The 230,686-nt window shown below is 65.0% G+C and carries 192 protein-coding genes, 4 tRNA genes, 2 pseudogenes and 1 riboswitch (2 of these 199 running past the window's edge); of the genes and pseudogenes, 120 read left to right on the top strand and 78 right to left on the bottom strand.

All coding sequences use genetic code 11. From position 1 onward, the window contains the following. The 6 genes from CA260_RS16710 to pgmB form a co-directional block, all read right to left on the bottom strand. A protein-coding gene (locus tag CA260_RS16710; protein ID WP_111984142.1) for a trehalase family glycosidase crosses the window boundary here: on the bottom strand, positions 1 to 1,072 show its 5' portion. 662 nt of this gene lie to the left of the window's left edge; the window shows 1,072 of its 1,734 coding nt (coding positions 1-1,072); it begins with the start codon at positions 1,070 to 1,072; the stop codon falls past the left edge of the window. Further along, a complete protein-coding gene (locus CA260_RS16705; RefSeq protein WP_238149796.1) occupies positions 1,069 to 3,375 on the bottom strand; it encodes a glycosyl hydrolase family 65 protein in 2,307 nt (768 codons plus the stop codon). The genes CA260_RS16710 and CA260_RS16705 overlap by 4 nt, the downstream gene beginning before the upstream one ends. A gap of 34 nt (positions 3,376 to 3,409) precedes the next feature. Next, positions 3,410 to 4,861: a sulfatase family protein gene (locus CA260_RS16700; RefSeq protein ID WP_238149795.1), complete on the bottom strand. Its 1,452-nt coding sequence runs from the start codon at positions 4,859 to 4,861 to the stop codon at positions 3,410 to 3,412. Then, positions 4,858 to 6,120, bottom strand: a complete 1,263-nt coding sequence (locus CA260_RS16695) for an MFS transporter (protein WP_238149794.1) — start codon at positions 6,118 to 6,120, stop codon at positions 4,858 to 4,860. The genes CA260_RS16700 and CA260_RS16695 overlap by 4 nt, the downstream gene beginning before the upstream one ends. Positions 6,121 to 6,207: 87 nt before the next feature. Next, a complete protein-coding gene (locus CA260_RS16690) occupies positions 6,208 to 8,736 on the bottom strand; it encodes a TonB-dependent receptor (protein WP_111984140.1) in 2,529 nt (842 codons plus the stop codon). Between the two features lie 31 nt (positions 8,737 to 8,767). Continuing rightward, complete coding sequence (pgmB, locus tag CA260_RS16685) at positions 8,768 to 11,827, bottom strand: beta-phosphoglucomutase (protein WP_238149793.1); 3,060 nt, start codon at positions 11,825 to 11,827, stop codon at positions 8,768 to 8,770. A 393-nt stretch (positions 11,828 to 12,220) separates the two neighbouring features. Between pgmB and CA260_RS16680 the strand changes: the two genes are divergently transcribed. Next, a complete protein-coding gene (locus tag CA260_RS16680; RefSeq protein ID WP_111984138.1) occupies positions 12,221 to 13,180 on the top strand; it encodes a LacI family DNA-binding transcriptional regulator in 960 nt (319 codons plus the stop codon). 185 nt (positions 13,181 to 13,365) lie between these two features. Here the strand turns inward: CA260_RS16680 and CA260_RS16675 are convergent, their stop codons facing one another. Then, positions 13,366 to 15,012 (bottom strand): sensor histidine kinase, encoded by a 1,647-nt coding sequence (locus CA260_RS16675; protein ID WP_111984440.1) that lies wholly within the window; start codon positions 15,010 to 15,012, stop codon positions 13,366 to 13,368. Between the two features lie 302 nt (positions 15,013 to 15,314). Between CA260_RS16675 and sucC the strand changes: the two genes are divergently transcribed. Further along, positions 15,315 to 16,478 (top strand): ADP-forming succinate--CoA ligase subunit beta, encoded by a 1,164-nt coding sequence (gene sucC, locus CA260_RS16670; protein ID WP_111984137.1) that lies wholly within the window; start codon positions 15,315 to 15,317, stop codon positions 16,476 to 16,478. A 14-nt stretch (positions 16,479 to 16,492) separates the two neighbouring features. Continuing rightward, the gene (gene sucD / locus CA260_RS16665; protein WP_111984136.1) at positions 16,493 to 17,368 is read left to right on the top strand and encodes a succinate--CoA ligase subunit alpha; all 876 of its coding nucleotides are present in this window, start codon (positions 16,493 to 16,495) and stop codon (positions 17,366 to 17,368) included. Positions 17,369 to 17,648: 280 nt separating this feature from the next. Here sucD and CA260_RS16660 read toward each other — a convergent pair whose 3' ends face one another. After that, positions 17,649 to 18,539, bottom strand: coding sequence for a LysR family transcriptional regulator ArgP (locus CA260_RS16660; protein ID WP_111984439.1), 891 nt, complete (start codon positions 18,537 to 18,539; stop codon positions 17,649 to 17,651). Positions 18,540 to 18,735: 196 nt separating this feature from the next. Between CA260_RS16660 and CA260_RS16655 the strand changes: the two genes are divergently transcribed. Beyond that, on the top strand, positions 18,736 to 19,353 hold the full coding sequence (locus CA260_RS16655; protein ID WP_111984135.1) for a LysE/ArgO family amino acid transporter: 618 nt from the start codon (positions 18,736 to 18,738) through the stop codon (positions 19,351 to 19,353). Positions 19,354 to 19,457: 104 nt separating this feature from the next. Further along, positions 19,458 to 21,089 (top strand): NAD+ synthase, encoded by a 1,632-nt coding sequence (locus tag CA260_RS16650; RefSeq protein WP_111984134.1) that lies wholly within the window; start codon positions 19,458 to 19,460, stop codon positions 21,087 to 21,089. A 218-nt stretch (positions 21,090 to 21,307) separates the two neighbouring features. Here the strand turns inward: CA260_RS16650 and CA260_RS16645 are convergent, their stop codons facing one another. Continuing rightward, entirely contained in the window at positions 21,308 to 22,147 is an 840-nt protein-coding gene (locus CA260_RS16645) for an outer membrane protein assembly factor BamD (RefSeq protein ID WP_111984133.1), read from the bottom strand. Between the two features lie 70 nt (positions 22,148 to 22,217). Between CA260_RS16645 and rluD the strand changes: the two genes are divergently transcribed. The 3 genes from rluD (at position 22,218) to CA260_RS16630 (ending at position 24,646) form a co-directional block, all read left to right on the top strand. After that, positions 22,218 to 23,195, top strand: coding sequence for a 23S rRNA pseudouridine(1911/1915/1917) synthase RluD (rluD, locus tag CA260_RS16640; RefSeq protein ID WP_111984132.1), 978 nt, complete (start codon positions 22,218 to 22,220; stop codon positions 23,193 to 23,195). Between the two features lie 4 nt (positions 23,196 to 23,199). Further along, a complete protein-coding gene (pgeF, locus tag CA260_RS16635) occupies positions 23,200 to 23,952 on the top strand; it encodes a peptidoglycan editing factor PgeF (RefSeq protein WP_111984131.1) in 753 nt (250 codons plus the stop codon). A 133-nt stretch (positions 23,953 to 24,085) separates the two neighbouring features. Then, positions 24,086 to 24,646: a hypothetical protein gene (locus CA260_RS16630; RefSeq protein ID WP_111984130.1), complete on the top strand. Its 561-nt coding sequence runs from the start codon at positions 24,086 to 24,088 to the stop codon at positions 24,644 to 24,646. A 62-nt stretch (positions 24,647 to 24,708) separates the two neighbouring features. Here the strand turns inward: CA260_RS16630 and otsA are convergent, their stop codons facing one another. Genes otsA through otsB form a run of 3 tightly spaced genes read right to left on the bottom strand, consistent with a single transcriptional unit; the run spans position 24,709 to position 28,635 of the window. Then, positions 24,709 to 26,100 (bottom strand): alpha,alpha-trehalose-phosphate synthase (UDP-forming), encoded by a 1,392-nt coding sequence (otsA, locus tag CA260_RS16625; RefSeq protein WP_111984129.1) that lies wholly within the window; start codon positions 26,098 to 26,100, stop codon positions 24,709 to 24,711. Next, entirely contained in the window at positions 26,100 to 27,920 is a 1,821-nt protein-coding gene (locus CA260_RS16620; protein WP_111984128.1) for a glycoside hydrolase family 15 protein, read from the bottom strand. The genes otsA and CA260_RS16620 overlap by 1 nt, the downstream gene beginning before the upstream one ends. Then, positions 27,892 to 28,635, bottom strand: a complete 744-nt coding sequence (gene otsB / locus CA260_RS16615; RefSeq protein ID WP_238149792.1) for a trehalose-phosphatase — start codon at positions 28,633 to 28,635, stop codon at positions 27,892 to 27,894. The genes CA260_RS16620 and otsB overlap by 29 nt, the downstream gene beginning before the upstream one ends. A gap of 257 nt (positions 28,636 to 28,892) precedes the next feature. On the opposite strand from otsB, the gene clpB reads away from it, so the two are divergent. The 31 genes and pseudogenes from clpB to CA260_RS16460 all read left to right on the top strand — a co-directional run bounded on the left by clpB (position 28,893) and on the right by CA260_RS16460 (position 60,199). Continuing rightward, positions 28,893 to 31,475 (top strand): ATP-dependent chaperone ClpB, encoded by a 2,583-nt coding sequence (gene clpB, locus CA260_RS16610; RefSeq protein WP_111984126.1) that lies wholly within the window; start codon positions 28,893 to 28,895, stop codon positions 31,473 to 31,475. A gap of 977 nt (positions 31,476 to 32,452) precedes the next feature. Further along, positions 32,453 to 32,690: riboswitch (cobalamin riboswitch) on the top strand. 113 nt (positions 32,691 to 32,803) lie between these two features. Then, on the top strand, positions 32,804 to 34,672 hold the full coding sequence (gene btuB, locus CA260_RS16605; RefSeq protein WP_111984438.1) for a TonB-dependent vitamin B12 receptor: 1,869 nt from the start codon (positions 32,804 to 32,806) through the stop codon (positions 34,670 to 34,672). A 57-nt stretch (positions 34,673 to 34,729) separates the two neighbouring features. Next, a complete protein-coding gene (locus tag CA260_RS16600; RefSeq protein ID WP_111984125.1) occupies positions 34,730 to 35,311 on the top strand; it encodes a hypothetical protein in 582 nt (193 codons plus the stop codon). A 32-nt stretch (positions 35,312 to 35,343) separates the two neighbouring features. After that, positions 35,344 to 35,943 (top strand): cob(I)yrinic acid a,c-diamide adenosyltransferase, encoded by a 600-nt coding sequence (gene cobO, locus CA260_RS16595; RefSeq protein WP_111984437.1) that lies wholly within the window; start codon positions 35,344 to 35,346, stop codon positions 35,941 to 35,943. Positions 35,944 to 35,947: 4 nt separating this feature from the next. Next, positions 35,948 to 37,246: a cobyrinate a,c-diamide synthase gene (locus tag CA260_RS16590; protein ID WP_111984124.1), complete on the top strand. Its 1,299-nt coding sequence runs from the start codon at positions 35,948 to 35,950 to the stop codon at positions 37,244 to 37,246. After that, positions 37,243 to 38,160, top strand: a complete 918-nt coding sequence (gene cbiB, locus CA260_RS16585) for an adenosylcobinamide-phosphate synthase CbiB (protein WP_111984123.1) — start codon at positions 37,243 to 37,245, stop codon at positions 38,158 to 38,160. Before CA260_RS16590 ends, cbiB begins: the two co-directional genes overlap by 4 nt. Then, the gene (cobD, locus tag CA260_RS16580; RefSeq protein WP_111984122.1) at positions 38,153 to 39,151 is read left to right on the top strand and encodes a threonine-phosphate decarboxylase CobD; all 999 of its coding nucleotides are present in this window, start codon (positions 38,153 to 38,155) and stop codon (positions 39,149 to 39,151) included. The genes cbiB and cobD overlap by 8 nt, the downstream gene beginning before the upstream one ends. Continuing rightward, positions 39,148 to 40,628, top strand: a pseudogene (locus CA260_RS16575) (cobyric acid synthase). The gene cobD and the pseudogene CA260_RS16575 overlap by 4 nt, the downstream one beginning before the upstream one ends. After that, positions 40,616 to 41,137, top strand: coding sequence for a bifunctional adenosylcobinamide kinase/adenosylcobinamide-phosphate guanylyltransferase (cobU, locus tag CA260_RS16570; RefSeq protein ID WP_111984121.1), 522 nt, complete (start codon positions 40,616 to 40,618; stop codon positions 41,135 to 41,137). The pseudogene CA260_RS16575 and the gene cobU overlap by 13 nt, the downstream one beginning before the upstream one ends. Continuing rightward, a complete protein-coding gene (gene cobT / locus CA260_RS16565; RefSeq protein WP_111984120.1) occupies positions 41,134 to 42,180 on the top strand; it encodes a nicotinate-nucleotide--dimethylbenzimidazole phosphoribosyltransferase in 1,047 nt (348 codons plus the stop codon). The genes cobU and cobT overlap by 4 nt, the downstream gene beginning before the upstream one ends. Beyond that, complete coding sequence (locus CA260_RS16560) at positions 42,177 to 42,743, top strand: histidine phosphatase family protein (protein WP_111984119.1); 567 nt, start codon at positions 42,177 to 42,179, stop codon at positions 42,741 to 42,743. Before cobT ends, CA260_RS16560 begins: the two co-directional genes overlap by 4 nt. Positions 42,744 to 42,752: 9 nt before the next feature. After that, positions 42,753 to 43,475, top strand: coding sequence for an adenosylcobinamide-GDP ribazoletransferase (locus CA260_RS16555; protein WP_111984118.1), 723 nt, complete (start codon positions 42,753 to 42,755; stop codon positions 43,473 to 43,475). Positions 43,476 to 43,577: 102 nt separating this feature from the next. Continuing rightward, complete coding sequence (locus CA260_RS16550) at positions 43,578 to 43,859, top strand: FmdB family zinc ribbon protein (RefSeq protein WP_111984117.1); 282 nt, start codon at positions 43,578 to 43,580, stop codon at positions 43,857 to 43,859. Positions 43,860 to 43,982: 123 nt separating this feature from the next. Then, positions 43,983 to 44,564, top strand: coding sequence for a DUF3011 domain-containing protein (locus tag CA260_RS16545; RefSeq protein WP_238149791.1), 582 nt, complete (start codon positions 43,983 to 43,985; stop codon positions 44,562 to 44,564). A 129-nt stretch (positions 44,565 to 44,693) separates the two neighbouring features. After that, the gene (gene aspS, locus CA260_RS16540; protein WP_111984115.1) at positions 44,694 to 46,463 is read left to right on the top strand and encodes an aspartate--tRNA ligase; all 1,770 of its coding nucleotides are present in this window, start codon (positions 44,694 to 44,696) and stop codon (positions 46,461 to 46,463) included. A 288-nt stretch (positions 46,464 to 46,751) separates the two neighbouring features. Further along, on the top strand, positions 46,752 to 47,408 hold the full coding sequence (locus tag CA260_RS16535) for an alpha/beta hydrolase (RefSeq protein WP_111984114.1): 657 nt from the start codon (positions 46,752 to 46,754) through the stop codon (positions 47,406 to 47,408). 78 nt (positions 47,409 to 47,486) lie between these two features. Beyond that, a complete protein-coding gene (locus CA260_RS16530) occupies positions 47,487 to 48,221 on the top strand; it encodes a YebC/PmpR family DNA-binding transcriptional regulator (RefSeq protein ID WP_111984113.1) in 735 nt (244 codons plus the stop codon). 39 nt (positions 48,222 to 48,260) lie between these two features. Continuing rightward, positions 48,261 to 48,779 carry a crossover junction endodeoxyribonuclease RuvC gene (ruvC, locus tag CA260_RS16525; RefSeq protein ID WP_111984436.1) on the top strand — a complete coding sequence of 173 codons (519 nt, stop codon included), beginning with the start codon at positions 48,261 to 48,263 and terminating at the stop codon, positions 48,777 to 48,779. Further along, positions 48,776 to 49,375, top strand: coding sequence for a Holliday junction branch migration protein RuvA (gene ruvA, locus CA260_RS16520; RefSeq protein WP_111984112.1), 600 nt, complete (start codon positions 48,776 to 48,778; stop codon positions 49,373 to 49,375). The genes ruvC and ruvA overlap by 4 nt, the downstream gene beginning before the upstream one ends. A gap of 27 nt (positions 49,376 to 49,402) precedes the next feature. Beyond that, entirely contained in the window at positions 49,403 to 51,280 is a 1,878-nt protein-coding gene (locus tag CA260_RS16515) for a potassium transporter Kup (RefSeq protein WP_111984111.1), read from the top strand. A gap of 98 nt (positions 51,281 to 51,378) precedes the next feature. Further along, entirely contained in the window at positions 51,379 to 52,428 is a 1,050-nt protein-coding gene (ruvB, locus tag CA260_RS16510) for a Holliday junction branch migration DNA helicase RuvB (protein ID WP_111984110.1), read from the top strand. Beyond that, positions 52,421 to 52,852 (top strand): tol-pal system-associated acyl-CoA thioesterase, encoded by a 432-nt coding sequence (gene ybgC, locus CA260_RS16505; protein ID WP_111984109.1) that lies wholly within the window; start codon positions 52,421 to 52,423, stop codon positions 52,850 to 52,852. The genes ruvB and ybgC overlap by 8 nt, the downstream gene beginning before the upstream one ends. Positions 52,853 to 52,879: 27 nt before the next feature. Further along, a complete protein-coding gene (gene tolQ, locus CA260_RS16500; RefSeq protein ID WP_038620980.1) occupies positions 52,880 to 53,569 on the top strand; it encodes a protein TolQ in 690 nt (229 codons plus the stop codon). Positions 53,570 to 53,847: 278 nt separating this feature from the next. Continuing rightward, a complete protein-coding gene (gene tolR / locus CA260_RS16495) occupies positions 53,848 to 54,285 on the top strand; it encodes a protein TolR (protein WP_111984108.1) in 438 nt (145 codons plus the stop codon). A gap of 268 nt (positions 54,286 to 54,553) precedes the next feature. Further along, positions 54,554 to 55,495 carry a cell envelope integrity protein TolA gene (tolA, locus tag CA260_RS16490; protein ID WP_111984107.1) on the top strand — a complete coding sequence of 314 codons (942 nt, stop codon included), beginning with the start codon at positions 54,554 to 54,556 and terminating at the stop codon, positions 55,493 to 55,495. Between the two features lie 8 nt (positions 55,496 to 55,503). After that, a complete protein-coding gene (tolB, locus tag CA260_RS16485; protein WP_111984435.1) occupies positions 55,504 to 56,820 on the top strand; it encodes a Tol-Pal system beta propeller repeat protein TolB in 1,317 nt (438 codons plus the stop codon). A gap of 253 nt (positions 56,821 to 57,073) precedes the next feature. Beyond that, the gene (gene pal / locus CA260_RS16480; protein ID WP_038620971.1) at positions 57,074 to 57,580 is read left to right on the top strand and encodes a peptidoglycan-associated lipoprotein Pal; all 507 of its coding nucleotides are present in this window, start codon (positions 57,074 to 57,076) and stop codon (positions 57,578 to 57,580) included. Next, on the top strand, positions 57,580 to 58,494 hold the full coding sequence (ybgF, locus tag CA260_RS16475; protein WP_172461874.1) for a tol-pal system protein YbgF: 915 nt from the start codon (positions 57,580 to 57,582) through the stop codon (positions 58,492 to 58,494). The genes pal and ybgF overlap by 1 nt, the downstream gene beginning before the upstream one ends. Positions 58,495 to 58,525: 31 nt before the next feature. Further along, positions 58,526 to 59,191, top strand: coding sequence for a 7-carboxy-7-deazaguanine synthase QueE (gene queE / locus CA260_RS16470; RefSeq protein WP_111984106.1), 666 nt, complete (start codon positions 58,526 to 58,528; stop codon positions 59,189 to 59,191). 185 nt (positions 59,192 to 59,376) lie between these two features. Further along, positions 59,377 to 60,063: a 7-cyano-7-deazaguanine synthase QueC gene (queC, locus tag CA260_RS16465; RefSeq protein WP_111984105.1), complete on the top strand. Its 687-nt coding sequence runs from the start codon at positions 59,377 to 59,379 to the stop codon at positions 60,061 to 60,063. A 60-nt stretch (positions 60,064 to 60,123) separates the two neighbouring features. Further along, a tRNA-Lys gene (locus CA260_RS16460) sits at positions 60,124 to 60,199 on the top strand. Positions 60,200 to 60,403: 204 nt separating this feature from the next. Here the strand turns inward: CA260_RS16460 and CA260_RS16455 are convergent. Continuing rightward, entirely contained in the window at positions 60,404 to 61,840 is a 1,437-nt protein-coding gene (locus tag CA260_RS16455; protein ID WP_111984104.1) for a sensor histidine kinase, read from the bottom strand. 376 nt (positions 61,841 to 62,216) lie between these two features. On the opposite strand from CA260_RS16455, the gene CA260_RS16450 reads away from it, so the two are divergent. Then, on the top strand, positions 62,217 to 62,738 hold the full coding sequence (locus tag CA260_RS16450; protein ID WP_172461873.1) for a DUF3617 domain-containing protein: 522 nt from the start codon (positions 62,217 to 62,219) through the stop codon (positions 62,736 to 62,738). A gap of 60 nt (positions 62,739 to 62,798) precedes the next feature. Here CA260_RS16450 and phnD read toward each other — a convergent pair whose 3' ends face one another. Both phnD and CA260_RS16440 read right to left on the bottom strand, forming a co-directional pair. Further along, positions 62,799 to 63,854, bottom strand: a complete 1,056-nt coding sequence (gene phnD, locus CA260_RS16445) for a phosphate/phosphite/phosphonate ABC transporter substrate-binding protein (RefSeq protein ID WP_238149790.1) — start codon at positions 63,852 to 63,854, stop codon at positions 62,799 to 62,801. 85 nt (positions 63,855 to 63,939) lie between these two features. Next, positions 63,940 to 64,629, bottom strand: a complete 690-nt coding sequence (locus CA260_RS16440; protein ID WP_111984101.1) for a LuxR C-terminal-related transcriptional regulator — start codon at positions 64,627 to 64,629, stop codon at positions 63,940 to 63,942. A gap of 266 nt (positions 64,630 to 64,895) precedes the next feature. Between CA260_RS16440 and CA260_RS16435 the strand changes: the two genes are divergently transcribed. Further along, a complete protein-coding gene (locus CA260_RS16435; protein ID WP_172461872.1) occupies positions 64,896 to 66,668 on the top strand; it encodes a type VI secretion protein IcmF/TssM N-terminal domain-containing protein in 1,773 nt (590 codons plus the stop codon). Positions 66,669 to 66,686: 18 nt separating this feature from the next. Here CA260_RS16435 and CA260_RS16430 read toward each other — a convergent pair whose 3' ends face one another. The 4 genes from CA260_RS16430 to CA260_RS16415 all read right to left on the bottom strand — a co-directional run bounded on the left by CA260_RS16430 (position 66,687) and on the right by CA260_RS16415 (position 71,948). Continuing rightward, complete coding sequence (locus CA260_RS16430) at positions 66,687 to 68,537, bottom strand: ATP-binding response regulator (protein WP_111984099.1); 1,851 nt, start codon at positions 68,535 to 68,537, stop codon at positions 66,687 to 66,689. A gap of 153 nt (positions 68,538 to 68,690) precedes the next feature. Then, positions 68,691 to 69,428, bottom strand: a complete 738-nt coding sequence (locus CA260_RS16425; RefSeq protein WP_111984098.1) for a TVP38/TMEM64 family protein — start codon at positions 69,426 to 69,428, stop codon at positions 68,691 to 68,693. Then, on the bottom strand, positions 69,425 to 69,982 hold the full coding sequence (locus CA260_RS16420; protein WP_111984097.1) for a nucleoside deaminase: 558 nt from the start codon (positions 69,980 to 69,982) through the stop codon (positions 69,425 to 69,427). The genes CA260_RS16425 and CA260_RS16420 overlap by 4 nt, the downstream gene beginning before the upstream one ends. Positions 69,983 to 70,178: 196 nt before the next feature. Continuing rightward, a complete protein-coding gene (locus CA260_RS16415; RefSeq protein WP_111984096.1) occupies positions 70,179 to 71,948 on the bottom strand; it encodes a glutamine--tRNA ligase/YqeY domain fusion protein in 1,770 nt (589 codons plus the stop codon). A gap of 345 nt (positions 71,949 to 72,293) precedes the next feature. Between CA260_RS16415 and CA260_RS16410 the strand changes: the two genes are divergently transcribed. Next, positions 72,294 to 73,568: a threonine/serine ThrE exporter family protein gene (locus tag CA260_RS16410; protein ID WP_111984095.1), complete on the top strand. Its 1,275-nt coding sequence runs from the start codon at positions 72,294 to 72,296 to the stop codon at positions 73,566 to 73,568. Positions 73,569 to 73,639: 71 nt separating this feature from the next. Here the strand turns inward: CA260_RS16410 and CA260_RS16405 are convergent, their stop codons facing one another. From CA260_RS16405 to CA260_RS16395, 3 genes are all read right to left on the bottom strand, one after another. Continuing rightward, positions 73,640 to 73,966, bottom strand: coding sequence for an H-NS family nucleoid-associated regulatory protein (locus CA260_RS16405; RefSeq protein ID WP_111984094.1), 327 nt, complete (start codon positions 73,964 to 73,966; stop codon positions 73,640 to 73,642). A 262-nt stretch (positions 73,967 to 74,228) separates the two neighbouring features. Continuing rightward, entirely contained in the window at positions 74,229 to 75,926 is a 1,698-nt protein-coding gene (locus tag CA260_RS16400) for a proline--tRNA ligase (RefSeq protein WP_111984093.1), read from the bottom strand. Between the two features lie 89 nt (positions 75,927 to 76,015). Continuing rightward, complete coding sequence (locus CA260_RS16395; protein ID WP_111984092.1) at positions 76,016 to 76,447, bottom strand: DUF4124 domain-containing protein; 432 nt, start codon at positions 76,445 to 76,447, stop codon at positions 76,016 to 76,018. Positions 76,448 to 76,556: 109 nt separating this feature from the next. Here CA260_RS16395 and pssA point away from each other — a divergent pair, with 109 nt between their 5' ends. Genes pssA through rimI form a run of 3 tightly spaced genes read left to right on the top strand, consistent with a single transcriptional unit; the run spans position 76,557 to position 78,300 of the window. After that, the gene (pssA, locus tag CA260_RS16390) at positions 76,557 to 77,333 is read left to right on the top strand and encodes a CDP-diacylglycerol--serine O-phosphatidyltransferase (RefSeq protein WP_111984091.1); all 777 of its coding nucleotides are present in this window, start codon (positions 76,557 to 76,559) and stop codon (positions 77,331 to 77,333) included. Position 77,334: 1 nt separating this feature from the next. Continuing rightward, positions 77,335 to 77,820 (top strand): hypothetical protein, encoded by a 486-nt coding sequence (locus tag CA260_RS16385; protein WP_111984090.1) that lies wholly within the window; start codon positions 77,335 to 77,337, stop codon positions 77,818 to 77,820. 6 nt (positions 77,821 to 77,826) lie between these two features. Next, positions 77,827 to 78,300 carry a ribosomal protein S18-alanine N-acetyltransferase gene (gene rimI / locus CA260_RS16380; protein ID WP_111984089.1) on the top strand — a complete coding sequence of 158 codons (474 nt, stop codon included), beginning with the start codon at positions 77,827 to 77,829 and terminating at the stop codon, positions 78,298 to 78,300. Between the two features lie 181 nt (positions 78,301 to 78,481). On the opposite strand, the gene CA260_RS16375 is transcribed toward rimI, so the two are convergent. The 5 genes from CA260_RS16375 to CA260_RS16355 all read right to left on the bottom strand — a co-directional run bounded on the left by CA260_RS16375 (position 78,482) and on the right by CA260_RS16355 (position 84,973). Then, positions 78,482 to 81,382: a valine--tRNA ligase gene (locus CA260_RS16375; RefSeq protein WP_111984088.1), complete on the bottom strand. Its 2,901-nt coding sequence runs from the start codon at positions 81,380 to 81,382 to the stop codon at positions 78,482 to 78,484. Positions 81,383 to 81,644: 262 nt separating this feature from the next. Continuing rightward, a complete protein-coding gene (gene hemE, locus CA260_RS16370) occupies positions 81,645 to 82,712 on the bottom strand; it encodes a uroporphyrinogen decarboxylase (protein WP_111984087.1) in 1,068 nt (355 codons plus the stop codon). A gap of 1 nt (position 82,713) precedes the next feature. After that, entirely contained in the window at positions 82,714 to 82,974 is a 261-nt protein-coding gene (locus CA260_RS16365; RefSeq protein ID WP_111984086.1) for a WGR domain-containing protein, read from the bottom strand. Positions 82,975 to 83,336: 362 nt separating this feature from the next. Continuing rightward, positions 83,337 to 84,437, bottom strand: coding sequence for a 3-dehydroquinate synthase (aroB, locus tag CA260_RS16360; protein WP_111984085.1), 1,101 nt, complete (start codon positions 84,435 to 84,437; stop codon positions 83,337 to 83,339). Beyond that, positions 84,434 to 84,973, bottom strand: a complete 540-nt coding sequence (locus CA260_RS16355; RefSeq protein ID WP_111984084.1) for a shikimate kinase — start codon at positions 84,971 to 84,973, stop codon at positions 84,434 to 84,436. The genes aroB and CA260_RS16355 overlap by 4 nt, the downstream gene beginning before the upstream one ends. A gap of 58 nt (positions 84,974 to 85,031) precedes the next feature. Here CA260_RS16355 and CA260_RS16350 point away from each other — a divergent pair, with 58 nt between their 5' ends. Continuing rightward, positions 85,032 to 85,865, top strand: coding sequence for an NAD-dependent epimerase/dehydratase family protein (locus tag CA260_RS16350; protein WP_111984433.1), 834 nt, complete (start codon positions 85,032 to 85,034; stop codon positions 85,863 to 85,865). Positions 85,866 to 85,937: 72 nt separating this feature from the next. Further along, positions 85,938 to 86,282, top strand: coding sequence for a YbjQ family protein (locus CA260_RS16345; protein ID WP_111984083.1), 345 nt, complete (start codon positions 85,938 to 85,940; stop codon positions 86,280 to 86,282). Here CA260_RS16345 and CA260_RS16340 read toward each other — a convergent pair whose 3' ends face one another. Then, positions 86,283 to 87,113, bottom strand: coding sequence for a kinase (locus CA260_RS16340; RefSeq protein WP_111984432.1), 831 nt, complete (start codon positions 87,111 to 87,113; stop codon positions 86,283 to 86,285). It abuts the gene before it with no gap. 40 nt (positions 87,114 to 87,153) lie between these two features. Between CA260_RS16340 and pdxH the strand changes: the two genes are divergently transcribed. The 3 genes from pdxH to CA260_RS16325 are packed head-to-tail and all read left to right on the top strand — an operon-like array spanning position 87,154 to position 89,035. Beyond that, positions 87,154 to 87,741 (top strand): pyridoxamine 5'-phosphate oxidase, encoded by a 588-nt coding sequence (pdxH, locus tag CA260_RS16335; protein WP_111984082.1) that lies wholly within the window; start codon positions 87,154 to 87,156, stop codon positions 87,739 to 87,741. A gap of 27 nt (positions 87,742 to 87,768) precedes the next feature. Beyond that, entirely contained in the window at positions 87,769 to 88,206 is a 438-nt protein-coding gene (locus tag CA260_RS16330; RefSeq protein ID WP_111984081.1) for a secondary thiamine-phosphate synthase enzyme YjbQ, read from the top strand. 25 nt (positions 88,207 to 88,231) lie between these two features. Next, positions 88,232 to 89,035 carry a cobalamin-binding protein gene (locus CA260_RS16325; RefSeq protein ID WP_425479752.1) on the top strand — a complete coding sequence of 268 codons (804 nt, stop codon included), beginning with the start codon at positions 88,232 to 88,234 and terminating at the stop codon, positions 89,033 to 89,035. A gap of 687 nt (positions 89,036 to 89,722) precedes the next feature. Here CA260_RS16325 and CA260_RS16320 read toward each other — a convergent pair. From CA260_RS16320 to proC, 3 genes are all read right to left on the bottom strand, one after another. Then, the gene (locus tag CA260_RS16320; RefSeq protein WP_111984080.1) at positions 89,723 to 91,786 is read right to left on the bottom strand and encodes a M13 family metallopeptidase; all 2,064 of its coding nucleotides are present in this window, start codon (positions 91,784 to 91,786) and stop codon (positions 89,723 to 89,725) included. Between the two features lie 62 nt (positions 91,787 to 91,848). Next, complete coding sequence (locus CA260_RS16315) at positions 91,849 to 92,424, bottom strand: YggT family protein (RefSeq protein WP_111984079.1); 576 nt, start codon at positions 92,422 to 92,424, stop codon at positions 91,849 to 91,851. After that, positions 92,421 to 93,245: a pyrroline-5-carboxylate reductase gene (gene proC, locus CA260_RS16310; RefSeq protein WP_111984078.1), complete on the bottom strand. Its 825-nt coding sequence runs from the start codon at positions 93,243 to 93,245 to the stop codon at positions 92,421 to 92,423. Before proC ends, CA260_RS16315 begins: the two co-directional genes overlap by 4 nt. Positions 93,246 to 93,558: 313 nt before the next feature. On the opposite strand from proC, the gene CA260_RS16305 reads away from it, so the two are divergent. Beyond that, positions 93,559 to 94,596 (top strand): type IV pilus twitching motility protein PilT, encoded by a 1,038-nt coding sequence (locus tag CA260_RS16305; RefSeq protein WP_111984077.1) that lies wholly within the window; start codon positions 93,559 to 93,561, stop codon positions 94,594 to 94,596. 46 nt (positions 94,597 to 94,642) lie between these two features. Continuing rightward, the gene (locus tag CA260_RS16300) at positions 94,643 to 95,809 is read left to right on the top strand and encodes a PilT/PilU family type 4a pilus ATPase (RefSeq protein WP_111984076.1); all 1,167 of its coding nucleotides are present in this window, start codon (positions 94,643 to 94,645) and stop codon (positions 95,807 to 95,809) included. 83 nt (positions 95,810 to 95,892) lie between these two features. Here CA260_RS16300 and CA260_RS16295 read toward each other — a convergent pair whose 3' ends face one another. After that, positions 95,893 to 96,333, bottom strand: a complete 441-nt coding sequence (locus CA260_RS16295) for a BON domain-containing protein (protein ID WP_111984075.1) — start codon at positions 96,331 to 96,333, stop codon at positions 95,893 to 95,895. Positions 96,334 to 96,422: 89 nt separating this feature from the next. Between CA260_RS16295 and CA260_RS16290 the strand changes: the two genes are divergently transcribed. Next, positions 96,423 to 97,502 carry a 4-vinyl reductase gene (locus CA260_RS16290; RefSeq protein ID WP_146745364.1) on the top strand — a complete coding sequence of 360 codons (1,080 nt, stop codon included), beginning with the start codon at positions 96,423 to 96,425 and terminating at the stop codon, positions 97,500 to 97,502. A gap of 60 nt (positions 97,503 to 97,562) precedes the next feature. Beyond that, a complete protein-coding gene (locus CA260_RS16285; RefSeq protein WP_111984073.1) occupies positions 97,563 to 98,306 on the top strand; it encodes an MHYT domain-containing protein in 744 nt (247 codons plus the stop codon). Positions 98,307 to 98,383: 77 nt separating this feature from the next. Here the strand turns inward: CA260_RS16285 and CA260_RS16280 are convergent, their stop codons facing one another. The 6 genes from CA260_RS16280 to gshB all read right to left on the bottom strand — a co-directional run bounded on the left by CA260_RS16280 (position 98,384) and on the right by gshB (position 104,564). Further along, positions 98,384 to 100,147 carry a hypothetical protein gene (locus tag CA260_RS16280; RefSeq protein WP_111984072.1) on the bottom strand — a complete coding sequence of 588 codons (1,764 nt, stop codon included), beginning with the start codon at positions 100,145 to 100,147 and terminating at the stop codon, positions 98,384 to 98,386. Between the two features lie 243 nt (positions 100,148 to 100,390). Further along, positions 100,391 to 101,317 (bottom strand): aspartate carbamoyltransferase catalytic subunit, encoded by a 927-nt coding sequence (locus CA260_RS16275; RefSeq protein WP_111984071.1) that lies wholly within the window; start codon positions 101,315 to 101,317, stop codon positions 100,391 to 100,393. 24 nt (positions 101,318 to 101,341) lie between these two features. After that, on the bottom strand, positions 101,342 to 101,788 hold the full coding sequence (gene ruvX / locus CA260_RS16270) for a Holliday junction resolvase RuvX (RefSeq protein WP_111984070.1): 447 nt from the start codon (positions 101,786 to 101,788) through the stop codon (positions 101,342 to 101,344). Positions 101,789 to 102,041: 253 nt separating this feature from the next. Next, positions 102,042 to 102,617, bottom strand: coding sequence for a YqgE/AlgH family protein (locus tag CA260_RS16265; protein WP_111984069.1), 576 nt, complete (start codon positions 102,615 to 102,617; stop codon positions 102,042 to 102,044). Positions 102,618 to 102,726: 109 nt separating this feature from the next. Then, on the bottom strand, positions 102,727 to 103,590 hold the full coding sequence (locus CA260_RS16260) for an energy transducer TonB (RefSeq protein ID WP_238149789.1): 864 nt from the start codon (positions 103,588 to 103,590) through the stop codon (positions 102,727 to 102,729). After that, positions 103,587 to 104,564 carry a glutathione synthase gene (gene gshB / locus CA260_RS16255; protein ID WP_111984067.1) on the bottom strand — a complete coding sequence of 326 codons (978 nt, stop codon included), beginning with the start codon at positions 104,562 to 104,564 and terminating at the stop codon, positions 103,587 to 103,589. The genes CA260_RS16260 and gshB overlap by 4 nt, the downstream gene beginning before the upstream one ends. Positions 104,565 to 104,976: 412 nt before the next feature. Between gshB and pilG the strand changes: the two genes are divergently transcribed. The 7 genes from pilG to CA260_RS16220 all read left to right on the top strand — a co-directional run bounded on the left by pilG (position 104,977) and on the right by CA260_RS16220 (position 116,750). Continuing rightward, positions 104,977 to 105,333 carry a twitching motility response regulator PilG gene (pilG, locus tag CA260_RS16250; protein WP_051595671.1) on the top strand — a complete coding sequence of 119 codons (357 nt, stop codon included), beginning with the start codon at positions 104,977 to 104,979 and terminating at the stop codon, positions 105,331 to 105,333. Between the two features lie 30 nt (positions 105,334 to 105,363). Then, complete coding sequence (locus CA260_RS16245; RefSeq protein WP_111984066.1) at positions 105,364 to 105,735, top strand: response regulator; 372 nt, start codon at positions 105,364 to 105,366, stop codon at positions 105,733 to 105,735. A 7-nt stretch (positions 105,736 to 105,742) separates the two neighbouring features. Then, on the top strand, positions 105,743 to 106,282 hold the full coding sequence (locus tag CA260_RS16240; protein WP_111984065.1) for a chemotaxis protein CheW: 540 nt from the start codon (positions 105,743 to 105,745) through the stop codon (positions 106,280 to 106,282). Positions 106,283 to 106,398: 116 nt separating this feature from the next. Then, the gene (locus CA260_RS16235; RefSeq protein WP_111984064.1) at positions 106,399 to 108,429 is read left to right on the top strand and encodes a methyl-accepting chemotaxis protein; all 2,031 of its coding nucleotides are present in this window, start codon (positions 106,399 to 106,401) and stop codon (positions 108,427 to 108,429) included. Between the two features lie 74 nt (positions 108,430 to 108,503). After that, on the top strand, positions 108,504 to 114,620 hold the full coding sequence (locus tag CA260_RS16230; protein ID WP_111984063.1) for an Hpt domain-containing protein: 6,117 nt from the start codon (positions 108,504 to 108,506) through the stop codon (positions 114,618 to 114,620). Next, positions 114,613 to 116,277, top strand: coding sequence for a chemotaxis protein CheB (locus CA260_RS16225; RefSeq protein ID WP_111984062.1), 1,665 nt, complete (start codon positions 114,613 to 114,615; stop codon positions 116,275 to 116,277). Before CA260_RS16230 ends, CA260_RS16225 begins: the two co-directional genes overlap by 8 nt. Further along, a complete protein-coding gene (locus CA260_RS16220; RefSeq protein WP_111984061.1) occupies positions 116,274 to 116,750 on the top strand; it encodes a chemotaxis protein CheW in 477 nt (158 codons plus the stop codon). Before CA260_RS16225 ends, CA260_RS16220 begins: the two co-directional genes overlap by 4 nt. Positions 116,751 to 116,787: 37 nt before the next feature. Here CA260_RS16220 and CA260_RS16215 read toward each other — a convergent pair whose 3' ends face one another. Then, the gene (locus CA260_RS16215; RefSeq protein ID WP_111984429.1) at positions 116,788 to 117,522 is read right to left on the bottom strand and encodes a 16S rRNA (uracil(1498)-N(3))-methyltransferase; all 735 of its coding nucleotides are present in this window, start codon (positions 117,520 to 117,522) and stop codon (positions 116,788 to 116,790) included. A 169-nt stretch (positions 117,523 to 117,691) separates the two neighbouring features. On the opposite strand from CA260_RS16215, the gene CA260_RS16210 reads away from it, so the two are divergent. Beyond that, the gene (locus CA260_RS16210; RefSeq protein ID WP_111984060.1) at positions 117,692 to 118,042 is read left to right on the top strand and encodes a hypothetical protein; all 351 of its coding nucleotides are present in this window, start codon (positions 117,692 to 117,694) and stop codon (positions 118,040 to 118,042) included. 7 nt (positions 118,043 to 118,049) lie between these two features. Here the strand turns inward: CA260_RS16210 and CA260_RS16205 are convergent, their stop codons facing one another. Next, positions 118,050 to 119,411, bottom strand: coding sequence for an adenosylmethionine--8-amino-7-oxononanoate transaminase (locus CA260_RS16205; protein ID WP_111984059.1), 1,362 nt, complete (start codon positions 119,409 to 119,411; stop codon positions 118,050 to 118,052). A 61-nt stretch (positions 119,412 to 119,472) separates the two neighbouring features. Between CA260_RS16205 and gspN the strand changes: the two genes are divergently transcribed. From gspN to mazG, 6 genes are read left to right on the top strand one after another with little or no spacing between them, the layout of a single operon-like run. Then, positions 119,473 to 120,264 carry a type II secretion system protein N gene (gspN, locus tag CA260_RS16200; RefSeq protein WP_111984058.1) on the top strand — a complete coding sequence of 264 codons (792 nt, stop codon included), beginning with the start codon at positions 119,473 to 119,475 and terminating at the stop codon, positions 120,262 to 120,264. Further along, positions 120,257 to 121,039: an inositol monophosphatase family protein gene (locus CA260_RS16195; protein WP_111984057.1), complete on the top strand. Its 783-nt coding sequence runs from the start codon at positions 120,257 to 120,259 to the stop codon at positions 121,037 to 121,039. Before gspN ends, CA260_RS16195 begins: the two co-directional genes overlap by 8 nt. A gap of 25 nt (positions 121,040 to 121,064) precedes the next feature. Then, positions 121,065 to 121,409, top strand: a complete 345-nt coding sequence (locus tag CA260_RS16190; RefSeq protein ID WP_146745363.1) for a hypothetical protein — start codon at positions 121,065 to 121,067, stop codon at positions 121,407 to 121,409. A 14-nt stretch (positions 121,410 to 121,423) separates the two neighbouring features. Next, entirely contained in the window at positions 121,424 to 121,981 is a 558-nt protein-coding gene (nudE, locus tag CA260_RS16185; protein ID WP_111984055.1) for an ADP compounds hydrolase NudE, read from the top strand. After that, positions 121,978 to 122,802: a 3'(2'),5'-bisphosphate nucleotidase CysQ gene (gene cysQ, locus CA260_RS16180; RefSeq protein ID WP_111984054.1), complete on the top strand. Its 825-nt coding sequence runs from the start codon at positions 121,978 to 121,980 to the stop codon at positions 122,800 to 122,802. The genes nudE and cysQ overlap by 4 nt, the downstream gene beginning before the upstream one ends. Beyond that, entirely contained in the window at positions 122,802 to 123,617 is an 816-nt protein-coding gene (gene mazG / locus CA260_RS16175; protein WP_111984053.1) for a nucleoside triphosphate pyrophosphohydrolase, read from the top strand. The genes cysQ and mazG overlap by 1 nt, the downstream gene beginning before the upstream one ends. An 81-nt stretch (positions 123,618 to 123,698) precedes the next feature. Here the strand turns inward: mazG and CA260_RS16170 are convergent, their stop codons facing one another. Beyond that, positions 123,699 to 124,244, bottom strand: a complete 546-nt coding sequence (locus CA260_RS16170) for a hypothetical protein (RefSeq protein WP_111984052.1) — start codon at positions 124,242 to 124,244, stop codon at positions 123,699 to 123,701. A 124-nt stretch (positions 124,245 to 124,368) separates the two neighbouring features. Here CA260_RS16170 and CA260_RS16165 point away from each other — a divergent pair, with 124 nt between their 5' ends. Further along, positions 124,369 to 125,145, top strand: coding sequence for a DUF4097 family beta strand repeat-containing protein (locus tag CA260_RS16165; protein WP_111984051.1), 777 nt, complete (start codon positions 124,369 to 124,371; stop codon positions 125,143 to 125,145). 12 nt (positions 125,146 to 125,157) lie between these two features. Here the strand turns inward: CA260_RS16165 and CA260_RS16160 are convergent, their stop codons facing one another. The 3 genes from CA260_RS16160 to CA260_RS16150 are packed head-to-tail and all read right to left on the bottom strand — an operon-like array spanning position 125,158 to position 129,550. Next, positions 125,158 to 126,261, bottom strand: coding sequence for an SLC13 family permease (locus CA260_RS16160; RefSeq protein ID WP_111984428.1), 1,104 nt, complete (start codon positions 126,259 to 126,261; stop codon positions 125,158 to 125,160). A gap of 51 nt (positions 126,262 to 126,312) precedes the next feature. Beyond that, positions 126,313 to 128,796: an ABC transporter permease gene (locus tag CA260_RS16155; protein ID WP_111984050.1), complete on the bottom strand. Its 2,484-nt coding sequence runs from the start codon at positions 128,794 to 128,796 to the stop codon at positions 126,313 to 126,315. Between the two features lie 31 nt (positions 128,797 to 128,827). Further along, positions 128,828 to 129,550 carry an ABC transporter ATP-binding protein gene (locus CA260_RS16150; RefSeq protein WP_111984049.1) on the bottom strand — a complete coding sequence of 241 codons (723 nt, stop codon included), beginning with the start codon at positions 129,548 to 129,550 and terminating at the stop codon, positions 128,828 to 128,830. Here CA260_RS16150 and CA260_RS16145 point away from each other — a divergent pair. The 3 genes from CA260_RS16145 to CA260_RS16135 all read left to right on the top strand — a co-directional run bounded on the left by CA260_RS16145 (position 129,549) and on the right by CA260_RS16135 (position 132,014). Next, positions 129,549 to 130,166 (top strand): arylesterase, encoded by a 618-nt coding sequence (locus CA260_RS16145; RefSeq protein WP_111984048.1) that lies wholly within the window; start codon positions 129,549 to 129,551, stop codon positions 130,164 to 130,166. The two genes, CA260_RS16150 and CA260_RS16145, sit on opposite strands and share 2 nt — an antisense overlap. A 112-nt stretch (positions 130,167 to 130,278) precedes the next feature. Next, the gene (locus tag CA260_RS16140; RefSeq protein ID WP_038615615.1) at positions 130,279 to 131,010 is read left to right on the top strand and encodes a response regulator transcription factor; all 732 of its coding nucleotides are present in this window, start codon (positions 130,279 to 130,281) and stop codon (positions 131,008 to 131,010) included. Between the two features lie 20 nt (positions 131,011 to 131,030). Further along, a complete protein-coding gene (locus CA260_RS16135; protein ID WP_111984047.1) occupies positions 131,031 to 132,014 on the top strand; it encodes a sensor histidine kinase in 984 nt (327 codons plus the stop codon). Between the two features lie 86 nt (positions 132,015 to 132,100). On the opposite strand, the gene CA260_RS21450 is transcribed toward CA260_RS16135, so the two are convergent. Continuing rightward, on the bottom strand, positions 132,101 to 133,456 hold the full coding sequence (locus CA260_RS21450; RefSeq protein WP_111984046.1) for a 3-oxoacid CoA-transferase: 1,356 nt from the start codon (positions 133,454 to 133,456) through the stop codon (positions 132,101 to 132,103). Positions 133,457 to 133,686: 230 nt separating this feature from the next. Here CA260_RS21450 and CA260_RS16125 point away from each other — a divergent pair, with 230 nt between their 5' ends. Beyond that, entirely contained in the window at positions 133,687 to 134,679 is a 993-nt protein-coding gene (locus tag CA260_RS16125; RefSeq protein ID WP_111984427.1) for an isoaspartyl peptidase/L-asparaginase family protein, read from the top strand. A gap of 69 nt (positions 134,680 to 134,748) precedes the next feature. On the opposite strand, the gene CA260_RS16120 is transcribed toward CA260_RS16125, so the two are convergent. From CA260_RS16120 to CA260_RS16110, 3 genes are all read right to left on the bottom strand, one after another. After that, entirely contained in the window at positions 134,749 to 135,312 is a 564-nt protein-coding gene (locus tag CA260_RS16120) for a response regulator transcription factor (RefSeq protein WP_111984045.1), read from the bottom strand. Positions 135,313 to 135,702: 390 nt separating this feature from the next. Then, positions 135,703 to 136,980, bottom strand: coding sequence for an ATP-binding protein (locus tag CA260_RS16115; protein WP_111984044.1), 1,278 nt, complete (start codon positions 136,978 to 136,980; stop codon positions 135,703 to 135,705). A gap of 116 nt (positions 136,981 to 137,096) precedes the next feature. Beyond that, positions 137,097 to 138,629, bottom strand: coding sequence for a peptide MFS transporter (locus CA260_RS16110; protein WP_111984043.1), 1,533 nt, complete (start codon positions 138,627 to 138,629; stop codon positions 137,097 to 137,099). Positions 138,630 to 138,859: 230 nt separating this feature from the next. Here CA260_RS16110 and CA260_RS16105 point away from each other — a divergent pair, with 230 nt between their 5' ends. From CA260_RS16105 to CA260_RS16090, 4 genes are all read left to right on the top strand, one after another. Beyond that, positions 138,860 to 139,231 (top strand): diacylglycerol kinase, encoded by a 372-nt coding sequence (locus tag CA260_RS16105; RefSeq protein ID WP_111984042.1) that lies wholly within the window; start codon positions 138,860 to 138,862, stop codon positions 139,229 to 139,231. 166 nt (positions 139,232 to 139,397) lie between these two features. Beyond that, a complete protein-coding gene (locus CA260_RS16100; RefSeq protein ID WP_111984041.1) occupies positions 139,398 to 140,015 on the top strand; it encodes a LemA family protein in 618 nt (205 codons plus the stop codon). After that, positions 140,015 to 140,908: a TPM domain-containing protein gene (locus CA260_RS16095; RefSeq protein WP_238149819.1), complete on the top strand. Its 894-nt coding sequence runs from the start codon at positions 140,015 to 140,017 to the stop codon at positions 140,906 to 140,908. Before CA260_RS16100 ends, CA260_RS16095 begins: the two co-directional genes overlap by 1 nt. Before the next feature lies 1 nt (position 140,909). Further along, on the top strand, positions 140,910 to 141,413 hold the full coding sequence (locus CA260_RS16090) for a TPM domain-containing protein (protein WP_111984039.1): 504 nt from the start codon (positions 140,910 to 140,912) through the stop codon (positions 141,411 to 141,413). Between the two features lie 185 nt (positions 141,414 to 141,598). On the opposite strand, the gene CA260_RS16085 is transcribed toward CA260_RS16090, so the two are convergent. Beyond that, positions 141,599 to 144,460 (bottom strand): TonB-dependent receptor plug domain-containing protein, encoded by a 2,862-nt coding sequence (locus CA260_RS16085; RefSeq protein ID WP_111984038.1) that lies wholly within the window; start codon positions 144,458 to 144,460, stop codon positions 141,599 to 141,601. Positions 144,461 to 145,299: 839 nt separating this feature from the next. Here CA260_RS16085 and lgt point away from each other — a divergent pair. From lgt to CA260_RS16065, 4 genes are all read left to right on the top strand, one after another. After that, the gene (gene lgt, locus CA260_RS16080) at positions 145,300 to 146,199 is read left to right on the top strand and encodes a prolipoprotein diacylglyceryl transferase (protein WP_111984037.1); all 900 of its coding nucleotides are present in this window, start codon (positions 145,300 to 145,302) and stop codon (positions 146,197 to 146,199) included. A gap of 3 nt (positions 146,200 to 146,202) precedes the next feature. Then, positions 146,203 to 146,997, top strand: a complete 795-nt coding sequence (locus tag CA260_RS16075) for a thymidylate synthase (RefSeq protein ID WP_111984036.1) — start codon at positions 146,203 to 146,205, stop codon at positions 146,995 to 146,997. A gap of 327 nt (positions 146,998 to 147,324) precedes the next feature. Continuing rightward, positions 147,325 to 147,813 (top strand): dihydrofolate reductase, encoded by a 489-nt coding sequence (locus tag CA260_RS16070; RefSeq protein ID WP_111984035.1) that lies wholly within the window; start codon positions 147,325 to 147,327, stop codon positions 147,811 to 147,813. A 38-nt stretch (positions 147,814 to 147,851) separates the two neighbouring features. Then, entirely contained in the window at positions 147,852 to 148,787 is a 936-nt protein-coding gene (locus tag CA260_RS16065; RefSeq protein WP_111984426.1) for a Nudix family hydrolase, read from the top strand. A 6-nt stretch (positions 148,788 to 148,793) separates the two neighbouring features. Here the strand turns inward: CA260_RS16065 and coaE are convergent, their stop codons facing one another. The 4 genes from coaE to pilB all read right to left on the bottom strand — a co-directional run bounded on the left by coaE (position 148,794) and on the right by pilB (position 153,486). Next, complete coding sequence (gene coaE, locus CA260_RS16060) at positions 148,794 to 149,417, bottom strand: dephospho-CoA kinase (RefSeq protein ID WP_111984034.1); 624 nt, start codon at positions 149,415 to 149,417, stop codon at positions 148,794 to 148,796. After that, positions 149,414 to 150,271, bottom strand: a complete 858-nt coding sequence (locus CA260_RS16055; RefSeq protein WP_111984033.1) for a prepilin peptidase — start codon at positions 150,269 to 150,271, stop codon at positions 149,414 to 149,416. Before CA260_RS16055 ends, coaE begins: the two co-directional genes overlap by 4 nt. Positions 150,272 to 150,337: 66 nt before the next feature. Then, positions 150,338 to 151,606 (bottom strand): type II secretion system F family protein, encoded by a 1,269-nt coding sequence (locus tag CA260_RS16050; RefSeq protein WP_111984032.1) that lies wholly within the window; start codon positions 151,604 to 151,606, stop codon positions 150,338 to 150,340. Positions 151,607 to 151,764: 158 nt separating this feature from the next. Further along, positions 151,765 to 153,486, bottom strand: a complete 1,722-nt coding sequence (gene pilB, locus CA260_RS16045; RefSeq protein ID WP_111984031.1) for a type IV-A pilus assembly ATPase PilB — start codon at positions 153,484 to 153,486, stop codon at positions 151,765 to 151,767. A 214-nt stretch (positions 153,487 to 153,700) separates the two neighbouring features. Between pilB and CA260_RS16040 the strand changes: the two genes are divergently transcribed. The 7 genes from CA260_RS16040 (at position 153,701) to CA260_RS16010 (ending at position 161,962) form a co-directional block, all read left to right on the top strand. Next, on the top strand, positions 153,701 to 154,876 hold the full coding sequence (locus CA260_RS16040; protein WP_111984030.1) for a DegT/DnrJ/EryC1/StrS family aminotransferase: 1,176 nt from the start codon (positions 153,701 to 153,703) through the stop codon (positions 154,874 to 154,876). 97 nt (positions 154,877 to 154,973) lie between these two features. Continuing rightward, positions 154,974 to 155,828 carry a glycosyltransferase family 2 protein gene (locus CA260_RS16035; protein WP_111984029.1) on the top strand — a complete coding sequence of 285 codons (855 nt, stop codon included), beginning with the start codon at positions 154,974 to 154,976 and terminating at the stop codon, positions 155,826 to 155,828. A gap of 21 nt (positions 155,829 to 155,849) precedes the next feature. Then, a complete protein-coding gene (locus CA260_RS16030; protein ID WP_111984028.1) occupies positions 155,850 to 157,073 on the top strand; it encodes a glycosyltransferase in 1,224 nt (407 codons plus the stop codon). 47 nt (positions 157,074 to 157,120) lie between these two features. Then, positions 157,121 to 158,902, top strand: coding sequence for an asparagine synthase (glutamine-hydrolyzing) (gene asnB, locus CA260_RS16025; protein ID WP_238149788.1), 1,782 nt, complete (start codon positions 157,121 to 157,123; stop codon positions 158,900 to 158,902). Between the two features lie 4 nt (positions 158,903 to 158,906). Then, positions 158,907 to 160,022 (top strand): glycosyltransferase, encoded by a 1,116-nt coding sequence (locus CA260_RS16020; protein WP_172461871.1) that lies wholly within the window; start codon positions 158,907 to 158,909, stop codon positions 160,020 to 160,022. Positions 160,023 to 160,080: 58 nt separating this feature from the next. Further along, entirely contained in the window at positions 160,081 to 160,689 is a 609-nt protein-coding gene (locus CA260_RS16015; RefSeq protein ID WP_111984025.1) for a methyltransferase domain-containing protein, read from the top strand. 190 nt (positions 160,690 to 160,879) lie between these two features. Beyond that, the gene (locus CA260_RS16010; RefSeq protein WP_111984024.1) at positions 160,880 to 161,962 is read left to right on the top strand and encodes a glycosyltransferase family 4 protein; all 1,083 of its coding nucleotides are present in this window, start codon (positions 160,880 to 160,882) and stop codon (positions 161,960 to 161,962) included. Positions 161,963 to 162,023: 61 nt separating this feature from the next. Here the strand turns inward: CA260_RS16010 and CA260_RS16005 are convergent, their stop codons facing one another. The 3 genes from CA260_RS16005 to CA260_RS15995 form a co-directional block, all read right to left on the bottom strand. After that, a complete protein-coding gene (locus CA260_RS16005; RefSeq protein ID WP_111984023.1) occupies positions 162,024 to 163,268 on the bottom strand; it encodes a lipopolysaccharide biosynthesis protein in 1,245 nt (414 codons plus the stop codon). Further along, positions 163,265 to 165,244 (bottom strand): tetratricopeptide repeat protein, encoded by a 1,980-nt coding sequence (locus CA260_RS16000; protein ID WP_111984022.1) that lies wholly within the window; start codon positions 165,242 to 165,244, stop codon positions 163,265 to 163,267. The genes CA260_RS16005 and CA260_RS16000 overlap by 4 nt, the downstream gene beginning before the upstream one ends. Positions 165,245 to 165,499: 255 nt before the next feature. Next, positions 165,500 to 165,958, bottom strand: a complete 459-nt coding sequence (locus CA260_RS15995; protein ID WP_111984021.1) for a pilin — start codon at positions 165,956 to 165,958, stop codon at positions 165,500 to 165,502. Between the two features lie 490 nt (positions 165,959 to 166,448). Here CA260_RS15995 and CA260_RS15990 point away from each other — a divergent pair, with 490 nt between their 5' ends. After that, the gene (locus tag CA260_RS15990; RefSeq protein WP_111984020.1) at positions 166,449 to 168,527 is read left to right on the top strand and encodes an alpha/beta hydrolase family protein; all 2,079 of its coding nucleotides are present in this window, start codon (positions 166,449 to 166,451) and stop codon (positions 168,525 to 168,527) included. A gap of 66 nt (positions 168,528 to 168,593) precedes the next feature. On the opposite strand, the gene CA260_RS15985 is transcribed toward CA260_RS15990, so the two are convergent. The 7 genes from CA260_RS15985 to miaB all read right to left on the bottom strand — a co-directional run bounded on the left by CA260_RS15985 (position 168,594) and on the right by miaB (position 177,410). Continuing rightward, positions 168,594 to 170,288 (bottom strand): tetratricopeptide repeat protein, encoded by a 1,695-nt coding sequence (locus tag CA260_RS15985; RefSeq protein WP_172461870.1) that lies wholly within the window; start codon positions 170,286 to 170,288, stop codon positions 168,594 to 168,596. Between the two features lie 667 nt (positions 170,289 to 170,955). Beyond that, complete coding sequence (gene corA, locus CA260_RS15980) at positions 170,956 to 171,972, bottom strand: magnesium/cobalt transporter CorA (protein WP_111984018.1); 1,017 nt, start codon at positions 171,970 to 171,972, stop codon at positions 170,956 to 170,958. Positions 171,973 to 172,018: 46 nt separating this feature from the next. Then, entirely contained in the window at positions 172,019 to 173,272 is a 1,254-nt protein-coding gene (locus tag CA260_RS15975; RefSeq protein ID WP_111984017.1) for a DUF4105 domain-containing protein, read from the bottom strand. A gap of 26 nt (positions 173,273 to 173,298) precedes the next feature. Next, the gene (locus CA260_RS15970) at positions 173,299 to 174,147 is read right to left on the bottom strand and encodes an HlyC/CorC family transporter (RefSeq protein ID WP_111984016.1); all 849 of its coding nucleotides are present in this window, start codon (positions 174,145 to 174,147) and stop codon (positions 173,299 to 173,301) included. A gap of 261 nt (positions 174,148 to 174,408) precedes the next feature. Then, entirely contained in the window at positions 174,409 to 174,876 is a 468-nt protein-coding gene (gene ybeY, locus CA260_RS15965; protein ID WP_111984015.1) for an rRNA maturation RNase YbeY, read from the bottom strand. Then, complete coding sequence (locus tag CA260_RS15960) at positions 174,873 to 175,859, bottom strand: PhoH family protein (protein WP_111984014.1); 987 nt, start codon at positions 175,857 to 175,859, stop codon at positions 174,873 to 174,875. Before CA260_RS15960 ends, ybeY begins: the two co-directional genes overlap by 4 nt. 207 nt (positions 175,860 to 176,066) lie before the next feature. Next, on the bottom strand, positions 176,067 to 177,410 hold the full coding sequence (miaB, locus tag CA260_RS15955; RefSeq protein ID WP_111984013.1) for a tRNA (N6-isopentenyl adenosine(37)-C2)-methylthiotransferase MiaB: 1,344 nt from the start codon (positions 177,408 to 177,410) through the stop codon (positions 176,067 to 176,069). A gap of 650 nt (positions 177,411 to 178,060) precedes the next feature. On the opposite strand from miaB, the gene CA260_RS15950 reads away from it, so the two are divergent. Further along, complete coding sequence (locus tag CA260_RS15950; protein WP_111984012.1) at positions 178,061 to 179,098, top strand: lytic transglycosylase domain-containing protein; 1,038 nt, start codon at positions 178,061 to 178,063, stop codon at positions 179,096 to 179,098. On the opposite strand, the gene CA260_RS15945 is transcribed toward CA260_RS15950, so the two are convergent. Next, the gene (locus CA260_RS15945) at positions 179,084 to 180,271 is read right to left on the bottom strand and encodes a S1C family serine protease (RefSeq protein ID WP_111984011.1); all 1,188 of its coding nucleotides are present in this window, start codon (positions 180,269 to 180,271) and stop codon (positions 179,084 to 179,086) included. The genes CA260_RS15950 and CA260_RS15945 overlap by 15 nt on opposite strands. Before the next feature lie 374 nt (positions 180,272 to 180,645). Between CA260_RS15945 and petA the strand changes: the two genes are divergently transcribed. From petA to CA260_RS15920, 5 genes and pseudogenes are all read left to right on the top strand, one after another. Continuing rightward, positions 180,646 to 181,251 (top strand): ubiquinol-cytochrome c reductase iron-sulfur subunit, encoded by a 606-nt coding sequence (petA, locus tag CA260_RS15940; RefSeq protein WP_111984010.1) that lies wholly within the window; start codon positions 180,646 to 180,648, stop codon positions 181,249 to 181,251. Continuing rightward, positions 181,251 to 182,553 (top strand): annotated as a pseudogene (locus CA260_RS15935) (cytochrome b). The gene petA and the pseudogene CA260_RS15935 overlap by 1 nt, the downstream one beginning before the upstream one ends. Before the next feature lie 13 nt (positions 182,554 to 182,566). After that, a complete protein-coding gene (locus tag CA260_RS15930) occupies positions 182,567 to 183,301 on the top strand; it encodes a cytochrome c1 (protein WP_111984009.1) in 735 nt (244 codons plus the stop codon). Between the two features lie 75 nt (positions 183,302 to 183,376). Further along, a complete protein-coding gene (locus tag CA260_RS15925; protein WP_111984008.1) occupies positions 183,377 to 184,000 on the top strand; it encodes a glutathione S-transferase N-terminal domain-containing protein in 624 nt (207 codons plus the stop codon). 165 nt (positions 184,001 to 184,165) lie between these two features. Further along, positions 184,166 to 184,615, top strand: a complete 450-nt coding sequence (locus tag CA260_RS15920; RefSeq protein ID WP_238149787.1) for a ClpXP protease specificity-enhancing factor — start codon at positions 184,166 to 184,168, stop codon at positions 184,613 to 184,615. A gap of 14 nt (positions 184,616 to 184,629) precedes the next feature. Here the strand turns inward: CA260_RS15920 and CA260_RS15915 are convergent, their stop codons facing one another. From CA260_RS15915 to CA260_RS15900, 4 genes are all read right to left on the bottom strand, one after another. Then, the gene (locus CA260_RS15915; RefSeq protein WP_111984007.1) at positions 184,630 to 185,040 is read right to left on the bottom strand and encodes a DUF3301 domain-containing protein; all 411 of its coding nucleotides are present in this window, start codon (positions 185,038 to 185,040) and stop codon (positions 184,630 to 184,632) included. Between the two features lie 136 nt (positions 185,041 to 185,176). Further along, positions 185,177 to 186,031, bottom strand: a complete 855-nt coding sequence (gene nadC, locus CA260_RS15910) for a carboxylating nicotinate-nucleotide diphosphorylase (protein ID WP_111984006.1) — start codon at positions 186,029 to 186,031, stop codon at positions 185,177 to 185,179. Then, a complete protein-coding gene (locus CA260_RS15905; RefSeq protein WP_111984005.1) occupies positions 186,028 to 188,292 on the bottom strand; it encodes a DUF1631 domain-containing protein in 2,265 nt (754 codons plus the stop codon). Before CA260_RS15905 ends, nadC begins: the two co-directional genes overlap by 4 nt. A gap of 161 nt (positions 188,293 to 188,453) precedes the next feature. Beyond that, positions 188,454 to 188,726 (bottom strand): Trm112 family protein, encoded by a 273-nt coding sequence (locus CA260_RS15900; RefSeq protein WP_111984004.1) that lies wholly within the window; start codon positions 188,724 to 188,726, stop codon positions 188,454 to 188,456. Positions 188,727 to 188,792: 66 nt separating this feature from the next. On the opposite strand from CA260_RS15900, the gene purE reads away from it, so the two are divergent. Together purE and CA260_RS15890 are read left to right on the top strand one after the other, a co-directional pair. Continuing rightward, positions 188,793 to 189,296 carry a 5-(carboxyamino)imidazole ribonucleotide mutase gene (gene purE, locus CA260_RS15895; protein ID WP_111984003.1) on the top strand — a complete coding sequence of 168 codons (504 nt, stop codon included), beginning with the start codon at positions 188,793 to 188,795 and terminating at the stop codon, positions 189,294 to 189,296. Then, a complete protein-coding gene (locus tag CA260_RS15890) occupies positions 189,293 to 190,456 on the top strand; it encodes a 5-(carboxyamino)imidazole ribonucleotide synthase (RefSeq protein WP_111984002.1) in 1,164 nt (387 codons plus the stop codon). Before purE ends, CA260_RS15890 begins: the two co-directional genes overlap by 4 nt. A gap of 194 nt (positions 190,457 to 190,650) precedes the next feature. On the opposite strand, the gene sodB is transcribed toward CA260_RS15890, so the two are convergent. Continuing rightward, positions 190,651 to 191,229 (bottom strand): superoxide dismutase [Fe], encoded by a 579-nt coding sequence (sodB, locus tag CA260_RS15885; protein WP_111984001.1) that lies wholly within the window; start codon positions 191,227 to 191,229, stop codon positions 190,651 to 190,653. Positions 191,230 to 191,352: 123 nt separating this feature from the next. Here sodB and grxD point away from each other — a divergent pair, with 123 nt between their 5' ends. The 8 genes from grxD to CA260_RS15845 all read left to right on the top strand — a co-directional run bounded on the left by grxD (position 191,353) and on the right by CA260_RS15845 (position 203,091). After that, complete coding sequence (gene grxD, locus CA260_RS15880; RefSeq protein WP_111984000.1) at positions 191,353 to 191,676, top strand: Grx4 family monothiol glutaredoxin; 324 nt, start codon at positions 191,353 to 191,355, stop codon at positions 191,674 to 191,676. After that, the gene (locus CA260_RS15875; RefSeq protein WP_111983999.1) at positions 191,676 to 192,446 is read left to right on the top strand and encodes an SDR family NAD(P)-dependent oxidoreductase; all 771 of its coding nucleotides are present in this window, start codon (positions 191,676 to 191,678) and stop codon (positions 192,444 to 192,446) included. The genes grxD and CA260_RS15875 overlap by 1 nt, the downstream gene beginning before the upstream one ends. 33 nt (positions 192,447 to 192,479) lie before the next feature. Beyond that, on the top strand, positions 192,480 to 193,079 hold the full coding sequence (locus CA260_RS15870; RefSeq protein WP_111983998.1) for a YhgN family NAAT transporter: 600 nt from the start codon (positions 192,480 to 192,482) through the stop codon (positions 193,077 to 193,079). Between the two features lie 118 nt (positions 193,080 to 193,197). Beyond that, the gene (locus CA260_RS15865; protein WP_111983997.1) at positions 193,198 to 194,910 is read left to right on the top strand and encodes a GNAT family N-acyltransferase; all 1,713 of its coding nucleotides are present in this window, start codon (positions 193,198 to 193,200) and stop codon (positions 194,908 to 194,910) included. 401 nt (positions 194,911 to 195,311) lie between these two features. Continuing rightward, a complete protein-coding gene (locus CA260_RS15860; protein WP_111984424.1) occupies positions 195,312 to 197,759 on the top strand; it encodes a TonB-dependent receptor in 2,448 nt (815 codons plus the stop codon). Between the two features lie 329 nt (positions 197,760 to 198,088). Then, the gene (locus CA260_RS15855) at positions 198,089 to 201,355 is read left to right on the top strand and encodes a TonB-dependent receptor (protein ID WP_111983996.1); all 3,267 of its coding nucleotides are present in this window, start codon (positions 198,089 to 198,091) and stop codon (positions 201,353 to 201,355) included. A 180-nt stretch (positions 201,356 to 201,535) separates the two neighbouring features. Continuing rightward, on the top strand, positions 201,536 to 202,948 hold the full coding sequence (gene ppnN, locus CA260_RS15850; RefSeq protein ID WP_111983995.1) for a nucleotide 5'-monophosphate nucleosidase PpnN: 1,413 nt from the start codon (positions 201,536 to 201,538) through the stop codon (positions 202,946 to 202,948). Positions 202,949 to 203,014: 66 nt separating this feature from the next. Continuing rightward, positions 203,015 to 203,091: transfer RNA gene (locus CA260_RS15845), tRNA-Asn, on the top strand. Positions 203,092 to 203,152: 61 nt separating this feature from the next. On the opposite strand, the gene CA260_RS15840 is transcribed toward CA260_RS15845, so the two are convergent. Beyond that, positions 203,153 to 203,662, bottom strand: a complete 510-nt coding sequence (locus CA260_RS15840; RefSeq protein WP_172461869.1) for a GspH/FimT family pseudopilin — start codon at positions 203,660 to 203,662, stop codon at positions 203,153 to 203,155. A 192-nt stretch (positions 203,663 to 203,854) separates the two neighbouring features. On the opposite strand from CA260_RS15840, the gene uvrB reads away from it, so the two are divergent. The 3 genes from uvrB to CA260_RS15825 all read left to right on the top strand — a co-directional run bounded on the left by uvrB (position 203,855) and on the right by CA260_RS15825 (position 206,712). After that, the gene (gene uvrB, locus CA260_RS15835) at positions 203,855 to 205,879 is read left to right on the top strand and encodes an excinuclease ABC subunit UvrB (protein WP_111984423.1); all 2,025 of its coding nucleotides are present in this window, start codon (positions 203,855 to 203,857) and stop codon (positions 205,877 to 205,879) included. 80 nt (positions 205,880 to 205,959) lie between these two features. Next, positions 205,960 to 206,034 (top strand) — tRNA-Val (locus CA260_RS15830). A 231-nt stretch (positions 206,035 to 206,265) separates the two neighbouring features. Further along, positions 206,266 to 206,712, top strand: a complete 447-nt coding sequence (locus CA260_RS15825) for a CopD family protein (RefSeq protein ID WP_111983993.1) — start codon at positions 206,266 to 206,268, stop codon at positions 206,710 to 206,712. Between the two features lie 110 nt (positions 206,713 to 206,822). On the opposite strand, the gene CA260_RS15820 is transcribed toward CA260_RS15825, so the two are convergent. After that, complete coding sequence (locus CA260_RS15820; RefSeq protein ID WP_111983992.1) at positions 206,823 to 207,836, bottom strand: NAD-dependent epimerase; 1,014 nt, start codon at positions 207,834 to 207,836, stop codon at positions 206,823 to 206,825. A gap of 396 nt (positions 207,837 to 208,232) precedes the next feature. On the opposite strand from CA260_RS15820, the gene thrS reads away from it, so the two are divergent. The 9 genes from thrS (at position 208,233) to CA260_RS15775 (ending at position 216,096) form a co-directional block, all read left to right on the top strand. Further along, a complete protein-coding gene (gene thrS / locus CA260_RS15815; RefSeq protein ID WP_111983991.1) occupies positions 208,233 to 210,134 on the top strand; it encodes a threonine--tRNA ligase in 1,902 nt (633 codons plus the stop codon). A gap of 45 nt (positions 210,135 to 210,179) precedes the next feature. Continuing rightward, entirely contained in the window at positions 210,180 to 210,704 is a 525-nt protein-coding gene (infC, locus tag CA260_RS15810; RefSeq protein WP_338065745.1) for a translation initiation factor IF-3, read from the top strand. A 372-nt stretch (positions 210,705 to 211,076) separates the two neighbouring features. Then, the gene (gene rpmI / locus CA260_RS15805; RefSeq protein WP_038615747.1) at positions 211,077 to 211,274 is read left to right on the top strand and encodes a 50S ribosomal protein L35; all 198 of its coding nucleotides are present in this window, start codon (positions 211,077 to 211,079) and stop codon (positions 211,272 to 211,274) included. 16 nt (positions 211,275 to 211,290) lie between these two features. Further along, positions 211,291 to 211,650 carry a 50S ribosomal protein L20 gene (rplT, locus tag CA260_RS15800; RefSeq protein WP_038615749.1) on the top strand — a complete coding sequence of 120 codons (360 nt, stop codon included), beginning with the start codon at positions 211,291 to 211,293 and terminating at the stop codon, positions 211,648 to 211,650. A 253-nt stretch (positions 211,651 to 211,903) separates the two neighbouring features. Continuing rightward, a complete protein-coding gene (pheS, locus tag CA260_RS15795) occupies positions 211,904 to 212,899 on the top strand; it encodes a phenylalanine--tRNA ligase subunit alpha (RefSeq protein WP_111983989.1) in 996 nt (331 codons plus the stop codon). 21 nt (positions 212,900 to 212,920) lie between these two features. Then, the gene (gene pheT, locus CA260_RS15790; RefSeq protein WP_111983988.1) at positions 212,921 to 215,320 is read left to right on the top strand and encodes a phenylalanine--tRNA ligase subunit beta; all 2,400 of its coding nucleotides are present in this window, start codon (positions 212,921 to 212,923) and stop codon (positions 215,318 to 215,320) included. A gap of 1 nt (position 215,321) precedes the next feature. Beyond that, on the top strand, positions 215,322 to 215,621 hold the full coding sequence (gene ihfA / locus CA260_RS15785; protein WP_019467382.1) for an integration host factor subunit alpha: 300 nt from the start codon (positions 215,322 to 215,324) through the stop codon (positions 215,619 to 215,621). Continuing rightward, entirely contained in the window at positions 215,602 to 215,958 is a 357-nt protein-coding gene (locus CA260_RS15780) for a MerR family transcriptional regulator (protein WP_019467383.1), read from the top strand. Before ihfA ends, CA260_RS15780 begins: the two co-directional genes overlap by 20 nt. Positions 215,959 to 216,019: 61 nt before the next feature. After that, positions 216,020 to 216,096 (top strand) — tRNA-Pro (locus CA260_RS15775). Between the two features lie 66 nt (positions 216,097 to 216,162). Here CA260_RS15775 and serA read toward each other — a convergent pair. After that, complete coding sequence (gene serA / locus CA260_RS15770) at positions 216,163 to 217,395, bottom strand: phosphoglycerate dehydrogenase (RefSeq protein WP_111983987.1); 1,233 nt, start codon at positions 217,393 to 217,395, stop codon at positions 216,163 to 216,165. Between the two features lie 121 nt (positions 217,396 to 217,516). Between serA and CA260_RS15765 the strand changes: the two genes are divergently transcribed. The 3 genes from CA260_RS15765 (at position 217,517) to pip (ending at position 221,027) form a co-directional block, all read left to right on the top strand. Further along, complete coding sequence (locus CA260_RS15765; protein ID WP_111983986.1) at positions 217,517 to 218,899, top strand: FAD-binding oxidoreductase; 1,383 nt, start codon at positions 217,517 to 217,519, stop codon at positions 218,897 to 218,899. 74 nt (positions 218,900 to 218,973) lie between these two features. After that, positions 218,974 to 219,999, top strand: a complete 1,026-nt coding sequence (locus CA260_RS15760; protein ID WP_111983985.1) for a YncE family protein — start codon at positions 218,974 to 218,976, stop codon at positions 219,997 to 219,999. A 71-nt stretch (positions 220,000 to 220,070) separates the two neighbouring features. Beyond that, on the top strand, positions 220,071 to 221,027 hold the full coding sequence (pip, locus tag CA260_RS15755; RefSeq protein WP_111983984.1) for a prolyl aminopeptidase: 957 nt from the start codon (positions 220,071 to 220,073) through the stop codon (positions 221,025 to 221,027). Positions 221,028 to 221,093: 66 nt separating this feature from the next. On the opposite strand, the gene CA260_RS15750 is transcribed toward pip, so the two are convergent. The 6 genes from CA260_RS15750 to CA260_RS15725 form a co-directional block, all read right to left on the bottom strand. Then, positions 221,094 to 222,884 (bottom strand): EAL domain-containing protein, encoded by a 1,791-nt coding sequence (locus tag CA260_RS15750; protein WP_111983983.1) that lies wholly within the window; start codon positions 222,882 to 222,884, stop codon positions 221,094 to 221,096. Positions 222,885 to 222,897: 13 nt separating this feature from the next. Beyond that, positions 222,898 to 224,544 (bottom strand): methyl-accepting chemotaxis protein, encoded by a 1,647-nt coding sequence (locus CA260_RS15745; protein WP_111983982.1) that lies wholly within the window; start codon positions 224,542 to 224,544, stop codon positions 222,898 to 222,900. A gap of 242 nt (positions 224,545 to 224,786) precedes the next feature. After that, entirely contained in the window at positions 224,787 to 225,428 is a 642-nt protein-coding gene (gene upp, locus CA260_RS15740; RefSeq protein WP_111983981.1) for a uracil phosphoribosyltransferase, read from the bottom strand. A gap of 31 nt (positions 225,429 to 225,459) precedes the next feature. Beyond that, the gene (locus CA260_RS15735) at positions 225,460 to 227,058 is read right to left on the bottom strand and encodes an ATP-binding cassette domain-containing protein (RefSeq protein WP_111983980.1); all 1,599 of its coding nucleotides are present in this window, start codon (positions 227,056 to 227,058) and stop codon (positions 225,460 to 225,462) included. Positions 227,059 to 227,312: 254 nt separating this feature from the next. Further along, the gene (locus tag CA260_RS15730; protein WP_111983979.1) at positions 227,313 to 227,663 is read right to left on the bottom strand and encodes a PsiF family protein; all 351 of its coding nucleotides are present in this window, start codon (positions 227,661 to 227,663) and stop codon (positions 227,313 to 227,315) included. 210 nt (positions 227,664 to 227,873) lie between these two features. Further along, positions 227,874 to 230,686: the 3' portion of a lamin tail domain-containing protein gene (locus CA260_RS15725; protein WP_111983978.1), read on the bottom strand. The gene runs 4 nt beyond the window's last position; 2,813 of the gene's 2,817 nt are visible here — the last part of the coding sequence; its start codon lies off the right edge, out of view — the gene reads right to left on this strand; the stop codon is at positions 227,874 to 227,876.

The following is a 230,686-nucleotide window of genomic DNA, read 5'->3' as shown; positions in this document are numbered from 1 at the left end:
CGTCGGCGTAGTGATGGGTCGAGCCGCCGAACGGTCCGAAGTGCGCGTTGGTGTCGAAGCCCGATTCGCGCATGGCGCGATCGCCATGGTAGTAGTCGGCCGTGAGGCGATAGCCGTCCACCCACGCGCCTTCGCACACCTTCGAGGCGCGCACGTCGCAGCTGCTGTCCTTGAGTTTGGCCGCTTCGGCATCGTCAGGATGTTCGGACGCCTTGAGCAGATAGCCCGGGTCCTGCGACGGATGCGCACGCAGCCAGCGGATCACGCCCTTGTAGTACTCGCTGTCCTTCGCTTCCAGCACCGGGCCGTTGCCCAGGTCGTAATAGCGCGCGAGGCCCGTATCGCCGGCGCGGTGTTCGGGGCGCGTCCATATCTCGTAGTTGCGCACCGCCAGCGGATAGGCGCGCGTCAGCCACTGCAGGCGCGCATCGGCATCCGGAAAGCCCTTGGGGTCGTCGAGTACCGCGACCATCATCCGGGTGAGGAACGGCGGCTGCGAGCGGCTGAGGTAGTAGGTGCGGTTGGCGTTGAGCACGCCGCCGTAGTGCTCCACTTCGAACAAGGCGTTGTCGACCATGTTCTTCGCCATCTCGATGCGATGGTCGGCGACCAGGCCCAGCAGGATGAAGTAGCTGTCCCAGCCGTACATCTCGTTGAAGAAGCCACCCGGTACCACGTACGGGTGCGGCAGGTAGAGCAGGCCTTGCTGGGGCAGCGCGTTGGTGTCGATGTCACCCAGTTGTTGCACCTTGTGCGGCAGCGGGCGCACGTCCACGCCGCAGCGCTTGCCCACGTCGGCCACCTGCGGGGGCACCGGCAGGTCGGCCGGCATGTAAAGCACCGGATGGCTGGTCACCTTGGTGTCGACGAGCGCGGCGCAGTCTTCCTGCGAGCGCGTGAGCGTGGTCCAGGCATGGTCGATGTAGGCACGCGTCTTGGCCGGATCGGGCGTGGCCGCCATCGACGTCGCGGCGAACGCGCAGGTCAAGGCGAGCACGCTGAGGCGACGCCCGATGGAGCGCTGCAGCGACGACGTGCCTGGGCGAGGGGACGAGCGGTGTGGGCTGGTCATGTCTGCTCCCTGGTCGTGGCGTGAGGATGGGAAGTCGGTGTGTCGGCCGCGTGTCGGATCAGTCGCGGCTGGCCCTGCGCGTCGCGCTCCACCGTGATGTCGAGCTGTTGCCCGCGAAACCTGATGTTCTTGAGCGTCATGGCGCGCCAATGATCGGGCAGCATCGGTGCATACGCCGTCACCAGGCCGTCGTCACGGATGCGCAGACCGGTGAAGCCGTACAGGATGTTCTGCAGCAGGCCGCCACTGGCGGTCATGAAATAGCCGGTGTTGTTGGTGGCCGTTTCGGTGCGCACGTTGAACGGCGGCTTCAGCACGTTGGCGGTGATGTTGCGCGTGTACCAGTCGCTGGCGGCCGCGGCGTCGCCGGCCGTGGCGGCGGCGATCGACAGCGGCATCAGGCCCATGCTGTTGGGATCGCGGCTGGCGTGGGTGATCGGTGCGATCGAGTAGTCGTAGTTGCGCCGGCGCACCTGCACGTCCATGGCGAGATCCAGCGAGGGATTGCTCAGCATCGGCAGGGAGCTGCCGCCCCACGAATCGATGTCGTGCGGCACCGAGGCATCGAAGTCGAGGTGATGGCCGGCCTTCGCGTCGAACGGCAGCACGAGTCCGTCAGCCACCTTGGCCCATTGGGGATCCGGTGTTTCGCCCATCAGCGCCGCCGCCTGCGTGGCGATGCGCAGCGCCTTCTGCGCGGACGCGTTGGTGAACGTGTCGTTCGGCACGTCGGCGTAATCCTCGTCCACCGACGTGACGTGATGGATCTCGTAATGCCGCGTCGCCGCCACGTAGGTGGCGCGGCTCGCCCAGAAATCGGCGACGGCGCGGATCACCGGCCAGCCATGCTGCCTGAGCCAGTCGCGGTCCTGCGTGGCGAGGTAGTACTGCCATTGCGCGATGGCGACGTCGGCGTTGACATGGATCTCGCGCTCGTCGAGCACCCAGGCGAAATGCGGCGTCTGCGAGCTGCCGTTGTCGGGGTCGGCTTCCCACGGATACATCGCACCGCGCAGCCCGCGTTCCCGCGCGCGCTGCTCCGCTGCGGGCAGCGTTTCGCTGCGGAACATCACCAGCGATTTCGCCCGGTCGGGATGCAGCAGCAGCAGCGCGGGGAAGACCCAGGTGTCGCTGTCCCAGAACACGTGCGCGGTATAGCCCGGCGTCATGCCACAGGCGCCCACCGGCCACGCCGTATCAGGTGCGGCATTGGAGAGCAGGTAGTAGAGGTCGGAGTGGACGATCTGCTGCGACTTGGGATCGCCATCGATCACGATGTCCGATTGCCACAGTGCGTGCCACGCGTCGCGGTGTTGCTTGAGCAAGGCGTCGAAGCCGGCCTTGCGCGCGTTGACGGCCAGCGCGAGATCCTGCTTCGCATCGCCGCCCCACCGTTCGCGCGAGGCCGCGACGAATTTGGTGAACGCGTAGGTCTTGCCCTTCTGCACCGCCACGCGCAGTTCCAGCGAGAGCTTGTAATCGCTGTGGTGCAGCTTCACCTCGCGTGGCTGCATGCCCGGCGGCAACGCGATGGCCACGGCTTCCGCCATGGCATGGCCCTGTTCGGCCTTGCCGTCCAGCCACAGCGTCAGCGCCTTGGTGTCGCCATCGGCGGCAAGCACGTGCGTATCGCCGTGGTACCAGAGTGGCGCGCGATCGGGCACGTCCGGCGGCACCGCTTTCAGTTTCAGGTTGTGAGCGGCCACCGCCTCCTGCATCTGCGGCCCGTCGATCTCGCCAAGGGCAAAGCGGGGCTGGTGCGGCGCCCACAGGTCGAGCGCGAAGGAGAGCTGCACCTCGCCATCGAAATCCGGCGTGATGGTGAGCTGGCTGGCGGCCAGGTGCGGCGACGCCTGGCTGACCAGCGACACCACCTGCACGTCCGTGGCCTTGTGCGCGTCGAGATAGCGGTAGCGCGTGGTGAGCGTGCCCTCGTGCATGTCCAGCACCTGGCGGTAGTCGCGAAAATGCGCACCGTCCATGTCCACCTGGTTGAGCCAGAACTGGCCGGCATGCGACGGACCGGTGCTGTAGTCGATGCCGGTCCAGCCCGGAATCGCGGCAGGACGCGACACATCGCCCTTCGCGTAATCCATGAAGCTGATCATGTAGGACAGGCTGCCCTCGGTACCGCGCGGCGAGGTGAGCGTGGAAAAGAAACCGTTGCCGAGCTGCCCGGGGAAGTAGTTGGCAAGATCCTTCTCCGTCGCGGTGAGCAGGAAGCTCGCGTCGGTGGCGCGGCATCCGCCGGCCATCAACAGGGCGCCGAAGAAGGCGATCGCGAGGACGGGCGGCTTGCGCATGGCGGATTCCATGAAGAGGTTGTCCGGAGGGCCCTCAGCGAGTCGGGCCGAAGGGATTGGTGACGCCGGCCATCCACGGATCCCGCGTGGTCGTGCGCCAGTGCGCGAGTTGCCGGCGCAGGTCGTCCAGCACTTTCGCGTGCGCGGCATCGCCGGCCACGTTCACGACCTCGTCGGGATCGGCGTCGAGGTCGTAGAGTTCCTCGGCAGGACGATGTTCGAACGCATCGAGCGTGCGCTTGCCCAATCGCGCGCCGGGCGTCGTGGTGATCGCCTTCCATGATGGCGATAGCGCCACGTCGCTGGCGATCGGTACGCGCAGGCTGGGCTGCAGGTTCATGAAATAGCTGTAGCGTCGCGTGCGCAGGGAACGCGTGGGGTAGTACTGGTCGATCTCGTGGAACGAGTGGGTGGCGAACACTTCATCCCAGCCGCTTGGCTTCTGCTGTTCCAGGATCGGCAGCAGCGAGCGTCCGGGCAAAGGCAGGTAGCGGTATTCCGAAGGCGGCGCCACGCCGGCCCAGTCGAGAATCGTCGGCGTGATGTCGATCCAGCTGACCATCGCGTGATTGCGAAGGCCGCGATGCCTGGCGCCGGGCGCACGCACGATCAGCGGCAGATGGATGCCTTCGCGGTAGAGGTTGTCCTTCGCGCCGGGAAAGGGACGGCCGTTGTCGGACAGATAGATCACCAGCGTATCGTCGGCATGTCCGCTGGCGGCGAGTTCGCGCAGCAGGATGTCCACGCCGCTGTCCATGCGACTTACCGCTTCGTAGTACTGCGCAAGGTCTTCACGCACACCGGGAAGGTCGGGCAGGTGCGATGGAATCGTCACCTCGTCGGGGTGATAGCGCACGCGCGGTACTTCCGGCCAGTCGCGCGTGTTGCCGAACTGCGAGGCGTCGCCGGCGCGATGCGGGTCGCTGTAGGCCATGGTGAGGAAGAACGGTTTGTCGCCCTGCGCGCGGATCCACTGGCCCGCGGCGTGGCCCATGGCCGCCACGTCGCGGTTGCCGGCCCGTTCGGGCAACAGCCACGCGTCGTAGGCCAGCTGCGCCTCGGGTTTCACGTGCAGCTTGCCTACCAGTGCCGTGCCGTAGCCGTGCTGCTTGAGCATCCACGGCAAGGTCTTCACGTCTTCCAGCAGCGAGAAGTTGTGCACGTCGTGCGCGAGACCGTACATGCCGTTGGTGTGCGAATAGAGGCCGGTGTACAGCGTGGCGCGGCTGGAGCTGCAGGAAGACACCGAGGCATAGGCGTCGGTGAACAGCGTGCCTTCGCTGGCGAGGCGATCCAGCGCGGGCGTGCGCACGGCGGTGCCGATGCAGGAGAGATCGTAGCCATGATCGTCGGCGACGATCAGCAGCACGTTGCGGCGCTTGCCGCTCTGGCCGTCACGCCATGGCGAAGCGAAGGCATCACCGGCCAGCATGGCGCCCGCCGCCGCCACGCCCGAAGCGAGGAACTGGCGGCGCGTGAAGTTCACGCAGCGCCCTCGGGCGCCAAGGGCGCCGGTACGGCGGCGCGGTCGGTTTCGCGCTTGAAGAAGAACAGCGTCACCAGGATCAGCGTCATCGGCAGCAGCGAGAAGTAGAACGCGTGGATGCCGCCGAAACTCGAGAACACCAGCGCCGTGATGCGCGACCCCAGCGTGCCGCCGAGCGCGGAGAAGATCACGATGAGCCCGGTCATCGCCGCATGCGCCGGCTTGGGCAGCGAGCTGAGCGCCACCGAATTGATCACCGGATAGATCGGCGCCATCAGCAGGCCGATCAGCGGGATAAGGTAGGCGGCAAGCGGCGCGTTGAACCAGCCGGTATCGGCGGTGACCGTGGCCTCCCGCGCGAGCGGCAGCACGAGCACGATCAGCGTGCCCATGCCGACCACGCAGAGGTTGAGCAGCATGTGCCACGGCATGCGGCGTAGCAGCTGGCCGGCGACGATGCGACCGAGCGCGGTGGCCCCGGCCAAGATGCTCGCCATCTGGATGCTCATCGCATTTGGCAGCTTGAGGATCTCGTTGTTGAAGGTCGGCAGCCAGGTGCTGAAGCTCTGCTCGATCAGCACGTAGAGGAAGGCCGACAGCAGGAACACATAGACCAGCGTGCGCATCAGCAGGCGATACATCTGACGCAATGCCTGGCCCATCGACGAAGCCATGCCGCCGTGTGCAGCCGATTCGTCGAGCGCTGCGCCCCACAGCAGCACGACGGTGCCGAAGCACATAGCCGACAGCACCCAGTACACGTTGAACCACGACGGGTTCTCGGGACGCGCATGGTCGATGAAGGCGCTGAACAACCAGCCACTGGCCAGTACGCCCAGCATGAACAGGCCTTCGATGGTATTGGTGAGCCGGCCGTGCTCCGCCTTGTCGCGGGTCAGCAGGCCGATCGACGAATACACGGATACCTTCGCCAGCGCGAACGACACGCCGACGCAGGTGAACAGCAATTCGGTGGTGTGGAAACTGGGGTACAGCGGCATCAGCGCACATGCGCAGCCCACGATCACCAGCGCAAGCATCATGGCGCGGCGATAACCCAGCTTGGGCAGAAAGGACGCCACAAGGAACGAGGTGACGGCGATCGGTAGATCCTTGAACAGTTCGAGCAGACTCGCCTGCGGCTTGTCGATGCCGAAGGTATGGATGGATTGCAGGATGACGGTGCCCACGCTGTTCAGCAGGATCGCGAACACCATGTAAATCGTCGCCAGCGCGGCGATCATGCGGTACCGGTTCATCCCCACCCCTTGCAACGACGCTTTTGAAAAAAAGGTTCCGGGCCGCCGCGGTGCCGGCGGCCCGGAACAGTCGAGGGAAGTGCTCTCTTAGAACTTGTACTTCACTGACATATTCACTTCGCGACCTTCCAGCGGTCGGGCCAGGATCACGCCATTGGAACCTGCTGCCGAACCGAAGATGCGGGAATTGCTCTCGGTGAGGCCCAGCTCGTTGGTGATGTTTGTACCCTGCAGGCGCAGCTCCCAGTTCTTCTCGACGTTGGCCACGATACCGAAGTCGAGCGTGTGGTAGGTGCCCAACTGCTGCAGGCCAGACTGGTCCTGCGTGTGCGGTCCCACGTAGGTGTAGGTCACGAAGGCCAGCACGTCACCCCACGAGAACGGAATGTCGTAGCTCGGGGTGAACATGTAGCGGTGCTTCGGCTGGCGCTGCAGCTGCACGCCATCGATGAAGGCACAGCCGTTGCCGGATACCTGGTTCACGTACGGGATACAGGCCGAGTAGTGCGAGTAGTGGCCGTCGAGGTAGTTGGCCACCAGCTCCAGCTTCAGGTGGTCGATCGGCGTGACGGCGCCGACCAGGTTCACGCCCTTCGAATCCGAGCCGTACAGCAGCGGTCCGCCGACGGGCACGCCCTCGCCATTGGTTGGCTGGTAGGGCAGGCCGTTGAACTGGCGATGATAGGCGCTGATGTCCGCGTAGACGTACTTGTTCTGGAACTTGAAGCCGCCTTCGAAGTTCTGGATCTTCTGCAGCGGGGGCGTGTTGCCCGTGGTGTTGCCGCGCAGCGCGTTGTCGAAGTCACCGAAGTGAGCACCCTTGTTGGCGCGGAAATACACCGACATCTGGCTGGTGATCTCGTAGTTCACGCCGAACGTCCACGAGGTGTGGGTCTTGTCGTATTTGGTGGTGGCGAAGGTGCCGTTGCAGACCGGTACCGCGTTGTCGTAATCGGTCAGCGGGTTGCCGTCCAGGTTCTGATTGGTGAGGTTGCACACGTGCAGGGTGGAGTCCTGGTTCTCCACGCGCGCGCCCACATCGAACAGCCACTTGTCGATGCGCCACGAGTCGGTGAGGTAGAACGCCTTGTTGGTCGACTGGCCGTGCTCGGTGATGTTGTAGGCGCCGTAGTCGAGCAGGCCCTGGTAATCGGTGAGCTGATGGGTCAGGCCGTCCTTGCCGACATAGCTGACCTGGATCGGCCGCGCGTTCGGCGTGTTGGTCATCAGCATCTGGTTGCCCAGGTTCCACTCGTCGTTGTCGGTGTAGTGGGCCAGGTACAGGCCGGCGGTGACCGTATTGCCTTCGAAGATTTCCTTGCTGATATGGAAATCGTTGTTGACGTTCTTCAGGTGCTTGTGGATGAACCACCAGCCCTGGTGGATCACGCTCTGGTTCGGGTCGACCGTGCCGCCACCGTTGACGTAGGTGGCCTTCGCCGAGCCGGGCGGCAATGCGAAGCCGCCGAAATCGGTGCCGAGGTTGTACAGCTCGTCATTGAGGCTGGCTGGATTGGTGCCGGAGAACAACGCATTGGTGTCGGCGTTGCCGCCGTCGATCAGGAACTTGTCCGAGAGGTTCCAGCCATCGCCCAGGTCGTAATCGAAGTTCATGCCGAAGAAGCTGAACTTCGCGCCGCGGCCGTTGGCCAGGTTGGCGCTGGTGCCGCCGCCGGGGTAACCCGGCAGGTTCACGTGCTGGATGTACTTGCTGTTGTACGTGTCGGTGAGCGGATCGAAGCCCGGATAGGCGCTGAAGTTGTCCGTGCCGCTCTGGATCAGCGGGATCGGCGTGATGAACTGGTTGCGGTCGTTGAGCTGGCGCGCATAGAACACCAGCGAGCCGTTATCCATGTCGTGCGAGATCGTGGCGGTGAACTGGCCGCCCTTGTCCGCCGGATAGCCCGGGCTGCGCACGCCGTCCGAGTCGCGGTAGAAGCCGCCGACGCTGCCGTACCACTTGTTGCCCAGCGGGAAACCCAGGAAGGCATCGGTGCGCCACAGGCCTTCGTTGCCGTAGGTGACGCCGACGCTACCGCTCGGCACGTCGGTGCCCTGCTTGAGGATGAAGTTGGCGGTGGCGCCCATCTGGCCGTCGCCGTACATCACGGACGGACCACCCTGCAGGATTTCCGCGCGCTCCACGGTGTCGTCGAGGCGGAAGATCGAGGTGGTTTCAAAGAACGACAGGGTGGGCATGCCATACAGCGGCGAACCCATCATCTGCGTGGTGAAGAACGGCGCATCACCGCCGCCCGGGAAGCCGGCGATCTCGATGTTCGCACCGGTCTGGCCACCGGTGGATTCCGGCCACATGCCCGGCGACACCTTCAGCAGGTCGGCGGTGCTCTTGGGGTTGGCCTTCTTGATTTCCTCGGCGCTGACGCTGACCACCGAATAGCTGGCGTCGATCTTCTTCAGGCCGCCGGCTGCGGACGTACCGGTGACCACCACCTGGTCGAGCGTCTTGGCGCCCTTCTGATCGGCGGGCGCGGCCGGTGCCGGTCCCTGGTTCTGCGACGGCTGTGCTGCGTCCTGAGCGTGCGTTGCGCCTACCGCGAGTGCGGTAACGATCGCGGCTGCGAGTAACTGTCGGGTGATGCCTTGCGTGTACATGGTCGTGCCTCCCCGCCCAAATCGGGCCACTTTACGTGTTGATATGCGACGCTTCGGCACACTCCGCCGTTGCGCGGTCTTGGTCTTCGACGAACTCTCCGATGCGGAACGCGGTCAGGCCCGGCAGCACGACATCTGCCTCCCCCAGGGCCTCGCGGTGGCCTACACCTACGGCGACCATGCCCGCAGCACGGATGCTGGCAATGCCTGCGGCGGCGTCTTCCACGCCCAGGCAAGCGGCCGGCGCCACACCAAGCCCGGCGGCGGCGGCCAAAAAGATTTCAGGGTCCGGCTTGGAACGCTCGATCGTCGAGGCATCCACGATGTAGTCGAACAGGTCGGCGATGCCGAGCCGTTCGAGCAGCAGCGGCGCGTTGCGACTCGCCGAGGCGAGCCCCACACGCAGTCCGGCGTTGCGCGTCGCCTCGACGGCGTGGCGCGCTCCCGGCAGCAGGTTGCCGGGGCCGAAGCTGCCGATCTGCTCGCGGTAATAGCGGTTCTTGCGTTCGCCGAGTTCGTCCTTCTCGGCTTCGGTGTAGGCGCGCGGCGCACGTTCGAGCAGGATCTCCAACGAACCGCGGCGATCCACGCCCTTCATGCGTTCGGCCAGCACTTCATCGAACGGTGCGTCGATTTCCTGCGCAAGCTTTTCCCACGCTGAGCGATGCACGACGGCGGTGTCGGCAATCACACCATCGAGGTCGAAGATCACCGCACGCAAGGGTGGGTGCTCCTCGGCGAAACGATACGGCAACGACAGCGATTCCCCTCGGCGAAGCTGCAGCAGCTCACCTTCGTGATGGAAGCTGACTTCATCGCCGCGGGTCAGCGAATAACGCACGCCGGTCTGGCCGACCTCCACGCGCAGGTGCGAGCCGCGCCACTGCAAGCCAAAGCGGTAGCCATGCCATGCGTCCGGCAGTCGCGGGGCGAGTGAAAGCTGGCCGTGGTGGATGCGCACGCCGCCATAGCCCCAGCACAGCGCCAGCCAGCTGCCGGCCATCGCGGCCATGTGCACGCCGTGCGCGGCGTTGCCGTGAAGGTCGTCCAGGTCCACGCGCAAGGTGTCCTGGAAATAGCGCCAGGCCTTGTCCGCTTCGCCCACTTCCGCGGCGATCACGCTGAAGGTCGACGCCGAGAGCGTCGAGTCGTGCGCGGTGACGCCTTCGTAGTAATCGAAGTTGCGGCGCTTCGCCCCGCGCGACACGCCGTCGCCGGCCAGCATCAGCGACAGCAGCGTGTCCGCCTGCTTGCACACCTGGTGGCGGTAGATGGTCAGCGGATGCAGCTCCAGCAGCAGCGGGCGCTTGGCGTCGCCATGCGCGCGCATGGGCATGCGCGGCTTGTCGAGGAAGGTGTCGTCCTGCGGGAAGATGCCGAGCTCGGCGTCCTCGGCCAGGTACATCGCATCCGCCGCGCGCAGCCATTGCATCACCTCGAATGATTCGAGACCGATGTGGCGCGAGAGTTCGGCGAAGAAGCGCGGGTCGTATTCCGCCAGCCAGTGCGCGACCTGCGCGGCATCGCGCAGATGACGCTGCGCCATGCGGTTGGTGTAGTGGTTGTTGTCCACCAGCGCGGTGTATTCGTCCGGGCCGGTCACGCCATGGATACAGAAGGCGCCATTGCGCCGCGTACTGAAGTGACCGATGTCCAGCCAGATGCGCGCCGTCTCGAACAGGATCTCCGCGCCGTGATCGCGCAGGAAACCCAGATCGCCGCTCACGTCCACGTACTGGCGGATCGCCCAGGCGACAGCAGCATTGATGTGGTACTGCGCCGAGCCACTGGGGAAGTAGGCCGAGCACTCGTCGCCGCTGATGGTGCGCCACGCATAGAGCGCGCCGCGCGCGTGGTTGAGTTCGCGCGCATGGAGGCGTGCGCGTTCGAGCGTGCGGTAGCGATAGGTAAGCATGCCGCGCGCGAGTTCCGGCGCGAGGGTGACCATCGCCGGCAGCATGAACGCCTCGGCATCCCAGAAATAATGGCCTTCGTAGCCTTCGCCGGTGAGGCCCTTGGCGGCGGTGCTGCTGTGGCCGTCGCGACTGCTGGACTGGAAGACATGGAAGAGGTTGAAGCGCAGCGCCTGCTCGGTGCGCGGGTCGCCGTCGACGGCCAGGTCGGCGTTGCGCCACAAGGCATCGAACATCGCGGACTGGCGCGCCAGCAGCGTGTCGTAGCCGCTCTCCCGCGCCTGCGAAAGGCTGGCGTCGGCGCGATCGAGCAGCGTGGTATCGCCGTCGTCACCGTGCGGCGCGCTCCAGGCGTAGGACACGTACTTTTCGAGTACGACCGACCCACCGGGCACCAGCTCGCCCTCATAGACCTGCATCACGCCATGCGGCGCGAGGTTGGCGAGGCGGAATCCGAGCTGGTTGCTGTCATAGGCATGGCGCTGCATGCAGGCGACGCGAATGCCGCTGTGCGCGGTCTGCTGCAGCACATAGGCATGGTCTTCCTCGGCGCGCGCATCGCAGGTGGAAAAGCCGCCGTCGAGCCGGGTGCCGATGCGCGGGTCGTCACCCTGTTCCACGGCGTCGCGGGCCGTGCTGAGGGAGGATTCGAGCGTGACCGGGCCGTGGTAGTCGACCGAGCGCACGCGATAGCGGATGGCGAGCAGGGCGGGGGCGTCCAGGCTGACGATGCGCTCGGCATCGATCTCCAGCGTGGCGCCTTCCGGTGACCGCCAACGCAGGTGGCGTCGGTAGCAGCCGGAGCGAAGGTCGAGGGCACGCTCGAAATCGAGCCATTCGCCTTCGCCCAGTCGCACCGGCGTATCGCCCAGGCGCAGGTGGATGCGCGTGCCGTCCGTCACCGGCACCCGGGTATCGGTATGTGCGGCAAAACCGGGGAAGCGCTCGTGGTATTCGATCGGCGCACGTTCCCAGGCCCCGGCGAGGAAACAGCCCTGGCTCGGGCTGTCATCCTCTTCGAGGCCACCACGCACGCCCAGGCTGCCGTTCGAGAGGGCAAACAGGCTTTCGTCTTGGGCGAACGCGGCGGGGTTCGATTGGCGGCGGATCAATAGCCAGGGGTCGCAGGGCAGGCTGCACGCAGCCGGCATGACCGACGCCGTTTCATGGTGATCCACACACTCTCCCCGGGCACGTTGTCGGCTTTTACGGGTCAGGCCGTCTGTGTACGGATGACCCTGCTCTTGAAGTGGGCGGCAGCTTACAGCAATTGTTATCGATATCAAGGTATCGATAACAATTGCTGTATCGCAGCATGATTTCACCTGATATCGATATCATTCCCAATGCATGAGCCGGTGCCAAGGGCGCGGCAAGACAGGCGCAGCGTTCCGTGAAAGCCGCCTCAGGGGAAAGGTTGGACGCATCGGCCACAAACCGGGACACTTGCCGCTGCCACGGTCGGCGACGACGCGGATGCTGCGTTGTCATTCACAAGACATTGGGGCCAGGTCTTGAGTCGTAACCATAAGAAACACGAGGGTGTCGCCACGCTTCCTGCCAGCTTGACCATGGCCGACCTGGCCAGGGTGGCCGGTGTATCGAAGATCACCGTTTCCCGGGCCTTGAGCGACAGCCCGCTGGTCAATCGCGAAACCCGTGAACGCCTGCAGGCCCTTGCCCAGAAGCTGGGTTACAAGCTGAATGTGAGTGCGCGCAATCTGCGTTTGCGGCGTAGCCACACGGTGGCCGTGATCGTGGAAATGAAGCCCTCGCACGACCGCACCATGCTCGACCCGTACCCGCTGATCCTGCTCGGCGGCATTTCCCAGGAACTGACCGCGCATGGCTACAGCGTGCTGCTGACCACCCGCCAGGGTGCGACGGCTGCCGCGGTGCAAGCGGCGGATGGCCTGATCCTGCTGGGCCAGGGCTCTCGCCAGGACGCGGTGCGTCGCTTCGACAAGCTGGGCCTGCCGATGGTGGTGTGGGGCGCGCCGGGCGAAGGCGACGAGCACGTGGTGGTGGGCAGCAATAACCGCCAGGGCGGCAGCGTGGTGGCGGATCACTTCATCGCGCTGGGCCGGCGCAATCCGGTGTTCGTGGGCAACCCCAACCATCCGGAGATCTTCGATCGCCTCAACGGTTTCGTCGACGCGCTCGCCGCGCATGGCGTGAAGCCGCTGCTGATCCGGCGCGACGAATTCACCCTCACCTCGGGCATGGACGCGATGTACTCGCTGGCCGAGCGGCAGGTGCCGTTCGATGCGGTGTTCGCCTGCAGCGACCTGCTGGCGATGGGCGCGATCCGCGCGCTCAACGAGCTGGGTCGCAGCGTGCCTCGCGACGTGTCGGTGGTGGGTTACGACGACATGCCGCTGGCAGCCAGCTTCCTGCCGCCGCTCAGCTCCGTGCGACAGGACTGGCAGGAAGGCGGCACCCTGCTCGCGCGCAAGGTGCTTTCCATGATCGGCGACAAGGCCGTGCCCTCCGAGGTGCTGCCGGTGGAGCTGATCGTCCGCGAGACCTGAGCCGGCACGTTCCATTGCGTGGTTTGCTGCTCCTGTCGGAGCGCACCCGGTGCGCGATCGTGGCGTGCATCGGTACTGGGCCACAAAGTATGGAACGGTGCACTCATGCCGAGACGCACGCATGCCGCTAGGCTCATCGCGCGCTGGGTGCGCTCCTGCATGTAGGTGGATGAAACGGTGGTGGATCAACCCGCCGCCGCCGCGTCCCCCGTCGTGCGCCCCATCCGTGCCGGCGTAAGCACCAGTCGGAAGCAGCTGCCGCCACCGGCCACACGCACGTACTCCAGCGACGCCTGGTTCGCCTCGCTCATCTGGCGCGCGAGATACAGGCCCAGGCCCGTGCCGTATTCGTGGGTGGTGTAGAACGGCTCGAAGATCTGTGCCGCCACCTTGGGCGCGATGCCCGGGCCGCGGTCGATCACTTCCAGTATCGGCACGCCATGTTCGCCATGCCGCGCCACCACCATCACGCGCGCCGGCTCGCCGGGCAGGCGTCCATAGCGCAGTGCGTTCTGCACCAGGTTCCACACCACCTGCTGCAACTGCTGCGGATCGGCCACGGCGGCGACCGGCGTGCTGGCCTGGATCACGCGCAGCGAATCCTCGCCGAGGTCGTTGCCCTGGCGGTATTCCTCGACGAACTGGTTGGCCCACATGCCGAGGTCCAGCGTTTCCGGGCGCGAGCGCTCGCGCCGCGACAGCTGCAGGATGTTCTCGATGATCTCGTTGAGGCGCACGCAATGGTTGTTGATGATCTCCACCATGCGCTGGTCGGTCGGCGGCAGGTCGTGCGACTCGGCCAGCAGCTGCGCGGAATAGCGGATCGCCGCCAGCGGATTGCGGATCTCGTGCGCGATCGAGGCCGACAGGCGGCCCAATGAACTGAGCGTCAGCTCTTCCGCGCGTCGCGACACCAGCGAGGTGTCGTCGAGGAAGATCAGCACGTGCGAATCGTCGTTCGGCGCCAATCGGCTGAAGCGCGGCACCACCTCGGGCACGCCGTCGGCGAGCTGGGTGGCCGACTCGTCCAGCTTGCCCGAGGTCATCCAGTGGTAGAGGCGCCTCGACAGCTCCGGCGCCACGCGGCCGAGGTCGCGCTGGTCGGCGGTGGGGTTGCCCAGCAGCATCCAGGCCGACTCGTTGATCTGGTGGATGCGATTGGCGTCGTCCACCAGCAGTACGCCGGTCTTCATGCGGCGGATGATCAGTTCGTTGACCTGCGCCAGGTTGGCCAGGTCGACGCCGCGCTGCTCGGCCAACGCCTCGCTGGCACGGATCTGCCGGCTCAATACGTAGCAGAGCACCGTGATGGCGAAGTAGGCCAGGCCGAACAGGCTGGATTCCAGCAGTTCCCGGTCCATGCCGGTGTCGCCATGCTGGATCTCAAACACCGAATGCCCCAGCACGCCCAGCGTGGCCACGGCAGCGAAGAAGCAGGACAGGCGCAGCGGCAGGATCAGTGCGCCGGCGGCCAGGTTCACCGCCAGCATCATGGCGATGCCGATGCGGGCATCGTGCATGGTGGCGATGGCCAGCACCGCCGCGATGATGTCGATGATCAAGGCGCCCGATACCGTCCACCGTATCCACGGGGTCGAGCGGCGGGTGAGCGAGAGCATGCCCAGGGCAAACAGCAGGAACAGCACCGCCATGCCGCGCGCCAGCCCCACGTCGGTGAGCTTGGGCCAGCCCAGGGCGTTGGGGCTCAGCGCCAGGCCGATATAGACCAGCGCCTGCGCCAGGCGGAAACAATTGAGGAACAGCAGCTCGTGGCGGGCCGCCTCGGGAGCGGGGCGGTTGCTGGTGTACGCGGGCTGGACGGTGTTGGACACCTGGCTGGGCACCCCTAGGCCGAAAGACGGTTCCGGCCAGTATTAGACATGGTCTTCACGGGCGCCAGAGGGAGCCTTCCATACGGCCCGCCGTGGCGCCTCCAGGGGGGCGCCCCTTTCCATCGGGGGCCGCTTCCGCGAAAATAGGCGGCCGTATTGCGCGGTTTTCGTCATGTCGACAGGCAGGCGGCGGCGCACTGCATCCGGCAGCGCAGCTTCCAGTAGTCGCCGTCGTTCCCCTGACCGCCCGGGTCCCACAACCCGTGCGGCCGTCATGTTTCCCCGTTCGCTCGAGGTATCGAATGAATTTCCACGAGTACCAGGCCAAAGAACTGTTCGCGAAGTACGGCATTGCCGTGCCCCCGGGCAAGGTCGCCAACTCTCCCGATGCCGCTGTCGACGCCGCCAAGCACCTTGGTGGTTCGCAGTGGATGGTCAAGGCACAGATCCATGCAGGCGGCCGCGGCAAAGCCGGCGGCGTGAAGTTCTGCAAGAGCCTCGATGACGTGCGCGCAGCTGCCAAGGGCATGCTGGGCACCAACATGGAAACCTACCAGTCCGCCGGCCGCGCGCTGCCGGTAAATCTGGTGCTGGTCACCGACGCGACCAACATCGCCAAGGAACTGTACCTGTCGATCCTGACGGACCGTGATTCCAAGTCGATCTCGTTCATCGCGTCCAAGCACGGCGGCGTGGACATCGAGCAGGTCGCCAAGGACACCCCGGAAGACATCCACACCATCGTGGTGGACTTCGTGGAAGGCCTGCAGCCGTACCAGTGCCGCCAGCTCGGCTTCGCCATGGACCTCAATGCGAAGCAGGTCGGCCAGCTGACCAAGATCATGCTGGGCCTGTACAAGCTGTTCAACGAGAAGGACCTGTCCCTGGTCGAGCTGAACCCGCTCGCCATCCTCGAGGACGGCAACCTCGCCGCGCTCGACGGCAAGGTCAACTCCGACGACAACGCCGAGTTCCGTCATCCGGACCTGGCCGCCATGCGCGACCTGTCCCAGGAAGACCAGGCTGAAGCGGCCGCCGTGCAGCACAACCTCAACTACGTGACGATGGACGGCTCCATCGGCTGCATGGTCAACGGCGCAGGCCTGGCCATGGCCACCATGGACGTCATCCAGCTGGCAGGCGGCGAGCCGGCCAACTTCCTCGACGTCGGCGGCGGCGCCACCAAGGAGCGCGTCACCGAGGCGTTCAAGCTCATCCTGTCCTCCGACAAGGTGAAGGCCATCCTGGTCAACATCTTCGGCGGCATCGTGCGTTGCGACCTGATCGCCGAAGGCATCATCGCGGCCGTGAAGGAAGTGGGTCTGAAGATCCCCGTCGTGGTGCGCCTGCAGGGCACCAATGTGGAGCTGGGCCGCGAACTGCTGGCCAACTCCGGCCTGGCGATCACGCCGGCCGACGATCTCAACGATGCGGCGCAGAAAGCCGTGGCTGCGGCCAAGGCCTGAGGAGCAACTGAACCATGAGCGTTCTCGTCAACAAGAACACCAAGGTCCTCGTGCAGGGCTTCACTGGCCAGCAGGGCACCTTCCACGCGCAGCAGGCGCTGGACTACGGCACCAAGGTCGTCGGTGGCGTGACCCCGGGCAAGGGCGGCAGCGAGCACATCGGCCTGCCGGTCTTCAACTCGGTCGTCGAAGCCGTCGATGAAACCGGCGCCGACGCGTCCGTCATCTTCGTGCCGCCGCCGTTCGCGGCCGACTCGATCCTCGAAGCCATCGATGCCGGCATCAAGGTCATCGTGGCGATCACCGAGGGCATCCCGGTGCTCGACATGCTGCGCGTGAAGAACGTGCTGGCCCAGCATCCGGAAACCGTGCTGATCGGGCCGAACTGCCCCGGCATCATCACCCCGGGCGAGTGCAAGATCGGCATCATGCCGGGCCACATCCACATGCCGGGCAAGGTCGGCATCGTGTCGCGTTCGGGCACGCTGACGTACGAATCGGTGTTCCAGACCACCAACGAAGGCCTGGGCCAGTCCACCGTGATCGGCATCGGCGGCGACCCGATCAACGGCCTGAGCTTCATCGACTGCCTGAAGATGTTCCAGGACGATCCGCAGACCGAAGGCATCATCATGGTCGGCGAAATCGGCGGCTCGGCTGAAGAAGACGCCGCCGAATTCATCGGCGAGTACGTCAAGAAGCCGGTGGTGTCGTTCATCGCAGGCGCCTCGGCCCCTCCGGGCAAGCGCATGGGCCATGCCGGCGCCATCATCTCGGGTGGCAAGGGCACGGCGGCGGCGAAGTTCGCCGCGCTGGAGAAGGCGGGCGTCACCACGGTGAAGTCCCCGGCCGACCTCGGCAAGACCCTCGCCGGTCTGATGAAGAAGTAAGTCTTTCGGGTCTCTTCGACCGATACGAAAAGGGCCGCAGCGATGCGGCCCTTTTTGTTGCCGTGGCGCCGTCTGCTTTTTTGTAGGAGCGCACCCAGTGCGCGATCAACCTTGCAGCAAACGGGATAACTGAGAGTTCGCAGTGCTCCAGGTTTGCACACTAGCGATATCTCTCTTTGCACCTTGCCGGCTTGAGATGCCCGACTCGTCCTTTGGCGATTCCACGCTCTGCGGTCGCGCACTGGGTGCGCTCCTACAGGGAGATGACGAAGCGTATCCGTCAACGTAGGCCTTGCCTGGCAGCCTGCAACAATGCGGCGGTCACCCATGACAGTGTCTCGGAACGAATCGCCCAGTGCTGCCAATACAACGGCACGTCGAGCCAGCGCTTGGGTGCGATGGATTGGAGGGTTCCCTCCGCGAACGGCTTTTCCAGCATCGACTCGGGCGCCATGGCCCAGCCAAGACCCAACGCCGCGCCTTCGACGAACGCGGTGGAGGAGGGCAGGTAGTGCATGGGCGGCGCGAGGCGTGCGCGTGTCACGCTGTGGATGAAGCGCCACTGCAGTTCGTCCTTGCGGTTGAACACGAGCATGGGTGCTTTCGCCAGCGAAGCGGCATCGACGCCGCGCGGAAAATGGCGCTTCACGAACGCAGGCGACGCGATCGGCAGATAACGCATCACGCCCAGTTTCTTCACCACGCAGCCCTGCACGGGTTGTGCGATGGCGGTGATGGCGCCGAGCACCGAGCCGTCGCGCAGGAGATCGGTGGAGTGGTCCTGGTCTTCGACCCGTACGTCGAACAGAAGCTGGTGTTGCTCGTGCAGATCGGCGAGCGCCGCGAGAAACCACGTGGCCAGCGAATCCGCGTTGACGGCCAGGGAGGCCAGGGCAGCGCCGGCATCGTCGGCATCCACGTGGAATGCCTGCAGCGTTTCCGCTTCCAGCAGGCGCAGCTGCTGCACGCTGCGCAGCAGGCGCTTGCCCGCCGGCGTGGCTTCGCAGGGGCTGCGGCGCAGGATAAGCACCTGGCCAAGGCGATCTTCAAGCGCCTTGATCCGTTGGGAAACGGCCGACGGCGTCAAGGACAGGCGCTGGGCTGCGGCGTCGAAGCTGCCTTCGTCGAGCACGGCCGCGAAAGCGGCAAGTTGGGGGTTGAGCAGGCTCATGGCATGGCCTCGCACCGGCTTTTTACTGTAGGAGCGCACCCACTGCGCGACCGCGGCCTTGGTCATGGCCTCTACGCCGCGAACTCGCGCGCTCCCACCGGGATTCATTAGAATTTCTTAATCATCATCAACAAGTTTAGTTTTACTGAATCCATCGCTTGCGCGAAAGTGACCGCCTTTCCTCAGGGTCTTTCCCATGTCCTTCACGGCTTACCTGGCCGGCCTCGCCGCGGGCGCGGGCCTGATCATCGCGATTGGCGCGCAGAACGCTTTCGTCCTGCGACAGGGCTTGCAGCGCACGGATATCGGTTCGGTCGTGCTCGTATGCGTCCTGGCCGATATCAGCCTGATCCTGCTTGGCGTGGCCGGGATGGGGCTGGCCGTGCAGCAGCATCCCGGACTGCTGCAATGGCTGCGCTACGCAGGAGCGACGTTCCTCGCGGCCTATGGCCTGTTTGCGTTGCGCCGCGCATGGCAGGGTGAAAGTGGCCTGCAGCCGGCGGGACATGGCGCGGGGAGCCGCGGCCGCGTTGTACTGGCCTGCCTGGGTTTTACGCTGCTGAACCCGCATGTCTACCTCGACACCGTCGTGCTGCTCGGAAGCCTTTCCACCCATTACTTCGGCCAGGGCCGCTGGCTGTTCGCCGCGGGGGCGTCGACGGCCAGCGCGGTATGGTTCCTGTCGCTGGGCTATGGGGCGCGCGTGCTGTTGCCCATCTTCCGCAGCCCGTTCGCGTGGCGCGTCTTCGATGTGCTGGTGGCGGCCTTCATGCTGACCCTGGCCGCGGTGCTGCTGTTCCAGCCCATGGCCTGAACAGCGGACGGCGCTTGGTTGGAGTGGGCAGGGGCATGATTTGGCCGATGCCTCACCGGGGCTCGGGTATCATTTCAGGCCCCATCGCCAGGATCCCCCACGGCATGTCGTCCCTACGTTTCGCGCTAGCGCAGTTCGATTTTCCGGTTGGTGCCGTCGCGGCCAACGCCGCCAAGGTCGGCGACCTCATGGCGCAGGCGCGGGAGGGCGGTGCATCGCTGGTCGCGTTTCCCGAGCTCACGCTGAGCGGCTATCCGCCGGAAGATCTGCTGCTGCGCCCGAGTTTCCTGGCGGCCTGCCAATGCGAGCTCAACGCGCTGGCCGGCGCCACCAATGGCGTGGCCGCGCTGGTGGGTCATCCGCATAGCGAGGGCGAGGTCTACAACGCCGCCAGCCTGCTGCGCGGCGGACGCATTGAGCTCACCACGCACAAGCAGGCATTGCCCAACTACGGCGTGTTCGACGACAAGCGCTATTTCCGCCCCGGCAGCGACAGTGCCGTGGCGTCGATCGATGGCGTGCCGGTCGGCCTGCTGATCTGCGAAGACATCTGGGAGGCCGAGCCCGCCGCCAAGGCCGCGGCAGCCGGAGCCGAGCTGATCGTGGTGATCAATGCCTCACCCTGGGACGATGCCAAGCAATCCGAACGCGAGCGTGTGCTGAAGGAGCGTGCGCTGGAAACCGGCTGCGCGATCGCCTACCTCAACATGATCGGCGGCCAGGATGAAGTGGTGTACGACGGCGGTTCGCTGCTGGTGAACGGCGACGGCACCGTGGCAGCGCGCGCGCCGAACTTCGTCGACGCGATGCTGTGGGTGGATTTCGACCGCGCGACACGCACGCTTTACGCGGACGGCTGGCCTGCTGTCGAAGACAACTCGTCGGAAGCCACGCTGTATGCAGCGCTGGTGCGCGGCGTCCGCGACTACATCGACAAGAACGGTTTTTCAGGCGTGCTGCTCGGACTGTCCGGCGGCATCGATTCCGCGCTGACGCTGGCGCTGGCGGTCGATGCGCTGGGTGCCGGGCGCGTGACCGCGGTGATGATGCCCACGCGCTACACCTCGCAGCTCTCGCTGGATGGCGCGCGCGCGCAAGCGGTGCAGCTGGGCGTGGATTACCACATCATCAATATCGAGCCGATGGTGGACGCCTTCCTCGGCGCGCTCGCACCGGCTTTCGCCGGCAAGGCGGCGGACACCACCGAGGAAAACCTGCAGTCGCGCACGCGCGGCGTGACACTGATGGCACTGTCCAACAAGCATGGCCGCCTGCTGCTCGCCACCGGCAACAAGAGCGAGATGGCGGTGGGCTATGCCACGCTTTACGGCGACATGTGCGGTGCGTACGCGCCGCTCAAGGACGTCTACAAGACGGCCGTCTATCGTCTGTCGCGCTGGCGCAATGCGCATGCGGCGCGCATGGGCGAACCGGAGGCGATTCCTTCCGCGGTGATCGATCGCCCGCCCTCGGCCGAACTGCGCGACAACCAGACCGACCAGGATTCGCTGCCGCCTTACGACGAGCTGGATGCCATCCTCGCGCGCTTCATCGAGGGCGAGGAATCGCAGGCGGAAATCGCCGCGCATGGTTTCCATGCCGATACCGTGCGCCGCGTGGTGCGTCTGGTGCTGCTCAACGAGTTCAAGCGGCGCCAGGCGGCACCGGGCCCGCGCGTGACGACGCGGGCGTTCGGGCGTGAGCGTCGGTATCCGATCACGTCGGGTTGGAAATAAGCGGCACGCTTCCGTTGTAGGAGCGCACCCAGTGCGCGATGAGCGCGCGTCGAGGCGAGTTCGCTTCGGCGTCACCCAGGTGGATGCGTTGTGGCATCAGCGCTTCGTTGGCTTTTCGCGCACTGGGTGCGCTCCTACAAAAGCCACGGCGAGGCAAAGAAAAAGCCGGTGGTTTCCCACCGGCTTTTTTCATGCATTCCGTCGACCCGAGCGTTCGATCAATGGTGGCCCGAGAACGGAATCATCTTGCGGATCAGCGACGGCGAATGCGGCCACTTCGGATCGGTCAGGTACGGATGGTTCGGGTAGTTCGCGGCCAGCACCTGGCGGGTCTGGTCGGCCAGGCCCTTCTGGTCCATCGACAGGTAGCTTCGGGTCAGGATGGCCAGCGCATCGCCGGTCTGCGGTGCCTGCTGGTAGTGCTCGATCACGTACTGCGCGCGGTTCGCGGAGGCCACATAGGCCTTGTTGCGCAGGTAGAACTCGGCCACGTTGATCTCAAACTGGGCCAGCAGGTTGCGCAGGTAGATCATGCGCTGGCGGGCATCGGCCGTGTAGGCGCTGTCCGGGAAGCGGCGCGACAGCTCCGAGAAGTCGTCGAACGACTTCAGGTTGAAGCCCTGGTCGCGACGGGTCTGCGGCTCGCCCGATTGCAGCATGCGCTCCATGGCGCCGCCGGTGCGATCAAAATTGATCAGGCCGCGCAGGTAATAGGCATAATCCACATGCTTGTGGGTCGGATACGTCTTGATGAAGCGGTTGACCGTGGAATAGGCGTCGTCCGGCTGGTTGTCCTTGTACTGGGAGTAGGCCAGGTCGAGCTGGGCCTGCTCGTTGTACTCACCGGACGGAAAGCGCGCGATCAGTCGCTGGTACGCTTTGCTGGCTGCCGAATAGTCGGCGTGCTCGAGCGAGTCGTGAGCCTTGGCGTAAAGCTTGTCCACCGGAAGGGTATCGTTGGTGTCCTTCTTGTGGCCGAACATCGAGCAGGCGCTCATCGACAGGGCAATGGCGAGCACGACAAAGACTTTGAAAGCCGGCAGCTTGGTTACGCGCATGGATAAGGGTTCAGATGTTTGATCGAAAAGGGATGATAGCCGAAACCACCGGTTGCCCGGGCGGCAGGCCATGACGACGATCCGTCACGAGGCCGTGGTGCCGCTGTCGGCCGCAGGTCGGAGGTTCGACCAGGCTTTGGCTGAGATGTTCCCGGACTATTCACGGTCCCGCCTCACGGCGTGGATCAAGGCCGGTGCCGTCACGTTGGACGGTGCCAAGGCGCCGCCACGCCAGTTGTTGCGCGGCGGGGAGAAGGTCCAGCTCGAGGCCGAGCTGGAAACCGAGGTGGAGCTGGCTCCCGAAGCCATCGCCTTGGACATCGTCCATGAGGACGACTACCTGCTGGTGCTGAACAAGCCCGCCGGCCTGGTGGTTCATCCGGGCGCGGGCAATAGCGCCGGCACGGTGCTGAACGCCTTGCTGCACCACGATCCCGTGCTGGCCGAGCTGCCGCGCGGCGGCATCGTGCACCGGCTGGACAAGGACACCTCGGGCCTGATGGTGGTGGCCAAGACGCTGGCTGCCCACACGGGCCTGGTGGATATGTTGTCCCGCCACGACGTGGAGCGGCAGTACGAAGCCATCGTGCTGGGCACCCTGGTGGCCGGCGGCACGGTGGATGCGCCGATCGGCCGTCACATGGGCGACCGCCTGCGCCAGGCCGTGCGCGACGAGGAGGACGGCAAGCGCGCCGTCACCCATTACCGCCTGCGCGAACGGTTCCGGGCCCACAGCCTGATCCAGTGCAGCCTGGAGACCGGCCGCACGCACCAGATCCGCGTGCACATGGCGCATATCAATCATCCGCTGGTCGGCGATCCGCTCTATGGCGGCGGCCTGAGGCTGCCCAAGGGCGCCACGCCGGAGCTGGTCGCGACCCTGCGTGGCTTCCGGCGCCAGGCGCTGCATGCCGAGCGGCTAGCCTTCGAGCATCCGGTCACCGGCGAACCGATGTCCTTCAGCGCCGAGCGACCGGCCGACCAGCAGGCCCTGATTGACGCCCTGCGCGCCGATACGGCCCAGGCCGGCCTCGACGAGTGGCAGTAAGCGGATGACGGCGGCCGATGCCTGGATCATTCCCGATTGGCCGGCGCCGCCCCGCGTGCGCGCCGCGGTCAGCACCCGGCAGGGGCCGGGCGTATCCACCGGCCCCTACGGCCGGCTGAACCTGGGCGCCCGCGCGGGAGATGCGCCCGAGACTGTCCAGGCCAACCGCCTGGCCGTGCAGCAGGCACTGGGATTGTCGCGGGCGCCCCACTGGCTGCAGCAGGTGCATGGCGCCGACGTGGCGGATGTCGACGCCAAGCCTGTCGGCGACGAACCCAGGGCAGACGCCTCGGTCACTCGCCAAGCTGGCGAACCCCTGGCCATCCTGACCGCCGATTGCCTGCCGGTGCTGTTCTGCTCGGTTGATGGCAGCGGCGTGGCTGCCGCTCATGCGGGATGGCGTGGCCTGGCCGGCGGCGTGCTGGAAGCCGCCCTCCTGTCGCTACCCTCGGCACCGCAGCAGGCCATGGCCTGGCTCGGGCCCTGCATAGGCACGGGCAGTTACGAGGTGGGCGAGGAAGTACACGATGCCTTCGTGGCGACGGACCCCGGCGCCGCCCGCTTCTTCACGGCCACCCGCCCAGGGCATTGGCTGTGCGACCTGGCCGGGCTGGCCCGCCACCGCCTGCTCGCCGCAGGCATCGGCAGCGTCCATGGCGGCGGGTTCGACACCCGCATCGACGATCGCTTCTATTCCTATCGCCGGGACGGTGCCCAGAGCGGCCGTTTCGCCAGCCTGATCTGGCTGCAGCCCTGATCGGCGGAATGCGGCCTGCGCGAAGAAAGTTGACGCGAGGCTGACGAAGGGAGCAGATTGCGAGGCGGCATCGCGAGGGCGGGTCGGAGGACGGTGCCGGAAGCCACAGTCCATCGCAATCAGGGAGAGTCGCATGAAGCGCAGTCAAGTCGTCATGCTCGTCGGTGCGTTGTCGGTCATGGGTGGCGCCGCGATGGCGTCCACGTCCTCGGGTTCGTTGACCCCGTTCCCCCAACGCGTATTGCCCGTGCTGGTGCAGGTCAATTCCAGCGGCAAGGTCACGTCGGCCTCGCCTGCCATGTCGCTCGCGCCGCAGATGAGCCGCCTGCTCTCGCAGAACATCAGCGAGATGATCACCAAACCGGCCCAATCCCATGGCCGAGCGGTGGCGAGTCAGTTCATCCTCAATTTGCAGCTTGAAGCAACGAAGCGCTCCGACGGCAACTACGACGCGCGCTTCGTCTCCGTCTCCACGCAGCCCGTGCCCGCCGGCAACTGGCATTGGGTGGATATCGAAGGTCGCATGTGGGCGCTGGCCGGGCCGGACGGCCACACGCCGTTCCAACGCGACACTCATCGAGAGCCGCCGATGCAGCGGGACAGCGGCTACCGGCCCAGCCCGGCAGCAAACCCGGCACCGTCGACGCCCAGCATGACGGCACCGGCCTCATCGCGCGCAACGCACGGGCCCTGAGCGCAAGCGTCCGGTTTCATGAAAAAGCCCGCCTTCGAAGGCGGGCTTTTCATTGCTCGCGGCTACTGCGCCAGTCGCTGCAGGAACGCATTCCGCCAGGCGGTGACGTCCTGTTTCTCCAACACGTCCATCATGCGACGCCAGCGGGCTCGCCGTTCGGGCAACGGCATGGTCAGGGCGATGCCCAGCGCTTCGGCCACTTCCTCGGTGTCCGCCGGATTCACCAGCAGCGCATCGTTGCCCAGTTCCTGCGCGGCGCCGGCGAAACGGGACAGCACCAGCACGCCGGGATCGTTGGGATCCTGGCTGGCAACGTATTCCTTCGCCACCAGGTTCATGCCATCGCGCAGCGGCGTGACCAGGCCGACCCGGGCCGTGCGGTAGTAACCGCTCAGCAGGTCGTGCGCGAATGAGTTGTTGACGTAGCGGATCGGCACCCAGTCGGGCGCGGCGTACATGCCGTTGATGTGGCCGGCGCTGCGTTCGAGGTCGCGGCGGATCTGGCGGTATTCCGGCACGCCGCCGCGCGAGGGCGGGGCGATCTGCAGGAAGCTGACCTTGCGGTGCAGTTGCGGTGAGCGTTCGAGCAGGCGTGCATAGGCCTGGAACCGCTCGGGCAGCCCCTTGGAATAGTCGAGGCGATCCACGCCGATGATCAGCGCGCGGCCCTCGAGGCTATGCCGCAGTTGATGGATCTCCTCATGCTCGTTGGCGTGGCTGGCGCTGTCGGCGACCTCCCGCGTGTCGATGCCGATGGGAAACACCTCGGCGCGGAACATGCGCCCGCCCGGCGTTTGCAGACGTCCGTCGCGCCGCATCGTCGCGCCCACTTCGTGCAGGAAATATTCCTCCAGCGCACGCCGATCACGTGGCGTATGCAGGCCGACAAGGTCGTAGCTGGCCAGCGTTTCCAGCAGTTCGCGATGGCGCGGCAGGGCAATCAACAGGCCGGCGGCCGGCAGCGGCGTATGCAGGAAGAAACCGATGCGATTGCGGATGCCGCGTTCGCGCAGCATCGCGGCGAGGGGGATCAGGTGGAAATCGTTGATCCACACCAGGTCGTGCGGCCCGATCAACGACATCAGCTCTTCGGCGAACAGGTTGTTGACGCGCAGATAGCCGGCCAGATGCTTGCGGTCGTAATCGACCAGGTCGGGTCGGTAATGCAGCAGCGGCCACAGGGTGCGGTTGGCGAAGCCGTTGTAGAAATCGTCGTGATCCGCGCGCGACAGGTCGATGGTGGCGTATTCCACGATGCCGTCCTTGATCCGGTGCACCTCGCCGCCGGTCTGGCGTGCCACCTTGCCGCTCCAGCCGAACCACAAGCCCCCGCGTTCCTGCAGTGCCGCGCGCATGGCCGATGCCAGCCCGCCCGTCGCCGTCTGATCCGGCAATGCCACGCGATTGGAAACCACGATCAACCGTCCCTGGCCACCACTACTACGCCCAACCATCACAGTGCATCCTCCCAGCGCCTCGACAGGCGCATGGCGGCCTGGATCAGGCCGACCATCGAATAGGTTTGCGGAAAATTGCCCCAGTGCTCGCCGCTGCTGGGCGCGATGTCTTCCGACAGCAGGCCCAGCGGATTTCGCTGGGTGAGCATGTGCTCGAACATCGTGCGCGCACGTTCCTTCCGGCCGGTCGCGGCGAGCGCCTCGATGTACCAGAACGTGCAGATGTTGAAGCTGGTTTCCGGGGCGCCGAAGTCGTCCGGCGCGATGTAACGGAACAGGTAGTCGCCGCGGCCGAGCGCCTCGCCGATCGCGTCCACCGTGGCGATGAAGCGTTGATCCATCGCTTCGATGAAGCCGATGTCGGCAAGCAGCAGCAGGCTCGCGTCGAGGTGTTCGCCGTCATAGGCGTCGACGAACGTGCCCAGCTTCTCGTTCCACGCACGCTTCATGATGCGCTCGTGCAGGGCCACGGCTTCGTTGTGCCAATAGCGTGCGGGATCGTCCAGGCCAAGCTCGGTGGCCATGTGGGCGAGACGGTCGCAGGCCGCCCAGCACATCGCGGCGGAATAGGTGTGTACCGCGGTGCGTCCGCGGAACTCCCACAGCCCCGCGTCCGGCTCCTCGGCCATGCGCAGGGCCATCTGGCCCATGCGTTCGAGGCGGCGAAAGGTGAGCTCGTCGCCGGGATGCTCCAGTCGGCGATCGAAGAACGTCTGCGCGGAGGCGAGCACCACGGAGCCATAGACATCGTTCTGTCGCTGCCGCCACGCATCGTTGCCCACGCGCACCGGTCCCATGTTGCGGTAGCCGGCGAGGCTGTCCACCTGCGTTTCGGTGAGCTCGTGCTCGAAGGTGATGCCGAATACCGGGCCGATCTCGCGTTCCCCATCGGCCGCCACCAGGTTGAACACGTAGCGGATGTATTCCTCCATGCTGCGCGTGGCGCCAAGGCGGTTGAGCGCGCGCACGGTGAAGGCCGCATCGCGCAGCCAGCAGAAACGGTAATCCCAGTTGCGCTGGGAATTCGCCGATTCGGGAATCGACGTGGTGAGCGCGGCCACGATCGCGCCGGTGGCTTCGTACTGGCAAAGCTTGAGCGTGATCGCCGCGCGGATCACCGCTTCCTGCCACTCGTACGGAACCGACAGGTTGCGCACCCACTCGCGCCAGTAGGCCAGCGTGCGTTCCAGGGTGTGATGGATGAAGTCGGCCGCGCTGTGCATCAGCGTTTCATCGGGGCCGAACACGAAGTGTGCCGGTTTTTCCAGGATGAAGGGCAGGCCGCGTTCGATCATCGGCGAGGCGACATCGCTGGTGAGCCGCTGCACCACGCCACTCAGCAGGAAGCGGATGTGGTTGCTGCCGGAGGTGGTCTGTGGACGGTTGGCGCCGTAATCGCACAGGGGGCGCAGCAGCACGCGGATGCGCGGCGCGCCGCCGATCGGGCGAACGCGCCGTGCGATCATGACCGGATGGTAGAAGCGGCCGCGGGAACGAAAGCGCGGCATGTAGTCGACGATCTCGACACCGGCGCCCTGCCGGTCGTAAAGGCGGGTGACCAGCACCGCGGTATTGACCATGTAGTGCTGTTCCGCGCGCTCGAAGTCCTCGAGCTGGATCGTCCAGTCGCCGCCTTCACAGCGTGGCGACAACAGCGCGCAGAAGCTCGCGTCTCCGTCGAAGCGAGGCAGGCAGCACCAGACGATGCGGCCTTTTCCATCGATCAGCGCGGCAACGCTGCCGTTGCCGATGACACCCAGCGCCAGGCTGGACTGGGTGCCGGGCGATTCAGGCGATTCCTCCTGAGGAATGGGCATGCGAGAGGGCTCCATGCTTGAGTGCGTGCAATACGCGGAACAGCCAGGCCCGCGCGGCGGCAGGCTCCGGCAAGGCATAGCGGGCGAGGCTGGGCTCGCGATAACCCACGCGCACGCTCAATCCGCTTTCGAGATTGGTGGTGGCAAATCCATGTTCATCGGTGAGGTCGTCGCCGAGGTAGACCGGCTGTCGTCCGTGGAACGGCCTGGCGGTAAGCAGGGTCGCTACGGCCTTGCCCTTGTCCATGCCTTCGGGTTTCAGCTCGATGACCTCGTTGCCGGGCTGCATTTCGTAGCCGGCGAGCGCGGGCAGCGTCGCTTCCACGCTTTCGCGCAAGGCGTCGAACTGCCACGGCGCGGCCCGGCAATGCAGGGCCACGGCCATGCCTTTGTCCTCCAGCATCACGCCGGGAAGGCTGCTGGCAATGGCGCTGGCGATGTCACGCACCCGCATGCGGCGCGCCGGGCCGATATGCACGCCGCGGTAGCGGCCGTCCGCACCGCGCAATTCCAATCCATGCAGGCCGGCCATGGCCCAGGGCGGATGGCCAAACAGGTCGTCCAGATCGTCCAGGCTGCGTCCGCTTACCAGCGCGAGTGCGCCATCGAGCGCGGCATGCAGGTCTTCGATCAGCTCGCGCAGGCGCGTATCGACCACGACCTGGTCGGGATGGTTGGCGAAATCGAGAAGGGTGCCGTCCACGTCCAGAAACATGGCCCAGCGGTCGTCGACGCCTGGCAGAGGCGGAGCCGGAAGGGGCGGCAAGGCGGACATGGCGGAGAGCGGTGAGGGCGATGACACGAAGGCGAGCCTACCAAGGCAAATGTGAAGGCAAGCTATGGACGGCCAACGCCGGCTGAAAACGCCGCGCCCTGCAGGCGGCGTCAACGCTTGAATCACATCGCGATGAGCCGCATCTCACATGGCAGTGGCGGCCAGGCCGCCAAATCCTATTGACGAGGGGACAACCCATGCGGATGGACAAACTGACCTCGCGCTTCCAGCAGGCGCTGGCCGACGCGCAATCGCTGGCCGTCGGGCGCGACAACAACATGCTGGAACCGGTGCACGTCATGGCCGCCCTGCTGGAACAGCAGGGCGGTTCGACCGCGCCGCTGCTGACGCAGGCGCAGGTCAACGTGCCGGCGTTGCGCCAGCGCGTGAACGAACAACTCGATCGCCTGCCACGCGTGAGCGGGCAGGAAGGCAACGTGCATGTCGGCAACGAGCTGACGCGCCTGCTCAACCTCACCGACAAGCTCGCACAGCAGCGTGGCGACCAGTTCATCGCCAGCGAGCTGTTCGTGCTGGCCGCGCTGGAAGACAAGGGCGAGCTCGGCGCGGCGCTCAAGGCCGCCGGCGCCACCAAGGCCCATGTCGAAGCCGCCATCGACAAGCTGCGCGGCGGCGAAAAGGTGCAGAGCGAAAACGCCGAGGACCAGCGCCAGGCGCTGGAGAAATACTGCATCGACCTCACCGCGCGCGCCGAGAGTGGCAAGCTCGATCCGGTGATCGGCCGCGACGAGGAAATCCGCCGCACCATCCAGGTGCTGCAGCGCCGCACCAAGAACAACCCCGTGCTGATCGGCGAGCCGGGCGTCGGCAAGACGGCGATCGTCGAAGGGCTCGCGCAGCGCATCGTCAACGGCGAAGTGCCCGAAGGCCTGCGCGACCGCCGCGTGCTCGCGCTGGACATGGGCGCGCTGATCGCCGGCGCCAAGTTCCGCGGCGAATTCGAGGAGCGCCTGAAGGCCGTGCTCAACGACATCGCCAAGAACGAGGGCCAGATCATCCTGTTCATCGACGAGCTGCACACGATGGTCGGCGCCGGCAAGGCCGAAGGCGCGATGGATGCCGGCAACATGCTGAAGCCGGCGCTGGCGCGCGGCGAGCTGCACTGCATCGGCGCGACCACGCTCGACGAATACCGCAAGTACATCGAGAAGGACGCCGCGCTGGAGCGCCGCTTCCAGAAGGTCTACGTGGGCGAGCCCAGCGTGGAGGACACCATCGCGATCCTGCGTGGCCTCAAGGAACGCTACGCCGTGCATCACGGTGTGGAAATCACCGACCCGGCCATCGTCGCTGCCGCCACGCTGTCCAATCGCTACATTCCCGATCGCCAGCTGCCGGACAAGGCCATCGACCTGATGGATGAGGCCGCGTCGCGCATCCGCATGGAAATCGACTCCAAGCCGGAAGAGCTCGATCGGCTGGAACGCCGCCTCATCCAGCTGAAGATCCAGCGCGAGATGCTGAAGAAGGAAACCGACGATGCATCCAGGAAGCGCCTGGCCGATCTCGATGCCGACATCGAGAAGCTGGAGCGTGAGTTCTCCGACCTCAACGAAATCTGGAAGTCCGAGAAGGCTGCGCTGCAGGGCGCAACCAAGGTAAAGGAGCAGATCGAGGCCGCGCGCCTGGAGCTGGAAGCCGCGCAGCGACGCCAGGACTACGCCAAGATGAGCGAGATCCAGTACGGCAAGCTGCCGGAACTGGAAAAGCAGCTCGCCGCCGCGCAGGCCGCCGAAAAGCAGGACTTCAAGCTGGTGCAGGATCGCGTCACCGAGGAGGAAATCGCCGAGGTGGTGTCGCGCTGGACGGGTATCCCCGTCAACAAGATGCTGGAAGGCGAGCGCGACAAGCTGCTGCACATGGAAGCCGCGCTGCACAAGCGCGTGGTGGGCCAGGATGAAGCCGTGCGTGCGGTGTCGGATGCGATCCGCCGCGCGCGTGCGGGCCTGTCCGATCCCAACCGCCCGTACGGATCGTTCCTGTTCCTCGGCCCGACCGGCGTGGGCAAGACCGAGCTGTGCAAGGCGCTGGCCGAATTCCTGTTCGATACGGAGGACGCGATGGTGCGCATCGACATGAGCGAGTTCATGGAGAAGCACTCCGTGAGCCGACTGATCGGCGCCCCCCCGGGTTACGTCGGCTACGAAGAAGGCGGCTATCTGACCGAGGCCGTGCGTCGCCGCCCGTACAGCGTGATCCTGCTCGACGAGATCGAGAAGGCGCACCCGGACGTGTTCAACGTGCTGCTGCAGGTGCTGGACGATGGCCGCCTGACCGACGGCCAGGGCCGCACGGTGGACTTCCGCAACACCGTCATCGTGATGACCTCGAACCTGGGCTCGCAGATGATCCAGGAGCATTCGGGAGACAGCGAAGCGGACTATGTGCAGATGAAGGCGGCGGTACTGGGCGTGGTGCAGGCGCATTTCCGCCCGGAATTCATCAACCGCCTCGACGAGCTGGTGGTGTTCCGTCCGCTGGAGAAGAAGCAGATCCGCGCGATCGCGAAGATCCAGCTGGCGTATCTGGAGAAGCGCCTGGCCGAACGCCAGCTCAAGCTCGACATCGGCGACAAGGCGCTGGATCTGCTCGGCAACGTGGGTTTCGATCCGGTGTATGGCGCGCGTCCTCTGAAGCGTGCGATCCAGCAGCAGCTGGAAAATCCACTGGCGAAGGAAATTCTCGAGGGACGCTTCGAGGCAGGCAGCACCGTGGTGGTGGGTGCCGAGCAGGGCCATCTGGTTTTCAGCAAGCAGTGACGCCTGATTGCTGATGGAGTCGTGAAACGCCCGCGCTGGGTTGCAGCGCGGGCTTTTTTTATCTGCGTAATGTCGCGACACCGCTGCCGTTCTTTTTTTGTAGGAGCGCACCCAGTGCGCGACCGCGGATTGGCAGGGTTGCCCCGGTCTGTGGATGTCGAGATGAGGTATACCGTCACGCTGCGGTCGCGCACTGGGTGCGCTCCTACATGAGTAGGTAGCGCCCTCGCGAGCACCCGCCCCTCACCCCAGCCCTCTCCCCGGAGGGAGAGGGAGAAAAAGCGTGGTGGCGCCCAAGATTCCCTCACGACGCAACGAAGCTGCTTTAAGTCCTCTTCGCTATGGCGCGTTGCGGTGTAGCCGTTCCGTTCGAGGTAGTAACGAACCTATCCCGACTGGCCTCAGTCATCCGACGCTTCTATCCCACGTACTGCTATGAGCCCTTGGCTCTGAAGGCCATTTTCTTTGGGTTACTTTTGACGCGAAGCTAATCCCGTGGGACTTTGACTTCGGGCTGGCGCCCTCCGCCCTTCCTCGCCCCTCAAAGCCGGCGCCATCCATGGCGCCTCCCCGCGTGCGGGCTGGCTTCGCCGTTCGCACGCAAAGAACGCGTGCGTGGGCCAGCAAAAGAAAAGTGACTCGAGCTTCCCACGGGACTAGCTGTGCGTCGCCGGCAGGAGATCGAAACGCCCGCTGCGTCCCTCAGGGACTAGCTTTGCGTCGTAAGCGGCAATCTAGCGAAAGCATGGCAACCGGACGTCGCGCACTAGCAAAGCCGAAGAAATACAGCCCACCGCGAACGGCTGTCGCGCACAGGGTGCGCTCCTACAAAGGAGAGGAGATGTGTCGGGCGAACATCCATAGGCGAACCCCAGAGAGACCGAGCCAAACACCACCGATATCCCCCCAAGCAACACCACAAGTTCGCCCGGCCATCCCATTTCGCCCAAACCACACCCACCCTCCATCCCTCTGCTACCATCCCTCCCGCCTGAGGTGACCGTCGGCGTAAAGCCGGTGGTTGAAACGGGAATCCGGTGCGGCGCGTGAGCGCCTAATCCGGAGCTGCCCCCGCAACGGTAGGCGAACCGCGATCCCCGTGATCGCAGGAACGACTGAAAGCCACTGTGCCATGTGCATGGGAAGGCGTCGTTCCCCAAGGACATGACGTCCAGGTTCGCGAGCCCGGAGACCGGCCTCGAGGTACGACCAGACAGGCGGTGGGCCATGTCATGGATGCCGTGCAGCCGCACGGCCGCCACGCACTCCTCCGCCTGCCTTTCATCCCTTGTGCTTCGCGCGGGCAGGCGCGATTGAGGAGCATTGCTTTGGCCATCCATCTTTCATTGGTCCGTCGTTCCATTCTGGCGACGGCGCTTCTTTCTGTTCTTGGTCCGGCATTTGCCGACGACGCGACCGATCTCAACGGTATCGTGGTGACCGCCACGCGCACGTCGCAGACGCAGGAGCAGACGCTTTCCGCGGTGACGGTGATCGATCGCGCCGATATCGAGCGCCTGCAGCCGTCCTCGGTGGCGGACCTGCTGCGGGGCACGCCAGGCGTGTCAATCACCAACAACGGCGGCCTGGGCAAGGCAACCAGCATATTCATGCGTGGCACCGAGGCGGACCATGTGCTGGTGATGATCGACGGTATCAAGATCGGCTCCGCCACGCTGGGTACGGCAGCACTGCAGGATATTCCGGTCGAGCAGATCGAGCGCATCGAGATCGTGCGCGGCCCGTTCTCCAGCCTGTACGGTTCGGAGGCGATCGGCGGCGTGATCCAGATCTTCACCCGCCGCCCCGAAGGCGCCTTCGTGCCGTCCTTCAGCCTGGGCGTGGGCAGCTACAGCCACCTGGCTGGTTCGGCGGGTTTCGCCGGCAAGAGCGGCAACGGCTGGTATTCGATCGAGGCTTCGCATGAGCAGACGCATGGCATCAATTCGTGCCGCGTCGGCGCCGCCGAAGTGTTCGCGGCCTGCTATGCCGACCAGCCTGACAAGGACGGCTACCGCAACCATGCGTTGACCGTGCAGGGCGGCTACAGGTTCGACGAGCAGTGGGATGCCGACCTGCGCATGTTCCGCAGCGAAGGCCACAACGACTACGACGGCACGTATACCGACTCCGACCAGAGCGCCATGCAGGTGCTGGGCGGCCGCGTGCATTATCGTCCCGCCAAGAACGTGGCCCTGACGCTCAGCCTTGGCACCAGTGGCGACTTCAGCAAGGACTTCTACCAGGGCGTCTACGTCGACCGCTTCGACACGCATCGCGACGTCGGATCGCTGCAGGCGGACGTAGGTTTCTGGGGCGGGCTGCTGTCGACGGGCTTTGATTGGCAGCGCGACCAGGTGGACAGCACGGCCGGCTACATCAATCCGTTCACGCAGTCTCCGGTAGACAGCCGCACCACCCGCGGCGTGTTCGCACAGTGGCAGCAGACCTTCGGTAGCCAGTCGATCCAGGCCAGCGTGCGCCATGACGACAACAGCCAGTTCGGCAGCAGGAACACGGGCAGCCTTTTGTGGGGTTGGGACTTCACCCGGACGCTGCGCCTGACGGCGAGCTACGGCACCGCGTTCAAGGCGCCGACCTTCAACGATCTCTACTACCCCTATTACGGCAATCCGGACCTGAAGCCCGAGCGTTCGAAAAACGTCGAAGTGGGCCTGCGCGGCAGCTACGGCTGGGGCTACTGGTCGTTGAACGCATTCCGCAACAACGTCACCGACCTCATCACCTACGATGCCGCGACGCAGGCGCCGGGCAACGTGGACAAGGCACGCATTCGCGGTGCGGAAGGCGTGGTCAGTGGGCAGGTCGCCGGCTGGCAGGTGACGGGCACGGGCACCTGGCTGGATCCGCGTGACGAATCGGTCAACTACGAAGGCAACCTGCTGCCGCGTCGTGCACGCCAGACGGCGAACGTGGATGTGGATCGCAGCTTCGGGGACTTCAGTGTGGGCGGCACCTGGTTCGCCTCGGGCCGTCGCTATGACGACCTGGCCAACCGGCATCCGCTCGGCGGCTACGCGATCGCGAACTTCCGCGTCGCCTATGCCATTTCGCGCGACTTCACGTTGCAGCTCGCGCTCAACAACGCGTTCGGCAAGGACTACGAGACCGCCTGGTACTACAACCAGCCCGGTCGCAACACCATGCTGACGCTGCGCTACCAGCCGGCCCAGTGATGCATGCGCGGGACTGGCTTCGGCCGGTCCCGCCTTCCCCAGACGAGGAGTGAAGAGATGAAGATGCCTACCGGTCCGCGTTTCGCCGCACTTGCGGGATTGCTTGCGCTCGTGATGGTGGCGACGCGCTTCAAGCACTTCGGTGACATGTTGCATCTGCCGGATGCGTCGATGGCGGTGTTCTTCCTGGGTGGCGTCTATCTGCGCCGACACGGGGCCTTCGTGGCGATGTTGCTGCTGACCGTCGCACTCGACTGGGTGTCGATCACCTATGCGGGCGTCGGCGACTTCTGCGTCACTGCGGCGTATGCCTTCCTGCCGCTGGCCTATGGCGTGCTGTGGTACGCGGGACGTTGGTATGCGCCACGGCTCAACGGACAGGTCCGTTCGCTCGCCGGCGCATTCGGCGTCGCGTTGCTTGCGGCGGTGGCGTCGTTTGCGGTATCGAACGGTTCGTTCTACTGGCTGGGCGGTCGCTATCCGGACCCGAATGTCGCGCAGTACGTCTCGCGCCTGTGGCAGTGGGGGCCGCTGTTCGTGCGCACCACCATGAGCTATATCGCCGTGGCGCTGGTCGTGCACGCGGTATGCGCACGCCTTGCGGCAGACTCCCACGCAACGCGCCACCAGGAAGCCTGAGCATGAACGATGCTTTGCAACCCACGGAAGACATGACTGCCGACGAGCGTCACCGCGAACGCATGCAGCGCAAGAAGGCGCTGGTCGATCGCAAGATCGCCCGCGCCACCATCGAGCGTGGCGTGCTGGTGGTGAACACCGGCAACGGCAAGGGCAAGAGCTCATCCGGTTTCGGCATGCTCGCGCGTTCGCTCGGGCATGGGTTCCAGTGCGGGGTCGTGCAGTTCATCAAGGGCAGCTTCTCCACCGGCGAGGAAGCGTTCTTCCGGCGCTTCCCCGACGAGCTCGACTATCACGTGATGGGCGAGGGCTACACCTGGGAAACGCAGGACAAGTCGCGCGACATCGCCACGGCCGGCAAGGCCTGGCAGGTCGCTGCCGCCATGCTCGCTGACGCGCGCTACGACTTCGTGCTGCTGGATGAGCTCAACATCGCGCTGGTGAAGGGCTATATCGATACCGCGCAGGTCTGCGAGGCGCTCAAGGCGCGTCCGCCGCAGCAACACGTGGTGATCACCGGGCGCGGTGCCCCCGACATGCTGGTGAACCTGGCCGATACGGTGACCGAGATGCGCGTGGTCAAGCACGCGTTCCAGGCGGGCATCAAGGCTCAGAAGGGCATCGAGCTTTAGCGACATGACTCAGGCAACGCATCACTGTCCCGCCCTCATGGTGTCCGCGCCCGCGTCGGGACAGGGCAAGACGTCGGTCACCGCCGCGCTCGCGCGTTGGCAGACGCGCAGCGGCAAGCGCGTGCGCGTGTTCAAGACCGGTCCCGATTTTCTCGACCCGATGGTGCTGGAGCGCGCAAGCGGCGCACCGGTGTATCAGCTCGACCTGTGGATGAACGGCGAAGACGATGTACGCGCCCGTCTGTACGAAGCCGCCGGTGAGGCGGATCTGATCCTGGTCGAAGGCGTGATGGGCCTGTTCGATGGTGGCCTTTCCAGTGCGGACCTCGCGCAACGTTTTGGCCTGCCCGTGCTCACGGTGATCGACGGTTCGGCCATGGCGCAGACCTTCGGCGCCTTGGCGTTGGGCCTTGCGCGCTACCGCGAAGGCCTGGATGTCTTCGGCGTCGCTGCCAACCGCGTCGGTAGCGCCTACCACGCGCAGCTCCTGGCCGGGAGCGTACCCGGCGAGCTGCGCTGGCTTGGCGCCTTGCCGCGCGATGCGGCGATGGCGTTGCCCGAGCGGCATCTCGGGCTGGTGGCGGCGGATGAACTGGGTGACATCGATGCGCGCCTCGACGCGCTCGCCGATGCGTGGGCGCTCCATGCCGCCGATGCGTTGCCACCGCCGGTGGCCTTTCCGCCCACGTCGGCGGTTGCCGTGCCGGGCGATCTGCGTGGGCGCCGCATCGCGATTGCGCGTGATGCAGCGTTCTGCTTCCTCTATCCGGCCAACCTGGACGTCCTGCGCCGGGCCGGCGCCGAGCTGAGCTTCTTCTCCCCGGTCGCCGGCGATGGCCTGCCCGAGTGCGATGCCGTCTGGTTGCCCGGTGGCTATCCCGAACTGCATCTGATGGCGCTGTCACGGAACGAGATCCTGCGACGCGACCTGCATGCACACGTGGATGCGGGCCAGCCGTTGCTCGCCGAATGTGGCGGCATGCTTTACGCATTGGATTCGCTCGTCGACACGGAGGGCAACGTGTTTGCGATGGCTGGCCTGTTGCCCGGCAAGGCCGCGATGCAGAAGAAGCTGGGCGGCCTGGGCATGCAGGCAGCGGCGCTGCCGGAAGGCGAATTGCGCGGGCACACCTTCCATTACGCGCATGCGGAGATTCCGCAGGCGCCGCTGGTGCTGGCGACGAACCCCGATGGCGGCCCCAGCCGCGAGGGTGTCTATCGGCGCCGGCGCATGACGGCCAGCTTCATGCACGCCTACTTCCCGTCGCATCCCGTCGCGGCGATCGGCCTGTTCCTGCCATGAGTTTGATACTGACCATGGTGGCGGCGGTGTTGCTCGATGCCTGGCTTGGCGAGCCGGAGCGCTTTCACCCACTCGTGGCGTTTGGACGTCTGGCCCGCGGGATCGAATCGCGTCTGTACGGCGATCGCCGATCGGTAGGCGTGCTCGCCTGGTGTGTGGCGGTGTTGCCTATCGTGGCCGTCGTCTCCGTGAGCGTCGTCGCCGCTCCGTGGCTTCGTTTCATGCTCGATACCATCGTGCTCTATCTGGCAATCGGCCTGCGCAGCCTGGGTGAACACGCCATGCCGGTGGCACAGGCCTTGCACGAGGGAAACCTCGTCGAGGCGCGTGCTGCCGTCGGCCGCATGGTCAGTCGCGATACGGACGTGCTCGACGCATCGCACGTCGCTGCGGCTGCGAGCGAATCGGTCCTGGAGAATGGCAACGATGCGGTGTTTGGCGCGCTGTTCTGGTTTGTCCTGCTGGGCGCACCGGGTGCCGTGTTGTATCGATTGGCCAACACGCTCGACGCCATGTGGGGTTATCGCACATCGCGGTACGTGCGCTTCGGTTGGATGGCTGCACGCATGGATGATGTGATCAACTTTCTGCCCGCGCGGCTTACGGCGCTGAGTTATGTACTGGTGGGCGATGCGCAACGTGGCTGGCGCTGCTGGCGCGACCAGGCGCCCGCGTGGGACAGCCCCAATGCTGGTCCGGTGATGGCCGCTGGTGCGGGCGCGCTGGGCGTGCAGCTCGGCGGCGACGCACCTTACGACGGCGTGTGGGAGCGTCGTCCCGCCCTGGGCGAGGGCGATCCGCCCGGCGCTGACACCATCGTGCGTGCCCTGCATCTGGTACGGCGCGCCGTGGTGCTCTGGTTGCTGGGCGTTCTTGCGCTCAGCTGGCTGTGGCCAGGAGGTCTGCATGCTTGAGCACGGCGGTCGCCTGCGGCGTGCCGCGCACCTCTACGGCATTCCTGCCGAGGCCTGGCTCGATCTCTCGACCGGCGTCAGTCCTTTCGCGTGGCCGGTACCCTCGATCCCCGCCGAGGCGTGGATGCGTCTGCCCGAGGACGACGATGGCCTCGTCGACATCGCCTGCACGTACTACGGCGCGCCGCGCATGTTGCCGGTGGCCGGCTCGCAGGCAGCCATACAGGCGCTGCCGTGGTTGCGTCGTGCATCGCGTGTCGGCGTGATCTCGCCGGGTTACAACGAGCACGCGCATGCATGGCGCAAGGCGGGTCACGAGGTCGATGAACTGCCGGCGCAGGCGCTGCTGGCGCAGGCGAATCATTTCGACGTGGTCGTGCTGATCCATCCAAGCAACCCGGGTGGCGAACGCTTCGATCGCGCCGATCTGCTCGCCTGCCATGAACAGCTTGCGGCACGCGGCGGGTGGCTGGTGGTGGATGAGGCCTTCATGGATGCCACGCCATCGGAAAGCCTGTGCGCTGCGACATCGATGGACGGATTGGTGGTGTTGTGCTCGGCCGGCAAGTTCTTCGGTCTGGCTGGTGCCCGGGCGGGTTTCATCGCCGCGGCTCCCGCGCTGCTTGACGCACTGCGCGAGCATCTGGGCCCGTGGACGCTGAACGGCCCGAGCCGCCATGTGCTACGGCATGCACTGGCCGATCAGGCCTGGCACGTCCAGGCACGTGAACGCCTGCATGTCTGCAGCGAGCGATTGGCCTGGTTGCTGGCAAGCCACGGCCTCGTGCCCACGGCCGGTTGCGCGTTCTTTCAGTGGTGGCGCGACGAGCGTGCGGAGGCCGTGCATGAAGCATTGGCTCGACAAGGCGTCCTGACGCGTCGTTTCGTTGCGCCGGCCAGCCTGCGTTTTGGCCTGCCGGGTGACGAGGCGGCGTTCGCCCGACTCGATGCCGTGCTGGGCACCCTCGCCTTGGAGGCGAGGCAATCATGAGCGCACGCGTGCTGATGGTGCAGGGCTGCACGTCCGATGCGGGCAAGAGCACGCTGGTCGCGGCCTTGTGCCGCCGTTGCGGCGGCGCGGCGTGCGCGTCGCGCCGTTCAAGCCGCAGAACATGGCGCTCAACAGCGCGGTCACCGTCGACGGTGGCGAGATCGGGCGCGCGCAGGCGGTGCAGGCACAGGCCGCCGGTCTTCTTCCACATACCGATTTCAATCCCGTGCTGCTCAAGCCCAACAGCGACGTCGGCGCACAGGTGATCGTCCACGGCCACGCCATCGGCAACATGGATGCGCGGCACTACCACGAGTACAAGCGTGTCGCGATGGACGCCGTGCTTGCCTCGCATCATCGCCTGGCATCGCAGTACGAGGCGATCATCGTGGAAGGCGCCGGCAGCCCCGCGGAAATCAACCTGCGCGATCGCGACATCGCGAACATGGGGTATGCCGAAGCCGTGGATTGCCCGGTATTGCTCGTGGCCGACATCGATCGCGGCGGCGTCTTCGCGCATCTGGTCGGTACGCTTGCGCTGCTGTCGGAAAGCGAGAAGGCGCGCGTCGCAGGTTTCGTCATCAACCGCTTTCGCGGCGACATCGCACTGCTTCAGCCCGGACTGGACTGGCTCGAACGGGAAACCGGCAAACCGGTGTTGGGTGTGTTGCCTTACCTGCATGGCCTGCAGCTGGAAGCGGAAGATGCGCTGCCGCGCGAGGCCCTGCCCAAGGCACACGCCCGTTTGCGCGTCGTGGTGCCGGCATTTCCGCGCATCAGCAACCACAACGATGTCGACGCGTTGCGCGTTCATCCGGATGTGGACTGCCGCTTCATCGGCCCGGGCGAAGCGCTGCCAGCGTGCGATCTGATCGTGCTGCCTGGTTCCAAGTCCACGCGCGCGGATCTGGCCTGGCTGCGCGAGCAGGGCTGGGCCGATGCCATCGCACGGCATCTTCGTTATGGCGGCAAGGTGATCGGCATCTGCGGCGGCTTCCAGATGCTGGGGCGGTTCGTGCATGATCCCCACGGCATCGAGGGTGAAGCCGGCTCGAGCGACGGATTGGGTTGGCTGGATATGGAGACCACGCTCGGCAAGCACAAAGCGTTGCGCCGCGTGGAGGGCAGGCTGCTGCTGGGGAACGCGCGGATGACGGGCTACGAAATCCATTGCGGCGTGAGCGAGGGCCGGGCCTTGGAGCGACCGTCTAGCATGCTCGACGAAGAGCGCTGCGATGGCGCCCTGTCGATGGACGGCCAGGTGTTCGGCAGCTACGTGCATGGATTGTTCGACCATCCCGACGCACTGTCGGCCTTGCTCGCGTGGACCGGCTTGCGCGATGCCGCGGTGGTCGATGTGCGCGCGCAACGCGAAGCTGCGATCGACCGGCTGGCCGATGCCGTCGAGGCGCATCTCGATACCTCGGCGCTGTCGCGCCTGCTGGCCCTGCACGGTGAGCACGCATGCGCACGCTGATCCTTGGCGGCGCACGCTCGGGCAAGAGCGCACTGGCCGAGCGGCTCGCGAAGGCTTCCGGCCATGAGGTGGTCTACATCGCCACTGCACAGCCACGCGATGAGGAGATGGCCGCGCGCATCGCCCACCACCGTTCGCACCGCCCCGCCTCATGGCACAGCGTCGAGGAACCGCTGGCGCTGGCGGCGGCGTTGAAGGCGCACGCGCGGCCCGGACGATGCGTGCTGGTGGATTGCCTCACCTTGTGGCTGAGCAATCTGCTCGGCGACGAGGATACGGCGCGCTTCGAACGCGAGCGCGATGCGCTGCTCGACGTGATGCCATCGTTGACCGGCCAGGTGCTTCTGGTCAGCAATGAAGTAGGACTCGGTGTGGTGCCGCTCGGTGAACTGACGCGCCGCTTCGTGGACGAAGCGGGCCGGTTGCACCAGGCGCTCTCGACCCAGTGTGAAACCGTGTTGTTCGTTGCGGCGGGACTGCCGCTGGCCCTTAAAGGAAGCCTTGCATGAGCCGCGACTGGCTGCTTGAACCATGTTTTGCCATCGACGAGGAGAGCAGGGAGCGCGCCCGTGACCACCAGGCGCAGCTGACCAAGCCGCCGGGATCGCTCGGCACCCTGGAGACGCTGGCCATTCGCCTGGCGGGCCTGCAGCACGCGGTGCTGCCGTCGATGCAGCAGGTATGGATCACCGTGTTCGCCGGCGATCACGGCGTGGCCGCCGAAGGCGTATCGGCGTTTCCGCAGGTGGTGACCGGCGAGATGGTGCGCAACTTCGCCAGCGGCGGCGCGGCCATCAGCGTGCTCGCGCGCACGCTCGGCGCCATGCTGGAAGTGGTGAACCTGGGCACGGTGAACGATCCCGGTGAGCTGCCCCACGTGCGGCGCGTCATCATTGCGCCGCAGACACACAATTTCTGCGAGCAGCCCGCCATGAGCGACGCGCAGCTGGAGCGCGCCTTGCTTGCGGGCGCGGAGAGCGTCGCCACCGCGCAGGCCGCCGGCGCCAGGCTTTTCATCGGCGGCGAGATGGGCATCGCCAACACCACGTCTGCGGCGGCGCTGGCTTGCGCGCTGCTCGATGAATCGCCGGCGATGCTTGCCGGCGCGGGAACCGGGCTCGACGCGGCCGGCGTGCAGCACAAGGCCGCGGTGATCGAGCGCGCGCTGACGCGGTACCCCGTCGACGGCGATGCGCTGGCCTGGCTGGCGCGCGTGGGCGGCTTCGAGATCGCCGCCCTCTGTGGCGCCTATATCTCGGCTGCGCAACATGGCCTGCCCGTACTGGTCGATGGCTACATCACCACGGTCGCGGCGCTGGCGGCCGTGCGCATCAATCCGCGCTGTCGCGAATGGATGTTCTTCGCGCATCGCTCGCGCGAGCGGGGCCACGCGCGCCTGCTTGCCGCGCTGGAAGCCGATCCGCTGCTCGATCTCGGTCTTCGGCTGGGCGAGGCCAGCGGTGCGGCCGCGGCGGTGCCGCTGATGCGACTGGCCTGCGAACTGCATTCGCGCATGGCGACGTTCGCGCAGGCGGGAGTCAGCGGCGCATGATCGTCAAGCAGCCAGGCATCGATCTGTTGCGCCACGGCGACACCGGCCAGCGCAGTTATCGCGGACAGTTGGACGATGCGCTGAGCGCGCTTGGCTGGACGCAGTTGCGCGCGGCGATCTTCGGGCGTGTGTGGGACGCCATCGTGACATCGCCGCTGCGTCGCTGCTCGGCATTCGCCAGCGAACTCGCCTCGGCGCGCCGCGTGCCGCTGCGCGTGGACCCGCGCCTGGCCGAGTATCACTTCGGCGATTGGCAAGGCGTTCCCATCGAAACCCTGGCGAGAGACCAGGGCGATGCGCTGGCGCGCTTCTGGGCCGATCCGGTCGCGCATCCGCCGCCAAGCGCTGAATCGTTCGCCGCGTTCCGGCAGCGCCTGTGCGCCGCGCTGGATGACGTGGCGAACGAGGCCGCTACGCAGCGCGTGCTGGTCGTGACGCACGGCGGTGCGATCCGCCTGCTGCGTTGCGAGTCCGAAGGCCGCGACTTCGGCGACATGGCCGGCATCGAGGTGCCGCACGCTTCGCTGCACACGCTCGCGTGGGCGTCGTCCTCCGCGGCCTAGGCGGCACCCATGCGCGCACTGCTTGCCGCCATAGGCTTTCTCACCCGGTTGCCGGTGCCGGTTCGCGCATTCGGCGGTGCGAACACGGCAGCCACGCAGCTTGCGTGGTATCCCGCGGTGGGATGGCTGATCGGTGTGCTGCTGTGGATGCTTGGCTGGATGTTGTCGGCGGCGCCGCCGTTGCTGTCGGCCGGCGTGCTGCTGCTGGGATGGGTGCTGCTCACCGGTGGCCTCCACCTGGATGGTCTCGCCGATAGCGCGGATGCGTGGGTGGGCGGCCTGGGCGACCGCGAACGCACCCTCGCCATCATGAAGGACCCGCGCAGCGGCCCGATGGGCGTGACGGCCATCGTTGTCGTGTTGCTGTTGAAGTTTGCCGCCCTGGCGAGCCTGCCTCACCCCGGTGCCGCCTTGTGGCTGGCGCCCATGCTCGGGCGCGCCGTGCTTACCGCCGCCTTCCTGTCCACACCTTACGTGCGCAGCGGGGGGCTGGGCAGCGCGCTGGTATCGGCGTCTCGGCCGGCCTGCCTGGCGGGCCTGGCGTTTGCAGTGGCGCTGTGCCTGTATGCGGGGTGGCTGGGTCTTCGGGCGTTGCTCGTGGCCGTCGCCCTGTTCGTGCTGTGGCGGCTGGCCTGCATGCGCCGGCTGGGCGGCATGACCGGCGACACCTGCGGGGCGCTGACCGAGCTGGTGGAAGCCGCCATCCTGGTGGCGCTCGCACTGGCGACCTGAGCTTGCCGCATTGAATTTGGGGCCTGCGCCTCGATAATGCAGGGCTGCCGGCGCGTGGCCCGACGGGTCACGCAGACACGCCGGCTGGATTGCGGAGTTTCCATGCCTATCTACGAATTCGAATGCAGCAGCTGCGGCCATCGTTTCGATCGCCTGCAGAAGATGTCCGACCCCGACCCGGCGGTCTGCCCCGCCTGCGATGTCGCCGAAGTGAAGCGCCGCGTCAGCGCGCCCGGCTTCCGCCTCGCCGGCAGCGGCTGGTACGAGACCGACTTCAAGAAGGACGGCGACAAGAAGCGCAATCTTGCCGGCGACAGCGGTGCGGCCGCATCGGCACCGGCGCCTGCGCCCGCGCCCGCGCCCAGTTCATCCGGCGACAGCTGAGGCGCTTGTCTGAACGCCGCGTAGCCGGCGTGCAGATTCCTGCGAAACCATCGCAAGATGTTCAATCTTGGTTGATGATGCGCCCGCTAGCGTGACGCCACGTCACCGCAGGAGTGGGAATCCATGTTTCGCATACGTACGGGCTTGATGGGCATCGCCGCCGGCCTCGCCATCGGTCTTTTGGGGATGGCTGCGCCGGCCGCACAGGCGCAGGGACGCGACAGTGTCCGCTGCGGCAGTGACGACGGACGATTCACCCGCTGCCAGGTGCCGTGGCGCGACGCGGAACTGATCCGCCAGGAATCGAACAGCCCGTGCACACGCGGCCAGACCTGGGGCGTCGATCGCGGCGGCCTGTGGGTCGATCGCGGCTGCCGCGGCCAGTTCGTCGAAATGGGGCGAGGTGGCGGTTATCGACCGCCGGGTGGTGGTGGCTACTACCCGCCGCCGGGCTATCGCCCGCCCGATGACGGTGGCTGGCGCCCGGGCCCGGATTGGGACCGCGAAATCCGCTTCTCCTGCGAGAGCAACGACAAGCGCTACCAGTTCTGCCAGGTGGACGTCGGCGGCCACGGACGCGTGAGGCTGCTGCGCCAGATGTCGGGCACGCCCTGCGAGGAAGGCTACAGCTGGGGCTGGAACCGCGCCGGCGTATGGGTCAACCGGGGCTGCCGCGGCCTGTTCTCGGTCGATCGCCGCTGGTAAGCCCGCTTTTCGGACGGCGTGCGTGGCCTGAGCGCCACGCACGCGCCCGCCACCGGACGCACCGGTGTTAACATTCCGGGTCCTCTTGTCCACGCATCACGCCGCTTCGCGGCCCGGAGTTCCAAGCGCATGCGCACGCATTATTGCGGCCTCATCGATGAGGCACTGGTCGGCCAGACCGTCACCCTTTGTGGCTGGGTCAACACCCTGCGCCTGCAGAGCCACGTGGCTTTCGTCGACCTGCGCGACCACGAGGGCATCGCCCAGGTGGTGATCGAGCGCGAGAACGCCGCGGGCTTCGCCGTGGCCGGCGAGATCGGCAACGAATACTGCCTGCGCGTCACCGGCACCATCCGCAAGCGCCTGTCGGTCAACGACAAGCTGCGCACCGGCACGGTGGAACTGCTGGCCGACACGGTGGAGATCCTCAACGCCGCGAAGGACCTGCCGTTCGCGCTGCACGAGAATCCCAACGAGGACATGCGGATGACCTACCGCTACCTCGACCTGCGCCGCCCCGAGATGCAGAAGATGATGCGCACGCGCATCAAGCTGGTGCAGGCGCTGCGCCGCTACCTCGACGCGCGCGGTTTCCAGGATATCGAGACGCCGATCCTCACCAAGGCCACGCCGGAAGGCGCACGCGACTACCTGGTGCCCAGCCGCGTGCATCCGGGCCAGTTCTACGCGCTGCCGCAGTCGCCGCAGCTGTTCAAGCAGATCCTGATGATGGCCGGTTTCGACCGCTACTATCAGATCGCCCGCTGCTTCCGCGACGAAGACCTGCGCGCCGACCGCCAGCCGGAATTCACCCAGCTCGACCTCGAGTTCGCCTTCGTCGAAGAGAAGGACGTGCAGGATTTCGTGGAGGAGCTGATCCGCCACGTGTTCAAGGAAGTGCAGAACGTCGAGCTCGACGCCACCTTCCCGCGCATGACCTGGGCGGAAGCGATGCGTCGCTTCGGTTCGGACAAGCCGGACCTGCGTATCGCGCTGGAACTGACCGACATCGCCGACGCGGTGAAGCACGTGGAGTTCAAGGTGTTCGCCGAACCGGCGAACGATGCGAACGGCCGCGTGGCCGCGCTGCGCGTGCCGGGCGGCGCCACCATCACCCGCAAGGAAATCGACCAGCTCACCGAATACGTCGCCAAGTACGGCGCGAAGGGCCTGGCCTGGCTGCGCGTGGACGACCTTGCCAAGGGCCGCGAGGGCATCAACTCGCCGGTGGCGAAGTTCCTCGACGATGCCGCGCTGGAAGGCGTGCTCAAGCTCACCGGCGCGCAGAGCGGCGACATGGTGTTCTTCGGCGCGGGCAGCTGGAAGGCCGTTACCGACTTCATGGGCGCGCTGCGCCTCAAGGTCGGCAAGGACCGTGGCATGGTGGAAAACTGCTGGAAGCCGCTGTGGGTCACCGACTTCCCGATGTTCGAGTATGACGAGGAAGAAAAGCGCTTCGTCGCCCTGCATCACCCGTTCACCGCGCCCAAGGTCGACGATGTCGCCGACCTGCGCGCCAACGCGGCCATCGCGGTGAGCCGCGGCTACGACATGGTGCTCAACGGCAACGAGATCGGCGGCGGTTCCATCCGTATCCATCGTCCCGAGATGCAGAGCACGGTGTTCGAGCTGCTGGGCATCGGCGCGGAAGAGGCCGAGGCCAAGTTCGGCTTCCTGCTCAAGGCGCTGAAGTTCGGCGCCCCGCCTCACGGCGGCCTGGCCTTCGGCATCGACCGCATCGCGGCGCTGATGGCCGGCACCGAGTCGATTCGCGACGTGATCGCCTTCCCCAAGACCACCAGCGCGCAGGATCTGATGACCGACGCGCCGTCGCCGGTGGCCGAGGCGCAGCTGAAGGAGCTGCACGTCAAGGTCGCCACGGAAGCCAAGCCGGCCTGATGCTTCGGTCCGTCATTCCGGCGCAGGCCGGAATCCAGTGGCCGGAGCGTCGGATTTTCGCCTCCGGTACAGAGCGCCTGCCGTCACGCGAAAGCCGCGCCACGCGTCTCTGGATTCCGGCCTGCGCCGGAATGACAGGCAAAGGCGCCCGAACGCGATGCCGGTCGTTCAGCGCGCCTCGTCGCGGTTCCTGCGCAACTTTCCGTGCAGAATGGACTCCCATGACGTCCGGGCTGGCGCCGCCGCCCGGACGTTCGTTTTCCCGCCGATGGAAGTCCGATTTTTCCGATGTCCGATCAAGTGATCCTGCTGCACGGCCTGTGGATGCGCGGTTTCGCGCTCCTCATGCTGCACCGTCGGATGATGGAGGCGGGCTTTCGCGTGCATCGGTTCGACTACATGAGTGTCGCGACCACGCAGGAGCGCATCCTCGGCCGTTTGCAGGCGCGCATGCGCGAGCTGGCCGAGGATGGCCGCACCGTGCACCTGGTCGGCCATAGCCTCGGCGGATTGCTGGCGCTGCGCACCTGTGCCGAAGGCGCGCAACTGCCGCCGGGCCGGGTCGTCTGCCTGGGCTCGCCCCTGAAGGGCAGTGCGGCCGCACGCCGCTTCGCCGGCATGGGTAAAGGCGGCGAGGTGCTGCTGGGCCACAACCGCGAGCTGCTCGAACACGGTTTCGAGCGCTGGACGGGGCCGCGCGACGTCGGCGTGGTCGCGGGCCGGGTCTCCCTCGGCCTGGGTGCGATGATCGGCCAGTTCGACGGCGACAACGACGGCTGCGTGACCGTGGCCGAAACGCGCCTGCCAGGCATTGCCGACCACTGCGTGGTGGAGTCCAACCATACCGGGCTGCTGTTCGTGCCGGAGGTGGCGCGGCAGGTCACGCAGTTCCTGCAGACCGGCCATTTCGACCGCCCCACCACCCGGGCCGGCAGCGGCGCTTGATCCGGCGGCTTGCTAGCCTCCCGCCCCAAGGCGATACAATTCGCGTCTTGTCCGTTAAGCCAGACTGCAGGAAGTGCCATGGGTAGAGGCCCGTCCATCGAAGGTCGCAAGAACGCCGAAGACGCCAAGCGCGCCAAGGTGTTCACCAAGCTGATCCGCGAAATCACCGTCGCCACGCGTGCCGGTGTGCCCGACCCTTCGCTCAACCCGCGTCTGCGCTCGGCCGTGGACAAGGCCCTGTCGGCCAACATGCCCAAGGACACCATCGAGCGCGCGATCAAGCGCGGCTCGGGCGCCGATGGCGGCGCCTCGATGGAAGAGCTGCGTTACGAAGGCTACGGCCCCGGTGGCGTCGCGCTCATCATCGACTGCTTCACCGACAACCCGACCCGTACCGTGGCCGACGTGCGCCACGCGCTGACCAAGCACGGCGGCAACCTCGGCACCTCCGGCTCGGTGTCGTTCCAGTTCTCTCGCCTGGGCGAGCTCGTGTTCGCCACCGGTGGCGATGAAGCGGCCGAAGAAAAGGTGCTGGAAGCCGCGCTCGACGCCGGTGCGGACGACGTGGTGAACGAGAACGGCGAAAGCACCGTGCTGTGCGCGCCGGAAAACTTCGAAGCCGTGCAGCAGGCGCTCGCCACGGCCGGCCTGAATGCCCAGCATGCCGGCGTCGGCATGCGCCCGAACAATCGCGTGCCCGTGCCCGAGGAGGCGCTGGAACCGCTGCTCGACCTGCTCGAGAAACTCGACAGCCTCGACGACGTCAGTGACGTTTCGCACAACGCGCTGCTGCCCGCCGAGGCGGCGAGCTAAGCCGTCCTGCCGTTCGCCATGCCCGGCGACGCCACACACATGACACGCATCATCGGCATTGATCCGGGCAGCCAGCGCACCGGTGTCGGCATCATCGATGTCGACGCCAGCGGCAAGCTGTCCCACGTTTTCCATGGCGCGCTGGCGGTGGCCGGCGAGGCCTCCTTTCCCCTGCGCCTGAAACGCATCTTTGACGAGCTGTGTGCCATCATCGCCGCCCATCGACCGGATGAGTGCGGCGTGGAACGGGTATTCATGGCGCGCAACGCCGATTCGGCACTGAAACTGGGGCAGGCGAGGGGAGCCGCGATCTGCGCGGTCGTCAGTCAGGGGATCGCGGTGCACGAATACGCAGCGACAGAAGTCAAACAAGCCGTGGTCGGCAGTGGCCGAGGCGACAAGACCCAGGTACAGCACATGATCGGTGTCCTGCTCGGACTCAAGGGGCCGCTGCAGGCCGATGCGGCGGATGCGCTCGCGATCGCCGTGACGCATGCGCACACGCGCGCGAGCCTGCAGCGTGTCGGCATTCCGCGTACCGCGTGGAGACGGCGATGATCGGTCGCCTTCGCGGCATCCTGGTATCCAAGCAGCCGCCGTGGCTGCTGGTGGAGGTGGGCGGCGTGGGCTACGAGCTCGAAGCGCCGATGTCCACCATCTACGACCTGCCCTCCACCGGCAAGGAAGTCACCCTGCTCACGCATTACGCGGTGAAGGAAGACAGCGTCGCGCTGTATGGCTTCATGCATGAAGCCGAGCGCGCGCTGTTCCGCAACCTGCAGAAGGTCAGCGGCATCGGCGCGAAGATCGCGCTGGCCGTGTTGTCCGGGGTGTCCACCAACGATTTCGCGCGCCTCGTGCAGACCGGTGATGTGGTCGCGTTGACCAAGATCCCCGGCATTGGCAAAAAGACCGCCGAACGCATGGTGGTCGAACTGCGTGATCGCGTGGATGGCCTGGCCGTCACGCTGCCGGGTACGAGCGCCACAACGAATGGTGCGCCACTCGACCCGGCAGGCGAGGCGACGGTGGCGCTGCAGCAGCTGGGTTACAAGCCGGCGGAAGTCACCCGCCTGGTGCAGAAGGTGGCTGCCGAAGGCGACACCGCCGAATCGATCATCCGCAAGGCGCTGCGCGCCGCACTAGGAAACTGACACGTGACTCCGGATTCCACCCACGGCATGACCGACGCTGACGCCAAGCGACGCCTCGCTGCGCTGGCGCTCGGCGCCGTCGGCGTGGTGTACGGCGACATCGGCACCAGCCCGCTGTACACGCTGCAAACCACGCTCAGCCATGACGGCCTGAAGCCGACGCCGGAAAGCATCTACGGTGTGCTCTCGCTGATCTTCTGGGCGCAGATCATCGTGGTGTCGCTGAAGTACGTGGTCTTCATCATGCGTGCGGACAACAAGGGCGAGGGCGGCATCATGGCGCTACTCGCGTTAGCCTTGCGCAGCGTGGGCGGTCAGCCGAGGCAGCGTTGGTTGCTCGCCATCATCGGCATCTTCGGTGCCTCGCTGTTTTATGGCGATGGCGTGATTACGCCCGCCATTTCCGTGTTGTCGGCCGTGGAAGGCGTGAAGGTGGCTGCGCCGGGCCTCGATCACTGGATCGTGCCCATTACGGCGGTGATCTTGTTCCTGCTGTTTGCACTGCAGCGGCACGGTACGGAGCGCGTGGGCAAGCTGTTCGGCCCGGTGATGGTGGTGTGGTTCGTCGTCATCGCGCTGCTTGGCCTTCGCATGATCGTGCGCAATCCGCATGTGCTGACGGCGCTCAATCCTTACTACGGCGTGAGGTTCTTCTTCACCCATGGCCTGCAGGCGTTCATTGCGCTGGGCGGCGTGGTGCTGGCGCTGACTGGTGCCGAGGCGCTCTATGCGGACATGGGCCATTTCGGCAAGCGGCCGATCCGGTTCGCCTGGTTCAGCTTTGTACTGCCCGCGCTGGTGCTCAACTATTTCGGCCAGGGCGCGTTGCTGCTCAATCACCCCGAGGCAATCGACAGCCCGTTCTTCAAGCTCACTCCCGAGCCGCTGCTGTACCCGATGATCGGCCTCGCCACCGTGGCCACGGTGATCGCATCGCAGGCGGTGATCTCCGGTGCGTTCTCGATGACGCGCGAAGCCATGTCGCTGGGTTACTCCATGCGCATGCCGGTGGTGCACACCTCGCGCGAAATGTCGGGCCAGATCTTCGTGCCATGGGTGAACAACTTCCTCTTGGTGATGGTGCTGGCGGCGGTGCTGGGTTTCCGCAGCTCGGAAAACCTGAGCGCGGCCTATGGCATTGCCGTGACCGGCACCATGACCATCACCACCATCCTCGCGTTGATCGTGGCGCGCCGGCAGTGGAACTGGAGCCTGGTCACCGTCATTTTCGCCGGCATCCTGCTGCTGACGATCGACCTCTCGTTCCTCGGCGCGAACCTCATCAAGATCGAGTACGGCGGCTGGTTCCCGCTGGTGCTGGGCGTCGGCGTCTTCGTCGTGATGACCACCTGGCGCCGCGGTCGCGAACTGGTGGTGCGCGAGATCAAGCAGTCCGGTCTCGCGCTGGAGCCCTTCATCGAGAACATCGCCGAGCACCCGCCGCTGCGCGTGCCGGGCACTGCAGTGTTCCTCACCGCCAACCAGCATGCCGTTCCGCACGCGCTGCTGCACAACCTCAAGCACAACAAGGTGCTGCATGAGCGCAACGTGCTGCTGACGGTGGAGATGTTGGAAATTCCCACCTCCGATCCCGGCGAGCGCATCGAGATCAGCGAGCTGGGTGGCGACTTCTTCGGCTTGGCGCTGCGCTTCGGTTTCGCCGAGGATCCGAACATCCCGCTGGCGCTGTCCAAGTGCTCCAAGGTCGGCCTGCCGTTCGACATGATGGACACGACGTTCTTCCTGTCGCGCGAAACGATCATCGCGGACGCCCGCCGCCCAGGCATGGCCCTGTGGCGCGACAAGCTGTTCGCCTTCATGGCGCGCAATGCCTTGCCGGCCACGGCGTTTTTCCAGATTCCGGGCAATCGCCTGATCGAACTGGGCGCACAGGTCGAGATCTGATGAAAAAACGCGCCCTCGGGCGCTTTTTTCTTTGCGGGCCTGGCAGGACGGGCATTTTTCAATGCCTGCGTCATCCCGCTCTGCCATAATTTCGCCCCATGACCGAACACCGCATCGTTACCGCCGCGTCCCAGATGGACGACGAGGCCCTGGAAGCCTCCATCCGTCCGAAACGGCTGGCCGAATACCTGGGCCAGCAGGCGGTGCGCGAACAGCTGTCGATCTACATCGAAGCGGCCAAGAAGCGTGGTGGCGCACTGGACCACGTGCTGATCTTCGGTCCGCCTGGCCTGGGCAAGACCACGCTCAGCCATGTGATCGCGAACGAGCTGGGCGTCAACGTTCGCTCGACCTCCGGCCCAGTGCTGGAGCGGGCAGGGGATCTCGCCGCGCTGCTGACCAACCTCGAGCCGCACGATGTGCTGTTCGTGGACGAAATCCATCGCCTCTCGCCGGTGGTGGAGGAAGTCCTTTATCCGGCGATGGAAGATTTCCAGATCGACATCATGATCGGCGAAGGCCCCGCGGCCCGCTCGATCAAGCTCGACCTGCCGTCTTTCACGCTGATCGGCGCCACCACGCGCGCCGGCCTGCTCACGGCGCCACTGCGTGATCGCTTCGGCATCGTGCAGCGTTTGGAGTTCTATACGCCCGACGAGCTCACTGCCATCGTGCGTCGCTCGGCGCGCATCCTGGGCATTGCCTGCGAGCCGGAAGGCGCGCAGGAGATCGCGCGCCGCTCGCGCGGCACACCGCGCATCGCCAACCGCCTGCTGCGACGCGTGCGCGATTATGCCGAGGTACGCGCCGGCGGACAGATCACCCGCGATGCCGCGCGCGCCGCGATGGACATGCTCAAGGTCGATGCCGAAGGTTTCGACGAGCTCGATCGCCGCCTGCTGTCCACCATCATCGAGAACTTCGACGGCGGACCGGTGGGCGTGGAGTCGCTGGCGGCAGCCTTGAGTGAAGACCGCGGCACGCTCGAAGACGTAGTCGAGCCCTACCTGATCCAGCAGGGTTTCCTGATCCGCACGGCCCGCGGCCGCATGGCCAGCGCCAAGGCCTGGCGCCATCTCGGCCTGACCCCGCCGCCGCGCCAGCCCAGTTCCGCCGACCTCTTCACTGCCGGCAACGCCGATGTCTGATCATTCGTCCGTACCCGTCACCGACCCGTTCCAGTGGCCGGTCCGCGTCTATTGGGAAGACACGGACGCGGGCGGGGTGGTCTACCACGCCAGCTACCTGCGTTTCATGGAGCGTGCCCGCACCGAGTGGCTGCGCGGCATGGGCATCAGCCAGTCGGCCGTCAAGGAATCGACCGGCCTGGCCTTCCTGGTCCGCGAGATGCAAATCGACTTCCTCAAGGCGGCCCTGCTGGATGATGAACTGTCGGTAAGCGTTGAAGTCAAAGAGCGGCGCGCAGCCAGTATCCTTTTCGCCCAAACGATCCGCCGGGCGGACGGCGCGGAGCTGATCCGCGCGAAGGTGCGCGTGGCGTGTGTCGACGTCAACCGCATGCGTCCGGTGCAGATTCCGGCCGATCTCATCCCCGGCCTTCCCCCTCAATAAGCACGTGCGCTGGAGAACCTTCGAGCAATGAACAGTGGAGTCAACATTTTCAAGCTGATCGCCGAGGCGAGCGTCCTGGTGCAGGCGGTCATGCTGGTGCTGCTCGTGTTCTCGTTCCTCTCGTGGGTGATCATCATCCGCAAGCATCAGCAGCTGAAGTCCGCGATGGAAGAAGCCGAGGGCTTCGAGGAGCGCTTCTGGTCCGGCGCCGATCTCGCCCAGCTGTTCCGCGAGGTGAGCAACCGTGGCGCCGGCAACGGCGGCATGGAGACGGTGTTCGAGTCGGGCTTCCGCGAGTTCGTGCGCCAGCGTCAGCGCAAGACGCATGACATGCGCATCGTCATCGAAGGCTCCGAGCGCGCCATGCGGGTGGCCGGCACCCGCGAGATCGGTCGCCTCGAACGCAACCTGGAGTTCCTCGCCAACGTCGGCTCGATCAGCCCGTACGTCGGCCTGTTTGGCACCGTCATCGGCATCATGGGCGCGTTCCAGGGCCTCGGCGAGATGAAGGACGTCACCATCGCCGTGGTGGCCCCGCACATTTCCGAAGCGCTGATCGCCACCGCGATGGGTCTGTTCGCCGCGATCCCGGCCGTGTGGGCCTACAACCGTTTCGCCAACAAGGTCGAGCGCGTCGCCTCCCGCTACGAGGTGTTCCAGGAAGAGTTCTCCTCGGTGCTGCAGCGTCAGATCCAGACCGACGATCCGACGGCTTAAGGAGAAGAGCCTGACTATGGCCTTCACGTCGCCCGCGTTGAGTCCGAATGCCCGGCTGGGTGTGGCGCGTGGCGCCGCAGCTGACTGGCTGTCAGGTCAAGACGCGCGTCGCACCCAGCCGGGCATTCGGGCTCAACCCTTCGGGCCGGGTCTGTTTGCCCGCCATCCTGCGTCATCACTCCGTCGTGTATCGACATACATTCCATCGTTCTTCCTTGGCTTGCGCGCAAACAGATCCCGGCGCGGGCAACGTGAAGACCATAGTCAGGCTCTAAACGATGCGTAGCTCTGCGCGCCACAAGCGCTTCAAGCTCAAGTCCGAGATCAACGTCGTTCCCTATATCGACGTGATGCTGGTGCTGCTGATCATCTTCATGGTCACCACGCCGATGCTCAATTCCAACGTCGACGTGAACCTGCCGCAGGCCAATGCCAAGTCGCTGCAGGACAAGAAGGAGCCGGTGATCGTCTCGGTCGACCACAACGGCCAGCTCTATCTCACGCTCGGTACCGAGAAGAAGCAGCCGATCGATGCCCAGACCATGCAGGCCAAGGTGGGTGCCTTCGTGAAGGCAAACCCCGAGGTGAGCGTGCTCGTGGCCGGTGACCGCGACGGCAAGTACGACGGCGTGTACCAGGTGCTGGCCCAGCTGCAGCAGGCCGGCGTCGCCAAGGTGGGTCTGATGAGCGCACCGGAGTCGGGCAGCAAGAAATGAGGGCCGACTCCCTTAAGAGCTTGTTTTCATATGCCAAGCACCTCGCGTTCCGCTTGAGCGGCCGCCAGGCGATAGTGCGTGGCGTAGCGCCTGCCTGGCTGGCAGGTCAAGCCGCGCGCTATCGCCTGGCGGCCGCTCAAGCGGAACCCTGCGGGCCGGGGCTGTTTGCCCACAGGGTTGCGTCATCACTCAGTTGTGTATCGACATACACGCCTTCGTTCTTCCTTGCCCTGCGGGCAAACAGCCCCCGGCGCGAGGCGCTTGGCATATGAAAACAAGCTCTGAAGGCACATCCAAGGCGGTCGTTCTTTCCGCCATCCTGCATCTGGGCATCGTGGGCTTTCTGGCCCTCGCGGTGATCCCGTGCTCGTTCTACGAGGGCCTGTTCGAAACCCTGCATCTGCCGGCGAGCTGGAATCCGATCACCTGCGCCAAGCCGATCGAGCTGCCGGGCGAAATCATCGAGGCGACCCTGGTCGGCCCGACCGGTGCCCCGCCGCCGAAGGCGGTCAAGGCGAAGCCGGTGCCCGATACCGTGCCCCCGCCGCCGACCGTGACGCCGCCGCCGGTGCCCGAAGCGCCCAAGGTGAAGACCTTGCCGCCCCCGCCCGAGCATCCGGACACCAAGGATCAGGAGAAGGTGGTGGCCGATGCGTTGCAGAAGGCCGAGGATGCCAAGAAGGAGCAGGAAGAGAAGCAGCGCCAGCGCGCCGCCGAACTGGATGCCCAGGCCGCCAAGCAGAAGCAGGAAAAGCAGAAACAGCTCGACGAGCTGTTCGCCAAGATGGACGCGGCCGACCAGCAGACCAAGCGGGCGGACAACAAGGCCAAGCAGGCCAAGCAGCAGATGGAAGACCTGAAGAACGCCCAGGACAATGGCCTGGCCAACGTGCCCAATGCCGCCCAGCGGCAGACCGGCAACAACGGTCCCGATGCCGGCCTGCTGGCGCAATATTTGGCGTCGATTCAGAACGCGGTCACGCAGAATTGGTTACGCCCGGATAACATGCCGAACACGCCGTGCATCGTGCACATCGTGCAGCTGCCGGGCGGCGACGTGATGAGCGCCAAGGTCGACTCGAGCTGTCCGTACGACGAGGCCGGCAAGCGCTCCATCGAAAACGCCGTCCTGCGCGCGCAGCCCTTGCCCTACAAGGGTTTCGAAAGCGTATTCCAGCGTCAGATCGATTTCACTTTCAGGCCGCAGTGATGAAGCCCATGCGTAAATTGAGCTCAAGCTTTGCTTTCGTCCTGCTCGTCGTGGCCGCGTTGATCGCCGGTCCCGCAGCAGCCCAGTCGCTCAATGTCGACATCGTCGGCGGCCTCAAGACCGCCACGCCGATCGCCGTGGTCCCGTTCGCCCAGGCGGGCGGTGCGCCGCTGCCGACCGACGTGGCCGACGTCATCCGCAACGACTTCAACCGTTCGGGCAAATTCCGTTCGCTGGCCAAGAGCGAGATCGTCGAGACCCCGTCCAAGGGTTCGGACGTCAACTTCGCCACCTGGCGCCTGCTCAAGCAGGACTACCTCACCATCGGCCGCATCAGCGACGCCGGCGGCGGCATGCTGCGGGTGGAATACGAACTGTGGGACGTCAACAAGCAGCAGAGCCTGCTGGCCCAGGCGTACACCGCGCCGGCCGGTGACCTGCGTGGCGTCGCCCACCAGATCGCCGACGCGATCTACGAGAAGATCACCGGCGTGCGTGGCGCCTTCTGGACCCGCATCGCGTACATCACCGCCGTGGGCCTGGGCAACAACACCACCTACTCGCTGATCGTGGCCGATTCGGACGGCTACAACCCGCAGGTCGTGGCGCGCTCGCGCGAATCGCTGCTGTCGCCGTCGTGGTCGCCGGATGGCCGCAAGATCGCCTACGTGTCGTTCGAAAGCGGCAACTCGGCCATCTACGTGCAAGACATTACGACGGGTTCGCGTCAGCTGATCTCGGCCCGCGCCAAGGGCATCAACGGCGCGCCGGCCTGGTCGCCGGACGGCAGCAAGCTGGCGCTGGCGCTCTCGTACCAGGGCAATCCGGAGATCTACGTGATGGACGTGGGCTCCCGCGCGGAGACCCGCCTGACCAACAACCTGGCCATCGACACCGAGCCGCGCTGGACGCCGGATGGCCAGAGCATCATCTTCACCTCCGACCGCTCGGGTCGTCCGCAGCTCTACCAGATGCCCGCCGGTGGCGGCGGGGCAGACCGCATCACGTTCCAGGGCCAGTTCAACGCCAATGCCTCGATCAGCTATGACGGCAAGCAGATCGCCATGGTGCAGGGCAACGGGAACGTGTATCGTATTGCCATTATGGATCGCAGTCTGGGTGGGCAGGTGCGCTTCATCTCGCCGGGTCCGATCGACGAAACCCCGAGTTTCGCGCCCAACGCCAGCATGCTGTTGTATGCCGCCTCCGAAGGTCGACGTGGTGTCCTCTACGCCGTATCGGCCGATGGTCTTGTGCGGCAACGTCTCGTGTTGGCCGATGGCGATGTTCGCGAGCCGGCCTGGGGTCCCTATCGTCAACGTTGACCAGTTCATGCCCCGGCGCGCGAGCGTCGGGGTCATGTGATCCGGGCGTGAAGCCATAAACGACACAATCCGGGTCAAAACAACTTGCCGGCCGTGGCAATCTGTCGCGGCTGGCGGGTCAGGTGGTTGCGAGACAGCGCACCGCCGGCAGCAAAAATGTCAAAATAACAGCCGGTTCACCGGCGAACACTGTCCCGAAACCGCAATCATTACTGACTGTCGGAACTCAAACCCGTTTGAAGGAACGTCCACCATGAATAAGACCGTTCGCGTCGCCCTGGTCGCCCTGCTCTGCGTTGGCGCGGCCGCATGCTCGAAGAAGCAGGAAGTCAAGCCGCAGCCGCAGCCGGAACAGGCTCCGGTGACCGCCCCGGCTTCCGGCCCGACCAAGTACACCCCGGCTGACCTCGACACCGACGCCTGCCTGCGTCAGCGCGTCGTGTACTTCGATTTCGACAAGGACGAAATCAAGCCGGAGTTCCAGCAGATCATGGCGTGCCACGCCAAGTACCTGCAGGATCGCCCGATGGCCCAGATCCGCCTGGAAGGCAATGCTGACGAGCGCGGCACCCGCGAGTACAACCTCGGCCTCGGCGAGCGCCGCGGCAACGCCGTGTCCAGCGCCCTGCAGTCGAACGGCGGCTCGGCCAGCCAGATCAACGTGATCTCGTACGGCAAGGAAAAGCCGGTGTGCCGTGAGCACAACGAAGACTGCTGGAGCAAGAACCGTCGCGTCGAGATCGTCTACACGGCGAAGTAATGAAGAAGCTACTGGCTAACAGCTTCACGGCCAGGATGGGCATGGCGGGCGCGATCGCGTCCGCCATGCTTTTTGCTGTCCCGGCATTCGCGCAGGATTCCCGCCTCAGCCTCGCCGACCGCGTGTCGCGGCTCGAGCAGCAGGCGCAGAACCAGAACCAGGGCGGCACGAGCCTGGTGAACCAGGTGCAGGCACTGCAGTCGCAGTTGCAGCAGATGCAGGGCCAGATCGAAGAACTGCAGCATCAGTTGCAGGAAGCGAACGACAAGAACAAGGCGCAGTACGTGGATCTCGATTCGCGCCTGGGCCGCCTCGAAGGCGGTGCCGGTGCAGCGGCGAACAATCCGGGTAATGCAGCCAATGCGAATCCGCCTCCGGCCGCGGCCCCCGCGCCCCCGGCGCCGGCTCCGGCCCCCGCGGCGGATGCAGGCAAGGGCGGCAAGCCTGCGGCTGCGGCCGCCGGTGCCACGGTAGGCGCTGCCACAGCCAACGGCAAGGGCGGTGCAGCTCCCGCCAATGCGGCAGGGGCTCAGGCGGCTTATGACGAAGCCTTCAAGTCGCTGCGCGCCGGCGACTACGTGGCAGCGTCACGCGGCTTCCGCGGTTTCATCCAGCAGTATCCCGACAGTCCGCTGCTGCCCAACGCCTATTACTGGCTGGGCGAGTCGTACTACGTCACCATGAACTATTCGGTGGCGCTCGAGGCTTTCCAGCGCCTGCTCAGCCAGTTCCCGCAGAGCGAGAAGGCGCCCGACGCCATGCTCAAGGTCGGCTACAGCCAGATCGAGCTCAAGCAGGTCGATGCCGGCAAGGCCACGCTGAAGAACGTTTCTGCCAAGTTCCCGGGTTCCAAGGCTGCCGGCCTGGCCCAGGAGCGCCTGCGTCGCCTGCAGGTGCAGTCGTCGGCCAATTGAGGTTGACGGTGTGAGCAGTAGCAGCACGAGCGTGGCACCCACCACGCCAGCGCAGGCCGAACGCCTGCGCATTACCGAGATATTCCACTCGATCCAGGGCGAAGCCGACGCGATCGGCTGGCGCACGGTGTTCGTGCGCCTGACGGGTTGCCCGCTGCGCTGCGTGTGGTGCGATACCGAGTATTCGTTCTACGGCGGCAACTGGCGTTCGATCGACGACATCGTGGCCGAAGTGGCCTCGCATGGCGCAAGGCACGTGTGCGTGACCGGCGGTGAGCCGCTCGCGCAGAAGCGGTGTTTGATCCTGCTGACGCGCCTGTGCGACGCCGGCCATGACGTGTCGCTGGAAACCTCGGGTGCGCTTGATGTTTCCATGGTCGATCCACGCGTGCGCAAAGTGATGGACCTGAAGGCGCCCGATTCCGGCGAAGCCAAGCGCAACCTGTGGTCGAACATCGGCCACCTGCTGCCGCACGACCAGGTGAAGATCGTCATCGCCAGCCGCGCGGATTACGAGTGGGCGCGCGAGGCCGTTGCCGAGCACAAGCTTGCCGAGCGCTGCATGGTGCTGTTCTCGCCGGTGCATGGCGCGATCCAGCCGCGCGAGTTGGCCGAGTGGATCATCGAGGACAAGCTCGACGTGCGGTTCCAGTTGCAACTGCACAAGCTGCTGTGGAACGACGAGCCGGGGCACTGACGGTCGCGGGAACGCGCAGGCGCGCTCTCCCGTGCTGGTGACCCACAATCGAGATGCACGTGGCCCCGCAGCGACTTTTCCGGACGCTGCCGTTGCCCAGACAATAGCTTTTCCGCGCGCCGGCCTGTCTGCCGGTGGCGCACTTCGGCCGGATCACCGGCCTGAACCCAGGAGTGGATCTACCGATGTCTCAATCATCTCCCCGCAAGGCCGTCGTGCTCGTCTCCGGCGGCATGGATTCGGCGGTCACCATCGCCATCGCCCGTGAGCAGGGTTATCAGGTACACGCACTGAGCGTGGCCTATGGCCAGCGCCACAGTGCCGAATTGGCGGCGTCCGAGCGTGTCTCGCGCATGCTGGGCGCGGTGGAGCACAAGACCGTGCAGGTGGACCTGCGCTCCATCGGCGGTTCGGCGCTCACCGCCGATATCGACGTGCCGCTCGACCAGACGGGCGACGCCGGCATCCCGGTGACCTACGTGCCGGCACGCAACACCATCATGCTGTCGATCGCGCTGGGCTGGGCCGAGGTACTGGGTTCCACGGACATCTGGTGCGGCGTGAACGCGGTGGACTACTCCGGTTATCCCGATTGCCGTCCCGCCTTCATCGAGTCGTTCGAGCAGCTGGCGAACGTGGCGACCAAGGCGGGCGTGGAAGGGGCGGGCATCCGCATCCACGCGCCGCTGATGCGCATGAGCAAGGCGGACATCGCGCGTGAGGGCCAGCGCCTCGGCGTCGATTTCTCCGAGACGGTGAGCTGCTACCAGGCCGATGCCGAAGGGCGTGCATGCGGCCATTGCGACGCTTGTCATCTGCGCGCGCAGGGCTTCAAGACGGCCGGGCTGCCGGACCCGACGCGCTATATCTGAACGATTTTGGCTTGTGCCATGGGCAGCTAGCCCATAAAATTACGGGCTTGCCTTGGCAGCGGGTCGTTAGCTCAGTCGGTAGAGCAGTAGACTTTTAATCTATTGGTCCCGAGTTCGAATCTCGGACGACCCACCAAAGCATCGAGGACTTGCGTCTGCGCAAGTCCTTTTTTTTGCCTTGGGGGACGACTGTCACGCGCGATAAGCGGGCGGGGTGAGGATCGTTTCATTCGCGCTGGGGTATCCGCGGCGAGAACCCGATGCGTGGCCAATCTCGTCTCTGCGGTCGCGCACTGGGTGCGCTCCTACAAAAGAGATGCAGGGCAAAGCGGTTGCTGGATCAGCCGGCCTGCCGCCAGGCGGGCGAGCTCTGCTTGCGGGCCGTGGAGTTGCGCTCCATGACCGGCATGCGCGGTAGTTCAAACCAGAACGTGCTGCCGCGACCGGGTTCGGAGCGCAGGCCGATGCGCGTGCCAAGCAGCCGGGCGAGCCGTTCGGCGATGGCGAGGCCGAGACCATAGCCGCCGCGCCGCTCGCTTTCTCCCGCCTGCAACTGCACGAATTCCTCGAAGATGCGCTGCTGGTGGATCACCGCGATGCCGGGGCCGTTGTCGCGCACTTCGATGCGCACCGCCTGGCCGCGCCGACGCGCGGCGATCAACACGCGTCCTTCGGGGGCGTTGATGATGGCGTTGCTGGCCAGCTGGTAGAGCAGGCTGGCGGCCACCTCGGCATCCCCGTGCAGTTGATGGTGGCTGCCGCGCCACACCAGCGTGACGTGATGCTCCGCCGCCTGGTCGGCGAGCGAGCTGCGATCGCGCATGAACAGCTCGGCCGCCGAGAAGCCGCTGGGCTTGACGGCGATGACGCCGGCGTCGAGTCGCGAAATCTCCAGCAGGGCGCCGAGCAGCCGCGTCATCGCGGCGATGCTGGTGCGCATCTGCTGGAACAGCGACTGGCGTTCCTCTTCGCTGCCACCGTCCACGCCGGCGGCGAACAGCTCGAGTGCCTGCAATGGCTGGCGGAAGTGGTGACTGACCAGGGCGATGAACTGCGATTTGCTGCGCGTGGCGGCCTGGCTCTGCCGCAGGCGATCGAGCGCCTCCACGGCATTGTCGTGCTGCATGGTGCTCCAGTCGCGGCGCTGTTCTTCCAGCAGTTCCGAGAGCCGTTGCAGGGTGAGGCGGATGTCGTTGAACTCCGGACCGGTGGGCTCGGCATCGATCACGGGTGGGCGCGCATTGACCATTTCATGCAGCGCGTCCTGTACGTGCCCCAGGGGCACGAGGACGTGATGGCGCAGGGTGACGCGCGCGAGCCAGGCCAGCACGAGAATGCCTGCCGCGCAAAGGCCGCCCAGCAACCAGACCAGGCCCTGCGCCAGGCGAAGCGGACGGATGTCCACCTGCATGCTCAGCCATGAGGGCGGATTACCGCTGCCATGCATTTCGCCGCGATAGACCGTGCCGCCCTGCGAGAGCGCCGTGCCGCTGCTGTAGAGGCTGCCATCGGGGCGATGCAGCTCGACGCGCCGCAGCTGGTCCGCCTGTCCATCGCGCAGCGCCTGGTCGAGTGCGCCCTGCGGCGAGGAGCCCGCATCGGTACCCAATTCGCCGGCGAGATGTTCCAGCCGCAAGGTGATGGCGGCCTCGGCGCGCTCGCTCATGGTGTGCGTCTGCTGCACGCACAGTGCGAGCACGAGCGCCAGCGCGGCGATCGTACTGGGCAGGATGACGTCGATGAAGAGGCGCGGGAGCAGTCGCTGGCGCGATTCCATGGCGTCAGGCCTCCATGGCCGCGGGTGGCAAGGCAAGCCGCCCCACGCATCGCCCGGACGTCCTCTGGCACGGCATGGCTGGCGTCGGCTTCATGATGTGTGGCTCGCGATGGTCGGCGATAGGAACGGCCCTTGGCGCACGTCATCTTGGTGAAATGCCCTGGGATGCACTCTAAAGAATTCGCCGGGAGGCAACGATAGCCACTTCGTTCTAGCGCGAGGCGCCATAGTTCGAACGGCCTATATGCCCTGCCGGGCAGCATGTTGCGGCGCAAGAACCGGGGCCAAGCGGACGCGGTGGCGATTGCATGACGCCGAAGCCGTTTGGCGCTACCTTGCACAACCGCATGGCCCACCGGGCCTCATGGAGATCCTCATGTCCGCACCTCGTCGTCTGCTGCTCGCCTTTTCCCTGCTTGGCTTCGCTACCGTCGCCATGGCGCAGGATCTTCCGGCCAACATGCCCAAGCGCAAGCCAGGCCTGTGGGAGATGCAGACCTCCGGCATGGGCGGCCACGCCCAGATGATGAAGCTTTGCCTGGACGCGGACACCGACCAGGCGATGTACAAGATGGGCTCGCAGATGAGCGGCCAGATGTGCAGCAAGTTCAACGTCAACGTGCAGGGCGCCACGGTCGTGTCCGATGCCGTCTGCAAGCTCAACACGCCCAATGGCGCGGTCAACATGACCAGCCACAGCGAAACCAAGTTCGACGGCGACACGGCTTATCGCACCGAAGGCCACATGAAGTACGAGCCGGCGGTGATGGGCCAGAGCGAGATGGCGATGACCAGCTCGGGCCATTGGGTTGGCGAGTGTCCGGCAGGTCAGAAGCCCGGCGACATGGTGATGCCCAATGGCAGCACCATGAACATCAAGGACATGCAGCACCACTGAGTGCTGCGTTCTGCGTGGAGGCCCGCCTCGTGCGGGCGTCCGCACGAGGCGGCGCGGCGACTACGGTTTCGTCGGCGCCATCAACTGGTGGACCAGCATCTGGTGTTCGGCGTCGATCTTGTGCAGGCGCGCCTGCATGGCGGCATCGCTGACCCATTGCGCGCTGTAGGCGCGCCGCCGGTCGAGGTTGAACTCGATGTCCGCGAAAGGCACCAGCGTTTCGTTGCCGGCTGGCGCGAAGCCACTGATGTCGTGGATCAGTTGCAGCTTGGCCAGCTCGGCCTGCGCGTTCTTTCCGGTGCCATAGGTCGTAAGGGCGGCAGCGACGCGCTGGCGAAGTTCGGCGGGCAGGTCTTCGCGTATCACCACGACGGCATGCGGAATCAGGCTGGACGTCCATAACACGCGAAGCCGCGCGTACTGGTCGGGAAATCGCTTGGCGAAGCGCTCCAGGTCCGCCGTGTTGTTGGTGGCGACGTCGACCTCGTTGTTCGCGACCGCCAGGGCATTGTTCTGGTGGTTGTCCACGATGACATTCGCGAAGAACGTGTCCGAATCGAGGCGGCGGTTGGCGAACAGCTGGGTTTCCGGCACCAGGTAGCCGGAAACCGACAGCACTTCGCCGCGGCCATACCTCAGGCGGCCCGGTTGGCGGAACATGTCCTCCACGTCGCGCAGCGGCGAGTCCTTGGCAACCAGCAGCACCGAGTAATAGCCGCGCGAACCGTTGGTGCGTGTCAGCTGGGCAATCACCCGCATGCGATCGTGGGTGACGGCGTCGAGCGCCAGCCGGCCGGAAACGAAGGCGAAATCGACGCGTTCCTCGGACAGCGCCTGGGCCAGGCCTTCATACGTGCTGACCGAAATGCTGTGGATCGGCAGCCCCAGCGTGTGGCTCAGGTCGTCCAGCATCGGCCGCCATGCGGCCAGCGATTCCGATGGCCCGCCGATCGGCAGGATGCCGAAGGTGAGGGCGCTGATGTGCTTGGCGTCGTGCGGAGGACTGGCGGGTTGCGCTGCATGTGCCGGGATGCCGCTCAGGCACGCCAGCATCAGGCCGATGGCGGCCCGCCGGATGGACCGGAAACTCCGGCTTGTCACCCATCCCTTCGGCAAGACGGCGTTCTCCTGGAAGCCTCAGACGCTCGACGCCATCGGCGTACGAAGGGGATGGGCTGCAGTCGCCACGGGCGCGTCGACCTTACAGGCCGCTGATGCGTCGCGAGGCCACCACCGCCTCCACGCGATTGCGCACGTTGAGCGCGCGGAAAATGGCGGCGAGATGGATCTTCACCGTGCCTTCGCTGATCCCGAGGTCGCGCGCGATCAGCTTGTTCGGCTTGCCCTGCGAGAGCAGCCGCAGCACGTCGATCTGGCGTTCGGTGAGCAGCTTGCGCAAGCGCTCTTCCAGCGAGTCGGACGGGGTGGACATCGGCGCGGGCGGCTGCACCGTCGCGGTGGCTGCGCCATTGATCGCGCCATCGCTGCGCTCCTGCAGCATCAGCGGCGGCACGTACACGCCGCCGGACAGCACCAGGCGCACGGCGGACAGCATGACGTCCGGCGAATAGGCCTTGGGGATGAAGCCCTGCACGCCCATCGCAAGCAGGTTCTTCATGAGGTTGGGATCTTCCACGCCCGACAGCACGATGACGGGCAGTTCGGGCAGTTGTTCGATCACTTCCGTCAGGTGTTCGCTGCCCTGGACACCGGGCATGGCCAGGTCGATCAGTGCGAGCGAAAGCGACGCTGCGTCGGGTGCGTGGATCGCATCGCGCAGCTCGGCCATGTCCATGGCGGTGACAAAGTCGGTGCCCGGCCCAAGCTCAGCCAGCTTGAGCTTGACCCCTTCGACGATCAGTCGATGGTCGTCCGCAATCAGTATGCGCATGTCGTTCCCCGTGACGCGCGCACGGCGCTCCCATCGCCATGCATCGCGAACGCAACATAGCCCCAGCGTGCGCCTACGGCAACCTCGCGGCGCTTACGAACGGTCTAGTCATAAGGTCATATGGCCCGGCATGCAGGCGGCCGAGAGAATCGGTACGGTGCGACGGTGGTCGTCCATTGCACCAAGCAACAGGGGCGGCGCCGACGGTATGACGCTGCGTGGGTTTGTTTTGATGGGAGACGGTGCGAACGGGTCGGGTGATGCGCATGGCGCCTTGCCTCGACGCCGGAGCCATGGGTGTCATGCGGCTGCTGGAGTGTTACGCACCTTTGTTTTCGTATGGCTTGCTCATCGAGGAGCAGGCATCGACGCCTGACGGCCCGGGCGAGCTGGCGACCGTGCAGGCGCGCGCCCGCGCCATCATGGACGAGGCCCGCGGCAAGGCGCTTGCTGCAGGCAAGCCGCTGGCCGATGTCGAGATGGCCGGCTTCGCCGCGGTGGCCTGGTTCGACGAGATCGTCATGCGCCAGGATGCATGGAAGCATCTGGCCAGTCCCCTGCAATTGGAGCTGTTCGGCACGGCCAGCGCCGCCAGTGAATTCTTCGACCATCTCGCGCGCCTGCCGCCCACGGCGGAAGAGGTGCGCGAGGTGTTCGGCATGGCGCTGATGCTGGGCTATGTCGGGCAGTACTACTACGAGCAGGACGACAGCGGCGAGCTGGGCAGGATCAAGGCCTTGTACTGCCGCCCCAGCATCACGGCACCGGGCGTGCTGCAGTCGCTGCAGCGCGAACCGATCACGCCGCAGCCCTATCTCGCCCCCGGGTCGCAGCCGTTGCGGTTGCCGGCGTCATGGGTGGGGCGCCGGTCGATGCAGTTCGTCGCGGCGGCCGTGGTGTTGCTCGTGCTGGTGGCGTTCGTGGCGCCGGTATTCAGCCACGTGATTTCCATGCAGACCTGGTCGCTGCTGGGCCTGGGCGTGGTCGCCGCGAGTGCGCTGGCCTGGGCCGGTGCGCTGGCGTGGCATCGGCTGGTGGTGATGCGTGCGCACACGCGTGTGGCCTCGCACCCCGAGGCGAGCTATGGCATTGGCGACGTATGGTCCGTGTTGCTCGATGCCGCGCGGCACGTGCGCGGTACGGTGTTGCATCCGTTCCGTCGCCGCGGCGAATGGCGGAAGCTGTCCAGGCATCCCTGGCTGATGTTCCTCGGTGACAGCGCGGCCGAGGTGCGCAGCCTGCTGCAGGCTGCGGCGCACGCACCACATGCACGCAGTTCCGCCACGAATACCGAAGCCCGCCCGTGGTACTGGTGGATCTTCCGTTCGGTGGTCGCGATCGAACCCGGCGGATACCTGCTCCAGGCAGGTGGCGAACCGCACGGGCAGGCGTCATCCTGGTCGCAGGCACTCGCGCTGCTGGCGCGCGAGCGCCGCAAGCTCCCGCTGGACGGCATGGTGCTGTGCGTGTCGGCGCAAAGCCTGCTCGAATCCACCACGCAGATCAGCGCCCGCGCCGCGCGGCTGCAGGAGATGGCCGGAGAAGCGACGCGGCATCTGCAGTTGCAGCTGCCGCTGTACGTGGTGGTGACCGGGCTGGAGGCATTGCCCGGCCACGCCGCGGTGAGGTCGACCCTGCCGTCGGCCGTGTTCAGGCGCGTGCTGGGTTGGCGGATCGCCTTGCCGTCTCCCGGACCGACCCCACTGCATGGACGTATGGACGTCCGTGGTGAAGAGGTGGGGCATCGCCTGCGGGGAGCGGCCTTGGCGGCTCTGGCCGTGCAGCGCCACGCCCACGGACGCCGCGAGGTGTTTGCTTTCCTGCAGTCGCTGCCCATGCTGCAACGTGGGCTGCAGGTATTCCTCGACCGGCTGATGGCCGGCGAAGGCAGCGCCGGCCGTCGCCTGTTGTGGTGCGGCCTGTACCTCACCGGCGGCGCACGGCCCAGCGCCCCCAGCGGCGATTTCGTCGACGACCTGTTCGGTCGCTTCCTGTCGGCCGACCGCCTGCTGGCGCGCCGCATCGCGGCGGAAGGCTGAAGTCTCGCGCTGGCCTGATCAGGCCACCGTGGCGCGGTTCGTACTCCACGCGGCCACCATCGCTTCACGCAACTGTTCGGGCGACACCGGCTTGTAGAGCACGGGAATGCGTGCGGCCATGATTTCCCGCAGGCGGTCGCTGCGTGTTTCGCCGGTGATGAGCAGGCGCGGGAATGGCGCGTTGCCGTCGCGCTGGTAGTGCTGGTCGAGCGCTGCGAGCACGTCCAGCCCGCTCTCGCCATCGCGCAGGCGCAGGTCGGAGATCACGATGTCGGGCGGCGTCGGCCATTCCTCCGCGGCAAGCATCGCCTGCGTGCGATCTTCCGCCACCGCCACCTCGCAGCCCCAGCTGCGCAGCAGGTAGCGGATGCCCGAGAGAATGGCCGGTTCGTCGTCGATCACCAGCACGCGCATGCCCGAGACATCGAGCGGCGTTTCCTCGTCCGTGCCGTGAGGCACCTGCTGCGGAGGCACCTGCGGCAGGTGGAAGCTGAAGACGCTGCCGCGCCCGGGCGTCGACTTCAGCTGCACCTGGGTGTCCAGCAGTTCGGCCAGGCGTTGCACGGTGGCGAGGCCCAGGCCGAGGCCGCGTCGCGGCCCGGTGTCGTGCTCGTGGTTGCCGTGGCATTCCACGCGATAGAACTCATCGAATACGCGCGCCTGGTGTTCCGGCGCGATGCCGGTGCCGGTGTCCCATACATCCAGGCGCACGGTGCCATCGCTGCGGCGACGCGCGACCACCAGCACGCCACCTTCGTGCGTGTAGCGCAGCGCATTGCTCACCAGGTTGTTGAGGATGCGCGCGAGCATCGTGCGATCGCTGCGCACCCAGACATCGGTAGTGCGCATGATCAGGCGCAGGCCATGCTGCTCGGCGATCATGCGGAAGTTGCGGCTCACTTCCTCCAGCACCTGGTCGAGCGGGAATTCGGTGATCTCGATCTGCATCGCTCCGGTTTCCAGCCGCGAGAGATCGAGCAGTTCGCTGAAGAGATGATCGAGCGCCTCGACGCATTCCTGGATGTGGGCGATGCGGTCGAGCCGGATCGGGTCGCGCTCGTCCTCGGCCAGCGAAGAGGAGAACAAGGTCAGCGCATAGAGCGGCTGGCGAAGGTCGTGCGACGCCGCGGCGAGGAAGCGTGCCTTGGCCACGCTGGCTGCCTCCAGCGCCGCGTTCTTTCGCGCCAGTTCCACCGTGGCGTGCTCGATCTCCTTTTCCATGCTGCGCTGCACATCGAACAGCGCGAGCGCGGCGCTGTTGAAGCCGCGCTGCAGTTCGCCGATTTCGGTCTGGTCGGTGACCTCCACCTCGACGTGGCGATCGCCGCGTCCCAGCTGGTGCACGGCGGACACCAGGCGGCGCAGCGGTGCGCTCATCCAGCGCGCGGCCTGCCAGCCGATGACCGCGGCGACCAGCACGCTCAGCGCCAAGGCGAAGAGCGCATTGCGCAGGCTCGCCTGCTGCGCCGCGATGGCATCGCTCAGGCTGACGTCGACCATCACCGAGCCCAGCACGGGGCGACCGGGTTGTTCGGTATCGACGACATCGCGCACGACCGTCAGTGTCTCGGCGTTGCCGCCGCCGCTGCGGCCGAGGTTGTCGGCGAGGATCTCGCCGTCCGCCGCGCGGATCTGCACGCGGGCGACGTGGGGCAGGTCGCCGATCGATTCGGCGATACGCACCAGTTCACGACGCTGCATGTCGCGCAGCGCCGTGGTGGAAACGGAGGCGGCCTGGGTCGCGATGGCATCGGCGGTGATCTGCGCCATGCCGCGCAGGCTGTTGAGCTGGTGCTGGGTGAGGATGACGACCAGCAGCGTGGCCGTCACCAGCGTGGGCACGAGCGCGACCAGGGCCAATCGCTGCATCAGCGACGTGCGCCGCCACCACCGTCCCGCTCGGGAGTTCGCCCCTGCACCCATCGGCCGTCGACCCCTTCCGGCGTCCATGCGCCAGGCGCCGCCAGCCTAGCGCGATTCACGAAGTAGGGCAGCTAGCCCATTGGCCGAGGGGGTATAGCCTTACCGGTCGTGGGAATTTGCCGAGGTAGCGAGCCCTGCCTGGCGTCGTCGGCGGCTGAAGCGTTCCACTAGCAAGGGCAGTAAGGCGAGCAGTCCGATCGCACTGAGCGGCATCCAGATCGAGCGCTGCATCAGAAGGCCTAGGCCGAAATGGCCCTGACTTTGCGCCAGGGCCTCGCCGAGTCCGGCGCCGATGGACGTCTCGAAAATCAGGGAGACGGTGCCGCCCAGCCAACTGGCGCCGAGGAACAGCCACAGCGGGCAACGCAGCCAGGCGAGCCCCACCGTGATCAACCCGAACGGCGCCACCGGTATGAAGCGCAGGAACATGGTGTAAGCCACCGGATGACGCTCGAAACCATGGTGCAGCTTGTCGACGATCGCCGGCGGATGCTTGCTGCCGGCGCCGAAGGCATAGCGACTCGCCAGAAACAGGATCAGCGTGCCCAGCGTGAGCCCGATCGAGCCGTAGATGCTTCCTTCCAGCGCGCCGAAGGCGAACCCGCCGGCCATGATGATGATGACCGTACCGGGGATGCCGGTCGACATGGCGAGGGTGAGCAGGCCGATGAAGGTGATGCGGCTGAGCCAGGGCGCATTGGCGATGTCCGTGCGCAGCTGTGCCTGGTGCATCACCAGCTGCTCAGGGTGCAGGCGGTCCAGCGCGCCCGAGCTGAACAGCACGATGCCGGCCACGACCAGCAGGATCAGCGGCAAGGCAGCGCGCAGGCGGCTCAATAGTGCTGCCCGGTCTGGCCGTAGGCGGCGAGCACGCTGCGCGCTTCGTCACGCAGGATGTCCCGGCGCACGGCGATGCCGCGTCGCTCCAGCTCGCCCACCCAGTCCGCCGGCAGCGGACCTTCGTCGAACTCGGTGAGTTCTTCCACGTCTTCGGAACGCGCGCCGATCAGCAGTTCATCCACGCCGGCCCACACGGTAGCGCCGTAACACTGGCAACACGGCTGCGCGCTGGTGGCCAGCGTGTAGCTGCCACCGTCCTGGTTGAGGCGGAACGCGGCGAGGCGCTGCTGCGCGGTCATGTACGCCATCATTTCCGCGTGCGCGACCGAGCAGGTCTGTGGCACGACGCGATTGACGCCCACCGACACGACGCGGCCGTCGGCGTTGAACACGGCGGCGCCGAACGGGCCGCCCTGTCCATGCTCGATGTTGCGTCGTGACAGTTCGATCGCCAAACCCACGCGCTCCTCGTCGGTGACGTAGCGCTTCCGCTCGTCGACCACATCGCCGATCCACGGCGGCAGGGTCAGGTGAATCTGAAGACTGAGCATGCTAGAGCCTGATTATGCTCTCCATATGGCCCGCGCCGGGATCTGTTTGCGCGCCAGCCAAGGAAGAGTGAAGGAGTGTATGTCGATACACGACTGAATGATGACGACGGCGGGAGGGCAAACAGGCCCGGCCCGAAGGGTTGCGCAGGCGATATGGAGAGCATAATCAGGCTCTTGTTTCCCTGTGATGTCGGCGTCAGCCGGCCTGCTTGGCCCAGGTATCACGCAGGGTGACGGCACGGTTGAACACCGGCGCGCCGGGCTTGTGGTCCACGCGATCGGCCACGAAGTAGCCGAGGCGCTCGAACTGGAAACGCTGCTCAGGCTCCGCGGAGGCCGCGGCAGGTTCCAGCCATGCGCGCACCACGCGCTTGGCGTCGGGGTTGATGTGTTCGATCCAGGTCTTGCCGTCGCTCTCGTCGTCCGGATCCGCCACGTTGAACAGGCGATCGTAGACGCGCACTTCGGTGGAGACGCCGTGCTTCGCGCTTACCCAGTGGATGGTGCCCTTCACCTTGCGGTCGGCGCCCGGCATGCCCTGGCGCGATTCGAGGTCGAGCGTGCAGCGCAGTTCGACGACGTTGCCGTCGGCGTCCTTCACCAGCTCGTCGCACTTGACGATGCCCACGCCGCGCAGGCGCACTTCGCCTTCGGGCTTCAGCCGATGGAAACCCTTCGGCGGCACTTCGGCGAAGTCGTCGCGCTCGATCCACAGCTCGCGCGCGAACGGCACCTCGCGCGTACCGAAGCTCTCGTCCTTGGGATGGTTCGAAAAGGTCAGCGTCTCTTCGTGCCCTTCCGGCAGGTTGGTGATCACCAGCTTCAGCGGATCGAGCACCGCCATGCGGCGCGGCGCCGTGGCGTCGAGGTCTTCGCGAATGCAGTTCTCGAGGATCGAGTAGTCGATGATGCTGTTCTGCTTGCTGACGCCCAGCCGTTCGATCAGCAGGCGCAGGCCGCCCGGCGTGAAGCCGCGGCGACGCAGGCCACGCAGCGTGTTCATGCGCGGATCGTCCCAGCCGTCCACCAGGTTCTCGTTCACCAGCTGTGCGAGCTTGCGCTTGCTGGTGATGGAGTAGGAGAGGTTGAGGCGCGAGAACTCGATCTGTCGCGGCTTGGCGGGCTCGGTGCGGAAACCGCCTTCGCGCAGGTGCTGCCACAGCTCCGGATGGTTGACCAGGTCGACCTTGTCGACGAACCAGTCGTACAGCGGACGATGGTCTTCGAACTCCAGCGTGCAGAGCGAGTGCGTGATGCCTTCCAGCGCATCCGACAGGCAATGCGCGTAGTCGTACATCGGGTAGATCGGCCACGCGTCGCCGGTGTTCTGGTGCGCCACCTTGCGGATGCGATAGATCGCCGGGTCGCGCATGTTCATGTTGCCCGACGCCATGTCGATCTTCGCGCGCAGCGTCTTGGAGCCGTCGGCAAATTCGCCCGCGCGCATGCGACGGAACAGGTCGAGGTTCTCCTCCACGCTGCGGTCGCGGAACGGCGAAGGACGGCCCGGCTCGGTGAGCGTGCCGCGGTAGGCACGCATGTCTTCCGGACTCAGGTCGTCGACGTAGGCCACGCCGTCCTGGATCAGCTTGACCGCCGCGTCATAGAACACCTCGAAGTAATCCGAGGCGTGGCGCAGGTCGTGCCACTCGTAACCGAGCCAGCGCACGTCGTCCTTGATGCCCTCGACGAACTCGGGGTCTTCCTTGCCCGGATTGGTGTCGTCCAGGCGCAGGTTGCACCAGCCGGTAAACTCCCGGGCGATGCCGAAGTTCAGGCAGATCGCCTTGGCGTGGCCGATGTGCAGGTAACCGTTGGGTTCGGGCGGGAAGCGGGTGCGGATGTCATGGTGCTTACCCGTGGCCAGGTCCTCGCGGATGATCTGGCGGATGAAGTCCCGTTGTCCCTCGGCCTGCGGGGTGGCGGGCGAGGTGGTGGGTTCAACGGTGGCTTTATCGGTGGACATCGGAAACTCGAAACCCGTGCGAGGTGGCGGAACCGCCAAGTTTACCTTGTCCTAGATGGGGGTGTTTCCCCCCGGATTCATCATCCCCCTTGGCTGTAGGAGCGCACCCAGTGCACGACCGCAGAGGCAGGCATGGCCGAAGAGCCGGGTTGTCGCCGCTCCAGCGCCCACGCCGCACACGTAAAGGCCTTTCGCGCACTGGGTGCGCTCCTACAGGTGGTGCCGAGCAAGCGGGCTGTCGCTGACAATAGTCATCCAAATCAGGTCTACTAGCGGCATGTCGACGGATACCTCTCTTTTCGCCGTTTTTTTGCCCCTCGCGCCGCCGAACCGGGCTGGCGCCCGATGAACCATCCCGTGGTCGTCACGCCCCTGGCTACCGCGCCGCTGAACACCCGCATCGCCTTCCTGCTGGAGCTGGCGCGTCGCCTGCACCAGTACGGCACGGCCGCACCGCGCCTGGAGGGAGCCATCGGAGGGGCGGCGCAGCGTCTTGGCCTGTTGGCGGACGTGTGGTCCAGCCCCACCGCGATCATCATTTCGTTCACCGACCTGGACCAGGGCGAGGATGACGTGGCCCAGGTCACCCAGGTGATGAGGCTGGCGCCGGGTGACGTGAACCTGGCGCGGCTCAGCGAGGCGGACGAGATCGCGGACAAGGTGATTGCCGGCGACATCGAGTTGAGGGAAGGCTTCCGCCGTTTGCGCGAGCTCGGCCGTCCCGACACGCGTCGCGCACAGGCGGGGGTGATCGCCAGTTACAGCCTCGCCGCGGCGAGTGTGGTGGCGCTGCTGCTGCACAGTTCGTGGGCCGACCTGATCACCGCGGCGGTGATCGGGCTCATCATCGGCTCCATCACCGTGCTCTCGGCCACGCGTCCGCGGCTGGCCGTGGCCAGCGAGGCGATCAGTGCGCTGGTGGCTACCACCATCGCCATCGTGGTCAGCCAATTCGTGGTGCCGCTGGCGATCAAATCGGTGATCCTCGCGGGCCTGATCGTGCTGATGCCCGGCATGACGCTCACCACGGCGGTGCGCGAAATTTCCAGCCAGCATCTGGTGGCTGGCGTGGCACGCATGGGTGGCGCCATCGCCACGCTGATCAAGCTCACTTTCGGCACCGTGGCAGCGACGCAGCTGTGCAACGCCTTCGGCATCGAGGGGCGCGATTACGCGCTGACGCCTTTGCCGGCTTGGACCGATTACCCGGCCTTGCTGGTGGGCGCATTCGCCTTCGCCGTGTCGTTCCGCGCGGCGCGACGCGACTGGCTGGTGGTCATGGCGGCGGTGGTGCTGGGTTATCTCGCCACGCGCTGGGGCGGCGCCCTGGCGGGCAAGCTGCCGGCGGCGCCATTCGGGGTATTCCTCGGTGGCCTGATGCTCAGCAGCCTGGCCAATCTTTACGCGCGCTTCGTGCATCGCCCGGGTGCCATCATCCGTGAGCCCGGCATTATCCTGCTGGTGCCGGGAAGCGTCGGATTTCGCAGCGTTTCCTATTTGCTGGAACGCGACACCACGCTAGGCATGGATAGCAGCATGCTGCTGATTACCCTGCTTATTGCGCTGGTGGCGGGGTTGTTGTTCGGCGATTTGCTGATCGCACCACGCCGGTCGCTGTGACGGAATGACCGAAAGCGAAACGCCGGCGAATCGCCGGCGTTTTTCTTCTGAAGAAATGAAAGGAATGGCGATCAGATCGCCAGGTCCTTTTCTTTCTTGCCCGCCTTCAATGCATCGTTGAACCAGCGGGGACGCTTGCCGCGACCGGACCAGGTCTGCTCGGGATCAGCCGGATTGCGGTATTTCGGCGCCACGGTGCCACCGGCACGACGACCCTTGCCGCCACGACCCGGGCCAAAGACATCCTCGAACGAGAATCCCTCCGCCTTGATCAGCGCATGGATCTTGTCGCGCAGCTTGGCCACTTTTTCCTTGCGCAGCTCCTGCTGGCGCGATTGCGCCTTGGTGATCAGGTCATTGAGCTGGTTGTGATTGAGGTTCTTGATGTCAACTGCCATAAGTAACTCCCGGGGGTGGGTTATTAGCTAATGCATGGCGCCGCGACTTAAGGCGGTGCATCCATAAGAGTCCTTCGATTCTTACCGATAATCGCGGGCATTTGCAAAAGGCGCGGGATTATTTCCGGATAATCGAGGCCAATGGAGGGGCTAATGCCGGCATTTAATATTCGAATGCCGGCATGCATGGATTATTGCCTTGCGTGTGCATAACGAAAAACGGCCGCTTTCGCGGCCGTTTTCCACAAACGCATCGACGACCTCAGCCCAGCAGTGCGAGCAGCTCGTCCTGCGTGATGGCGCGGGCTTCGGCCTCATCGCGGGCGCGGTATTCCAGCGTGCCGGCCGCGAGACCGCGCTCGCTGATCACCACGCGATGCGGGATGCCGATCAGCTCCATATCGGCAAACATCGCGCCGGGGCGCAGCCCGCGGTCGTCCAGCACCACGTCGATGCCGCGCTGCTGAAGCTCGCGATACAGCGTTTCGGCCGCCTGGGCGATTTCCGGCGAGTTCTTCGGATTGATCACGCACACGGCGACGCGCCAGGGCGCCATCGGCTCGGGCCAGATGATGCCGGCGTCGTCGTGGCGCTGCTCGATGGCGGCGGCCACGATGCGGCTGACGCCGATGCCGTAGCAGCCCATCAGCATCACCTGTGCCTTGCCGTTTTCGTCGAGCACGGTGGCCTTCAGCGCTTCGGCGTACTTGTTGCCGAGCTGGAACACGTGGCCCACCTCGATGCCGCGCGCGATCTGCAGCGTGCCCTTGCCATCGGGCGACGGATCGCCGGCGACCACCTTGCGGATGTCCTCCACGCGGGTGATGCGCGCGTCGCGCTCCCAGTTGGCGCCGGCGTAATGGGTGCCATCCTGATTGCCGCCGCAGACGAAGTCGGCGAGCACGGCCGCATCGCGGTCGACGATTACCGGGATTTCGGCGGGCAGGCCCACCGGCCCGATGAAGCCGGGCCGCGTGCCGGTAAGCGCGAGGATTTCCTCTTCCGTGGCCAGCACGGATTCGCCGGGCATCTCGGCGAGCTTGCCGGCCTTCACCTCGTTGACCTCGTGGTCGCCGCGCACGCACAGCGCCACCAGGCCCTTGCTGCCGCGCACCAGGATGGTCTTGATGCACTGCCCGGGCGTCACCTTGAGGAAGGCGGCCACTTCATCGATGGTCTTCTGTGTGGGCGTGTCGACGCGCTTGAGCTCGGCGGACGGCGCAGGGCGCTCGATGGTCGGCGCCAGCGCTTCGGCCTTTTCGATGTTGGCCGCGTAGTCGGAGCCGTCGGAGAAGATCAACGCGTCTTCGCCCGAGTCGGCCAGCACCTGGAACTCGTGGCTCGCATTGCCGCCGATGGCGCCGGTATCCGCCTGCACCGCGCGGAACTTCAGGCCCAGGCGGGTGAAGACGTTCGAGTACGCGCGATACATCGTGTCGTACGTCTGCTGCAGCGAATCCTGCGAAAGATGGAAGGAGTAGGCATCCTTCATCAGGAACTCGCGCGCGCGCATTACGCCGAAGCGCGGACGGATCTCGTCGCGGAACTTGGTCTGGATCTGGTAGAAGTTCACCGGCAGCTGCTTGTAGCTCTTCAGCTCGTTGCGCGCGAAATCGGTGATGACTTCCTCGGCCGTGGGCGCGTAGCAGAACCCTTGCTCCTTGCGATCCTTGATCTTCAGCAGCTGCGGGCCGAACTTCGCCCAGCGGCCGCTTTCCTCCCACAGCTCCTGCGGCTGGATGGTAGGCATCAGCAGTTCAACGGCGCCTGCGCGATCCATTTCCTCGCGCACCACGTTTTCCACCTTGCGCAGCACGCGCAGGCCCAGCGGCGACCAGGTGTACAGGCCTGCGGCAAGCTTGCGGATCATGCCGGTACGCAGCATCAGCCTGTGGCTGGCGATTTCGGCGTCGGCGGGGACTTCCTTGACGGTGGCCAAGTGGAATTGGCTGAGGCGCATGTGGCGGATCCGGCGGGTGAAAGAGGCCGATTATAGCGATCCGCGGCGCCACAAGCCGGGCCCGCGTCGGGGCCCGGCGAGCAGGAGCTTCAGTTGCCGGAGCAGTACTGCTGGTATTGGGCTTGCGAGGTGGCCTGCTGTTGCTGGCGCTGGTCGGCATCCAGCAGCTTCTGCTGGCCGTTCTGTTCCATCACCACCGGCCCGCCGCCCTTGAGCGCATCGAGATTGTTCTTGAGGTTGGCGCAAAGCTTCGCGCGATTCTCAGGGTTGTCCACCATCGGCAGCGACGACTGGGACGCGGACGGCTTGGCCTCGGACGTGCTCTCGCTGGGCTTCGACGGCGCCGGCTCGGCAATCGGTTCCACCGTCCCGGTAGTGGTGACCTTGCTGTACTTGGTGCCCTGCGCCGGCGGCGCATCCGAGTAGTGCACGGTGCCGTGGGCATCGGTCCACTTGTACGCCTGGGCGGCGACCAGGGGCGCGGCAAGCAGCAGTGCGGTAGCGATCAGCAGGCGGCGCATTAGGTACTCCGGGGCATCAGGCAAAGGGTGCGCATTTGTTAACACCCCCCACGGCCGGACTCAAGCGGGGGATGGTTTACACTGCGCGCATTCCGTCACGGATTGATTCATGAGCGAGAGCGTACCCGTCCGCCCCCCGCGTCATCGGGGCATCTACCTGTTGCCGAACCTGTTCACGACCGGCGCGATGTTCGCCGGCTTTTACGCGATCGTGGCAAGCATGGGCGGGGATTTCAGCTCGGCCGCCATCGCCGTATTCGTGGCGGCGCTGCTCGACGGCATGGACGGCCGGGTCGCGCGCCTCACGGGTACGCAGACCGAGTTCGGCGTGCAGTACGACTCGCTGTCCGACCTGATCAGCTTCGGCCTGGCGCCGTCGCTGGTCATGTACAGCTGGTCGCTCTCCACGCTCAAGGAGTACGGCCCGACCTGGGGCAAGATCGGCTGGGCTGCCGCCTTCATCTACGCCGCCTGTGCCGCGCTGCGCCTGGCGCGCTTCAACACGCAGGTCGGCGTGATCGACAAGCGTTACTTCCAGGGCCTTGCCAGTCCCGCGGCAGCGGCCGTGTGCATGTCCTTCGTGTGGAGCATGGACAAGTTCGGCATCCTCGGCGAAGAGGTCTGCTTCATCACGCCGGTGATCGCCGTGGTGGTCGGGTTGCTGATGGTGAGCCGGTTCCGCTACTACAGCTTCAAGTCGCTGCCGATGGGCGGCGAGGGACGCGTGCCGTTCCTGTGGATCATCGTGGGCGTGCTGGTGCTCGTGCCGTTCTTCATCGATCCGCCGCGCGTGCTGTTCGTGGTGTTCTCGCTTTACCTGCTGTCGGGGCCGGTGATGACCTTGTGGGGTCGCGCCACGCACCGCCGCCGTCGCGGAGCGGCCTGACATGGCCGCCCCGGCACACGCCACATCGGCCCGTCGCGGACGCGTTCTGCGGGCGCTCGGCATCACGCCGTGGACGCAGCGAAACGTGCCGGCGCAGGTTGTCGCCGCGGCTACGTCTGAAGACGTGCCGGCAACTGCCATGGGCACGGGGGAGTGCGTGGTGCTGCTGCCCGCGGGCTGCTCGCCGCGCGAGCTCGATCTGGTGGGCCGGGCGCTGATGAGTTGTGGCCCGGCGCTGGCGCGGGCGCCGCGCATCGAGGTGAGCAACGGTCATCTGCCGAAGGCTCCCGAGGCACGTGCCTATCTGGTGTTTGGCGAAGCCCAGGCCCACGCATTGGGACGGGAGTTGCCGGCGGCCGTGCTGAGCCGTGCGCATATCGTGCTCGCGGATGAGCCAAACGGCGTATTGTCGTCGGGCGCGGGCAAGCGTCGCCTGTGGAATGCCTTGCGCAGCCTGCGTCGCGCCTTGTCCCAACCGTCGGAGTGATCGTCCATGGTCGCGGTGGCACGTCCCCTTGCAGAGATCCGCGCCATGCGGCGCGACGACGTGCCCATCGTGGCCGCGATGGAGGCCGCCTCCTACGACTTTCCGTGGACGCCCGGCATCTTCACCGACTGCCTGAAGGCCGGTCATCCCAGCTGGGCCATGTGGGTGGACGGCGTGATCGCCGGCTATGGCGTGCTGTCGGTGGCGGCCGGCGAGGCGCACGTGCTCAACGTATGCGTGGGGCCGGATTACCGGGGGCTCGGGTTGGGACGCTTCCTGCTGAAGCGGCTGCTCGACATTGCCCGCTGGAATGGTGCGGGTCGCGTGTTCCTCGAAGTGCGCCCTTCCAATCCCGTGGCGCAGAGCCTGTATCGCGCGATGGGTTTCGAAGAGATCGGACGGCGCCCCAAGTACTACCCCGCCAAGGACGGGCGCGAGGACGCCATCGTGATGGCGCGCGACCTGGGCGAAGGACAATAGCCCCGCCACCTTTGTAGGAGCGCACCCAGTGCGCGACCGCGGCATGGATGCATGCCGCGGTGGTGGGTCTTCGCGACCACCGTCAACCGAGATGGAAGGACAGGCTGCGATCGCGCACTGGGTGCGCTCCTACAACAAGCAGGGCGCGGCGCCGTTTGTGGCACCGCGCGTTGACGCGGGATCAGCCCAGCTTCTGCGACTGCTCGCGCAGCGCGGTGAGCTGCGTGGTCCAGTCGGTGATGCGCTGGCGTTCCTGCGCGACGACTTCGGCGGGCGCGTTCGCCACGAAGTTGGCATTGCCCAGCTTGCCCTCGCACTTCTTGATCTCGCCTTCGATGCGGCTGATTTCCTTGCCCAGGCGTGCCTTTTCCGCGCCGAGGTCGATCAGGCCGGCAAGCGGAATCAGCACGCGCATCGAACCCACCACCGCGGCGGCGGCGGCCGGTTCGTCCGCGCCGGAGGCAATCCACTGCGGTGCGTCCACGCGAGCGAGGAAGCTGATCTGCGCGGCAAACTTGGTGGCGCGTGCGCGATCGGTGGCGTCGCCGTCGGCGAGCAGCAGCGGGATGGTCTTGCCCGGAGCGATGTTCATTTCCGCGCGGATGCGACGGATGCCGCTCAGCACGTTCTTGAACCATTCGATCTCGGCGGTCGCGGCCTCATCGGCCGTGATTTCGTCGGCGCGCGGCCACGGGCGTTCCAGCAGGAACTTCGCATCGAGGCCAAGCTTGGGCGCCACCGAATGCCAGATCTCTTCGCTGATGAACGGCACGATCGGGTGCAGCGCACGGAGGATGGTTTCCAGCACCACCAGCAGCGTGTGGCGCGTGGAGGCCGCAGCCACCGCATCGTCGCCGTTCAACGCCGGCTTGGACAGTTCCAGGAACCAGTCGCAGAACTCGTTCCAGGTGAATTCGTACAGCTCCTGCGCCAGCAGGTCGAAGCGGTAGCTGGCGAAGTGCTGCTCGACGTCGGCGAGGGTCTGCTTCAGGCGCGTGAGAATCCAACGCTCGGCCTCGGTCACCGGTGCGGAGCCCCTCTCCCCCCGGGAGAGGGGTTGGGGAGAGGGTACGGCCGAAGCGGCAAGCTGCGCGCTGCCCGAACCCTCACCCGGCGCCTGCGCGCCACCCTCTCCCGATGGGAGAGGGGATTCGAGGTTCATCAACACGAATCGCGCCGCGTTCCACAGCTTGTTGCAGAACGCCTTGTAGCCTTCGGCGCGCTTGATGTCGAAGTTGATGGTGCGGCTGTAGCTGGCCAGCGCGGCGAAGGTGAAGCGCAGCGCATCGGTGCCGATGGCAGGGATGCCGTTCGGATAATCCTTGCGGATGCGCTTCTCCACCTTCTCGCGCACCTGCGGGATCAGCAGCGACCTGGTGGACTTGGCCACCAGCGGCTCCAGCTCGATGCCGTCGATCAGGTCCAGCGGGTCCAGCGTATTGCCCTTGGACTTGGACATCTTCTGGCCTTCCGCATCACGCACGATGGCGTTGATGTAGACGTGCTTGAACGGCACGCGACCGGTGAAGTACTTGGTCATCATCACCATGCGGGCGACCCAGAAGAAGATGATGTCGAAGCCCGTCACCAGCACGGCGCTGGGCAGGAACACCTGGTCGTTTTCCCAATTCGCGACGACGTTGCCGTGCTCGTCCTTCACCGGGCCGTTCATCGGCCAGCCCAGCGTCGAGAACGGCCACAGCGCGGAGCTGAACCAGGTGTCGAGCACGTCCTCGTCCTGGCGCAGCGCGCCGACCGGCTGCACCGTGGCATGTGCACGTGCGTCGGCCTCGTCCTCGCCCACGAAGATGTTGCCGGCTTCGTCGTAGAACGCCGGGATGCGATGGCCCCACCAGAGCTGGCGCGAGATGCACCAGTCCTGGATGTTGTCCAGCCACTGGGTGTACGTGGTGCTCCAGTTTTCAGGGACGAACTTGATCTCGCCGCCGCGCACCGCCTGGAGCGCCGGTTCGGTGATTTCCTTGCGGCCCTTCTCGCTGGTCAGGTCGAGGAACCACTGGTCGGTGAGCATCGGCTCGATCACCGCATCCGAACGCTGGCTCACCGGCACCTGTAGCTTGTGCGGTTTGGTCTCGACTAGCAGGCCGGCGTCTTCCAGATCCGCCAGGACGGCCTTGCGCGCCTCGTAACGGTCCATGCCGCGGTACTTCTCCGGCGCGTTCTCGTTGACCTTCGCGTCGAGCGTGAAGATGTTGATCGGCGCCAGGCCATGGCGTTGGCCGATGGCGTAGTCGTTGAAGTCATGTGCTGGCGTGATCTTCACGAAGCCCGTACCGAACTCGCGGTCGACGTAGTCGTCGGCGATGACGGGAATCTCGCGGCCGGTCAGCGGCAGGCGCAGCATCTGGCCGATCAGGCGCGCGTGGCGCTCGTCTTCCGGATGCACGGCCACGGCCACGTCGCCGAGCATGGTTTCCGGACGCGTGGTGGCGACCACGACGCTGTCCTTGCCGTCGACGGTGTAGTAGCGGATCGACCACAGATGGCCATCGCGCTCGACGTTGTTCACTTCAAGGTCGGACACCGCCGTGCCCAGCGCCGGATCCCAGTTCACCAGGCGGTTGCCGCGATAGATCAGGCCCGCGCGGTACCACTCGACAAAAACCTTGCGCACCGCTTCGGACAGGCCCGGGTCCATGGTGAAGCGTTCGCGCGACCAGTCCGCGGCGACGCCCAGGCGGCGCATCTGGTTGGTGATGGTGGAGCCGGATTCCTCCTTCCACTGCCACACGCGCTCGATGAAGGCTTCGCGACCCAGGTCATGGCGCGTCTTGTTCTCGACGGCGAGCTGGTTCTCCACGATCTTCTGCGTGGCGATGCCGGCGTGGTCGGTGCCGACCTGCCACAGTGTGTTCATGCCGCGCATGCGCTGGTAGCGGATCAGCATGTCCATTACGGTCTGCTGGAACGCGTGGCCCATGTGCAGGGTGCCGGTGACGTTCGGTGGCGGCAGCAGGATGCAGTACGGCTCGCCCTGGCCGGACGGCTTGAAGTCACCGCTGGCTTCCCAGGCGGCATACCACTTCGATTCGATCTGGCCGGGCTCGAAACTCTTTTCCATCAGGGGCTCGCGGTTGCGCGCCGGGGCTGGCGCGTGAGGATGGGCGTGAAAGGGTCGATTGTACGGGCGGGGGAGGCGGGGTGCCAAAAGCGCCGCTCTTGGCTCCTTCTCCCCTGCGGGGAGAAGGTTGGGATGAGGGGGCGGGGCTTGCCACGGTTCTCATCGGGATATGGGGGCGATCTTTGGCTTAGGCAGGTCTCTCGCGAGCACCCGCCCCTCACCCCAACCCTTTCCCCAGAGGGGAGAGGGAGTACAGCGACGCTCAGCCGCGCAGCTGGCGCCCGTAGGCGTGCACCTCGTCCACCAGCACCTTCACGTGTTCCGGGTCGACTTCCGGCGTGATGCCGTGGCCCAGGTTGAACACGTGGCCGGGGTGATTGCCGTAGCTGTCCAGCACGCGGCGCACCTCGCGGCGGATCACCTCGGGAGTGGCCAGCAGGATGGCGGGGTCCAGGTTGCCCTGCAGCGCCACGCGGTCTTTCACGGCCCCGCGCGCGTCGGCCAGGTCGATGGTCCAGTCCACGCCCAGGCCCGCACAGCCGGTGTCGGCCATGGCGGCCAGATGCCGCCCGGCGCCCTTGGAGAACAGGATCACTGGCAGGTCGCGGCTGGCGGCATCCGCCTTCAGCGCATCGACCACCTGGGCCATGTAACGCAGCGAGAACTCGCGGAACGGCGCGGGGCCGAGCAGGCCACCCCAGGTGTCGAACACCATCAGCGCCTGCGCGCCGGCGGCGGCCTGGGCGATCAGGTAGGCCGATACGGAACGGGCCAGCGTGTCCAGCAACTGGTTGGCGAGGGAAGGCTCGCTCCAGCACATGGCCTTGAGGCGCGCGAAATCGCGCGAACCCTGGCCTTCCACCATGTAACAGGCCAGCGTCCACGGACTGCCGGAGAAGCCGATCAGCGGCACGCGACCATGCAGCTCGCGACGGATCAGGCGCACCGCGTCCATCACGTAGCGCAGCTCGCTCTCCATGTCCGGCACGCCGAGGCGCTCGATGTCGGCCTTGGTGCGCACCGGATGCGCGAACTGCGGGCCTTCGCCCTGGGCGAAGCTCAGGCCCAGGCCCATCGCATCGGGGATGGTGAGGATGTCTGAAAACAGGATGGCCGCGTCCAGCTCGAACCGATCGAGGGGCTGCAGCGTTACCTCGCAGGCCATCTCCGGGTTTTGCGCCAGGCCCATGAAATTGCCGGCGCGTGCGCGGGTGGCGCGATACTCCGGCAGGTAACGGCCGGCCTGGCGCATCACCCACACGGGCGTGGTGTCGGTAGCCTCGCGGCGCAGGGCGCGCAGGAAGCGGTCGTTCTTCAGGATGTCACTCATCTCAGGATCCATAGGGGCCGTCCAGGCCCTGGCTGAACATCACGCGGAAGCCGCGCTTGATCTGCGCGTCGCGTGCCTTCTGGAACGCGGCGAGCGCATCGTCGCGTTCGAGGAACTGCTCACGCTTGAGCGTGGCCTTGCCGCCTTGCACGCCCGTCTCGCGATAGAGCGTCCACCCGCCCAGCAGGTCCTGTTCCAGCGCGATCTGGACATAGCGCGGCGCCTCGGTGGTGGCGGGCATGGCTTGCAGGTAGAGGCGCATGGAGGTCGATTCGGAGCAGGGATGGCGAATGGCCTTGGAAGCCGCATTCTAGAAGGCTTGGCGCGAAGGAGCGAGCGCGGCGATGCGCCGCGTTCCATTCGCAGGTTGTTCTGTGTGGGGGCGCACCCTGTGCGCGACGAGCCTACGGAGCCGAAACGATGGGCCGCTGCGGTCGCGCACTGGGTGCGCTCCTACAGCTGGGGCGCAGCGTGCGCGTCTGAGGCCGCCACACGACTGTTTGCCTGGCTTTTTGTCTCTTCTGTAGGAGCGCACCCAGTGCGCGATAGGCCTACGGAGCGGAAACGATGAAGCGCTGCGGTCGCGCACAGGGTGCGCTCCTACAAAAGGGAGGGTAGCGGCGATCAGTGCGTGGCCGCTTCCAATACAGCCATGACATCGGTCTCGCTCACGCCGCTGACGATCTCCGCGCTGCCCACGCCTCGCCACAGGATCAATCGCAGCGTGCCGGCCAGGTTCTTCTTGTCCAGTCGCATCAGGGCGAGCAGTTGCTCCGGGTCCATGCCTCGAGGAATCGCTGTAGGCAGGCCCAGCGTTTCCAGCAGGCGATGCAGGCGCGCCGTGTCGCCGACTTCGCTCATACCCAGGCGCTCGGACAGCTTCGCGGCGAGCAGCATGCCGACAGCGACGCCTTCGCCGTGCAGCAGCGCGGTGTACTTGCCGGCGGTTTCCAGCGCATGGCCGAACGTGTGGCCGAGATTGAGCAGGGCGCGTTCGCCTTGCTCGGTTTCGTCGCGCGCCACCACGCCCGCCTTGTAGTGCACCTTGCGTGCGATGGCTTCGATCAAGGGCGCGGTCTCGCGCGCGTTCAGCGCCTCCGCGTGCTGTTCCAGCCACGCGAAGAACGCCGCATCGCCGATGGCCGCGCCTTTCACCACTTCGGCTAGCCCCGCGCGGTATTCGCGATCGGGCAGCGTGGCGAGCGTGTCGATGTCGGCCACGACGGCGCGCGGTTGGTGGAACGCGCCGACAAGGTTCTTGCCGGCGGGCAGGTTCACGCCGGTCTTGCCGCCCACCGAAGAATCGACCATCGACAGCAGGGTGGTCGGCATCTGGATGAAATCGATGCCGCGCATCCAGCACGCAGCGCTGAAGCCGGCGAGGTCGCCGACCACGCCACCGCCGAGCGCCACCACGCAGGCGTCGCGCGTCGCGCCGAGCTGGGCCAGCGCTTCCAGCGCACGTCCCACGTTGGCGAAGGTCTTGTGTGCTTCGCCGTCGTCGATCAGGAAAGGCGACCAGTGCAGCCCGTCCAACCCTTCGGCCACGCGATCGAGATAGAGCGGCGCCACCGTTGTATTGCTGATCACCAGCGCGTGGCGCCCGCGCAGCATGGCGCGCCAGCGCGCCGTGTCGGCGAGCAGGCCGGGGCCGATCCATACCGGATAGCTGCGCGCGCCGAGCGCGACATCGATGATGCGAACGGAGGAGGCGAGTGTGCTCATGCGGCCTGTTGGCGCTTCCAGTGTTGGTCGATCAGGAGGATGCTGCGCGCGCTGGCAGCGTGGACGTGTTCGTGTTCACCCGGAATCACCAGATCGGCGATTTCCTGGTAGAGCGGCGTGCGCGCCTGCGCCATGGCGCTGAGCCGCTCGGCGCGATCGCCGCTGGCCAGCAGCGGGCGCTGCTTGTCATGCGCAAGTCGTTCGAGCTGCTGTTCCAGCGTGGCCTGCAGCCACAGCACGAAGCCGCGCTCGACCAGCATCCGGCGATTGGCCGGATCGAGTACCGCGCCGGCGCCGGTGGCCACGAGCACGCCGCGTTGATGGCTGCACTCGTCAAGCAACGCGCTCTCGCGGCGGCGGAAGCCGGCTTCGCCTTCGATCTCGAACACCGCACTGACCGGCACACCGCACTGCCGCTCGATCTCCTGGTCGAGATCGAGGAAGTTCAGCCCATAATGCTCGGCCAGCCGACGTCCGATGGACGTCTTGCCGGCGCCGGTCGGGCCGACGATGAACAGGTTGCACGATGGATTCATGGGTGAATGCTAACAGGCGCGAAAGCGCATGGCTGCGCTGCAGCATGGGATGGGCGGCGTGAGCGCCCGGGTGCTGCTTGCCGGCTGCGGCGACGTCGGGAAGCGCATGGCCCATCGCCTCTTGGCGAGGGGCGATGAAGTCTGGGCGCTGCGGCGCAGTGCAGGCGACGACGCCGACGGCATCCAGTGGCTGCAGGGCGACCTCACGCGGCCGGAGACGCTGCGCGACCTGCCCGACGGCATCGAACAACTCGTCTATCTGCCGGCGCCCGGCGCGCGGGATGCGCGGATCTATCGCGCCTTGTTCGTGGATGGCCTGCGACATCTGCTCGATGCGCTCGATGGCCGCGCCCTGCGACGCGTGCTGCTGGTGTCTTCCACCGCGGTGTACGGCGAGCATGGCGAGGCGTGGGTGGACGAAGAAACGCCCGCCGATCCACCGGGATTCAATGGCGAAGTATTGCTGGAAGCGGAACGTTGGCTAATGGCTCAACCCATTGCCTCCGTGGTGTTGCGCCTGGCAGGGCTCTATGGCCCCGGTCGCTTGCAACTGATCGAGCGCCTGCGTGCGGGCACCGTGGGTGTGCCACGGCAGCAGCTGCATTGGGCAAACCGCATCCACGTCGATGATGCGGCCGGCGCGATGGCGCATCTGCTCGCCATCGACAATCCGCAATCGCTCTACCTCGGTGTGGACGACACGCCGCTGCCGCTGGGTGTGCTGTACGACCATCTCGCCACGCTGGTCGGCGCGCCGCGGCCGAGCGATGGCCCGGCGCCGGCCGGCGTGGGCAGCAAGCGCCTGAGCAATGCGCGCTTGCGTGCCAGCGGTTTCGCGCCGCAATGGCCGGATGCGCGGCAGGGTTATGCCGCGCTGCTGGGCGGACAGTGAGCAACGGCACTGGAAGCGGAGGCCGGGCGGGATGACCATGCGGCCAGTGATCCTGTCCACGGAGGAACATCCATGCCTGCCAATATCCCGCTTCACATGGTCAGCACCAGCAACGAGCTTCCCGGCTATCGCATCGTCCGCCCGATGGGCATCGTGCGCGGCATCACGGTGCGTTCACGCAGTGTCATCGGCAATCTCGGCGCGGCGCTGCAGACGCTGGTGGGCGGCAATATCTCGATCTACACCGAGCTGTGCGAAAAAGCCCGCGAAGAAGCCTTCGAACTGATGATGCGCCATGCCGCCGAGCGCGGGGCCAATGCGGTGATCGCGATGCGTTATGACGCGAACGACGTCGCCGAAGGCGTCACCGAAGTACTTGCCTATGGCACGGCCGTGCAGGTCGAGCCGCTGACCTGATCAGCTGTGGTTGAGTGCGATGACGTGACGGTTGTCGTCGTACTCGACCGTGGTATCGGCGAGGTCCGGCAACGTGGCCAGCGCGTGCCGGCTCAGTCGCTCGAAGTGCGCGAGGAAGCGCACCATGGTTTCGGCATCCATGGCCAGCGGTGCGTGGCGGGCGAGGAGTTCCTCCTCTTGCTCGCTGCGCCATTTGCGCACGATTTCCCAGTTCGGCGCCTGCAGCACGATCAGGACATCGAGCTTGCGCCACAACGGTTGATAGGCGCGCAACTGCTTGTTCACCCAGTGACGCCACACGCCCTCGGGATCTTCATTGCGCTCCAGCGCGTTGACGGGCTCATCCAGCGCGGCGAGGGTCTGCGGGCGCAGGCCGATCGCCCAGCCTTCCAGGATCACCAGCTTCGGCGGCCGTGTCACGTTCGGCCACTTCGACGGCGGCATGCGCGTGTCCCGGCCCTTGTCGAAGCGCGGATGACTCACCGGCAGCTTGTCCGAGGCCTGGGGCAGGGCGGCCAGCACCGACAGCAACAGCTCGATCTCGTGCGTGCCAGGCACGCCGCGGGTCCGCAGCAGGGGATGGACCTGGTGGGCCAACACCTCGCGTTCGCTGCGTGAATAGTAGAAATCGTCCAGCGAGAGCACCTCGGTGGGCCAACCGCGGGCCTCGGCCTGCGCCTTCATTTCCCTGGCGAGCGTGCTTTTGCCGCTGCCCTGCAGGCCGGAGAGGCCCAGCAGGTAGGGGCGGCGGGAGCGGGCGATGCGACCGGCAAACTGGTCGAGCAGGTGCCCGGCCAGGGTCGAATTCTGCGTGCTAGCATCTGGAGACATTTCGCCATGATGGCGCGCGGCGGCCACGATTCAAGACCCCATGTTGAAACAAGAGATCCTTGACACTTTCCTGCAACTGCTGGATGAGGCCGCGGCGGGAGGTGACCCCGAAGCCACGGCGATGAACCTGGCCACGGTCGATGCGGCCGGGCGCGTGAGTTCGCGCATCGTGCTGCTGAAGGGCGCCGACGAGCGCGGCTTCCGCTTCTACACCAATTACGAAAGCGACAAGGGCGCGCAACTCAATGCGCACCACCAGGTCGCCTTGTGCTTCCACTGGAAGCAACTGCGCCAGGGCGTGCAGGTGCGCGTGGAAGGCGCAGCGCGAAAGCTGCAGGAGGAAGAGTCCGACGCCTACTTCGCTACGCGCCCTCGCGCGAGCCAGATCGGCGCCTGGGCCTCGCTGCAATCGCAGACCTTGCCTGATCGCGACACCTTCGAGCAGCGCTTCGCCCGCTACGAGAAGGAGTTCGAAGGGCACGACGTGCCGCGCCCGCCGCATTGGGGCGGTTACGTGGTCGAGCCCGACATGGTGGAGTTCTGGTACGGCGCGGAATACCGCCTGCACGATCGCGTGCGCTGGAGCCGGCACGGCCAGACCTGGACCAGCCGCCTGCTCTATCCTTGAAGCCCTTTGCCATTCGGAGACTGAAGCATGCGTGCCACGCCCGCCGATCACGTCGCCCAGAATGGCTTCACCGTGCACACGCGCGGCCGCGGTTTCACCGAGATCACCGACAAGGTCGGTGACGTGGTGGCGGCCAGCGGCGTGCATACCGGTATCGCCAACATCTTCAGCCTGCACACCAGTTGCTCGCTGCTGATCAGCGAGAACGCCGACCCAACCGTGCGCGACGACCTGGAACGCTGGTTCACGCGCGCAGTACCGGATGGCGACGCCATCTTCCGCCATGACGAAGAAGGCCCCGACGACATGCCCTCCCACGTGCGCGCCATCCTCACCGGCGTGAGCCTGGTGGTGCCCGTGCATGCGGGCAAGGTGCAGCTGGGCACCTGGCAAGGCATCTACCTGTGGGAACACCGTCTCGATCCGCACCAGCGCAAGGTGGTCGTGACCGTGCTGGGACATTGAACGCGTGACCGACGACTTGCCGACCATCGACCGTTACCCGCAACGCATCGTCTGCCTGACCGAAGAACCCACCGAAGTGCTGTATGCGCTCGGTGAGCAGGATCGCATCGTGGGCATCTCCGGCTTCACCGTGCGGCCGCCGAAGGCGCGCAAGGAAAAGCCGAAGGTGTCGGCTTTCACCAGCGCGAAGATCGATGAGATCCTCAAGCTGCAGCCGGATTTCGTGGTCGGGTTCTCCGACATCCAGGCCGATATCGCGCGCGACCTGATCAAGGCGGGCGTGGAGGTATGGATCAGCAACCATCGCAGCGTCGACGGCATTCTTGGCTACATCCGAAGGTTGGGTGCGATGGTCGGTGCGGCGGAGAAGGCCGAGGCCTATGCCCAGCGGGCGGAACGGCATATCGCTGCGATCGAAGCGGCTGCGGCGGCGTTCTTCCGTCGTCCGAAGGTTTATTTCGAGGAGTGGGACGATCCGCTGATCACCGGCATTCGCTGGGTGGCTGAGCTGGTTCGGCTTGCCGGTGGCGACGACGTGTTTCCACAGATGTCGGGCGAATCACTGGCAAAGCATCGCATCCTTGGCGATCCGGGTGAGGTGGTGAAACAGGCGCCGGACATCATCCTGGGGTCGTGGTGCGGCAAGCGCTTCCGGCCGGAGAAGGTGGCGGCGCGTGAGGGATGGGATGCGATTCCTGCCGTGCGCCATGGCGATCTCCATGAGATCAAGTCGCCGATTATTTTGCAGCCGGGGCCGGCGGCGTTGTTTGATGGGTTGGAGGCGATGCACAAGATTTTTGTGGAGTGGGAGAAGCGGCAGAGGGGATAGGCTGCGAACCAGCCTGCGGATTCTCCCCCTGTAGGAGCGCACCCAGTGCGCGATGGCCTTTCGCCTCGGTCCTTACGTTCGTCGCCCCGGCGCAGGCCGGGGACCAGGGCCTCGGTTTACGGTTGTCGCGTTACGGCGACCTGGCTCGCCTGCGGCGGGCTTCCGCCCTCCTGCCGGAGGCCGGGTCACTTCTCTTTGGGTGGCCACGCACGCGCAGGAGCGCGTGCGAACGGCGAAGCCGGCCCGAAGGGCGAAAGGCAGGATGCCCGGAGTCAAGAAAAGTAACCACCGTAAAGGTGGCAATGCCAAGAGAAAGGCCACCCCGATGCCGCGCCTTCCGGGCATACGCCCCGGAAGGTTCGCGGGCGGGTTACGGGGTTTGTCGACAGGGCATCCTGCCCTGACGACAAACTGGCCGGCACCCCTGCCGGCCACCCTTCGGGCTTTCCTCCACCCGCCCGCCGCGGCATAGGGGGCCGGAGGTCAAAAGCCAGAGCGAAGAGCGGGCACGTCCCTGTGGGAGCGCACCCTGTGCGCGACCGCGGCGCAGCGATGCCCTCTGCGGTCGCGCACAGGGTGCGCTCCTACAAGGAAACAGCAACGCAACTATGGGTCATGAGGCTAGATTGGCCCCTCACCCCAACCCTCTCCCCGGAGGGGAGAGGGCGCGAAGGTGGAGTGCGAGGCTTACCAGATCTTCACCCGCTGATTCTCCGGTCGCCACATCGGCTGCCCCGGCTTCACGCCAAACGCCTCATAAAAGTCAGGCACATTCGACAGCGGACCATTGACGCGATATTTCGCCGGCGCATGCACATCGGCCAGCAGCGAATTGCGCAGGCGTGCCTCGCGCTGCTGCGACAGCCAGCCCAATGCGTAGCCCAGGAAGAAACGCTGCAGCGGCGTATAGCCGGCCACCTTCTCGCCCTTCTGGTACTGCGCCGTCTTCTTGAACGCATCCAGCCCGATCATGATGCCGCCGAAGTCGGCGATGTTCTCGCCAAGGCTCGCCTGTCCGTTGATGTGCAAGCCGGGCAGCGGTTCGAAGGCGTTGAACTGCTTCACCATCACCTGCGCACGCTGGTTGAAGCGCTCGGCATCCTGCCTGGTCCACCAATCGAGCAAGTTGCCCTTCGCATCGTACTGGCGACCTTCGTCGTCGAAGCCGTGCGTGATCTCGTGGCCGATAGTGGAAGCGGCGACGTAGCCGTACACCACGGCATCATCGATCTCGCTGTCGGCGAAGCCGGGGATCATGAACTGCGCGGCGGGCAGCACGATCTCGTTGTTGGACGGGTTGTAGTACGCGTTGTAGGTCTGCGGCGTCATTTCCCATTCGCTGCGATCGACCGGCTTGCCGTACTTGGACAGCATGTCATCGAAGGCCCAGCGCTGCGCACGCATCATGTTCTGCGCGTAGGAATCGTGGCCGATGATGAGCTTGGAGTAGTCCTTCCACTTGTCCGGATAGCCGACCTTCCTGGTGACGGCGGCAAGCTTCTCGTGTGCCTTGGCCTTGGTGGCGGGGCTCATCCAGTCGAGTTTGTCGATGCGCTCGCCGTAGGCGGTGCGGACCGCTTCGACCATGGTGTTGTAGCGCTGCTTGCTGGCCTCGGAGAAATAGTCCTTCACGTAGATGCGGCCGAGGATCATGCCGAGTGCACCGTTCTCGGCACGCAACGCGCGCTTCCAGCGTGGCTTCTGCTGGGCCTGGCCGGACAGGGTGCGCCCGTAGAAATCGAAGTGTTCGTCGTCGAACGCCTGGCTCAGGTAGCTGGCGTACTCGTCGGCCAGATGCACCCGCAGGTAGTCGCGCAGTACGGGTGCCGGCGTCTTCGCCAGCAGCGACTGCAGGCCGTCGAAGAACTCGGGTTGGCCGACGATGACGGTCGGCGCCGAGAGCTTCCACGCGGCGAGGCGCGTGTCCCACGCGATGGCTGGCGTGTGCTTCGTCGTCAGTTCCGACGGCGCCATCTTGTTGTAGTTCTTTTCCGGATCGCGCAGGTCGGCCAGTGGTCGGGAGACCTTGGCGAGTGCCGTCTCGAACGCCATCACCTGCGTGGCGCTCTGCCTTGCATCGGTTTCGTCAGCGCCGAGCAGACGGAACATGCGACCCAGATGCGCGATGTAGGCGGTACGCGCCTTGGCCACGCCCTGCTCGCTGTTGAAGTAGTAGTCGCGCTCCGGCAGGCCCAGGCCGCCCTGGGCCAGATGCACCGCCATGGCGTCGCTCTGCTTTTCGTCCTGCGACACGCCGAAGTCGAAGAACGCGTCGACGCCCAGTGGCTGCAGCGCGAACGCTGCGTCCAGCGCCGAGTTCACGTCATGCACGGCGTCGATGCGCGCGAGTTCGTCCTTCAGCGGGGCGGCGCCCAGGCGATCAGCCAGTGGCTGGTCCATGGCCGTGGTCCAGAAGTCGCCAATCTTCTGCTCGTCGCTGCCGGCGGCGGCCTGCTTCTGCGCCGCGGCGTCCTCGCTGATCTTGCGCAGCTTGGCGTAGAGCTCGTCCTGCACCACCTGCGCGATGCCCCACTGCGATTCCTCGGCAGGGATCGGGTGCGCCTTCAGCCAGGCGCCGTTGGCGAACTCGAAGAAGTCATCGCCCGGGTTGATCGACGTGTCGATGTTGCCGGCAACCACATCCGGTTTGGCGACGACGGTCGGGCTGGCGGCGTAGGCGCTGCCCACGGCGGCAGCCGCCAGGGCGAGGGCGAGCAGACGACGGCGCAGGAGGGATGAATTCGCATGCATGCGAGAAGAATTCCTTGGGAGCGAAAGGGAAGGTGGCCGCGCGCGAGTGGCGCGGCCACGGCTTACATGCCGAGCGCCAGGCGGGCACCGAGGTCGGTGAGCGGCGAAACCAGCAGCAGGCGGGCAAGGATCAGCACGATCATCACGGCCCACGGGCCGAAGTCGAGACCACCGGCGACCAGCCTGCCGCGCAACGGACGAAGCAGCGGGTCGACCAGGCTGCCGGCGAGGCGATAGACCGGATGGTAGGACTCGACTTGGAACAGGCTCATCAGCGACCACACGAAGATCAGCACCACGTAGAACATCGCGATGAAATCGAGCGTGTCGGCGATCGACAGCACGATGAGGCCAAGCACGTGCGGAAACATGCCAAGCAGCGAGAACAGCGCCACGCGCTTGATCAGCATCAGCAGGAAGATCAGCAGCAGCGCCGTCACGTTGATGCGGCGCCAGTTGGGCAGCAGGCGCCGCAGCGGCGCAAGCACCGGGTTGGTGGTGCGGTAGATGAACTGGCTCAGTGGATTGTGGAAGTCCGCGCGACTGGCTTCCGCGGCCAGCCGCAGCATGAACAATGCGGCGGCAGCACCAAAGGCGAGTTCGAGCAGGAACGAAAAGGCGTTGACGAGATAGCTCATGGGGTGTCGTCCAGGGCGGCGGCCATCTCGCCGCCACGGCGCGTGGCCGCCGCCACGGCCCGGGCGACGACCTGGTTGAAGTGGTCGGCGGCGAAACTTTCCAGGGCGGCCTGGGTGGTGCCGTTCGGCGAGGTGACGCGCTTGCGCAGCACGCTCGGGTCCTCGCCGCTCTCGGTCAGCATGCGGCCGGCGCCCAGGCAGGCCTGGGCGGCCAGCGCGCGCGCCGTATCGCGCGACATGCCCTGGGAAAACGCTGCATCTTCCAGGGCTTCCACCAGGGCGAAGAAATAGGCGGGGCTGGAGCCGGAGATGGCGGTCACGGTGTCCAGCAGCGATTCCTCGTCGAGCCAGCGGGTGAGGCCGACGGCGTCGAGGATGTGCTGCGCCAGCGCGCGCTGCTCGGCGCTCACGCGGCGGTTGGCGAACAGGCCGGTGGCGCCCGCGCCGATCAGTGCCGGGGTATTGGGCATGCAGCGCACGATGGGGAGCGCATGGCCGAACCAGCGTTCCAACTGGTCGATGCGCACGCCGGCGGCGATGGAGATCAGCAGCGGTCGCTGGCGTGCCAGCACGTCCTTAAGCTCGCCATGGACCGCCGGCATGATCTGCGGCTTCACCGCCAGGATCAGCACGTCGGCATCGCCCGCAGCCTGGCGGTTGTCGGCATAGCAGGCCACGCCGAATTCGCGGCCCAGCTCCTGGCGTGCCTCGGCGCGCGGCTCGGCCACGCTGATGGAGGAGGCGGCGACGCCGGTCTTCAGCAGGCCACCGATGAGGCTGCGAGCCATGTTGCCGCCGCCGATGAATGCGAGTCGTGTCATGCGGATTCCTCGTCAAAGCGCCCCTTACCTTACCGGAGGCGGCGCCCCGGCGTCCCCTGGCGAAACGCCCGGCGCCTCTGCCGGACGGGCATGCTTTCGAACCTGGTCCGCACTTTGCGCGCTAGACCTAAGGAAAGACTGGTGGCCCGGGCCTTGGCACGAGTAGTATCGGCCCGCTTGCATGGGGAATCGGGACAGGACCATTCGCACGGCGCCGGCGCGTTTGCGCGGTGTCGCCTTGCCACAGGGTAACCTCCGCCCGCTCGACCGCTGCAACATGCCATCCAGACGATCGGGTTGAGGGGAACACCAGATGGATATCGCCGAACTGCTTGCCTTCTCGGTGAAGAACAAGGCCTCGGACTTGCACCTGTCCGCCGGCCTGCCGCCGATGATCCGCGTGGACGGCGACGTGCGCCGCATCAACATCCCTGCGCTGGAACACAAGCAGGTGCACTCGCTGATCTACGACATCATGTCGGACAAGCAGCGACGCGACTACGAAGAATTCCTCGAGGTCGACTTCTCCTTCGAGATTCCCGGCCTGGCGCGCTTCCGCGTCAACGCGTTCAACCAGAACCGCGGCGCGGGTGCGGTATTCCGTACCATTCCGTCCGAAGTGCTCACGCTGGAAGACCTGGCGGCACCGGCGGTGTTCCGCGAACTGATCGAGCAGCCGCAGGGACTCATCCTGGTCACCGGGCCGACCGGTTCGGGCAAGTCCACCACGCTGGCGGCGATGGTCGACCACATCAACAAGAACGAATACGGCCACATCCTCACCATCGAGGATCCGATCGAATTCGTGCACACCTCCCAGAAGTGCCTGATCAACCAGCGCGAAGTCCATCGCGACACGCACGGCTTCAACGAGGCGCTGCGTTCGGCGCTCCGCGAAGACCCGGACTACGTGCTGGTGGGCGAGTTGCGCGACCTGGAAACCATCCGCCTGGCGCTGACCGCCGCGGAAACCGGCCACCTGGTGTTCGGCACGCTGCATACCAGCTCGGCGGCCAAGACCATCGACCGCATCATCGACGTGTTCCCGGCCGGCGAAAAGCCGATGGTGCGCTCGATGCTTTCCGAATCGCTGCGCGCGGTGATCTCGCAGTCGCTGCTGAAGAAGGTCGGCGGCGGACGCATCGCGGCCCACGAGATCATGGTCGGCATTCCCGCCATCCGTAACCTGATCCGCGAGGACAAGGTGGCGCAGATGTATTCGTCGATCCAGACCGGCCAGCAGTACGGCATGCAGACGCTGGACCAGAACCTGCAGGACCTCGTGAAGCGCGGCCTGGTCACTCGCCAGCAGGCGATGGGCTATGCGCGCAACAAGGACATATTCAAGTAAGCAGTGGGCAGTAGGCTGTTGGCGTTAGAACCCGGAGGTCCGTGCCATGAGTGATTTCGACTTCACCTCGTTCCTGAAGCTGATGGTGCACAAGAAGGCATCGGACCTTTTCATCACGGCCGGCGTGCCACCGTCGATGAAGGTGCAGGGCCGCGTCGTGCCGATCACGCAGAGCCCGCTGTCCGCGCAGCAGTCGCGCGACATGGTGCTCAACGTGATGACGCCCTCGCAGCGCGAGGAATTCGAAAAGACCCACGAGTGCCAGTTCGCCATCTCGGCGCAGGGCGTGGGCCGCTTCCGCGTGTCGTGCTTCTACCAGCGCAACTGCGTGGGCATGGTGCTGCGCCGCATCGAGTCGAAGATCCCGACCATCGAAGAACTCAGCCTGCCGCCGGTGATCAAGCAGCTGGCGATGACCAAGCGCGGCATCATCATCTTCGTGGGTGGTACGGGTACCGGTAAGTCGACCTCGCTGGCGTCGATGATCGGCTACCGCAACGCCAATTCGACCGGCCACATCATCACCATCGAAGACCCGATCGAATACGTGCACAAGCACGAGGGCTGCATCATCACGCAGCGCGAGTTGGGCATCGACACTGACAGCTGGGACAACGCGCTGAAGAACACGCTGCGCCAGGCGCCCGACGTAATCATGATCGGCGAAGTGCGTACGCGCGAGACGATGGAACACGCCATCAACTTTTCCGAAACCGGTCACCTGTGCCTGTGCACGCTGCATGCGAACAACGCCAACCAGGCGATGGACCGCATCCTGCACTTCTTCCCGGAAGACCGCCGCTCGCAGCTGTTCATGGATCTGTCGCTGAACCTCAAGGGCATCGTGGCGCAGCAGCTGATCCCCACCCCCGATGGCAAGGCGCGTCGCGTGGCGGTGGAAGTGCTGCTGGGTACGCCGCTGGTGCAGGACTACATCCGCCAGGGCGAGATCCACAAGCTCAAGGAAGTGATGAAGGAGTCCACCAACCTCGGCATGAAGACCTTCGACCAGAGCCTGGTCGAGCTCTATCACGCCGGCGAGATCTCCTACGAGGACGCGCTGCGTCACGCGGACAGTTCCAACGAGGTGCGCCTGCGCATCAAGCTCGCCCAGGGCGGCGATGCCCACACGCTGTCACAGGGCCTGGATGGCGTCGAACTGGAAGAGACGCGCGACTCGCAGAACTTCGGTGGTGGCCTGCTGCACCGCTGAGGCTGGTCGGGCCGCAGACGAAAAGAAGGAGCCCAAGGGGCTCCTTCTTCGTTTTCAGCACCGCCCTATGCAGGTGCGAGCGATCAATGGGCGGCATCGCTGACCATCAGGCCACTGGCGTCTACGGTCTTCACGCCCTTCACCTGCTTGGCGACATGTTCGACCTTGGCCTTTTCGCCCGCGCTGGCAGTGGTGCCCGTCAGCGTTACCGTGCCGTCCTTCGTCTGGACGGAGATGTCGGTGCTCTTGATACCCTTGGTCGTTGCCAGTTCGGACTTGATCTTGGTGGTGATCCAGGCATCGTTGGTCTTGCCGGGTACGGTCTCGTTACTCGACTTGTCCTGCATGGTGGCCGCATCCTGGGTCTGTCGCATGGTGGCCGCGTCCTGCTGTCGTTGAGCAGCGTCCTGCGACTGCCGTGCGGCGGCATCCTGGGCGGCAACCTGTGCAAACGGCACAGTCGCGAAGGCTGCGGCGAGACCGGCGGCGATCAGCGTCTTGCGGAACAGGTTGTTGGTACGCATGGGAAATCTCCTGTGTGAGGAAGCACTGTCCAAATGGCAGGCGGTGCCGCTGAGGCGGTATCCGCGAAACCCATACCACCAGCCTGCGCGTGAATCCCGCATGGCTGCGACGGGTGCCGGTTCAGCACGGCATTACGGTTGCGAACGCGGTGTCATCACGATGTCCTGAAAGTGTTTGGCTCGATAAGATCGTGCTAAATGTGATGCACATCACGATGACGTCGGGCTCGCGCCAGCTTCACGTCAGCAGGCCCGCGTGCGTCAGCGGCAACCTTGTCCGGCATGACTCGCGAGGACTTTCGCGCGATGCAAAATTCCGCGCGGGTGCCGCTTGTGGAATAGACGGCTATACGGCACATTCGTTTCGCTGGCACAGCGTTTGGGCTGCTTTGATTTCGGGGGGAATCATGGCCGAACTGGAAGTGCGCGTCGTATCGGAGCGCCGGGACGGGCTTCTGTTGGAACTGGGGCGCGTGGTCAACGAGCATCATCATGTGCTCGTGCGCCAACGCCTGGTACAGGAGGCGCAAGGCGCCTGTCTTACCCTGGTGTTGCGCGGGCCGACCGATCGGCAAGAGGCGTTGGAACAGGCGCTGGGCGCGCACCCCCGCGTGATCCATTTCGAATCGGTACGTGCCTCGCAGCCATCGGGCGACATGGCCGAATCCGTCGCGCCGCTGGCGAAGACCGCCGAGCCCGCCGACCCATGGTCGTCATTGCCCAGTGGCGCGGACGTGGCGCGGGTCGAACGCATGCTGCCGGGATTGGCGAAGGACTATCCGCGCATCTTTCCGTGGTTGATCAACCTGGAATATGCCGTATCGGCCGAAGCGCGCGATGCCTCGCTCTACCTGGCCGGCAAGCGCACGGGCGCGTGGGTTTTCAAGCGCGATTTTTCCCTGGGGGCGAGGCTTGTGCTGGCGGATGCCATCAGGCGCATCGCCTTGCCGGCGCTTCGCGTACTGGTGACGGTGGAGCAGCAGGAGCATCAGCTGCATATCCGCGGTTGCCCGCTGTGCCAGCCGGGTTCGCCTTCCGGAGGGCGCTTCTTCACCGGGTTCATTGAAGGCCTGCTTGCCGAATCCGCCGACGCGCAGGGCATCGTCGTGCGCGAAACGAGTTGCCACAGCCTGGGCGCGCCGGTCTGCGTGTTCGAGGTATCCCATTGACGAGCGTCCTTCGTCGCGACGCTGTCGCAGCGAAGGGCGCCATTGACCGAGGGAGATGTCATGCAAGAGATGCATCAGCATTACAACGCCGTATTGGTCGTGCTGTCGTACGTCGTATCCGTGCTCGGGTCGTTCACCGCGCTGCAGTTCGCGCTGGGCATATCGCGGGCCGAAAACCCGGGTCAGCGCTGGGTCGCGGTGCTGGCCGCCGGCACGGCCATGGGCGGGGGCGCCATCTGGGCCATGCACTTCATCGCGATGATCGCGTGCAACATGGGCGTGCAGGTGACCTACGACGTGGTGCTCACGGCGATCTCCGCCTTGCTGGCCATCGTGGCCTGTTCGATCGGGCTGGCCGTCGTGAGCGTGGGCGCGGTAGGTTGGCTCAACCTGCTGTTCGCCGGCGTGCTGATGGGCCTGGGTGTCGCGGGCATGCATTATCTGGGCATGGCGGCGATGCTCACGTCCGCGCAGATCTCTTATGACGGCGGTTTCGTGGTTCTATCGGTAGTCATCGCCATCGTGGCGTCGATGGCTGCGTTGTGGCTGGCCTTCAACCTGCGCGGCAGGTTGCAGATGCTGGGCAGCGCGCTGGTGATGGGCGTGGCCGTGTGCGGCATGCACTACACCGGCATGTCGGCGGTGGACATGGCCATGGGCGATACGTTGCCGGCGGGTTTTGCGCAGGGCCTGAGCGGCGACTATCTCGGCATGGTGGTGTTCGGCGTGGTGGTCGTGCTGCTCGCGCTCGCCTTGGGTCTCAACATCGTGCGGCAGCAGCGTCGCGCAGCGCTGACGATCTGACGTCGTTCCTTCGCACAAAAACCAAACGGGGCGCCAAGGCGCCCCGTTTGCTTCATGGCCTGCGGCAAGGCCGCGGCTTATTTCAGTTCGGTCTGGCTGGTGACCACCAGGCCGCCGCTCTCCATGTGCGCGTCGCCGCTCAGCGTCTTGATGCGGGCAGCCTGCGCCTGCATCGATTCGAACTGCTGCTTCGAGCGCTCCGCCGTTGCCTTGGCCGTGGCCTGGGCTTCCGGATCGTCGGAATCGGCCTGTGCGGTGAGCTCCGCGATGTGCTCGGCCTTCTGCGCCATGGCCTTCACCCATGCCTGGTACATCTCGCCGCTGAGGTGCAGGCGACCGAGTCGGCCTGCGTCTCCGCTGGGCGCGCTGAGCAGCTCGCCGAGCTTGCTGTCCTCGCCCGGGCCGACGGCCAGTGCCAACGCTTTCGGACCCATGGCTGCCCACACCGGCGTGCCCAGCGGCGCAATGACTTCCGGCGGCAGCGCCACCGGCTTGCCGTCGGCGGTGAGCTTGAGCTGCTGCAGGCCCGACATCGCCATCTGCGCCATCGCGAGCAGGCCAGCCGGGTTGGAGGTGCCTATCAGGATGCGGCCGCTGAACTTCGGCATGCTGTCGTTGCTGCCCGGCTCGAAACTGTCCAGCGCCACGCGGGCGCCGAGCAGGTCGCCGACCGGCGGCACGGCCGCCTGCTGCGACATCAGGCCGATCTTGGCGAAGCTCTCGTTGAGTTCGGCCAGCGACGGGCAGGCGAATGGCTTGGCGGCGACGGCGTCGGCCTGTGCGCTCCAGAACGCGCGCATCTGCACCATCGGCACGGCGAGGCTGATGTCGAACGGTGCGGTGCCCGCTGCGCCAAGGCCCGGCAGTTCGACCTTCAGGCCACTGAAGGCCTTGGTGATGTCGTCGGCCAGCGCAACGTCCCAGCGGATGTCCTGGTGCTTCTCGTCGAGCTTGGTGTAACCGAAGCTCAACGACGGTACGCGCGCGGCGATGCGCGCGGCATCGGCCTCGCACGCGGGCGACACCTTCAGCTGGTTGGCCACCGGCTCGCCGGTCTTGGCCGACTCGGCTTCGGCGCGCGCCTTGATCAGCGCGTTGAACATCGGGTCCTTGCCGCTGGCCGCGAGCGGCAGCAGGCGCACCAGGTCGACCTGGCCGATGGCCCACGGCTGGTAATCCTTGGCCTTGGCCAGCTTCTCCAGGCGGCCGTCGTCCTGCAGGTTCTTGGCGGGACGATCCAGGCCGAAGGCGAGGCGCAGCGTGGTTTCGGGCGCGTCGGAAGGAAGCAGCGCGGCGACCGCCTGCTTGCCGACCACGGCCATCACCACCTGCATGCCGGCTTCGGCGGAGACATGACGGCGATAGTTGACGCCACCGAGCGTGGCCGTCTCGAACGGCTTGCCGTAGGCGGCTTCGAGACGGCCCACGAAGGCTTCGAATGCCTTGGCGTCGATCAGCTCGAAACGCACCACCGGCGACAGGCCGAGGCCGTAGAAGGCCGAGCGGCCTTTCATGTTGAGGCCTGCGTTCTGCGCGAAAGCCTCGATGGTCTTGCCGTCCAGCTCGGCGATGATGGCCTTGAGCAGGCGCGACGCATCCGGATCCTTCTCGGCCAGGTCGTCGGCGGTGGACCGCAACTGAGCCATCTCGGCCGGCAACTGGGCATCGGCCTGGGCGAGCAGCGCCTTGCGGGTGTCGTCGTCCAGCACATCCAGATTCGCCACCACGTACGGCGTGTCGGCCGGCACGAAGGCGAGGGGGGCGTCCTTGTCCTTGTGATGGCACGCAGCCAGCAGCACGCCGGCGAAGCCCAGCGCAGCAATGCGCGTCGTCGATCGCATGTCTATTCCCTTGAATGAGATGGTGTTGCGCCGCGCATTATGCCTGCTTTCGTGACATACCGCGGGGCCTGGAACGGTATGGTCCCCGGCGAAACGAGGCGCGGGACCGGGCCGGGCGGCAGGCCGTCGAAACTGCTGCTGTCGCCAGCCCTCGGTGGGGACGGCACGGCCTTGTCGTGCGGCCGTCTCCCTGTGCTGCTTGCGGTCGGTTCGGCAACTCGCCGCCAACGCCGACCCGTGAACTCAGCGCCCCAGTACTTCGGCCAGCACGGCCATGCGTACGAAGACGCCGTTGCCCACCTGCTCCAGGATGCGCGATTGCGGGCCGTCCGCTACTTCCGAGGCGATCTCGATGCCGCGGTTGATGGGGCCGGGGTGCATGACCAGCGCACCCTTGGAGGCGCGTTCGAGGCGTCGGTTGTCCAGGCCGTAGCGGGTGAAATAAGCAGCCTCATCCGGCAGGTCGGTAACGGCCATGCGCTCCTTCTGGAGGCGCAGCATGATCACCGCATCGGCCCCTTCGATCGCCGCGTCGAAATCGTCGGTGATCACGCACTGCGGGAATTCGTCCGCCGAGGGCATCAGCGCCTGCGGCGAGCACAGGCGGATTTCCTTGGCGCCGAGTGCGGTCAGCGCGTGGACGTCCGAGCGCGCCACACGCGAATGCTTCACGTCGCCGCAGATGACCACGGTCAGCCGGCTGAAGTCCGGCCGATGCTGGCGGATGGTGAGCATGTCGAGCAGCCCCTGCGTGGGATGTGCACGATTGCCATCGCCGGCATTGATCACCGACACGCCGCTCATGGCATGGCGCACCAGTTCCTCGGGCGTGCCCGACACCTTGTGGCGCACCACGATGGCGTCCAGGTGCATGGCTTCCAGCGTGTGCAGCGTGTCGAACAGCGCCTCGCCCTTGCTGGTGGAAGAGAAGCCTATGTCGAAGTTGATGACGTCCGCACCGAGGCGGCGCGCGGCCAGTTCGAACGACGTGCGTGTGCGCGTGGACGGTTCGAAGAACAGGTTGAGGATGGTGCGGCCACTCAGCAGGTCCAGCTTGCGGGTGCCGTGGGCGCAACCGTCGCGCATGGTTTCCGCGCGGTCGAGCAGGCGCTCGATGGTCTCGCGGGGCAGGTGTTCGAGCGTGGTGAGGTGGCGCAGGCGTTGGCTCATGGCGGGCGATTGTCGTGGAAGGTGTCAGTGTCCGGTAGTCACGGCACCGGCCAACCACCGTTCGAGGATCACGGCAGCGGCCTCGGCATCGATGGTGGCGGCGTCACGGCGCTTCTTGAGCCCCGCCGCGCGTGCGCTGGCGAAGCGCTGCGCGGCTTCGCGCGAGCTGTGGCGTTCGTCGGTGAGTTCGATTGGCAGGCCATAGCGCTGGCCCAGCTTCTCGGCGAAGCGGCGGGCGCCGCGGCTGGCGGGCTGCTCCTCGCCGTCGAGGGTCAGCGGCAGTCCGACCACCAGCGTATCGGGCAGCCATTCCTGCCGGAGCGCGTCGAGGCGGTTCCAGTCGGGCTCGCCGTCGCGCACTGGCACCGTGCCGAGGCCGCGTGCGCTGCCGGTGAAGCGATTGCCGACCGCGATGCCGATCAGGCGACTGCCATAGTCGAAACCGAACACACAGCTAAGAGCCTGTTTCATGGGTTTGCATGGCCCGCGCCGAGGGCTGTTTGCCCGCCAGCCAAGGAAGAGTGAGGGAGTGTATGTCGATACACGACCGAGTGATGACGCAGGCTGGTGGGCAAACAGCCCCGGCCCGGAGGGTTGGTTCCCAGCGCCCGCCAGGAAGCGGTGCGCCGCTTGACCTGACAGCCAGTCAGGCGCTGCGCTGCGCCCCACTCCCTGGCGGGCGCTGGGGACCAACGCGGGCTATGCAAACCCATGAAACAGGCTCTCACGCGTGGCCCGCGTAACCGGGCAACTGCAGCGGGTCCACGCCGACGAGCCCGGCGGCAGCGCTCCAGCGTTCCTCCAGCGGCGTATGGAACACCACGCGCTCGCTCGCCTCGACGGTCAGCCAGGTATTGTCCTTGAGCTCCTGTTCGAGCTGGCCAGCGCTCCAGCCGGCATAGCCCAGCGCCATCACCGCCAGGCGCGGACCTTCCCCCTTGGCCATGGCGACCAGGATGTCGCGCGACGTGGTCACCGACCAGTCGGTGTTGATGCGGTAGCTCGATTCCCAATGGCCGGGTTCGCGATGCAGCACGAAGCCACGCTCCTGCTGCACGGGGCCGCCGATCAGCACCGGTGCGTCGGCGACTTCCAGGTCGTTGCAGTCGAGCTTCATCTGCGCCAGCACGTCGCCCAGGCGATATTCGGAAAGCTGGTTCACCAGCAGTCCTACCGCGCCGTCTTCGTCGTGCTGGCAGATGAAGGCCACGCCGCGCGAGAAGGGCGGCTCGGCCAGGCTGGGCATGGCGATCAGGAAATGACCGGCGAGGGACTGGGGCTGGGAACTGGGTTCAGTCATGGGCTCATTGTAAGCCCTCGGGCGGGGCAAGCGCCCGTTAGCGCGAAGTGAGGACCGGAGGACGGTGGAGCAAAGACTCCGCGCATTCCTTCGCTTTACGGTTCCTTCGTCATCGACTCTTCAGCACGTCGTTCGGCATGAACTGCCAGGTGCGCGTGATGTTCAGCTCGTCGATCCGCTCCTTGTCGGGCGGCAGGGCAGGGAACGGCGCGGCGAGCCGCACGATGCGCTGCGCGGCGGCGTCCAGCAAGGGCTGGCCCGAGCTTTGCACGACCTCGATGCCCTTGACCGTGCCATCGCGGTTGAGCGTCACCGTGAGCAGCACGTCGCCATGCAGCCCGCGGCGTCGTGCTTCGTTCGGATAATTGAGGTTGCCGATGCGCTCCATTCGGTCGACCCAGCCGCGCATGTAGGCGGCGTAGGCGTATTCCTTGGTGTTGGACGAGATGAATTTCTTCTTCGGTCGCTTGGCGTAGTTGTCGATGCTGTTGCGCCGCTCGGCCGCCAGCTGCGCCATTTCCTGCTTGCGTTTCGCCTCGGCCGCGCTCGGCAGGTCCTGCGCGTTCTGTTCCAGCTTGGCCGTATCGGTGTTGACGCTGTAGTGGCTGTTCCCGGTGGTGGTGAGCAGCTTGTCGGGCGTCGCTTCCTGCGGCTTCGGCGTCGCGGCCTCGACCGGCTGCGGCGCCACGCCGGGCGTCGGCGTGGGCAGCGGGCCGGAGAATGGCTGGGAGGGGCGCGAGGCCTTGTCGTTCTCGCCGCCGCCGCTGTTGTTGGCCTGGGCCAGGAAGTCGGCCTTGTCCGGCGCCTCGCGATTGGCGACATCGACCAGGGTCACGTCCAGCGTGGGCAGGCTGGGCTTGGACTTCACATAGCTGAAGCTGATGCCGAGGATCAGCACGCCATGCAGCAACAGCGAGAAAAGCATCGTGGCGCCGAACATGTCGGCGCCGGTGCGGACAGCAGGTTGGCTCACGCGGCGCGGTTTCCGGTTCTCAGGCTTTCGATGACGTCGAACAATTGGCCGGTGATATTAAGCCCGAACTGGGCATCCAGTTCGCGCGCACAGGTCGGCGATGTGACGTTGATCTCGGTGAGGTAGTCGCCGATCACGTCCAGGCCCACGAACAGCAGGCCGCGACGGCGAAGCTCCGGCGCCACCTGCGACACGATCCAGCGGTCGCGATCCGACAGCGGCACGCCCACGCCACGGCCGCCGGCGGCGAGGTTGCCGCGGAAATCGCTGCCCTGCGGAATGCGCGCCAGCGCATACGGCACCGGTTCGCCATCGATCACCAGGATGCGCTTGTCGCCCTCGGTGATCTGCGGGATGTACTTCTGTGCCATGGTGAACTGGCGGTGTTCGCCCTTGGGGCCGGCGGCGATCAGCGTCTCCAGCATGGAATTGAGGTTGCTGTCGCCGGCCACCACGCGGAAGATCCCGCGCCCGCCCATGCCGTCCAGCGGTTTGAGCACCACTTCGCCATGGGTCGCCACGAACGCCCGCAGCTCGGCGGGGTCGCGCGACACCAGGGTGGGCGCCATGCACTGGGGGAAGTGCATGGCGAACAGCTTCTCGTTGCAGTCGCGCAGGGCCTGGGGGCGGTTGACCACGGTCACCCCGTCGCGCTCGGCCAGCTCGGCCACCATGGTGTCGTAGATGAACTGGGCGTCGACCGGCGGGTCCTTGCGCATCAGCACCACGTCCATCTCGCGCAGGTCGCGCCAGCGTGGCTCCTCCAGCATGAACCAGCCGGACGGGTCGTCGCGGACCGAAAGCGGAGTCAACCGGGCCCAGGGCTCGCCGCTGCGGGCAGCCAGGTCGCCCTGTTCCATGTAGTACAACTGGTGGCCGCGCCGCTGGGCCTCCAGCAGCATGGCAAACGTCGTGTCCTTGGCGATCTTGATGGCACTGATCGGGTCCATCAGCACGGCGACCTTGAGGGTCATCGTCATTCTCCGGTAGTAGAGCGCATTCACGATCCCCCGCCGGCGCCGGTCGGGGAAGAGCGGGGCAGTTTACGTGGTCTCTGGGGCGTATCCGCAGAGGGGCGCTCACCCGTCCGAGACCTGCGGCCTGTCAAGTCATGTTCCCGATGCGTTGGCCGATACAATGACGTAGGACGCTTCACGCAAGATTTCAGCTTGACGTCACGTCAGGCAGGCGGTAAACAGCTACGCACGAGTGCCTGCCGGCTGAGTGATGTCGTACGTCGTAGGGAACTTTGCTGTATTTCTGTGTCCATACGAGATTGCCGGCGCGTCGCCGGCGATGCCACGATTTTCCTGAGCCTGGGGCGGGTCGCAGGGGGGTGTTGTGAACTTGAACATAAACGGAAATGGCCTGGCCGGCCTCAAGGTCATGGTGATCGACGACTCGAAAACCATTCGTCGAACCGCGGAGACCTTGCTCAAGAAAGAAGGCTGCGACGTGCTCACGGCCGTCGACGGCTTCGAGGCGCTTGCCAAGATCTCCGACCAGAAGCCCGCGATCATCTTCGTCGACATCATGATGCCGCGACTCGACGGCTATCAGACCTGCGCGCTCATCAAGAACAATCCGCAGTTCCGCGCCACGCCCGTCATCATGCTCAGCTCGAAGGACGGTCTGTTCGACAAGGCACGCGGACGCATCGTGGGCGCCGAACAATATCTGACCAAGCCGTTCACCCGCGATGAGCTGCTTGGTGCCATTCATCGACACGTCGCCACGGTGTAAAGCCGTCGGCAACAGGGTCTAGGGGGACCTGTGGCAAATATTCTCATCATCGACGATTCGCCGACCGACGTCCGCGTGTTCACTACGCTGCTGGAGCGTGCCGGCTACAAGGTCGATTCCGTGGGCAATGCCGAAGAAGGCATCGAGCGCGTGCGCTCGGACAAGCCCAACCTGGTCATCATGGACGTCATCATGCCCGGCATGAACGGCTTCCAGGCCACGCGTACGCTCACGCGCGATCCCGCGACGTCGGGCATTCCGATCGTCATGATCACCACCAAGTCCATGGAAACGGACCGCGTTTGGGGCCTGCGCCAGGGTGCGCGCGCCTTCATCACCAAGCCGGTCAATGAAAAGGACCTGCTGGCCTGCATCAACGATCTGCTGCCTAGCGCTGCCTGAGGCCACGATGACCCAGACCGCCGCGCTTACGCCCTTCGAAATCCTGGCCCGGTATGAACAGCTTTCGCTGGCGCATGCCTCGGGCACGCCGGAGACGCTGGAAGCGCCGGGTCTCTGGCGCGGCATCGGCTTCCGCGCGGGCAGTCGCCTCTTCGTCAGCGGCATCGACGAGATCAGCGAACTGCTGGCGGTTCCGGCCATGACGCAGGTTCCGGGCACGCAGGCCTGGCTGATGGGCGTGGCCAACGTCCGCGGCAACCTGGTGCCGGTGATCGATCTGGCTCGCTTCCTGTTCGGCGAGCGCACACAGCACACCGAGCGCACCCGCCTGCTGATCGTCCGCCAGGGCGGCGGCAACGTGGCGCTGGTGGTGGACGAGGTGTTCGGCCAGCGCACGGTGGATGCCGAGCAGCGCCGCAATGCGCAGCAGGAAGAAGATCCGCGCCTGTCGCGTTTCGTCGACGAGCGCGTGGGTGAACCCCAGCTGGCGGTGTTCAGCATGGGCAAGTTGGTGCGTGCACCGGATTTCCGTCAGGCCGCGGCCTGACGGGTAGAACGTTGGAACATAAGTAGGACCGGTGCCGTTCGAGGCCGGATTCAGGGCGATGTACCCACACCTTTGCCGGCAAGGGCGGCGGGGCGTAGACGGGCGAGGTGAACGAAATGAGCACTACAGGGGGCGTGGGCAAGGAACGAGGCTATACCGGCCTCATCATTGCCCTGATCATCGCGTTCGGTTTCACGGGTGTGGATTTCGTCATGCTCACGTTGAGGGGCCGCGAGGACACCCAGGCCGTGGGTCTGACCACCCAGATCCAGGTGTTGTCGCAGCAGACGGCCAAATATGCGCTCGAGGCCGCGGACGGTAACGTCGATTCCTTCAAGGAATTGGAAACCAACCGCAACGCCATCGACTCGGCCGTGCAGCGCCTTGTCAAGGGCGACGACAAGGGCGGCATGAAGCCCTATGCCGACAACAACGCCACGCCGGCCGGCCGCGCCGTCGCAGCACTGGGCAATGCCTGGGGCCAGCTCGACGCCGACATCGGCAAGATCCTGTCCAACAAGGCGCTGGTGGTGGACTCGGCCCAGCGTGCCGGGACCCTGTCGCGCGACCTGCCGCTGCTGAACTCCAGCATGGAGCAGGTGGTGAACATCCTGCAGCAGCGCGGCGGCAGCGCGGAACAGACCTACACCTCCGCCCGCCAGATGCTGCTGGCCGACCGCATGATCCGCCGAGTGCAGGAAGTGCTGCAGGGTGGCGACGCCTCGCAGCCCGCCGCCGACGGTCTCGCCCGCGACGGCCAGCTCTACGGTTCGGTGCTCAAGGGTCTGCTCGAAGGCAACGCCGAAGTGGGCGTGCGCGCCATGGGCGACGCCAACGCGCGCAAGATCCTCACCGACATGCAGACCCAGTGGGACAACCTGCAGGACCCGGTCGGCAAGCTGGTCGGCGCGGCAGGCAACCTCAGCGATGTGAAGCGCGCCGGCAACCAGGCTTCGCTCGACTCGCAGAACGTGCTGCTGCGCGCCAACGAACTCGCCGACCAGATCGCCAAGCTGCCGACCCGCCGCCTGTTCCCCAACCTGTGGTGGGGCGTACTCGGCGCGATCGGTGCCGCGGCCTTCCTGATCGTCCTCGTGGTCCAGCTCGTGGCCGACCAGCGCCGCCGCTTCCAGGAGTCCACCGAACTTAACCAGCGTAACCAGGAGGCCATCATGCGCCTGCTGGACGAAATGGGTTCGCTCGCCGAAGGTGACCTGACCGTCAAGACCACGGTGACCGAGGACATCACGGGCGCCATCGCCGACTCGGTGAACTACGCCATCGACGAGTTGCGCACCCTGGTGACGACGATCAACGAAACCTCGGAACAGGTGTCGTCCTCGGCGCAGGAAACGCAGACCACCGCGCGTCACCTGGCCGAATCCGCACAGCATCAGGCACAGCGGATCAGCACCGCGACCACCGCGATCAACCAGATCGCGAGCCTGATGGATACCGTCTCCAAGGACTCCGCCGAATCGGCCGACGTGGCCGAGCGCTCGGTGAAAATCGCCTCCCGCGGCGCCGAAGTGGTGCGCGAGACGATCTCGGGCATGGACTCCATCCGCGACCAGATCCAGGAAACGTCGAAGCGAATCAAGCGACTGGGTGAGTCCTCCCAGGAAATCGGCTCGATCGTGGAACTGATCAACGACATTGCCGAACAGACCAACATCCTCGCCTTGAACGCAGCCATCCAGGCGGCGTCGGCGGGTGAAGCAGGTCGAGGCTTCGCGGTCGTGGCGGACGAAGTGCAGCGCCTCGCGGAACGCTCCGCCAGCGCCACGAAGCGAATCGAAACGCTCGTGCAGACGATTCAGTCCGATACCAACGAAGCGGTGAATTCGATGGAACAGACCACCGCGGAAGTGGTGGCCGGTGCCCGACTCGCCGAGGACGCGGGTAGCGCGCTGGGCGACATCGAACGCGTCTCGCACGATCTGTCCGCGCTGATTCAGAACATCTCCACCCAGGCGCGCCAGCAGTCCACCGCGGCGACCGATATTTCGGTGTCGATGAACGCGATTCAGGAAATTACCTCGCAGACTTCGCAGGGCGCGAGCCAGACGGCCGATTCGATCGGTTACCTGGCCCAGCTGGCGAGCGACCTGCGGCGTTCGGTGGCCCACTTCAAGCTGCCGGGCTGACACAAAACGTTTTTCACAGGGGGCAACCTCGACGGTTGCGTGACAAACCGTTACGTGGCCGGTGAGAGGGGCGCATGAGACTTCAAGACAATATCGATTTCACCACCCTTCAGTGGGTCAAGCCCGAGCTCGACGAGACGCTCGCGCTCGCCCGCGAGGCGTTGGAGTCCTACGTCGACAATCCGGGCAACCGCGATGCGATGCGCTCCTGTGCGGACAGCCTGCACCAGGTGCAGGGCACCCTGCGCATGGTCGAGCTGTACGGCGCGGCGATGGTCACCGAAGAGATGGAAACGCTCGCCATCTCGCTGCTCGAAGACCACGTGGCCGATCGCGAGGAAGCCTACGCCGCGCTGATGCGCGGCCTGATGCAGCTGCCGGACTATCTCGAGCGCCTTTCGGGCGGTCATCGCGACGTGCCGGTGGTGCTGCTGCCGCTGCTCAACGACCTGCGCTCCAGTCGTGGCCAGCAGGCGTTGCACGAATCCGCGCTGTTCACCCCTAACCTCGAACTCGCGCTGCCGCCGCAGGCGCCGCAAGCGCCGCAGACCATTTCGGTCGAGCGCCAGCGCAACGAGATCACCAGCCTGCGCCTGCGCTTCCAGCAGCAGCTGCTCGGCTGGTTCCGTGGCCAGGGCAACGACCAGCAGCTGGGCGGCATGATACAGACGCTGGACGCCATTACCGCCCGCTGCCAGAGCGTGCCGGGTCGCCGCCTGTGGTGGATCGCGGCCGGCGTGCTCGAAGGCATGCAGCATGGCTCGCTCAAGGCCCAGGCGGCTGAAGTACGCCAGCTGATCGGCAAGGTGGATCGCAGCATCCGCCAGTTGGTCGAACACGGCGAAGCCAGCCTGCGTGGCGGCGATGCCGACGAGCTCGCGCGCAAGCTGCTGTATGTGGTGGGCCAGGTCCGCCAGGGCAGCCCGCGCATGGATCAGCTGCGGCAGACCTATGCGCTCGACGCGCTGCTGCCGGAAGCGAGCGAAGTGGAACACGCGCGTGGCTCGATGTCGGGTCACAACCGCGCGTTGCTCGATTCGGTGGCCAAGGCGCTGAAGGAAGACCTGCTACGCGTGAAGGAATCGCTGGACCTGTTCCTGCGCCAGTCCGACGCCGATCCCGCCCAGCTCTCCAGCCAGACCGAAGTGCTCGAACGCGTGGGCGATACGCTGGGCATGCTCGCCCTGGGCGTGCCGCGCCGCGTGGTCAACGAACAGCGCCGCGTGCTGGATGAAATCGCCAACCGCGTGCGCGCACCCGACGAAGAGCTGTTGCTCGACGTGGCCGGTGCGCTGCTGTACGTGGAAGCGTCGCTCGACGACCACATCGAAAGCCTGGGCGCGGAAGACGAGCACGTTCCCGACGGCGCCACCGCGATGCTGCCGCGCAGCGAGGCGCGCCACATCCTCGCCACGCTGATGCACGAGGCCACCGCCAACACGGGCAAGGTGAAGGACGCCATCGTCGCCTACGTCGAATCGGGCTGGCAGCCGCAGCAGCTGGCCGAGGTCGGTCCGCTGATGGACGAGGTCGCCGGCGCCATGCGCATGCTGTCCGCGCCGCGCCCAGCCGAACTCGCCGAAGGCATCGGCCGCTTCGTCGGCAACGAGCTGCTTGCCGATCGCCGCGTGCCCAGCAGCGCGCAGATGGATCACCTCGCCGACGCGCTCGCCGCGTTGGAGTACTACCTCGAAGCCGCGCGCGAACATCGCGGCGGCCTGGAACACATCCTCGACGTCGCCGAGCACAGCCTGAGCACGCTCGGCTACTGGCCGCCGCCGGCAGCTCGCGTGGTCGAACACGATGAACTGGACGAAGCGCCGGAACACATCGCCAAGGCGGCCGATGCCGCGCTGGCCGCCGCTCTGGCGAACCAGCCGGAATTGACCGAGAGCGTCAGCCTGGCCCATGGCGATGATCTGTCCGGCCTGGTCGTGGGCCACAGCGAAACGCCCGAGCCGGTACCGCACGAAATCACCGGCCTGCGCCTCGCCGACAGCGAGCACATCAGCCCGCAGGAAGTCGTGGGTACCGGCGAAGACGACTGGATCGACATCGAGGAGGAAATCCTCGAAGAAGTGCCCGTCGCGGGCGTGGCTGCGGTGGACGCCAGTTTCCATACCAGCACGGCGGGCATCGACGACGACATCCGCGACATCTTCCTGGAGGAAATGCAGGAAGAGATCGACAACCTGCATGCGGCCCGCCAGGCGTGGCTGGTCGATCCGACGCGACTGGACGAACTCACCTCGATCCGTCGTTCGTTCCATACGTTGAAGGGTTCGGGCCGCCTGGTCGGTGCTGCCTTGCTGGGTGAGTTCGCCTGGAAGGTGGAGAACATGCTCAACCGCGTGCTCGATCAGTCGATCGCGCCGCACGAAGGCGTGCAGGCCGTGGTGGTCGCCGCCATCGACGCCCTGCCGCAGTTGCGCGCCGCGCTGACGGGCGAGGGCGTGGTGACCGCGCCGGTCGCCTCGATCATGGATACGGCCGAGCGCATCGCCGCCGGCCAGGAAGATGCACGCATCGCCGCACCCGCGGCGGTCGCCACGGAGACGGTGCGACGAGTGGTACGCCGCCGCGTGCCGCGTGTACGTGCCTCGGTCGCCGACATTCCGTCGGACAGCCTGGCGGGTATCGAGGCAGTCGACGAGCCGGTGGTCGCCACGGCCTACGACGTGATCGACGCGCCGGTGATGCCGCCGATCGATCCGGTGCTGCTGGAGATCCTGCGCAGCGAAGTGGCGCAGTACCTCGCCACCATCCGCACCAACATCAACCGCGTCGACGGCGAACTGCGCGTCGACGATGGCCTGCTGCGTGCCGTGCATACGCTGCATGGCGCCATCGCGATGGTGGACATCCCGCTGCTCACCCAGCTGCTGTCCCCGCTGGAGAGCCTGCTCAAGCGCCTGCGCGCAGCCGGACTCCCGTTGTCGGCCGAGGGCGTCTCTCTGCTCAGCCAGAGCGCCGACGCCGTCGACCACGTGATGAACCAGTTCGATGCGCCGTCGCCGCAGCTGCCCGATCTGGATGGCCTGATCCAGCGCCTGACCGAGCTGCGCGACAGCCAGCCGGAGCCGCAGGTCGCCCACGTGCTGTTCGAGCCGCATGCGGACGAACTGGACGGCGCTGCCGCAGGCGAGGGCACGCATGAAGAAGCACTGGGCGCGTCGCTCGATGCCGCGCTTTCCCATGCCCCCGGCCACGGCACCGAGTGGGACGCCAGCCTCGTCGTACCTGCGGAGCCGGCGAAAGACAACTACGCGGACGAACTGCTCGCCGCGCTGGGCGAATTCAATCTCGACGCGCACCTGCCGTCGGCCGAACCGGTGGCCTCCGCGCCCGATTCGACGATCGGGCTGTCCTTGCCCACCGACGGTTCGGACGAGGACGAGTTCGCCGATGTCTACGCCGAACTGCTCGGCGAGGCGGAATCTCTCGAGAGCGCGCCTGCCGGCGAAGTCGCCGGGCCTACGGAAGATGGCCTCGTCGCCGAGGAAATCGATCTCGACGAAGCCATGGCGTTCGATCTGGTCGACGAGCCGTCGGCCGACCTTACGACGGAAACGGCCTCCCACGTCACGTTCAATGCGCCGTCGGAATCCGTCGAAGCGACGGCCGAAGCATCCGATGCTGCTGAAACCTTGGCACCGGTCGACGCCGGTATCGAAGTAGCGCAGGAAAGCATCGACGCGCCGGCACCGGTCGCCGAGTTCGCCATCGAGCCGGTCGTCGAGCCGACGATCGAACCGGTGATCGAAGAGCCGATCGTCGCGACGCCCGCGGAAGCTGCCGCGCCGGTGCGCGAAGCCGAGGCTGAAGACGGCGAGGGCATGGTTTCGCCCAGCCAGATCGACCCCGACCTGCTCGAAATCTTCATCGAAGAAGCGCGCGAGATCCTCGATCACTCCGACAGCGTACTGGCGCAGTGGCGCGTGGAGCCGACCGAGTCGGCGCACCTCGCCGAACTGCAGCGCGACCTGCATACCCTCAAGGGTGGCGCGCGCATTGCCGGCATGGTGCCGGTGGGCGATCTCACGCACGCCATCGAAACCGCGCTCGAAAAGCCGCTGAACCCCGAGTCGGCGCAGTTCGGCGAACTGATCGCCGCGCTGGAAGCGGGCTTCGATCTGTTGCATGGCCTGGTCCAGCGCGTGTCGCAGGGCAAGTCGATCGCCTATCCGCAGGCGATGATCGACCGCTTCCTCGGCATGGGCGAAGGCTCGGCCGAGACCCACGCTGCGCCGCCGTCCGCGACCGTGGTGCCGTTCCCCGAACGCGCCAGGCTGCCCGAACTGCTGCCCGAGGAGCGCGAAGAAGCCACCGGCACGTCGCAGGAACAGATCCGTGTCCGCGCCGAACTGCTCGACACGCTGGTGAACCATGCCGGCGAGGTGGCGATTTACCGCTCGCGCCTCGAACAGCAGGTCGCCGGCTACCGCTTCAACCTGGTCGAACTCGACCAGACCGTGCAGCGTCTGCGCAGCCAGCTGCGCATGCTGGAAATCGAAACCGAAGCGCAGATCATCGCGCGCTTCCAGCGCGAGCATCGCGAAGCGGGCATGGCGGTGTTCGATCCGCTCGAGCTCGACCGCTTCTCGCAGCTGCAGCAGTACTCGCGCGCGCTGGCCGAGTCGGTCTCCGACTTGGTGTCCATCCAGGGCATGCTCGACGAACTCACCCGACAGGCGGAAACGCTGCTGATCCAGCAGTCGCGCGTGAGCTCGGAGCTGCAGGAAGGCCTGCTGCGCACGCGCATGCTGCCGTTCGACACGATGGTGCCGAACCTTCGCCGCACGCTGCGCCAGGCAGCCCAGGAAGAAGGCAAGAGCGCCCAGCTGTACGTCGAAGGCGCCCACGGCGAAATGGATCGCAACCTGCTCGACCGCATCAAGGCGCCGTTCGAGCACATGCTGCGCAACTCGGTGGCGCATGGCTTCGAGTCGCCGGCCGAACGCCGCAAGGCGGGCAAGCCGGAAGAAGGTGCCGTACGCATTCGCGTCGCCCGTGAAGCCACCGAGGTGGTGGTACGCGTCAGCGATGACGGTCGCGGCCTGGACCGCGAGGCGATCCACAAGCGCGGCATCGAGCGTGGCCTGATCCGTGCCGACGCGCGCATCAGCGACGACCAGATACTCGCGCTCATCACCCAGCCTGGCTTCTCCACCGCCAGCACCGTGACCCAGCTCGCCGGCCGCGGCGTGGGCATGGACGTGGTCGCGAACGAGATCAAGCAGCTCGGCGGCGCGCTGTCGATCGAATCGAAGGCCGGCGAAGGCACCACCTTCGTGCTGCGCCTGCCGTTCACCCTCGCGGTGACGCAGGCCATCCTGGTCCGCATCGGCGAAGCCACCTTTGCCATCCCGATGACCTCGGTGCAGGGCGTGGCCCGCATCTCGCCGTCGGAGCTGGCTGAACGCGTGGCGGCTGCCGAGCCGATGTTCCCGTACGCCGGCGAGGACTACAGTATCCACGATCTGTCCGACCTGCTCGGCATCGCGGCCAGCCATGCCACCGACGAAGAACAGGTGCCGCTGCTGCTGACGCGTTCGGGCGACCTGCGCGCCGCGATCCGCATCGACGCCGTGATCGGCTCGCGCGAAATCGTGGTGAAGTCGGTCGGCCCGCAGGTGAGCTCGGTGCCGGGCATCCTCGGCGCGACCATCATGGGCGATGGCTCGGTGCTGATCATTCTTGATCTTGCACCGCTGGTCCGCCACGGCACCGCGCGCCGCCTGCAGCGCCTGGAAGAGGGTCTCAGCGCGGTCGCTACGCCGGTGGTGGAAGAGCCGCGCGTGCGTCCGCTGGTGATGGTGGTCGATGACTCGATCACCATGCGCAAGGTCACCGGCCGCGTGCTGGAACGCCACGAGTACGAGGTCACCACCGCGAAGGATGGTGTCGACGCGCTCGAGAAGCTGCACGACCGCGTGCCCGACCTGATGCTGCTCGACATCGAGATGCCGCGCATGGACGGCTACGAGCTGGCGACGCACATGAAGGCCGACCCGCGTCTGCGTGACGTGCCGATCATCATGATCACCTCGCGTACCGGCGATAAGCATCGCCAGCGCGCCTTTGACATCGGCGTCGATCGCTACCTCGGCAAGCCGTACCAGGAAGCCGAACTGCTGGCGCAGATCGGCGAGGTGCTGGAGCAGCGCACCATGGAGTCGCTCAATGGCTGAGTCGTCGATCGCTGTTGCGCTTCTCTTCGACGATGTGGAACTGGGCGGCCAGCTGCGCGAGGCGCTTCGCGAGCGCGGGGCGCGGATCGTGCACGAAGGTGCGCTGTCCACGCTGAGTCAGAACCTGCTGGACAGCACCGGCGCGCAGGTGCTGGTGGTGAACCTGGACGAAGAGGCCGAGGACGATCTCGACCGCCTCTATGACGTGATCGATGGCGACTACCCGCGTGTCGTGTTCAACGATGCGCAGGCCAGCCGCAAGCTCGACGGTTGGGATCGCGCCCGCTGGGCCCGCCATCTCGCGGTGAAGGTCATGGCGCAAGGCGATCTCGATCCGCCGCGTCCGCACGATGCGCCGGTGGTGCCCGAAGCGGCGGTGAGCGAAACCGCTACTGCCGAAACGCTGGCGTTTGAAGACGCCGCACCGGAGGCCGCGTTCGAGCCGCCGCCGTTGCCGGACGTCAGCGACTCCCGGATCGAGCCCGTCGCGATCGAAAGCGGCGAAGCGACCGCCGCGTCGGAAACGCTCGCCGCCGAGCTCGAAGCACTGCTGGCTGCCGATGAGCCGCAGGCTGCCGAAGACGACTTCGGTTCGCTCAAGTTCGTTGCCGAAGACGAGCTGCCGCCTCTGCACGACGGCCACTTCGGCGTCGACGCGCTGGCCACCCGGGGCCCCGCGCCGGTCGAATTCGAAACGCAGGAATCCGCGCCGCGCGTGATGCCTTCGTTCCAGCTCGATCATCTTTCGCTGTCGCCGTTGGACGATTCGTTCATGCCAGGCACCGCGGGCGAGGGCAGCACCAAGGGTTCGCCGTCCATGCTCGGCGCGGCGTCGAGCTGGTCGCTGGTCGACGAAGAGGACGCACCGGTCGCCGTCGTTGACGCCCCGATCAAATCCGCCGACTTCGGCATCGAAAAACTCAGTGCCGCGGAATACCTGGCACCCGAGGGCGGCAGCGAGGACGAGTCGTTCCTCAAGCCCGGCATGACCCTGGAACTGGTGTCGATCGAAGAGGCCATCGCGCCGAAGGCCTACGAGGGCGGGCACGAGATGGTGCTGTCGGACGTGGACGGTGCGATCAGCCGGATCCTGGTGATCGGCGCCGCCGCCGACAGTACCGACGCGGTGTGCTCCTTCCTGTCGCGATTGCCGATGGACCTGCGCGCCACGGTGCTGCATGTCCAGCACATGGGCGGTACATCTGCCGAAACGGTGGCCGACCGCATGACCGGCCAGTGCGGCCTGCCGGTGAACGTTGCCGCCCACGGCGCGCGTGCGCGGATGGGCGAGGTGCTGGTGGTGCCAGGCGGACACCAGGCGCGCGTGCAGCGCGACGGCCGCATCGAATTGCAGCCGCTCGACGGCCAGGATGGGCGCGGCAGTTCGCCGATCGATGCCAGCTTCACCATGGCGGCCAACGTGTTCGGCCGCAACGCCCTGGCGATCGTCTTCGCCGGGCAGGCCAATGACGCGCTGGGTGGCTCGCAGGCCATCTACGACCGTGGTGGACAGGTCTGGGTGGAAGCGTCCCCCGACTCGCCTTTCACGGATATGGTGCATGGCATCGAAGCCGAGCGCCTCAACAGTTATTCCGGTACGCCCGCCGAGCTGGCGGCGCGCCTGGTCGAGGAGATGTCGATGGAGGGCCGGCGATGAGCGAGCTACCGCTACCGCGTGAAATCCGCTGCGTGCTGGTGCCGGTGGGCAACCTGCGCCTGCTGCTGCCCAATGCGACCGTGGCCGAAGTGATCACCCTGCCCGCGCCCGAACCGGTGGAAGGCGCGCCGGCGTGGCTGCTGGGCCGCATTGCGTGGCGTGGCTGGCGCGTACCGCTGCTGTCGTTCAGCACACTGGCCGGCGCTGGCGAAGGCGACAGCGAACAGGCCGTGCGCGTGGCCGTGCTGAAGGCGCTGGGCGGTCATGCCGACCTGCCGTTCGTGGCCGTGGTCACGCAGGGCTTCCCGCGGCTGACCACGCTCAACGCGGAACTGATCATCCCCACCCACGACGGCGCGCCACTGCCTCCCGGCGTGAAGGCACAGGTACTGGTGCGCGACGACATCGCGGTCATCCCGGACCTGGAAGGCATCGAGGCCGAACTGATCGAGCTGCTCGATCTCGCCAGCTGAGCAAGCCGCCGCGCCGCCTTACCGAGGCGGCGTGGTGTCAGATATCCCCGTGCAGCGCCTGCAGCGCGGCCAATGCGGCCAGGCCGGCCGTCTCCGTGCGAAGGATGCGCGGCCCCAGCTTGAGACCCGTGAAGCGCGCGTCGGCCAGTGCCGCCGTGTCGCGTTGGCCAAGGCCGCCTTCGGGGCCGACCACGAGCAAGCCGCCCGCAGGCGTGAAGCGCAGTTCGCCGGGCCGTTGGCTGCCTTCGGGCAGCAATGCGAGGCGCAAGGCGCCGTCATCCGCCAATCCCTTCAGCCACGCCTCCAGCGGAAGTGCGGGGCTCACCTCGGGCACGGTGGCACGCCCGCTCTGCTCGCAGGCGCTGGCGACCACCGCGCGCCAGTGGGCGAGGCGCTTTTCCGCACGCCCCGCGTCGAGCTTCACTTCGGAGCGCTCGGTCAGCAGCGGAACGATGCGCGCAACGCCCAGTTCCGTGGCTTTCTGCACGATCAGGTCCATCTTCTCGCCACGGGCCACGCCCTGGGCCAGCGTCAGCGGCAACGGCGACTCGTTGGCGACCGGTTGCGCCGCCTGGACCCGCACGGTCACCTCGCGCTTGCCGACGGCCTGGATGAGCGAGAGGTAGTCGTGGCCATCGCCATTGAACAGGGTGACCGGGTCGCCGGCCTCCAGCCTGAGCACGCGCGCCACGTGCTCCCCGGCCTGCGCCGGAAGCGGCAGTTCCTGGCCGACCGCGAGCGGCAGGTCCACGTGTATGCGAATGGTGCGCATGGCGCGTTCTATGATGGTGGAAACGGAAAGCATAACGGACAGCGGCGAACCGTCTCATGCGCCTTGTGCGGCGAAAGCTGAACACGCGGCGACATGGGGCGGCCCGGATTTGCCTGCCGACGCGGGCAGGCGCAGGATGAAGACGTCCCTCACTCCCCGGAGGTGGAACATGAACAAGTCCACGATCGCACTTTTCCTTGGTGCTGTGGTTGCCCTGGCGGCCAGCCCGCTGGCGATCGCACAGAGCACGGCACCGACCAGCAACAACAGCATGCAGGCACTGCCGGAAGGGCAGGTGCAGCCCCTCGGTTCGCAGCCGGTCAAGCAGGGCCCACCGCGGCCCGGCGACCGTACCTGCCTGCAGACGACGGGCAGCATGATCCCGGCCAAGCACGGCAGCTGCCTGACCGTGCCCGGACGCAGCTACAACCGGCAGGACATCCAGAACACGGGTGAAACCACCATGGGCCCGGCGCTGCAGAAGCTCGACCCGAGCGTGACCATCCACGGCGGGCACTAAGCCCCGGTCAGCCGGCGACGGCGCGCTCGATGCCGTCGACGGCCGTATCCACCAGCAGGTCGATTTCCTGCGTGGTGATCACATAGGGCGGCATGAAGTAGATGACATCACCCAGGGGGCGCAGCAGCGCGCCCTGGGTGAGTCCGTGCAGGTAGACGCGCAGCCCGCGGCGATCGCCTGGCGGGAACGGTGTGCGTCTCGGCTTGTCGGCCACCAGCTCCACGGCGGCGATCATCCCGGTCTGGCGCACGTCGGCGACATGCGGATGACCGCGCAGTGCATCGAGCCGCTGCGCCAGGTGCGCTGACAAGACGCGATTGCGTTCCAGCACCGGTTCGTCGCGGAAAATCGCCAGCGTTTCCAGCGCCACGCGGCAGGCGAGCGGGTTGCCGGTGTAACTGTGCGAATGCAGGAACGCCTTGCCCGCGCTGTACTCCGCGTAAAAAGCGTCATACACCTGCGTGGTGGTGAGTACCGCCGACAGCGGCAGGAAGCCGCCGGTGAGTCCCTTGGACAGGCACATGAAGTCGGGTGATACGCCGGCCTGCTCACACGCGAACAAGGTGCCCGTGCGGCCGAAACCCACCGCGATTTCATCGGCGATGAAATGCACGGCGAACTCGTCACACAGTGCGCGCAGCCCGGCCAGGTAATCGGGATGGTACATGCGCATGCCGCCGGCGCACTGCACCAGCGGCTCCACGATCACCGCGCATACTTCGTGGGCGTGCTGCTCAAGCAAGGTGCGCAATTCGCCGAGCCGCCGTTGCGCCACCGCGGCCCCGCTTTCGCCGGGCTCTGCCTCGTAGGCGTCGGGCGAAGGCGCGAGGATCGGCGTCAGCAGCAGCGGTGCGTACGTCTTGCGATACAGCGCCACATCGCTGACCGACAGTGCGCCCAACGTTTCGCCGTGATAGCTGCCGGTGAGCGCGATGAAGCGCGTCTTCTCGCCATGACCCTGGTTCAGCCAGTAGTGGAAGCTCATCTTCAGCGCCACTTCGATCGCGGCTGAACCGTTGTCCGCATAGAAGACGCGATCGAGGCCGGGCGGCGTCACGCGCACCAGTTCTTCCGCGAGCGCCACGGCGGGTTCATGGGTAAAACCGGCGAAAATCACGTGTTCCAGCGTGCGCGCCTGGTCGGCCAGCGCCGCGGCGATGCGCGGGTTGGCGTGTCCGAACAGGTTGGTCCACCACGAGCTGATGCCGTCGAGATAGCGCCGTCCGTCGGTGCCGACCAGCCATGCCCCATCGCCACGCGCGATGGGCACCATCGGCACCGTCTGGTGATCGTGCATCTGCGTGCAGGGGTGCCACAGGTGGCTCAGGTCTCGACGCACCAGCGCGTCGGCAGCGGGGAGGGTGTTCATCCGGCTATGATCGGGGTTTCGAGCATGCCCGCTCAAGTCTTCCAAATCCCCGGGAATTGGTTTGAAGCATTGGCGTATCGCACTGGCCGGCCTGCTTGGCCTGCTGCTCATCGGCTTTGCCCTCGTGTGGTTCATGCCCGCGCGCTGGGTGCTGCCGCTGTTGGCAGGTCGCCTCGGCGGCATTCACTTGCAGCAAGTGAGCGGACTGATCTGGGATGGCCATGCCGGCCGCGTCGTATCGGCCAAGGGCGAGGATCTCGGGCGACTCGACTGGCAGCTTTCGCGTGGCGCCTTGCTGCGGGGCGATCCCGAATGCCTTGTCGACCTGCAGGGACCGCGCCTGCAATTCCACGGTCGCATGCAGGGGCGCAGCGCCACCGATGCGCGGTGGACGGACGTCCATATGCGCGCCGACCTCGATCTGTTGAACGCACACCTCGCGCTTCCCGGCGGAAAGCCGCGCGGCACCCTCACGGCCGATATACCCAAGGCGCAGTTGCAGGGAGGCTGGCCGCTCGTGCTGGATGCCCGCCTGGAGTGGCAGGACGCATCGTTGCGTACGCCCCGCCAGGGCGATGTGCTGTTGGGCACGTTGCGATTGACCATGCACGGCAGCAGCGGCGTGATCGATGGTCATCTGTACGACAGCGGTAGGGGTCCGTTGCGCATCGATGGCGGCTTGCAGCTCAGCCCGCTGGCGTGGCGCTTCAATGCCATCGCGGCGCCGCGCGAACCGACACCCGCCTTGACTCGTTGGCTCGCCGCTTTCGGCCCCGTCGATGCCGACGGCGTCACGCACATCCATTACACCGGTGGCCTCGCTGCCACCATGCCCGGGGGAAATCATGGCTGAACTGAACCTGCCGCATGCACTCGCCGCGGCGCGCGAAGCGGCGCAGGCCGCCGCCGAGGTACTGCGGCATTACTGGCGTCGTGGCGTGGACATCGAGCTCAAGAGCGACGACACGCCCGTCACCGTCGCTGACCGCGAGGCAGAGATGGCCATCCGCAAGCTACTGCAGCAGGCCTTGCCGGAGGCGTCGATCTACGGTGAGGAGTTTGGGCGCGACGAAGGCAATCCCGAACTGCTGTGGATGGTGGATCCGCTCGATGGCACCAAGAGTTTCGTGCGCCGCACGCCGTTCTTCTCCACGCAGATCGCCTTGATGCACCGTGGCGAGCTGGTCCTAGGCGTTTCCAGTGCGCCGATCTACGGCGAGACCATGTGGGCCAGCGCCGGTGCCGGCAGTTGGTTCGAGGGCGAGCAGGTGCATGTCGCACCGACGTCGACGCTGGCGCAGGCATCGCTTTCCATCGGCAACGTGAAGTCGCTCACTGCCGATGCGCGCTGGGCCGAGCTGGGCGCGCTGATCCGCGACACCAATCGCATTCGCGGTTATGGCGATTTCTGCCATTACCACCTGCTCGCACGCGGCAGCCTGGACCTAGTGCTGGAGTCGGATGTGAACATCCTCGACATCGCGGCGCTCGCGGTGATCGTGCGCGAAGCAGGCGGCGTGTTCACCGATTTGGACGGCCAATCACTCACCCTGGAATCGCGAAGCGTGCTTGCCGGTACACCCGCCATCCACGCCGCCGTACTGAAACGCCTGCGCGCAGCGCGCTGAGAAGGAACACCGAATGGATGCATCCATGCAGATTCTCTACGGCTTGTTGGCCAACGCGCCGCAGATGACCGCCGCCATCATCGGCGTGGTGCTGGCGGCGGTGTTCTGGCGAAGGATGCCGGGCCCGGCGTTGTTGCTCCTGCTCGGAAGCATCATCGAAATGCTGGTGCTGCTGGCCTCCGGCTGGTACCACTTCGTCTATTTGCCAGCTGCCGTGCAGGCGCGCGAGCAGACCACGATAGAGCTGGCCCGGCACGCCGCCGTTGTCGGGGTAGCCACGAGCGTGCTCCAGGGCATCGCGTTCGGCATGCTGGTATGGGCGGTGGTGGCGGGGCGTGGTCGTCAGCTGCCGGCGGTTGCGGGGCGCTGAGCTACAATCGACCCATGCGCAAGCCACCCATCATCCATGCGACACGCGACGTGCACGACAGCAGCTTCCTGCGCGTCGAGCAGCTCGACCTCGAATTCTCCAACGGCGAACGCCGCGTCTACGAGCGATTGAAAGGCAGTGGACTGGGTGCCGTGATCATCGTGCCCATGCTTGACGATGAAACGGTGCTGCTCGTGCACGAGTACGGCGCCGGCGTCGGCCGCTACGAACTCAGCCTGCCCAAGGGTCGCCTCGATCGCGACGAAACGGTGGAGCAGGGTGCCGATCGCGAGCTCAAGGAAGAGATCGGCTATGGCGCACGCAAGCTGAAGATCCTGCACAACCTGTCGCTGTCGCCTTCGTACATGACGCACATGGCGCATGTCGTGCTGGCGCAGGACCTGTATCCCGAACGCCTGCAGGGCGACGAACCCGAGGAACTGGAAGTGGTTCCGTGGAAGCTCGCCGACCTGCACCTCCTGATCGCCCGCGAGGACGTCACTGAAGGCCGTTCGATCGCCGCCCTCTTCATGGCTCGCGAATACCTCGCCGGCCGGTTTTCCCCGACATGAGCCACGTTCCGTTTTCCACGCTGCTGCAGCAGGTGGCAGCCCTTGCTCGCGAAGCGGGCGACGCCATCCTGGTGGTCTATGGCGAAGAGTTCGAAGTGCAGCGCAAGGTGGACCAGTCGCCCGTCACCGCGGCCGATCTTGCCGCGCAGCGCGTGATCACCGCCGGCCTGGCGCAGCTCGAAGGCGGCCTGCCGGTGATCTCCGAAGAGGCACGCGCCGCAGCATGGTCGGAGCGGCGCACATGGACACGCTACTGGCTGGTCGATCCACTTGACGGCACCCGCGAGTTCATCAAGCGCAACGGCGAGTTCACGGTGAACATCGCGCTGATCGAAAATCACGAGCCCGTGCTTGGCGCGGTGCTGGCGCCGGTCACGGGCGAGCTTTACGCGGCGGCGCGTGGGCAGGGCGCATGGCTGCAATCGCAGGTCGATGCGCCTTGGCAGCGCATCGCCACGCGCGATTTCTCGCAGCCCGCCACGGTAGCCGGCAGCCGATCGCATGGTGGCGCGGGCACGGCGCTGCTGGAGCAGTTGATCGGTGAAGGCTACCAATCGATGCCGCTCGGTTCGTCGCTGAAGTTCTGCCTGGTGGCGCGTGGCGATGCGGACGTCTATTTGCGTCGGGGCGCAACCAGCGAGTGGGATACGGCGGCGGCGCAGAGCGTGCTCGAAGAGGCCGGTGGTGCGGTGCTCGACCTTGCCGGCGAGCCTCTGCGCTACAACCGTGGCGATTCGCTGATCAATCCCGAATTCATCGCGGTGGGCGACAGCGCCGTCGACTGGAAAGCCCGCCTGCTTGCCGCCGACCTGGAGGCGTGATGACCGAGGCCGTTCGCCACAGCCTGGATGACCTGCTCGCCATCATGACGCGCCTTCGCGACCCCAAGGGCGGTTGTCCGTGGGACCTGCAGCAGGATTTCTCCACGATTGCGCCGTACACCATCGAAGAAGCCTACGAAGTCGCCGACGCCATCGATCGCAAGGATTGGCACGACCTGCGGGACGAGCTGGGCGATCTGCTGCTGCAGGTGGTGTTCCACGCGCAGATGGCGAAAGAGGCGGGCCTGTTCGACTTTGCCGATGTCGCCCACGCCATCAGCGAGAAAATGGTGCGTCGGCATCCGCACGTGTTCGGCGACGAGAGTTACGACGACCTCGACGCGCAGAAGCAGGCTTGGGACGACATCAAGAGCGCCGAGCGCGCGGCCAAGGGCGAGCAGCATGACGACAGCGCACTCGCCGGTATCTCGCGCGGTTTGCCCGAGTGGAAACGCGCGCTGAAGCTGCAGGAGCGTGCGGCCAAGGTCGGCTTCGACTGGCCGGACGAGCAGCCGGTGCTCGACAAGTTGCTGGAAGAAGTCGAGGAAGTGCGGGCCGAGTTTGTCCAGGGTCGCGACCGGCAGCGGCTGCAGGATGAAATCGGCGACGTGCTGTTCGTGGTGGCCAACCTGGCGCGGCACGCCGGCGTGGATTTCTCGCAGGCCTTCCGCCATGCCAACGCCAAATTCGAGCGGCGCTTCCGCCAGATGGAACGGTTGGCGCGCGAACAGGGCCGGCCGTTGCCGGAGCGCGATCTGGCGGAACAGGAAGCGCTGTGGCGTGTTGCCAAGCGCACGGACAAACCGGCCACCTGAAAAAAAGGAGGCACGGGCTCTGGGGTTCCCGTGCCTCAGCCGTGGACGCTCCCGGGTCGGTCGCGTCCATTGTTCTTGTCGTTATGGTTGTGTGGTCGGTGCCGGCTTCATCGCGTGGCGGCGCTGTTCCCATTCGTTGCGCATCTTTTCGGCTTCGGCGCGCTGCTTGGCTTCGTTCGCGAGGTTCTCGTCGAGGCTCTTGCGCAGCGTGGCGATGGCTTGGTCGATGTTGGCAGGCGCCGCCTGGGCGCGGGCGAGATGGTGGTAGACGTAGGTGCGCACGCGCGGATCCTGCGTCTTGGTCAGCACGTCGTTGTACAGCGCCTGCAGGTCCTTGCCGCGGCCGTTCTCGCGGTACAGGCGCTCCAGTGCCTGCAGATCCTCGATCACCGGTGAACCCGGGCCCTCAAGGCCGGGGCGACCGAAGCCGGGACGGCCGAAACCGGGGCCATCTCCCATGAAGCCCTGCACGTCGCCACGGTCCATCTGCGGACCACGGGGAGCCGGCATGGCCTTGGCGGCGAGGGCGGGTGCGCTCTTGGGGGCGGCGTCCTGGGCGATGGCATAGCTGCCACCTGCGACCACCAGCAGGACGAAGGCGGAGGTGAGCAGGGTCTTGCGTTGCATGTCGATCCATCTCCACGATGTTGGTTGTGCCTCAAACGTGCCGTGCCGGCCTGGGTTGACTCGGCTCTAAACCTTTTGGGGAGCAGCAACATCTCAAGCCTGTCCGATCAATCAGGAGCTACCCATGCGTCGCCTTCTTCTTGCTGCACTGCTGTTTGCCCCTTTGGTTTCGCACGCTGACGAGTGCAAGTACGAGGCGCCGCGCAACCTCACGCTGGACCTCGCCGGCGTTCGCGAAGTGCAGGTGGACCTGCACAGCCACGACCTGCATCTCAACGGCAGCAGCGGCGGGGCAGGCGGCTCGGTCACAGGGCGCGCCTGTGCGTCCGACCCGAAGCTGCTGGACGACCTGGTGGTCACCCAGCGCCGCGAAGGCGATCGCCTGATCGTGGAAGCCGGCAATCATGGCCGCATGACGATCAGCCTGTTCAAGAGCAGCTACACCAGCCTCGTGCTCAACATGCAGATCCCTGCGCAGATCCCGGTGGTGCTGAACGTCGGTTCCGGCGATGCGTGGGTGACGGGCCTGCAGAAGCTGTCCACGCAGGTGGGTTCGGGTGACCTGCACGTCAACAAGATTGCCGGCCCCTTCAGCGCCAGCGTGGGTTCGGGCGACGTGGACGTGAACGACGTGGGCAGCCTCGACATCGGCTCCATCGGTTCGGGCGACGTCAAGGTCAACGGCGTTCGTGGTGAATCGCGCGTGGGCAGCATCGGTTCCGGCGACGTCACCATCCGTGCCGTGGGCGGCAGCGTGAAGATCGACACCGTGGGCTCGGGCGATGTGCGTGTGCATGATGTGCACGGCGACTTCACCGTGGGTGCGAAGGGCAGTGGCGACGTGAGCCACTCCGGCGTGCAGGGCAAGGTGAGCGTGCCGCACGATCGCGACGACGACTGAGCCTTCGTCGGCTCACCCCAGCCAGCGCCATACGAGATACACGAGTGGCGCGCAGACCAGCAGGAAAGGCACCGAGACCTGGTGAAGCAGTCGGCCACCGCCCGGCTGTTTCGCCAGGCGTAGCGCAATGAGATTGGCCAGCGAACCGATGGCCAGACCGAAGCCGCCGACGTTCACGGCCACCGCCAGCGCCATCGCATCCGGCGCGTGGCGCAGGAACAACACGGTGGCCGGCACGTTGCTGATCACCTGCGAGGCGAGGATGCCGCTCACGTAAAGCGTGAGCGGCTGATCAAGGTTGAGTCCGTCCAATGCTCGTTGCACGGGCGGCAGTTCCGCCGCGTGGCCCAGCCCCAGGAAAATGGCGGCGAAGGTGACCAACAGCAGCCAGTCCACGCGTGCCAGCGTGCCGCGTTCCAGCAGCGCGAAGGGCACCAGCAGGAGCAGCGCGCCGAGCACGGCATGGTTGTGCTCCATCATCAGCACCATGCTCGCCAGGGCCGCCACCGACAACACGGCCTGCGCCGCCGAAATGGGATGGCCGTCGACGTCCTCGGCGTGCAGCAGCACGCGCCCGCGCGGCAGCCAGCACAGCGTCAGGATCACCAGCAGCACGAACATCACGCCGAACGTCGGCAGCATCGTCCAGGCAAATTGCAGGAAGGGCAGGTGCGTGTACTGCCACAGCAACAGGTTCTGCGGGTTGCCGATCGGGCTGAGCGTGGAGCCCGCGTTCACGGCGAGTGCCTCCAGCACCACCATGCGCATCACCGGCACGTTGGAGATGCGGCCGATCGCGAGCGTCAGCGGCACGATCAGGAACAGGCTCACGTCATTGGTGAGCACCATCGCGAGCAGCGCCGTGGTGCTCACCAGCATCAGCCCCAGCATGCGCAGCGAATGCGCGCGCGCGACCATGGCGGCCGCCAGGTGTTGCACCAGTCCGCTGTCGCGAATGCCCTGGATGCAGATGAGCAGGCCCAGCAGGCCCGCCAACGTCGGCAACTGCAGCCAACGCTGGTGATCGGTGAGCGGCCGCGGATCGGCCACGGCCAGCACGATGGTCAGCAGCAGGAAGCCCAGCAGCAACCAGTCATGCGCCACGCGGCGGAGCATTCGCGTGAGTGCGTTTTCCGTGCGGTCGGTATCGTCCCTGGACGTGGTCACTCAGTTTTCCCGCAACAGGCGCATGGGTGAGGTGCGGCTCACGCGCCGCGTACCCGCGAGTCCCAACAGCATCACCACGATGGCGGCCGCCAGCGCCGCCAATAGCAGTGAGCCCAGCGGCGGCACGAAGTCGTCGATATGGAAGATGGCGTGTCCCAGCCAGAGCCCCGTGCCCGCGGCCCCAAACGCCGCGGTAAGGCCGGCGACGAGGCCGAGCAGGGCAAATTCGCACGCGGCGGCGGCGCGCAGCTGGCTGCGGCGTGCACCCAGGGTGCGTAGCAGGGCGGCTTCGTGGCGACGTTCCTGCGCGCTGGCGGCGAGTGCCGCAGCGAGCACCAGTGCACCGGCGAGCAGGCTGAAGCCCAGCACCCAGCGGACCGCGCCGCTCACCTGGTTCACGATCTCGCGCACGCGGTCGAGCATGGCGTCCACGTCGATGAGGCTGAGGTTGCTGTAGTCGCGCGACAGCTGCGCGAGTGCCGGTGCGTTGCCGCGCGGCAGGTAGAAGCTGGCGATCCAGGTATGTGGCAGCTCACTCGCGTGCGCCGGATCGAACACCAGGAAGAAGTTCACCCGGAACGACGTCCAGTCGACCTTGCGGATGCTGCCCACCCGCGCATCGATGTGGCCTTCGCCCACATTGAAACTCATCACGTCGCCGACCTTCAGCGCAAACATGTCACGCCACATGGTATCGATCGACACCTCGGCCTGCGCCGGATGCCCGCCGTGCCATTGCCCTGCGATGACCTGGTTGCTCGGCGGGAGTTCGCCCGCCCATGACAGGCGCAACTGGCGGTCGGCCCAGTCCTTGGCGCGTTCGTCCTTGAAGCTGAGCTGGTCGATCGGATGGCTGTTGATGGCGGTGAGCTTGCCTACCGCCAGCGGCAGCATGTTGAGCTTCTGGCCGCCCATGCCGGCCAGCGCGTGCTCGAAACCCGGGCGTTGGTCGTCCTGCAGGTTGAGCACGAACCAGTTCGGCGTATCCGCGGGCAGTTCGCGCCGCCAGCCTTCCAGCAGGGCCGGCGCCACGATGGCCAGCAGCAACAGGGCGACCAGGCCCAGGCTCAGCGCCGTGGCCTGCAGCAGGCTCATGCTGCGCCGGCGTGCCAGTGCAGCGAGCCCCAGCCGCAACGCGGGATGGGCGCCTGGTGCCACGCGCCGCGCGATCCACAGCAGCAGCGCGGAAAGCAGCGCCGCCACGATCGCCACGCCGACCAGGCTGGCGGCAAGGATGCCGGCCAGCTTGGCCGAGCCGCTCTGGCTCCAGATCAGCAGCAGGGCGACCACGGCCGGCACGAGGTACAGCGCATCGAAGCGCCGCACGCGCCGCGCCGCGCTTTCGCGGAACACGGCGACCGGTGGAACCTCCGCCAGCCGCGTGAGCGGCGGCAGGGCGAACCCGGCCAGTACGGCCAGGCCCATGGCTGCCGCCGCGGCGGCGGGGCCCAGGGGCAGCACGGTGGGCACGGTGGTGAACATCTGGCTGGCGAAGTGCCAGGTGAGCTGGGCCAAGCCCAGCGCCACCAGGGCGCCCGCGGCGACGGCAGGCACGGCAAGCAGCCCCAGCGTACCCGTCAGCAGGCCCAGCACCTGCCGTCGTGGCGTGCCGAGGGCGCGCAGCAGGGCCACCTCGTTCGTCTTGCGGCGTGCATAGCGCTGTGCGGCCATCGCGATGGCGACGCCAGCCAGCAACGCGGAGAGCAACGCGGTGAGCCGCAGGAAGGCACTGGCGCGGTCGAAGGCGCTGCGCATGCGTTCCTGCGTCTGTTCGGGCGTGATCAGTTCCGCGCCTTGGGGAAGGGTCTGTTCCTGCACCCAGCGACGCCAACCCTGCACGGCGTCGGGTTCACCCGCGACCAGCAGGTGGTGTCGCGCGCGGCTGCCCACGCCCAGCAGGCCTGCCTGTTCCGCGTCGGTGACGTTCATCAGCGCCCGCGGCGCCATTGCGACCAGTTCGCCGCCGTCGGGCTGGCGCAGGAGTTCGCCGGCGATGCGCAGATCGCGGCCACCCAGTTGCACGGCATCGCCGAGCTTGAGGTTCAAGGCCACCAGTGCGCGATGATCGAGGTAAACCGTGCCCGCAGGCGGTCCGTGGCCGACCACGCTCTTGCCTTGGCGGTCGAGCAGCTCCAGCGTGCCGCGCAGCGGATAGGCGCCATCGGTAGCCTGTACATCGAGCAGCTGGCTCTGTTCGTGCGCGAACGCGACGCTTGGAAAGCTCGCATTGCGCGTGACATGCAGGCCGCGCTGCGCCGCTTGTGCGGCATAGTTCGAGGGCAGTGACTGCGGCGAGCTGATGCCGAGGTCGCCACCGATCAGCTCCGCCGCACTCGCCAGCACGCCGCGCTCCATGCGCGTGGACAGCGTGGCGACCACGCCCAGCGCCACCACGGCCAGCACCAGCGAGGCGCCCAGTGTGCGCAGCTCCGGCAGATGCCACTCGCGGCGCAGGCTACGCAAGGACAGCGTGAGCAGCCTCATGCCGGGCGCCCCGGCAGCGGCGCGCGCGTGCTCATGGCGCCACCGCTGCGCTCGTGCGCGGTGCGATCACGTGGCCGTTGTCCAGTTCCACTTGGCGCGTGCAGCGCGCCGCGAGCTTCGGGTCGTGCGTGACCAGCACGAGCGTCGTGCGATGGTCGTGGTTCAGCGAAAACATCAGGTCGCTGATGTGGTGGCCGGTGCGTTGGTCGAGATTGCCGGTGGGCTCGTCGGCGAACAGCAGGCGCGGCTGGTGCACGAAGGCGCGGGCAATCGCCACCCGCTGCTGCTCGCCACCGGAAAGCTGGGCCGGGTAGTGGCGACGCCGCGGCGCCAGCTCCACTGCTTCCAGCGCCTCGCGGGCACGCGCGCGGGCGTCGTCGCGGCCTTCCAGTTCCAGTGGCAGCATTACGTTCTCTTCGGCGGTGAGCGCGGGCAGGAGATGGAACGACTGGAACACGAAGCCGACCAGGCGACGACGCAGGTCGGCACGCGCTTCCTCGTCCATGGTTTCCAGCGCATGGCCATCGAGCGAGATGCGTCCATGGCTGGGCGTGTCGAGGCCGGCGAGCAGGCCGAGCAGGGTGGTCTTGCCTGAGCCGGACGCGCCCACGATGGCGAAACTCTCGCCGTCGCGCACCTGCAGCGAGACGTTGCTCAGGATATCCAGTCTGCCCTCGGGTCCCTGGACCGACTTGCTAACATCGATGGCATCCAGAAGAACACCGTTGGAAGAAGCGGAGGCCGTGCCACTCATGCGTCGTTTCCTTTGTTGCCTCGTCATGCTGCTGGGCGCCGTCGTCGGCGCCGCCCACGCGGCCCCGCCGAAAACCGTGCTGGTGCTGGGCGATTCCTTGTCGGCCGCGCACAACATCCCGGTCGAATCCGGCTGGGTGCATCTGCTCGGCGACCGTCTCGCCAAGATGGAGCCGGGTTGGACGGTGGTCAATGCCAGCATCAGCGGCGAGACCTCGCTGAGCGGCCGCAACCGGTTGCCGGCACTGCTCGAGAAATATCACCCGGCCCTGTTGGTGATCGAGCTGGGAGCCAACGATGGCCTGCGTGGCTTGCCGCTGGCCCAGCTGCGCGACAACCTTGCGGCCATGGTCACCGCCGGCCAGCAGGCCAAGGCCAAGGTGCTGCTGCTGGGCATCGAGCTGCCGGTGAACTATGGTCCGCAGTACCGCGATGGCCTGCGTGCCGTCTATGCGGACGTGGCAAAGGACAAGAAAGCGGCGTTGCTCCCCTTCCTGCTCGATGGCGTAGCCCTGAAGCCCGAGCTGATGCAGGCAGACGGCCTGCACCCAGTCGCCTCGGCGCAACCGCAGGTCTTGGACAACGTTTGGAAGGCCTTGACGCCTCTATTGCACTAAGGTGAACACGCTCACAACCTGACGTGAATCTGTCAGAGGAATTTCACGCGAGCCTCACGATGCGGGTCGTTAGCTGTTCACCTTTGTGAAGTCAGCTGCAGGAGAGGTAGGGATGAGCGCACGCGATGAACAATCCGGCCTGATTCTTCTGGTCGAAGACAATCGCCAGATCGCCGAGATGGTCGGCGAGTTCCTTGAGCGCCGGGGCTATTCGGTCGACTACGCCGCGGACGGCGTCAGTGGCCTGCACCTGGCGGTCTCCAACAGCTACGACGTGGTGGTGCTCGACCTGATGCTGCCGGGCATGGACGGCCTGGACGTTTGCCGCAAGCTTCGCCGCGACGCCAAGAAGTCTACGCCCGTACTGATGCTCACTGCCCGCGACACGCTGGAGGACAAGCTCGTGGGCCTGGAGGCCGGTGCCGACGACTACCTGGTCAAGCCATTCGAAGTGCGCGAGCTGGAAGCCCGGCTGCGTGCACTGATCCGTCGTGATCGCCGGCAGGTTTCCACCGAGATCCTCACCGTGGGCGACATGACGCTGGACACGGCCACGCTGCGCCTCGTACGCGGTGGCCAGGAACTCACCGTCTCGCCGATCGGGCTGAAGCTGCTCGCGATCCTCATGCGCGAATCGCCCCGCGTGGTGAGTCGCCGCGACATCGAACGCGAAATCTGGGGCGACACGCTGCCCGACTCGGACACGCTGCGCTCGCACCTCTACAACCTGCGCCGGGTCATCGACAAACCGTTCGATCGTCCGCTGCTGCATACCATCCACTCCGCCGGATACCGCCTTGCCGATCTCGAATCGGAGGTCGCTACTGCCTCGCAGCCGGCATGATCGGTAGCGCATGAACTGACATGGCAAGCAGGGGCACCGCGCAACCCGCGTCGACCTTGGGACGCGGGTTGTTCCATCGACGTCTCGCGATCATTTTCGGCCTGCAGTTGCTGGCCGTGATGATCGTGTGCCTGATGGGCGTGTACAACGTGGCACCCGTCGGCGCGGTGGTCGCGCTGATCGTGATCATCAGCGCGCTCGCCTGGTTGGCCGCCTGGCACCAGTGGTCGCCAGTGGCGCGGCTGGCCCGTGCCGTCAGCGGCTGGGACGAAGGATCGTCGGACCTCAACGGCTGGCGGCCCGACCAACTGCCGCGCCGCACGGACGCCGACGTGATGACGCTGGCCAACAGCCTCTACGGTTTCGCCAACCGCATCGCCGGTTACAACCAGCGCGAACGCAACTTCACGCGCGACGCCAGCCACGAGCTGCGCAGCCCGCTCACCGTGATCAAGATGTCGGCCGACATGCTGGCAGACGACCTCTCGCTCGGCGAATTCGGCCAGCGCTCGGTCCAGCGCATCAAGCGTTCGACGCGCGAGATGGAGGCACTGGTCGAGGCGCTATTGATCCTCGCGCGTGAATCGGACAACGGCCTCACCGAAGAGGACTTCGTCGTCAACGACGTGATCCGCCACGAGCTGCCCGACGTGCTGGCCATGCTGGAAGGACGCCCCATCACGCTGGAGCTGGAAGAGCCGGCGCGCTTCGCACTGCACGGCTCGCCACGCGTGTTTTCCGTGCTGTGCTGGCAGCTGATCCGCAACGCCTGCCAGCAGGCGGAGGGTGGCACGGTGGTGGTCACCGTGATGCCCGGCGTCGTCACCGTGACCCACCGCGGCGACGCTTCCGTTCCCCTGGCGGCGAACCGCCACGGCTTCGAACTGGCCATCGCCCAGCGCATCAGCGAACGCTTCCGCTGGCCGCTGGAGCTGCAGACGCGCGACGACCGCAGGCACATCGCGCGCATCCGGTTTCCGGAGTCGACGCCTATTCCGGCCTAAGCGGATACGCGAGCTTTCTCCCGACAGGCCGCCGTACGCCTTCGCATCCCTTTAAGAAGAGACACGAAGGCGCTTGGCTCACGCCGTCACTTCAGCGCCGGGCTGACCGCGAACGCACATCCGGTCTTCGCCTTGACGTCCTCAAGCGTCACGCCGTCATGCATCTCGATCAGCGTCAGGCCCTTGCCCTTCTCGACCGAGAACACGCATAGGTCGGTGATGATCAGGTCCACGCATTCCTTGCCGGTGATGGGCAGGTCGCACTCGTTCTTGATCTTGGGCGAACCGTCCTTCGCGGTGTGCTCCATCAGCACGACCACGCGCTTGACGCCGCTGACCAGGTCCATGGCGCCGCCGGGGCCCTTCACCATCTTGCCGGGCACCATCCAGTTCGCGAGGTCGCCGGTGCAGGACACTTCCAGGCCGCCCAGGATCGACAGGTCGATGTGGCCGCCGCGAATCATGGCGAACGATTCCGCGCTTGAGAAAAAGCTCGAGCCGGGCAGGGTGGTGATGGTCTGCTTGCCGGCGTTGATCAGGTCGGGGTCCACATGGGCGTCGTCCGGGAACGGTCCGATGCCGAGCAGGCCGTTTTCCGACTGCAGCGTGACGTCCATGCCCGGCGGGATGTAGTTCGCCACGAGCGTGGGAATGCCGATGCCCAGGTTCACGTAGAAGCCGTCCTGCAGTTCCTTGGCGGCGCGCTGCGCCATGGCCGTGCGGATCGGGCTTTCCTTGCCCGTGTTGGCGCCGGCGATCGTGCGGAACTCGATGCGCTTCTCGTACGAGGGGCCCTTGATGATGCGGTCGACGTAGATGCCGGGCACGTGGATGCCGTCCGGCTCGAGCGTGCCGACGTCCACCAGTTCTTCCACTTCGGCCACGCAGACCTTGCCGCAGGTGGCGATCATCGGGTTGAAGTTGCGCGCGGTCTTGCGGAACACCAGGTTGCCGAGGCGATCACCCTTCCATGCCTTGATGATCGAGACATCGGCGTGGATGGCTTCCTCCAGCACGTATTCCTTGCCGTCGAAAACCTTGGTCTCCTTGCCTTCGGCCAGTTTGGTGCCGAACGCGGTGCGGGTATAGAAGCCGGGAATGCCCGCGCCGCCGGCGCGCAGCTTCTCGGCCAGGGTGCCCTGCGGCACCAGGTGCAGTTCCAGCTCGCCGGCCAGCACCTGGCGCTCGAACTCCTTGTTTTCGCCCACGTAAGACGCGTACACGCGCTTCACCTGCCGGGTCTTCAGCAACGGACCCATGCCGAAGTCATCCACGCCCGCGTTGTTGCCGACGATGGTGAGTCCCTTGGTGCCGGCCTCCAGCAGCGCCGCGATCAGGTTCTCGGGAATGCCGCACAGGCCGAAGCCGCCGGCGGCGATGGTCATGTCGTCGAACAGCAGCCCGTCGAGGGCTTGCGTCGCGCTTGCATAAACCTTGTCCATTGCAGATGCCTTCTTGCAGGGAGAGCCAGCTGCCAAGGATACGACGGAATGCCGGCCGCTCACGTTGTACCAAGGTCCAAGACCCTGAAAAATCGCGGTAACGGGCCTGGTCCACCATCCGGGTGAGGATGGACGAGGCGCTGGATATACTCCGGGCCAAAGCTAGGGGAGTACCGTCCGTGAAGTCCTGCCGTCTTGTCGCCGCCATCGCGGCGCTGGGAATCGCGTCCATGAGCCATGCCGCCGCGCCCGTTCTCGTGATCCACGGCGGCGCCGGCGTGATCAAGCGGGAGATGAGCCCGGCCCGGGAAAAGGCAGTGCGCGCGGCGCTGACCCAGGCATTGCAGAAGGGCTATGCCCAGTTGAAATCCGGCAAGACGGCGGTCGACGCGGTGGCGGCGGCGATCACCGTGCTCGAAGACGATCCGAACTTCAACGCCGGCAAGGGTTCGGTGTTCACGCACGACGGCAAGAACGAGCTGGATGCAGCGATCATGGACGGCGCGACGCTCGGCGCTGGCTCGGTGGCTGGCGTGCATCGGGTGAAGAATCCCATCCTGCTTGCGCGGGCGGTGATGGAGAAATCCGATCACGTGATGCTGGTGGGTGACGGCGCGGAAGAGTTTGCGAAGACGGTCGGCGTCGAACTGGTTGATCCTGCCTATTTCCGCACCGACGAGCGCTGGCAGCAGCTGCAGAAGGCGCTGAAGGAAGACGCCGACAAGGTGAAGCATTCGGACGTCGAGACGGCCAAACACTTCGGCACGGTCGGTGCCGTCGCGCTGGATGCCGAAGGACACCTTGCCGCCGGCACCTCGACCGGCGGGATGACCGACAAGCGCTGGGGCCGCGTCGGCGATTCTCCGATCATCGGTGCAGGCACCTATGCCAATTCAGGCTGCGCAGTATCGGGCACGGGCTGGGGCGAGTACTACCTGCGCACGGTGGCGGCGCATGAGATCTGCATGCGCGTCACGCAGATGCGCGTGCCGCTGCGGCGCGCGGCAGCCGAAGTGATCAACCAGGAAATTCCGTCGATGGGCGGCAACGGTGGCGCCATCGCGCTGGACGGCAACGGCACCATCGCCATGCCATTCAATACCGACGGCATGTATCGCGGCTGGATCGGCGCCGATGGCGTGCCGCACGTAGCAATCTACGGCGACGAGGACGACGGCACGGCCGAACCCCTGCCTGCCGACGGTTCGCCGAACCAACCTTGACAGCGGCCCGGTTCGTCCAGGCCGGGACATGCAGGGCCGGGATCGCCCCGGCCTTGCAAGGCAACCCCATCAATCGTCCGCTTCGGGGCGCTCGCGTACCGGATGCTTGCTGAGCTTGCGCTGCAGCGTGCGGCGATGCATGCCCAGGCGGCGTGCCGTTTCGGAGATGTTGCCGTCGCATTCGGTCAGCACGCGCTGGATGTGCTCCCATTCGAGGCGACGCAGGGCCAGCGGGGCTTCGGGTGCGTCGACCACGTCGTCTTCGCCGGTACTCGTGTCGCCATCGAGCAGGGCGCGCACCACGGCGTCGGCATCGACGGGCTTGGCCAGGTAGTCATGCGCGCCGCGCTTGATCGCCTCCACGGCGGTGGCGATCGAGGCGTAGCCGGTGAGCAGCAATACGCGGATTTCCGGCACCAAGGCCTGCAGTTCGGGAATCAGGCGCAGGCCGTTCTCATCGCCCAGCTTCAGGTCGAGCACGCAGTAGCGCGGCTGGTGCCGGCGGGTGAGGGCGCGCGCCTCGTCGGCGTTGCTCGCGGTGATCACCTCGAATCCGCGCGAGCTGAGTGCGCGCGCAAGGACACGGGCGAAGGTGGCGTCGTCATCAATGATCAGGAGTTGCTGGTCGCTCATGGGGGTCTCCACGGCACGGTGGCCGGACGAGCACATTCTCGCCGCTGCGGCAACGCATGCACATGTGGCCATGTGCCACTGTGGCCATCCGCCACAGTTAAGGCAACACTGACTAAGTATCGCCGTTGTCATGATGTCCGGAAGGCCCGCCGGCTGCGCCGCGTGGCGCCGGGAAGACTGGCCGTCTTGCCAAGCGGCGCGGCGCAGCCGGCGGGCCTTCCGGACATCACCCCATCATCTGAAATTCAACGGTTGGGGCCCGCCCTGTCTGTCCGCATGCCTTCTGCCCGCTGGCTCGACAGACGTCCAGTCTGCTTTCGCCAACGGCCCTGTGGCCTGCGAACAGACAGGGCGGGTGACGACGGCGATACTTAGTCAGTGTTGCCTTAATTATGGCGCGGCAACGACCGTCAGGGGCAGCCGCAGCCGCATCTGGGCGCCGCTGCCGGTATTGCTTGCGGTCAATTCGCCCTCGAGGCGTTCCGCGGTGGCCTCCGCCAGTGCGAGGCCGATGCCCAGGCCGGTCTGCTTGCGCGACTGGCCCAGCACGCCGAGTTCATCGGTGTCGGTAAAGCCCGGCCCGTGGTCGATCACGATCAGCTCGAGCCATTCTCCATCGCTGCGCACGGTCAGCGCGACGGCCTGCGAATGGTTGGCCGCGGAGGCATCCGCGGCGTTGTTGAGCAGGTTCAACAACGCATGCCGCAAGCCGGGTGGCGTCCGCAGCACGGTACGCGCGGCTTCCTGGTCCATCGCCAGGGCAAGATCGGCTTCGGGCCGCAGCAGCTGGAAACGCTCCAGGCAGCCATGGATGAACCGCTCCACCGTGAGCAGTTCGGGTTCCTGCGAAAGTTGCGCCTTGCCGAACGCCACCATCTCGCGAAGGATCGTGCGGCAACGGTCGACCTGGCTTTCCAGCAGTTCCAGGTCCTCGGCCAGCGCCTTGTCCTCCGCGTGTTCCCGACGCAGTTCGGGAAGCAGCGTGCGCATGGTCGACAGCGGCGTGTTCAGCTCATGCGCGGCTCCTGCGGCCTGGGTGGCGATGGCGAGGATGCCTTCGTCACGCAGGGCCCGTTCGCGCACGCGCTGCACCTCCAACTGCTGGAAGCGCAGGGAGCGTGCGAGGCGCTTGGTGAAGAAGCCGAGCAGCAGGGCCATGATCACGAAGTTCACGCCCATGCCAAGTACATGCAGCGAGAAGCCGTACGCAGTTTCGCCGTGCATGGGCGCAGGAAGCGGCACGTACCAGAACAGCAGCACCACATAGGCCGCGCCCACCAGCGAGGCGACCGACAGCAGGGCGCTCACCGGCAGCGCCGCCGCGGTGAGCGCGATCGGGACGATCAGCAGGGTAATGAACGGATTGCTGGCGCCTCCCGTGAAATGCAGCAGGTAGCCGAGGATCAGCGTGTCCACCGCCACGTGCAGGATGGTCTCCCACTGCTTGATCGGCCAGGGCTGCGTGAGACGCCAGGCGGCGAACACCGCGAACACTGCCAGCGAGCAGATGCCGACCATGAGCGGCAGCAGCGGGATGTCCAGATGCATCCAGAGCGCGCAGACCAGTACCGCCGCGCTCTGCCCGGCGATGGCGCAGATGCGCAGCCAGGCCAGGCTGCGGAAGAGGGGGCGAGGGCCGATGCGCTGCTGGGAGTGGGAAGGTTTCATGGACGCGATGGTAGTAGGTTTGCGCCGCCGCCCCGGTCAGCGGGCAGGTCGCTGCGTCCATCAGTCGCGCCGGCCCCAAAACGACGATGCCCGCCGGAGAGGCGGGCATCGGGAGGTCAGACCTCTTCGCTGTGCACGGCCGGCAGCGGCGTGTGCGCTTCGGCGTGACTGCGCGACAGTCGATTCATCAGCGGCAGCATCACCAGCGCGATGACCGTGCAACCCACACCCACGAAGCCCAGCTTGTTGAACAGGGACACGTAGATGTTGAGCGACTCGACCGGGCTGCTGATGTTTTCCGGCATCGCCGCGAGGTTGGCCACTACGCTGCCCAGGTACTGCGAGATGCCCACGGCCACGTAGTACGCGCCCATCATGAAGCCGCCCATGCGAGCCGGCACGTAGCGCGCGATCATCGCCAGGCCCAGGCCGCTCACCAGCAGTTCGCCCAGCGAGTACAGGCCGTAGCCCCAGATCATCGTCCACGAAGACACCTGGCCATCGACCGCGCTCAGCGCGCCGAAGCCGTACATGAAGAAGCCCAGCGCCACGGCAGCGAAGCCGAAGGCAAACTTGGCGGCGACCGACGGATCCTTGCCCACGCGACCAAGCGTGTTGTAGATCGCCACCAGCACCGGGCTCAGCACCACGATCCAGATCGCGTTGAGGTTCTGGTACTGCTCGGGAATCCAGTTGAACAGGTGGATACCGAACACATCGAACGAGAGGTTGACGTTCTTCTGCGCGAACAGGTTCAGCGACGTCGCCATCTGCGCGTAGAAGATGAAGAAGAAGATGGTCTGCACGGTGAGCACCAGCGCGGCGATCAGGCCGGCGCGCTCGCTCTTCTCGGCATTGCGGATCAGGTGCACGAAGATGCCGAGAATCACGATGCCGGCGAGGTACACGCAGATCTTCGCCGCCAGCAGGCTCTGCAGGATGAAGGCGGAAATGAACACCAGCACCAGCGACGCGCCGAACAGCGCAAGCACGCGGTTCATCTGCAGCTTCTGCTCATCAGCGGGCGAGCCGATGTGTGCCAGCGTGCGATGCATCAGCGAGTAGTTGGCCAAGCCAAGCGCGAGGCCCACGGCACACGCGCCGAAGGCGGTATGCCAGCCCATCGCATCGCCGTAGTGGGCGCCGACGTAGTCGCGAATCCACGGCGTGGCCGTCATCGAGACCATCGAGCCGACGTTCACGGCCATGTAGTAGATGGTGAAGGCGCTATCGATACGGACGTCGTCGCCCTCGTAGATCTTGCGCACCAGGTTGCCGGCGTTCGGCTTGAAGAAGCCGTTGCCGACGATGATCACGCCGAGCGCGCAGTACAGCAGCGTCGGGTTGTCCGAGGGAATCCACAGCATCATGTAGCCCAGGGCCAGCACGACGGCGCCGACGACCATGGTGCGGCGGGTGCCGATGAGCTTGTCGCCCACCCAGCCGCCGATGGCGGGGGTCGCGTAGATCAGGGCGGCGGCCGCGCCCCATACGAGGTTGGCCTTGGTGTCGACGAAACCGAGCTTCTTCATCATGTAGGTGACCATGAGCACCTGCATGCCGTAGAAGCCGAAGCGCTCCCACATCTCGATCAGGAACACGGTGCTGAACGAGCGGGTCTGGGAGACCGGTGGATTCTGGATTGCCATTCGATTGTCCGTACTGCGGTTCATACAACGACCGCCAGGCGGTCGGCTCGCGTCACCCGGAAATGGGTCACAAAAACCCGTGAAGGGTAACCGATCTGTCATTCAGGTCTCGTTGCGACGCCGCAAGCAGGAAACTGCGACGCGGACTGGCCGGACGGGCTGTGGCATCATTCCCCGCTTATGCCCGCCAGACGGGTGCGGCCCGGCCGCGAGCTCACGAGGACAACACCATGGCCGCCACCGGTTTTCGCGGACCCCGACAAATCTGGAACGCCTTCAAGTGGTCCATGAAGGGCCTGCGGGCCGGCTGGGAGCACGAGGCCTCGTTCCGCCTGGAAGTCTGCATCGCCATCGTGCTGGTGCCGCTGGGGCTGTGGGTGGGGAACGGCGCGCTGGAGAAGATCGCGCTGATCCTGCCGCCCATCCTGGTGCTGTCGGCCGAGCTGCTCAATTCGGCCGTGGAGGCCGTGGTGGACAAGGTCAGCCCGGAGTTTCACGAACTGGCGGGACGGGCCAAGGACATGGGGTCGGCCGCGGTGTTCCTGCTGCTGATGCTTACCGCCCTGAGCTGGGGCCTCATTCTCTGGCCGCGCCTGGGCTGAGAGCCGCATTTGTAGGAGCGCACCCAGTGCGCGAGAAGCCGACGGGGCGAAAACACCCTGACGCCGCGGTCGCGCACTGGGTGCGCTCCTACAGGTAGTCATCCCGAGATTGCACCCTTCACGGCGGAATGCTGCAATGGGACCTCCACCGGATCGGAGCCACTCCATGAAACTTCTTCGTGCCCTTGCATTGCTGCTGGTCGTTGCCGGCCTTTCAGGCTGCGGCTACAACGCCATCCAGCGCCAGGACGAGGCGGTCAAGGCGGCCTGGTCCGAGGTGCTCAACCAGTACCAGCGTCGTGCCGACCTGGTGCCCAACCTCGTCAACACGGTGAAGGGCTACGCGCAGCACGAAGAAAAGGTGCTGACCGAGGTCACCAATGCACGCGCCAAGGTGGGCAGCACGCAGCTGTCTACGGACGACCTGAACAATCCCGAGAAGCTCAAGCAATTCCAGGCCGCGCAGGGCGAGCTATCCAGCGCGCTGTCGCGACTGATGGTGGTGAGCGAGAACTATCCGCAGCTCAAGGCCGATGGCCTGTTCCAGAACCTGCAGGCGCAGCTGGAAGGCACCGAAAACCGCATCACCGTGGCGCGCAACCGCTACGTGCAGTCGGTGCAGGAATACAACTCGATGATCCGCACCTTCCCGAACAACCTCACCGCCAAGATGTTCGGCTACCAGGTGAAGCCGAACTTCTCCGTGGATAACGAAAAGGCCATCTCCACGGCGCCGACGGTCGATTTCGGCAACACGCCCGCGCCGGCCAGCACGGCGCACTGATCATGACGCGGCGCTTCACGCGCCTGTTGCTGGTGCTGGCGATGGCGCTGCTGTCGCCGGCTCTTGTGCATGCGGCGGACGACGTACCCAAGCTCACCCGGCACGTCACCGACCTTACGGGCACGCTCACGCCGCAGCAGGTCGATCAGCTCGACGCGCAACTGGTGGCGCTGGAAAAAGCCAAGGGTGCGCAGCTCGTGGTGCTGATGGTGCCCACCACGCAGCCCCAGGAGATCGCCGAGTACTCGCTCGCCGTGGCCGAGGCCAACAAGATCGGCCGCAAGGGCACGGATGACGGCTTGCTGCTGCTGGTGGCGAAGAATGATCGTCGCGTGCGCATCGAAGTGGGTTATGGCCTCGAGGGCGCGATTCCCGATGCGGCGACGGCTCGCATCATTCGCGAGTACATCGCGCCGAAATTCCGCGTCAACGATTATTACGGCGGCATCAACGACGCGCTGGGTGCGCTGACCCAACTGGTGAACGGCGAAGCGCTGCCTCCGCCGGTGGAGAGCGGGCATCGCGAGCGCCGTGGCATCGACTTCGGCCACATCCTCCTGATTGGCGTGTTCGTCGCCTTTTTCCTGCGTGGCATCTTCGGACGTTCCGCCATCTGGCTCCGCACGCCACTGGGTGCGGTGCTGACGGGTGGCCTGCTGTGGCTGCTCGCGGCATCGATTGGCGTCGGCATCATGGGCGCACTGATCGGCGGCGTGCTGATGTTGCTGCCAGCCGGCGCGGGCCGTTCCATCGGCGGCGGTGGTTGGGGTGGTTTTGGCGGCTGGGGCGGCGGTGGTTTCGGAGGCGGCAGCAGCGGCGGCGGCTTCGGGGGAGGCGGCTTCAGCGGCGGTGGCGGCAGTTTCGGTGGCGGCGGTTCGTCGGGGAGCTGGTGACATGGCGCGCACGCAACGACTGCTGATGAACCTGTTCGATGGCTGGTTCCAGATGCGTCGTCGTTTCCCGCGCAGCTTGCTCGACGAGATGACCACGGCAATCGCACACGGCGAGCGTGAGCATCGCGGTGAAGTCTGTTTCGCCGTTGAGTCGCGACTGGCGCCAATGGCCATATTGGAAGGCCTGGACGCGGACAGACGCGCCCAGCAGGTGTTTGCGCAACTGCGTGTGTGGGACACCGAACACAACAGTGGCGTGCTGTTCTACGTGCTAATGGCCGAGCACCGCGTGGTCATCATCGCCGACCGCGGCATCGCGGCCGTCGTGAGCCAGGCCGAATGGGATGCCGTGCGCGACCACATGCTCGCCAGTTTTGCCCAGGGCGCATGGCGTCAGGGTTGCCTTGATGGCATCGGCGAAGCGCACGCCTTGCTGAAACGCCATTTCCCCGGCAACGACAAGGCGAATCCGGATGAGCTGCCGGATCGGCCGGTGTTGCTGTAGGGCGACCTGAGGAACGTTGATCGCGCACTGGGTGCGCTCCTACAAAGAGCATCCGCGTCATTCTGTGGGAGCGTACCCAGTGCGCGACCGCAGCGCTGCGACGTCTCCTCAGTGCGTCATTTCCACACACCAAAAAAAGGCGGGCCCGAAGGCCCGCCCTTTCGAAGATCGCAACTCTTTCGAGCTTAGAACTTCTGGTTGTACGACACGTAGAAGTAACGGTCGATGTCGAACGCCGGGTTGTACGGCGAGCTGCCGGTACCCGAGGTGGTCACCGAGTAGTAGTACGGGCCCTTCTTGTTGAAGATGTTGTTCACGCCAACGGTGAACACGCCCTTCCACGGAGCCGTGTAACGGAACTGCGCGTCGTTGAACGCCACCGAACCCTTCTGGCTCATGCCATAGGTGCCCCACCAGGGGTTGGTGTAGCTCGGGGACGAGCACTCGATGGTGTCGGTGTAGCAGTTGTCCTTCAGGCCCGAGTAGTAACGGACCGTCCAGCTGGCACCGAACTCGCGGTAGTCCCAATCGACCTGCAGGTTCGAACGCAGACGGTACAGGCCATCCTCGCCGTACATGAAGCCGACCGGGGTCTTGGCGGTAGCGCCCGGACCACTGACGATTTCGTACTTATTGAGGTAGGTGCTGTCCGAAGCGATGCGGAAGCGGCCGAACGAGGTTTCCGGCAGACGGTAGTGGATACCGACGTCGTAGCCTTCGGTCTTGAGCGTACCCAGGTTCGACAGACCCTCGTTGAGCTGATCGATCGAGCCGGCCACGAGGTTCGAGGTGGCGGTACCGCTGCGGTGGAAGTTGTTGCAGAAGTTCGAGTCGCCCTGGATGTAGCAGAAGTCGACGATGTCCTGCGCCAGCACCGAGGAGATGATGTTCTTCACGTAGACGTTGTAGTAGTCCACGGTGAAGTCCAGACCTTCCACCTGATGCGGGCTGTAGACCAGACCCAGCGTACGGGTGATCGAGGTTTCCGGCTTCAGGTTGGCGTTGGAGCCCGACAGGAACGCGACCGGCGTCTGGCCACCATTGGTGCTGGTGATCTGCGCACCGGTCTGGTCAACCTGGCGGTAGTTGGCCGGCACGCCAGCGGCGGCGCAGCGCTGTGCCACGGACGAGCTGGTGGCGGCCGCGCCGTACTTGCTGTCGCACGGATCCAGGAACGTCTCGAAGCTCTGGCCGGTACCGCCGTACAGATCGCTGATGGTCGGAGCGCGGAAGCCCTGAGCCCAGGTGCCGCGGACCAGCAGGTCCGCGAACGGACGCCAGCGGAAGCTGTACTTGTTGTTGGTGGTGCTGCCGAAGTTGCTGTAGTGCGAGTAGCGGCTGGCGATGTTCAGGCCCAGTTCCTGCGCACCCGGCAGGTCACGCAGCAGCGGCACGTCGAGCTCGGCGTACGCTTCGTTCGTGTTGTAGGCGCCGGAGGTCGGGGCGCTGGCCAGGTTGGTGGTCAGGCCCTGCGAGTCGGCAGCGTCCGGACGGAAGTTGCCCTTCTCGCCACGGTGCTCCACGCCCACGGCCAGGTTGACCGTGCCGGCCGGCAGGTCGAACAGGCCGCCGGAGACGTTGGCGCTCCAGTCGGAGGTGTAGCTGGTCTGGCGATCGGTGCCGACGTAGTTCACATAGTTCCACACCGACTGCGGGGTACCACCCGGGCCAGCGAGGATGTTCCACGGCACGCAACCCGCGGCGCGGTCAGCGGCGCTGGCGCAGGCGACCTGGCCATTGATGATGGTCGTCGGGCCCAGGGCCGCGCGAGCATTCGGCAGGTAGATGTTGCCGGTGGTGACCTGCTTGATCTTGTTCTGGTCGAAGGTGAAACCGGCGTCCCAGCTCCAATCGTGGCCGAGGAACTGGAAGTAGCCGTCCACGCCCAGGTCGACGTGCGCGAGCTTGGAGTTGGAGTCCGTCACGCGCGGCATTTCCACCGTGCGGCGGAAGAATTCAACGTCCTGGCCCGGGAACGGGTTGTAGGCGTTCTGGCCGCTGATCAGGATGGCCGGATCGGCAGCGCCGGACTGGAACGGATAGCCCGCCAGCTGGCTGGAGGTGTCGCGGGTGCTGTAGGTCGCGGCGCCGTGCAGCGTGATGTTGTCGGTCAGCTTGTAGCGTTCCTGCACGAACAGGTTCTTCAGCTTCGAACCGGCGCGGAAGGTCATGTCCTTCTGCGTGTTGTACTTGTCGGCCGTGCTGGTCGGGTCGTACAGGTGGTAGTTGTTGATGTCGTTGGTCGCGGTCGAGCCGTGGTTGATCACGTACTGATCGCCCGTGGTCGGATCGACCACGCGGCCCCACGGGCCCAGGCCCAGGCCGGCGTTCGGATGACGCGGACCCTGCGCATAGCTGGTATCGCTACGCTTGCTGTTCCACATCGGATCGGTGTTCTGGTACGAAGCGCCGATGATGATGGAGTTCTTCTCGGTGCTGTGGCCCCAGGTGAAATCGTAGTTCTGGGTCTGGCCGTCGCCCTTGCCGTTCTGGCCGTAGTAGACGTTGGCTTCGGAGCCTTCGAACTTCTCCTTGGTGATGATGTTCACCACGCCGCCGATGGCGTCGGAGCCGTAGATCGAGGACGCGCCATCCTTGAGGATGTCGATGCGATCGATCATGGAGACCGGGATGGTCGAGAGGTCGGTCAGGCCGGACAGGCTGGTGCTCCAGCGCTTGCCATTGACCAGCACCAGCGTGCGCTGGGAGCCGAGGTTGCGGATGTTGACGTAGCGGCCGCCGACGTCAGCGCCGGAGGACAGCGTGTCCTGCGGGGTGATGTCCGGAGTGCCGGCCGACGGCATGCGGGCCAGAATGTCGTTGACGTTGGTCAGGCCGGTCGCCTGGATCGCAGCGCGGTCCATGGTGAAGATCGGCTGGGACGTTTCCACGTCCACGCTGCGAATGCGCGAACCGGTAACGGTGACGGTCTCAAGGCTCTTGGCCTGGTCGGCCTGAGCGGGGGCAGCATCCTGTGCGGCCACCGACCACGTCTGCAGCACGAGCGCTGCGGCGATGGCAGTAGCCAGCAGTGTCTTTTGCTTCATTGTTAGAAACTCCGAACAAAAAATAGCCAGCAGCCAGCGCTCTAGGCTGGACATCTGGATATGGGGATGGCGCGCATTCCCTGGGGAAGAGACTGAGCACCGTGGCATCGCCGGGCTTGGGGGACAGGCGACGTAAACCGAAGTTAAAACAAAGTGACGGTTTGGTGCAACCTCGCTGCCACGTTCAGGTGATAAAGGAAGAGGCGGTGATCGCGCGACAGATCATCCGTTGTCGCAAATAGGTTTGCGACAATAGCCTTGCGATCCGTCGGGATCGTGCCGGGGAGCCTGTAGTCCCAGTTGTTTGTCGAATGACGCCTGATGCCTCGGTGCCTTGCCTTTTGAGCACTTTCAATGCGCAGGTCATGCATTGGGTGGCTCGGCCGGGGCCGCAGATGAATATACGTGCGGGCATAGCGTGCGTATGAGCAAGCCGAGCATCGACGGACTCTGGGCAGGGCCATCGAAGCGATGGCCCAGGCGGAGCTCCGCGATTCGTGGCGACGAGGCCGTACGTCTGAACGTGCAGTCGGAGGGAGCTGCGACGGGCACTTCCAGGCGCAGTGCGTTGTTCATCGTCGCGGGGCGTCGGTGCAGCGAAGACGCGACGTATGACTGGCAAGTGCAAGACCGTCGCGTCGATTGGAGGCTCGGTCGGATCGCATAAGCCCGTATGGGTTCTCGCTGCCTTGCTGCGCAGAGGCTGCACCGTCGGTCGCTGCTTGCGACTCTGACGGGCGCGGCTTGGCGCTGGGCAGTCGATAGCGAGACCGGGCCCGGGGCTACCCGCGAAGACGGCAAGGCCGGCTAAACTTGGGTTTTGTCACCTGCTGCCGCCCATGACCCAGCCTTTCACCGTCGCCATCAATCCCGTGGCCTTTCACCTTGGGCCGCTGCAGATTCACTGGTACGGCCTCATGTACCTCGGCGGTTTCCTCGGCGCGTGGCTTCTGGCCGAATGGCGCCGCCGACACGGCCGCCTGCCGGTGACGCGCGATGCGCTCGGTGACTTGGCTTTCTACGTGATGATGGGCGTGATCGTCGGCGGACGGGTCGGCTACATGCTGTTCTACGCCGACATCCACTGGATCTGGCAGGACCCGATGGCGCTGTTCCGGGTGTGGGATGGCGGCATGAGTTTCCATGGCGGGTTGCTTGGCGTGCTGGCGGCGGGTCTGTGGTGGTCGCGTCGCAACCAGGTGCATTTCTTCGACACGGTGGATTTCGTGGCGCCGCTGGTGCCCATTGGCCTGGGCCTCGGGCGTCTTGGCAACTTCATCAATGGCGAACTGTGGGGCAAGCCCAGCGACGTGTCGTGGGCCATGATCTTCCCGAACGCGCACGCCTATGACGTGGAGTGGGCCGCCTCGCACCCGCAGTGGCAGGCCGCGCTGGCGCAGTTCGGAGCCTTGCCGCGCCATCCTTCGCAGCTGTACGAAATGCTGCTCGAAGGCGTCACGATGTTCACGGTGCTGTGGCTGGTATCGATGAAGCCGCGGCCGCGCTACCTGATTTCCGGGCTGTTCGCGCTGATGTATGGCTGCTTCCGGTTCGCCGTCGAATTCGTGCGCCTGCCGGATTTCCCGCGACCCGGCTACATCGCCTGGGGCTGGCTGACCATGGGCCAGATCCTTTCGCTGCCGCTGATCGTGGTGGGCATCGTGCTGCTGGTGATGTCGCGCAAGGCGCCGACGCTGCGCCTGTACACCGTGGCCATGCCGAGCCAGGAAAAGGAGTAAGCCATGCGCGCCTACCTCGACCTGCTGCAGCATGTGCTCGACCACGGCGTCGAGAAGGCCGATCGCACCGGCACGGGCACGCGCAGCGTGTTCGGTTGGCAGATGCGTTTCGACCTGGCCAAGGGTTTTCCGCTGGTCACCACAAAGAAGCTGCACCTGAAGTCGATCATCCATGAGCTCATCTGGTTCCTGCAGGGCGACACCAACATCGCCTACCTCAAGGAACACGGTGTCAGCATCTGGGACGAATGGGCCGACGAGCAGGGCGAACTCGGGCCGGTGTACGGCCAGCAGTGGCGTGCGTGGCCTACGGCGGATGGCGGCACCGTCGACCAGATCCGCTGGGTGGTGGACGAGATCCGGCGCAACCCGGATTCACGGCGGCTGGTGGTGAATGCATGGAACGTCGGCGAACTGCCGAAAATGGCGCTGATGCCATGCCACGCGCTGTTCCAGTTCTACGTCGCCAACGGCAAGCTCAGTTGCCAGTTGTACCAGCGCTCGGGTGACATCTTCCTTGGCGTGCCGTTCAACATCGCCAGCTATGCGCTGCTGACCCATATGATCGCGCAGGTCTGTGGACTCGGTGTCGGGGATTTCGTGCACACCCTGGGCGACGCCCACCTGTACAACAACCATGTGGAGCAGGCGCGCCTGCAGCTGTCGCGCGAGCCGCGGCCGCTGCCGACCCTGCAACTGAACCCGGACGTGAAGTCGGTCTTCGACTTCCGCTTCGATGACATCGCCATCGTCGGTTACGAGCCGCATGGCGCCATCAAGGCGCCGGTGGCGGTGTAACACTTCCGCAAGTCGCCGATGGACGTGGGTTGCGTCGGCGCATCCTGCTAAGATCGGCCGGCGCGGCGCCATCGGCCCGGCGACGCGAGCCGTCCCCACTGTCGATGAGAGAGCCTGTTCGATGTCTCTACGTAGCCCTTCCTCGCTCCTCAAGGCCGGCGCCACCCATGGCGCCGCCCCGCGTGCGGGCCGGGTCTGTTTGCCCGCCATCCTGCGTCATCACTCCGTCGTGTATCGACATACACTCCATCGTTCTTCCTTGGCTTGCGCGCAAACGGATCCCGGCGCGGGCAACGTGAAGACATTGAACAGGCTCTAGGGATTTCCATGGCTATTTCGCTGATCGCCGCGCTGGACGAAAACTTCGCCATCGGCCGTAAGGGACAGCTTCCCTGGCATCTGCCGGACGACCTGCGGTGGTTCAAGCAGCTGACCGTCGGCAAGTACGTGCTGATGGGCTACAACACCGCGGTCGCCATCGGCCGTCCGTTGCCTGATCGGACGAACCTGGTGCTGACGCGCCGGCATGAGGCACCGTTCCCCGGCCAGATCACCGTGCGCTCGCTGCCGGAAGGCCAGGCGAGGGCAGGTGGCACGGGGCTGATGGTGGTCGGCGGTGGCGAGGTCTATGCCGAAGCGCTTCCGCACGCCAAGCGCCTCTACCTCACCTGGGTCAACGCTGCCGTGGACGGCGCCGACACCTTCTTCCCCGGCGTGCACTTCAGCGAGTGGACCGAGCTGTCCCGCGTGCACCACAAGAAGGACGCCGACCATCGGTATGACTTCGACATGGTCGAGTACATCCGCAACGACTGAGTGTTCCGTTGACGTCGATCCATCCCGAGCGCCGTGCCATGCACGTCATGGCCGGCGTCATGCTCGATGCGCAAGGTCGCGTACTGTTGGCGCAGCGGCCGCCCGGCAAGCATCTGGCCGGGCTGTGGGAATTCCCTGGCGGCAAGCTCGAAGAGGGCGAACTGCCGGCCGCGGGCTTGGCCAGGGAGCTGCATGAGGAACTCGGCGTTCAGGTGACCACACCGGGCGACTCGTTGATCCGCATTCCATGGCGCTACGGCGACCGCCTGTTGCTGCTCGATGCGTGGGTCCTGCGCCACTGGCAGGGCGAGCCCGTGTCGCTGGAAGGGCAGGCGCTGCAGTGGTGCGAGCTGGACGCGATCGACCTCGCCATGCTGGCGCCGGCCGACCGGCCCATCCTGCGCGCCTTGCAGCTGCCGGAGCGCTATCCGATCACCCCGGCCGACGTCGCACCGGAATCGTTCGACGCATGGCGTGAGCGACTTGTGCGCGCCCTGCGTGCGGGTGAGCGGTTGATCCTTCTGCGTTTTCCACGCTGGCCATTGGAGCGGGTGAGGGAACTGGCCGATACGCTGTTGCCCCTGGCGCGCCGCCAGGGTGCCCAGTTGATGCTGAGCGGTGACGTGGACGGCGCAAGGGAACTGGGCCGGGGCGTTGGCGTGCAACTCAAGGCCCGGCAATTGATGGCGCTGGAGTCGCGGCCCCTGCCGTGGGACCAATGCGTGGGCGCCAGCTGCCATGACGCTGACGAGCTGGTTCACGCCCGTGCCGTGGCGGATTTTGCGACCCTGTCGCCAGTGGCGGCGACAGCAACCCATCCGGATCAGGTTCCGCTGGGCTGGGATGCATTCCGGCGGATGGTCGATGCCGCCGCCTTGCCGATCTACGCGTTGGGCGGCATGCGCGACCAGGACATGGCGACGGCGCGGCAGGGTGGGGCGCAGGGGGTTTCCGGTATCCGCGGATTCTGGTGACCGCGCTCAGCGCTTGGCCAGCGCCAGTGCCAGGTATTGCCGATGCAGCCGGCCTACCGCGCCATCGAGCTCGGCTTCGTCGCCGTGGTTTTCGATGACGTCATCGGCCAGCTTGAGCCGGTCGGCACGACTGGCCTGGCGTTCGATCATGCGCCTGGCGAGGGCCTCGTCGATGCCATCGCGGCGCAGCAGCCGATCGAGCTGGACGACCTCGGGCGCATCGACCACAAGCACACGGTCCACCCAGCGGTAGTGCGCCACGTTTTCGGCCAGCAATGGGATCGCCAGCAGGCAGTAGGGCCCGCGGTCGGCGACGGCGCGGTCGTGCAGCCAGGCCCGCACGCGTGGGTGAATGATGGCTTCCAGCGCCCGCCGTTCTTCGTCATTGCCAAAAACGCGCTGGCGCATGGCGGCGCGGTCGAGCTGCCGCTGCGCGTCGAGCACGCCGGTGCCGAAATGGTCGACGACGGCGCGCAGACCATCACTGCCCGGCGCGATCACCTCCCGCGCCGCGATGTCCGCATCGTACACATGGATACCCAGGGCCTCGAATCGCTTCGACACCGCGCTTTTCCCCGCGGCGATGCCGCCGGTGAGCGCAACGACGTAGCCCAGGTGTGGCGTGTTCATCGCATGCCGGTCAGCTGCGCGTAGTGCTGCCACAGCCAGTCCCCGGCCACGAACCAGGTCCAGCCGGCCGCCGCGATGAAGGGGCCGAACGGCATCGGGATATCCCGCTCATGCTTGCGCAACAGGATCAATGCACCACCGACCAGCGCGCCAATCAGCGACGACAGCAGGACGACCGGTAGCAGGGCCGTCGGTCCCATCCATGCCCCCAGTGCCGCCAGCAACTTGAAGTCGCCGTAACCCATGCCTTCCTTGCCGGTCAGCAGCTTGAACAGCCAATACACGCTCCACAGGCTCAAGTAGCCGATGGCCGCGCCAATGATGGCCGTCGCCGGCAGCACGAACATCGACAGCACGCTCAGCAGCAGGCCCATCCAGAGCAGGGGATAGTTGAGCTGGTCGGGCAGGTACTGGGTCCGGAAGTCGATGCCCGAAAGAGCAATCAGCATCCAGGTAAACACCAGGCCCGCGACAGCCGGCCACGTCGGGCCGAACTTCCACACAACCACCGCGCTCAGCACGCCGCCCAGCAATTCCACCAACGGATACTGGATGGAAATCGGCACCTTGCAGTACCGACAGCGCCCGCCCAGCAGCAGCCAGCCGAACAACGGGATGTTGTCCTTGACCGCCAGCGGGTGCTTGCAATGAGGGCAATGGGAGGGCTCGCGCACGATGCCCGGCGGCATCGTCTGCTCCTCCGACGACATCTCCAGCGTATCCAACGCATCCCGCCGCCACTCGGCTTTCATCCGCTCCGGCAGGCGCAGGATCACGACGTTGAGAAAGCTGCCGACCAGCAAGCCAAGCACGCCAGCGGCGAGGATCCAGGCCCAGAGAGGAAGTTCGAGCATGCGTGGTTCCAGGAGCTATAAAAAAGGCCCCCCTCCCGGCGGGAGAGGGGCCTGGATTGAAAGAGCTTACACGGTGCCTGCGAGCTTGAAGATCGGCAGGTACAGCGCGATGACCATGCCGCCGACCACCACACCGAGGATCACCATGATCAGCGGTTCGAGCAGGGTCGACAGCGTATCCACGGCCGTGTTGACCTCCTCCTCGTAGAACTCTGCGACCTTGAAGAGCATATGGTCGAGTGCGCCGGACTCCTCGCCGATGGCGGTCATCTGCACCACCATGTTGGGGAACAGGCCGGTCTGGCGCATCGACAGCTGCAGCTGGTGGCCGACGGCGACGTCGTCACGCATCTGCAGGACTGCCTCGCCGTAGACAATGCTGCCGGTGGCGCCCGCTACGGCCTCCATGGCTTCCACAAGGGGCACGCCCGCCCTGAAGGTGACGCCCAGGGTACGTGCAAAACGCGCAATCGCCGACTTGCGCAGGATGTCGCCCATGACCGGCAACCTCAGCGCGACGCGATCGAGGAAGTGCGCAAACTTGGGCGAGCGCTTGTTGGCCATGACGATAGCCACGACAGTGCCGACGATGCTGCCAATCACGAGCCACCAATAAGCCTTCATGAATTCCGACGCGTTCATGACGATCTGGGTGGGTACCGGCAATTCCGCACCTGCATCCTTGAAGGTCTGGGCGAAGACCGGCACGACGAACAGCAGCATGATCATGCTGACGAGCATGGCGACAGCCACCACCATGGTGGGATAGAACAGGGCCTTCTTGATCTTGGCCTTCGTGTTCTCCATGCGTTCCTTGTACGTCGCCACCGTATCCAGCACGGTGTCGAGCACTCCCGCCGATTCACCGGCATGCACCAGGTTGCGATAGAGCTCGTCAAATTGGATGGGATACTTGGCCAGCGCCTCGTGCAGCGCTGCGCCGCCTTCAATGGTCTGCTTCACGTCCGTCAGCATGTTCTTGAAGCGGACGTTTTTCTGGCCATCGGCGATGATCTCGAAGGCCTGCACCATCGGCACGCCGGAGGCCATCATGGTGGCGATCTGGCGGCTGAAGATCGCTACGTCGCCCGGTTTCACCGTGCTGCCCGTGGAGCCGAACAACGGCTTCCCGCGCTCTCGCACCGTCTGCGGGTTCATGCCTTGTCGCCGCAGTTCGGCCTTGACCAGCGAGGCGTTCTTCGCAGTCATTTCGCCCTTCATGCGCTTGCCACGCTTGTCCAGCGCGACCCATTCATACATGGTCAGCGCACTGACCTGTGCGCGTTGCGCGGCAAGTTTGGCAGTGTTCTTCGCGGTGGCGGTGGCCGTGGCCATTGCAATGTCCCCTGATGGTACGGTCGGGCCGCCTCAGGAGGGCGACCGCTCTTGTCTTGTGCAGCTTAAGTCATTATTACAGCTCAATTCGTGGCACCAGGCGCAACTCCGGTGTGACGAGTCCCCTATTCAGCCCTTCCAGGCCGAAGGAGGGGAGACTAATCCTTGGTCACACGGTCGATCTCGGCCAGGCTGGTGACGCCCTTCTTCACCTTGAGCAGCGCGGACGCGCGCATATCGTTGATGCCGGCTTTCCGTGAGACCTCGGCAATCTGAAGTGCGTTGCCGCCCTGCAAAATGATCTTCTGGATTTCCTCCAGCATGGGCATGACCTGGTAGATGCCCACGCGTCCCTTATAGCCCTCGTTGCAGCTGTCGCAGCCGACGGCTTCGTAGATCGTCAGCCCGGCATCGATCTCTTCCTGGGTAAAACCGGCGTCCAGCAGCGCCTGCGGCGGCAAATCCATGGGACGTTTGCAGTCATGCAGGCGGCGAGCCAGGCGCTGCGCAATCACGAGGCTGACGGATGAGGTGATGTTGTAGGGCGCGATGCCCATGTTCATGAGGCGCGAGATGGTCTGCGGGGCATCGTTGGTGTGCAATGTGGACAGCACCATGTGACCAGTCTGAGCCGCCTTGATGGCGATTTCGGCGGTCTCCAGGTCGCGGATTTCGCCGACCATGATCACGTCCGGATCCTGGCGCAGGAAGGAGCGCAGGGCCGCGGCGAAGGTCATGCCTCGCTTGGTGTTCTGTTGGACCTGGTTGATGCCTTCTACACGAATTTCCACCGGATCTTCGACCGTCGAGATATTGCGCTCGGCCGTATTGAGGATGTTGAGCGCGGTGTACAGCGAAACCGTCTTGCCTGAGCCGGTAGGGCCGGTAACCAGCACCATCCCGTAAGGTTTGTGGATGGCGTCGAGATAGAGTTTTTTCTGACTGTCCTCGTAACCCAGCGCGTCGATGCCGAGCTTGGCTGCCGAGCCGTCCAGGATACGCAACACGATCTTTTCGCCGAACAGCGTGGGCAGCGTGCTGACGCGGAAGTCCACTGCACGGCTCTTGGACAGGTTGAGCTTGATGCGGCCGTCCTGCGGCACGCGACGCTCGGCGATATCCAGGCCCGACATCACCTTCAGGCGGGAAGAGATGCGAGAAGCCAGCTTCATCGGGGGACTCGCGACGGCCCGCAGCATGCCGTCCATGCGCAGGCGGACACGATATTGCGTTTCGAACGGCTCGAAGTGGATGTCCGAGGCGCCGCGCTTGATGGCGTCCACCAGGATCTTGTTGACGAACTTGACCACCGGCGCATCGTCGGTCGCATTGGCGTCGATGCCGGTGCTTTCGGCTTCGTCATCGCCACTTTCCAGCGCCAGCTCGTCCAGGTCACCGCCCCCGAGGTCGGGCAGCGTGCTGCTCATGGTATTGAGCGTCGTCTCGATCGTGCGCAACAACTGGCCGCGCTCGACGAGGATCGGTTCCACCATGCAGTTGGAGTGGAACTTGATTTCATCCAGCGCATGCGACTGCATGGGGTCAGAGATGCCGACGAACAGCCGCTTGCCGCGTTTGAACAGTGGCAGCGCGTGATGCTTGTTGATCAACGCTTCGCTGATCAGGTTGGCCGGCATCTGGCCCGGCGAGATGGCAGACACATCCATCACCGGCATGCCGAACTCGTCCGAGGCGATGCGGGTGAGGCGGCTGCTATCGACCAGATTGTGGTCCAGCAGCCAGGCAGCCAACGAGGTCTTGTGCTGCAGCGAATCGGCGACCGCCTTGCGCACGTCGGCTTCCGGCAGTACGTCCTCGGACACCAGCCTGCGTGCCAAGCCCGAAAGACCCGCAAGCGAGGGTTGCATTAGTGTTGACATGGCGATACTGACTCAGCCCCCTGATTGAAAGGGAATTTACCCCAGTTGGACGGGTTGGTCACGTAAAGGCGAAATGACGGATGCCCTTAGGTGACGCGGTGCACATACTGGGCGGATGGCTAGTCCATGCAACGGCCGTGCCTCTAGGTATTGTCGTGGACGGCCCGGGCCAGGGTGGGATAGAAAGGGCGCTTCGTCTCGCAGATGACCTCCCGTGGCACAAGTAGACAATCCGGTTCCTTTCCTGGTCTTTGGGGCCCCCCGTATCGAAGAGCCTGAGATTGCCGAGGCGGAGGCGTGCCTGCGTTCCGGTTGGCTGGGCACCGGACCGCGCGTGGCACAGTTCGAGCAAGACTTTGCCGATTGGCGGCACGTGCTGCCGTCACAGGTGGCCGCAGTCAATTCATGTACCGCCGCGCTCCACGTGAGCATGGTGGCTGCCGGGCTCGAGCCGGGCAGCGAGGTCATCACTACCCCGTTGACCTTCTGCGCCACCGTGAATGCCATCCTGCACGCCGGCTTGAGCCCGGTGCTGGCCGATGTCGATCCGGTCACACAGAACATTGATCCCGACGCGATCGAAGCAGCCATTACGCCGCGCACTCGCGCCATCCTGCCGGTGCACTTTGCCGGCCGCCCCTGCGATATGGGGCAGATCATGGCCATCGCTGAGCGCCATGGCCTTCTGGTCATCGAGGATTGTGCGCATGCCATCGAGAGTGAGTACCGAGGACAGGCGGTCGGGACCTTCGGCGACTTCGGCTGTTTTAGTTTCTACGTGACCAAGAATGTAGTCACCGGCGAGGGTGGCATGATCCTCGGGCGCGATGAGGAGCACGTCGCCCGTGCCCGCATTCTGGCGCTCCATGGCATGAGCAAGGATGCCTGGCACCGCTTTGGCGACAAGGGCTACCGGCATTACCAGGTGGTGGAGTGCGGCTTCAAGTACAACATGATGGATCTGCAGGCTGCGATCGGAATCCACCAGTTGGCCCGGGTCGAGCAGAACTGGGAGCGACGGCGTGAACTCTGGTTGCGCTATGACGAGGCATTTGCGGGCCTGCCCATTGGGCTACCTGCGCCGGCAGAGGCAGATACGCGGCATGGCTATCACCTGTACACGATCATGGTGGATGAGGCCCGCTGCGGTATCAGTCGCGATGATTTCCTCGAGGCAATGAATGCCGCCCGCATCGGCACTGGTGTGCATTACCTCTCCATTCCGGAACACCCGTATTACCAGCAACGCTTCGGGTGGCAACCGGAGCAATGGCCCCAGGCCATGAGCCTGGGCCGCCAGACGGTAAGTCTCCCGCTATCGCCCGCCATGACCGACGAGGACGCACGGCGCGTCGTAGAGGCGGTAACGGCGATAGTGGGTGGCTCCTGAGACAACCGGCACGCGGATCCACCGCAAACGTCAAATTCACCACAGCCATTGGCCGGGCCCCGGTTTATCATGCCGTGGTCTATCGGGGGGAGCCCATTTGAGTCATCTAAGCATCATCCTGCCTGCCAAGAACGAAGGGGAGGCTTTGAAGGAGCTCCTGCCTCGCTTACGCGCTGCCCAGTCGGACGCGGAAATCATCGTGGTGGACGATGGCTCGACCGACGATACGCGCGATATCTGTGCCGCCGCAGGCGTGACTTGTCTGTCGTCGCCCTATTCCATGGGCAATGGCGCCGCCATTAAACGCGGTGCCCGGGCTGCCAGAGGCGACGTGCTCGTGTTCATGGACGGCGATGGGCAGCACGACCCGGCGGATATTGCCCGGTTGATCGAGAAGCTGGAGCAGGGCTACGACATGGTGGTGGGTGCGCGCGACTGGGACAGCCAGGCGGGCGTGGGGCGTGGCGTCGCCAATACGATCTACAACTGGCTCGCCACGCGGATGACCGGGCAGGTCGTGGAGGACCTTACCTCGGGTTATCGTGCCGCGCGTGCCGCTCGGTTTCGCGAGTTCCTGTATCTGTTGCCGAACGGTTTCTCGTATCCGACCACCAGCACGATGGCTTTCTTCCGAAGTGCCTATCCGGTGGCTTACCTACCGATCAAGGCTGCGCAGCGGATCGGCAAGAGTCATATCAAGCCGATCAAGGACGGCGTGCGCTTTTTCCTGATCATCTTCAAGATCGCCACGCTGTACTCACCGTTGAAGCTCTTTGCGCCCACAAGTTTGCTTTTCTTCCTGTTGGGTTGTGCCAACTATGCACGAACTTTCTGGGTAGATGGCCGACTGACCAACATGAGCACGCTGATGTGGAGTGCGGCGGTGATCATTTTCCTGATCGGATTGGTCTCGGAGCAGATTACGTCATTGATCTACCGTCGCGATGCGTAAGGTGATCCGCGTGATACGGCCATGAAGACACTGCGTTTGCTTGCAATGACGACGTCGTATCCGTTACGTCCGGGCAGTTGCGCTGGCATATTCGTCCAAAGCCTTTATCGACACTTGTCGGCGGCCTGCACGATAGAAGTGGTGTGCCCGGCCGATTCAAATCCGACGCAATCAATACCCGGCGAAGGTGCGGCATCGGGCATTCAGATTCATGCAGTGCGTTACGCTCCCAGGGCATGGCGCACATTGGCCCAAGGCTCGGGCGGGGTCGTGACCGGCTTGCAGCGCGCGCCTTGGAAAGCATTTCTGCTTCCGGGTCTGCTATTAGGCTTGTTCTGGCGCTGTCTGTTGCTCGCGAGCCGTGCTGATCTGATCCATGCGAACTGGTCAGTGTGTGGGGCCGTGGCAGGGGGCGTTGGACGTCTGCGAAAGAAGCCCGTCATCACGACGTTGCGGGGAAGTGATGTGGCGCGCTCGGGGCGGTCAATGGTGGACCGGATGATTTTGGATCTGGCCGTGCACAACAGCCGAATCGTGATCTGTGTTTCAGAGGCAATGGCCGAAAATCTGCGGGCGAAATATCCGCACCGTAGCGCTGATATCCATGCATGCCTCAATGGCGCCGACGACGCGTTCTTCCAGGTTGACAGGAATATTTCCGCCGATGGCTGCTTGCGCGTGCTGGCGGTGGGCAACCTGATTCGCCTGAAAGGCTTTGACGTTCTGGTCGAGGCTGTTGCACGCGCGCGGCATCGAGATCAGATACACGTATGGATCGTGGGTGGCGGACCCGAGCGTGAGTCTTTGCTCTTCCAGGCAGCATCCCGCGGCGTGTCTTCCTGCTTCACTTTTATCGGCCCGCTGCCTGCTACCGATATGCCGAAGTGCTTTTCCGAGGCGGACGTATTCGTCCTTTCCAGTCGTTCGGAAGGTCGGCCCAATGTTGTCGTGGAAGCCCTGGCGAGCGGCCTGCCGGTCATCTCTACCGATCTGGAAGGTGTGCAGGGGATGGTAAACGACGGTGACAACGGTTGGCTGGTCGCGATCGATGATGCAGATGCATTGGCCGACGCTCTGGACCAGGCAGTCGGCAATCGCTCGGAACTTCATCGTCGTGGTGAGCGTGCGCGTGCATTTGCGCGCGTACGGATCGGAACCTGGACCGATACGGCGCGTTGTTATGAAGCCTTGTTTCAGGCCGCGCTGACAGCAGACGAGAGACATCGCTCCTCATGTGCGGAATAGCCTTTCTCCGGGCTCCGGCAATTCCAACCGGGGCACGACGCGAACGCATGGACGTCGCCTTGCAGCGACTCAGGCTACGCGGACCCGATGAGTCCGGAAGCTTTGTTGGCGATGATTTCGTGGCCGGACACACGCGTCTTGCGATCATTGATCTCAAGGGCGGGCACCAACCCATGCGTGACCGCAGTGGACGTTGGGTCCTTGTGTTCAACGGCGAGATCTACAACTACCGGGAGCTGCGCACCCTCTTGGCGGGGCGCTGGGATTTCCGGGATGACAGCGACACCGAAGTGCTGCTTGCCGGGTTGGTCACGGAAGGTGCAAGGTTCATCGAGCGCCTGGATGGCATGTGGGCGTTCGTGCTGCACGATACGGCTTCCGGCGACCTGTTGCTTTCCAGGGATCGTTTCGGCAAGAAACCCCTGTATTACCGGCGCCATGGCGAGACGTTTGCCTGTGCCTCCGAGTTGCCTGCGCTGGCAGCGCTGACTCCGGATGTGGCCATCACGGAAGATGCGGCGGGCATCGCAGACTATTTCCGCTACGGTTACGCATTGCCAGGCAAGACCAGTGTGGCGGGCGTCAGCGAAGTCCTGCCCGCGCATACACTGTGGCTGGGCGCCGATGGCGCCATGGTGCAGGAGCGTTACTGGACGCCATCGGTCGAGCCTTGGACCGGCAGCTTCTCCGAAGCTGCCGAGCACGTCCGGGAGCTGTTGACGCAAGCCGTACGCAGGCGCCAGTTGGCGTCCGATGTCGAGGTCGGGGCCTTCCTTTCCGGCGGCATCGATTCAACCACGGTATGCGCGCTGGCTCAGGAACCCGGATTCGGGAAATTGCGAACGTTCACGGCCGGCTTCGCCGAGCCGACGTACGACGAGCGCGCTCCGGCGGCACGCGCCGCATCCGAGTTGGGCACGCTGCACACGGCTGAAGAGATCAGTCCGGAGGTGGCTGCGGCCCTTGCGGCCGACCTTCCTCGTCGCATGGGGCAGCCGTTCGGAGATTCGTCGCTGGTACCAAGCGCACTGGTCGCTTCCGTAGCGGCCAAGCACGTCAAAGTCGTATTGACGGGCGACGGTAGCGACGAGATTTTTGGTGGATACGCCAGGTACATGGGGCGCCTGTTGCGGCAGAGGTATCACCGCTTGCCGGCTATGTTGCGCTCGATGGTCGAACGCAGCGTGCTGGCGACGCCCGAGCCTTACGCGCATCACAGCGGCAGCTTTTTGAAACGCGCGCATCTTTTCGTGCGGTTGGCCCGAGAGGATAGAGATACCTATATCGGGCCGCCTGCCATCCGCAAAGAAACGCTCGCGCAGCTGGTGCCCGGGCTGGGCGCGGGAAATTCCATGCCGGATCGGCCGTGGCCCGATGATCCGGCCGAACTGCGGCACATGCTGCTGATGGACTGCCTGGTCTATTTGCCTCAGGACATCCTGCAGAAAGTCGACCGCGCGACGATGATGCATTCGCTCGAGGCGCGTAGTCCTTTTCTCGACAAGGCGCTCTTTGAATTTGCAATTCGCCTGCCGTGGCAATGGCACTTCTCGGGAATGCGAGGAAAGCAGGTATTGCAGGCGGCCATGCGCGGTCGCGTGCCCGACTTCATCTGGAATCGTCGCAAGCAAGGGTTTGCATCGCCGGTCAGTCATTGGCTGCGCGATTGGCTTGGCGGTGATCTGCTGGCCATGACGGCGTCAGGCGACACGGGTGTCGTGAATCCTGCGGGACTGCGAGCCCTTCTACTGGAGCATCGAGCAGGACGTGCCGATCATTCCCAGTCCTTGTGGTTGGCCTATGCGTATCTGCGCTGGCGTATTGGTTGAACACATGGCGATACATGCTCATCGCCTCTTGCTGGTATTGCCGAGTCTCGAACAAGGTGGCGGCGAGCGCGTATTGCTGCAATTGGCAGGATCTTTCCTCGCCGCAGGACGGGATGTTCATATGGTCGCGCTGCTTGGCGGCGGCCCGCTGCGTTCGCTTGTTCCAGATGCGGTGACATTGCACGAGTTGATCGATGCCGATGACGCACCTAGAGGCCTTGCGCTGGCGTGGAGGGTATTTCCCGGATTGGTATCGCTTATCCGTTCGGTCAGGCCTGATGCCGTGCTGAGCACGATGACCGGCACGAATTTGCTGATTGCGTTGGCTTGCATGCGAGCGGGCATCCGCACACGCCTTGTCTTGCGGGAAGCATCCAGTCTCGTTAACACAAAAAGTGCCCTGATACGACACGCTATGCGTTGGCTCTATAGGCAAGCTCACGAACTGGTTGCCGTGTCGGCAGGGGTTGCCCAGGATCTACGTACATTAGGCCTTTCGAAGGATCGTATCCACGTCATACGCAATCCGGTCGATGTCGATCGGCTACGGCAGCTCGCGGCTGTCGGCGTCCCAAAAGCGATTCAGGATAATGGCCCGTACGTGGTTTCTCTCGGACGCTTGACCGAAGCCAAGGACTTTCCGACCTTGCTGCGGGCGTATGCATCCAGCAGGTTGCGTGGCAGTCATCGCCTCGTCATTGTTGGAGATGGCGAGCAACGTGCGAACCTTAAGAACCTTTCGCGGGACCTTGGTGTGGCGGATCGTGTCCTCCTTATGGGAGCCATGGATAATCCGCATGGTGTAGTGGCTGGCGCTGCCATGCACATCCTGTCTTCCCGCTGGGAAGGCTATCCGAATGTGCTACTGGAGGCGTTGGTACTGGGTGTTCCGGTGGTGTCAACAGATTGCCCGCATGGCCCGAGTGAAATACTCGATGGTGGGCGATATGGCCGGCTCGTGCCTGTTGGCGATGTCGCCGCTTTGGCGGGCGCGATGGACGCCGAACTGGGGCAGCCATTACCTGCAGTCGAAACACTACTCATCGCTCACAACCATCAGGTCATTGCGTCCCACTACTTGGCTTTGCTGGATGGCGCACACTGGAACGGACCACCATGAGCACGCACATGGACTTATCGATGAAGGCGAGGCGACGTTGGCATGATAGTGTTTCCGAATGACTTTCATCGATAAAATCCAGGTCGCCGAGCGTTTGCGTTACGGCCAGCGTCTTGCACTGGAACTTGGGTGCGGGCCGCGTAAGCGATATGCTGATGCCATTGGCATCGATAGGCTCGATTATCCCGGTGTCGATATGGTCGGCGACGTGTTTGAGATTTTGCGCTCACTGCCCACCGCATGCGTCCAATCTGTCCATGCCTACCATTTTTTTGAGCATGTAATCGATTTGCCAGCTCTGCTCGAAGAAATTGCGCGAGTACTGAAGCCGGGCGGCTTACTGGATGTGGAAGTCCCACATTTTGCTAATCCATATTTTTACTCCGATCCGACGCACTCGAAGTTTTTTGGGCTATATACATTTTCATATTTGGCCCGCGACGGGCTATTCCATCGTCGTGTTCCAGGGTACGGTGGGACGGTGTTTTTCGAGCTGGTCGATGTGCGGCTCGATTTCGACTCCCCCTTTCTTGTTCGTGGATTGATTAAGCGAACTATCGGTCCACTGTTCAACCTCACGCGCTGGTTGCAGGAGTTCTACGAAGAAAATCTGTGCTACGTTCTGCCGTGTTATCAACTGCGCTTTAGCCTGCGGCGTCTACCCTAGGGGGAAGTATAGGGATGGTGATCCTGGGCCTCATCAGGATCGGTCTGCCCATTTAATCGTCCTGTTGGGCTGAACGTTCGCTCCGATGGGCGCGACGCAAGTTTTATTTTCTTAGATTATTTTGCGCGCAATGGCGGAGTCCGTGATGTCTGTCGATGGATTTGCTGCCAGGCAGAGGATGGATTGAGAAATGCCGGTTAGCGTGAGGCTGTTGTCGAAGTTCGCACGGTTGGGGGCAAGCTCCCGGCTGCGCATGTTGCAGTACCTGCCAACACTCGATCGGTTCGGCATTACTGTTGATCATCATCCCTTGCTGTCGGATGCATACGTGAAAGCCTTATATGAGGGCAAGTCGTATGCGTCGCGGGTACTGGCTGGAGGTCACTACGTAAAGCGGATTCACGAGTTGTTGCGCACAAATCCCGGTGATCTGGATTGGGTGGAAGGGGAATTCCTTCCTTTCCTGCCCCGTAGCCTTGAAAAAGCCTTCATGCGTGGATCACGTCCGTTTATCGCCGAATATGACGATGCGCTATTTCATCGTTACGATATATCGTCTAGTGCTGTCGTGCGCTCAATGCTTGGCAACAAGATCGATGCCGTGATGCGCGATGCGGCCTGTGTGATTGCTGGAAATCGATATCTCGCCGAGCGAGCGCAGAGTGTTGGCGCCGCGCGAGTGGAAGTAATTCCTACAGTCGTAAATGCCGACCGGTATAAGCCCGTAGTGCATAAGGAACGAGAGCGACTCGTCATTGGCTGGATTGGATCGCCGGTAACTCAGCACTATCTATATGCGTTGCATGGGGCACTGCGTGAAGTCTGCGCTCGCCATGGCGCATTTTTGAGGTTGATTGGTGCACGTCCGGAGGTTGCCGAACGTCTGCCCGGCGTTCCGCTGGAGTGCGTTCCGTGGACAGAGCAAGACGAGGTGGCTCTATTGTCCGGGATGGATGTCGGGATTATGCCGCTGCTCGATGGTCCTTGGGAGCGCGGCAAATGCGGCTACAAGCTAGTCCAATATATGGCCTGTGGATTGCCAGTGCTTGCGTCGCCTATCGGCGTGAATTCGGATCTGGTTAAGCCTGACGTGAATGGATTCCTTCCTGTCAGTTCGGATGATTGGATTGAAACGCTATCGCTGTTGCTGAGCAGCGTCGAGGTTCGGCAGCGCTTGGGAATGGCGGGTCGCGCTCGGGTCGAGGCGGAATTGTGCGTCCAGGTCCAGGCACCAAGGTTGGCTGAAGTCATGCATGGGGTGGCGGGCCGATAATGCGTAGATAGCCCTATCCTCACGGGCTAAAGTCGAACGCTTGGTTGTGTCGCCTCGTGGCTCATGCTCGGGTGCGAGATGGTGTCATGTAGTCCAGTATCAGCGCGGTACCTATGATGGCCATCGCCCACTCTGAACACGCCAGGGCCCATGGCAAGCCCACGGCACCAAAACGCGCAGTAAACGCAATAGCAGCAATCACTAGCACCACGATGCCGGTGATTTCGAAGCCCACGCGTACCCACGGTTTGCCGAGAGCCATCAAGATGGTGCCAGAGGTCATTCGCAGTGCTAACCCCGGCGCGGCTAGACATAACCAACGTAAGGTGTGATCCAAGCCATGGTATTTCGCACCGAAAAGCCATTCGAATACCGGCGCGATTGACCATAGGATGACGGTAATCGCAAGCATGTAAACGAGGGTGGCTCCGAAGATACGCAGTAGTAGACGGCTGGTAAGTTCGGGGTGGTCGAGCCTCTCGCGGAATAACCTTGGCATAGCTGATGCCATCAGCGCGTTTACCGGCAATGTCGTCGCAACAATAACGCGTGCGCCAGCCGAGTAAACACCAGCCATTGATAATGGCAGCAATTTGGTGGCGAGCGCCTTGTCGAGCTCCCCAGGTCCGCTGGCGGTAATCGCTATCGCGGCATATCCAGCCGCCTCGCGCAGTTCAGCGACGCTCGGTAAACGCCATTGGCGTGGGGATGGCCAAGCAGATGGAAGAGTTCGCACTGCAAACACGAGTGCCAGCAGGGACAGCGCAGGGTAGATATACGAATACGCGACCAAGGGGTTGTTGGCGCGCATCAGGAAGATGCCGGCTGCAGCGACGAGGCGTAATGCCAGCGGCAAGGTTTTCAGCAGTTGCGAGCCTGCGACGCGGCCGAGTCCGTGGTGTTCATAGGTCGCGAGGCCGAATAGTGGTTGTAGCCACAGCTCGGCAACTCCGATGGCGAGCAACATCGACCAAGGCACATTGGCAGCGCGTAGCGCCAGCAGGCAGGTTGCGAAATAAATGGCCAGTAATGCGCCACCGCATAACAGGGTGATTGGGATCGCATAGGGCAGGATCTGTCCGCGACGCGAAGGTGCTTTGGCGACCTCGCCCAGCAGTACGATGTTTGTGCCAAATGTCGAAATTGTTCCGAGCAATGCCGCCAAGGCGGCGACGCCCGCGAACGCGCCGAATTGGTATGGCCCCAACATTCGCGCAACCAGCAGCAAGGTGCCCGCCTGTACCAGCGTGTACAAACCCAATATGAAGGTCGTGCGTATAGTGCCTCGTGCGATCGCGCCCTTCATTGCGATTCTTTCGAATCGCGCCGGGTTGTGATGGGTTTGCCTGGTTCGACAGCGTGCTCCAGTTTAGAAATCTGCTCATCGAGCCGGCCCGCATAATTCAAGCGTCGCAGCGCTTCGATCTGCTCTAGTGTTTTGTCCGTCTGACCGTTGCGCGCATACAGCGCTGCCAAGTCGACGCGGTAGGCTGGTTCGCTCGGCTCGCCTGCGACCGCAAGCGCCAAGTATTTTTCCGCCTCCATATCGTCATGCAGGATGTCAAACTGCAAGGTTGCGTAGGCACCGTAGAGTCGTGCGATGGTGTGCGGTCGTGACAATGCTGCCCGATAGGCGCGCTGCAGTTGATTAAGATCGAATTTGCAGGTGCCATGGCGATAACATTGAGTAAGCGCAATCAGTGCGGAGATGTTTTCCTGGCCAGTTGGCTGGTCGCGCAGTTTACGCACCATCGAATCCCAGTAAGCGCTGTCGTCATCTTGCTGATCGTGATCGACGAGCATGATCAAGGCCTGATCAGGTAGGGCGGACGAACCAGGAATCGCGGCGGCTTGCCGCAAGTATTTCATGGAATCATCGCGCGTCTTGCCTGGCTCATAGTTCGACGCAATCAGCAGCAGGCGGCCCGCTTCATATACCGCACGTTCCGACGTGGGATGGTAGCTGGCTTCTGCAACGGCCAGGCGCAGCGGGTTGGACCATTCCCGTGCGCGCAGATGGGTGGATAGCGCGAACCATAGTATCGCGACTGCAACCAGGAACCCTCGCACTATCGGAAGCGTGATCCTCCGGCGCAGGCCAAGCAGGCACGTCCCTGCTGCCAGCAATACGCCGATCGACGCAAAATACATGCGCTGTTCGTACACCAGTTCAAGCGGAATAATGGTGGCAGTCAGCAGTTGCGCGGCAAAAAACCAGCCGATGCCAAGCGAAATCAGCGGTTGGCGATTGCGCAGCAAGATGGCCAAGACGATCAACGCAGCCAACACAATGATTGCGCCCAACGTGGTCCACGGCGTCAGTAGTCCCGTCGATATGGTGATCTCATCGTGATACAGGCTCAGCACCATGGGGTTGGGCAACAGGGTCCAGTGCAAATAGTCCACCAGTACGCGTGGCTCGGTTAGCAGGCGCTGTGCCAGAGTGAAATCGCGGCCTGCCCACGAACTGGGGCGCAGGGCAGAGCGCAACAGCCATGCAAACCCCAGTGCCGCGGGAACAAACAGTGTGGTGGCGAAAGTCCACCAGAGGCGAGCATCAGTCGTCTGCTTTTTCGTGCTGTTTGCGAGCGTGTTCTCCGCGGGAATGGCGCGTGCGAATCGCAGGATGATCCATTCGGCCAGGAACGCGAAGACGGGCAGCAAGACCGCTGTTTCTTTCGACGTCAGCCCCAGCACTGTGCCGAACACGATGCCACTGACAATTAGGGCGAGACCCTGTCGGTCGCGCCGTGAAGTGCGTGCCGTCAACATCATCCAGCGGCCGTGCAGGTACGCCCACAGTCCCGCCAGGATGAAAATCTGGCACAGGCTTTCCATGCGTTGCACCACATACAACACTGCCATCAGATTAATCGGCAGCAGCATCCAAGCCGTACTTACGATCAGCGCGACGCGTGTTGCAGCGGCCCAATCGAAGGGTTCCCCTTTGGCTCTATCCGGGAGTGTGGTTTGAGCGACGGCGGGAAACCCGTCTTGTCGTAGACCTAGCAACTGCAGCAATGCCCGCAGCATGCAAAACAGTAGCACGCCGTTGATCAGGTGGATGGCGATATTGGTGATCTTGAACGGCGACGGGTCACCGGCGCCGGCATACCAGTTCATCGAGAACGTAAGCGATGCCAGTGGCCGTCTCAGAAAGCTTGATGGTGACGACACCGCCGAATTCACCCACGCGGCCAGCGTCGAATGTCCCTGCGTGATGTGGATGGCCGCGTTTTCCACGATATTCGGGTAGTCGTCGAATACCCAGCCGCCGGCCATGCCTGGCGCATATACGGCTACCGTAGCAGTGGCCGCAAGCGCTAGCAGAATCCAGGGTAACCATGGGCGAGTGCGTTCATTTACGCGCATCAATACTATCCGGCCCGCTTGGAGTAGGTCATGTTAGCGAAACAGTCTGCACGGCTGGTGCCGGTCTTCCGCGGTTGTGGTTGAGCGTTGCATAGAAATCATCGCTCCATATAAAAGGAAGGGCCGCACGAGGCGGCCCTTCCAGAGTCTATTGCTAGAAAGTTATTAGCGGCAAGCGGCCGGGAGGTACTTGGACGGCACGGTGCCACCCTGACCCGAGCACTTCCAACTGATGGAGCCGGTGGAGCCATTGGCCCACGCGGTGCCATTGCTATCAAACGGGGCGTAGATGATGGTCTTGTTGTCCGCATCAGAGTTGGTGCCGGTAACCGTGGCCGTGATCTTACCGGAGCCGGCCGTGTCGATCTGCACATTGGTCACGTACTGCGATGCAATGGTGGCCGGCAGACCCGCAGAGGCGTTGCTCTTCGGGAGAAGGCCCGTGGACTGGACGGACTCGGCAACAGCAGTACGCGCCATGTCGATGGCGGAGACTGCTTCGGTCACCTTCGAGCGGATGATGTAGTTCTGGTAGGCCGGCACGGCGATGGCGGCCAGGATCGCGATGATCGCCACGACGATCATCAGTTCGATCAGGGTAAAGCCCTTCTGTACGTTCTTCATGGTGGTTCCTCAGTTTGATTAGCTAACCGGTAATGCCCCCTGAGCCCCGGCCCCGATTTCCCCCTAGGCGGGATCGGTTCCCCTTACAGCGGTCTGGAACGACCAGGAAGCTCGCGGCATTCGCAGCATGTTGTATGCCACGCCTGCCGTTGACAGGTACCCGCGGCCTTGCGGGTGCAAGGATTGTGCATAGGGTCACGAAGGGGGGCAAGCGATTGGGTTCGCTAAGTTCTTGGGATTGTGGCGCACGTCGCGGGGTCGCCCGAAATACTGCCGAAACTGGGCGTGAAGTGACGTGAAATGTCACTTTTTGTCTTGTGATCTGGTTTGCACAAGGAGTCATTTACCAAAGGCTGCCGTGAACGTAACAGCGGTGTGGAGTGCCTTAGCAATCCTTGCAAGGCGCGACTTTCGCTGCCACACCGCGTCTTGCACTCCGTGCCGTCGCCTCTTACCGTCAACGCCTTCGTAGCACCCAAGGATCCCTCCGATGAAACCAATGTTTATCGCGCTGGCGCTTGCGCTGGCCGGACCTTCTGCCGTCGCGGCCGAGGTCGAGAACCACGGCCCGCACCCGTTCAATATCCGCGACCTTGTCATGATGGATCGCGTGGGCGATCCGCAGCTGTCGCCGGATGGGCGCTACGCGCTCTATACCGTACGTGCCACCGACTACGCGGCCAATAAGGGTGTGACATCGATCTATCTGTTGGATCTGGGCAAGGGCGGAACGCCGGTGAAGCTGGTGGAGAAGGCTTCGTCGCCGCGCTGGGCGCCGGATGGCCAGGCGTTCTACTACGTCGCGGCGAAGGATGGCGTGGCGCAGGTTTGGCGCCGGTCGCCCACGGCTTCGGCGGAAGCAGTGCAGGTAACTCACGCCCCGGTCGACGTGGATGGCTACAAGCTCTCGCCGGATGGCAAGAGGATCCTGCTGACGTTTGGTGTGTTCACCGACTGCGCCGACCTGGCCTGCACCAAGGAGCGTCTGGATGGCCGCGCTGCCGACAAGGCGTCGGGCACGGTCTACGACAAGCTCTTCGTGCGTCATTGGGATACCTGGTCCGATGGTCGTCGGGCGCAGCTCTTCATTACTGACGTCGATAACGCGAGCGAACAGCCGATGCTTCTCAGCCGCGGCATCGATGGCGACGTGCCGAGCAAGCCGTTTGGTGGCGAAGACGAGTTCAACTTCTCGCCGGACGGCAAGACGGTCTATTTCAGCGTCCGTATCGCGGGCAAGACCGAGCCGTGGTCGACCAACTTTGACGTCTACAGCGTGCCTGCCGACGGTTCGACGGCGCCGAGCAACCTCACCGCTGCGAATCTGGCCTGGGATGCGTTCCCGTTGCCGTCGCCGGATGGCAAGACGCTTTACTACCTGGCGATGAAGACGCCGGTGTCGGAAGCAGACCGCTTCGGCATCATGGCGCTGGATCTGGCGACGGGCCAGAAGCACGAAGTCGCCCCCAACTGGGACCGCTCCGCCGGCGGCCTGCAGATTTCTGCTGACGGCAAGACGCTTTACGCCACCGCGGATGACCAGGGTCAGCATCCGTTGTTTGCCATCAATGCAGAGACCGGCAAGGTTACGACGCTTGTGACTGCCGGCGATGTCGGTGCGTACTCGGCCGGCAAGTCGAAGCTGCTGGTGCAGCGCGACGACCTCAAGCGTTCGGCTGACCTTTACGTGGCCGACCTGCAGGGCAAGGGCCTCAAGCAGGTGACGCACTACAACGCCGCACGCCTGAAGAACGCGCAGATGGGCGAGCCGGAGTTCTTCACTTTCAAGGGTTGGAACAACGAGACGGTGCAGGGCTATGTGGTGAAGCCGGCCAACTACAAGTCGGGCAAGAAGTACCCGGTGGCCTTCATCATCCACGGCGGTCCGCAGGGTGCGATGAGCAATGGCTGGAGCTATCGCTGGAATCCGCAGACCTACGCGGGTCAGGGTTTTGCCGTGGTGACCATCAATTTCCACGGTTCCACGGGTTACGGCCAGGTCTTCACCGACTCCATCTCCGGTGACTGGGGTGGCAAGCCGCTGGAAGACCTGAAAGCAGGTTGGAGTGCGGCGCTTTCCAAGTACAAGTTCCTGGATGGCGATCGCGCATGCGCGCTGGGCGCCAGCTATGGTGGCTACATGACGTATTGGATCGCCGGCGTGTGGAACCAGCCGTGGAAGTGCCTGGTGGACCATGATGGTGTGTTCGACGCGCGTGCCATGTACTACGACACTGAAGAGCTCTGGTTCGAAGAGCGCGAAAACGGTGGCACGCAGTACGAACACCCGGAGAACTACGAGAAGTTCAACCCGATCAATCACGTCAAGGACTGGCGTGTGCCGATGCTGGTAATCCATTCGGCCAAGGATTTCCGCATCCCGGATACGCAGGGTCTCGGCGCCTTCACGGCGCTGCAGCGTCGCGGTATCCCGAGCAAGTTGCTGCACTTCCCGGATGAGAATCATTGGGTGCTCAAGCCGCAGAACAGCGTGCAGTGGCATGAGACGGTCAATGCCTGGTTGAAGCAATGGACGTCGGCGGAGAACGCCAAGGACGCCGCGAAGTAAGCGTGGGAAGCAAGTAAGAGAAAGGCGGCCCCAGGGCCGCCTTTTTTCATCAAGAGTTCGTTGTCACTACTGGTGGGTTGGAATTTCTTGGCGTTCCGAGGCAAGCGCCGAGTTCAGCACCTCCTTTGTTTCCGCATCCTCTGGGGCGAGCGCCAGGGCCGCGCGGAGAACGCCTTGGGCGTCTTTCAGCTGCCCTTGCTGCATGAGCAACTGGCCAGTCAACAAGTAGTAGGTGTGGAGTGTGCTTTTGTTACGGATGATTTCTGTTGACCGGCGGACCCGTTCCAGTGCGATGGCTGCCCGGTCTGGTTCGTGTTGCCACAGGGCAAGCAGGGCAATCTTCAACATGCAGGGAGTACACGGCGCTGGATCGGCAAGCACCTCGTCGCCGAATTTTCGAGCGGCCGCGTAGTCCTTGTTCTTCATATAGATGAAGAGCAGGTTGTTCTTGGGTTGGATGTCGTGAGGGTTCAACAAGAGAGCCGAGCGCCACAAGGTGACGTCATTTGTCCAATTGGGTAAGACAAGGCGGATGCCGATGATCGAGAAAACAATCCAGAGGGACACTGAGATTGCTGTTGTGAGCCTCGCTACTCTATCGGGAATGTGGTCACTAAGCCGCGCAGGTCGGCGCAGCAAGGGCGCCATGGAGCAAGCCATGGCAAGCGCCATAGTGGCATAGCGCTCGTGATAGAGGTTCATTTCGAATTCGAACTCCACTGGGATGATGTGGAGGACCGGCAGCAAAGCCGCAGTGATCGCAACGAGTATGTAGCCGATTGGTGCCTTGTGTCGAAGCGCGAGATACAAGCCGCCACCGACAATGCCTAGTGTCACTACGATGGAAAACAACGCATCCAGTGTGATCGGTCCCAGAAACTCCTTGTGCAAATATGGATGAATAGGACTCATGCCGGACATCGGCCAGATCATGACCTGAAGGTAGTGCACGTAAATCGTGCTGATTTCCCGAAGGCGGGCCAGAGACGGGGCGGCTGTGGTGGAGAAGTTGCTTGTGACAGACCCGAGCGCCCAGTGCCGGAATCCCAGATAGGCGATTCCTGCCACAACGATGCCCATATACGTGTGCCAATTGCGTCGCAACGTGGCCCCTATGCTGGCGCCGAAGCGTTGATCTTTTCTTCCCGAAAACAATATCCAGTCGAACAGGACCAGTAGGAGTGGAAACGAGATGGCTGCTTCCTTGGTGCAGGCGGCAAGGAAGAAAATCGTCATGGTGGTGGCTGCGCGAGGATAAGGGCGCTGGATGCCAAGATTCGCAATCAGTCCAAGAAGTACGAGTAGTACCAGCATTAGATCGAACTGACAGCCGATCCACGCGACGGTCTCTATCAGCGCCGGATGCAGGCCATATATCAGCATGCAAAGCGGAGCCAGCCATGGGTATCGCCCTGGATTCACTCTAGACAGGGTGGCACAGCGCCAGGCCAGCACTCCTACCAGGGTGACGTCGATCAGATGGAGGGCGAGCGACACCGCGTGCATGGGGCCAGGCGCGCCAGCGAATAACCTCAGCTGAAGAGCAAATAGGCCGACGCCTAGTGGTCTGAAGTAGTACTTCCAGTTGTTGAAATCACGGAAGATGTAGTGCTTCCACTGGTCACCCTGCGTCAGCCACGGTGTGTCGTGAAAGCTTTGCCAATCGTCCCACACGAAGTTGAAGTGGAGGACGGGCCAATAAAGTAGGGTGACAGCCAGCAGGGCAATGATCCCGAGGCCATAGGTCAAGCGGTATTGCATGCGTTCCCCCGCGATTGAAGGGCCTACTTCCAATGGCCTCTCGGGCTGAGTCATCGGCCACGAAGGCGAATCGACGGCTTATGAAACCTCGATGTTAGAAGATTTCAGGCAGCGGCGAACCAACGATCAAGCAATAGGCTAAGCAGTACGAGCTTCATCCGTGATGAGCCTGATGTTTACTGCGGTGTTCTTCACGCCCCTCCTTGACGTGGCTGTTGGCCTCGGACAATGGCGCCGGATGGTTGAGTCGATGGGCTTGATCCAAGGAGCCACGGGGGCACTTGACCGGCCTTCTGGTTGCGGCCTCGCCTGCGGATCTGGCGGCCGAGTTCATGGTTGTAGAGCTGGTGGGCTTCGATACTGCTCCCGACCGGTGGGCGCGGCTTACCATTCTCAGCACGGCAGTAGCGTACACAGCATTGCTGCTGTCCTTGGGTAGTCGGACGATGTGGAGCAGGCACGACTTGCGGGCCGTGGCGTCCGCGAGAATTGGATCGGCAGGCATGCGCGTGTCTTCAAAAACCCCCGGCCTTTCCTTAAAAAGCAGGACGCTGTGCCATCGCACCGGTGGTGCAACGGACTGGCATCAGACGCGAGACCGTTCGCATCGCGCTTCGGTGTCTGAGGTGGGGCAATCCTTCAATGGCCCGGTCGTTCCCTGGTCGTGTCAAAGCCAGCGATTGCGCTTAAGTATGATGTAGATCGTTCCCACGATCGTAAGCACCAGCCCGATGATCACGGGATAGGCCCAGGGCTTGTTGAGCTCTGGCATATGCGCGAAGTTCATGCCGTACCAGCTGGTTATCAACGTAGGCGCTGCAAGCATCGCGGCGTAACCTGCCAGGCGCTTCATGACTTCGTTCTGCCCGAACGTCACCAGCGAAAGGTTGACGTTGATGGCGGCGGCGAGCATCTCGCGCATCGCGCTGATCGATTCGTTGACGCGGAATACGTGGTCGTACACGTCGCGGAAATAGGCGCGGAGTTCGTCCGGAATCAGTTGTGGATGCAGCCGCACGAGTTGGCTGATGATGTCCTGCAACGGCGCCGCGGCCAGGCGCAGCGTCATCAGGTCGCGCTGCATGTCGTACAGGCGGCGGATGGTGCTGCGATTGAAGGTATCGGCAAAGATGTCCTTCTCCAGCTCCTGCAGTTCCTCGCGGAAGTCCCGCACGATCGGCAGCAGGTTGTCGACGATGAAGTCGAGTACGCCGTAGAGCCCGTAACTGGGTCCAAGTGCGAGAAGTTCCGGTGTGTGCTCGCAGTTGCGCCGCGCAGGTGCATAGGACAACGACGCGCCATGGCGAACGGTCACAAGATAGCGGGCGCCCAGGAAGATGTGCGTTTCGCCGAAAGCGATATGGCCGCTCACCAATTGTGCGGTCTGCACCACGATGAACAGCGAGTCGCCGTAGGTCTCGATCTTGGTGCGCTGATGGGCATGTTGGGCGTCTTCGATCGCAAGGTCATGCAGATCGAATTCTTCCTGGATCTTGTCCAGCAGCGCCGCATCCGGCTCATGCAGCCCCACCCACACAAACGTATCGGGTTGCTTGAGAACTTCGCTGATGTCGTCCAGGCTTACATCGCCGATGCGTCGGCCGTCGGAGTGATAGGCGACGCAGTTGACGACCATGCCCGTTGACGGGGTGGCTGCGGGTACAGGCTGTTTGGTTATCGACATGGGCGAATGATGCGCTGCCATCCAAGACACGGCAACGACAACACATTCAGCGTGTACGGCCGCTCAACCATGCACCTCGGCGCATGCACCAAGCCAACGCCAGCCAGCACGGCATGGCGAACAGCAGCCAGGGCTGGTTTTGCTGGACCACGCCGGGCAGCAGGTGCAACAGCCATGCGGCGAGCACTGCCAGCAGCTGAAGTGCAATCAGCATGTTGGCCATGCGTGAGTCCACGGCTCCGCGCCGAGATCGCCATACCGAGGCGACCAGCAAGCATGCCAGCGGGTTGAACAGCAGCAGGTTGGCGTTGGCCCAGGCGGAGTGATGGGTGGTCAGCGTCCACAGGATGAGCAGGGCGACGCCGACCACGCCGGCCAGCACCAGATACAGCGTGCCGAGCAGTGCGTAGACAGTCGATGCAAACCGATGCGTGGCGATGAGCGCTACGGCGAAAGCCAGGCCGGCCAAGGCCAGCGGCAGGCGTAGATCCGGTGCCTCGGAAGGCGGGGGCGTCAGGCGGTTGGCGGAGACCAGTTGTTCGTCTTGCACCAGCGGATGCGCGCCGCCATCTGCGCTCGCCACGGATACGCTGCGGATGTCTTCCTGCAGCACCATCGGTAGGAAGCTCTCCTGCCAGGCGTTGAGCGGCTGATCCGCATAGGGGCCGAGGCCGAGGTCGAGGATCAGCATCAGCCAGGCCTGCTGGCTCATCAGGCGCGCCGTCTGCTGGCGATAGGTCATCCGTGCAGGGCGAGCCTCAAGCTGCTTCTTCAGGGTGCCGCCCAGCGCCTTGTCCAGCGCGTCGCGCACGCGGGTCGCGCAGTTGTTCGCGTAGTAGTCGTAGTCGTAGCGCACGTTTTCCGGGCGCAGGTTCCACAGGAGGAAGTCGCGCAGGTCGGCGGCTTGTGCGGCGGTGAAGTCGAGCCGTTGACGAGTGACCGAACGGCCAACGTCCATGTAGTAATGCTGGTCGATATCACTGGGCGCAGCATCCATGAGGTAATGCATGCTTCCGCGCGCGAAATGCAGCAGGAATCCGGCTTCGTCGAAGTCGAATACACCGTAGTTGAAGGTGAATGCCTCGCCGCTGGCCGTGTCGCGCAGCTCGATCGCGTCGTGGCCGAAGCGTTCCCAATAAGTGTCTCCCGGACCGTAGGTGATCAGCGAGACTTCAAGGTTGGCGCCCGGCGCATTGGCGATGCCCGCTTGTGCAGGCGGTGCACAGCCAAGGACGCCGAGCAGGAGAAACAGGCAGAACGCCGCCAGCCGGCGGCCAAGGTACTGTGAGGGTGCGGGCATGAGCGTCCTGCCTGATCGATGCACGATCAGTCTTCCTGGCGATGGGTAACTCGGAACGCCTGCACGCGGCGATCGTCCGCTTCGGTGACGTGGAAGAGGAAGTCGCCAATGGCGATTTCCTCGCCGACTTCCGGCAGGTGGCCGAACTCGGAGGTGCACATGCCGCCGACCGTGTCGAACTCTTCGTCGGAGAAGCTGGCGCCGGTCTGTTCGTTGAAGTCGGCAATGGGCGTGAGCGCGCTGACGAGCCAGCCGCCGCCGGACTGCTCGTGCATCAGCGTGGGTTCTTCCTCGTCGTCGTGCTCGTCGTCGATCTCGCCGACGATCTGCTCGAGCACATCCTCGATGGTGATGAGGCCGGCGACGCCGCCGTATTCATCCACCACCAACGCCATGTGGTTGCGCGTATGGCGGAACTCCGCCAGCAGCACGTTCAGGCGCATCGATTCGGGAATCAGTACGGCCGGGCGCAGCACCGTGCGGACGTCGAAATGGTCGCCGTCACCGACGAACTTCAGCAGGTCCTTGGCCAGCAGGATGCCGAGGATCTCGTCCTTGTCCTCGCCGTGCACGGGGAATCGCGAGTGTCCGGACTCGACCACGATCTCGAGGATCTCGCGCAGCGGTGCTTCGGCGGACACCATGACGATCTGGGTGCGCGGCACCATGACGTCGTCCACGCTCAGCTCGGTAACCTTGATCGCACCCTCGACCATGGTCAGGGTGTCGTTGGACATCAGGCCGTTGGCCTGGGCGGTGCGCAGCTCTTCGATGAGCTCCTTTCGGTTGCGCGGCTCGCCGGAAAACAAATGACCCAGTCGATCCCACCACTTGCGGTGGGCCGGGCCGCTGGTACTGCCAGGGTCCTCGTTCATTACTCTTGTTAGCTCTGCCCGGAACCGGGCGGAGTGGCCAGTCTAGCGGAAAAAACGTGACGATTCAGGAACAAGCCGCCGCGCCCGCTTTTCCGTGCTGATGGAACGCGGCGCTTTTCTCCCTCTCCCCTCCGGGGAGAGGGCAGGGTGAGGGGTGGGTGCTCGCGGTAAGGCCAATTCAGAGCCGGCTTCGACGCAGGGGTGCCGCGAGATTGGCCCCTCACCTCCATCCTCTCCCCGGAGGGGAGGGGAGGTAGAAGCTCAGGCGTCGTACGGGTCGGCAATCCCCAGCCCGGCCAGAATCTGTGTCTCCAACGCCTCCATCGCCTCGGCCTCGGCATCCTCGATATGGTCGTAACCCAGCAGGTGCAGCACGCCGTGCACCGTCATGTGCGCCCAGTGGTCGCGTGGCAGCTTGCGCTGCTCCTTCGCCTCGCGCGCCACCACGGGGGCACAGATCACCAGGTCGCCGATCAGCGGCAGCTTCACGCCCGGCGGCAGCTCGACGGGAAAGGACAGCACGTTGGTGGCGTAGTCACGCCCGCGGTAGGTGCGGTTGAGCGTGCGGCCCTCCTTCGCATCCACCACGCGGATGGAAAGCTCGGTGGCCTTGCGGCGCCTGGCGCCACGCAGCGCTGCCTCCGCCCACGTGCGGAAGCTGGCGGCGGAGGGCACGCCCTTGCGGGGCGCCGCATAGCCCAGGGACAGCGTCAACGGCGCGACGCTCACTTGGGCGGGTCCTCGTTGGCCTGCTCGAACGCCTCGTAGGCGCGCACGATCTTCGCCACCAGCGGATGGCGCACCACGTCGCGCGAGGTGAAGAACGTGAAGCTGATGCCATCGACACCGCGCAGCACCTCGATGGCGTGGCGCAACCCTGAGCGCACATGGCGCGGCAGGTCGATCTGGCTGACGTCGCCGGTGATCACCGCCACCGAACCGAAGCCGATGCGCGTGAGGAACATCTTCATCTGCTCGGCGGTGGTGTTCTGCGCCTCGTCGAGGATCACGTACGAATCGTTGAGCGTGCGGCCGCGCATATAGGCGAGCGGGGCGATCTCGATCACGTTGCGCTCGATCAGCTTGGCGACCTTTTCGAAGCCGAGCATTTCGTACAGCGCGTCATACAGCGGGCGCAGGTACGGATCGACCTTCTGCGAAAGATCGCCAGGAAGGAAGCCCAGCTTCTCGCCGGCTTCCACTGCCGGGCGCACCAGCAGCAGGCGCTGCACTCGATTGGCTTCCAATGCCTCGACTGCACTCGCCACGGCGAGATAGGTCTTGCCGGTGCCGGCCGGGCCGACGCCGAAGCTGATGTCGTGCGTGGTGATGGCGTGCAGATAGCGAGCCTGGTTGGGGCCGCGACCCTTGATCAGGCCCCGCTTCACCTTGATGGCGACTTCCTGCGCGCCCTCGGCGGCTTCGTTGACGATCGCCTCGATGCCCGATTCGGCCAGATGCAGGTTGATCTTCGCGCCGTTGAGCGATTCGGTCTCGGTGGTTGCATACAGCGCGTGCAACACCTTTTCGGCCGCACGTACCGCACCTTCTTCGCCGATCACCTGGAACAGATTGCCGCGATGATTGATCTCCACGCCCAGGCGCAATTCCACCTGGCGCAGGTGTTCGTCGAACGGGCCGCACAGGTTGGAAAGACGGGCGTTGTCTTCAGGTTCGAGGGCGAAGTCGCGTTGGGAAAGGCCGTTGGTCATGGGGATTGTCGAAGAGTTCGAGGAGGGACCCTTCTCCCCTCGGGAGAAGGTGCCGGCAGGCGGATGAGGGTGCGGCCGGAGCGTCCGACCGATGGTCCCTCCAAAGTTGGAACTTGAGGTAAGACCCTTACCCTCACCCCAACCCCTCTCTCCCACGGGGACTTCCTTCGGTCGCCGGCGGGAGAGGGGCTTTTAGAGGCATCAAGCTCAAGCGGCGGCTTCATCGGCAAGATGCACGCGGCCACGCAGCGAATTGCTCATGGCTTCGGTGATCACCACGTCGATGAACTGGCCGATCATCCGCTCATGGCCAGGAAAGTTCACGAAGCGCATGTTCTCGGTGCGGCCGGTGAATTCATTGGGGTTCTTCTTGCTGGGCTTTTCCACCAGCACGCGCTGCACGGTGCCCACCATCGCCTCGTTGATCTTGCGGGCGTTGTCGTTGAGCTTGGCCTGCAGGCGCGAAAGGCGCTCGTGCTTCACCTCGGACGAGGTGTGATCCTCGAGGTTGGCGGCGGGTGTGCCGGGGCGCGCAGAGAAGATGAAGGAGAAGCTCTGGTCGAAGCCGACGTCCTCGATCAGCTTCATGGTCTTCTCGAAATCCTCGTCGGTCTCGCCGGGGAAGCCGACGATGAAGTCCGAGGAGAGGCAGATGTCCGGGCGCACGGCGCGCAGCTTGCGGATCTTCTGCTTGAATTCCAGCGTGGTGTAGCCGCGCTTCATCGCAGTGAGGATGCGGTCCGAACCGGCCTGCACCGGCAGGTGCAGGAAGTTGCACAGCTGCGGCACGTTGGCGTACGCCTCGATCAGCGAGTCGGAGAACTCCAGCGGGTGCGAAGTGGTGAAGCGGATGCGGCCGATGCCCTCGATCTGCGCGATGGCGTGGATCAGCACGGCCAGGTCGGCGATGCCGCCGTCATGCGTCGGGCCGCGATAGGCGTTGACGTTCTGGCCCAGCAGGGTCACTTCGCGCACGCCCTGTTCGGCGAGCTGGGCCACTTCCACCAGCACGTCGTCGAACGGGCGGCTGATCTCCTCGCCGCGGGTGTAGGGCACCACGCAGTAGGAGCAGTACTTGGAGCAGCCTTCCATGATGGAGACGAAGGCGGTGGGGCCTTCGGCGCGCGGCTCGGGCAGACGGTCGAACTTCTCGATTTCCGGGAAGCTGATGTCCACCTGCGGCTTGCCGCTCTCGCGGCGCGCCTCGATCAGCTCGGGCAGGCGATGCAGGGTCTGCGGGCCGAACACCAGGTCCACGTACGGCGCGCGCTTGATGATGTCCTTGCCTTCCTGCGAGGCCACGCAGCCGCCCACGCCGATCAGCACCGGCTTGCCGCCCTGCTTGTGTTCCTTCCAGCGGCCGAGCTGGCTGAACACCTTTTCCTGGGCCTTCTCGCGGATCGAGCAGGTATTGACCAGGATGACGTCCGCCTCGGACTCGTCCTGCGTCAGTTCCAGCCCATGCGAGGCCTTGAGCACGTCCGCCATCTTGGCCGAGTCGTACTCGTTCATCTGGCAGCCGTGGGTTTTGATGAAAAGCTTGCCGGTCATGGGATGAGAGCCTGTTTAATGCCTTTCCATGGTCTGCGCCGGGCCTGTGTGCCCGCCGGCCAAGGAAGAATGATGGAGTGTATGTCGATACACGGCTGAGTGATGACGCTGGATGGTGGGCACACAGGCCCAGCCCTTTGGGTTGTGTACAAATGGCCACCAGAGAGCGGCCTGCGGCTTGACCTGACAGCCAGTCAGGCGCTGCGCCACAGTCCACTCCCTGGTGGCCATTTGTGCACAACGCAGACTATGGAAAGACATTAAACAGGCTCTTGGTACCGTCGTTCGCTTGGCGGCGGGAAGATCGCCGAACCGCACAGTTTACGCTCCCCGCTTTGCGCCTGCCACCCGAAGAGCCAGCTTGGTCAGATACTTGCATGCCTGAAACGCCTGCGAGGTCGGCAAGCTTGCCCTGCCGCACGAAATGGCCAGGTGCCACTTGGCTCATGCCTTGGCCGGGGGCACACTGCGACGTGCCTGCCACCGTCCAGGCGGGGCGGGATGCATCAAGAAGGGGGGGGTATGGGTGTGTTGGGCCGGGGTCGCGTCGTGGTCACGATGCCGCGACCGGTGCGAACGTCGTGATCCGGCGGCTTTTGCCATGGATCCATGACCCGGCTGTTCGGCGGCTGGCGGCCGTTTGCGTCTTCATGCTGGGGCTGCTTGGCCCGGCCGCCGCCAGCCACGCGGGCGCTCTTTATCGCTGCAGCGGGACGTCCGGCGAAGTGGTGTTCAGCAGCAGCGCGGTGGGCTACCAGGGCTGCACCCGGATTGCCGGTGCGCCCGAGCCCGTGCGTCGCAAAACGGTGGCAAAAGCGCCGGCACCGACGCTTTCGGGCGTCCAGGGTTCGGTCGGGACGTCCGCGACCAAGGCGCCGACCGTGGCGCCGCCGGTAACCTCCCTGGCCTGGGTGCAGGATTCCGTGGAAACCACGGCGCGCCGCGTGCCGCCATCCCGTGCTCCCGATGGCAAACCGGGGCAGTGGAGCTACAGCGAAACCAGCCCGGCCCGCAGCCGTTCCGTGCCCGACAAGCCGGTGGCGGACGTATCCGCGGATGGCGACCGTGTATTACGCGGCGCGGTCTATCGCATCGTCCGCAAGGACGGCAGCGTGGAATACACCAACCTTCGCCCGGCGGGGGCGCAGGGGCCAGCGGTGACGATGCTGTTCACCTATATCGCCACCTGCGTGGCCTGCAACCTGCACTCGAACATCCGCTGGGATTCGGTCGCGCTCAATCTTGCGGCGTACGCGGATGTGATCCAGCTCGCCAGCCAGGAATCTGGCGTTGATGAGGCCTTCCTGCGCGCGATCATCCATGCCGAAAGCGCATTCAATCCCCGCGCGCTTTCCATCAAGGGAGCCCAGGGCCTGATGCAGCTGATGCCAGGTACGGCGCTCGACATGGGCGTCAAGGACGCCTTCGATACCGCGCAGAACATCCGGGGCGGCGCCCGCTACCTCGGCCTGCTGCTGCGCACCTTCAATGGCAACGAGCAATTGGCTGCCGCCGCCTACAACGCGGGGCCTGGCGCCGTGCAGCGTTACAACGGGGTGCCGCCGTATGACGAAACCCGGGTCTACGTCGAGCGTGTCGGCACGCTGCGTCGCCGCTACGGGCAGGCCATCCACGTGCCCGGCGGCCGGGCGCCCGTGGTGACGGGCGGGGTATCAGCCATCCAGTGAGGCGGTCGGCGTCAGCGGCGGGCGCTGGGCCAGGATCACCTCGGTGCGGAACGGCGTGCCGTTGCGCAATCCCGACACTTCCACCTTGCTTCCCGGCTTGAGGGCGGCCTCGTGCCGGCGCAGGTCGGCCGGCCCGACGATGTCCTCCTTGCCCAGCCGCAGCAGGATGTCATGCGGCTGGATGCCCGCCTGGGCAGCCGGGCCACCCGGGTAGATGTCGGTGACCAGGGCGCCGCGCGCGGCGGCGGGCAGGCCGCTGTCGGCCGCGACGGGAACGAAGGTGTAGTCCGCGCCCATCCAGCCGCGCACCACATGGCCGGTGTCGATGATCTGGTCCAGCACCTTCTTCGCGCTGGCCACCGGGATGGCGAAACTGATGCCTTCGGCGTTGGCGGCCTTGCCGATCAGCAGGGTATTGATGCCGACCAGTTCGCCCTCGGTGTTGACGAGCGCGCCGCCCGAGTTGCCGAGGTTGATCGCCGCATCGGTCTGGATGAAATCCTCGGGGCTGCCACTGCTCAGCTGCCGGCCGATGGCGCTGACGATGCCCATGGTCACGGTCTGGTTGAGACCGAGCGGATTGCCGATGGCCAGCACCACGTCGCCGGTGCGCACGGGCTGGCGGTCGGCGATATGGATGACCGGCAAGTTGCCCGCGTCGATCTTCAACACCGCCAGGTCGGTTTCCATGTCCGCGCCAACCACCTTGGCCTTGGCGACGCGACCGTCGTACAGCAGCACCTGGATGTCGTCGGCATTCGCGATCACGTGGTTGTTGGTGAGCACATAACCCTGGCTGCTCACGATCACGCCCGAGCCCAGGTTCTGCTCGCGCTTCTTGTAGGCCGGGCCGGCAGGGCGGCCGCCGAAGAGCCGTTGCAGCACGGGATCGGTATACATCTGCACGGCCTGCTCGGTGACCATCTTGTTCGCATAGATGTTCACCACCGACGGCGCCGCGCGCGAAACGGCGTCGGCATACGAGGCGGGGCCGCTGATGCGCGTGGCGGGCGCGGCGACCGCCGGAGCTTCCGCAGCGGGTTGCCCGACGCCGAAGTGTTGCCGCAGACGATTCCCGACATTGGGCCACAGGAGGCTGATGACGAAGGCTGCCGCCAGCCCGAGTACGACGAAGCGGGCAATGAAGGCGAGCGTGCCTGCGGCATGTTTCATGTCGTTATGCGTTTCGTGGCAAGGCGTTAGGTCGGATTGCGCGTAGGTGCGGCAAAAGCACCGCTTTTATTGTACGAGTCATGCCCTGACGCTACACTAACGCGATTTTGCGGGAGCCGGATTCTGCTGGCGCTTGCGAAGCGGGTCGTCCCGGGAACTTCCCGGTGCGCAAGGTGCCCGGAATCGAAAGCCTGCGGCTCTGCCGCATGCTCATCGTAGCGGCGCCGCGTGCCTGCTGTTTGGGGGAGTTGCTAGGATTTTTCTGGTCCGATGCGGAAGGATTTCCGCTGTCGTACATGTCGACGCGCTTGGCAAGCACCTGTGGAACTCTATAAGTTCCGCGTCTCAATGGCATGTAAGTACCGGAGAGCCTGATGGCGAACGAAGTCGTCGATCACGGCCGCCGCCGCTTCCTCACAGCGACCACGGCAGTGGTCGGAGGTGTAGGAGTCGTCGCGGCAGCTGTGCCCTTCATCAAGTCGTGGGAGCCCAGTGCTCGGGCGAAGTCCGCGGGTGCGCCGGTCACGGTCGACATCAGCAAGATCGAGGAGGGCCAGAAGGTCACCTATCCTTGGCGTGGTCTCCCGGTCTTCGTGGTCAATCGCACCAAGGCCCAGCTCGACGCGCTGCCCAGCCAGGACGGTCGTCTGGTCGACGCCAAGTCCGACCAGGGCTCGGCCGAGCAGCAGCCCAAGTACGCGCAGAACGAAGCACGCTCCATCAAGCCCGAGTGGCTGGTGCTGGTCGGCCTGTGCACCCACCTGGGTTGCGTGCCCGACTTCGTCCCCGTGATGAAGCCCGAGCCGTTCGATCCGGACTGGAAGGGCGGCTTCTACTGCCCCTGCCACAAGTCGCGTTACGACATGTCCGGCCGTGTCTACGCCGGCGTGCCGGCACCCAAGAACCTCTTGGTGCCCCCGTACCATTTCGTTGACGACACGCACATCCAGATTGGCGTGGATCCGAAGGAGGCCGGCTAATGGCCAACGTATTCACGCGCATCGGCGACTGGTTCAACGAGCGTGCGCCGGGCCTGATGCCCGTCTACCGCAAGCACATGACCGAGTACTACGCACCGAAGAACTTCAATCTTTGGTACTACTTCGGTTCGCTCGCCCTGCTGGTGCTGGTCAACCAGATCGTCACCGGCATCTTCCTCACCATGAACTACAAGCCCGACTGCGGCGCTCGCGTTCGCCTCGGTCGAGTACATCATGCGCGAGGTGCCGTGGGGCTGGCTGATCCGCTACATGCACTCCACGGGCGCGTCGATGTTCTTCGTGGTCGTGTATCTGCACATGTTCCGCGGCCTGATGTACGGCTCGTACCAGAAGCCGCGCGAGCTGGTGTGGCTGCTCGGCATGCTGATCTTCCTGGCGCTGATGGCCGAGGCCTTCATGGGCTACGTGCTGCCGTGGGGCAACATGTCGTTCTGGGGTGCCAAGGTGATCATCTCGCTGTTCGGCACGATCCCGGTGATCGGCGGCAGCCTGGTGGAGTGGATCATGGGCGACTACCTGCCTGCCGACGCCACGCTCAACCGCTTCTTCGCACTTCACGTGATCGCGCTGCCGATCGTGCTGCTGCTGCTGGTGGTGCTGCACCTGGCCGCACTGCATGAGGTGGGTTCGAACAACCCGGACGGCGTGGACGTCAAGCACGGCCCGAAGGGCAACCGCTGGGATCCGAACAAGCCTGCCGACGGCATTCCCTTCCACCCGTACTACACGGTGAAGGATACGTTCGGTGTCGGCTTCTTCCTGATCATCGCGGCGTTCATCATCTTCTTCGCGCCGACCTTTGGCGGCTGGTTCCTGGAGCACGACAACTTCCTGCCGGCCAACAACCTGGTGACGCCGACGCACATCAAGCCGTCGTGGTACTTCACCCCGTTCTACGCGATCCTGCGCATGATCCCGTCGTTCTTCGGCACGGCCTTCTGGGGCGTGCTGGGCATGTTCGGCGCCATCGCGCTGCTGTTCCTGCTGCCGTGGATCGATGCGGGCAAGGTGCGTTCGATCCGCTATCGCGGCACTGGCTTCAAGGTCGCGCTGCTGACGTTCGCCGGTTCCTTCATCGGCCTGGCGCTGGTGGGCGCGGGCGTGGTCGGCGAGAAGCTCGTCGAGTGGGTTCCCTCCGACGCAACCTTCTGGGAGAACGCGTTCGGTCGCGTGATGACGCTCCTGTACTTCGGGTACTTCGTGTTCCTGTGGTTCTACACGCGCCTTGGCTGGGAAAAGACCAAGCCGGTGCCGGAGCGGGTGGTGTTTGACCATGACTAAGCGACAGTCCCCGATGAAGAAAGCCATTTACTCGTTTGCACTTGCCATGGGTCTGCTGGTGGGCGCCACGTCCACCGTGTCCGCCGAGGAGGGCAAGCTGCCTTCCGCCGGCGTCAACATCCGTGACCAGGCTTCGCTCCAGCGTGGCGCCAAGCTGTTCTTCAACTACTGCGTCGGTTGCCACTCGCTGAAGTACGTGCGTTATTCGCGCATGGCCGAGGATCTCGGCCTGAGCGAAGGCGAGGTGATGAAAAACCTCAATTTCACCGGCGCGAAGTTCGGCGATCCGGTGGTCTCGCACATGCCGGAAGAGGCGGCCCAGCAGTATTTCGGCAAGGCACCGCCGGATCTCTCGCTGGAAGTTCGCACCAAGGAAGAGGGTGCGGACTGGGTCTTCGGTTACCTCAACTCGTTCTACGTGGATCCCAGCCGTCCGGTGGGTTGGAACAACACCGTCTTCCCGAACGCCTCCATGCCCAACCCCCTGTGGGAGCTTCAGGGCGTGCAGACGGCGGTGAAGAAGGAAGGTTCCGACGAGGTGGAGAAGCTGGAGCTGTCCCAGCCGGGCAAGCTGACGCCGGCCCAATACCAGCAGGCCACGCGTGACCTGACCGCCTTCCTCGAGTACGCCTCCGAGCCGGCCGCCCTGCAGCGCCAGCGCTACGGCATCTGGGTGCTGCTCTTCCTGGCGGGCTTCACTTTCCTGGCATATCTGCTAAAGAAGGAATATTGGAAGGACGTCCACTGAGGCGCCCCTCCAATGGCCCAGGGTACGGCGGCCTAGTGCCGCCGTATTCGCTTAATGTCGATGGGGAGATCGCGCATGGTTCAAAGCGCTCGTTCGCGTACCGCACTCACCCTGTACACCACCGCGGATGGCATCCAGTGCCACCGCACCCGTCTGGTGCTTGCAGCCAAGGGCGTCAGCTATGAACGGGTGCTGGTGGACCCGGCCAAGCCCCCCGAAGACCTGCTCGAGCTGAACCCCTACGGCACCACGCCGACCCTGGTCGACAGGGACCTCACCCTCTACAACACGGCAGTCGTCTGCGAATACCTGGACGAACGCTATCCCCATCCCCCGCTGATGCCGATCGATCCGCTGTCCCGTGCGCGGCTGCGCCTGGCCACGGTGCGCATCGAGCTCGACTGGCTGCCCGAGATTGAAACCATCAAGGCTGGCGGACGCCCGGCGGATGCCGCCCGCAAGCGGTTGCGTGAGCACCTGCTGGCCTCGCTGCCGCTCTTCAAGGCATCGCGGTTCTTCCTCAACCCCGAGATGAGCCTGACCGATTGCCTGGTGGCACCCGTGGTCTGGCGCCTGCCGTGGCTGGGAGTGGACCTGGGACGCGACGGCAAGCCCATCCTCGATTACGGCGAGCGGCTGTTCGCCAGCCAGGGCTATGCACGCAGCATGACCGCTGAAGAAAAGGCCATGCGGCCCTGATCCGATAGCCAGGGATCCGATGAGATGGCCGGCTATCGGCGTGACTGCCGCCGTGCCTGATGGCATGTCCTGCGCACCTCCCCTCGGCTTGGCATTACACTGCCGCCATCCATTCGACCAGGCTCCGGGAGGCTTCCGTGACGCCGGTCTCCAACGGGTTTTTGAATGACCGACGACAAGCTACCGCCGATGACCTCCAATCGCCCCTATCTCTTGCGGGCAATTTATGACTGGATCACCGACAACAACCTCACTCCCTACGTGCTGGTGGATGCCGCCCGCGAAGGCGTGCGGGTACCGCCTCAGGTCATCAAGAACGGCCAGGTGGTGTTGAACCTCGCGATGCGTGCTGTGGCCAACCTGGATCTCGGCAACGACTGGATCAGTTTCCAGGCCCGTTTTTCCGGCGTCAGCCACAACATCCATATCCCCGTGCAGGCCGTGCTGGCGCTCTACGCCCAGGAGAACGGGCAGGGCATGATGTTTCCTGCCGACGAAGGCGGGGACAACCCGCCGCCGCCCTCCGACCCTGATGACACGCCGCCCTCGCCCGAGAGCGATCAGGCGGGCGACAAGCCCAAGCGCAGCGCGCCCTTCCTGCGCGTCGTGAAATAAGGCCGGCAGCAGCCTCAGTGCAGGCTGCTGTCCCTGTTCAAGCGGGGACGCAGCGGCACGACGTTGCCGCTTTGCGAGGTTCGCGGCACGTGCTCTGCCATCAGGTCCGGCAGGTGGCTCTGGATCGTGGGAAGGCTCAGGCCGGTGAGGGCGCGGCCTGACATCCACAGTTTCCCTGGCTCCCGGTCGTCACCGTCGATGCTCACCTCGAAGGTATAGCAGCGCTCCCAGAACCATTGGCCTCTTGCACGTCGCAGCTTGAGGCTGCGCAGCCCCACGCTTTCATCCAGCAGCTGCAGGCCATGCTGGCGGCACAGCTGGCGCGCTTCCTGGGTTGCCTGCTCGCGGGCGCGGCTCAGCTTCAACCAGCCGCCTATGACAGCCAGCAGGACCAGCAACAGCATCAGGTCGGGAAGTTCACTCATGGAGCGAGAGTGTAGGCGGCGCGTGTGGCTTGCAAGGTGAAGGCAGCATGGCCGGGCACGAAGTCGGCTTTGGCCATGCCCCAGGTCCAGCACCGGCGATTCCAACGGCCTACGGAGCGGCAGTGGCCGCCCGTCGTCAGTCCAGCTTCAAGCGCAGTGACAGGTCGACGGCCCGCACGTGCTTGGTCAAGGCGCCGACCGAGATGTAGTCCACGCCGGTGCCGGCATAGTCGGCAATCGTGCTCAGGTCGACATTGCCGGAAATCTCCAGCTCCGCACGGCCTTTGGCAATAGCCACGGCCTCGCGCATCAGCGGCAAGGTGAAGTTGTCGAGCATGATGCGGTCGGCGCCAGCGTCCAGTGCCTGCTGCAGTTCTTCCAGGTTCTCGACCTCGATTTCCAGCAGCAGCTTTGGATGCAGGCGGCGGGCCGCTTCGGCCGCGGCGCGGATGCCACCGGCGGCGATGATGTGGTTTTCCTTCACCAGGATGGCGTCGTACAGGCCCACGCGATGGTTATGGCCGCCACCGCAGCGCACCGCATATTTCTGTGCCAGGCGAAGACCGGGCACGGTCTTGCGGGTGTCCAATACGCGCACGCCGGTACCGGCCACGGCGGCAACGTAGGCGGCGGTCGTGGTGGCGGTGCCCGAAAGCAGCTGCAGGAAGTTCAGCGCCGATCGTTCGGCGCTCACCATCGGGCGGGCGCGTCCGTGCAGTCGGCAAATCACCGAGCCGGCTTCGGCGCGATCGCCATCACTCAGCAGCCATTCGATCTGTATGCCGGGGTCCAGGCTGGCGAAGCAGGCATTGAACCAGTCGATGCCGGCGATGACGGCATGCTCGCGGCAGGTCAGGGTGGCGCTGGCCAAGGCCGAGGCGGGAAGGAGGTCGGCGGTGGCGTCGCCGGTGCCGATATCTTCGGCAAATGCGCGCTCGACGTCGGCCCGGATCAGGTCGGACGCCGGAGGAACAAGTCGTTGGGAAGTCATTCGGTTGCGGGGCTGGTCGCCGTGGCAGGCTGGCTGAGGCGACCGACGATGGCATCCAGCGCGCGGTCGAACAGGGCCGTGGAATCAAGCACGCGAGCCGAGCCGCGGGCGAGCGCCTCAGCCAGTTCGTGCGGGGCGTGGTCGGCGACCTTGAGGCCGCGGCGATTCACGAACAGGTAGCGCCCGCTCATCGGGCTGATCCAGGACAGCTTGGCGCGCTCGACCGTTTCCGGACCCGTGATGAACTCAAGCCAGATACCCGGCTTCAGCTCGGCCACGAGCTGCATTTCCGGCGTGTCGACCAGCGGCTCAGGCTCCGGTTCGGAGCGGGCGAGTTCCGCCTCGGCGATCGGCTGGATGCTCTCCGGGATCGGCAGGCTGCTGGGCTCGGCGACGGCCTGGATCTCCGCCTCCGGCACGGCTTCGCCGAGCTGGTGGCGGTAGTAGGTATGCAGCTGCGCCAGCAGGCGATCGATGTCGCTTTCCTGGAAAGCAACGTTGGCCAGGCCGCGGCGCAGCGCACGCTCGATGCCGGGCAACATCTGGCGCAGCGCGCGGCGCTCGTCCAGCGTGCGTGCGGGCTTGGTGCTGTCGATGAAGTCGTTGGCGAAGCGGAGCGCGTCGCGGAACTCGCTGGATTCCTCGCCCTGGCGCAGGATGGTCAGCACCAGGTAATTGGCCCATGCGCGCGAGAGCACGCCATGGATCAGCGGCGGCAGCGTATGGCCGTCTATACGGCTGAGGATTTCGCGTGCCGCGCGGCGGCGCGCCTGTTCCAGTTTTTCCCGTCCGCGGGTGGACTCGGCCACGCGCTGCTCGGCCAGTTCGGCACGGCGGCGGCTGATGTCCTGGAATTCCTGCAGTTCGACGCACAGGCGTTCGAAAATGCTGATGTCGTCGTCGAAGTCCTGCAGGAGGCGGTCGACGATGGACTTGATCTTGTCGTGCAGGCGGTGGTCGCGATCGGACTCGGCCGACCAACCCTTGGCGGCGTCGGCCAGGCTGTCGAGCAGGCGGCGTGCAGGATGCTGGCGGTGCGCGAACAGCTTGCGGTCGAGGATGGCGGCCTTGAGATATGGGATCTGCAGGCGAGCCAGCAGCACCTGCATCTCGGTGGGCAGGTTGCGGTCCTCGAGGATGAATTCGAACAGCATGCCGACGAGGTCGATGGTGTCCTCGTCGATGGTCGACACCTGGCTGGGCTTCTCGCCACGCAGCGAGCCGATCTGCGCCAGCAGGTGCTCCTTGAGCTGCTGCACTTCGCCGGCAAGCTCCAGCGCGTTGCCCGCGCCAAGGGGCAACGGCTGGTTGATGGCCGCCTGGCTCTGCAGCACGCTCAGTGCACCGATCAACTCATTGGCGCTGGGCAGCTGCACGGCGCCGGCCGGCATGCGCATGGCGGTGGCCGGTGCGCCGCGGCGGGCACTGAACAGCGTGTGCAGCGTCTGCAGCAGTTCGCTGGAGGCGCTGCCTTCGTCATCACCCAGGTAGGCGCCGCCTTCCTGGCCGCCATCGGCGGTGGCTGCGCCCGCACCGCGCCCGGTGGCGCCGCTGCGCGACACTTCGTGGCGCAACTGGGGCAGCACGCCGGCGCGAATCAGTTCGGCATTGATCTCCTGGTAGAGCTCGTCCAGCGATGCCAGCACATAGCGATCGAACAGCTTGTAGATGATGAGCTTGACGCGCATCTCCGCGTTGAGCTCGCGCATCGCCAGCCGGAACGCCTGCGAGAGCGATGCCGGACCGACCGGATTGCTGCCGTCTTCGATCTTGAGGCCGCCGTAGATGACCGACAGGCGCTGATTCACCGAGAACAGCTCGCGCGTCAGGCGCGTCTCGTTCTTGCCGATCATGCTGGTGATGGCCAACGATTCTTCCAGTTCGTTGTCCGCCACCAGCGAGAGTTCCGCGGTGCCGACGGGAAGCTGGATGCCGCTGCTCGGCGCAGTACGCTGGTTGGCAGCAAAATCGCTCAGTTCGCGCGATACATGGGCGAGAAAGGAGCGCTCGACGATGGGGCGGCGCTTGCGCACTTCACGCATGCCGTCGAAGTAGTGCATTTGCGCCGCGTTGTTCTCGGCCTTTTCGGCGAGGTCGAACAGGGCGTCATCGACATGCTCGAACATGCCGTTGATCAAGATCTGCAGGCGGCGGCCAGCGATGTCCCGGACGGTGTTCAAAAGGGCGCCTCCGCGCTCGCTGGACGGATCCAGGCGCTGGGTCAGGCTGACGATGTTGGAAGGTTCACTGGCGTCTTTCATCGCCACACCCCTGAAGTGATGCCGACGTGCGTGCGGCCCGTTCCGACAATACGCATGCCTACAATACGTGAAAGCCGGCCGCGCTGTCATGGGGCGCTTCGATATATGTCGACGCGTTCACAGCACGACGCAGGGCCCTGCGGTTGACAGGTCCCCGTAGGTCAGGCGGCGGCCGGGAAATCCCGCAACTGGAGGGTGCCGATGCCCTCTTCGGGCAGCATGACGGGGATGCCGTCGTCCACCCGGTAGATCACTTTGCGATCGGTGGTGATGAGGCCCTCGGACAGTGCCGTTTGCACCGCCGCGCCGGCGACGTTCTGGACCCCGCCAGCGGCAATGGCGGCGTTGAGTGCCTCCAGCTCGCTGCGGCTGAGAGGGCGGACCGGGACCTTGCTGACCGGGCAGCACAGGATATCGAGCAGGCGTTTATCCATGGATAAGCGGGTTCGTACCGAAACGCGGAAAGTCCGTACAATAACCCCTTTTGGATGGCTTGGGTCATGACCTCGACTTCCCTCCCGCCGCGCGTGGGTGTTGTGATGGGCTCCCGCTCGGACTGGGAAACCATGGAGCATGCGGCCAACGTGTTGGCCGAGCTGGGCGTTGCGCACGAGGTGCGCGTGGTATCCGCACATCGCACCCCGGACCTGTTGTTCCAGTACGCGGAAGAGGCCGTCGAGCGCGGTATCCAGGTCATCATTGCCGGCGCCGGCGGCGCGGCCCACCTGCCGGGCATGCTGGCGGCCAAGACCCGCTTGCCCGTGCTCGGCGTCCCGGTGCAGTCGAAGGCGCTCAATGGCATGGATTCGCTGCTCTCGATCGCGCAGATGCCTGCCGGCATTCCGGTCGGCACGCTGGCCATCGGTCGCGCTGGTGCAGTGAACGCGGGTCTGTTGGCCGCTTCGGTGCTTGCGTTGCACGATGCTTCGCTGGCCAAGGCGGTCGAGGCCTATCGCACGCGCCAGACGCAGAGCGTGCTCGACCATCCGGATCCCCGCACGTGAGCACGCGTCGCCAGCTCGTCCTCGGCATCCTCGGCGGTGGCCAGCTCGCCCGCATGCTGGCTCTTGCGGCTGCTCCGCTCGGCGTGAAGAGCCTGGTGGTCGACAGTGCGGCCGATGCCTGTGCCGGCCAGGTGGCTCCCCTGGTGGTGGCCGACTGGACCGATTACGACGCGCTCGAGCACTTCGCCCGCCAAGTCGATGTGGTCACCTTCGATTTCGAGAACGTGCCGGCGGAAACCGCGCACTGGCTTGCCGAGCGGGTAGCGGTGTTCCCGGCGCCTCGGGCGTTGGCCGTGGCGCAGGATCGTCTGGCGGAAAAGACGCTGTTCCGCGAATGCGGTTTGCAGACGCCCGACTTCAAGGCCATCGATACCCGCCAGGACCTCGACCTTGCATTGGCCGCGATCGGTGCACCGGCCATCCTCAAGACCCGCCGGCTGGGCTACGACGGCAAGGGTCAGTTCCGCATCAAGTCGCTGGCCGATGCCGATGCCGCCTGGGCCGCGCTGGGTGCACAGGCCGAGGCGCATGGGCTGATCCTGGAAGCCTTCGTGCCGTTCGATCGCGAGCTGTCGGTGATTGCCGTGCGTTCCCGCGATGGCGAATTCCGCACCTGGCCGCTCACCCAGAACTGGCATACCGATGGCGTGCTATCCCTGAGCCTGGCGCCAGCGCCGGACATCGCCGGCTTGCAGGAACGCGCCACGGGTCTGGCCCGGACGTTGGCGGAGAAGCTCGACTACGTGGGCGTGTTCGCGCTCGAACTGTTCGTCAAGAACGGCGAACTGCTGGGCAACGAGATGGCGCCGCGCGTGCACAACTCCGGCCACTGGACCATCGAAGGCGCGCTCACCAGCCAGTTCGAAAACCATGTGCGTGCGGTGCTGGGCATGCCGCTGGGTGATACCTCCGCGCGCGGGTTGTCGGCCATGTTCAACTGGATCGGCGAATTGCCGGACGCCGCGCCCGTGCTGGAAGCCGTCGACGCCCACTGGCATGACTACGGCAAGCAGCCGCGGGTTGGGCGCAAGGTGGGGCACGCCACGGTGTGTGCGCCTGACGCCGATCAACTGATTGAACGTCTGAGTGGCGTTGCGCGTGCGCTCGGACGCGATCAACAGGCTTATCCGGCGGTGGGCAAGCTGATGGAGAAGCAGTAAGCCAGGACGAAACCTGCCCTGTAGGAGCGCACCCAGTGCGCGATCCAAAGCGGCGGTGTATCCGCGATACCGGTTTTCGCGATGCGATGGTCATCGCTTCGTCGTTATCGCGCACTGGGTGCGCTCCTACAAAAGCATGGTTTGCACAAAAAACGGGGCCTATTGGCCCCGTTTTTTTGTGCCTTGCCCGGATATCAGGCCAGGTTCTTGGCCGCGAAGTCCCAGTTCACCAGGTTCCAGAACGCCTCGATGTACTTCGGACGGGCGTTGCGGTAATCGATGTAGTACGCGTGTTCCCACACGTCGCAGGTAAACAGCGGCTTGTCGCTGCCGGTGATCGGCGTGGCGGCATTGGAGGTGTTCACGATGCCCAGCGAACCGTCCGGGCGCTGCACCAGCCAGGTCCAGCCGGAACCGAAGTTGCCCACGGCCGACTTGGTGAATTCTTCCTTGAACTTCTCGACCGAACCGAAGGCCTTGGTGATGGCATCGGCCAGCTTGCCGGTCGGCTCCTTGCCGCCGTTCGGGCTGAGCGAGTTCCAGTAGAAGGTATGGTTCCAGACCTGGGCGGCATTGTTGAACACGCCGCCGGAGGACTTCTTGATGATGTCCTCGAGCGCGGCGTTCTCGAACTCGGTGCCCTTGATGAGGTTATTGAGGTTGGTCACATAGGCCTGGTGATGCTTGCCGTAGTGATACTCGAGGGTTTCCGCGGAGATGTGCGGCTCGAGCGCGTTCTTTTCATAGGGCAGGGGAGGGAGTTCGATCGCCATGTTGTGGCTCCTGGGCGTTGGCTGAGGATAAGGAGTCGGGCCGGGACAGCCATGGGCCGGCTGCGGGCATACGACTGATACACTACCGATCCGCGTGCATTGTAATGATGAATGACCTGACTTATGGACGTTAATGAGCGAATCAAGGCTGTGCTCGCCGAGCACGCCATCGTGCTCTTCATGAAGGGCACGCCGCAGTTCCCCATGTGCGGCTTTTCCAGTCGTGCCGCGCAGGCACTGACGGAGGCTGGCGCGCAGTTCCATGCGGTGAACGTGCTGGCCGACCCGGAGGTGCGTGCAGCGCTGCCGCACTACGCCAACTGGCCGACGTTTCCCCAGCTGTTCATCCAGGGCGAACTGATCGGCGGCTGCGACATCGTGGAAGACCTCAAGGCCTCGGGCGAACTCGCGCGCATGGCTGCGGACGTGGAAGGGGCCGATTCCTGATGACGCTTCCCCTTGTTCGTCTGCCGCAGGACTGGACGCCGCCTGCCGGCTCGCTCACCGACCGCGTGGTGCTGGTGACCGGCGCCTACGGTGGGCTGGGTGCCGCAGTGGCGCGCGCCGCCGCACGCGCCGGTGCCACCGTGGTCATCACCGGTCGACGCAAACGCCAGCTCGAGCAGCTTTACGACGGCATGGTGAGCGAAGGCTTGCCGGAGCCCGTGATCCATCCGCTGGACATGGAAGCCGCGACGCCGCGCGACTACGAGGCACTGGCCGATGGCCTCGAACGCGACTTCGGCCGCCTCGACGGCATCGTGCACGCCGCCGCGAGTTTCAATGGGCTCACGCCGCTTTCCGTGCACAAGCCTGACGACTGGCTGCGCGCGCTGCACGTCAACGTGTCCGCACCGTTCGCGCTCACCCAGGCATGCATGCCGCTGCTGGCGCGTGCGCCGGACAGTGCCGCCGTCTTCGTGCTTGATGATCCCGAGCTCATGCAGCGAGCGCACTGGGGCGGTTACGCTGTCTCCAAGGCGGCGCTCGAGCGCTTCGTCGAGATCCTTCACCAGGAGACCGAGAAGACGCCCTTGCGCGCGCATGCGTTGTTGCCCGCACCCATGCGCACCACCTTGCGCCGGGCGGCCTATTTCGGCGAGGACACCACCATCCACCCGGTGCCTGACGCCACCGCTGAGGCAGTGATCTATCTGCTGGGTGGGCAGGGTGCGGCGGCGCGTGGCGCCACGCTCGACCTGCGGGTATCCGCATGACCGTGTCGGAGCAGTGCTGACATGGAAACGCAGATGACCACGTTGTCGGCGGCGATCCTGTTGTTCCTCATCATGGATCCGCTGGGCAACATCCCGATTTTCCTGACCTTGCTAAAGGATGTCGCGCCCAGGCGGCGTCGTTACGTGATGGTGCGCGAGCTGCTGATTGCGCTCGCCGTGCTGCTCGGTTTCCTCATGGGCGGGCAGCTGATCCTCAAGCTGCTGCAGCTGAGGCAGGAGTCGATCAGCATTGCCGGCGGCATCGTGTTGTTCCTCATCGGTATCCGCATGGTGTTCCCGCCGGCGGATGGTGGCGGCATCTTCGGCAAGCAGGGCGAAGGCGAGCCGTTCATCGTGCCGATGGCGATTCCTGGCGTGGCCGGCCCATCCGCGATGGCGGCGTTGCTGTTGCTGACCAACACTCAGCCCGGACGTACGGCGGACTGGGCCATTGCCCTGCTCGGCGCGTGGTTGGCCACGTCGGTGATCCTGTTGTGCTCCACGTACCTGTTCCGTTGGCTCGGCGAAAGCGTTCTCACCGCGTTGGAGCGCGTGATGGGCATGTTGCTTATCGCGCTGTCAGTGCAGATGTTCCTCGGTGGCGTGGCGGCCTATCTGCATCTGGCTATCTGATGCATCCGGCTGTTTGAATTGCGGCAAGTTGTCGTCGTCGCCATCTTCTGATCCTTTTCGCATAACCTTGCTGTCATAATCCGCTACCAGCATTTGGGGTAATTCCCAGGAGGCGGTCATGCTCAGCGTTGAACAGACCCTCACCGAACGTCTGCCATGGTTGGCGCAGCATCCCCTGATCCGGCGGCAGGTAGCCGGCATGCTGGGCCGCCTGGCTGACCAGGACGGCTTCAACCGTACGTTGAATGCGATCGGCGAGGCCGAAGGCTTCGACTTCGTCGAGCGCACGCTCGACCTGCTCGGCGTCAGCTACTACGCCAATCCCCGGGAGCGCGAGAACATTCCGGTGGAAGGCGGCGTGCTGATCGTCGCCAATCATCCGCTCGGCATGGTCGATGCGCTCGCGCTGGCGCAGCTGGTCGGTTCGGTGCGCAGCGATGTACGCATCCTCGCCAACGATTGGCTGATGGCCATTCCCCAGTTGCACAAGTTGCTGCTCCCGGTCGATGTGTTCGGCAAGGGCGCTGCTTCGCGCATGCGCGACATCTACCGCGCGCTGGACAACGGCGAGGCGCTGATCGTGTTTCCCGCGGGCGAAGTGTCGCGCATGCGACCCGATGGCGTGCGCGATGGCCGCTGGTCCGATGGCTTCGCACGACTTTCGCAGCGCGCTCGTACGCCGGTGTTGCCGATCCATGTGGCCGCACGCAACTCGGCGATGTTCTACGGTCTCTCGATGCTGGCCAAGCCGCTCAGCACGGCGATGCTGCCGCGTGAGGCGATCTCTCCGGTGAGCCGCCGCATCGGCTTCAGCATCGGCGCGTTGGTGGGCGCGGAGGAACTGGAGCAGCGTGCAGGCGGTTCCACCCAGCGCGCCGCCAAGCTCATGCGACGTCACGTCTATCGCGTGGGGCGGCATCGCGGCTTGATCTTCGGCGGCCAGGCGCCGCTTGCCCATCCGGAACCGACCGAGCGAGTGGCTGCCGAGTTGCAGTCGCAGGCCGAGAAGCTGGCGGATCTGAACGACGGCAAGCAGGTGTACCTGTTCAAGGGGGCGTCTGACAGCGTGGTGCTGCGCGAAATCGGGCGACTGCGCGAGCTCACCTTCCGCAAGGTGGGCGAGGGTACGGGTGCACGGCGCGATCTCGATGTGTACGACCCTCACTATGAGCACCTGGTGCTGTGGGATGCGAAGGCCTTGCGCATCGTCGGCTCCTACCGTTTCGGCCATGGCGGCCGCCTGATTGGCGAGCGCGGCATGTCCAGCCTGTACACGTCCAGCCTCTTCAACTATTCGCCCGCGCTGGAATCGCGGCTGTCGCAGGGCCTGGAGCTGGGACGCAGCTTCATCGCGCCGGCCTACTGGCGATCCCGTGCGCTCGACCAGCTTTGGCAGGGCATTGGGCTGTACCTGCAGCGTCATCCAGAACTGCGCTACCTGTTTGGCCCGGTGAGCATGTCGGTGAGCATTCCGCGCGAGGCGCGCGAATGGATTGCCGCTGCCCATCAGCATTATTTCGGTGCGCCCGGCCTCGCCTCGGCGCGTCAGCCCTTCGTGGTCTCCAAGGATGTCATCGAGCTCGTGCGAACGGCGCTTGAGGGCCTCGACCCCGCCGCCGGGCTGGGCAAGCTCAAGCATCATCTGGACGCGCTGGGTGTCAGCCTGCCGGTGCTCTATCGCCAGTACGTGGATCTGGTTGAGCCCGAAGGCGTGCAGTTCCTCGACTTCGGTGAGGACCCGGGCTTCTCCGGCTGCGTCGATGGCCTCGTCATGCTGGACCTGGCGAACCTCAAGCCGGCCAAGCGGGCCCGCTATCTCGGCAAGCCATAAGGCCCATGCGGTGGCCGCGCCTGCGGGTGCGGCCCTTGAGCGATCCGCGAGTTGTTTCGGCGTCACCGTGATCGCACAGTAAATTTCCTGTAAAATACTTATGCGAGGCTTACAAAAGCCGGCTTAGCGCAAGGGGGTGTTTCGCGCAGGCCGGTGGCGTTCAACTGATTTCGTAATTTTCTGCCCGATTTTCCGATCGGGCTTTTTTTACGCCCGGAGAAAACGTTTAAAATTACGTTAAATGGCATGAAATTGCGATATTTTACAAGGTATTGCGTCATTTCTTTCGGTCATTCGAAAGATATTTCATCCGGGTGGTAACCCCCAATCCCCACCACCGTCTGCCGCTGCCTTCGGGCGACGGCATACCCAAAACATTGCTACCTCTGGAAGAGACGATGATGAAACGAAACCACCTTTCCATGGCGATCGCCGTCGTGTTCTGCATGGCCGCCGGCACTGCCGTGGCGCAGGATGCGGCGAGCCAGTCCCAACCGGCCGCGAACAAGGACACGACGCAGCAGCGCACCAGCGTGTCGAGCACCTCCAACACCACCACCTCCAACGACACCAAGCGCGTGCAGGAGTTGAACACGGTGACGGTGCAGGCGCAGAGCCTGTCGCTCGGCGGCGGCCTGATGTCGGTGCAGACGGCGCCGAAGGCGGTTTCGACGATCAGCCGCGACGCCATCGTGAAGGCGCCGCCGGGCAGCAACTTCACCCAGATGGTCAGCAGCATCCCGGGCGTGAATGCCTCCACGGACGACGTGACCGGCCTGTCGGACGGCAACTATTCGATCCGCGGCTTCAACTCCAGCGAAATCGGCGTGACCGTGAACGGCGCTCCGATTACCGATACCGGCAGCTACGCGGTGTACGCCACCGAGTACGGCGACTCCGAGAACTACGGCGACATCACGGTGCTGCAGGGCATCCCCGATGTCGACATGCCGGACTCCGGTGCGGCCGGCGGCCACATCGCCTGGGCGACCATCGATCCTTCCCACAAGGCGGGCGTGGACATCACGCAGTCGCTGGGCTCGCATGATTACCGCCGCACCTTCGTGCGCCTCAACACCGGCGACACCGGGCCGGTGCGTTCGTGGTTGTCGTACTCCGACAACTCCGTCGACAAGTGGCGCGGTGCTGGCGACCTCAACGTGACCAAGGTCGAAGGCAAGTCGCTGTGGACCATCGACAGCAACAACTCGATCAGCGCCTCGCTGCAGTACAACCGCGAAGTGCGCAACGGCTACTACGGCCTGAGCAAGTCGGACCTGGCCAAGCACGGCTACTTCTACGACTACGACACGACCTACACGCCCGGTGACAGCCAGTACTACCAGCTGCACAACAACCCGTTCCGCAACTATATGTTCAGCCTGGACGGCGAGTTCAAGCTCACCGATTCGCTGCGCCTGTCGGTGGTGCCGTACTTCCAGTACGGCGATGGCGGCGGCGGCACCGGCAACTCGTTCTTCGCCGAGACCACCAACTCGACGCAGAACCTGTACGAGTCGGCTCACCAGGACCTGAACCAGGACGGCGCGATCGTCACCGGCCCGAACGGCAAGAAGGCGCTGGTGTACGGCTTCAGCAGCAGCACCACGTATCGCCCGGGCGTGATCGCCAAGTTCAACCAGGACCTGAGCATGGACAACTCGCTCGAATACGGTTTCTGGTACGAGCGCGCTCGCCAGCAGCAGAACGACAAGTTCAGCATGGCCAGCTGGGCGACCGGCGTGCCGAACGATATCTGGGGCAGCTCCAACTACGTGCTGTATCCGGATGGCCAGGTGCAGAACGCCTATGAGGAATACACCGTCACCGAAGTCAAGAAGGGCTTCATCACCGACACATGGACGCCGAACGACCAGTGGCTGCTCACGGCCGGACTGGCTTACCTGCACGTGGACCGTTCGGGCTTCGCGTTCGAGAACCCGGGTTCGACGGGCGGCTTCGCCAAGGGCTTCGGTAACGACGACCTCAACGGTACGTACCATAAGTTCACCCCGGCGGTGGGCGTGAAGTTCTCGCCCAACGAGAACAGCCAGATCTATTACGGCATCGGTGAAACCTACCGCGCGCCGCCGAATGGCGCCGTGTTCCTCAACCAGATCACCGGCACCGCGGCCAACAAGCCGGAGTCGGCCTGGAACAACGACCTGGGCTACCGCTACTACAACGATCGTTTCTCGACGAACGTGATGCTGTATCACAGCAACTTCAACAACAAGACCATCTCGGCGAAGGACCAGGTGACGGGCGAGCCGGTGTACACGCAGATCGCCCGCGTGAAGCAGCAGGGCTTCGCTGCCGAAGCCAGCTTCAACATCACCGAGGCCTGGAAGGTCTACGGCCAGTACACCTACACCGACGCCACGGTGGAGAGCGACCTGAATGCTGGCAAGAACAAGGCGGGCATGTACGTGTACTACCCGACCGACGGCAAGCAGCTGTTCAACACGCCGCGCAACATTGCCTACCTGCAGCTGAGCTACGACCACGGTCCGCTGTGGGCGAGCATCTACGGCAACTACCACAGCTCCATGTATGGCGACTTCATGAACACGGAACGCGTCGGTGGTTATACGACCTTCGGCTTCAATGCCGGTTACCGCTTCAGCGACTTCGCCAGCTGGTTCCGCCAGCCGTACATCAAGCTCAACGTGTCGAACATCGGCGATCGCCACGCCCTCACGAGCGCCAACAACGCCTCGGCGTTCCTGGCCAACAACAGTGCGGGCTACCTCGGTCCGGACGGCAAGCCGCTGGCGACGGCGTCTCCGTACTACTCGTTGCTGGAACCGCGCACCTTCATGGTGACGGTGGGCGCCTCGTTCTTCTGATACGGGCCACCATCGGGAAAGCTGAGACCGGCGCCGAAAGGCGCCGGTTTTTTTTTTGCATCAAAGCGGCAGGACCAGCGGCACTAACTTACGGATTTCGTAGGGATAGCGCGCAAGGTTTGTGAGAAATACGTCAAAAAGTTACGAATTTGTAATATTATGCGCCTACATTCGTCGTGATGAGTCCAGGCCGGCGGCTTCGAGCAAGCTCCCCGGGACGCATCAAATAATTCAGGGAATCAGTCACTTAAGACGGTGGCGGAGGGGCATGGGACTCCTCTGTGCTGGTCCCATGCCTTTTTTGCGAATCTCTTAGGGGTCGAATCTCGATGAACAACGCATTGCGCAGCAAACTCTTGCCGGTAGCGATCGCCACGCTGCTGGCCACGGCGCCGGTGATGGCGCAGGACACCTCCTCCTCGATCAGCGGCCGCGTCGTCGACGCCAATGGCCAGCCGGTCGCTGGCGCCACCGTCCAGATCGTGCACGCGCCGTCGGGCACCACCAAGTCGACCACCACCGACGCCAGCGGCCGTTACTCGGCCCAGGGCCTGCGCGTGGGCGGTCCGTTCGACGTGAAGGTGTCCAAGGACGGGACGCAGTCCGAGCAGGACAACGTCTACCTGCAGCTGGCGACCGATACCGCGGTCAACGTGACCATGGGTGCGGCCCAGCAGGCGGCCACCAACCTGGGCGCCGTGACCGTCACCGGCCTGGTGGCTGCGCAGACGTTCAATGCCGACAACAAGGGCCTGTCGACCAACGTGTCGGGCCGTGACCTGAAGATGGTCCCGTCGCCGGGCCGCTCGATCCAGGACATCGCTCGCCTCGATCCCCGCATCGCCGTCACCGACCGCGGCGACGGCTCCATGTCCGCCATGGGCATGAACAGCCGCTACAACAAGATCACCGTCGACGGCATCGGCGCGGGCGATCCGTTCGGCCTGAACTCCAACGGCATGCCGTACCTCGGCTCGCCGGTCTCGGTGGACACCATCGCCGAGTACAACCTATCGACGGCCAACTTCGACACGACGTCGGACACCGTGGGCGCGGACATCAATGCCGTGACCAAGAGCGGTACCAACGAATTCCACGGTTCGGCGTACTACGCCTACCGCAACGCCGACAGCATGGTGGGCAACGCTGGCTGGATTAAGAGCGGCGACCGCAGCTACCAGGGCTATGACCGCGACTGGACCGGCGGCGTGACGCTCGGCGGCCCGATCATCAAGGACAAGCTGTTCTTCTTCGCCAGCTACGAGAAGCAGAAGACGGTCGGCCTGGGCAACGACTCGGCCAACGGCCTCGACTCGTCGCTGACCGGCGCCTCCACCAGCAACAAGGTGTCGCCGAGCGACCTGCAGCGCATCATCAATGCGGCGAACGCACTGGGCCTGCATCCGGGCGACTTCAGCAGCGGCGGTGTCGATCTCAACAGCAAGCGCTCGCTGGTGAAGCTGGACTGGAACATTACCGACAACCATCGCGCGAGCCTGGCCTTCCAGCGCACGAAGGAAGTGCAGCCGGTCATCCAGGGCAACAGCAACAACGCCATCGGCCTGACCAGCTACTGGTACACGAAGAACAGCGACACCAAGAACTATTCGCTGCAGTTCTTCGATGACTGGAACGACGTGCTCTCGACCGAGACCAAGATCGGTTACAAGGACTTCAGCCAGGTCCGTACCGTGCCGTGGCAGCAGCCGCAGGTCTTCATCAACCTCGGCAAGGACAACAACGGCAAGCTCAATGGCGCGTCGCCGTATGTCGACCTGGGCGAAGACCAGTACAGCGACTACAACCAGATCGCCACCAAGACCTGGAGCCTGTTCAGCGCGGCCACCCTGTACCTGGGCGACCACACGGTGAAGGGCGGTATCGACTTCCAGCAGGACAAGATCTACAACCTGTTCGGTCGCACGCAGTTTGGTGCCTACACGTTCTGGGGCATCGACAACTTCGAGAAGGGCATCTACAACCAGTTCGACCTGTACCAGCCGGCCAAGGGCTATTCGCTGGATGACGTGGCGGGCAAGTGGACCCTGCGCCGCCACAGCTTCTTCCTGCAGGACAACTGGCAGGTCACCGATCGCCTGTCGCTGCTGTACGGCTTCCGCGTGAACCGTTACTCGACGGACGACAAGCCGGTCTACAATCCGACCTTCGAGAAGACCTTCGGCTTCCGCAACGACCAGACCATCAACGGTTCCACCATGGTCGAGCCGCGCGTGTCGTTCAACTACGCCTTCAACACCGAGCTGCAGACGCAGCTGCGTGGTGGCGTGGGCCTGTTCCAGTCGAGCCCGCCGACCGTGTGGATGACCAACCCGTACCAGAACAACGGTATGACGGTGGCCACCTATTCGATCCGCAACAGCGGCAACCTGCCGGTGGGCCCGGGCACGATCTATCCGGGATTCAGCCCGGATCCGTTCAACCAGAACGTGCCGCCGCCGTCGAACACCCAGATGGCCGTGGATACGGTCGCGCCGAACTTCAAGCTGCCGTCCGTGTGGAAGGCCAGCCTGGCCCTCGACCGCGAACTGCCGTGGATGGGCCTGATCGCCAGCGCCGAGTACGAGCACATCAAGGTTCGCGATGCCATTTGGTACAAGAACCTCAACATCGGTGCGCCGACCGGCGTGCTGCCGGATGGTCGCTTCACGTACTACAAGAACATCTACGGCGGCCCGACGGGTAATACCAACCGCGCCAACGCCAACAGCAAGTTCTCGGTGAACACCACCGAGCTGGACAACACCGGCAAGGGCTACTCCGACGCGCTGACCCTGTCGCTGAAGAAGCCGTTCGCCGATGAGTGGTCGGCGAGCCTGGGCGTGACCTTCGCCAACGCGAAGGAAGTGAACCCGGGTACCTCCAGCCAGGCGACGTCCAACTACAGCAACAACGTCTGGGTGAACCCGAACGAAGACGTGGCCAGCACCGCCAACTACGCAGTGAAGCAGCGCGTGACGGCATCGGTGGCCTGGTCGCATGCCTTCTTCGGCAACTACGCCACGACCATCAGCGCGTTCTACAACGGCCAGACCGGCCAGCCGTACAGCTGGGTGTTCTCCAACGACGCCAATGGCGACAGCTACAGCCGCGACCTGGCGTTTATCCCGAAGCAGGGTGATGTGCTGTTCCAGAAGGGTACGTCGCAGGCGGCGATCGACCAGTTCTACGCCTTCATCAAGCAGGACAGCTACCTGAAGGATCACCAGGGCCAGATCGCCGGTCGCAACGGTACTCGCGCAGCCTGGACGAACCAGCTCGACATGAGCTTCAGCCAGGAAGTGCCCGGCCTGTTCAAGGGCAACAAGGGCGAGATCCGTCTCGACGTGTACAACTTCCTGAACCTGCTCAACAACGATTGGGGCCAGCAGTCGTACGTGCCGTTCCCGTACACCCGCAACCTTGCCGGCTTTGCGGGCGTGGACCAGGCGACGGGCAAGTACATCTACACCCTGCCGACGGATGCCAATGGCAACTACCAGCCGGGCACCAAGGTGGTGTACGACGCCGGTCGCGACATCAAGACCAACGTGGTTTCGCGCTGGTCGGCGATGCTGACCCTGCGTTACACGTTCTGACGCAAGTCCTTGCTGTAGCAGTACCAAGAGCCGGCACCCGCAAGGGTGCCGGCTTTTTTGTGGGGCGGATAAAAGCCGGCCGAAGCTTGACCCTGCCATGCCTTGCGCGGGAAGCTAGAGGGTCCGTTTCGTTCCCCGCGGACGTATGAGCCGCGAAGGCGCGGCCTGGAGAATGCTTCAATGAATGACACCCACGCCGGCAAGACCGGCCGAGCCGCCACGGTCAGCGCGCGCATTTCGCCCGCCGGTGGCCTGGATATCCTTTCCCGCAACGAAGTGGCGCGCCTGCGCGATGCCAGTGGTTCGGGGCTGCACGCCCTGCTGCGCCGCTGCGCGCTGGCGGTGCTGACCTCGGGCAACATGAGCGACGATCCGCGCTCCATCCTCGAGCAATTCCCCGACTTCGACATCCAGGTCCTGCAGCAGGACCGCGGCATCAAGATCGAACTGACCCATGCGCCGGCGCAGGCCTTCGTGGACGGCCAGATCATCCGCGGCATCAACGAGCTGCTGGTCGCCGTAGTGCGCGACATCGTCTACGTGTCGACGCAGATGGAGCAGGGCAACTTCGACCTCGACGACAGCGTGGGCCTGACCCATGCGGTGTTCGAGATCCTGCGCAATGCACGCATCCTCAAGGCGCAGATCGATCCCAACCTGGTGGTGTGCTGGGGCGGCCATTCGATTTCGCGCGACGAATACGAATACACCAAGCAAGTGGGTTACCAGCTCGGCTTGCGCAGCATGGACATCTGCACGGGCTGCGGCCCGGGCGCCATGAAGGGCCCGATGAAGGGCGCCACCATCGCGCATGCCAAGCAGCGTCGCCGCAACAACCGCTACATCGGCATCACCGAGCCGGGCATCATCGCCGCCGAATCGCCGAACCCGATCGTGAACCACCTAGTGATCATGCCGGACATCGAGAAGCGTCTCGAAGCCTTCGTGCGCATGGGTCACGGCATCATTGTGTTCCCGGGCGGCGTTGGCACGGCGGAAGAGATCCTCTACCTGCTCGGCATCCTGCTGCATCCGGACAACGCCGGCGTGCCGTTCCCGCTGATCCTCACGGGCCCGCGCCAGTCGGCGGCGTACTTCGAGCAGATCGATCGCTTCCTGCGCCTCACTCTCGGCGACAGCGTGGCGGAGCACTATCAGATCATCGTCGACGATCCGGCGGCCGTGGCGCGCGCGATGGTGCGTGGCATCGACAAGGTGCGCAACTACCGCCTGGACAACAAGGACGCGTTCTTCTTCAACTGGGCGCTCAGCATCCCGTACGCGTTCCAGCTGCCGTTCCGTCCGACGCACGAGGCGATGCGCAGCCTCGCCATCCATCGCGATCGACCGCGGCACGAACTGGCGGCCGATCTTCGTCGCGCGTTCTCGGGCATCGTGGCGGGCAACGTGAAGGAAGAGGGCATGCGCGCCATCGAGAAGTACGGCCCGTTCGACATCGATGGCGACGCCGACGTGATGCAGTCGCTGGATGAGCTGCTGAAGGCGTTCGTGGCGCAGGACCGCATGAAGCTCCCGGGCGGGACGGCGTACGTGCCGTGCTATCGCGTGCTCACCGGCGAACCGGCCCACTGAGAGCATTTTCGCCCAAAAACGTCTTGACAGTCCGGAGCCGGATATTCAAACTATTCGACTCACCCCGCCCGAATAGCTCAGCCGGTTAGAGCACTTGACTGTTAATCAGGGGGTCGTTGGTTCGAGTCCAACTTCGGGCGCCATCTTCAACAAGACCTCGCAGCGATGCGGGGTCTTGTGCTTTTCAGGGCTCGCAAAGCCCGTTCAGCGGTCGGTCGCGCACCGATTGGCCTGCTCCTCGGAGGCTTTTTTGCCGTAGATCCTGCCGGCGTTCGAAAGGAGCACAACCAGCGCTCCATCGGGCTCTCCGGCGCGACACACGGTGAAGGTGGTGTTGCTGCCGCTCGCCGTGCCGTCGGCTTGGAAACGGATGCGCTTCCGGCCTGCGGTGCTGATGATGACTAGTCGTTCATGTCCGCGATCGGCGAAGGCGGGAGCGGCATCCAGCTGATCGGCGCGGTCGCTGCGGTAGCCTCCGGCCAGCCAGCCGGCTTCCCAGTGCACGCCGTCGGCGCACTGCTTTCCGTCCGAGGTAGGGCAAAGCATGGCGCGACGACCGCTCTGGAGGGCCATTCCACGCGTCTGCTGGAGCGCGGCGATGATGTCGGATTGGGCGATCTGCAGCCGGTTGCGGACGACCAGATGGCCCAACGCGGGTGCCGCCACGCAAGCGAGCACGGCCACGATGGCGCCGACCAGGATCTGCTCTACCAAGGTGAAGCCGCGCTGACGGCCTGATGTCTTTGTACCCACGCGCGCCTCCCTGCGCCTGCGGAGCAAAGAGGCTAACCGGGGCACTCCGGGCCGGGCAGTCATCGCGCCCATGGCCCCCGCGTCATAGCCTGCTGACAGGCCTTGTCAGCAGGCCGATTTAAAATGCCCGAATGCGACCGCATGTGGATTCCCATGACTGACCGCTTCGAACTCGTTTCCCCCTACAAGCCGTCGGGCGACCAGCCCGGTGCCATCCGCACGCTGAGCGAAGGCTTCGAGGCCGGCCTCGCGGCACAGACGCTGCTGGGCGTCACCGGCTCGGGCAAGACCTTCACCATCGCCAACGTGATCGAGAAGATCCAGCGGCCCACCATCGTGCTGGCGCCGAACAAGACGCTGGCCGCGCAGCTGTATGGCGAGTTCAAGGAATTCTTCCCGCACAACGCGGTGGAGTATTTCGTCAGCTACTACGACTATTACCAGCCCGAGGCCTACGTGGCTGCGTCCGATACGTATATCGAGAAGGACGCCTCGATCAACGATCACATCGAGCAGATGCGATTGGCGGCGACCAAGGCGCTGCTGTCGCGCAAGGACTCGTTGATCGTCGCGACGGTGTCCGCGATCTACGGCCTGGGTGATCCCGAAGACTATCTCTCGCTGCGCCTGATCCTTGCAAAGGGCGAGCGCATCGACCAGCGCGCGCTGATCCGCCAGCTCACCGAACTGCAGTACACGCGCAACGAGATGGAATTGCGCCGTGGTACCTATCGCGTGCGCGGCGAAGTGATCGACGTCTTTCCGGCTGAATCGGAAACCGAAGCGTTGCGCATCGAGCTGTTCGATGGCGAAGTGGAGAACATGGCGCTGTTCGATCCGCTCACCGGCGAGACCATCCGCAAGGTGCCACGCTACACGGTGTATCCGCGTACGCATTACGCGAGTACCCGCGAAAGCGTGCTCAACGCGATCGAGACCATCAAGGTCGAGCTGAAGGAGCGGCTGGAGCAGCTCTACAAGGACAACAAGCTGGTCGAGGCGCAGCGTCTGGATCAGCGCACGCGCTTCGACATCGAGATGATGGCCGAGGTCGGTTACTGCCAGGGCATCGAGAACTACTCGCGCCATCTCACGCGCCGTGGTGCGGGCGAACCACCGCCGACGCTGTTCGACTATCTGCCGCCGGATGCGTTGTTGGTGGTGGACGAATCGCACGTGACCATTCCGCAGCTGGGCGCGATGTACAAGGGCGACCGCTCGCGCAAGGAGACGCTGGTCGAATTTGGCTTCCGCCTGCCGTCGGCGATGGACAATCGTCCGCTGCGCTTCGAGGAGTGGGAGGCGCGTGCGCCGCGTTCCATCTACGTGTCGGCGACGCCGCGCGACTACGAGTTGCAGAAATCAGGCGACTCCATCGTCGAACTGGTGGTTCGTCCCACGGGTCTCGTCGATCCGGAAGTGGAAGTGCGACCGGTGCGTACCCAAGTGGACGACCTGCTGGGCGAGGTCAACAAGCGCGTTGCGATGGGCGATCGCGTGCTGGTGACCACGTTGACCAAGCGCATGGCCGAGAATCTCACGGAGTATCTCGGCGAGCACGGCGTGAAGGTGCGCTATCTGCACTCGGATATCGAAACGGTGGAGCGCGTGGAAATCATCCGCGACCTGCGCCTGGGCGAGTTCGACGTGCTGGTGGGCATCAACCTGCTACGCGAGGGCCTGGACATGCCTGAGGTCTCGCTGGTGGCGATCCTCGATGCCGACAAGGAAGGCTTCCTGCGTTCGACGGGCTCGCTGATCCAGACCATCGGCCGCGCGGCCCGCAACGTGCGGGGCAAGGCCATCCTCTATGCCGATTCGATCACCCGTTCGATGCAGGCGGCGATGGATGAGACGGCTCGCCGCCGCGAGAAGCAGCAGGCCTACAACGAGGCGCATGGCATCACGCCGCAGTCGGTGGTGCGGCGCATCGCCGACATCATGGAGGGGGCGCGCAGCGAGGTCCCGGGACGCAGCCGCAGCCGTCGTGGCGAGAAGAAATCGGCCGCCGTGGCGGAGCGGGGCGCCGACTACAGCGCGCTGAGCGCCGATCAGGCCGCCTCGATGATCAAGAAACTCGAGGCACAGATGTACAAGCACGCCGAGAACCTGGAGTTCGAGGAGGCGGCCAGGATTCGCGACCAGATCCACCAGCTGCGGGAAAAAGCCCTGCGCTGATGCTGACGCCGCGAGGCGGTTGTCGCCGGCCGCCGGAGCACGTATACTGCGCGGCTCGCACGGCATGCCGGGCGAGCTCCGGGCGGTTAGCTCAGCGGTAGAGCACTACCTTGACATGGTAGGGGTCACAAGTTCGATCCTTGTACCGCCCACCAATACCGACGAAACGGCGCGACCTTCGGGTTCGCGCCGTTTCTTTTTGCGCGCGGGCCGTCTGGGATCGCCCGGCATCGAGTCCATGCCGAGGGCCATCCGTGGGTGCCCTCATCCCTTCGGCGTCCAGTTGAAGACGGTTGGTCTGTCTTCGCTGATTCCTGCGATCTGCAGGCAGACAGCGGCGCTGACGATGGCGATACTTAGTCACTACCGCCCCAAGGAGCCTGTCGATGACGTACCTGTGGATCAAGAGTTTCCATCTGTTGTTCGTCATGGCCTGGATGGCCACGGTGTTCTACCTGCCGCGCATCCTCGTGAACGTCGCCGAGGCGGGCAGCGAGCCGGCGGTGAAGGCGAGGCTGGTGCTGATGGGGCGGCGTCTGTATCGCTTTGGCCACAACATGTTCGGGCTGGCCTTCCTGCTGGGATTGACGCTGTGGCAGGGCTGGCGCGTGTTTCCCGGCGTGCTGCCGAATTTTGGCGATGCACATTGGTTGCATGCCAAGCTGGCACTGGTCGCGCTGCTGCTGGCCTATTTCATCTGGACCGGGCGCATGCTCAAGCGCAGCGAAAGCGGCGGGGCGCTGCCATCATCGAAGACCTTGCGCATCATGAACGAGTTGCCGGTGTTCGTGCTGCTGGGCGTGATCTTCCTGGTGATCGCCAAGCCGTTCTGAAGAACCTTTTTGTAGGAGCGCACCCAGTGCGCGAAAAGCCCGCGGAGCGATGCACCGGAGTTCTGCGGTCGCCCACTGGTGCGCTCCTGCAGTAAGTGGAACGCAGGGAATCATTCCCCGCGCTGGAAATACTCGCGATACCACGCCACGAAACGCGCCACGCCATCCTCGATGGATGTATTCGGCGCATAGCCCACATCGCGACGCAGCGCGGATACATCGGCCCAGGTATCGGGCACGTCGCCGGGCTGCATCGGCAGCAGGCGCTTTTCCACCTTGCGGCCCAGGCGCTGCTCCATCAGTTCGATGAAACGCAGCAGCTGCACCGGCTGGTCGTTGCCGATGTTGTAGACGCGGTACGGTGCATTCGACGTACCCGGGTTGGGCTGGAGTTCGTCGTAGGCGCCATCGGGCGTGGCGACGTGATCGAGCGTGCGGACCACGCCTTCGACGATGTCGTCGATATAGGTGAAATCGCGGCTGTGGTTGCCGTAGTTGAACACGTCGATCGGCTCACCGCGGCTGATGCGATCGGCGAACAGCATGGGCGACATGTCCGGCCGGCCCCAGGGGCCGTACACCGTGAAGAAGCGCAGGCCGGTGGTGGGCAGGTCGTACAGGTGGCTATACGTATGCGCCATCAGCTCGTTGGCTTTCTTGCTGGCGGCGTACAGGCTGACCGGATGGTCGACCGCATCCTCGATGGCGAACGGCAGCTTGCGATTGGCGCCATACACCGAGCTGGACGATGCGTAGACCAGGTGCTCGACCTTGCCGTGGCGACAGGCCTCCAAGATGTTCACGAAGCCGACCAGGTTGCTTTGCACATAGGCCTGCGGATTCTTCAGCGAATAGCGCACGCCGGCCTGCGCGGCGAGGTTCACCACGCGCTGTGGCATGAAGTCGGCGAAGGCGTGGTTCACCGCGTCGGCATCGGCCAGATCGGCTCGCAGATGGGTGTAGTTCGGATGCGCCGCGAAGCGCGCGAGGCGGGCTTCCTTCAACGTGGGATCGTAGTAATCGTTGTGGTTGTCGATGCCATGCACCTCGTCGCCTCGGGCCAGCAAGCGCTCGGCCAGGGCGGAGCCGATGAAACCGGCCGTGCCGGTGACGAGGATGCGCATGGGAGGATCTCCGGAAAAGCAGCCGCGCATTCTATTGCCGGTGGCCATGAGGCTGCGGGCTTGCCTGGCTGAATTGACAGCCCAAGGTGGGCTAAACTAGCGTTTCGCTACGAATGCATCGGAGACAGGTGGCCCGCGCCCAACGCGCCGGTCGAGCGTGTGACATGGCAACTACGAGCTTCCATCGCTGACCTTCGCCACGCCTTGTTTTCAGGAAGGGCGCCTGGCGCCTTTTTTTATGCCTGCCGTCCGGGCAGGCGAAAGCCAAACCGGCCACCCATGGCTGGACGATTGATGGGATGCCCGCGTCCATGCGGGCAAAAGCCAAACCGGCCATCCATGGCCGGACTTTTCAAAAGAGCGCGCTTCGGTGGAGCGGGCTAACAGGTGCGAAACATGATCGAAATTACGCTACCCGACGGCAGCAAGCGCCCCTTCGAGCATCCGGTGACGGTGCAGGATGTGGCCGCGTCCATTGGCGCGGGCCTGGCCAAGGCCACCCTGGCGGGCAAGGTGGATGGCAAGCTGGTGGACGCCAGTTTCCCGATCGACCACGACGCCAGCCTCGAAATCGTCACGGAGAAGAGCCCGGAGGCGTTGGACATCCTGCGCCACTCCACGGCGCACCTGCTGGCGCAGGCGGTGCAGCGCCTGTATCCCGGCGCGCAGGTCACCATTGGCCCGGTGATCGACAACGGCTTCTATTACGACTTCGCCTATGAGCGCCCGTTCACGCCCGACGATCTGGTGAAGATCGAGGCGGAGATGGAAAAGATCGTGAAGGAAGGCCTGCCGGTGACGCGCAGCGTGAAGACGCGCGACGACGCCGTAAGCTTCTTCCGCGGCCTGGGCGAGGAGTACAAGGCCGAGATCATCGAGAGCATTCCCGCCAACGAGGAACTCTCGCTGTACTCGCAGGGCGAGTTCACCGATCTGTGTCGCGGCCCGCACGTACCCAACACCGGCAAGTTGCGCGCGTTCAAGCTGATGAAGGTTGCCGGCGCGTATTGGCGCGGCGATTCCAACAACGCGATGCTCACGCGCATCTACGGCACGGCGTGGCTCAACGACAAGGATCTCAAAGCCTACCTTCACCAGCTGGAAGAAGCCGAGAAGCGCGACCATCGCAAGATCGGCAAGGCGCTGGATCTGTTCCACATGCAGGAAGAGTCGCCGGGCATGGTGTTCTGGCATCCGAAGGGCTGGGCGCTCTGGCAGCAGGTCGAGCAGTACATGCGCCGCGTGTACCGCAACAGCGGCTACCAGGAAGTGCGCTGCCCGCAGGTGCTGGACGTGTCGCTGTGGAAGAAGTCCGGCCATTGGGACAACTATCAGGAAAACATGTTCTTCACCGAGTCGGAGAAGCACACGTACGCCCTGAAGCCGATGAATTGCCCGGGCCACGTGCAGATCTTCAACACCGACCTGCACAGCTACCGCGAGCTGCCGATCCGTTACGGTGAGTTCGGCGCATGTCATCGCAACGAACCTTCGGGTGCGCTGCACGGCATCATGCGTGTGCGTGCCTTCACGCAGGACGACGGCCACGTGTTCTGCACCGAAGAGCAGATCGAGTCCGAGGTGACGGCGTTCCACCAGCAGGCCATGAAGGTGTATGGCGATTTCGGCTTCGAGGACATCGCGCTGAAGATCGCCCTGCGCCCTGACAAGCGCATCGGCAGTGACGACGTGTGGGATCGCGCCGAAGACGCACTGCGCGCCGCGCTCGGTGCCGCCGGCGTGAAGTGGGAGGAGCTGCCGGGCGAGGGCGCCTTCTACGGCCCGAAGATCGAGTACCACATGAAGGACTCCATCGGCCGCGCCTGGCAGGTGGGTACCATGCAGGTGGACTTCATGATGCCCGAGCGCCTGGGCGCCGAATACGTGGACGAGCATTCACAGCGTCGTCACCCGGTGATGCTGCATCGTGCCATCGTAGGGTCGATGGAGCGCTTCATCGGCATCCTGATCGAGCACCACGCCGGCCTGCTGCCGACCTGGCTGGCCCCGGTCCAGGCCGCCGTGTTCAGCATCACGGACGCCCAGGGCGACTATGTTCGTGAAGTAACGCAAACCCTTGTCGACAAAGGTTTCCGCGTACACGCCGATTTGCGCAACGAGAAGGTCGGCTATAAAATCCGCGAACATACGTTGCAGAAAGTCCCTTACCTGCTGGTGGTCGGAGATCGCGAGAAGGAATCAGGGTCCGTTTCTGTGCGTACCCGTTCCGGCGAAGACCTGGGCAGCATGCCGCTGGCCGCATTCGTCGAACGCCTGGAAGCCGAAACCCGCCGCTGAGCGCGCGGGCCGGCATAAACAAGAACTCTTCTGGAGGATAGTGGTATCGCTACCACCGACACTAAGGGCAACCGCCGTAACCACGAGATCCGCGTTCCGCGCGTTCGCGTCATTGGTCCCGATTCGGAACAGCTGGGCATCCTGAGCCGCGACGAAGCGCTCAACATGGCCATGGAAGCCGGCCTGGACCTCGTCGAGATCCAGCCGAACGGCGACCCGCCGGTCTGCCGCATCATGGATTACGGCAAGTTCAAGTTCGAAGCCCAGAAGAAGGCCCAGGCGGCCAAGAAGAAGCAGAAGCAGGTCGAGATCAAGGAAGTGAAGTTCCGTCCGGTCACGGACGTGGGCGACTACCAGATCAAGCTGCGCAACATGCTTCGCTTCCTGGAAGAAGGCGACAAGGTCAAGGTCACCATCCGCTTCCGCGGTCGCGAAATGTCCCACCAGGACCTTGGCCAGAACCTGGCCAAGAAGATCCAGGAAGACGTCGGCGAGAACGGCGTGGTGGAATCCTTCCCCCGCCTGGAAGGTCGCCAGATGGTCATGATGATCGGACCCAAGAAGAAGTAAGTTTCGGGGAGTCTGGGGAAAGGCGGCCTTCGGGCCGCTTTTCTTTTTCGATTCTTCCCCTCTCCTCGTTGGGGAGAGGGCAGGGTGAGGGGCGGGGGCTCGCGACGGACCAGCCCGCAAGGCTTGGCTCATGGCGTAAGACCCCTGAGATGGGAAGGCATCCGGCAAGATTGGCCCCTTGCCCCATCCCTCGCCCCAGAGGGAGAGGGCTAAAGCTCACCGCTGGCAAATCCCCCCGAACCTCCCTATAATCGCCGGTTCGACCCACCAGGACGGGTCGTGCACCGATGCTGGCAGGACGGAAAGCGTGGTCGGAAGGCCACCGCCAGATCAGTCAGAAACCGGGGTCCATCCCCATCAGGGAGCATTTCCATGCCCAAGATCAAGACCAACCGGGCGGCTGCGAAGCGTTTTCGCAAGACCGCGTCGGGCAAGTTCAAGGCCGGTCACGCCTTCAAGTCGCACATCCTGACCAAGAAGTCGACCAAGCGTAAGCGCGGTCTGCGTGCGACCAACCACGTCAAGGCATGCGACACCAAGGGTGTGGCACGCATGTTGCCGTATCTCTAAGGCGGAGGACTGAACCATGGCTCGTGTTAAGCGTGGCGTTACCGCCCGTCGTCGTCACAAGAAGATCATTGGCCGCGCGAAGGGTTACTACAACGCCCGTCGCAAGGTCTTCCGCGTTGCCAACCAGGCCGTCATCAAGGCCGGTCAGTACGCCTACATCGGCCGCAAGCAGCGCAAGCGTCAGTTCCGCGCCCTGTGGATCGTGCGTATCAACGCCGCCGCCCGTCAGTTCGGCCTGTCCTACAGCCGCCTGATCAATGGCCTGTCGAAGGCCGGCATCACCGTCGACCGCAAGGTCCTGGCGGACATCGCCGTGCACGACATCAAGGCGTTTGGTGCGATCGCAGAAAAGGCGAAGGCCAGTCTGGCCGCTTGATCGTCTCGCGCACTGCGCACTGACGATATGATGTGATCAAGCGGGGAGGAGGCCTAAAGCCTCCTCCCCGTTTTTGTTTCAGCGACTCTACGATTCGCTCCCTCTCCCCCTGCGGGGAGAGGGTTGGGGTGAGGGGACACTCTTGCCTCAGTCACACATCGAAGCGTGCTTCGATAAGCGATGTCGCAAGAGTGGCCCCTCACCCTGCCCTCTCCCCAAAGGGGAGAGGGAAAGCAGCGAGAAGCGCACCACTATGGACGATCTGGATAGCCGCGCGTCGACCGCGCTGGCCGATATCGGCAAGGCCGACACGCTGGAAGCGCTCGATGCGCTGCGCGTGAGCCTCCTGGGCAAAAGCGGCATCGTCACGGCGGCGCTGAAGGCGCTGGGCGCGTTGTCGCCCGACGAGCGCAAGGCGCGCGGCGCCGAGGTCAATCGCGTCAAGGATCGGCTGGCCGATGCACTGGCTGCGCGCAAGCAGGTGCTGGAGCAGGCCGAGCTCGATCGCCGCCTCGCTTCGGAAACCATCGACATCACGCTGCCCGGCCGCGATGGCGAGCGTGGCGGCATCCATCCGATCACGCGTGCGCTCGAGCGCATCAGCGCGATCTTCGCGCGGCTGGGCTACCAGCGTGCCGACGGTCCGGAGATCGAGGACGACTGGCACAACTTCGAGGCGCTGAATTTCCCGCCGCATCATCCGGCGCGCGCCATGCACGACACCTTCTACTTCGGTGATGGCCGCCTGCTGCGCACGCATACCTCGCCGGTGCAGGTGCGTTCCATGCAGGGCCGCCAGCCGCCGATCCGCATCATCGCGCCGGGCAAGGTCTACCGCAGCGATTCGGACCAGACCCACTCGCCGATGTTCCACCAGATCGAAGGCCTGCTGGTCGACGAGACCTCGAGCTTCGCCGACCTCAAGGGCACATTGGCCGAATTCATCCGCGCATTCTTCGAGCGCGATTTCGAGATGCGTTTCCGTCCCAGCTACTTCCCCTTCACTGAGCCATCGGCCGAAGTGGACATTCGCTGGGATGCCGAAGACGGCAGCACGCGTTGGCTGGAAGTGCTGGGCTGCGGCATGGTGCATCCCAATGTGCTGAAGAACTGTGGCATCGATCCGGAGCGCTACACCGGCTTCGCGTTCGGTCTGGGCGTGGAGCGCTTCGCGATGCTTCGCTATGGCGTCTCCGATCTGCGCGCGTTCTTCGAGAACGATCTGCGCTTCCTCAAGCAGTTCGCCTAATCCGCAGCAGGAACGACACGCATGAAATTCTCCGAGAACTGGCTGCGCGAACTGGTCGAGATCCAGGCGGACCGCGCGGCACTGGCTCACGCGCTGACCATGGCGGGCCTGGAAGTGGAAGAGCTCACTCCGCTGGGCGAAGGCCTGGACGGCGTGGTGGTGGCCGAGATCGTCGGTGCCGAGAAGCATCCGGAAGCCGATCGCCTGCAGGTGTGCAAGGTGAGCGTGGGACAGGGCGAGCCGCTGCAGATCGTCTGCGGCGCGCCGAATGCACGCGTGGGTATCAAGGTGCCGCTGGCGACGGTGGGTGCGAAGCTGCCCGGCGGCATCAACATCAAGGCGGCGAAGCTGCGTGGCGTCGAGTCGTTCGGCATGCTGTGCTCGGCCAAGGAGCTGGGCATCGACAACGATGCTTCGGGTTTGCTGGAACTGCCGGCCGACGCGCCGGTGGGCAAGCCGCTTGCCGCGTACCTGGGTTTGCCCGATGCCAGCATCGAGCTGAAGCTCACGCCTAACCGTCCGGACTGCCTGGGCCTGTATGGCCTCGCGCATGACGTGGCCGCACTGTTCGGTAGCCGCGTGAAGACCGGCGAGCAGGCCGCCTCTCCGGTGAGCGGCGACGCACGTCGCGGCATCCGCCTGGAAGCGGGCGCCGATGCGCCGCGCTATCTCGGTCGCATCATCGAAGGCATCGACGCGAAGGCACGCACGCCGCTGTGGCTGGCCGAGCGCCTGCGCCGCGCGGGGCTCCGTCCGATCAGCGCCGTGGTCGACGTCACCAACTACGTGATGCTGGAACTGGGTCAGCCGCTGCACGCGTTCGACAACGACAAGCTGCAGGGCGACGTGATCGTGCGCCACGCGCGCAACGGCGAAACGCTGACGCTGCTGGATGGTTCCGAAGCGAAGCTGGACGACGGCTTCCTGTTGATTGCCGACGAAAAGAATGGCCTCGCCGTTGCCGGCGTGATGGGCGGTTTCGATTCGCGCGTCACCGACGACACGCACAACGTGTTCCTGGAATCCGCGCACTTTGCGCCAGCGGCGATCATGGGCCGTGCGCGCAAGCTGGGCATGCATACCGATGCCTCGCATCGCTTCGAGCGTGGCGTCGACCCGGCGCTGCCGCAGCGTGCGCTGGAACGCGCGACCGAACTGCTGCTGGCGATCGCCGGTGGCAAGGCTGGCCCGGTGCTCGTTGCCGAAAACCTCGCCGATCTGCCGAAGCCGGCGACGGTCGTGCTGCGACGTGCGCGCCTCAAGCGCGTGCTCGGCATCGAAGTGGCGGACGCGGAAGTGGCGCGCATCTTCACCGCGCTAGGCATGCAGGTGGTCGTTCAGGCGGATGGCTGGCAGGTGACGGCGCCGACCAGCCGCTTCGACATCGAACGCGAGGAAGACCTGATCGAAGAGGTCGCGCGCATCCATGGCTACGACAACATCCCGACCCATACGCCGGCGGGCGCGCTGAAGCTCGCGGTCGAGCCGGAAGCACGCACCAACGAACTCGCCCTGCGCGAGCAGCTGGCCGCGCGTGGCTACTACGAGGCAGTGAACCTGGCCTTCGTGGCGAACGACCTGCTGCAGCGCTGGGGCATGACCGACCAGCTGTTGCCGCTGGCCAATCCGCTCTCGGCGGACCTGGCGGTGATGCGTCCGTCGCTGCTGCCGGGCCTGATCACTGCGTTGTCGCACAACCGCGCCCGCCAGCAGGAGCGCGTGCGCCTGTTCGAAGTCGGCCGCACCTTCCGCATCTCGGCCGAGGCGGCCGCCCGCAAGGACGCGCCGACCGAAACGCCGAGCCTGGCCATCGTGGCGTCGGGCGCGGCGCGTGCGGAGCAGTGGGGCGAAGCGTCCCGCACGCTCGATTTCCATGACCTCAAGGGTGACCTGGACGCGCTGATCGCCTGGGGCGGCGAGCCGGACCGCTGGGCGGTCCACGCCGACGGCCTGCCGGGCTGGCTGCATCCGGGGCGCGGTGCGCGGGTCACCCGTGACGGCGTCACGGTCGGTTACCTGGGCGCCCTGCATCCGCAGCTCGCCAAAGCCCTGGACCTTGGCGCCGATGTCCATGTGCTGGAGCTGGAGCTCGAGCCCGTCCTGGCCCGCCGCCTGCCCAAGGCGCAGTCGGTGCCGCGCTTCCCCTCGGTCCGCCGCGACATCGCCATGGACGTGCCCGAAGAGGTCAGCTGGGCGCGGGTCGAGCAGGTGGTCCGGGGTGCCCTCGGCGGCCAGCTCAAGGAGCTGCGCCTGTTCGACCGGTACAGCGGCAAAGGGGTCGAAGCGGGCCGAAAGAGTCTCGCTATGGGCTTGATTTTACAGGACGCTTCACGCACGCTTACTGACGACGACGCCGACCGTAACATACGTGAAGCAGTCGCAGCGTTGGAGCAGGCATGCAAGGCAAAGTTGCGAGGATAAGATGGCGCTGACCAAAGCGGAGATGGCTGAGCGCCTATTTCTCGAGGTGGGCCTCAACAAGCGTGAGGCAAAAGAATTCGTGGACGCCTACTTCGAGGTCGTCCGTGAAGCGCTGGAAAAGGGTGAGCAGGTGAAGCTGTCGGGCTTCGGCAATTTCGACCTGCGTCAGAAAAACCAGCGGCCGGGCCGCAACCCCAAGACGGGGGAGGAGATTCCTATTTCCGCCCGCCGCGTGGTGACGTTCCGTCCGGGTCAGAAACTCAAGGTGAGAGTCGAGGGCTATGCTGGACCAAGGGAATAACACCGAACTCCCCGCCATTCCGGCGAAGCGCTACTTCACGATCGGTGAGGTGAGCGAACTGTGTGGCGTCAAGCCGCACGTGCTGCGCTATTGGGAGCAGGAATTCCCCGCCCTCAACCCCGTCAAGCGTCGCGGCAACCGCCGCTACTACCAGCGTCACGATGTGCTGATGATCCGGCAGATCCGTGGCCTGCTGTACGACGAAGGCTTCACCATCACCGGCGCCCGCGCTCGGCTGGAGGGCCCGCAGGCGCGCATGGAGTCGAGCATTTCCCATCAGATCGTGCGCCAGGTGCGCATGGAGCTGGAAGAAGTGCTGGCGCTGCTGCGTCGCTGAGCAAATCGAGGCTTCCGGTGCTGCCGGCTCTGCTGGTAGACTTGTCGACTTGCCGTATCGTCGGGGCGTAGCGCAGCCTGGTAGCGCATCTGCCTGGGGGGCAGAGGGTCGTGGGTTCGAATCCCGCCGTCCCGACCAATTCGGCAACAGATAGCAAAACGGCGCCCTTGGGCGCCGTTTTTGTTTATGTGCGTCGCGAAGGTCTCAATACAGCACGCGACTGCGCAAGGTGCCCGGGATCGCGGCGAGCTGGTCCCTGAGGGCGGCGGACTGCTTTTCGTCGGCGGCCACATCGATCACCACGTAGCCTACTTCGCTGTCGGTTTGCAGGAACTGGGCGTCGATGTTGATGTTGCCGGCCGAGAACAGCTCGTTGATGCGCGAGAGCACGCCCGGCACGTTGCGGTGGATGTGCAGCAGGCGACGGCTGCGCGGGTGTTCGGGCAGCGACACCTCCGGGAAGTTCACCGCCGACAGCGTGGAACCGTTGTCGCTGTAGCGCACCAGCTTGCTCGCCACCTCGATACCGATGTTGTCCTGGGCTTCGAGCGTGCTGCCGCCGATGTGCGGGGTGAGGATCACGTTGTCCATGCCGACCAGCGGCGAGACGAAGGCGTCTTCGTTGCCCTTGGGTTCCACCGGGAACACGTCCACGGCAGCGCCGGAGAGGCGACCGCTGCGCAGCGATGCGGCCAGCGCATCGATATCGACCACGGTGCCGCGCGAGGCGTTGATCAGCACCGCGGACTGGCGCATGCGCGACAGCTCGCGCTCGCCGATCATCAGCTTGGTGGAGGGCGTTTCCGGCACGTGCAGCGTCACCACGTCGGCGCGCTCGAGCAGGTCGTCGAGGCTGTCGGCGGCGCGGGCGTTGCCCAGCGAGAGTTTCGATTCGATGTCATGGAAGATCACGCGCATGCCGAGGCTCTCGGCCAGTACGCCCACCTGGGTTCCGATGTGGCCGTAGCCCACGATGCCCAGCACCTTGTCGCGCGCCTCGAAACTGCCGGCGGCGGACTTGGTCCAGCCGCCGCGGTGGCACAGCGCGTTCTTCTGCGGGATGCCGCGCAGCAGCATGATGGTTTCAGCGATAACCAATTCGGCCACGCTGCGGGTGTTGGAGTAGGGCGCGTTGAACACCGGCACGCCCTGCAGGCGGGCGGCGGCCAGATCCACCTGATTGGTCCCGATGCAGAAGCAGCCGACGGCAATTAGCCGTTTAGCCTGCTGAAGCACGTCCTCGGTGAGCTGGGTGCGGGAGCGGATGCCGACGATGTGTGCATCGGCGATGCGTGCCTTCAAATCCGCTTCCGGCAACGCCTTTTCGTGGAATTCGATCTGGCTGTAGCCGGCGCGGTGGAAGCTTTCCACGGCACTGCGGCTGACGCCTTCCAGCAGGAGCACCTTGATGTCTTGTTTCGGGAACGAGGTCTTCATGGGCCTTGGCGCGAGGATGAACCCCTCCACTATGCCAGACCTTGAAGCGAATTTGCGGCGTTGCAGCACTGGACGTTGCGCGCTCGCGCTGGCAGGCTGGAGTGACCCCAAGGACCTGCCCATGACCGACGCCCGTCTGGCCGAACTGGCCGACCGCCTGCCCACGCTTCGCCTGCTCACCGATCCGTCCGACCTGGAACACTACGGCCGGGACTGGACGCGCCGATGGACGCCTAAACCGCTAGCCGTCGCCTTGCCGGGCGACGTCGCCGAGGTGCAGGCCATCGTGCGCTGGGCAAACGAGCATGGCGTGGCGGTCGTGCCCTCGGGCGGCAGGACCGGGCTGTCGGGCGGTGCCGTCGCGGCGAATGGCGAGCTGGTGCTCAGCCTTGAGCGCATGAATCGCGTGCTGGACTTCGATGCGGTGGATCGCACGCTGACCGTGCAGGCCGGCATGACGCTTCACGCGGTGCACGAAGCCGCGAAAGAACACGGCCTGATCTATCCGGTGGATTTCGCTGCACGCGGCTCCTGTTCCATCGGCGGCAACGTCGCCACCAATGCGGGCGGCATCCGCGTGATCCGCTACGGCAACACGCGCGAGTGGATCGCCGGGCTTACCGTGGTGGCGGGCAACGGCGACCTGCTGCAACTCAATCGGGGCCTGATCAAGAACTCCAGCGGCTACGATCTGCGCCATCTGATGATCGGTTCGGAAGGCACGCTCGGCATCGTGGTGGACGCGACGTTGCGGCTCACCGATCCGCCGCCGCCGTCGCAGGTGATGTTGCTGGCCTTGCCGAGCATGGATGCGCTGATGGACGTGTTTGCGCTGTTTCGCGCGCGGCTTTCACTGCAGGCCTTCGAGTTTCTCACCGACGTCGCGCTCAAGCATGTGTTGGCGCATGGTGCCCAGCGCGCGATCGAGGGAGACCATCCGTATTACGTGGTGACCGAGTTCGATGCGGATGAAGCGGCGCAGGATGCAGCGCTTGCTGCGTTCGAACACGGCATGGAGCAGGGCTGGATCAGCGACGGCGTGATCGCGCAGAGCGAGGCGCAGGCAGCCGCCTTGTGGCGATTGCGCGAAGGCATCACCGAAAGCCTTGCGCCCCATCGTCCCTACAAGAACGACATCTCGCTGCGCATCAGTGCGCTGCCCGCGTTCCTGCACGACATCCAGGCGCTGCTTGGCAACGCCTATCCGCATTTCGACGTGGTGTGGTTCGGGCATATCGGCGACGGCAACCTGCACATCAATGTGCTGCGCCCGGCCGATCTTTCCGAAGAGGATTTCATCGCCCAGTGCGAGCACGTCACCAAGCTGCTGGCCGAGACCTTGCAGCGCCATGGCGGCAGCATTTCGGCGGAACACGGCATCGGCCTGGTGAAGAGGCCCTATCTGGGCAGCACGCGCAGCGCTGCGGAAATCGCCTTGATGCGCGGTGTGCGGCAGGTGTTCGACCCGAAGGGCCTGCTGAACCCGGGCAAGCTGTTCGATTGACGGTCAGGCTGTAAGCCAACCCTAAGTCCCGTGGTTGCATGCTGTGTGGACTTCCTCACCGAAAGGCCTGCCCCATGCAACGCTATTTCCTCGGCACCCTGGCTCTCGCGCTGCTGGCGGCCTGTACCGTTCATGCCGCGGATGCGCCCTCCAACGACTACCGCGTCCTGTCGCAGCTGAAGCTGGGCGGCACGGGCGGTTGGGATTACCTCAATTTCGATGCGCAGCGCCGTCATCTGTTCGTCAGCCGCGGTGATCGCGTCGAAGTGGTGGACGTGGACAAGAACAAGGCGATCGGCACCATCGCCGGCACGCAAGGCGTGCATGGCATCGCGATTGATGAGGCGATGCATCGCGGTTACACCAGCAACGGGAAGAGCGCGTCGGTCACGGTGTTCGATCTGGATACGCTGAAGACCGTCACCACCGTGTCGGGCACGGGCGAGAACCCCGATGCCATTCTTTACGATCCCGCGTCGAAGCATGTGCTCACGTTCAACGGCAGAGGTCATTCCTTCAGCGTGATCGATCCGGTTGACGGCAAGGTGGTCGCTACCGTGGCGCTTTCCGGCAAACCGGAATTCGCCGTGAGCGATGAAGCCGGGCACGTGTTCGTGAACATCGAAGATCGCGCCGAACTGGTGGAGATCGATTCGCAGGCGAACAAGGTGCTGGCGAGCTGGAAGCTGGGCACCTGCGAGTCGCCGAGCGGGCTGGCGATCGACAACACGCATCATCGCCTGTTTTCGGTATGCGACAACCAGCAGATGGCGGTGACGGATGCGCGGAGCGGCGAGGTAGTCGCGACCGTGGCGATCGGCGATGGCCCGGATGCGGTGGTGTACGACGCGGGCACGGCGACTGTCTTCAGCTCCAATGGCGAGAGCGGCAACATCACGGCCGTGCATCAGGATGACGCCGACCACTATCGGGTCGCGCAGACCATTGCGACCCAGCCGGGCGCGCGCACGCTCACGCTCGACCCCAAGCTGCACCGCCTGTATCTCTCGGCGGCCAGGCTCGTCGGTACGGCGGCCGAGGGGCACCACCCGGCGGTCGAGCCGGACAGCTTCACGGTGCTTACGGTGGGCCGCCCCTAAGCCTGCCAGCCTGCGCAGCGGGGGCGTGCTAGCCTAATCAGCCGCCCGTCCCCGCTGTCAGGAGCAAGACCATGTCCCAACCGCTGCGCACGCTGTACCCCGAGATCGAACCGTACGATAGCGGCATGCTGAAGGTCTCGGACCTGCACACGCTCTACTATGAGCAGAGCGGCAACCCGAACGGCAAGCCGGTGGTATTCCTGCATGGTGGTCCGGGTGGCGGTACGAATCCGAAGTGCCGGCGCTTCTTCGATCCGGCGGTGTACCGCATCGTGTTGTTCGACCAGCGCGGTTGCGGCAAGTCCACGCCGCATGCGGAGTTGAAGGACAACACCACCTGGCACCTGGTCAACGACATCGAGCGCATCCGCACCCATCTCGGCATCGACCGTTGGCAGGTGTTCGGCGGCTCGTGGGGTTCGACACTGGCGCTGGCCTACGCGCAGACGCATCCGGAGCAGGTCACCGAACTGGTGTTGCGCGGCATCTTCATGCTGCGTCGCTGGGAGCTGGAGTGGTTCTACCAGAAGGGCTGCGATGCGCTGTATCCGGACGCGTGGGAGCCCTACCTGAAAGCGATCCCGGAGGTGGAGCGCGGCGACCTGATGAGCGCCTACTACCGCCGACTCACCAGCAGCGACCCGCAGGTGCGCGTGAACGCCGCTCGTGCCTGGTCGGTGTGGGAGGGCGCCACCAGTTACCTGTGGCAGGATCCTGGCCACATCGAGTCCAGCGGCGAGGACGAGTTCGCGCTCGCCTTCGCGCGCATCGAGTGTCACTACTTCGTGCACGGCGGTTTCTTCGAGCACGACGACCAGTTGCTGCGCAACGTGGAACGTATCCGCCACATTCCGGCGGTGATCGTGCAGGGTCGCTACGACGTGGTGTGCCCGATGCGCAGCGCGTGGGATCTTCATCGCGCGTGGCCGGAGGCCGACCTGCGCATCGTGCAGGATGCCGGCCATTCGGCGTTCGAGCCTGGCAACATCGCCGAACTGGTGCAGGCGACGGATCGTTTCCGCGGCTGATCCGCCGGGTGACGTCTTCGAACCCCGCCGGCAAACGGCGGGTTCGCATTCTTGTCTTCGGCAGGGTCAGGCAGGCGACGCGGCGCGGGAAAACACGTGCATGCCGACGCCCGCGCGTTTCGCGTGGCGTTTGGCGCGGGCTGCCAGCGTGGTGATCGGTTGCGCGCGCAACGGCAGCGGTGGCGACAGCTCGACGGCGCCCATCACCACCGTGGTGAAAGGAAAGAATTGCGGCTCGCCGCGCCGGTCCTTGCCGCGCAAGCCACCGCGCGCGACGTCGGAAGCGTCGAACAGATGGGGCGAGCGTTGGTTGAACGCGTCGATGACGCGCTCGCAGCGCGCTTGCCAGTCTTCGCTCTGGAACAGCACCACGAAATCGTCGCCGCCGATGTGGCCGATGAAGTCCAGCGCCGGATCGACATGCTCGGCCAGCAGGCCGGACAACAACCGGATCATCTCGTCGCCGCGCGAATAGCCGTAGTGATCGTTGAACGGCTTGAAGTCGGTGAGATCGACGTGCACCACCGCGATGCGCTCGCCGCCTTGCAGCAGTCGCTCCAGATGCTCGGTCGTTGGAATGTTGCCGGGAAGGAAGGTGAGCGGGTTGGCGTGGCGGGCGGCTTCGATACGCAGCTCGCTCACGCGCCGGACCAGTGCTTCGCCCGTGCCCAGGCCGCGGTAGTGGCCGCGGCTGGTGACGATGAAGCCGTCGGCGAGGTAGCGCTGGTCTTCGCCGCGCAGCACGTCGGAAAGGCTTTCCAGGCTGCGGTGCTCGTCGCAGACGAGCGGCGCGCTGTTCATCAAGGCCGTGCACGACTTGCGTGCCAGCAGCTCGCGCGCGAACGGTTGCGCCATGCGCTCGTTCACCAGGCGCCGGTTGATCAGCCCGATCGGATGGCCGTCCTTCACCACCGCGACCGCGTGCAGTTCGGGGTAGTCGACGAACAAGGCCATCACTTCCTCGTTCGTCTGCCGCGGGTTCACGGCCGGCGCTTCAATCAGCAGATGGCTGACCTGGGTAGGGCGTTGCGTGACCGGACCACGCGGACGCGGCGGCACCGATACGGCGTGCGTGCGCAGCAGCAGCTTCGCTTCAGCCGAGGCTTCATTCACCGTCTCGGACTGTGGACGTCCAATCAGGAAGCCTTGCGCGAACGGAATGCCCAGGTCGCGCAGCACGCGCAGGTCGGCGGGATCTTCCACGCCTTCGCCGACCAGGTCGGTGCCCAGCGATTCGGCCACCTGGCACAGCGCGCGCACGATCGCCAGGCGGCCCGCACTGTGCGAGATGCCGTGGATGAGGTAACGATCGATCTTCACCACGTCCGGATGGATCTCGTTCCACATCTCGAAGTTGGAGTGGCCGTTGCCGAAGTCGTCGAGCGCGATGCGCATGCCGTGCGCACGCAGATAGCCCAGGGCATGCGCGAGGCGGGCGGGGTTTTCCACCGCATCGCGCTCGGTCACCTCGATGGTGACGCGTGCCGGGTCCAGGCCACTGGCGGTCAGCGCGAACAGCACGTCGTCAGGGCGCATCGCATCCTGCAGGATGGCGTGCGCGCTGAGGTTCACCAGCAGGCGGCCGGTTTCCGCCTGCGCCGCAAACGTGTGGCAGATCGTGCGCGCCGCGTGCAATTCCACTTCGGCGAGCCGGCCTTCCATGCGAGCGAGGTCGAGCAGGTCGAGGATGGAGAAGTTGCCAGGCATGAAGGCGCAGCGGCTCAGCCCCTCGTGCGCCACGACTTCGAGCGTGTCCACGCGTACGACCGGCTGGAACACCGGTGTGAGGCTGCCCGCGGCGAGTGCGCGTTCGAGCATGGCTTTGCGGGAATGGTCGTAGACGAGGATGGCTGACATGCCTGGGGTGTCGTCAGGCCGCTTTCGCGGTCCGGCGTGGATGCGTCATTGCAGGTGAAGGCGGCGCATCATGCGCCGGCGCGGGAATGTCTTCCTGTTGCGAAGGAAGACGGAAGAAGGTGACCTGGCGCATCAACGATTGGGCGTCGAGGGTCAGTGCGTGGCCGGTGGTGTTGATGTCTTCCACCAGTCCCGCATTGGCCTGCGTGATGCGATCCATCTCCAGCATGGTTCGGTTCACCTGCGTAATGCCGCTGACCTGGCTTTGCCCGTTGTCGGAGATCTGCGAGACCAGCGTGGATACGCGCGTCATGCTCTGCATGATGCCGTCGAGTGCGGTGCTGGAGCGCGCCACGCGTTCGCGCGCCACCTCCACGGCGTCGGTGCTGTGGTTGATCAGGCGGCGAATGTCCTTGCCGGCCTCCACGCAGCGATGCGCCAACTGGCGCACTTCGCCCGCCACCACGGCGAAGCCGCGTCCACGTTCGCCGGCCTGTGCAGCTTCGATGGCTGCATTGAGCGAGAGCAGGTTGGTCTGGAAGGCGATGCTGTCGACCAAGTCCACGATCTCGGCAATGCCGCGGCTGGCATCCTGGATCGCGCCCATGGAATCCAGCGCTTCGCTGGCGACCTGTCGACCCTGCTCGACATGCCGCAGGGCTTCGCGCGCCGCGCCGGCGGCGCCATTGGCATGGCCGGCGCCTTCCACGGCGCGGGATGCCATGTGTTCCATCGACGCGGTGGTCTCTTCGAGCCCGGCGGCCTGCATCTGGGTGCGCTCGCTCAAGGCATGATTGTCGTGGGCGAGATGGCGCGCGCGCTCGTCCACCGAGAGCGCACTGGCGCGTACCTGGACGAGTACCCGAGTGAGCTGGTTGTCCATCGAGGCGAGGGCACGCAGCAATGCGCCGAACTCGTCGCCGCGACCGACATCGATGCGCTCGCCCAGCGAGCCGGACGCAATGCGCTGTGCGACCTCGATGGCGAGTGTCAGGCGCTGCATCAGCGAACGCAGCAGGGCGCCGTCGAGCAGGATGGTGATGAACAACGCCATGGCGAGCATCACGCCCAGCACGATCATCCCGTCACGATCGGCCAGGCGCTGCACTTCCACCTGCTGGTTGCCCTTGGCCAGCGCGGCCTGGAACAGGTTGGCATAGTCGCTTTGCAGCGGCTCATAGGCCGGTTGCACCTCGGTGCTCAACTTCAGCGAGCCGAGATCGAACTGACCCGCGTCGAGCAGGGCGAGTGTTTCGTCGATGGTGCGGTCGGCTTCGGCGCGGTGCACGCTGGTCAACTTTAGTGATTGCGCCTGTTCCTGCGCGAGCTCGCTGGCGATCAGCGACTTCCAATGACGCTCGGCATCCACGCGATCGGCATGGATGCGCGTGCGCGCGTCGTCCACCGCGGAGGGCAATTGCGATAGCACCGCATGCACCAGCGCCTGCAGGCTGCTGTTGTAGTCGTTCTGCACGCGGCCGACATCGGCGACGGGGCTGAGCGAACCTTGCACGAGTCCATGGATGCGCGCGTCCGCGCGGTGCAGTTGCAGTGCACCTGCTGCGCCCATCACGGCGAGCAATCCGAGTATGGACGACATGCGCAACAGCAGGCGCTGGCGCAACGACAATCCGGGAATCCACTTCGGGCGTTTGAACATGGCACGTCTGGGTGAGGGAACTGCAAGAGCTGTCGGCTCACCGCGCTGCAACTTTAGCTGGAAATCGAAAAAATCTATTTTAAAATCAGTGCGTTGTGATTATTTTGGCGGGCACTGAAAGCGCGGCAAGCATGCCATCCGCATGTGTCCGATCGATGACTTTCGTGCTGCACTTCTCACTCTGGCGCAGGCAAAAAGGCCCCGCCGCGAGGCGAGGCCTTGGGCGCGAATGGCGGGGAACTTCAGGCGTTCGGCAATTGCTTGGTGCCGAAGATCTTGTCGCCCGCATCGCCGAGGCCCGGCAGGATGTAGCCGTGCTCGTTGAGGTGATCGTCGATGGCCGCCGTGTAGATCTCGACGTCGGGGTGCGCCGCCTCGATGCGCTTGAGGCCCTCGGGCGCCGCTACGAGGAAAAGCCCCTTGATGCGCTTGCAGCCGGCGGCCTTGAGCATGTCCACCGTGGCCACCAGCGTGCCCGCCGTGGCGAGCATGGGATCGACGATGAGCGCGATGCGCTCGTCCATGCGACCGGTTAGCTTCTCGTAGTAGGCGATGGGCTTGAGTGTTTCCTCGTCGCGCTGCAGGCCCACCACGCTGACCTTGGCGGCGGGAATCATGTCGAGCACGCCGGGCAACATGCCCAGGCCTGCGCGCAGGATCGGCACGATGGTGACCTTCTTGCCCTTGATCTGGTGCACGGTGAGCGGGCCGGCCCACCCCTCGATGGTCTTCTCGATGGTTTCCAGGTCTTTGGTGGCCTCGTAGGTCAGCAACGAGGCGACCTCGGAGGCGAGCTCGCGGAATTCCTTGGTACTGATGCCGGCCCGGCGCATGAGGCCCAGCTTGTGCTGGATGAGCGGATGGCGGACTTCGACGATGTTCATGGGCAAGCCTTGCAGCGCAGTCGCGTGATTGTCACCCACCCCGCGTGGTGTGGGCGAGTGGTTTATGCAGGCGGAGCCGCCGCGTGATGCCGGCCTGTGCGATGAGCCCGGCGTCGTGGCTGACCAGCACGAGCGAACCACGGTATGTCGCCAGCGCCTGTTCGAGCAGCAGGCGGCTGTCCAGGTCAAGGTGGCTGTCGGGCTCGTCGAGCAGCAGCAGATCGTACGGTTCGATGGCGCTGTCCAGTGCCAGCAAGGCGAGTTTCACGCGCTCGCCGCCGCTGAGCATGCCGGTGGGCAGGTCGGCCCGCTCTGCGCGCAGGCCGATGCCGGCAAGGTATTCGCGGTAGCGCGTGGGCGAATGTCCCGGCGACAACGCATGAAGGTTGTCCAGCGCGCTCCAGTCGTCACGAAGCAGGCTGTAGTGCTGATCGATCAGCAAGGCGCGTTCGCCCCGTCGTATGCTTCCCGACCGCGGAGGCAGGCGGCCGAGGATGGTGGCGAGCAGGCTCGACTTGCCGCTGCCATTGTCGCCGTCCAGGTGCAGGCGCTCGCCCGGTGCGAGATGCAGGTCGATCGGTTGCGCGTGGCCGTGCGGCGGTACGAGGCCTTCCAGTTGGAGCGACGCATGCGTCGCCGGAAGTTCGCCCAGGTCGAATCGCTGGGAACGATGTTGTTCGACACGCGCACGGGCTTGCGAGATCCGCTCGTGCTGGCGTTCGCGCTGCAGGCGCTGCGACGTATGCAGGCGCGCGCCGGTGTCTTCGGAGCGTTGCTTGCGTCGATCGAGCAGGATGGTGGGCAGGTTGGCGTTGCCTCGCTCGCGATCCGCCTTCTGTTGACGCTGCGCAAGGCGTTCTCGGTCGCGTTGCTGCCTTCGTTCCAGCGCTTTCTGTTCTCGGCGAGCCTGGTCCAGCTGCCGCTCGGCAGCCTGCGCATCGGTTTGCCGCTGCGTGGCGTACGCGGCGTAGCCTCCGCCGTAGCGACGCAGGCCGTGCGGGCCCAGCTCATCGATGCAATCGACGTCATCGAGCAGCTCGCGATCGTGGCTTATCAGCAGGCAGCCTCCCGCATGGGCGTGCAGGCGTTCGCGCAGCCAGCCGCGGCCGCGGCGATCGAGATGGTTGCCGGGTTCGTCCAGGATCAAGAAGTGGTCGGCCTGTTCGAACATCGCCGTCAATTGCAGTCGCACGCGCTCGCCGCCGCTCAGGCTTTCCCATGGGCGCGCGATGTCGTCCGGCAGGCCGGCTGCGGCGAGCCAGCGACGGAAGCGTTCGCGTACATCCCAGTCCTCGTCGAGTACATGGAAGTCGACCGGATCGACGCTGCCGGCCTCGATGCGTTGCAGCGCCGTCAGCTTGTCGTGCATGCCGAGGCGCTTGGCCACGCTGCCGGCGAATGCGGGCCAGCGCTGGGGCAGATAAGCCAGCGCAGCGTGGCGTACCACCTGGCCCTGTGTGGGCGGCAGGTCGCCGACGAGCAGGCGCGCGAACAGCGATTTGCCGCTGCCGTTGCGCCCGACCAGCGCGTGCCGGCCAGTGGCATAGCGGGCATCGATTCCATGGAACACGAGGTCGTGCCCCGGCGGCGCAAAGCCCAGTTGATGGGTGAGTATGGCGAAGGCTGTCATAGACCCTCCAGAAGGGAGTGGCGTATGACAGGGGGCCGGCGAGAAACGCCGAAGGAATCGACCGCCCTGTCACTCGTGGCCGAACGCGACGCGCCCGCAAGGGCAGCGGTCAGTCGGCAGGCGAGCGGCTCAGAGGCGCATGTCGGCGGTAATCCTGGAGAAGAAATCAGGCGCGAAGCATATCAGGCACGGCTTAAGCGCGAATAAAAAAGGGGCGCCGGGCAGCACCGGCGCCCCGTGGTGTCGCATCGATATCAGTGGCCGGCGTTGGGTGGGTTGCTGCTCAGGCAGGTGCTCATGAACTGTTTGCGTGCATCGCCCTTGAGGCTCTTCGCCTGTGGGTCGGCGTTGCAGGCCTTCATCTTTTCCTGCTGGGTCATCTTGGCCGGCGCGGCAGCCTCGCCCTTCAGGCAGCTGCTCATGAACGCCTTGCGCTCATCACCGCTCTTGCCCGTCGCCTGCTTGTTGCAGTCGGTCATGCGCTGCTGCTGCGCATTGGGTGCCTTCTTTGCCCCGGCGTCCGTGGCCTGCGGTGCGGCGAAAGCGGTGGAGGCGGCAAAGGCCAGCGCGACGCTGGCGACCATCAGGCTCAAACGCGAAGACATGCGGGTACCCTCCTGGATGACCGGCGAACGCCGGCGGCGCAAGTCTATGCCCGCCGACAGGCCGTAGGGGAGGGGACTCTCATCATTTTGCACATGCCGTTCAGCAACGCCGCAGATTGCGGACCGCGTGCGTTGCCCTCCGGTTCGGATGGCTCCAGATGAAAAGGCCACGCCCGTTGCCGGGCGTGGCCGTTTTTCATTGACGAACGATCAGTGGCCGCGGCCGTGGCCCTGGTCATCGTCGTGGCCGTTCGATCCCTGCGGGTCGGCATGCGGCGCGTGGCCCATGTCGCCCGGCCGGCCCGGCACGAACAGGTCGACCACGAAGCCGTCGTGATCGGACACGCCAATCGCCTTGCGATAGTCGGTGGCCGTGGCGGCATCCGCTTCGGTCTGCACCGGCGCATCGATGTCGGCGCGGCCGTACTGCATCTTCAGGAAGCGCAGGCGCGCGACCTGGTTCAGCAGTGCGTGATCGAGCACTTGCACGGTCGGCACCTCGCGCCCCGAGTTGCCCGAGCCTGCCTGGGTATAACCCTGGATCTGGCCGAACTTCTCGGTGAACAGGAACGAGTAGCGATCGTTCTGCGGCACCGATTCCACGGCGTTCCACAGGGCCGGATACACGATGTTCCTGCCCAGCTTCAGCAGGTTTTCGCTGTCCTTGTACTTGCCTGAGATCAGGCCCACCACATCGACCCAGCCGTCGCTGAACTGGTAGGCATTGAAGTCGCCGACCACGAGCAGCGGCTGCCAGGGCGCCGCGGTCTGCAGGCTCTGCACCTGACGGGCCAGCGAGGTCGACTGCAGGAAGCGTTTCTGACGATCGCGCGTGGCGCTGCTGTCATCCTTGTCGACATTGGTGCGTGCCTTCGGATGCACCGAGATCACCTGGAAGCGGACACCACGCGCCTCGGCGGTGAGCAGCAACGGCGGGTGGTCGTGGACGAACGCGGTCTGGCCGTTGTCGTTCCACGTTTCGTCGGCGGCCAATTGCTGCACGGACACCACATGCACGCGATCGCTGCGCACCAGGAAACCCACGTTGATGCCGCTGGGATCGTGGCCCGGCAACAGATAGGGCTGGTAGTTGGCGCGATAGTCGTCGTGAAGCTGCGTCGCCAAGCCCTGCAGCAAGGCCACGCTCTTCACCTCCTCGACCGACAGCACATCGGGCAGTTGCAGCACGCTGCCGATATAGGCCGACAGGCGCTGAGTCTTCAATGCCACTTCGTCCGCCGTCGGTTCCTTGCTGTTGCCGCTGCAGGTGAAGGTGGTGTTGAAGTCGCTGTCGCAGAACCGCTCGGTGTTGAGCGCACCGATGCGCAGTGCGTAGGGTGCGGTGGGCGAAACCGGGCGCGGCATTTCCGCCACGTGCTTGAGCGTGATGGTGGTCGGGATGAATGTGTAGGCGCCGAAGTCGTAGGAGATGATGCCTTCGGCGCGGAACGTGCTGCCCGCCACATACGGCGTGTTGAGCGGCACGGCACCGAAGTCCGCCGTGTTCATCTTGAACACTTCCGGGTTGCCGCTCCAGTTGGGCAGCTGCACGCCATCGGGCACCGGCACGCCGAAGCGCACGCCGGGCAGGCGCAGCGAGCGCTTGCCGTTCGCCGTGATGCTCACTTCGGCAAACGGCTCGCCGCTGAAGCGCTTGTTGCCGGTGTTGATCATGCCGTTCTCGATCACCACGCGCATGCCGACGAAGCACTGGAAGTTGGTGGCGCCGCACGACAGCTTGTTCGGGTCGGAAGACGGGATGTTCTCGTCGAACTTCACCGCGGCCGGCAGGCGTGCACCGTGCGAGGTCACCGCAACGGTGGCGTTCTTCAGCTCGGTGAGCTGGTAGTAGTTGTCGACGGTGGCGTCGACATTCACCACGTCGCCCACTGCCACGGCTGGTGCCGTCGAGGTGAACACGTAGATGCCATTGGAGGTCAGCGGATCGGCATCGGCGCGGGCATCCGGCGTTTGCATGGTGAATCCGCTCGGGCCCACTGCGGTGACGATGTTGCCGGTGGTGGTCACCGACTTGCCGACCAGCAGCGACACCTGGTCACGACCCTGGATCTGCCAGATCTCGGCGGGGACCGGGATGTCGTACAGGATCGCGCCCATCGCCGTGTCGCGCGCGAGCGGAACGTTGCCGCTGGGCTGGCTCAGTTTGACCTCGAAGGCCTTGTCTTCGCTGGCCGTGGTGCGGCCGTGCACGACGACGTTGAAGCCGGCCTGCGTCTGGCCTTCCGCGATGCTCAGCGTGGTTTCGAGCGCCTCGTAATCGCCATTGGCGACCGTAGCGGTGCCATCCTGCGTGGCGGCATGCACGGTCACGCCGCCGCTCGGTGCCGGCTGGGTGAGCGTCACCGTGAAGTGCATGTTGACGTTGGCAGCGCCGCGAACAGTGGCGCTGGCATCGGCGATGGACAGCGACTGCCCCAGAACGACACACGAGCTGGCGCTGTTGTGCGGTGCCGTGGGCGCCACGACATCGAAGTCGGCCTGGTTGTCGCCGGTGTTGATCGGCAGCCCGGCGGTGTCCGTCTTGCGGCGATAGCCCTTGTCGGCGTTGGTGCTGCCCAGCGAAGCCAATGGCGTGCCGGCCTTGTAGGCCGAGCCGGCAGAGAGGCCGACCTGGTCCAGCATCTGGCCGGAGCCATCGAGCAACGCAAGGCCGCCGTCATCGGTGACGCCGGTGCTGTACTTGGCGTCGCCTGCAACGCTGCCGGAGTAGCCGCCGCTGGCGCTGTTGGTCAGCAGCAGGTAACAGCCGGCAGGAATGGAGGTACCGGCGGGCAGGGTCAGGCGCGTGCCGGTGGTGCCGCTCGCATTGGAAGCGTTGAGCTTGTAACCGGACAGGTCGAGCGCCTTGCTGCCGCCGTTGAACAGCTCGACGAATTCGTCGTTGCCGCCAGCGGGCCCACGGACTCGAAACTGGCTGATGCCGAGGTCGGCCGCTTGAGCGACGCCGATCGACAGAATGACTAGCAGCGCGGCCCAGGGCGCGCGCCGAACATACCTTGGTT

This window comes from Dyella jiangningensis (assembly GCF_003264855.1).
Lineage (GTDB): Bacteria > Pseudomonadota > Gammaproteobacteria > Xanthomonadales > Rhodanobacteraceae > Dyella > Dyella jiangningensis_C.
The sequence above is the reverse complement of the archived record's forward strand: the minus strand, read 5'-3'. Positions and strand labels throughout refer to the sequence as shown.

Coding starts and splice junctions, on each gene's coding strand:
- CA260_RS15820 (WP_111983992.1), bottom strand. CDS start 207,836: ATGCGCATCCTCGTCACCGGCACGGCCGGTTTCATCGGCTCCGCCCTG.
- CA260_RS16295 (WP_111984075.1), bottom strand. CDS start 96,333: ATGCGTACCAACAACCTGTTCCGCAAGACGCTGATCGCCGCCGGTCTC.
- serA (WP_111983987.1), bottom strand. CDS start 217,395: ATGAAGACCTCGTTCCCGAAACAAGACATCAAGGTGCTCCTGCTGGAA.
- CA260_RS15745 (WP_111983982.1), bottom strand. CDS start 224,544: ATGTTCAAACGCCCGAAGTGGATTCCCGGATTGTCGTTGCGCCAGCGC.
- pilG (WP_051595671.1), top strand. CDS start 104,977: ATGGTGATCGACGACTCGAAAACCATTCGTCGAACCGCGGAGACCTTG.
- upp (WP_111983981.1), bottom strand. CDS start 225,428: ATGAACATCGTCGAAGTCCGCCATCCGCTCATCCAGCACAAGCTGGGC.
- grxD (WP_111984000.1), top strand. CDS start 191,353: ATGGACGTTAATGAGCGAATCAAGGCTGTGCTCGCCGAGCACGCCATC.
- CA260_RS16400 (WP_111984093.1), bottom strand. CDS start 75,926: ATGCGCCTCAGCCAATTCCACTTGGCCACCGTCAAGGAAGTCCCCGCC.
- pheT (WP_111983988.1), top strand. CDS start 212,921: ATGAAATTCTCCGAGAACTGGCTGCGCGAACTGGTCGAGATCCAGGCG.
- CA260_RS16550 (WP_111984117.1), top strand. CDS start 43,578: ATGCCTATCTACGAATTCGAATGCAGCAGCTGCGGCCATCGTTTCGAT.
- CA260_RS15730 (WP_111983979.1), bottom strand. CDS start 227,663: ATGTCTTCGCGTTTGAGCCTGATGGTCGCCAGCGTCGCGCTGGCCTTT.
- CA260_RS16395 (WP_111984092.1), bottom strand. CDS start 76,447: ATGCGCCGCCTGCTGATCGCTACCGCACTGCTGCTTGCCGCGCCCCTG.
- hemE (WP_111984087.1), bottom strand. CDS start 82,712: ATGAGTGACATCCTGAAGAACGACCGCTTCCTGCGCGCCCTGCGCCGC.
- otsB (WP_238149792.1), bottom strand. CDS start 28,635: ATGTTTCTGGACGTGGACGGCACCCTTCTCGATTTCGCCAACCATCCC.
- CA260_RS16430 (WP_111984099.1), bottom strand. CDS start 68,537: ATGCAGCGATTGGCCCTGGTCGCGCTCGTGCCCACGCTGGTGACGGCC.
- rpmI (WP_038615747.1), top strand. CDS start 211,077: ATGCCCAAGATCAAGACCAACCGGGCGGCTGCGAAGCGTTTTCGCAAG.
- cobT (WP_111984120.1), top strand. CDS start 41,134: ATGAGCCGCGACTGGCTGCTTGAACCATGTTTTGCCATCGACGAGGAG.
- CA260_RS16680 (WP_111984138.1), top strand. CDS start 12,221: ATGGCCGACCTGGCCAGGGTGGCCGGTGTATCGAAGATCACCGTTTCC.
- CA260_RS16240 (WP_111984065.1), top strand. CDS start 105,743: ATGACCCAGACCGCCGCGCTTACGCCCTTCGAAATCCTGGCCCGGTAT.
- gshB (WP_111984067.1), bottom strand. CDS start 104,564: ATGACCCTCAAGGTCGCCGTGCTGATGGACCCGATCAGTGCCATCAAG.
- CA260_RS16650 (WP_111984134.1), top strand. CDS start 19,458: ATGTCGTCCCTACGTTTCGCGCTAGCGCAGTTCGATTTTCCGGTTGGT.
- CA260_RS16515 (WP_111984111.1), top strand. CDS start 49,403: ATGACCGACGCTGACGCCAAGCGACGCCTCGCTGCGCTGGCGCTCGGC.
- CA260_RS16235 (WP_111984064.1), top strand. CDS start 106,399: ATGAGCACTACAGGGGGCGTGGGCAAGGAACGAGGCTATACCGGCCTC.
- CA260_RS15925 (WP_111984008.1), top strand. CDS start 183,377: ATGGTTCAAAGCGCTCGTTCGCGTACCGCACTCACCCTGTACACCACC.
- CA260_RS15915 (WP_111984007.1), bottom strand. CDS start 185,040: ATGAGTGAACTTCCCGACCTGATGCTGTTGCTGGTCCTGCTGGCTGTC.
- thrS (WP_111983991.1), top strand. CDS start 208,233: ATGATCGAAATTACGCTACCCGACGGCAGCAAGCGCCCCTTCGAGCAT.
- CA260_RS15865 (WP_111983997.1), top strand. CDS start 193,198: ATGCTCAGCGTTGAACAGACCCTCACCGAACGTCTGCCATGGTTGGCG.
- CA260_RS16205 (WP_111984059.1), bottom strand. CDS start 119,411: ATGAACACCCTCCCCGCTGCCGACGCGCTGGTGCGTCGAGACCTGAGC.
- CA260_RS15930 (WP_111984009.1), top strand. CDS start 182,567: ATGAAGAAAGCCATTTACTCGTTTGCACTTGCCATGGGTCTGCTGGTG.
- CA260_RS15995 (WP_111984021.1), bottom strand. CDS start 165,958: ATGAAGAACGTACAGAAGGGCTTTACCCTGATCGAACTGATGATCGTC.
- CA260_RS16545 (WP_238149791.1), top strand. CDS start 43,983: ATGTTTCGCATACGTACGGGCTTGATGGGCATCGCCGCCGGCCTCGCC.
- CA260_RS16195 (WP_111984057.1), top strand. CDS start 120,257: ATGGCTGAACTGAACCTGCCGCATGCACTCGCCGCGGCGCGCGAAGCG.
- CA260_RS16015 (WP_111984025.1), top strand. CDS start 160,081: ATGACTTTCATCGATAAAATCCAGGTCGCCGAGCGTTTGCGTTACGGC.
- coaE (WP_111984034.1), bottom strand. CDS start 149,417: ATGAACACGCCACACCTGGGCTACGTCGTTGCGCTCACCGGCGGCATC.
- CA260_RS16285 (WP_111984073.1), top strand. CDS start 97,563: ATGCAAGAGATGCATCAGCATTACAACGCCGTATTGGTCGTGCTGTCG.
- clpB (WP_111984126.1), top strand. CDS start 28,893: ATGCGGATGGACAAACTGACCTCGCGCTTCCAGCAGGCGCTGGCCGAC.
- CA260_RS15735 (WP_111983980.1), bottom strand. CDS start 227,058: ATGACAGCCTTCGCCATACTCACCCATCAACTGGGCTTTGCGCCGCCG.
- CA260_RS16005 (WP_111984023.1), bottom strand. CDS start 163,268: ATGAAGGGCGCGATCGCACGAGGCACTATACGCACGACCTTCATATTG.
- CA260_RS16365 (WP_111984086.1), bottom strand. CDS start 82,974: ATGCGCCTCTACCTGCAAGCCATGCCCGCCACCACCGAGGCGCCGCGC.
- CA260_RS16690 (WP_111984140.1), bottom strand. CDS start 8,736: ATGTACACGCAAGGCATCACCCGACAGTTACTCGCAGCCGCGATCGTT.
- CA260_RS16385 (WP_111984090.1), top strand. CDS start 77,335: ATGGCCGCCCCGGCACACGCCACATCGGCCCGTCGCGGACGCGTTCTG.
- CA260_RS16555 (WP_111984118.1), top strand. CDS start 42,753: ATGCGCGCACTGCTTGCCGCCATAGGCTTTCTCACCCGGTTGCCGGTG.
- CA260_RS15970 (WP_111984016.1), bottom strand. CDS start 174,147: ATGAACGAGGACCCTGGCAGTACCAGCGGCCCGGCCCACCGCAAGTGG.
- CA260_RS16345 (WP_111984083.1), top strand. CDS start 85,938: ATGCCTGCCAATATCCCGCTTCACATGGTCAGCACCAGCAACGAGCTT.
- CA260_RS16315 (WP_111984079.1), bottom strand. CDS start 92,424: ATGAGCTATCTCGTCAACGCCTTTTCGTTCCTGCTCGAACTCGCCTTT.
- CA260_RS16530 (WP_111984113.1), top strand. CDS start 47,487: ATGGGTAGAGGCCCGTCCATCGAAGGTCGCAAGAACGCCGAAGACGCC.
- CA260_RS16075 (WP_111984036.1), top strand. CDS start 146,203: ATGCGCGCCTACCTCGACCTGCTGCAGCATGTGCTCGACCACGGCGTC.
- CA260_RS16070 (WP_111984035.1), top strand. CDS start 147,325: ATGGCTATTTCGCTGATCGCCGCGCTGGACGAAAACTTCGCCATCGGC.
- proC (WP_111984078.1), bottom strand. CDS start 93,245: ATGACACGACTCGCATTCATCGGCGGCGGCAACATGGCTCGCAGCCTC.
- pssA (WP_111984091.1), top strand. CDS start 76,557: ATGAGCGAGAGCGTACCCGTCCGCCCCCCGCGTCATCGGGGCATCTAC.
- pal (WP_038620971.1), top strand. CDS start 57,074: ATGAATAAGACCGTTCGCGTCGCCCTGGTCGCCCTGCTCTGCGTTGGC.
- CA260_RS16305 (WP_111984077.1), top strand. CDS start 93,559: ATGGATATCGCCGAACTGCTTGCCTTCTCGGTGAAGAACAAGGCCTCG.
- CA260_RS16455 (WP_111984104.1), bottom strand. CDS start 61,840: ATGGAATCGCGCCAGCGACTGCTCCCGCGCCTCTTCATCGACGTCATC.
- CA260_RS21450 (WP_111984046.1), bottom strand. CDS start 133,456: ATGGACAAGGTTTATGCAAGCGCGACGCAAGCCCTCGACGGGCTGCTG.
- CA260_RS16410 (WP_111984095.1), top strand. CDS start 72,294: ATGAACCATCCCGTGGTCGTCACGCCCCTGGCTACCGCGCCGCTGAAC.
- cysQ (WP_111984054.1), top strand. CDS start 121,978: ATGAGCCACGTTCCGTTTTCCACGCTGCTGCAGCAGGTGGCAGCCCTT.
- CA260_RS16220 (WP_111984061.1), top strand. CDS start 116,274: ATGAGCGAGCTACCGCTACCGCGTGAAATCCGCTGCGTGCTGGTGCCG.
- CA260_RS16590 (WP_111984124.1), top strand. CDS start 35,948: ATGACTCAGGCAACGCATCACTGTCCCGCCCTCATGGTGTCCGCGCCC.
- CA260_RS16435 (WP_172461872.1), top strand. CDS start 64,896: ATGGCGCCTTGCCTCGACGCCGGAGCCATGGGTGTCATGCGGCTGCTG.
- CA260_RS16170 (WP_111984052.1), bottom strand. CDS start 124,244: ATGCAACGCAAGACCCTGCTCACCTCCGCCTTCGTCCTGCTGGTGGTC.
- CA260_RS16705 (WP_238149796.1), bottom strand. CDS start 3,375: ATGCGCAAGCCGCCCGTCCTCGCGATCGCCTTCTTCGGCGCCCTGTTG.
- CA260_RS16600 (WP_111984125.1), top strand. CDS start 34,730: ATGAAGATGCCTACCGGTCCGCGTTTCGCCGCACTTGCGGGATTGCTT.
- mazG (WP_111984053.1), top strand. CDS start 122,802: ATGACCGAGGCCGTTCGCCACAGCCTGGATGACCTGCTCGCCATCATG.
- tolA (WP_111984107.1), top strand. CDS start 54,554: ATGAAAACAAGCTCTGAAGGCACATCCAAGGCGGTCGTTCTTTCCGCC.
- petA (WP_111984010.1), top strand. CDS start 180,646: ATGGCGAACGAAGTCGTCGATCACGGCCGCCGCCGCTTCCTCACAGCG.
- CA260_RS16135 (WP_111984047.1), top strand. CDS start 131,031: ATGGCAAGCAGGGGCACCGCGCAACCCGCGTCGACCTTGGGACGCGGG.
- CA260_RS15960 (WP_111984014.1), bottom strand. CDS start 175,859: ATGACCAACGGCCTTTCCCAACGCGACTTCGCCCTCGAACCTGAAGAC.
- otsA (WP_111984129.1), bottom strand. CDS start 26,100: ATGGTTGGGCGTAGTAGTGGTGGCCAGGGACGGTTGATCGTGGTTTCC.
- CA260_RS16125 (WP_111984427.1), top strand. CDS start 133,687: ATGAGCCATGCCGCCGCGCCCGTTCTCGTGATCCACGGCGGCGCCGGC.
- CA260_RS16100 (WP_111984041.1), top strand. CDS start 139,398: ATGAAACTTCTTCGTGCCCTTGCATTGCTGCTGGTCGTTGCCGGCCTT.
- cobO (WP_111984437.1), top strand. CDS start 35,344: ATGACTGCCGACGAGCGTCACCGCGAACGCATGCAGCGCAAGAAGGCG.
- CA260_RS15985 (WP_172461870.1), bottom strand. CDS start 170,288: ATGCAATACCGCTTGACCTATGGCCTCGGGATCATTGCCCTGCTGGCT.
- miaB (WP_111984013.1), bottom strand. CDS start 177,410: ATGACCGGCAAGCTTTTCATCAAAACCCACGGCTGCCAGATGAACGAG.
- queC (WP_111984105.1), top strand. CDS start 59,377: ATGTCTCAATCATCTCCCCGCAAGGCCGTCGTGCTCGTCTCCGGCGGC.
- CA260_RS16160 (WP_111984428.1), bottom strand. CDS start 126,261: ATGCTCCGCCGCGTGGCGCATGACTGGTTGCTGCTGGGCTTCCTGCTG.
- cbiB (WP_111984123.1), top strand. CDS start 37,243: ATGAGTTTGATACTGACCATGGTGGCGGCGGTGTTGCTCGATGCCTGG.
- ruvA (WP_111984112.1), top strand. CDS start 48,776: ATGATCGGTCGCCTTCGCGGCATCCTGGTATCCAAGCAGCCGCCGTGG.
- CA260_RS15975 (WP_111984017.1), bottom strand. CDS start 173,272: ATGCCCGCACCCTCACAGTACCTTGGCCGCCGGCTGGCGGCGTTCTGC.
- CA260_RS16645 (WP_111984133.1), bottom strand. CDS start 22,147: ATGCGCGTAACCAAGCTGCCGGCTTTCAAAGTCTTTGTCGTGCTCGCC.
- CA260_RS15900 (WP_111984004.1), bottom strand. CDS start 188,726: ATGGATAAACGCCTGCTCGATATCCTGTGCTGCCCGGTCAGCAAGGTC.
- CA260_RS16560 (WP_111984119.1), top strand. CDS start 42,177: ATGATCGTCAAGCAGCCAGGCATCGATCTGTTGCGCCACGGCGACACC.
- ybgF (WP_172461874.1), top strand. CDS start 57,580: ATGAAGAAGCTACTGGCTAACAGCTTCACGGCCAGGATGGGCATGGCG.
- ppnN (WP_111983995.1), top strand. CDS start 201,536: ATGAATGACACCCACGCCGGCAAGACCGGCCGAGCCGCCACGGTCAGC.
- CA260_RS15990 (WP_111984020.1), top strand. CDS start 166,449: ATGAAACCAATGTTTATCGCGCTGGCGCTTGCGCTGGCCGGACCTTCT.
- CA260_RS15780 (WP_019467383.1), top strand. CDS start 215,602: ATGCTGGACCAAGGGAATAACACCGAACTCCCCGCCATTCCGGCGAAG.
- CA260_RS16210 (WP_111984060.1), top strand. CDS start 117,692: ATGAACAAGTCCACGATCGCACTTTTCCTTGGTGCTGTGGTTGCCCTG.
- rimI (WP_111984089.1), top strand. CDS start 77,827: ATGGTCGCGGTGGCACGTCCCCTTGCAGAGATCCGCGCCATGCGGCGC.
- CA260_RS16265 (WP_111984069.1), bottom strand. CDS start 102,617: ATGACTGAACCCAGTTCCCAGCCCCAGTCCCTCGCCGGTCATTTCCTG.
- sucC (WP_111984137.1), top strand. CDS start 15,315: ATGAATTTCCACGAGTACCAGGCCAAAGAACTGTTCGCGAAGTACGGC.
- CA260_RS16405 (WP_111984094.1), bottom strand. CDS start 73,966: ATGGCAGTTGACATCAAGAACCTCAATCACAACCAGCTCAATGACCTG.
- pilB (WP_111984031.1), bottom strand. CDS start 153,486: ATGTCAACACTAATGCAACCCTCGCTTGCGGGTCTTTCGGGCTTGGCA.
- CA260_RS16150 (WP_111984049.1), bottom strand. CDS start 129,550: ATGAGTGGCACGGCCTCCGCTTCTTCCAACGGTGTTCTTCTGGATGCC.
- CA260_RS16020 (WP_172461871.1), top strand. CDS start 158,907: ATGGCGATACATGCTCATCGCCTCTTGCTGGTATTGCCGAGTCTCGAA.
- CA260_RS15875 (WP_111983999.1), top strand. CDS start 191,676: ATGACGCTTCCCCTTGTTCGTCTGCCGCAGGACTGGACGCCGCCTGCC.
- CA260_RS16085 (WP_111984038.1), bottom strand. CDS start 144,460: ATGAAGCAAAAGACACTGCTGGCTACTGCCATCGCCGCAGCGCTCGTG.
- CA260_RS15760 (WP_111983985.1), top strand. CDS start 218,974: ATGCAACGCTATTTCCTCGGCACCCTGGCTCTCGCGCTGCTGGCGGCC.
- lgt (WP_111984037.1), top strand. CDS start 145,300: ATGACCCAGCCTTTCACCGTCGCCATCAATCCCGTGGCCTTTCACCTT.
- CA260_RS16415 (WP_111984096.1), bottom strand. CDS start 71,948: ATGTCCACCGATAAAGCCACCGTTGAACCCACCACCTCGCCCGCCACC.
- ruvB (WP_111984110.1), top strand. CDS start 51,379: ATGACCGAACACCGCATCGTTACCGCCGCGTCCCAGATGGACGACGAG.
- CA260_RS16695 (WP_238149794.1), bottom strand. CDS start 6,120: ATGAACCGGTACCGCATGATCGCCGCGCTGGCGACGATTTACATGGTG.
- nadC (WP_111984006.1), bottom strand. CDS start 186,031: ATGACTTCCCAACGACTTGTTCCTCCGGCGTCCGACCTGATCCGGGCC.
- CA260_RS16030 (WP_111984028.1), top strand. CDS start 155,850: ATGAAGACACTGCGTTTGCTTGCAATGACGACGTCGTATCCGTTACGT.
- CA260_RS16275 (WP_111984071.1), bottom strand. CDS start 101,317: ATGAGCCAACGCCTGCGCCACCTCACCACGCTCGAACACCTGCCCCGC.
- CA260_RS16420 (WP_111984097.1), bottom strand. CDS start 69,982: ATGCTCAGTCTTCAGATTCACCTGACCCTGCCGCCGTGGATCGGCGAT.
- pheS (WP_111983989.1), top strand. CDS start 211,904: ATGGACGATCTGGATAGCCGCGCGTCGACCGCGCTGGCCGATATCGGC.
- CA260_RS16340 (WP_111984432.1), bottom strand. CDS start 87,113: ATGTCTCCAGATGCTAGCACGCAGAATTCGACCCTGGCCGGGCACCTG.
- CA260_RS16140 (WP_038615615.1), top strand. CDS start 130,279: ATGAGCGCACGCGATGAACAATCCGGCCTGATTCTTCTGGTCGAAGAC.
- CA260_RS16630 (WP_111984130.1), top strand. CDS start 24,086: ATGAAGCGCAGTCAAGTCGTCATGCTCGTCGGTGCGTTGTCGGTCATG.
- CA260_RS15855 (WP_111983996.1), top strand. CDS start 198,089: ATGAACAACGCATTGCGCAGCAAACTCTTGCCGGTAGCGATCGCCACG.
- tolQ (WP_038620980.1), top strand. CDS start 52,880: ATGAACAGTGGAGTCAACATTTTCAAGCTGATCGCCGAGGCGAGCGTC.
- asnB (WP_238149788.1), top strand. CDS start 157,121: ATGGACGTCGCCTTGCAGCGACTCAGGCTACGCGGACCCGATGAGTCC.
- CA260_RS15905 (WP_111984005.1), bottom strand. CDS start 188,292: ATGAAAGACGCCAGTGAACCTTCCAACATCGTCAGCCTGACCCAGCGC.
- ihfA (WP_019467382.1), top strand. CDS start 215,322: ATGGCGCTGACCAAAGCGGAGATGGCTGAGCGCCTATTTCTCGAGGTG.
- CA260_RS16050 (WP_111984032.1), bottom strand. CDS start 151,606: ATGGCCACGGCCACCGCCACCGCGAAGAACACTGCCAAACTTGCCGCG.
- CA260_RS16120 (WP_111984045.1), bottom strand. CDS start 135,312: ATGAGCGACCAGCAACTCCTGATCATTGATGACGACGCCACCTTCGCC.
- CA260_RS16355 (WP_111984084.1), bottom strand. CDS start 84,973: ATGAATCCATCGTGCAACCTGTTCATCGTCGGCCCGACCGGCGCCGGC.
- CA260_RS15765 (WP_111983986.1), top strand. CDS start 217,517: ATGACCGACGCCCGTCTGGCCGAACTGGCCGACCGCCTGCCCACGCTT.
- CA260_RS16190 (WP_146745363.1), top strand. CDS start 121,065: ATGCAGATTCTCTACGGCTTGTTGGCCAACGCGCCGCAGATGACCGCC.
- CA260_RS16115 (WP_111984044.1), bottom strand. CDS start 136,980: ATGAAACCTTCCCACTCCCAGCAGCGCATCGGCCCTCGCCCCCTCTTC.
- CA260_RS15860 (WP_111984424.1), top strand. CDS start 195,312: ATGAAACGAAACCACCTTTCCATGGCGATCGCCGTCGTGTTCTGCATG.
- CA260_RS16000 (WP_111984022.1), bottom strand. CDS start 165,244: ATGGCCGGCGGCTGGGTATTCGACGACTACCCGAATATCGTGGAAAAC.
- purE (WP_111984003.1), top strand. CDS start 188,793: ATGACCTCGACTTCCCTCCCGCCGCGCGTGGGTGTTGTGATGGGCTCC.
- aroB (WP_111984085.1), bottom strand. CDS start 84,437: ATGAGCACACTCGCCTCCTCCGTTCGCATCATCGATGTCGCGCTCGGC.
- CA260_RS16450 (WP_172461873.1), top strand. CDS start 62,217: ATGTCCGCACCTCGTCGTCTGCTGCTCGCCTTTTCCCTGCTTGGCTTC.
- CA260_RS15750 (WP_111983983.1), bottom strand. CDS start 222,884: ATGTCAGCCATCCTCGTCTACGACCATTCCCGCAAAGCCATGCTCGAA.
- CA260_RS16620 (WP_111984128.1), bottom strand. CDS start 27,920: ATGCCCATTCCTCAGGAGGAATCGCCTGAATCGCCCGGCACCCAGTCC.
- uvrB (WP_111984423.1), top strand. CDS start 203,855: ATGACTGACCGCTTCGAACTCGTTTCCCCCTACAAGCCGTCGGGCGAC.
- CA260_RS16215 (WP_111984429.1), bottom strand. CDS start 117,522: ATGCGCACCATTCGCATACACGTGGACCTGCCGCTCGCGGTCGGCCAG.
- rluD (WP_111984132.1), top strand. CDS start 22,218: ATGACGACGATCCGTCACGAGGCCGTGGTGCCGCTGTCGGCCGCAGGT.
- pgeF (WP_111984131.1), top strand. CDS start 23,200: ATGACGGCGGCCGATGCCTGGATCATTCCCGATTGGCCGGCGCCGCCC.
- sodB (WP_111984001.1), bottom strand. CDS start 191,229: ATGGCGATCGAACTCCCTCCCCTGCCCTATGAAAAGAACGCGCTCGAG.
- sucD (WP_111984136.1), top strand. CDS start 16,493: ATGAGCGTTCTCGTCAACAAGAACACCAAGGTCCTCGTGCAGGGCTTC.
- CA260_RS15920 (WP_238149787.1), top strand. CDS start 184,166: ATGACCGACGACAAGCTACCGCCGATGACCTCCAATCGCCCCTATCTC.
- CA260_RS16230 (WP_111984063.1), top strand. CDS start 108,504: ATGAGACTTCAAGACAATATCGATTTCACCACCCTTCAGTGGGTCAAG.
- CA260_RS16330 (WP_111984081.1), top strand. CDS start 87,769: ATGCGTGCCACGCCCGCCGATCACGTCGCCCAGAATGGCTTCACCGTG.
- CA260_RS16320 (WP_111984080.1), bottom strand. CDS start 91,786: ATGCATGCGAATTCATCCCTCCTGCGCCGTCGTCTGCTCGCCCTCGCC.
- CA260_RS16090 (WP_111984039.1), top strand. CDS start 140,910: ATGGCGCGCACGCAACGACTGCTGATGAACCTGTTCGATGGCTGGTTC.
- CA260_RS15945 (WP_111984011.1), bottom strand. CDS start 180,271: ATGAAACATGCCGCAGGCACGCTCGCCTTCATTGCCCGCTTCGTCGTA.
- CA260_RS16055 (WP_111984033.1), bottom strand. CDS start 150,271: ATGCTCGAACTTCCTCTCTGGGCCTGGATCCTCGCCGCTGGCGTGCTT.
- pdxH (WP_111984082.1), top strand. CDS start 87,154: ATGTTGAAACAAGAGATCCTTGACACTTTCCTGCAACTGCTGGATGAG.
- CA260_RS16225 (WP_111984062.1), top strand. CDS start 114,613: ATGGCTGAGTCGTCGATCGCTGTTGCGCTTCTCTTCGACGATGTGGAA.
- nudE (WP_111984055.1), top strand. CDS start 121,424: ATGCGCAAGCCACCCATCATCCATGCGACACGCGACGTGCACGACAGC.
- CA260_RS16110 (WP_111984043.1), bottom strand. CDS start 138,629: ATGGCAATCCAGAATCCACCGGTCTCCCAGACCCGCTCGTTCAGCACC.
- CA260_RS16535 (WP_111984114.1), top strand. CDS start 46,752: ATGTCCGATCAAGTGATCCTGCTGCACGGCCTGTGGATGCGCGGTTTC.
- CA260_RS16300 (WP_111984076.1), top strand. CDS start 94,643: ATGAGTGATTTCGACTTCACCTCGTTCCTGAAGCTGATGGTGCACAAG.
- CA260_RS15950 (WP_111984012.1), top strand. CDS start 178,061: ATGCTGGGGCTGCTTGGCCCGGCCGCCGCCAGCCACGCGGGCGCTCTT.
- ybgC (WP_111984109.1), top strand. CDS start 52,421: ATGTCTGATCATTCGTCCGTACCCGTCACCGACCCGTTCCAGTGGCCG.
- ruvX (WP_111984070.1), bottom strand. CDS start 101,788: ATGAAACAGGCTCTTAGCTGTGTGTTCGGTTTCGACTATGGCAGTCGC.
- CA260_RS16375 (WP_111984088.1), bottom strand. CDS start 81,382: ATGGAAAAGAGTTTCGAGCCCGGCCAGATCGAATCGAAGTGGTATGCC.
- CA260_RS15870 (WP_111983998.1), top strand. CDS start 192,480: ATGACCACGTTGTCGGCGGCGATCCTGTTGTTCCTCATCATGGATCCG.
- CA260_RS16010 (WP_111984024.1), top strand. CDS start 160,880: ATGCCGGTTAGCGTGAGGCTGTTGTCGAAGTTCGCACGGTTGGGGGCA.
- tolR (WP_111984108.1), top strand. CDS start 53,848: ATGCGTAGCTCTGCGCGCCACAAGCGCTTCAAGCTCAAGTCCGAGATC.
- rplT (WP_038615749.1), top strand. CDS start 211,291: ATGGCTCGTGTTAAGCGTGGCGTTACCGCCCGTCGTCGTCACAAGAAG.
- pip (WP_111983984.1), top strand. CDS start 220,071: ATGTCCCAACCGCTGCGCACGCTGTACCCCGAGATCGAACCGTACGAT.
- CA260_RS16065 (WP_111984426.1), top strand. CDS start 147,852: ATGCACGTCATGGCCGGCGTCATGCTCGATGCGCAAGGTCGCGTACTG.
- corA (WP_111984018.1), bottom strand. CDS start 171,972: ATGTCGATAACCAAACAGCCTGTACCCGCAGCCACCCCGTCAACGGGC.
- CA260_RS15825 (WP_111983993.1), top strand. CDS start 206,266: ATGACGTACCTGTGGATCAAGAGTTTCCATCTGTTGTTCGTCATGGCC.
- CA260_RS16280 (WP_111984072.1), bottom strand. CDS start 100,147: ATGCGATCGACGACGCGCATTGCTGCGCTGGGCTTCGCCGGCGTGCTG.
- CA260_RS16105 (WP_111984042.1), top strand. CDS start 138,860: ATGGCCGCCACCGGTTTTCGCGGACCCCGACAAATCTGGAACGCCTTC.
- CA260_RS16155 (WP_111984050.1), bottom strand. CDS start 128,796: ATGAGGCTGCTCACGCTGTCCTTGCGTAGCCTGCGCCGCGAGTGGCAT.
- CA260_RS16655 (WP_111984135.1), top strand. CDS start 18,736: ATGTCCTTCACGGCTTACCTGGCCGGCCTCGCCGCGGGCGCGGGCCTG.
- cobU (WP_111984121.1), top strand. CDS start 40,616: ATGCGCACGCTGATCCTTGGCGGCGCACGCTCGGGCAAGAGCGCACTG.
- CA260_RS16660 (WP_111984439.1), bottom strand. CDS start 18,539: ATGAGCCTGCTCAACCCCCAACTTGCCGCTTTCGCGGCCGTGCTCGAC.
- aspS (WP_111984115.1), top strand. CDS start 44,694: ATGCGCACGCATTATTGCGGCCTCATCGATGAGGCACTGGTCGGCCAG.
- cobD (WP_111984122.1), top strand. CDS start 38,153: ATGCTTGAGCACGGCGGTCGCCTGCGGCGTGCCGCGCACCTCTACGGC.
- tolB (WP_111984435.1), top strand. CDS start 55,504: ATGCGTAAATTGAGCTCAAGCTTTGCTTTCGTCCTGCTCGTCGTGGCC.
- CA260_RS16440 (WP_111984101.1), bottom strand. CDS start 64,629: ATGCGCATACTGATTGCGGACGACCATCGACTGATCGTCGAAGGGGTC.
- CA260_RS16145 (WP_111984048.1), top strand. CDS start 129,549: ATGCGTCGTTTCCTTTGTTGCCTCGTCATGCTGCTGGGCGCCGTCGTC.
- CA260_RS16165 (WP_111984051.1), top strand. CDS start 124,369: ATGCGTCGCCTTCTTCTTGCTGCACTGCTGTTTGCCCCTTTGGTTTCG.
- ruvC (WP_111984436.1), top strand. CDS start 48,261: ATGACACGCATCATCGGCATTGATCCGGGCAGCCAGCGCACCGGTGTC.